Below are 227170 nucleotides of genomic sequence, written 5' to 3'. Positions count from 1 at the left end.
TGCGGCCGGGTGCCGACGGCTGGGAATGGACGGTGGCCGAGCGGGGCGCCGTAGACGCCGAAGCGCTGGTGGAAGACGTCGCGGCGGGTACGGACCGCGAGCAGACGCGGGAGCACGCGTTGCAGCGCGCCGCAGACCTGCTCGATCCGGCGGCCGGGGTGGTCGCGCGGTTCGTGCTCATCGAGGAGGCCGAGCCCGTCCTGTGGCTGGTGCTGCATCATCTGGTGACCGACGGCGTCTCCTGGCGCATCCTGCTGCCGGATCTGGCCACCGCCGCCATGGGTGGCACGCTCGCGCCGGTCGGGACGTCGTTCCGGCGGTGGGCGCACGGCCAGGCCGAGCAGGCGCGCCTGCGCACTACCGAATTGCCGCTCTGGCAAAGCATTCTGGCGACACCCGATCCGGCGCTCGGTACCGAACTCCCCGATCCGGCCGTCGATGTCGTCGCGACCATGGCGAACCACCGGACCGTCATCGATCCGGCGATCGCGGAGACCGTGCTCGGCACCGCGCCCGATCGATTCCATTGCGGCGCGGACGATGTGCTGCTCGCCGCGCTCGCGCTGGCGGTCGGGCGATGGCGCGGACGGACCGCGACGCTGCTCACCCTCGAGGGTCACGGCCGGGCGGAGGAAATCCTGCCCGGCGCCGACGTCGCGCGCACGGTGGGCTGGTTCACCAGCGTCTATCCGGTCGCGGTCGACCTGGCCGGCATCGATCTCGGCGACGCGTTCGCCGGCGGCTCCGCGGCGGGCGCCGCCATCAAGACCACGAAGGAACAACTGCGGAAAGTGCCGGACAAGGGCATCGGCTTCGGCATGCTGCGCTACCTCGACGCCGAATCCGCCGCGGCACTGGCCGACAGCCCGATCCCCCAGATCAGCTTCAACTACCTGGGCCGCGCGAACACCGGCGCGGAGACCGGACCCTGGCTGCCGCAACGCTTCGCGGCGACGCAGGACGATCGAGCACCGCTGGCGGCGGCCGTCGACATCAACGCCGTGCGCACCGACGCGGGCCTCGAAGTCACCTGGGCCTACGCGAGCAGGGTGCTCGACGCGGACGACGTCGCGCAGCTCGCCGGACTCTGGACCGAGGCGCTGCGGGCACTCGCCGCGCACGCGGAGTCCGCGGGCTCCGGCGGTCGCACGCCGTCGGACTTCGATCTCGTTCCGGTGACTCAGCCGCAGATCGACACCTGGGAGCGCGAGTATCCGAATCTCGCCGATGTGTGGCCACTTTCACCGCTGCAATACGGCCTGCTCTTCCACGCGCTGTACGACTCCGACACGGCCGACGGCTACACCGTGCAGTCGCTGCTCACCCTGGCCGGCACCGTCGACGCGGACCGGTTGCGCACCGCCGCACAGGCGTTGGTGACCCGGCACGAGAACCTGCGGGTCGCCTTCGTCGAGACCGACGACGGCCCGCGTCAGCTGGTGCTGTCCGGGGCCGAAATCCACTGGCAGGACGTGGATCTGACCGGCATCGCCGATCCCGCGGCGCGGCAACGGGAGCTAGACCGGGTGATCGCGCTGGACGCCCGCACCCGCTTCGAGCTCACCCGGCCGCCGCTGGTGCGCTTCACCCTGATCCGCACCGCCGCCGACGCGTACCGGTTCGTCCTCACCAATCACCATCTGGTGCTGGACGGTTGGTCGACGCCGCTGCTGGTGCGCGAACTGCTCGCCCTCTACGTCACCTCGGGGGACGCGTCCGCGCTGCCGCCCGCGCACTCCTATCGCGAGTTCCTGTCCTGGCTGGACGAGCGGGACGACGCCGAATCCGTTGCCGCGTGGGCGCAATCGCTGGCCGGGATCGACACGCCGACCCGCGCCGTACCGACGCTGGCGGGCATCGAGTCGACCGAGACCGGGATGCTGTCCGTCGATCTGTCCGCCGACACCGTCGCCCGGTTGGAATCGACCGCCCGCGAAGCCGGCGCCACGGTCAACACGCTGGTGCAGGCCGCCTGGGCGATGCTGCTCGCCATGCTCACCGGGCGCACCGATGTGGTGTTCGGCGGCACGGTCTCCGGTCGGCCGCCGGAGCTGGCTGGGGTCGAAGAGATGGTCGGGCTGTTCATCAACACCCTGCCGGTACGGGTGCGGCTCGATCCGGCGGAGAAGGTGGTCGACCTGCTCGCCCGCGTGCAGGCCGAGCAGGCGCGGCTGATGGATCACCAGCACGTCGGACTGGCCGCGATCCACCAGGCGGTCGGGCTCGCCGAATTGTTCGACACCCTCACCGTTTTCGAGTCCTATCCGATCGATCGCGAGGCGCTCTCGCAGGCCCTCGACATCGCGGGCATGCGGGTGCTCGACGTCGAAGGCACCGATGCGACGCCATACCCGTTGAACCTCATGGTGATTCCGCTGCGCGGCGCCGACGGGCACGACACCCTGCGGGTCAGCGTGAAATTCATGGCCGATCAACTCGATCCCGCGGCGGCGCGACCGCTGCTGGATCGCTTCGTCCGGCTACTCACCCAGCTCGCGGACAATCCGCGCGCCCTGGTCTCGCAGGTGCAGTATTGCGACGAGACCGAACGTGCCGCGCTGCTTCCGGTTCGGGGGCCGGAGTCGCTGCCGATGCGGACCCTGCCGGAGATCCTGGCCGCCGGTGCGGCGATCGACGGCGATGCCATCGCGGTCAGCGCGGGCGAGCTCACCATGAGCTACGGCGAACTCGACGCCTGGTCGAATCGCTTCGCGCGGCTGCTGTTGAGCCGGGGTGTCGGGCGTGAGGTGTTCGTGGTGCTCGCACTGACCCGTTCGCTGGAATCGGTGGTCGCGGTGTGGGCGCTGGCCAAGTCCGGCGCCGCGTTCGCGCCGCTGGACCCCAGCTATCCGGTCGAGCGGATCGAGCACATGCTCACCGACTCCAAGGCGCCCATCGGGGTGACGGTCACCGCCACCGGCGAGACGCTGCCCGGCAGCATCGACTGGCTGCTGCTCGACGACCTCAACACCATCCGCCGGGTGATGACGGTCTCCCCCGACCCGATCACCGACGAGGAACGCGGCGGTCCGATCGATATCGACCAGACGGCGTACCTGATCTACACCTCGGGCTCGACCGGCAAGCCGAAGGCCGTGCTGCTCAGTCATCGCGGCATCGCGAATCTGGTCGCCACCCAGCGGGATTCGCTGGATCTGGATCCGACGGCCAGCGCGTTGCAGGTGGCGTCGCCGAGCTTCGACGCCTCGGTCTTCGAGTTGCTGACCGCGCACGGGTCCGGCGGCCGACTGGTCGTCTCGCCGCCAGATGTCTACGGCGGCACCGAATTGGCCCGGCTGCTGCGCACCGAACGGGTGACGCACGCGGTGATCACGCCGTCCGCGCTGGCCACCATGGAGCCGGACGATCTCGAGCACCTGCGGGTGCTCTCGGTAGCCGGTGAGGCGGCCACACCCGAGCTGATCGAGCGCTGGTCGGCCGGTCGGCGGATGGTGAATCTATACGGCCCCACCGAGTTCAGCATCTGGGCGACCGGGCCGGCCGAACTCGTCGCGGGCGAACCGATCACGATCGGCGGGCCGGTCCGCGGTGCGGCGAACATGGTGCTCGACACCTGGTTGCGCCCGGTGCCGGTCGGCGTAGCCGGTGAGCTGTACCTGGCCGGACCCGCGCTCGCCCGCGGCTACTTCAACCGGTTCGAGATGACGGCGAGCCGATTCGTCGCCGACCCGTTCGGCGCGCCCGGCGAGCGGATGTACCGGACCGGCGACATGGTGCGCTGGGTGGCGGGCAGCGCCGGCTACGAGCTGGAGTACCTGGGCCGCAGCGACTTCCAGGTCAAGATTCGCGGCCTGCGCATCGAACTCGGTGAGATCGACGCGGTGCTGTCGCGCGACGAGCAGGTCGAGTACGCGGTGACGATCGGCCGGGCCGGACCGGCCGGGGCGACCGTGCTGGTGTCCTATGTGCTGCCCGTCGAGGGGGCCGAGCTGGATACCGAACGGCTGCGCGTGCAGATCGCGGGCGAGCTGCCCGGGTACATGGTGCCGGGCTATCTCGTTGTGCTCGAATCGATTCCGCTCACTCCGGTCGGCAAGCTGGACCGCAAGGCCCTTCCGGTGCCGGACTTCTCCGACACCAACCGGCCCTACCTCGCGCCGCGTACCTCGGTGGAACGGGCCGTGGCCGCGGTGTTCGGTGAGGTGCTCGGCAGCGAACGGGTCAGCGTCGATCAGTCGTTCTTCGAGCTCGGCGGCAATTCGCTCAGCGCGACCAAGGTGGTCGCCCGGGTCAACTCGGCCCTCGGCTCGACCATCGCGCTGCGTGATCTGTTCGACGCGCCCACCGTCGCGCAGCTGTCCGCGCGGGTGGTTCCGGCGAGCGGCGGGCAGCCAGGCCGCCTCGCGCTCGCACCGCGGATCCGGCCGGATCGCATTCCGTTGTCGCCCGCGCAGCAGCGCATGTGGGTGATGAACCGGCTGGATCCTGGCTCACCCGCGTACAACATCGCGGTCGCGCTGCGGTTGACCGGCGCACTCGACGTCGAGGCGATGCGCCTGGCCCTGACCGACGTGGTCGAGCGGCACGAGAGCCTGCGCACCATCTACCCGGCGGACGCCGAGGGGCCGCGGCAGGTGATCATGGGCGCCGAAACGGTCGCGCCCGCACTGCCCGTGGTGGACACCGAAGACGGTGTGCCCCTCAGGGATCGGATCACCGCGTTGGCGGGCACCGGTTTCGACATCACCCACGAGCCGCCGCTGCGGGTGGGATTGTTCCGGATCGCCGCAAGTCCCGATTCCACTGATACCGACGAGGCGGGCCTACAGGTGCCGGTTCCGTCCGCGCGCACCGCCGGTTCCGGACCGGTGTCGTCCGGACCGTTCGGCGGCGTCCCTGCGGTTTCCTCCAGCTCATCGGCCGGCGTGGCCGCCGTCTCGTCCGGGCATTCCGTGAAGTCGGGGGCCGATTACCCGCCGAGCGCCGATCAGGCGGCCACCGAAGCCGGTTCGGTGCACGTCGTCGTGCTGGTGGTGCATCACATCAGCGCGGACGGGGCGTCGATGGCACCGCTGGCAGCCGACTTGGTCGCCGCGTACTCCGAGCGGTCGTCCGGGGCGGAGACGAGCAGGGTGCCGCTGGCCGTGCAGTATGCCGATTTCGCGCTGTGGCATCGCGAGGTGCTCGGCGACGAGGACGATCCGGAATCGCTGGCGGCGCGGCAGGTCCGGTTCTGGACCGACACGCTCGCCGATGCGCCGGATGTGCTGGAGTTGCCCGCCGACCGGCCGCGGCCCGCCGTGCAGTCGATGCGCAGCGCCGACGTCGAGTTCGCCGTCGATGCCGAATTGCACAGTGGCCTGGTCGAATTCGCCGCGACGCACAACGTCAGCGTGTTCATGGTCGTGCACGCGACCCTCGCGCTGCTGCTGGCCCGGCTCGGCGGTACCGACGATGTGGTCGTCGGCACGCCGGTGGCGGGACGCGGCGAGCAGGTGCTGGATGAGCTGGTCGGCATGTTCGTCAACACCCTCGCCTTGCGCACGCGGGTCGATCCGGACGCCGGATTCCTCGACTTCCTCACCGCGGTCCGTTCGGCGGATCTCGATGCGTTCGCCAACACCGACGTCGCCTTCGAACGACTCGTGCAGGCGTTGAATCCGGCCCGGTCGACGGCGCACCATCCGCTGTTCCAGGTGTCGCTGTCGCTGCAGAACTTCGTCGAGCCGGTGCTGGAGCTGCCCGGACTGCGGTTCGAGGTGGAGGACTTCGACCGGCGCGCTTCGCAATTCGACCTGACGCTGGACCTGCGCGAACGTTTCGACCAGTCGGGCCCGGCCGGGCTGGCCGGTGTGCTGACCTACGCCACGGACCTGTTCGACGCGGCCACGGTGTCCTCGTTCGCCACGCGCTGGCGGCGGGTGCTCGCCACGGTGTTGGCGGCGCCGGACGTGCGGCTCGCCGATATCGACCTCCTCGACGACGCCGAGCGTACCGCGCTGGTGCCGGTGCGCGGGCTCGAAAGTGCAGGCACGACAACGCTTCCCGACTTGCTCGCCGCGACGGTGGCGCGGTATCCGGACCATCCGGCCGTGGTGGCCAACGGCGATACGACGACCTATCGCGAGCTCGACGCGTACGCCAATCGGCTGGCCCGGCTCCTGCTCGCGGCGGGGGCAGGCCCGGAAACCGTGGTCGCGCTCGGTCTTCCGCGCTCCGCCGATCTGCTCACGGCGGTCTGGGCGGTGGCGAAGATCGGCGCGGCGTTCCTGCCGGTCGATCCGAAGCATCCGATCGAGCGGATCGAGCACATGCTCACCGATTCCGGTGCGCGGGTCGGCCTCACCACGGTCGCCTACCGATCGACGCTGCCGGACAGCACGCAGTGGCTCGTGCTGGACGACCTGCGGTTCGTGGAACGCTGGTCGGCCGCGAGCCCACGCCCGCTGCGGGACCGGGAGTTGCCGCGACCGGTCCGGCTGGACAACCCCGCCTGGCTGATCTACACCTCCGGGTCGACCGGCACGCCCAAGGGTGTCTCCGTGTCCCATCGTGGCATCGCCGACTTCGTTGCGGCGCAGGGCGATCTGCTCGAACTGGACGAGTTCTCCCGGGTGCTGCACGTCGCCTCACCGAGTTTCGACGCGTCGATCCTGGAGGCGCTGATGGCGTTCGGGTGGGGCGGCGCTTCGGTCGTCGCGCCGGCCGAGGTCTTCGGCGGAAGCGCGCTCGCCGAATTGATCGACGCGGAGCGGGTCACGCACGTGATGATCACGCCGTCCGCGCTCGCCACCATCGACCCCGCGGAGGTTTCGGGGGTGCAGGTGCTGGCGGTGGGCGGCGAGGCGGTGGGGGCCGAGCTCATCGAGCGTTGGTGCGGCACCGGAACCACCGATCAGCACGGCGCCATCGTGCGCCGCCGCGGGGCCCGGCGCCGGCGGATGGTCAATCTGTACGGCCCGACCGAGTTCACCGTCGTGGCAACGGGTTCCGCGCTGAGCCCCGAGGCACCGGTCACCCTGGGGCCGCCGATTCGCGGCGCGGCGGCGATGGTGCTCGACGGCCGGTTGCAGCCGGTCCCGGTCGGCGTCGCCGGCGAGCTGTACCTCGCGGGGCACGCCCTGGCGCGCGGCTACCACGCCAGACCGGGACTGACCGCAGGACGCTTCATCACCAATCCCCATGGCGCACCGGGTGAACGCATGTACCGCACCGGCGACCTGGTGCGGTGGGTGCACGGTACGGCGGGCGCCTTGACGCTGGAGTACTTGGGCCGCACCGATTTCCAGGTCAAAGTACGCGGTCAGCGGATCGAGCTCGGCGAGATCGACGCGGTGCTCGGCCGGGTGGACGGTGTCGATTTCGCGCTCACCCTCGGTGTCACCGGCCCGTCCGGATCGACCGCGCTGGCGGCCTATCTGGTGCGCAGGCCGGACGTCGCACTCGACATCGCGCGGATCCGGGCGCAGGCTGCCGACAGCTTGCCCGGCTACATGGTGCCGTCCGCCTTCGTCGTGCTCGACGAGATCCCGCTCACCGCGGTCGGAAAGCTCGATCGGAAAGCCTTGCCCGCACCGGAATTCGGCGCCGAAGAGACCGAGTACCGAGCCCCTCGCACGGCGACGGAGCAAGCGCTGGCGCAGATCGTCGCCGAGCTGCTCGGTCGCGACCAGGTCGGGGTCGACGATTCGTTCTTCGAACTCGGCGGCGACAGCATTCTCGCGATCCAGCTCGTGACCCGGGCCAAGCAGCGGGGCATCTCCTGCACGCCGCTGCAGGTCTTCGAGCATCGCACGGTGGCCGCGCTGGCCGCGGCGGTGGACGCCGACGGTGTGGTGGCGGCACTGCCCGAGCTGCCCGGTGGCGGGGTCGGCGAGCTGCCGCTCACGCCGCGGATGCGGTACCTGATCGAGCACGGCGGACAGCTGCGTTCGGCCCGGACGGCGGTGCTCGAGCTGCCGGTCGGCATCGAACGGGCGCAGCTCGTTGCCACGCTCGCGGCCGTCGTCGACCGGCACGACATGCTGCGCGCGCGGCTGGTCGACGGCGCACGGCTGCTGGTGCGTGAGCCGGGGTCGGTCGATGTCGGCGCCCTGGTGCGCCGCATCGAGTTCGATGCCGCCGCCGACCCGGTCGATCTGCGCGAATACGTTGTCGCGGAACTGAATTCCGAGTCGAACCGGCTGGACCCGTCGAACGGCATTGTGCTGCGGTTCCTCTGGCTGGACCCACTGGGTGACGCGGGGACGCGGACCAAGGCGGGACGGCTCATCGTGCTGCTGCCCCGCCTGCTGATCGACGACGCTTCCTGGGGCATTCTGCTGCCGGACCTGATGGCGGCCTGGGCTCAGGTCTCGGTCGGCAACACCCCGATGCTCGCCGAGACCGGCACCTCGATGCGCCGGTGGGCGCATGCGCTGGTAGACGAATCACGCACGGCCGGGCGAGTTTTCGAACTGGGACAGTGGCAGGGTGTGCTCGCCGGCGCGGATCCGCTGATCGGTGCGCGGGCGCTGGACCCGGCCATCGATCAGGCACGCGCGTTGCGCACTGTGCGGTGCGAGGTGTCGGAGGCGGTGACCGCCGCGGTACTGACCACCCTGCCCGCCCAGTTCGCGGGGAATGCCGACGACATCCTGCTCGCCGCGCTCACGCTGGCGCTGCTGCGCTGGCGCGCACGCCGATCCGGCGAGGGCGGCACGGACGTCATGATCCGGCTCGAAAGTGATGGCAGGCAGGCGATTCCCGGCGCGTCGCTGGTCCGCACGATCGGCTCGTTCGGCGCGATCTACCCGATGCGGTTCGAGCTGGCGGGCGTCGATCTCGATGCGGCCTTCGCGGGCGGTGCGGCGATGGGCGCGGCGATCCGCGCGGTGAAGCGTCGACTGCGGTCGGTGCCGGACGGCGGGATCGGGTTCGGGCTGCTGCGTTACCTCAATCCCGAGACCGCAACGGAATTGGGCACGGATCTGCCCGGGCAGGTCAGCTTCGCCCACCGAGCCCGGAGCACCGCGGGTGACGTCCCGGCCGGGCTGCACGGCCTGGGCTGGACACCGACCGACGAGTTCGGCGACCTGACTGCTGTCGACGATCCCCGAACTCCGGCCCTTTCGGCGCTCGAGGTGAACACGATGCTGGTCGACGATCGATTGCGGGCCGATTTCACCTTCCCCAAGACCCTGCTCGATCGGGGCGACGTCGCCGCGCTGGCCGGTCTGTGGGTCGATGCGCTCCGCGCGGCAGCGGATTTCGCGGACACTCCGGCGGCGGCAACGGCCGCCGCCGAGGAAGCCGCAGCGCTCGCGGCGAGCCGGCCCGCGCTGGAAGCCACCCTCGGACTGGACGTGGTGCTGCCCATCCGCTCCCACGGCACCGAGCCGGCGCTGTTCTGCGTCCACCCGTCCTCCGGAATCTCCTGGAGCTACTTGGGATTCGCGCAGACGCTGCGTCCGGGCCGGCCGATCTACGCCCTGCAGGCACCGGATCTCAGCGGCCGCGAACCGTCGTTGCGTTCGATCGAGGAGTTCGCCGAGCGGTATGTGCGCGAGATCCGCGCCATCCAGCCGGCTGGGCCGTACCACCTGCTCGGGTGGTCGTTCGGCGGGCTGATCGCACACGCGATCGCCGCGAAGTTGCAGGCGTCCGGCGACCACGTCGGCCTTGTGGCACTGCTGGATTCCGATACCGCCGACGTCGACGGTGACGAGGTCGAGCAGCTCACCGCGGGGGCGTTCGTGAACAGTTTCGGCGCGATCTTCGGGATCCACGATGTGCCGGCCGACGCCACCGCGAGCGCGGCGGCCGAGCTCATCCGCGACCGGCTCGGCGGCCTGACGGTCGTCGACGCGGACATGATCGAGCGCCTGGCCGCGTCGTACAACGCGGCGGCGCGCGCCCGAGCGGGCTACCAGCGGCCGGTATTCGACGGTGACCTGCTGTATTTCAGCGCCACCGTGGACAGCTCCGACGTGGTCGGCCCGGATGGCTGGCGGCCGTACGCGACCGGCGCCGTCGTCAACTACGACATCGAGGTCACGCACAACGAGCTGACCGCACCGCACGTGCTGCCGATCATCGCGCGCGTACTCGATGAACATTTGAAGGGACAGGCATGAATTCCGAACAGGGCGTTGTCGTCGAAGGGGTCGAGAAGTCGTTCGGCGCCGTAAAGGCTTTGCGCGGAGTCGATTTCGTCGCGGCGCCGGGTGAGATCCTCGGCATCCTCGGGCCGAACGGCGCGGGCAAGACGACCATGGTGAACGTCTTGTCGACGCTCATCGCGCCGGACCGGGGGCGGGCGCTGGTCGCCGGGCACGACGTGGTCACCGATCCGGCGGCGGTGCGCAAATCCATCATGCTGACCGGGCAGTACGCCGCGCTCGACGACATGCTCAGCGGTTACGAGAATCTCGTGATGTTCGGCCGGTTGATGGGACTGCGCAAGCGGGCGGCGCGGGCCAGGGCGGACGAGTTGATCGCCGAGTTCGATCTCGTCGCGGCGGCGGGGCGCCGGGTCGGCACCTATTCGGGTGGTATGCGGCGGCGCATCGACATCGCCTGCGGTCTGGTCGTCCGGCCGGATGTGGTGTTCCTCGACGAGCCGACCACCGGGCTGGATCCGCGCAGCAGGCAAGGGGTTTGGGATCTGGTGCGTAGCTTCAAGAAGGCGGGCATCACCACCCTGCTCACCACCCAGTATCTGGAAGAGGCGGACGCGCTGAGCGATCGGATCATCGTGATCGATCACGGGGTGGTGATCGCGCAGGGCACCGCGGACGAACTCAAGTCGCGCACCGGCGGCAGCTATTGCGAAGTGGTGCCGCTGGATCTGAAGGATTTGGACGTCATCGCCGCCGCGCTCGGATCGCTGCTGCCGGAAGACAATCGCGCCGCGCTGACCCCGGACTCCGACCGCATCACCATCCCGGCGCCAGATGGGGCGAAGACCCTGGCCGAGGCGTTGCGGCGGCTGGACGGGGCGGCCGTCGAGCTGGTCGACATCGCGTTGCGGCGGCCGTCGCTCGACGATGTGTTCCTCCAGCTGACCGGGCATCTCGCCACCGCCGACGGCGCCGAGGCGAAAGCCGTTGACGTGGAGGTGGTTTCATGACCACGGGCGCCTGGCTGGCCGACGTCCGGGCCACACCGGACCAGGCGCGGCAGTGGTGGGTGCTCACCGCGCGGCTGATCGTTCCCTCGATCAAGACCGGTGAGGTACTGACCTCGCTGCTGGCTCCGGCGACGTTCACGGCGGGTTTCTACATTCCGCTGAAGACGGTGATGACGTTCGCGGGCACCGGGTTCAGCAGCTACGCGCAGTTCATGATGCCGCTCGTGGTATTGCAGGCGGCCGCGTTCACCGCCATCTCGGCGGCGTTCCGGGCGGCCACCGACTCGGTGGCGGGGCTCAATCGGCGGTTCGGATCGATGCCGGTCGGCCGGCTCGTGCCCGCGTCGGCGCGCATGTCCGGCAATGTCTTCCGGCTGGCGCTGTCGCTGTGTTCGGCCATTGCCTGTGGCTATGCCATCGGGTTCCGGTTCTATCTGGATACCGCCCACACCGTTGGGTTCCTGCTGTTGTCGATGTTCATCGGGACGGCGTTGACGCTCGGCGCGGACGTGATCGGCACGGTGTCGCGGAGTCCGGAGGCGGTCACCCAGGCGCTCGTGTTGCCACCCTTGATCTTCGGCATGCTGTCCGCGGGTCTGGCTCCGGCACATCAGTTCCCGGCGTGGGTGCAGCCGTTCGTGCGCAATCAGCCGGTGTCGCAGTTCGTGCTGGCGCTGCGTGCGCTGGCGGGCGACCCGCTCGGCAACGCGGGGGAGGCGACCTGGTCGCTGATGGGGCCGTCGCTGGCCTGGGCCGCCGCCATCCTCGTCGTGTGTGTGCCGTTGACCATCCGTCTGAGTTCGGGGAGGGCGTAATGGCACTGCTGGCCGATCGCACCGACGCTGTTCGTACCGTCTCCGAGGTGTCGCCCGCATCGCTGGTGCGGCACACGCTGATCCAGACGCAGCGTCTGCTGCTGCGCTGGGTGCGCAACCCGATCACCCTGCTGGAAGCCCTGATCATCCCGTGCCTGCTGCTGATCATGCTGGAAACGGTTGTCGGCGGCCAGATTCGGAAGTTCACCGGGGAGAGCGCGCTCTACGGTTCGGTCCCGATGGTCACCATCACCGGTGCGGTCTCCGGCGCCATCTCCTGCGGGGTCCTGCTCGGCCGCGAACGGGAGGCCGGTCTGCTCGCCCGCTTCTGGGTGCTGCCCGTGCACCGCGCCTCCGGCCTCGCCTCCCGCATCCTCGCCGAGGGCTGCCGCATCTTCGCCGGCACCCTGGCCATCATCCTGGTCGGCCACCTGCTCGGCTTCCGCTTCCACCAGGGTCTGCTCGCCACCCTCCTATTCCTGTGCATCCCGGTGCTTTTCGGCCTGGCCTTCGCCACCGTGGTCACCGCGGTAGCCGTCTTCACCGCCAAAGCCGCCCTGGTAGAAGGCATCACCATCCTCACCTCCCTGATGATGTTCTTCAGCACCGGCTTCGTCCCCCTGGCCGCCTACCCCCGATGGATCCAGCCCGTGGTCCGCAACCAACCCATGTCGGTAGCCGTAGACGCCATGAAAGCCCTGGCCCTGGAAGGCCCCCTCGCCCGCCCCCTGACCCTCACCCTCACCTGGTCCCTCGGCGCCATAATCCTCTTCGCCATCCCCGCCACCCTCGGCTACCGCCGCGCCAGCAGGAGATAGCCACACCGGCCCTGCCTTACTCGGTCCCCTTGGGATGACTCAAACCCGCGAGCACCACCCATACGATGCGCGCGTCAGGGTCTGGGCAGTACCAAATCCGGCCACCAGCGGTGACCTCGTATTGCCACTGCTCCAGCATCTTTCCTCCGATTGCCCGCGTAGCGAAGCGTTCGCGGAGGCGATGCTGCCGGGCGGAGTTCTCCGGTGTACAGGGACGCTCGGTCAGCACGATCCATGCCTCCCAGGTGTTGGATCGCGCTGCGCGGCATAGGTCTTCCCACCCCTTGGCTGCCTCCGAGGTCGCGAAACGCGCTTCCCACCCGCCCGGTCGTGCAGGGGGCGCGACTCGGTCACCCCGTTTAGCCGACATCGTTCATTCCCCCACTGGTTCGGTCACCGGACCGAAGTCGGCGTCCAACGGACCGGACAGTTGCTCGGCCAGAACCGGGTCGGCGTAAATCGCCGCGGTGCTTCGCCATTCAACGATGGCCTGAGCCAGCACCGACCATTGGCCGAGTTCGGCCGATGCCTGGAAAGCACGAGCAAAGTCCTTGACGAACCGTGCCTGGGCGTCCGGCGGGAGCACGTCCACCCAGGGGAACTCGTCCAGCAGGGCACGCGCGGCTATATCGGCGGGCAAATGAATCAGCACGTTGCGCAGTGCCCGCGCCGCGGTGATCGACCCCTCGGATGTCTCCTGGACACGGTCTTCCCGAATCAGCAACAGCGGCGCACCATCACGACGGCGAACCCGGACGTCACCCTGGTCGGCCAGCTTGGCGACCGCCTTGGGGTCGCGCTGTAGCTCGCTCCACTGCACCTCAGTAACCATGATTCTATTCTGAACTTTTTCAGAAGTCTTGCCAAGTCCCTGGACTAGACCTTGGTGGCCGAAGGCGTGCCAGAGCCGAGGGTTCGGGGTTAGGAGCCAGCCGGCGAGGGCTCAGATGACCAAGTGTCGCGGGCGACGCCGACGAGCGGCCGGGAGAACGCCTGCCGATCGGGCAAACATTTGGCGATCTCGGGCGGCGCGCCAGTGCCGATGTGGCCGTTCGGGCGATCGTGGCGCAGAATGGGGGGCCGCACGCGATGGCTCCCGGCGTTTTCCGCCTTGGTGACATGCATCGCTGCGACACAAGGTGTTGTGCTGCACGGACTTGTCACCCCCAAGGAGTAGTGTCCAGGGGAGAGAAGATCCGTCACGGCAGCGGGCTCGGGAAAGGTGTGGAGGCAGGATGAAACTGATCGATCGGGTATCGGCCATCAATTGGAATCGGGTGCCCGACGAGAAGGATGCCGAGGTCTGGGACCGGCTGACCGGCAACTTCTGGCTGCCCGAGAAGGTTCCGGTGTCCAACGACATCCCCTCGTGGGGCACGTTGACCGCCGATGAGAAGCAGCTGACCATGCGGGTCTTCACCGGCCTCACCCTGCTGGACACCATCCAGGGCACGGTCGGCGCGGTGAGCCTGATCCCGGACGCGCTGACCCCGCACGAGGAGGCGGTGTACACCAACATCGCGTTCATGGAGTCGGTGCACGCGAAGAGCTACAGCTCGATCTTCTCCACTCTGTGCTCGACCAGGGAGATCGACGACGCGTTCCGCTGGTCGGAGGAGAACCGCAACCTGCAGCGCAAAGCCGAGATCGTGCTGGACTACTACAACGGCGACGATCCGCTCAAGCGCAAGGTGGCCTCGACGCTGCTGGAGAGCTTCCTCTTCTACTCCGGCTTCTACCTGCCGATGTACTGGTCCTCGCGGGCCAAGCTCACCAACACCGCCGACCTGATCCGGCTGATCATCCGCGACGAGGCCGTGCACGGCTACTACATCGGCTACAAGTACCAGAAGGGCTTGGAGCTGGTCAGCGAGGCCGAGCGCGAGGAGCTGAAGAACTACACCTTCGAGCTGCTGTTCGAGCTGTACGACAACGAGGTCGAATACACCCAGGACCTCTACGACGAGGTCGGCCTCACCGAGGACGTCAAGAAGTTCCTGCGCTACAACGCGAACAAGGCGCTGATGAACCTCGGCTACGAGGGCCTGTTCCCGAAGGACGAGACCGAGGTGAATCCGGCCATCCTGTCGGCCCTTTCGCCGAACGCGGACGAGAACCACGACTTCTTCAGCGGTTCGGGTTCGAGCTACGTGATCGGCAAGGCCGTGAACACCGAAGACGAAGACTGGGAGTTCTGAGCGAACCACTCGGCTGAGACGGCGGCGGATTCTTCCGCCGCCGTCTTGCGTTGACACCGGCGACAACGTTTAGCGTGGCCGTGACGGTCGCTCGGAGGAGGTCGGATGCTGATCGGTGAGCTGGCGCAACAGGCCGGCACGAGTACCCGCACCCTACGGTACTACGAGCAGCACGGACTGGTGCGGGCCAGCCGCTCCCCCAACGGGTATCGGGTCTACGACGCGACGGAACTGCCGGTGGTGCGCAAGATTCGGACGTTGCTCGAGGACGGTTTCGCCCTGGACGACATCCGCCCCTTCATCACCTGCCTGCGGGCCGGCCACAGCTCCGGGGATGTCTGCCCGGATTCGGTCGCGGTGCTGCGGCGCAAGCTCGACGAGGTGGACGACGCACTCACCCGGCTGACCGCGTTGCGCGGGCAATTGCAGGAGCGGCTCGCCGATTCCGAGCAGCCACCGGCCTGCCAATTCTCCTGACCTCCTGTCCGGCAGCCGGTCTCGATGGGCCGGTTGTGCGATCGTCGCTGCCCACATCAGTCGAGGAACGCCGATGAAGTTTGCGATCAGTTACAGCACACCGTTTTACGGTGCCGACCCGGACCGGATCATCGCCTTCGCGCAGCACGCGGAGGCCTGCGGATTCGAGGGGCTGTATCTCCCGGATCACATCGCGCTGTATCCGGGCGCGAAGGTCGGCAACTTCGAGATGCCCGCCACACTCCCCTATCCCGATCCGCTGGACTGCCTGAGTTTCGTCGCCGCGGCAACCCGGCGGCTCCTGCTCGGCACCGGTGTACTGCTGCTGCCGTATCGGCATCCGGTGGTGCTGGCCAAACGTCTCGCGACCATCGATGCGCTGTCCCGCGGGCGCATGCGGTTGCTGACCGTCGGGCTGGGCACGTTGCCGGGCGAAGCGATCGCGACGGGCGTCGACTTCGCCACCCGCGGGCGGCGCACCGACGAAGCGATCGATGTACTGCGCCTGCTGTGGGCGGGCGGCGGCGAAGGCGTCAGCTTCGACGGTGAGTTCTTCGCCTTCGACTCGCTGGTCAGCTTCCCGAAACCCGTTGGCGTGCCGTACCTGCCGATCCACGTCGGCGGCTCCAGCCGAGCCGCCGCCCGCCGGGCCGGTCACCGCGGCGACGGTTACTTTCCCGGCGGAATGCTCGGTCCGGCCGAACGCGCCGCTCAACTCGACCTCGCCCGGTCGGAAGCTGTTGCCGCAGGCCGTGATCCGGACGCGCTCGAGTACACCCGCTGGGGATCGATCGACCTGCCCGCCGAGCGTGTGGACGGACTGGCCGCCGAAGGAGTGACCCGGATCGTCATCGGCGGCATCGATCCCGCAGACCAGTTCGACGAGATGTCCCGCTTCGCCTAACGATTCGGCCTCAGCGGCTGACGTAGCACCTCCGCGCGCGGCCCCGGCGCTCCACTCCACCGCCGGGGCCGACGTGTATCCGGCAGCTACTCCTCGGGAACGACCGCCCGAAGCAGGTGCAGCACCTCCGCACTGTCCGCCGCGAGGCCGCCGACATCGAACCGGACGGCCCCGACGGCGCGCTCCAGCGATCGCAGTCGCTCATCGATCGTTCGCACTCGATCCGCGAGCACGGACAGCCCGAACTCCATGTGCGCCTCCCGATTCTCCATGGCATCCCGTCGCCATTTCAAATCCTCGTCCATTTTCAATAACACCCTTCCGAAAAGGGAACTCCATTCTGGAATGTTCCTGTTGTGGTGCATTTTTGAGCAATTCGGCGAATCGGCGAACTTCTATTACAGTCAGCTGGTTGTATGTCCCCGGAAGCCGATCCGGTTCGGCTGTCCGGACATACAAGTGCACCATCGCAGCCACACTTACGGAACCCTTCCGGAGCGGAACTCGGTGAATATTCGGGAAGGTTCCAAAGTTGCTGCCATACAAAGGTTCCAAAATGGACCATTCGTTAGCGACCTTCGGAGATGCAGCCATGACAACTGGTTCGACCCTTCCCCGCAGGCTACTGGCCCGCGAGCTCCGCCGAGCCCGTGAAGCGGCGAGTGTGAGCGCGGAAGCCGCACGGAGCGCGATCGGTGTCAGTAAGCAGACGTTCTGGCGAATGGAGAACGGGATACCGATCAGATTGAACCCGTTGTTCATCAAGCGGCTGTGCGAGATCTACCAGGCGTCGACGGAGATGACGCAAGTGTTGCTGACGCTCACCGACGAGACGAAGTCCAAAGGGTGGTGGCATGCGTTCGACAGCACGATCCCCAAGAGTTTCGGACTGTTCGTCAGCCTGGAGGACGCAGCTCAGCACGTGGTTTCGTATCAGACGACATTCTTACCCGGAATGTTGCAGACCGACGAATACCGCCGGGCGATGCACTGGATCGAGCATCCGAATACGCCCATGTCCGATGTCGAGACATCGATCGAGATCGCCACCCGACGCCGGGCCCGACTCACCCGCACAACCAATCCCCTAACGCTGGAGGTGATCATCGACGAAACAGTGCTACGCCGTCCGGCCGGCTGCACGGACGTGATGGTGGACCAATTGAATCATCTCGCAGAAGCGGCACAACTTCCAAATGTTTCAGTTCGGATCGTTCCACTTTCGAAAGGCGCTTATCAAGGCCTGCTGGTTGGAATGTTCGTAATGCTCGAGTTTCCCCCGCACTCAACCGCATACCTCACCGAACCGCCGGTGGTCTATGTCCAAGGTTTCACCGGAGATATGTATTTGGAGCGCCCGGAGGAGATTTCGGCGTATCGTATTGTGTGTACGGATCTCAAACGGTTGGCATTGGATGAGACCGCCAGTCGCGCTCTCATCCTCGACATTGCAGAGGAGTTCTCCGCATGAACATCGACCTGACTAATGCACGTTGGTTCAAGAGCACACGCAGCTCACCCACCAAGGACTGCGTCGAAGTAGCACATCTCGACGCCGGCATGGTCGGCGTCCGCGATTCGAAGAATCCCACCGGCCCGGCCTTGGTCTTCACCCCGAGTGAATGGGATGCCTTCACCGCAGGCGTCGCAGACGGTGAGTTCAACCGCCCATAACACCCATTGAATGCGTGAGACCCCCACTACCAGTGGGGGTCTCACTTCTACCCGTCCGCCGGCGCAAGTGCTTCGTCCAACTACCGGCAGTCCACTCAGGAACCTGGCTGTCCGTTCAGGAACCTCAGCAGTTCGTCGGTGACGAACTGGGGGTTCTCCTCGACCAGCCAGTGCCCGGCGTGCGGAACGTCTACTGCGCGGACGATATTGGCCATCCGCGGCGCAGCGGTGGCCTGGATCGCGGCGACCTGACCCTGGGCGGCCATGACCAGCGTCGGGACGGAGGTGGGAGCGGCCGCGATGGTGTCGGTGACGTCCTTGTCGAGGGCGCGGTAGAGGTTGAAGCCGCCGGTGAGGGCATCGGGGCGCCCGTAGGTGCGGGCGTACTCGGTTACTTCGGCGTCGGTGAACGGGGAGCGGTCCGAGCTGCCGCCGAAAGCTGTTCCGCCGTAGGAGACTTGGGGATAGAACAGGTTCAAGTATTCGCGGACATCGTCACCGACGACCGCTTCGGGGACACGACGCTGCGCGTGGAAGGCGATGTGCCAGCTCAGAGTTCGGTAGGTGGGCGCGTCGATCGCCGGACCGGGCAGCGGCAGGTCCAGGTAGCCGAGGCGGGCGGTGTCTGCGGGGAATTGGGCGGCGTACTGGAACGCGACCGCGGCGCCGAAGTCGTGGCCGATGACGCGGGCATCACGGATACCGAGCTGGTCGGCGATCAGGGTGTGCACGTAACGCGCCAGCGTGGCCTTGTCGTAGCCGGTCGGTGCGCCGGTGCTGTCGCCGAGACCGGGGAGATCTACGGCGTAGACGGTGTGCTGCTCGGCGAGCGCGGGCATGATCGGCCACCAGCCGAACCAGGTCTGCGGCCAGCCGTGGATCAGCACGACCGGTGTGCCGGTGCCGCCCTTCACGTAATGCATACGGACACCGTCGACATCGGCGAACTCGTGCTCGAAAGTGTTCTCGAACTTCGGGTCACCCTGAGTGGCGGTGGCGTAGGCCGGGACCTCGGCGGCGGTCGTCGTGGCGCAGGCTCCGGTGCCGACCGCGAGCAGGAGGGTGAGCGCGACGGTCGCCACCGCCTGCGCGGATCGGCGAAAACGGCGCGGCTGTACGGCGGTGATCATGGACTTCTTTCGTGGAGAGGGTGATTGGGTTCAGCGCCCGGTCGCGCCGTCGATCAGCTCACGGATGATGTCGGCGTGACCGGCGTGCCGGCCGGTCTCCTCGATCATGTGGGCGAGCGCCCAGCGGACGCTGGGCGCGGGACGGCCCGGCCGCGGGATGGATGCGGTGAGATCGGTGCAGCCGTCGAGGACCTCGTTCGCGCGCTCGACCGCTTCTCGGTAGCGAGCGACGACGTCGGCCACGGTGTCCGTCGGCGCGGCCTCGAATGTCGCCTGCCAATCGGTCACGTTGTCCCCCAGGAACATCGAGCGCTCGACGAACGTCAGGTGGTTCAGCAGACCGAGCAGATTCGTGCCCGATGGCACCGCCGCTGTTCGCACCTGTGGTTCGGGCGCACCGTCGACCTTCGCGGCGATCGACTCCCGGAGGTAGTCGAGAAATCCACGGAGCGTGTCGGTTTCGCCGCTCCCGGTCCGCGGCGGCGGCGCGTCACGGCGCTTACGACGCGAGGTGGCCGGCATGGTCACCTCCGATGGTGCGGCGAATGAGCAGCACATGGTCGGTGACCTCGGCGGTGCGCCCGCCAGGTCCCGTCGCGACCCGGCGGGGCGCGTCGGCCCGTTCGACCAGCCACTCCGACGGATCCAGATCGATATCCGCAGCGATCTCTCGCGGACTCGGATACCGCGCGTCGGGGTCCTGGTTCCACGACCACGGCGCGGTCGAACCGTGGTCCACGACCAGCAACCGCCCGCCCGCCCGCAGCGCGTGTGCGGCCGCACGCAGGACAGTCGCCCGGTCCAGATCGAACGAGGTGTGCAGGTAGTGGGCGCTGACCAGGTCGAAGTTGCCCTGCGGGAAGGAATCGTGCAGGTCATGCCGCTCGGTGACGACCAGTGCTCCCAGTCCCCGGGCCTCGGCAAGTCCGGCGAGCCGCTCGACCGCAACGGCCGAGATATCGACGGCGGTGACCTTCCACCCCTGACCTGCCAACCACAGCGCATCGCCGCCGTCGCCGCACCCGAGATCCAGCACATCGCCGCTCGGCAAATCCGAAACCAGCTCAGCGAGAAGGACATTCGGCCGCGGATCGGCGGCGGCCGGGCGGCCCGCGTAGACACCGTCCCAGAACGCGACCGCATCGGTGGTGCTCATCGTGACTCCTTACTGTCGAGACACGTTCAGTCTCGCCAGCGGTACCTCGATCTGGCACGGAAAATTGCGGTTCCGGCAAGATGGTCGGATGGACCCGGAAACCGAAGACGTGCTCGACGTGGTCGGACCGCGGCTGCGCGCGCTGCGCCGCGACCGCGGCATCACCCTCGCCGACCTCGCCGCGACGACCGGAGTATCGGAAAGCACCCTCTCCCGGCTGGAAAGCGGTCAACGCCGGGCGACCCTGGAGTTGCTGCTGCCGCTCGCCCGCACCTACAACGTCCCGCTGGACGATCTCGTCGGCGCCCCGCGCACCGGCGACCCGCGGATCCACCTGAAACCGATCCGCCGCTACGGGATGGTCTTCATCCCGCTGTCCCGGCGACCGGGCGGGACCCAGGCGTTCAAGATGATCATCCCGGCGGTGCCGGAACCGCTCGAACCGACGCCGCAGACCCACGACGGCTTCGAATGGCTGTACGTGCTCAACGGCCGCCTGCGGCTGGTGCTCGGCGAGCGCGACCTGATCTTGCCGCCCGGCGAGGCCGCCGAGTTCGACACCTCCCTGCCGCACTGGCTAGGCAGCGCCGATGGCAAAGCGGTCGAACTGCTCATCCTGTTCGGATTGCAGGGCGTGCGTTCACACGTGCACCCCGCCAGGTCCTGACACACGACGATTCCGCCGCACCCGAGGGGAGATGCGGCGGAACAGGATCGAACTCAGTGGCCGACGACCACCAGCACGAACTGCTGCGTCGGATTGTTCTGCGCCGGACGGCTCACCACGCCGTAGTCCTTCGCGGCGATCTCGTGCGCGTCCACATACCGATTGCTGGACGCCTGCTGGATCGTGTACTTCCCGCCGCCCAGCGCATTGAAGTGCCACACCTGGGTCGGATTGTTCTGGGCCGGCCTGGTGACCAGGTGGTAGTCGAGGGACTCGATCTCGTGGGCGTCCAGGTAGCGTTTGCTGCTGACCTGCTGCACCGTTCCGGTCCCGGTGCCGCTGTCGTCCCAGTGGATGCGCCACTGCTGGCTGGTGTCGCCCTGCTTCGGCCGGGTGACCACGTTGTAGTCGTGCGTCCCGTCGTTCCAGGCATCGAGGTAGCGACCGCTCGACACCTGCTGGATCGTGACGATGTCGTCCGGCTGCGCGGCGTTCGCGGTGGCGGGAACTACGACCGCGACGGCGGTGAGAGCGCCGAAGAACAATCCCGCTGCGGTGCGGCTGATGAAATGAGTCAAGGTCGGATCTCTCTGGTGGAAGGTGCCTGCCGAACCAATGTTCGAGCAAGCACGACCGACCGGATAGGCACCCTGAGGAGGCGAGAAGGTCGCCGGAGGGTGCGGAAATCACCCCATAGGGTCTTCACACCGACAGTGCTCGCTCCAAGCCGGCGGCGACCCGGTCCAACGGATCGGTGGTGCCCTCGGTCCGGCACAGGACGAGGGCACCCTCGAGCCCGGCGATGAGCAGAGTGGCCAAGTCAGCGGCGGCTTCCTCGTCGATTCCGTTGCGCTGCAAGCATTCCTGGAAGGGGCGCGCCCATCGCCGGAAGATCGCGCCTGCGGCCGCGAGCAACTCGGCATCATCGGGACCCGCGCCCAGGGCGACGGCCGCGACCGGGCAACCCGGCGGGTGGCCGCCACCGGTCATCGCCAGCTTCGCGCCGCCCAGGATCGCGTGCATCGCGGGGACGGGTGCTTGGTTCGCACACACCGCCTCGATGGCCGGTCCGACCATCCCGTCGATGAACGCCAGGACCTCTTCGGCCAGTTCGGTCTTGCCGCGGGGGAAGTGGTGATAGATGACACCGCGGTGCGTTCCGGCCTTCGCCACCACCTCGCGGAAGCCGGTGGCCGCGTAGCCCTGCCCGCGAAACAGCAGCGTCGCGTGCCGGATCATCCGCGCCCGGGTGTCTTTCGCCACTAGCCGCCTCCCGACTCGGTCATTGACTAAGACAGTAGTCCTAGAACATACTCACAACCACCTTCTAGGACGACTGGCTTAGAAATGCGGGTGTGCGCGGCACTCCCGGACAACCCGACAGAGAGGAACGCCTCCGTGTCGTTCGCCGCCTTCCGCCTGCTGGTCCTGCGCTACGTCACCGCCGTGCTGGAAACCCCGTTGCAGTTCTTCGTGTTCCTCACCGGAGGGTGGTTCACCGCCAACGGTGTGATCGCCTTCGGCATCTACCCGGACATGGCGTTCGGCGGCAGCATGCATTCGTGCACGATCCAGTTCCTCGGCTTCATCCCGGTCACCGTCAACGGCTGGCACGCACTGTTCCACCTGCTCACCGGCCTGGCCGGGCTCGCGGTCGCGGCCGTGCGCACCCGCGCCCTCGCCTACACCTGGACGTGCGGTCCGTTCTACCTGCTCATCGCCGCGCTGGGCGTTACCGGCGGCGACCACGTCCTGCACATGATGGCGGTCGACACCTTCGGCAATATCGTGCACACCGTCGAGGGCACCCTCATCCTGATCGCCGGTGGTGCGGCCGCGCTCACCGCACGCGCAGCGGTCCGACGCGGCTGATTCGGCGCGTCCGGCGGTCTGGCACCGTTATGCGCCGCCGGCCCGATCGATGCCTACCTTCGGCCACGAATCAGCCGATGGCGGAGAGGTATTCGCCGTAGAACAGCATCAGGCCGACCGCCGAGGAGATCCCCGCCAGCAGCCAGAAGCGAATGATGACGGTGGTCTCGGCCCACTTGCTGAGCTCGAAATGGTGGTGGAAGGGCGCCATTCTGAACAGGCGGTTGCGGGTGGTGCGGAAGACGACGATCTGCAACAGCACCGAGAGGATCTCGGCGAAGAACAGCGCGCCGACGACCGCGGTGAGCAGTTCGGTGCGGGTGGTGACCGACAGTCCGGCAAGCAGACCGCCCAGCGCCAGTGAGCCGGTGTCGCCCATGAAGATCTTGGCCGGCGCCGCGTTCCACCAGAGGAATCCGATGCAGGCGCCCGCACCGGAGGCACACACCACCGCGAGGTCGAGCGGGTCGCGGACGTCGTAGCAGCCGGCGCCCGGGGTCACCGCGCAGGCATTGGTGTACTGCCAGAAGGTGATGATCACGTACGCGCCGAGCGCGAAACTCATCGATCCGGCGGCGAGTCCGTCGAGGCCGTCGGTGATGTTCACCGCGTTCGACCAGGCCACCACCAGGAAGCTGACCACCAGCAGGAACCCGATCAGCCCGAACGAAACGGTCTCCACGTCCCGCACGTAGGACATGTGCCGGCTGCCCGGCGTCAGCCCGGTGCTGGACGGGAACCGCAAGGCGAGGATGCCGAAGACGATCGCGGCGGTGAACTGGCCGATGTACTTACCGGTCGCGGTCAGGCCGAGGTTGCGCCGCTTGCGGATCTTGATGAAGTCGTCGAGGAAGCCGACGATGCCCAGCGCCGTGGCCAAGCCGAGAACGAGCAGCCCGGACGCGGACACCCCCTCGGCGTCGTGCCGGATGCGGAGCAGATGCGCCCCCAGATAACCGGCCCACATGCCGATCAGGATCGCGAGGCCGCCCATCGTGGGGGTGCCGCGTTTGGCCTGGTGGCTGGCCGGTCCATCGGACCGGATCTCCTGCCCGACCTTGCGCCTGGTGAAGAGTTTGATCAGCAACGGCGTCAGGGTGATGGAGACCACCAGCGCGATCATCGCCGAGAACAAGATCTGTCTCATTCGCCCCTCACGCGGCCGTCATCGAAAAGTCGGGTAATTGAAACATCAACGCACGGGCGCCTTTTCACTGCCCGGGTCGATCCGTTCCCGACGTCTGTCCGCACCGCTGCCCATCCACCAACCCACCGTCGTCCGCGCGAATGGCACCGACGTTAGCAAGCCGAACTGATTCATGCGGTGTCGTGTAGTTCCGCTTAACCGCACTGCCGCGGCCGTCCACGCAGGACGGCCGCGGCGGTGGTGCCGGTTCAGATGCCGAGGACCAGCTTCGCGGTGGTGAAGTAGATGATCAGCCCGGTGGCGTCCACCAGGGTGGTGACCATGGGCGCGGACACGACCGCGGGATCGATCCGGAGCTTCTTGGCGAGCAGCGGCATGGTGCCGCCGATGGTGGCGGCCCAGCCGCAGATCAGTACCAGGGTGATGCCGACGACGACCGCGACGCGCGGCCCGACGAACAGCCCGCCGATCACCAATCCCGCTGCGGCGAGCATGGATCCGAGCACCAGCCCGACCCGGCACTCGCGCCAGATCACCTTGAACAGGTCGGTCACCCGCACCTCGCCCACGGCGAGCGCCCGCACACAGGACGTGGCGGCCTGCGCCCCGGCGTTGCCGCCCGCGCCGATGAGCAGCGGGATGAACAGCGCGAGGTGCGCGGCCTGTTGCAGCGTTCCCTCGAACATGTCGGTGACGCTGACGGTGAGGGTCGCGGCAAACAGCAACAGCAGCAACCACATCGCGCGATACCGGGCCAGCTGGAACACCCCGGCCGCCATGTAGTGACCCGACCACGGCGCCGAGCCCGCCTGCCTGGCGACGTCTTCGCTGTCCGCGGCCTCGATCACCTCGACCGCGTCGTCGATGGTGAGCAGGCCGACGAGCCGGTTCTCGCTGTCCACGACGGGCATGTTGAGGTCGTTGGTCTCGCGCATCAGCCGGGCCGCCTTCTCGGCGGCGTCGGTGGCGCGGGCACACACCGGCTCGGTGACGACCAGTTCGGCGATCATCGTGTCCGGCTTGCTGAGCACCAGTTCGCGCAGTTCGACGATGCCGGTCAGCCGCCGGCCCGCGTCGACGACAGGCAGCGTGTAGACCGTTTCGGCGTTGGCGCCCTTGGCCCGCACCGTGGCCAGCGCCTCGGCCACGGTCAGGTTTCGCGGCAGCGCGACGACCTCGGGGGTCATGTACTGGCCCGCCGAGCCTTCCGGGTAGCCCAGCAGCGCGGCGGTCATCCGCCGTTCGCGCGGGCTCAGCCCGGCGAGCACCTTCTTGGCGACCTTCGCGGGCGCCTCCCGCAGCATGCGGGCGCGGTCGTCCGGCGCCATGCCCTCGACCAGGTCGCGGAAGCTCTGGTCGCGCAGGCCCTGCAGGATCTGCTGCTGGTCCACCGGTTCGAGTTCTTCGAAGACCGCCAGCGCCAGGTCCTTGTCCAGCAGCCGGAACGCCACGCCGGCCTGGACGGCGTCCATCCGGGCGAGTTGGTCGGCGATGACGTGCGGCGGGTGGTTGTCGAGCCAGGCGAGCGCGGCGTCGACGCGGTGGCAATCGGCGATGTCCTGGAGTGATTCGGACAGCGAAGGACGGACTTCGGTGATCTGCGACATGGGATGTCCTCAGCGAATACGCGTGCGTGAATGGGAGCGCGAAAATTCACACCGCGGGCGCCGGTCCCCACCGTCGCTGATTACTCAGGAAGACGAAGGGGCGACGCCGCGCGGCCTTCGACTGGGAGGTTCGCTGCGCATGGCAACCCCACCTCCTTCTCGTCGCTGCCGCAGACCGGTCGAGCCCGCGCCATCACTGAAACGTTGATCGGACGCGAAAGCATCCTTGTGCAGGATACAGGCATTTCGGGGAAGCGCTCACCACCGCGGAGCCCGCTTGGTCAGTCGACCACCTTCGGCCTGATGGTGGCGGTGACGGCGGTCTCCGCATCGAGCCAAGTGGGGACGTGACGCACCCAGTCGGGCACCGGACCCGGTTGCGCGCCGAAGAGGTAGCGGTGCGGCACCAGGTCGCGCAGAGCCCGGTGCACGTCGATCCGGTCGTCGATCATGTGCGTGATGCCGAGTTCGGCACAGTGCCCGGCCTTGTCCGCGCGCTTGCGGCAGAAGCGCAGATGCTCGCGCGGGATGCCGGTGCGGTCGAAGAAGTCGTGGTGGTCGAGCCACTGCCGGGTGCGCTGTTCGATCCGCTCCCCGCATTTGGAGATCACCCACGCCCGGCCGTCGAAGAGCCGGACCAGTCGGGGCAGGACGTCGAAGGCGCCGGGGCTCGGCGGGGTGCGCAGGGCCTCGTCCAGTCCGCCGGAGAGGAAGACGGTGTCCGCGTCCCCCGCTTTCAACGTTGCCCCCTGGATGACTCGGCCGAAGTCGACGCCGAGTCGGTGTTGTCGATCTGTATGCATTTGGGTCAAGGATGACGGGATCAGCGGGCGGGGGCGAGTGAATTTCCGTGCCGTGCCGCTCCGCACAGTCAGCTAACAATTTGCCGGAAGCAGGCAATTGGTCCGTGACGGTTTCGGACTCAGAGTTCGATTCGCAGCAGTCTGCCAGACTGGACATCACGGCATTCGACTTGATATCCGCATACATCAGGCACAACGAGTCGACTAACCGCAGACCGCACCGGCAATGAGCCGCCGGTAACGAATCGGCAGACATCAGACAGGATCATTAGCCACAAGTTAGCCTGTTGGTATGACCAAAATACTGGCATTCACCTCACCGGCAAAAGGACACCTGTATCCGGTCGCCCCGGTGCTGGCGGAGCTGGTATCGCGCGGCCATGACGTGACCATGCTGACGCTGCCCGGTAGCGAGCCGGAGCTGGAGCAGTTCGGCATCACCGCGCGAGCGCTACCACCGGCGCTGACCCAGGACCGGCTCAACGACTGGGCGACCACCTCGCGCATCGCCACCCTGCGCGCGGCCGTCCGCTCGTCGGTCGCCCGCATCCCGGACGAGATCCAGGCTCTGCGCAGCGCGATCATCGCCGAGCGACCGGACGCGCTACTGATCGACATCACCGCGCCGGGCGCGCAGATCCTCGCCACGGCGAGCGGGCTGCCGTGGGCAGCGTGGGCCTCGATGCTGCTGCCGATTCCCTCCCGCGACGCACCGCCGTTCGGGCCGGGACTGCGCCCGCGCGCGGACCTGATCGGCCGTGTCCGCGACAACTGCCTGCACTGGTTTCTCGATCGCCGGTGGAACGAGGTGCTGCCACAGCTCAATCACATGCGCCAGTACTACGGACTGGATCAGCTGGAGAACGCCGTGGACTACCTGCGGCAACCGCCGCTGACGCTGAACTTCACCGCGCCGCCGTTCGACGATGTGCGCACCGACTGGCCGTCGACCGTGCATCAGATCGGACCGGGCCTGTGGTCGCCGGAAATCGAGCCGCCCGCGTGGCTCGACGAGATCGACCGGCCGCTCGCGGTGGTCACCTGTTCGACCGAGTTCCAGGACGACGGCAGGCTCGCGCAGACCGCGCTGGACGCGCTGGCCGACAGCGGGTTGTTCACAGTGGTCACCACGGGCGCGATCGATCCCGCGACCCTCACCGTCGCGCCGAACGCGCGGGCCGAGCGGTTCCTGTCCCATCAGCTGCTGCTCGACCGGGCCGCCGTCGTGGTCTCGCACGGCGGTATGGGGATCACCCAAAAGGCTTTGGCCGCAGGCGTTCCGGTGTGCGTGGTGCCGTTCGGGCGCGGCCAGTCCGAGGTCGCGCGCCGGGTGGTCGGCAACGAGGCGGGCAGCTGGGTGCCGGCGAAGCGGCTCTCGGTCCGCACCCTGCGCGCCGGCATCGACAAGGCGATGGCCTGCCGGGCCGGTGCGGCCGCGGTGGCCGCCGGGTTCGCCGCGGCCGGCGGCACGTTGCGCGGCGCGGAACTGCTGGAACAGCATTTCGCCGGGCACGTGGCAGGGCATGTGGCCAAGACCGGCGTCACCCCGGTGCACAGCTCGCATCCCTATCCGGCCAACGAGGTTGCGCCGGAGATCACTCAGGGCGAGCCAGATCCGGTTGTGCTGCCGCCCAACGATTTTCCGCCGACCGAGGATCCCTACTGGACGACCTGGCAACGCCGCGACCGCTGAAAAACACGTGCGCCGTGCGGGTTCGGCGCGATAGGTTCCGGCGATGGACGATCACTTCGGCGAACGGGTAGCGGCCACCTACGACGAGTCGTACGCGGAACTGTTCGAGCCGGACGTCGTCGGGCCGATGGTCGATCTGCTCGCGGAACTCGCGAACGGCGGCCGCGCCTTGGAATTCGGCATCGGCACGGGCCGCGTCGCGCTGCCGCTGGCCCGCCGCGGCGTCCGCGTGCACGGCATCGATCTGTCGCCGGCGATGATCGCCCGGCTGCGGGCCAAGCCGGATGCCGCCGCGATCGGCACGACCATCGGCGACTTCGCCACGACCCGGGTCGACGGCACGTTCTCCGTCGCCTTCCTGGTCTTCAACACCATCATGAATCTGACCACCCAGGCCGCGCAGGTCGCCTGTTTCGCCAATGCCGCAACACATCTCGAACCCGGCGGCTGCTTCGTCGTCGAGGTCGGCGTACCCGACCTGCGCCGCCTGCCGCCCGGCCAGACCATGGTGCCCTTTCAGGACGGCCCGACCCGCTGGGCCTTCGACCGCTACCACGTCGCCACCCAGCAGATGAGCTCGAACTACCTCGACGTGGTCGACGGCCGAGGCGAATATCGCTCGATCCCCTTCCGCTACGTCTGGCCCGCCGAACTGGACCTCATGGCCCAACTCGCCGGCCTGCACCTGCGCGACCGCTGGTCCGACTGGACCCGCGACCCGTTCACCGACGAAAGCCGCAAACACGTCTCGATCTGGGCAAAGCCCAAACCCTGATCACCCGGCCGAGCGCGAAATCGTCCTGAAATTCCGATAGCTGGTGCCGGAGAGGGGTTTGACGCAGGGGGCGTCGAAGGGTTGTTCGGATCGTGGGGGCGCGGGAAGGTGGGGCGGTTGGAGTGGGACAGCCAGGAGGGCGCTATGGCTACTGCCGATCAGCCACGTTCAGGGTCGCAGGCCGTGGAGCGGGCGGTGCATCTGCTGAACTGCTTCGAGGGGGACGATCCGGAGCTGTCCATCAGCGAGCTGGCGCATCTGGCGGGGGTGCCGGTGAGTACGGCGCATCGGCTGGCGCAGGCGCTGGTGCGCGGACGGCTGCTGGAGCAGGATCCGGCCACCGATCGGTACCGGGTCGGGCAGGGGCTGGCGACGTTGGCGCGGCCCGCACTGACCAGGCTCGGCATCGACTCGGCCGCGCCGCATATGTACGCGCTCGCGGCGGGGATCCGGATCACGACGAGCCTCAGCGTCGCGGACGAGCGCGACGCGGTGACGGTGTTGCAGGCGCGGCCGCCGGTGCGGTTCTGCAACCATCAGCTGCCGCGGTTGCGGCAACCGCTCGGTTCGAGCGCGTCGGGGCGGGCGCTGCTCGCCCATCTACCGGCCGCGCCCTATCTGGCCACCGACTTGGATCTGGTGCGGCGCAAGGGTTTCGCGGTCGAGGAGTTCGAGGGCGCGGACGATCCGATCCGGTCGGTCGCGGTGCCGGTGTTCGGCGCGGACAAGCAGGTGTGGGGCGCCCTGAGCGTGCAGGCGCGGTCGGCGCGGCTGAACGAGGAGCTGGTGCGGGAGATCCTGCCCGCGATGCGCCAGATCGCCGTGCGGATCGGCGGCGTCGTGCACAACAGCTCCGCCCAGGCGATATACACGCCGTAATTAAACTCACCGCGGTTTTCACAATGTGGAATGGCCGTTGTCTGCGGCGGCGCCGGGCAACACCATAGAAGACCACGGGCATCGAATCCGGCGCCCGGCACAGTTCACGGAAGTCTCGAAGAGTTGATACCTACCGCGCTGATCCGCCGCCGCGCGATCGACCTGATGCGGGTGCCGCACGGGATCTGTCGCTACTGACGCCGTTTCCGGCAGTCATCCACTCCGGCATTCGCTTTGCCGCGATATCTCTCTTCTGTTGTCGCCGTGCCGATTTCCTGCGCACGCGCTTGTATTCGAAGGACTTCCACCATGCCCACCTCCGCTCCCCCACGGCGCGCACTCCGCGCGGTCGCCGCGGCCCTCACCCTGCTCACCAGCGTCTCCGTGCTCGCAGGCTGCGGCAAGTCCGAGCCGGGCAGCACCGCCGACGGCAAGACCGTGCTCCGCTATCAGGGCGCCACCGGTCAGGTCTCCGCCTATGAATTGGCCGAGGATCTCGGCTATTTCAACAAAATATCGCTGCGCTGGGAAGGTGATACCACCAGCGGCCCGGCCAATATCCAAGCGGCGGCGACGAATCAAGTGGAATTCGGCAGCGCGTTCAACGGCGCGGTGGTGAAACTGATCGCGGGCGGGGCGAAGGTCACCGCGGTGCTCAGTTCCTATGGCTCCGACGAACAGTCGTTCACCGGCTACTTCGTCCGCGACGATTCCGGCCTCAATTCCGCCCGCGATCTCATCGGCAAGAAAGTCGGCGTCAATACCCTCGGCGCGCACCACGAGTTCATCACCAGGGAGTGGCTGCACCAGCAGGGCCTATCCGATAAGGAGATCAAGCAGGTGGAGCTGACGGTGGTGCCGCCGGCCAACACCGAGGACGCGCTGCGCAAGGGGCAGATCGAGGTCGGCACGCTGGGCAGCATCTTCCGCGAGACCGCGGTCGAGCGCGGCGGCATCCACCCGCTGTTCACCGACAAGGGCCTGTTCGGCACCTTCGACTACGGCACCTACGTCTTCCGCAACGATTTCATCGCCAAGAACCCGGACGCGGTCAAGGATTTCGTGCAGGGCACCGCCCGGGCGACCCGGTGGTTGCAGGTCACGCCGCGGGAGGAGGTGCAGGCACGCTTCACCTCGATCATCGCGAAGCGCGGGCGCAACGAGAACACCGGGCTGATCAAGTACTGGAAGAGTTCCGGAATCCCGGTGCCGGGCGCGGTGATCGACCAGAAGGAAATACAGATCTGGATCGACTGGCTGGTCCGCAACGGTGAGCTGAAGGACGGTCAGCTGAAGGCGACAGACTTGTTCACCAACAAGGACAACCCCTACGCCAACGGCACATTCACCCCGCAGAGCGGCCCGACCGGCGAGGCGGTGGCCGCGAAATGACCGCCAAGCTGTCGCTGACCGGGGTGCACAAGCAGTTCGCCATCCGCGGTTCGCACGAGAAATTCACTGCCATCCAAGACATTTCGCTGGATCTGCGGGACGGCGAGTTCCTCGTCCTGGTCGGACCGAGCGGATCCGGCAAGTCGACGTTGCTCGATCTGCTCGGCGGCCTGAGCAAGCCGACCTCCGGTGAGATCCTCCTGGACGGAAAGCCGATCACCGGGCCGGGCCTCGACCGCGGCATCGTGTTCCAGCAGTACGCGCTGCTGCCGTGGCGCACCGCCCGCGGGAACATCGAATTCGGCCTGGAGGCCAAGGGATTACGCCGCAGGCAGCGGCGCGAGATCGCCGAGCACTACCTGGAGTTGGTGGGGCTGACCGGATTCGGCGATCGCTACCCGCACGAGCTGTCCGGCGGGATGAAGCAGCGGGTCGCCATCGCCCGCAGCCTGGCCTTCGATCCGGAGGTGCTGCTGATGGACGAGCCGTTCGCGGCGCTGGACGCGCAGACCCGGGAGTCGTTGCAGGACGAGCTGTTACGCATCTGGCGGGCCACCGGAAAGACGGTCCTGTTCATCACACACGGCATCGATGAGGCGGTGTACCTCGGGCAGCGGGTCGCGGTGCTGACCTCGCGGCCCGGCCGGATCAAGGCGGTCGTCGACGTCGAGATCGACCGGGAGGCCGGCGGCGACATCCGCTCGTCCGAGCGGTTCCGGGACTACCGGCACGAGATCTGGACGCTGCTGCAGAGCGAGGTCCAGCGCGCGGCGTCGCTGGAACGAGAGTCGTTGTCGGACAACCCGACCGAGGCACGAGTCGAGAGGCTGACCCATGTCTAGTGCAGTGGACTTCACCGAGCGGACGATCGCGGTGAGTACGGCGGCACCCACGCGGCCCGCCGCCGATCGACCTGCCGCGGACCGATCGTTCGAGGCCGGATCGCAGGCGCTGCGGGTGATCGGCCGCCTCGCCTGGCGGGTGTTCAAACCGACGATCGTGATCGGGCTGTTTCTGCTGCTGTGGCAGCTCGCCCCGGCCCTCGGCCTGGTGGACGAGGTGTTCCTGCCGCCGTTCTCGGTGGTCGCGCAGGCCTTCGTCGACCTGCTGGTGAGCGGCGAACTGTGGACCCACATCTCGGCCAGCCTGAGCCGCTCGCTGGCCGGCTACGCGATCGCGCTGGCCGTGGCCATCCCGCTCGGCATCTCGATCGCCTGGTACAAGCCGGTGGCCGACTTCCTCAACCCGATCCTGGAGCTGTTCCGCAACACCGCCGCGCTGGCCCTGCTGCCGGTCTTCATCCTGATTCTCGGCATCGGTGAGACCTCGAAGGTCGCCCTTGTGGTCTACGCGAGCGCCTTCCCGATCCTGCTGAACACCATCACCGGTGTGCGCACCGTCGACCCGCTGCTGATCAAATCCGCTGTGTCGCTGGGTCTCTCGCCGGTGCGGCTGTTCCAGAAGGTGATCCTGCCCGCCGCCTTGCCGTCCATCTTCACCGGCCTGCGGATGGCCGCGGCGAGCTCCATTCTGGTGTTGCTCGCGGCCGAGATGTTCGGCGCCCGTGCGGGACTCGGCTATCTGATCACCGCCGCCCAGCAGAACTTCCAGATCCCGAACATGTACGCGGGAATCATCGCCATCTCGCTGCTCGGTCTGGCCTTCAACGGACTGCTGGTCACCCTGGAGCGCCGGTTCTCCCGCTGGCGCACCGAACCCAACGCCTGACCGTCCACTCGTAACGCAAGGAAGAACCATGTCTGGTAAACAGTTCCACCTCAATGCCTTCCTGATGGGCGTCGGGCATCACGAGGCCGCGTGGCGGCATCCGCGCACCGAGGCGCACCGCGTGCTCGACGTCCGGCACTTCCAGGAGCTGGGGCAGATCGCCGAGCGCGGCAAGCTGGATTCGGTGTTCTTCGCCGACGGCCTGGCCGTCGGTCCGCGGATCAAGCGCAACACCCTCGCGGTGTTCGAGCCGATCACGCTGCTGGCCGCGATCGCCGCCGCCACCACGCACGTCGGGCTGATCGCGACCGCGTCCACCACCTATCACGAGCCGTTCAACCTGGCCCGCAAGTTCGCCTCGCTCGATCACATCAGCGGCGGCCGCGCGGGCTGGAACATCGTCACCTCGGCGGGCGAGGACGAGGCGTTCAACTTCGGTTACAACGGTGTGCCCGAGCACGCGCGGCGCTACGAACGGGCGCAGGAGTTCGTCGACGTGGTCAACCAGCTGTGGGACAGCTGGGAAGAGGAAGCGATCGTGCTCGACACCGAGGCGGGCATCTTCGCCGACCCGGACAAGGTGCACACCGTCGACTTCGACGGGCCGCGCTTCCGGGTCCGCGGGCCGCTGAACTCGCCGCGTACCCCGCAGGGCAGGCCGCTGCTGGTGCAGGCCGGATCCTCGGAGAGCGGAAAGGAATTCGCCGCGCGGCACGCCGAGGCGGTGTTCACCGCGCAGCGGACGCTGGCCGAGGGGCAGGCGTTCTATCGGGATCTGAAGTCGCGGCTGGCGAAGTACGGCCGCTCGGCCGACGAACTCAAGGTGCTGCCCGGACTGGTGCCGTTCATCGCCGACACGACCGAGCAGGCGCAGGCGCTCGAGCAGGAGTTCACCGATCTGATCTCGCCGGACTACGCGCTGCGTCAGCTGTCCACCATGCTCGGCGTCAACCTCACCGAACACGCCCTGGACGCGCCGCTGCCGCCGTTGCCGTCGGAGAACGACATAGAAACGCACAAGAGCCGATTCACCCTGGTCAAAGAGCTGGCGGCGAACGAGAACCTGACCATCCGGCAGCTGATCGGCAAGCTGGGCGGCGGACGCGGGCACCGGACGTTCGCGGGCACGCCGACTCAGATCGCCGACGAGTTGCAGAGCTGGTTCGACCACGGCGCCGCCGACGGGTTCAACATCATGCCGCCGTATCTGCCGGGCGGGCTGGAAGACTTCGTCGATCGTGTGGTGCCGATCCTGCAGGAGCGCGGGCTGTTTCGCGCCGACTACGAGGCGGACACGTTGCGTGGGCACTACGGGCTCGGGCCGGTGCCGAGCCGGCACACGCAGGAGCGGGCCGAGGCGAGCGCATGACGGTGGATGTCCTCGTACTCGGCGGCGGCCCGGCCGGTACCTGGGCCGCGTTGAAGGCCGCCGCGGCCGGTGCATCGGTTGTGCTGGCCGACAAGGGGTTCTGCGGGAGCAGCGGCGCTACGGCCGCGGCCGGCACCGGGATCTGGTACGTCCGGCCGGAGCCGGAACTGCGAGAGAAGGCGATGGCCAGCCGGGAGGCGCTCGGCGGATATCTCGCCGATCGCGGGTGGATGGCCCGGGTGCTGGACGAAACCTACGCAAGGGTCAACGAACTCGCGGAGGCCGGACGCTACCCCTTCCCCACCGACCGCGAGGGTCGTTCGCTGCGTAACGGGGTGCAGGGACCGGAATACATGCGGCGCCAGCGACTTCGGGTACAGCGCGCCGGGGTGTCCATCCTCGACCACGCACCGGCGATCGAATTGCTCACCGACGCCGAAGGTTCGGTCGCGGGTGCGCGCCTGCACCGGCTGGCCACCGGTGAACTCGTCGACCTCAACGCTCGCGCGGTTGTGCTCGCCACCGGCGGGTGCGCGTTTCTCTCGAAAACGCTGGGCTGCAACGTCAATACCGGCGACGGCGCCCTGATGGCGGTGGAAGCGGGCGCGGAACTGTCCGGGATGGAATTCTCGAACGCCTACGCCATCGCGCCCGAGTTCACCTCGGTGACGAAGACCGCCTACTACTCCTTCGCCACCTTCTACCTGGGCAACGGCGCGGTGCTGGCGGGCGCGTCGGGCAAGAGCCGCTCCCCGATCGCCAAGGCGCTGCTGACCGAGCCGGTGTATTGCACGCTGGATCGGGCCGACGCGGAGCAACGCCGGGCGATGCGCCTGGGGCAGCCGAACTTCTTCCTCACCTTCGACCGGCTCGGCATCGACCCGTTCACCGATCGGTTCCCGATCACGCTGCTGCTGGAAGGCACCGTTCGCGGGACCGGCGGGGTGCGCGTCGCCGGCGAGGACTGCTCGACCAGCGTGCCCGGACTGTACGTCGCGGGCGATGTCGCGACCAGGGAGCTGATCTGCGGTGGCTTCACCGGCGGCGGCAGTCACAACGCCGCGTGGGCGATGTCGTCGGGCAGTTGGGCAGGCGCCGGAGCGGCCGAATATGCCCGGCGGCACGGTGATTCGACCGATGACCGGCAGCGGTTCGGCGCGGGTGGAGTCGGTATCCGGCCCACCGGAAAGCCGGACGCCGGGCTGCTGCCCGCCGATATCGTCGCGGTGGTCCAGCGGGAGGTGCTGCCGTACGACAAGAACTATCTCCGGCACGGCGACCGGCTGCGGCCCGCGCTGGCGACGCTGGACGAGATGTGGCAGCAGGCCCGGACGAGTCTGACTCTCGCACAGTCGGATCCGTCCAAGGTGCGCTCGGCGGCGGCCATGACCGCGCACGCGCGGTGGATGTATACGGCCGCGCTCGCCCGCACCGAGTCGCGCGGCATGGCGCGGCGGCAGGAGTTCCCCGACGCCGATCCGGCGCAGCATCATCGGCTGATCACCGGCGGACTCGACCAGGTGTGGACCGCGCCGGAACCGGCGTTCCTCGAGCGGACGAGGCTGGTGCCGGCATGATCGAACTGGTCTCGGCCGACCGCTGCATCGCCTGCGACAAGTGCATCGAGGTCTGCCCCACCCACGTGTTCGATCGCGGCGCGGATGGAATCCCGTTGCTCACCAGGCAATCCGACTGCCAGACGTGCTTCATGTGCGAGGCGTACTGCCCCGCCGACGCGCTGTTCGTCGCCGCCCGCACCGAACCCCTCGCGCCGGACGACGTGCAACGCGACGAGGCCTACCTGATCGAGCACGGACTGTTGGGTAGCTACCGCACATCGCTCGGCTGGGGCGGCGGCCCGCTGGGTGCGCGCTACGCGATCGGACCCGAATTACCTTGACGCCGTTGACGAAACGGCGGGTGGTCGACTTCATGCGCACGTGCCGCAGCGCGTGTCGACGCGACGATCGAACCCGCCTGCCCCCCATCACTTTTCCCTAGCGAGGTCCCCATGACCACGGTGCACGAACCATCCACGATCACCCTCCGCGTCACCCCGGTCGCCGGCTACATCGGCGCCGACATCTCCGGTGTCGATCTGCGCGAGACGCTGACCGACGAGCAGGTCGAGCAGATCACCGCCGCGCTGCACAGGTACAAGGTGCTGTTCTTCCGCGACCAGCACATCGGGCACGCCGAGCAGATCGCCTTCTCCCGGCGCTTCGGCGCGGTCACCCCATCGCATCCGTACGACACCGACGCGCCCACCGAATTCCCGGAGATCCTCGCCGTGGACAGCCGGCTGTACGAAAAGCGGTTCGGGGTAAAGAAATTCAGCTACACGAACTTCTGGCACACCGATGTCTCGCCGCTGATCAACCCGCCCGCCGCGTCGATCCTGCGCGCCGAGATCGCGCCGGAGCAGGGCGGTGACACCGGCTGGACGAACCTGGTCGCGGCGTACGAGAACCTGCCGGAGTCGTTGCAGCGGTTCGTCGAGGGACTGCGTGCCGAGCACCGGTTCGGCGGGCGCAGGCCGGTCTGGAACGAGGACAGCGACTACGCCAAGAAGGTGGCGGCCGCGCCGCTGGTCACCGAGCATCCGGTGGTCCGGGTGCACCCGGTGACCGGCGAACGGGCGCTGTTCGTCAACCCTGGCTTCACCACCCGGATCATCGGGCTGAGCCCCAATCAGAGCGACGCGCTGCTGAAACTGCTGTTCGACGAGGTGGCCAACCCGGCCTACACCGTCCGGTTCCGCTGGGCGAGGGGCAGCATCGCGTTCTGGGACAACCGGGTGACGGCGCATCTCGCGCCGAGCGACCTCGATCATCTCGACGTCACCCGGGTGCTGTACCGCACCACGCTGGAGGGGGACATCCCGGTCGGGGTGGACGGCGCGCCGTCCACCTCCATCGCCGGGGCGCACTTCACCGGCAACTGAGAGTAGACAGGTAGGTGCCCGGCCGGCGACACCCGGCCGGGCACTGCGCTGCGCCACGCCTCGATCAGCCCATCACGGGATGATTGACTAGGTTTGGGGCAAACAACGAAGGAGAGATCTGTGCGCTTCGGCATCTTCATTCCGCAGGGCTGGCGGCTCGACCTGGTCGGCATCGACCCGGCGGACCAGTGGCGGGTGATGCGGGATCTCGCGCAACGCGCGGATGCCAACGACACCTGGGAATCCCTGTGGGTGTACGACCACTTCCACACCGTCCCGGTACCGACCGAGGAGGCGACGCACGAGGCGTGGACCCTGATGTCCGCGTTCGCGGCGTCCACCTCGCGGATCCGGCTCGGGCAGATGTGCACCGCGATGAGCTACCGCAATCCGGCGTATCTGGCGAAGGTCGCGGCGACCGTCGACCTGATCTCCGGCGGCCGGGTCGAGATGGGCATCGGCGGCGGCTGGTACGAACACGAGTGGCGCGCCTACGGTTACGGCTTCCCCGGCGCGGGTGAGCGGCTCGCGCGCCTCGACGAGGGCGTGCAGATCTTCCGGCAGGCCTGGACCGAGGGCAAGGCCACCCTGGACGGCAAGCACTACCAGGTCGACGGTGCCATCGTGCGGCCACTTCCGTTGCAGGAGGGCGGGATTCCGCTGTGGATCGCCGGTGGCGGCGAGAAGAAGACGCTGAAGATCGCGGCGAAGTACGCCCAGTACACCAACTTCAGCGGCGCCCCCGACGAATTCGCGGCCAAGTCCGAGATCCTGCGCGCGCACTGCGCCGACGTCGGCACCGATTTCGACGCCATCGTGCGCTCGTCGAACTTCAACGTGGTCATCGCGTCCACCGAAGCCGAAGTGCAGGAACGGCTTTCCGAGATCCAGGCGAAACTGGCCTCGGTCATCGGCGACGACGAGGCGAAGACCTACGTGGACAACATGTTCCGCCCGTCGCTCGCCGTCGGCACCCCCGAGCAGATCGTCGAACGGCTCACGCCCATCCGCGATCTCGGCCTCGGCTACGCCATCTTCAACTTCCCCGAATCCGCCTACGACACCTCGGGCATCGAACTGTTCGAGAAGGAAGTGGCTCCGGCCCTGGCCTGAGCTGGTCGAAGGAGTCCCCGTGACGAGTCCCGCTGCCCCGTCTCGACCCACGAATGCTCCCGGTCGGACACTTGCGGTTCTGGTCGTCCTCACGGGAGTGCTTGCGGTGGCCTTCGTCGTCGCCCCGCGGCTGCTCGCGGGGCGCGGGCCCGGCGGTGGTTTCGCCGACGAGGGCGACCTCCGCGCTGCGCTGCGCGTGGCGTTCGTCGAGTACTGGGGTGCGGGCGCGCGGGACTTCCCGCCGAGCTTGGCGCGGGTGGTGGACTACTGGTTCCGTTATCACGTGGCCAAAGCGGTGATCGCGACGATCCTGCTGGTCGTGCTGGTAGCGCTCGGTATTCGGCTCTGGCGGGCCTTCCTGCGCTCCGCTGGCCCCGGGGCCGGCCGGCGAGTCGCCCTCGGGTCGGCAGGCGGGCTTGCCACCGCGCTGGCGTTGGGCTCGTTGGTGTTGGTCATGGCTAACGTACAAGGCGCGGTAGCACCGTTCGCCTCGCTGCTACCGATGCTGACGACCGGTCCCGCCGACGGCGCACTCTCCCCCGCACTCGAACAGATCCGGCAGCAACTGGCCGACGCCGGCGGCCGCCCCTCGCCCATCCTCGACGTCATGATCGGCGACTTCGCTCGATATCACACGGCAATGGCGGTGATCGCCACGATCGTCGCGATCACCCTCCTCGCCCTGAGTGTGGTGAGCTGGCGAAAGTTCAGCAGAACCGAATCGGCAGACCAGCGCCCCCGGCGCCTGTTCGCGTCACTCGGCACACTCGCGACCGCACTGACCCTCGCCACACTCGTTGTCGCAGTGGCAAACACCGGCACCGCCGCAAACCCCACCCCCGCCCTCGCCGCCTTCTTCGCCGGCGGCTGGTAAGCCCCGCATCACCCGGCCCGCGCACCCCCACTCCCCCGTCGCGTCGAATTCCTTCTGGACAAGCGATCACGAGGAACTGATGCTGTTGCCCTCTCGCGTTTTACCGACACCAGTTCCTCGTGATCATCTGTCCAACCGTGGGCGCGGAGGGCGGCACGGACGCGGTCGAGGATTACGTGCGGGCGGTGGTGGAGGAGGGTGGCGTTGACGCGGACTACTCGCCAGCCCAGCGATTCGAGGGTTGCGAGGCGGTCGATGTCTTTGGTGCGCTGGGTGGGGTCGGTCCAATGGTGCGCGCCGTCGTATTCGACGGCGACGCGCCATTCTTTCCAGCCCATATCCACCCGGGCGACAAACCCGCCGCGGGCATCGCGGATCACCAGTTGAGTTGTGGGTCTGGGTAATCCGTCATCGATCAGGAGGAGCCGGGTGTGTGACTCCGGAGGCGACTCGGCGCCGGCATCGATCAGCTCGAGGATGGTCGACAGACGCGCGACTCCGCGCGTTCCGGGATGTGCGTGAGCCAGATTTCCGACCTCCAGCGGGTCCAGACCCGTAGCTGCGCACAACGCATCCAGGATCGGGACGGCTTGATCGCGAGGCAACTGTCGGCCGAGGTCGAACGCGGTCCGTGCGGGTGTTGTCACTCGGAACCCATCGATCTCACAGCACTCGGCGGGTTCGATGACGGTGCACACGGAGCGAATCCCGCTGGGCGGCTTGCAATGTTCGGCCCGCGCGATCTCTGCGGGCCGGCCCGAATCAAGCCAGCGAGTGCCGTGCATGGCCGCCGCCGAGTGCCCGATCAACACGCCGTCACCCTTCGCCCAGTGTGCTGCGGCGTGAGCACGTCCGGCTGCGTCGAGCGTGCACCCCTTGCGCAGATAGACATCGGGGAACACCCGCACAAAGTTGTGCTGGAGTTCCCATCGCGTCACCAGCCCTGCGGCCCTCGCCCAAGACCCAGGAAACGGCTCATCCAAGACCCCCATACCCGCACTATGCCCAAAGCCACCGACACGGACGATCGAGAGGGAACTGGTGCAGGTCGGCTCTCGGCCGTTACCTGCACCAGTTCCTTGTGATCATTTGTCCAGCTGGGTGAGCGCAGCTGCTAGAGCATGCAGGAGACGCAGCCTTCTACTTCGGTTCCTTCCAGGGCCATTTGGCGGAGGCGGATGTAGTAGAGGGTTTTGATGCCCTTGCGCCAGGCGTAGATCTGGGCGCGGTTGAGGTCGCGGGTGGAGGCGGTGTCCTTGAAGAACAGGGTCAGGGACAGGCCCTGGTCTACGTGCTGGGTGGCGGCGGCGTAGGTGTCGATGATCTTCTCGTAGCCGATTTCGTAGGCATCGTCGTAGTACTCGAGGTTGTCGTTGTCCAGGTAGGGGGCCGGGTAGTAGACGCGGCCGATCTTGCCTTCCTTGCGGATCTCGATCTTCGACGCCACCGGGTGGATGGAGCTGGTGGAGTGGTTGATGTAGGAGATCGAACCGGTCGGCGGGACGGCCTGCAGGTTCTGGTTGTAGATGCCGTGCTCCATGACCGAGGCCTTGAGCTCGCGCCAGTCGTCCTGAGTCGGGATCTTCACCTCGGCGTCGGCGAACAACCGCGCCACCCGTTCGGTCTTCGGCTCCCACGCCTGCTCGGTGTACTTGTCGAAGTACTCACCGCTGGCGTACTTGGACTCGGGGAAGCCGCCGAAGTAGCTGCCGCGCTCCTTGGCGATCAGGTTCGACGCCCGGATCGCGTGGTAGACCACGGTGTAGAAGTACATGTTGGTGAAGTCGATGCCCTCTTCGGACCCGTAGTGCACCCGCTCGCGGGCCAGGTATCCGTGCAGGTTCATCTGACCGAGGCCGATCGCGTGCGACTCGTTGTTGCCCTGCTCGATCGAGGGCACCGAGTAGATGTGCGTCTGATCGGAGACCGCGGTGAGCGCCCGGATGGCCGTCTCGATGGTCTGCGCGAAGTCGGGTGAGTCCATCGCCTTGGCGATGTTGAGCGAGCCGAGGTTGCACGAGATGTCCTTGCCCACCTTGGCGTAGGACAGGTCGTCGTTGAACACCGACGGCGTCGACACCTGCAGGATCTCCGAGCACAGGTTCGAGTGGGTGATCTTGCCGGCGATCGGGTTGGCCCGGTTCACCGTGTCCTCGAACATGATGTACGGGTAGCCGGATTCGAACTGCAGCTCGGCGATGGTCTGGAAGAACTCGCGCGCCTTGATCTTCGACTTGCGGATCCGCTTGTCGTCGACCATCTCGTAGTACTTCTCGGTGACGTCGATATCGGCGAACGGCTTGCCGTAGATGCGTTCCACGTCGTACGGCGAGAACAGGTACATGTCCTCGTTCTTCTTCGCCAGCTCGAAGGTGATGTCCGGGATCACCACGCCGAGCGAGAGGGTCTTGATCCGGATCTTCTCGTCCGCGTTCTCCCGCTTGGTGTCGAGGAACCGGTAGATGTCCGGGTGGTGCGCGTGCAGGTACACCGCGCCCGCGCCCTGACGCGCGCCGAGCTGGTTGGCGTAGGAGAACGAGTCCTCCAGCAGCTTCATGATCGGGATGACGCCCGAGCTCTGGTTCTCGATCTGCTTGATCGGCGCGCCGTGCTCGCGAATGTTGGTCAGCAGCAGGGCAACCCCGCCGCCGCGCTTGGACAGCTGCAGCGCGGAGTTGATGGAGCGCCCGATGGACTCCATGTTGTCCTCGATGCGCAGCAGGAAGCAGGACACCGGCTCGCCGCGCTGCTTCTTGCCCGAGTTGAGGAAGGTCGGGGTGGCGGGCTGGAAACGACCGTCGATGATCTCGTCGACCAGCTTGCCCGCCAGCACCTCGTCGCCGGCCGCGAGGGTGAGCGCGACCATGCAGACCCGGTCCTCGAACCGCTCCAGGTAGCGCTTGCCGTCGAAGGTCTTCAGCGTGTACGAGGTGTAGTACTTGAACGCGCCGAGGAAGGTGGGGAACCGGAACTTCTTGGCGTAGGCCTGCTGGAACAGCTGCTTGATGAACGGGCGGCTGTACTGGTCGAGCACCTCGGGCTCGTAGTACTTCTCGTCGACCAGGTAGTCCAGCTTCTCGTCCAGGTTGTGGAAGAAGACGGTGTTCTGGTTGACGTGCTGCAGGAAGTACTGATGCGCCGCCTCACGGTCCTTGTCGAACTGGATCTCGCCGTTCGGGCCGTACAGGTTCAGCATCGCGTTGAGGGCGTGGTAGTCCATGACCTCGCCGGCCTCCGCACTGCGGCCCGAAGCCTGCTCTAAGCGAGCCGTCTTTCCGGCCGGTGCTGTCGTTGTTGTTGCCAAAACAATCCCAATCCCTCTCGGACGCGCTCGACGTCCTCAGCGGTTCCCATGAGTTCGAAGCGATACAGGTACGGCACCCCGCACTTACGCGAGATCACGTCTCCCGCATAGCAGTAGGTATCGCCGAAGTTCGTGTTTCCCGCCGCGACCACCCCGCGCAGCAGGGCACGGTTGTGCGGATTGTTGAGGAACTTGGCGACCTGCCGCGGCACGAAATCCTTGTCGGATCTGTTCCCACCCAGGACGTGCCGACCGCCCCCGTAAGTGGGGACGATCAGCACGAAGGGTTCGTCGACGCGCAGCGAATCGGCGGTGTGCAGTGGAATGCGAGTCGCCGGGAGACCCAGCTTCTCGACGAAGCGATGCGTGTTCTCCGAGGCGCTGGAGAAGTAGACGAGCGCGCCGGGAGCGGAGCCCGCGCAGTGACCGTGCGGGTTGTGCTCGGACACGATCACCCTCTCCTCTCGGAGGAACGGAAAGCGGAAGCGGTCAGGCCGCCACCGTGGCGAGCGACTTGATCCGGTCGGGACGGAAGCCGGACCAGTGGTCCTCACCGGCCACCACGACCGGCGCCTGCAGGTAACCGAGCGCCATGACGTAGTCACGCGCCTCGTCGTTCTCGGAAATGTCGATCACCTCGTAGTCCACCCCGACCTTGTCGAGGGCCTTGTAGGTGGCATTGCACTGGACGCAAGCGGGCTTGGTGTACACGGTGACGGTCATTGGTATCCCTCTTCTCCTTGTGCCTGATCCACAGCCTGTGATCCGTATGCCGATCGTTCGAGCGACCTAGCGATGCACGTTCCGACCTTGCTGCGCAAACTCCTGGATCTGGACTCGAATCCCCTGCTCAGCCCGTTCGGGCTGAATTTCGCAGAGCGGGGTGCCTTGCCGTCTTCCAGTACCGAAGACACTACACCTAGTGGCCGACAGATTCATCCAACACGACATGTTGCGAGTCACAAAGATGAAATTCGCAGGCGGTAAGTACCTGGACGCTCGATTCGCAACCCGACACGACCGTGGTGCAGATCACAATTTCGTACCGTAGCTGATTTCCAGCAAACTCTCCGGTCAGACGAAGAGGGCCACCCCCACCGCGTGGGGATGACCCTCGAGAAGACCGGAGCGGAAGCTTACACGGCCGCGAATTCACCCTGGGCGGCCTGGACCAGCTCGTGCACGGTGGCCGCGAGCTGAGTGAGCGCTTCGGCATCTTCGCGCGGGTGTGTCGCGCCGAATCGCTCGCCGATCGTGGCGAAGTGCAGGTGAGCGGATTCCACCACCCGCGCGCCGGCCACGCCGAGCGCCTTGACCGCGTCGCCGTGCGCCCACTGCGCCGCGTTCGGGCTGATCGACGCGCTGACCACCGCGACAGGCCGGTCCTTGAGGGCGCCGGTGCCGTACGGACGGGAGGCCCAGTCGATGGCGTTCTTCAACACGCCCGGAAGCGTGCCGTTGTACTCCGGGGTCACCACGAGCAGGCCGTCGGCGGCGGCGACCGCGTCGCGCAGCGCCTGCGCCGCGGCGGGCACGGCACCCTCGACATCGAGGTCTTCGTTGTAGAAAGGAATGTCGGCGAGGCCATCGTAGAGGGTGATCTCGACACCCTCCGGCGCGGTCTGTACGGCGGTCTCGGCCAGCTGCCGGTTGATCGAGGCGGCGCGGAGGCTGCCGACGAGAGCGAGGATGCGGGTCTTGCCCATGACAACTCCTGGTGTACTGAGTGTGTGGTGTCCGAACTTTCATTGATGACTAACCGGACCACGGTCCGATTACTTCCCGCGGAGATGGCGTGCCTGCTGTGAGCTACCCCACATCGGATCTCCCGCTGCCAGAGCAGCGCCCGCTGCTCGGCATCGGCGCGCCTCTCCCCGGCACCTCCGAACCCACCGAACGCGCCGACGCCGCGCGCAACCGGCAGCTACTGCTGGACGCCGCGCAACAGCTGGTGCGCGAGCAGGGCGTGGACGGCCTCACCATGGACGCGCTGGCCAAGCGGGCCGGGGTCGGCAAGGGCACGGTGTTCCGCCGGTTCGGCAGCCGGTCGGGGTTGCTGATGGCGCTGCTCGATCACTCCGAGCGCAAGGCGCAGGAGGCGTTCATGTTCGGGCCGCCGCCGCTGGGGCCCGGCGCGACGCCGGTGGAACGGCTGGTCGCGTTCGGCCGGGCGCGGCTGCTCGACATCGATGTGGAGGGCGAGCTGTACCGCGCCGCGGAGGTCGGCGAGGCGGCCGATCGGTACTCGGGCGCGCCGTACATGTTGCTCAAGGCCCACGTGTCGATGCTGCTGCGGCAGGCCGGCGTGCCCGGCGAGATTCCGTTGATCGCCGACAGTCTGCTCAGCACGCTGAGCGCCGCGCTGGTCATACATCAGATGCGCGTGCAGGGATATCGCCGCGAGCAGATCGGGGACATCTGGGAAGCGGTCGTTCGACGCGTTGTCACCCCGTGAATGGACAGTAAAGTGGGCTGCCATGCGGAACCTGCGCGAACAGATCATCACCGAGTTGGGCGTTCAACCGAGCATCGAGCCGAAGAACGAGGTACGGCGCCGGATCGATTTCCTCAAGGACTATCTGAACGCCACTCCCGCAAAGGGTTTCGTGCTCGGCATCAGCGGCGGCCAGGACAGCTCGCTGACCGGCCGGTTGTGCCAGCTGGCCGTCGAGGAACTACGGGCGGACGGGGCGGACGCGACGTTCGTCGCGGTGCGCCTGCCCTACGGCGTGCAATCGGATGAGGCGGACGCGCGGGCCGCGCTGCGGTTCATCCAACCGGACCGGACGGTGTCGGTGAACGTGCGCCCGAGCGCCAACGCGACGGCGGGCGAGGTGGCTTCCGCGCTGAAGATCGACAAGCTCCGCGACTTCGTCCGCGGCAATATCAAGGCACGGGAGCGGATGGTGATCCAGTACGCGCTCGCGGGTCAGGAGAACCTGCTCGTCGTCGGCACCGATCACGCGGCCGAGGCGGTCACCGGGTTCTTCACCAAGTACGGCGACGGCGGGGTCGATCTCACCCCGTTGACCGGTCTCACCAAGCATCAGGGGGCGGCGCTGCTGCGCGAACTGGGTGCGCCGGAAAGCCTGTGGTCGAAGGTGCCGACCGCCGACCTGGAGGACGACCGGCCGTCGCTGCCGGACGAGGAAGCGCTCGGGCTGACCTACCGCGAAATCGACGACTACCTCGAGGGCAAGGAGGTTGCCCCCGAGGTCGCCGAGCGCATCGAGTCGATCTACCTGAACACCCGGCACAAGCGGGCGGTTCCGGTGACGCCACTCGACACCTGGTGGCGCGACTAGCCGGCCGCGACTCCGGGCGGGTCGTCGGCGGCGGCGTAGGTCTGCATCGCGTTGGCGATCGCGCCGGTGTTGTCGGTCAACGCCTTATCACTGATGTTGGCGGTGGTGTCGCAGGACCGGTGGTAGCAGGGGTCGTACGGGCGGCCGGCCTGGCCGCCGAACCACTGCGCCTCCTGGCTGGTCTTGGTGCCCTCGGCGCCGGTGAACAAACCGCCGACCGCGATCCCGGCGCGCATGAACGCGCCGTAGTCCGAACGGCCGTCGAGCGCGGCCCGGTTGTGCCGCAAGCCCTTCGAGTCGAAGTAGCGGTTGAAATCCTGCTCGATCTGGGCGGAACCGGCCGGGCCCTGGCTGCCGTTGTAGATCTTGTAGGCGTAGTTCGGCGAGCCGATCATGTCGAAGTTGAGGTAGAGCTCGAGCTTGTCCCGGTTGGCCGCGGACAGGTTCGCCACGTAGTACTTGGAGCCGACCAGGCCGAGTTCCTCCGCGCCCCACCAGGCGAAGCGGACCTTGTTCTTCGGCGTGGTGGTGGCCATCTGCAACGCGACCTCGAGCAGACCGGCACTGCCGGAACCGTTGTCGTTGATGCCCGCGCCGGCACGCACCGAGTCGAGATGCGCCCCGGCCATGACGACCTTGTCCGGGTTGCCCTGCGGGGACTCCGCGATCACGTTGTGGGTGGTGGCGGGCAGGGCCTCGGTATCAGTCGCGAGCCGCACGACCGTGCCCGCCTTGGCCAGGTCCTTGCCGACGGCGAAGCTGGCGGCGACCACCGGCACGGTGATGCCGGTCTCGTCCAGCGGCTCGGCGAAGGTGTCGGTGCGGCCCGGCTGGCCCTCGTTGAAGATGATCACGCCGGAAGCGCCTGCGGCCTGGGCGTTTCGGGCCTTGTCCGCGGACGTGCAGGTACCGCGTTGCAGCAGCGCGATATTGCCGCGGGTGAACGTGGCGAAGTCCGCGGCCTCGCAGCCGGAGGTCGAGCCGTTCGCCTCGGCCCGGGGCGACAGAGTGAGGTCGACGCCCTGCACCGCCGCCTTCGCCTCGCCCGAACCGGAATAGGTCAGGGTGGCGAAGTCACCGAGCCTGCTGTGGTCCGGCGCGGTCGGCTGATAGGTCGTCCGGGCGCCGGAGACCCGCTCCAGGACCGCCGCCGACCGTTCCCGGAAGGACTGGAAAGTGAACGGCTGCAACGTCACCTGGTAGCCCACGCGGCGTAGTTCGCCGGCCACGTAGTCGCGGGAGGCGTCGTAGCCCGCGGTGCCCGCGGCCCTGGTGCGGCCGTTGGCGTTGGCGATCGACTGGAACTTCTCCAGATGCTGCTTGACGGCGGGCGCCTTGATCGAATCGGCCAGTCGCCCCGGCGGCGGACTGGGGTCGGCGGACGCGGACCCCGCGACGGCGAGGGAGAGCGCGAGGGGCAGCGCGGCGGCGGTGGCGATCACGCGACCGGCGGTGGCACTGCGGAAGATTCGGGGCATAGTCAGCTCCTCCAAAGGGACGGATGAATCCCGATGGCTCGGAGGTTAAAGCGGGGTGTCGTCTCGATGAAACCCCAGTTGTAGTGGGGAAATGCGTTGCCGGGCCGGGCAATCCGCCCGCACACTCAGCCCTTCGTGACCTCCGTGAGGCGGCGGGACAGGAAGCGGCGGACCTGCTCGTTGGACGCGCGGTCGAGCGCGATGCGGTAGTGCGTAGCCGATTCCGGATAGCGCCCCGCGCGGCGGAGAAGATCGGCGCGGGTCGCGGCGACGAGATGCGAAGCGGCCAGGCGCGGATGGTCGGCGACCTCGTCGAGGGCAGCGAGTCCGCTGTCGAAACCGCGCAAAAACCCTACGGCGATAGCGCGATTCACCAGGATGACCGGTGAGTCGGAGTAGGTGCGCAGCTCGTCGTAGCCGGAAACTATTGCGGCCCAGTCGGTTTGCTCCCATGTGGGAGCGATCGCATGGGCGCCGGCGATCCGCGCCTGGGCGAGATATGGGCCCCCGCCCTGCGCGGCGGCGGAGATCAGGCAGCGCAGTCCCGATTCGATCTGCGCCCGATTCCACGCGCTGCGATCCTGCTCCTCGATCGGCACCAATTCGTCTTCCGCACTTCGCCGTTGGGCGCGCCGACTATCGTTGAGCAGCATTAGCGCCAGCAGCGACCGCGCCTCCGGCTCGTCCGGCAGCAGCGCGCACAGCAGCTTGCCGAGCCGAATTGCCTCGTCGCACAGCTCATCCCGGACCGCGGCCGGACCCGAGGTGGCGAAGTAGCCTTCGGTGAAGACCAGATAGATACACGCCAGTACCGCGGGCAGCCGCTCCGGCAGCAGCGGCGCGGGCGGCACCCGCAGCGGAATACCGGCCTGGCGGATCTTCGCCTTCGCGCGGGTAAGTCTTTGGGCGACTGTATGTTCCGGTTGCAGGAAGGCCCTGGCGATCTCCGCGGTCCGCAACCCGCACACCAACCGCAGGGTCAGCGCCACCTGAGACTCCGGCGACAGCGCCGGATGACAGCAGGTGAAGATCATCCGCAGTTGGTCGTCCGCTACCGGCGACACCTCTATCTCCTCGCTCGGCCCGGTCAACAGGACTGCGTCCAGCTCCTTGCCGCTCCTGACCGACTCGCGCCGCAACCGGTCGAGTGCGCGATTGCGCGCCGCGGTGGTGATCCAGGCCCCGGGATTGTCCGGCACACCGCGCTCCGGCCAGGTGCGCAACGCGTCGGCGAACGCGTCCTGCACCGCGTCCTCGGCCAGTCCGATATCGCCGACCAGCCGGGCCACCGTGGCCAGGGCCCGGCCGAATTCGGCGCGGTAAACGGCGTCGATGGCCGGGCCCGGCACGGTCAGAAGCCGACGTCGACGATGCGGCGAAGCTCCGAACGGCCATGCGGTCCGCGCGGGATCTGGGCCGCGATCTCGGTGGCCTCGGCCGGGCCGGTCGCGGTGAACACGTACAGTCCGTCGACCACCTCGGCGCCCTCGGTGAACGGTCCGTCGGTGAGCAGCAACTTCCCGTCCCGCACCCGGACCGTTGTCGCGGTAGCCGGCGGTTGCAATGCTCCGCCGGCCCGGATCGCCTCGCCGACCTTTTCCGCGAACTGCCCGTGTTCCGCGGCCATCTTTTCCCATTCCTGCGTGTCCGGCGCGATCAAGTCCGACTGCCGCTCCCACAGCAGCGCGGTCCACCAATCGGCGCCCGGCGCTCCGTGCGGCGACCACATCACCATCGGCCGCACCTCGATCGCGCCGCGCTCGGCCGCCGGGATCCGGCGCGCGAGCTGGATGGCCTCGTCCAGATCCTGCGCGTCGAACACGTAGAAACCAGTGATTACCTCGGTCTGCTCAATGAACGGCCCGTCGGTGATCAACGCCTGATCGCCGCTGCGCCGGACATTGATCGCCGTGGCCGACGGGAACAACGCCGCGCCACCGGCGATCGCCGCGCCCGCCGCCTCCTGGAAGGCCGCGTATTTCGCCACCCCCGCGGCGAACTCCGGCGTTCCCGGCGCGGCGGTCTGCCCGTCTCCCACAATCGTCGCCAAGTAGTGCATGGTCGCAACCTTCCTCGAGTGGAAGAGCCCGATACCCTTCCTTACCCAGACGACGAACGCCGCGGGAGTTTCTCTACGCCGTCGCGAATTCTTTCTACTCCGAGTGGGACGACCGATCGTCCCGATTCATCGCGGCCGGGACGATCGGCCGACGAACCTGCGACGCTGCCCCGATCAACACCGCCGAGGCCGCCGCCTTTCGGCCGACGGAGCGGGGCGAGGCGGAAGTCGCGCCGGTCAGCCGCCGGCGAAGGGGGGCAGCACGTCCACGCGGGGTGTCAGCGCGGTGCTCGGATCGCGGGTCAGTTCGTCGCCGACCAGGTAGGCGCAGACCGAGAGCATCTTCGCCAGGCCGGGGCCGTACGAGGCGGACAGGGACGAGCGCAGGTCGGCGACGGTGGCGCCGGCCGGGAGGTCGAGCGTCTCGCGGTCCTTGCCGACGGCGTCGGCGATGGCGGCGAAGTAGCGGATCTCAACCACCGATGGCTCCCATCGTGCGTTCCGGCGGGACGAACCCCTCCACATCGATGCCGTGACCGGCCCATTTGTTCCACATCGCGCCGCGCCACAGGGTGGCCAGCTCGGCGTCGCCTGCCCCGGAGCGCAGCACCTGGCGCAGGTCGTACTCCTGGTCACTGAACAGGCAGGAGCGCAGCATGCCGTCGGCGGTCAGGCGGGTGCGGTCGCAGGTATCGCAGAACTTGCGGGTGACCGACGCGATGATGCCGACGGTCGCGGGACCGCCGTCGACCAGCCAGGTTTCGGCCGGGGCCGCGGGATCGGCGCGACCGGCGGCGGTGAGCTCGAACCGGGCGCCGAGCACGTCGAGCAGTTCGGCAGCGGTGACCATGTTGGTGCGGGCCCATTCGTGGTCGGCGTCGAGCGGCATCTCCTCGATGAACCGCAGTTCGCAGTCCTCGTCCAGGCACCACTGGAGCAGATCCGCCGCGCCGGAGAGGGTTTCGCGCATGAGCACGGCGTTCACCTTGACCGGCGCCAGGCCGGCGTCGCGGGCGGCCCGGATGCCGGCCAGCGCCGAGTCGAGCCGGTCGCGGCGGGTCAGCTCGGCATAACCGGCTCGGTCGACGGTGTCCAGCGAGACGTTCACCCGATGCAGTCCAGCGGCGGCGAGCCCGCGGGCGCGGTGCGCGAGGCCGACGCCGTTCGTGGTCATCGCCAGCGGCGTGTCAGGCACCTGTTCGTGACAACCGGCGATGATCTGCTCGAGGTCGCGGCGCATCAACGGCTCACCGCCGGTGAACCGGACCTCCTCGATCCCGAGTTCACGTACCGCGAGGCCGACCAGGCGGACGATTTCCGCGACGGTGAGCAGTTCGTGCTGCGGAATCGCGGGCAGGCCCTCCTCGGGCATGCAATACGTGCAGCGCAGCGAACATTTCTCGGTGATGGAGACGCGCAGATCGCGGGCCACCCGCCCGAATCGGTCCAGCAGGAACGGCGTATCGGGGCGGCCGTCGAGCGAGGGACGCCCGGAACGCACGGCAGGTATCCCCATCTCGACCAGAGTCACCCGTCCATTATGACCTCCGCTCGTCGCCGGTCAGTCGCAGAAGGTACGGAATAACCCGCCGCGCGCGCCGCGAGATTGTGAGGTTCACACAAGCCGGACGGGCGATCGACCTCGATCGGCTGAGGTTAGGCTGGCTGCCATGACCTCTCGGCCCGCCAGCGTCTCGGCCCGGCCCGTCGACGACTACCGAGACAGCATCGAACAGCTGTTGCGCCCGCTCGCCGCGCGCCCGGCCGAGCAGGTCGCGGTACCGGCGGCCCTCGGCCGGCAGCTCGCCGAGGACCTGCGCTCGCCGGTCGATCTGCCGGTGTTCCGCAACTCGGCGATGGACGGTTACGCCGTGCGCGCCGCGTCGGTCGTGGTCGCGCCGGTGACGCTGCGGGTGGCCGGGGTCGTCGCGGCGGGCAATGCCGGGCAGACGCCGCTGCCGGCCGGCGCTGCGATCAAGGTGATGACCGGCGCGCCGATCCCGCCCGGCGCGGACTGCGTGGTTCCGGTGGAGGACGTGCACGCCGACAACGGCACCGTCACCATCGAACGCGGCCGCAGCGCAGGCGAATTCGTACGCGAGGCGGGGACCGACGTGCGGGCCGGCGACCTGCTCGTGCACGCGGGCACCACGCTGGAGCCGCGGCACATCGCGGCGCTGGCGGCGGTCGGGTTGCCGAGCGTGCCGGTGTTCCACCGGATCCGGGCGGCGGTCATCACCACCGGCGATGAACTCGTTCCGGCGGGCAGCACGCTGCGGCCCGGGCAGATCTACAACTCCAACGGCATCGCGCTGGCCGCCGCGCTCACCGCGAACGGGGTCGACGTCGTCTCGGTCGCGCACAGCACCGACGACCCGGCCGAGTTCCGCAAGCTGCTGGCCGAGGCGACCGGATCCGCCGATGTCGTGTTCACCTCCGGCGGGGTGTCCAAGGGCGACTTCGAGGTGGTCAAGGACGTGCTCGGGCCGCTCGGCGGGGTGTTCGGGCCGGTCGCGATGCAGCCGGGCGGACCGCAGGGACTGACCGTCGCCGACGGGGTGCCGGTGCTCAGTTTTCCGGGTAATCCGGTCAGCACGATGGTGTCGTTCGAGGTGTTCGCGCGACCGATGCTGCGCGCGCTGGCCGGGCTCGCGCCGGTCGACAGCTACGAACTGCCGTTGCGCAACGAGGTGGCCCGATCGCCGCAGGGTAAGCGGCAGTTCTTGCGCGGCAAGCTGATTCGGCCGTCGTCCGGCGATCTGCCCGCGTCGCACCGGCATCCGGAAGCGGTGGAGGTGGTGTCCGGGCCCGGATCGCACCTGGTCGCCGGGATGGCCTGGGCGGACGTGCTGATCGATGTCCCGGCCGAGGTCACGTCGCTGCCCGCCGGGGGCGTCGTGCGCGTGTGGTCGTTGTGATCCATTCCGTCCCAGGAGTATTCGATGAGTGAGTTGTCCCATGTGGACGGCGCGGGCCGCGCCCGCATGGTCGATGTCAGCGCCAAGTCCGACACCACCCGGATCGCGGTGGCCGCGGGTGAGCTGCTGACCACCGCCGAGGTGGTCGCGCTGGTGCGCGCCGACGACATGCCGAAGGCCGACGTGCTGTCCACCGCGCGGATCGCGGGCATCGCCGGGGCGAAGAAGACCTCGGAGCTGATCCCGCTGTGTCATCAGCTCGCCTTGTCTTCGGTAAAGGTCGAATTCGGGTTCACCGACAACACCATCACCATCGAGGCGACCGCGAAGACCAAGGGACCCACCGGGGTCGAAATGGAAGCGCTGACCGCGGTGGCGGTCGCCGGGTTGACGCTGCACGACATGGTGAAGGCGGTCGATCCGGCGGCGACGCTCAACGGGGTGCGGCTGATCACCAAAGAAGGTGGGAAGCACGGGCATTGGGTGCGGCCGGAGGCTGCCGCCGGCAACGAGTCCACCGCCGTTGATGCCGGCGCACACCACCAAGCGGCCCACGGACACCACCATGTCGGCGCCGCAACAGAACCCAAGGCCGGAACACACCCGGCACCAAGCGAACCCGCGGCCGGGGCGAAGCACGCACCGCAGGAACGTCTTCCCGGCGCGACCGCCGTCGTCCTCGTAGCCTCGACCGGCGCCGCCGCGGGCACGCGGGTCGACACCACCGGCCCGGTCCTCACCGAATGGCTTGCCGGCCTGGGCTTTTCGGTGCGCGGCCCACTGGTCTACGCGGACGCCGACATCGCCGTCGGCCTGGCCGACGCGTTGCGCCTGGAACCGTCGCTGGTGATCAGCACCGGCGGCACCGGCGCCTCCCCCACCGATGCCACCCCCGAGGCCACCCTCGCCGTGCTGACCCGCGAGCTGCCCGGCGTGGCCGAGGCCATCCGCCAGCGGGGCACGGCGAAGTTCCCGCTGGCCGCCCTGAGTCGCGGGGTCGCCGGGCTGGCCGGCCGGTCGGTGATCGTGAACCTGCCCGGCTCCCCCGGCGGGGTCAAGGACGGCATCGCCGTGCTCGAACCGCTGCTCGACCATCTGCTCGCCCAAGTTGCCGGAGGCGGAAACCATGACCACCACTGAACCCACCGTCCGGCTGGCCCGGGTCAGCGATCAGCCGCTCGACGCCGCCGCGGTCGAGGCCGCCGTGACCGGGCCGCACTACGGGGCCGTGGTCGTGTTCACCGGCAAGGTCCGCGACCACGACGGCGGACAGGCCGTGACCGCGCTGGAGTACTCGGCGCATCCGGAGGCCGAGCGCTTCCTGCACAAGGTCTGCGCCGAGCTGGCCGAATCGGCCGGCCTGCCGGTCGCCGCGGTGCACCGGGTCGGCGCGTTGACCATCGGCGACGACGCGATCGTCGTCGCGGTCGCCGCCGCGCACCGGGCCGAGGCGTTCACCGCCTGCGCCGAGCTGGTGGACCGGATCAAGCACGAGGTGCCGATCTGGAAGAGACAGCGGTTCGCCGACGGATTGTCCGAATGGGTCAATTCCTGCGGTTAACCGAAGCGTGACAAGAACCCCATGACGAATCAACACGTCAGCGCTAGCGTGTCCGCACACGCAGTTCGCCGGAGGCGCGACCTCGCGCATCCGCCCTTGCCAGCGCTCTAAGCGGGAGGAAGCGATGGGTACCGATCAGGTTTTGCTGCACCGGTTCGTCATCTCTCAGCTCAGCGCGGCCGGCCTCGATCGCGATCGGCTGATCCGCGAGACCGGGCTGCCCGAGTGGACGATGGCCGGCGACGACGTGCACCTGCCGAGCCACACCTTCTCCCGGCTGTGGGAACTCGGCGAGCACGGGCTCGGCGACCCGGACGTCGCGCTGAACGTGGCCCGGCGCTACCAGCTGCCCACCCTCGGGCTCTACGACTATCTGTTCTCCACCGCGCCCACCCTCGGCGCGGGCCTGGCGACCTGCGGGCCGTACGTCACCGCGGTCACCACCAATCATCGATTCGACCTGGTCGCCGAGCGCGACGGCGAGGTGACGCTCTACCTGGAGATGATCCGCGGCGAGGGCCGCGGCCGCGACCTCACCCAGCTGTGGGGTCTGGCCGCGGTGCTCAGCCGGGCCCGGCGGGTGGTGCGCGAGCCGGTGATTCCCCTGCGGATCTCGCTGCGCCAATCGGCGCCGGCCAAGGTGCAAACCTTCATCGAGGTGTTCGGCACCACGGCGATCGAATTCGACGCACCGGTGGACGCGATGGTGTTCCGCGCCAGCGACATGGAGCTGCCGTTGACCACCAGCGACCCGGTGCTGGCCGCGATCTTGCAGCCGCTCGCCGAGGCGTTGCCGCCACCGCCGTCGCTGACCACGGCCTGGCCGGAACGGGTCGCGGCGGCGCTGGCCGAGGCGATGAAGAGCGGCGACGTCTCCCTCGACCGGGTGTCGCGCATACTGGCCACCAGTCCGCGCACGCTGCAACGCCGGTTGATGGAGGCGGGTACCACGTGGCGACGGGAACTGGATCGGGCGCGCACCGCCCGGCTGACCGAGGTCAGCTCAGGTGGTCCGCTCAGCCGCTCACGGCAGGCCGAGCTGCTCGGATACTCCGACGCGGGCTCGATGCGCCGGGCGGCCCGGCGGTGGACGGTGGCGCCGCGCGGCCAGCAGGCCGCCCGCTTCGACTGAGCACTCACTGTTTCAGGAAACGCGCCACGATCCCCCAGAACGTGGCGTCCTCGATCGCGCGGAAATCCCAGCCGTTGGCGATGGCATGCGACTCCGCCACGATGCCGGGTACGTCGAAGTCGTAGCGCGTGGCGGTGCCCTTGGCCTCCAGCACTTCGATCACGTACGCGGTGGCGCTCTCCAGCGAATCGGACATGGAAAACTCCCATCGGTCGCAGAACGAATCGTCTCGATCTTGAATCGGTGCGCCGACCCGACACCACGCGCGACCTGTTCGCAACTTTGCGCACGTGCCGACGCGGCGGGCACCAGGACAGTCTCATGTCCGCCCGGCGCCGCCGCTAGCACCGAACGCGCCAGTTTCCGGCCGAACGCGCCAAATTCTTCGATCAGCGGGACGGCACTCAGTGCGGGGTGTAGCGCCACACGCCGAGCATGGATTGCGGGTCGAGCGGATCCTCGTCGAGATGCACGGTGTCCTGCAACCGTTTCGCCGCCACCTCGGCGTCCATCCCCGCGCCGATCAACACCAGCTGGGTGGTGCGGGATTCGCCGCGCGCCCAGTTCTCCGGCTCGAACACCAGGTGCCGGCCGACCAGGTGCAGCACGAACTTGCGGCGCTCGTCCGCGACGGCGAAAGCGGCGAAACCCTTGGCGCGGAACAGGCCCGGCGGCGGGTCCTCCAGGAAACCGATCAACGCGCGCGGATCCAGCGGTTGTTCGCTGGTGAAGGAGACGCTGAGGTAGTCGTCGTGCAGGTGCCGGTGCTCGGCGTGGTCGTGATCGTGGTGGTCGAGCAGCTCGTCGAAGCTCAATTGCTCGGCGACCCGCGGGGTTTCGCGCAGCGGTTCGTCGAACAGCAGGCCGGGCTCGAGCCGGCCGTGCGTGGTCGCGTACACCGGCGCCTGCCCGATCAGGTCCGCGATGTCCTGCCGCAAGGCGCTCAGCTGCGTCTCCGGCACCCGGTCGGCCTTGTTGACCACGACCAGATCGGCCAGCCGCAGATGGGTGGTCAGCTCGGGGTGGCGCGCGCTGCTCGCCGGGAACTGCTCGGCGTCGACCACCTCGACCAGGCCGCCGTAGCGGATGCGCGGGTTGTCGCTGCCGACCACCATCCGGATCAGGTTGCGCGGCTCGGCCAGGCCGCTGGCCTCCACCACGATCACGTCGATCTTGGCGCGCGGCTGCGCGAGCCGGGTGAACAGGTCGTCCAGCTCGCTGACGTCCACCGCGCAGCAGACACAGCCGTTGCCGAGTGAGACCATCGCGTCGACCTGCCCGGCGACCAGCATCGAGTCGATGTTGATCGCGCCGAAGTCGTTGACCACCACGCCGATCCGAGTGCCTCGGCTGTTGCGCAACAGGTGATTGAGCAGCGTTGTTTTCCCGGAACCGAGAAACCCCGCGACGATCACAACAGGAATCCGGTCAGCCACGCCGACCACCATACTGGGCCGCGCAAGGGCGCCGGAAACGCCGAACGTCACCCTCGGCGAGGGTGACGTTCGGGCGGGCGCCGGGTGCTATTTGGCCGGGGCGATGAACTTGGCCGCCAACGCGTACGCGAGGTTGATCAGCTCGGCGGTGACCATGTTGTTGTCCACGCCGAGAGACTTGGCCAGCGGCATCAGCAGGGTCAGCACCATGTCCATGATCTCCCGGACGGACTGCATGTCGCTCGACTCGCCCGGCACCGTCTTGCTGCCCGGCAGGCTCTGCTGTGCGCCGGGTGATTGCTGGGTGCCGGGCCATGCCGGGGCGTTCGGCGCGGTCTGGCCCTGCTGAGTGAACGGGGAGGACTGCCCTTGGGGCGCAGCCTGGACCTGGGGTGCGGCCTGCCCTTGAGGCGCTGCCTGGACCTGCGGCGCCGTCGCGCCCGCCGGCGGCTCGGTGGACGCCGGGTGCGGCTGGAACTGCGGCATATTCGACTGGACCTGCGGCGCCGACGCACCGACCGGTGGCTCGGCCGACGCGGGATTCGGCTGCAACGGTACCGAATTCAGCGGTGCCTGCGGTGCACCCTGCACCGGCGGCTCGGTCAACGCCTGCGGTGCCGAAGCCCCCGCAGGTGGCTCGGTCGAGGCCGGATGTGGCTGCAACGGTACCGGATTCAGCGTCTGCGGTGCCGGCTCGGTGAAGGCCTGCGGCACCGCCGCACCCGCGGGCGGCGCGGCCGCGGCCGGATTCGGCTGCAACGGTGCCGAATTCGGCTGCGCGGCGTGCGGCTCGGCCGCCGGTTCCACGACCGGATGCTGCTGCGGCAATGGCGCCGCGGCCGGCTGCTCGCCGCTCACATCCGGCGTCACCGAATGCGCGCCGAGCAGATACCCCACCAGCCCGGTGGTGATGGTGACCGCGTGCTTGAGCTGCCCTTCCTTGCTCTCCAGCAGCGCCGCGTCCTCGGCGTTGGCGCCGTTGCCCATCTCGATGAACACATCCGGCACCGCGGTGAGCGCGGGTCCGGCGATGTCGCGGCGCGGCATCAGCCCATCCGCGCTCGCGTACGGCGCGGGGACGAACCCGGCGCCCAGGTAGGCATCGCGCATCGCGGTGGACGCCGCCAGCCCGGCGTTGGACTGGATCGCGTTGACCGTCGGGTCGGGGATCGGCAGCTCGGGCACGATCAGATGGAAGCCGCGCTGGTCGGCGGGCGCACTGTCGGCGTGAATGCTCACCGCGACGGCAGCACCGGACTCATTGGCGGCCCTGGCGCGGTCGTCGACGCAACCGCCCCAGCCCTGATCGTCCTGGCGACTCAGTTTCACCTGCGCGCCGAACTGTTCCAGCGCGGTCTTCACCAGCTGGGCCACGTTCCAATTGATGGTGTGTTCGGGGACGCCGTTGACCGTGACCATGCCGGTGGTCTGGCAGTCCTTCGTGCCGCCGCGACCGTCGCTGACCTGTTTGGCCACGTTCTCGCTGTGGCCGGGCCCCTGATGGCCGGGGTCGAGGAACACGGTCTTGCCTGCGAGTTTGGTCGACAGATCCGGCTGAGCCGGCTCGGCGCTGGCGGTGACCGGCACGAACCCGGACAGCGTCACCGTGACCGCGGCCGTGACGGCAGAACAGATTCCGGCCCTGATGATGCTTGGCTGCTTCATGTTCGGTCGGTGCCCCGGGACAAGGGCACCCCTCCCTTCCCATTAGTAACACCAAACCCAGTGGTTCACTCTCGCAACGCGAGCATCAGCATAGCAACCCCAGTTACCCAACCGTTACCGCTGCGGTGGTGTGTTCACCGGCAATCAGGCGCCGCGCGGCAGCCGACGCAGCGAACGCAGGGCATAGTGCACCCGGGTCTTCACCGTGCCGACCGGGACGCCGATGTCGTCGGCGACCTCCTGGTAGGCGCGATCGCGCAGGATCACCTCGATCACGGCCTCTCGCTGCGGACCGGGCAGCCGGGCCAGCAGCTCCGCGACCAGCAGCCCGTCGATCAGGTCGTCGGCGAAATCGGGATGCGCGTAGCGGGCATCGCTGAGCTCGCCGACCTCGTCCCAGCCGGTGTCCCCCGGCCGGGCGGCTCGTGCCCGGACCATGTCGATGATGACATTGCGCAGGATCGCCAGCAGCCAGGTTCGGATGCTGCCCTTGGTCGCGTCGAAGAACCCGCAGGAACGCCACGCGCGCAGCAGCGACTCCTGCACGGCCTGCTCGGCGAGTCCGCTATCGCCCAGCGCACGCATTGCCCGCCAATGCAATAGGGCTCGATCGGTGGCCAGCACCGCGGCCAGCCCGGAATCGCTGCACAGTCCCGCACACCGCGCGCCGCACGACGGGGAACGTCGATCCGTCCGGACGGACTCCGATCGAACACATGTCATACCTCGGATATCGCGGCCGAGCCGGCCGATGACAACATCGTGCGCGATTTGGTCATGCATCCACACAAGAAATGTGGAATGCGGCACATCGGCCCGAGTCCTCTGGTAGATCTTGGCCCGGAGATTTCGGGGATCTCCCTGGTCAGCCGCTGCGCGGCGGTTGCAGCACGATTCGAGGAGAACATCGCATGCGGGCAAGCACCCTGCTCATCGCCGGCGCCCTGACGTCGGCGACCGCCCTGCTCGGAGCCGGGACCGCGGCCGCCGAACCGGCGAACACCATGCCCGGAGACGGCGTCTACCTGGTGGGCGTCGACATCCTCCCCGGCATCTGGGAGGCCCCCGGCACACCCGACCCGGCCTACGGCTGCGATTGGCGCAGGCTCTGGAAGGTCGAGGGCGACAACACCGAGATGGAATACATCATCGGCAACAACTTCACCCGGCACGGCCCGATCCGGGTGGAGATCAAGCCGACCGACGTGGGCTTCAAGACCACCAACTGCGGCGCGTGGCGGCTGCTGCCCCCGCCGCCGCGCACGGGCTCGGCCGGCTGACCCGGACGCCTCGCTAGGGTCGGGCCCATGACGAGGACCAAGATTCTGATCACCGGCGCGAGCGCGGGGCTGGGTGCCGCGATGGCCCGCGACTTCGCGAGCAAGGGCCGCGATCTCGCGCTGTGCGCGCGGCGGCTGACCGCGCTCGAGGAACTGCGCGACGAACTCGTCGCGGCCCATCCCGGAATCACGGTCGCGGTGCGCGCGCTCGACGTCGACGAACACGAGGCGGTGCCGCGGGTCTTCGGCGAGTTGCGCACCGAGCTCGGCGGGCTCGACCGGGTCATCGTCAATGCGGGGCTCGGCAAGGGCGCGGTCCTCGGTACCGGCCGGGCGCGGGCCAATCTCGCTACGGCGACAACGAATTTCGTCAGCGCGCTGGCGCAGGCCGAGGCGGCGCTGGAGATCTTCCGCGAGCAGAACGCCGGGCATCTGGTGCTGGTGTCCTCGATGAGCGCGGTACGTGGATTGCCGGGCAAGAAGGCGAGCTACTCGGCGAGCAAGGCGGGGCTGGCCGCGCTCGGGCAGGCGCTGAGTACCGAATTGGCGAAGTCGCCGATCCAGGTCACCACGCTGCTGCCGGGATTCATCGCCACCGACATGGCCGCCAAAGCGGGTGACGCGCGCCTGGTCGCGCCGCTGGACAAAGGCGTGGCCGCGATGGTCGGCGCGATCGAGAAGGAACAGCGGCGAGCCTGCGTGCCGGCGTGGCCGTGGCGCGTGCTGGATCGGGTGCTGCCGATATTGCCGGGCACGATCGTCGCGCGCCTCAGCTGAGACGCGCCTCCGCGCCACCACGCATAAAATAGAAAATAGCGTGTCGTGCGCCACAATATCGGATGCTAAAAGTTAGCCAAATGTCCGAATTTATGTTTCTTTAACACATTCCACTTCTATTTGACGTTTCCCTTGCGCCCGCTGTTACACGCCCGCAATAAAGTGCGACGGGCCTTTGCACAGGTTCGTAAAGATGGGCCGCGCCGGCTCGTGCTCCCCGAAGTGCCGACGGTGCTCCTGCTGAGGAAAGTGTTTGAAAAGTATGAGGGTCAAGAAGTTCGCTGCCGCGTCCACGCTGGTTATCGCGGCTGTCGGGATCACGAGCGGCACCGCCTACGCAGAGCCTGCCGCACCGGCCCCCGTCCCGGGGTCGACCGTGCAGACCGACATTCTGCCCGGCATCCACTACACCGCGAATGTGGTCGACAAATCGGTCGTACTGAAGACCGACGCCGGGTCGCTGACGACGCAAGGCACGCAATTCCAGGTTCTGGACAATCAAGGCAACCTGGTTGCTGGCATGCCGCTGACCTATCTCAAAGACGGCATGGAATGGCCGATCGCGGCCCAGATCGACGGCAACACCGCCACTTTCACCCCGAGCACCGACGCGGCGGACGCGCACCCCGCCAGGATGCTGCAGCCGGTCGCGGCCAAGGACGTCGCCGGCGTCGACTTCAACACCGCGTTGAGCACGGCCGCCACCCAGTTCGGCCTGGCCACCGCCATCGGCACGCTGGTCGGCACGATCGTCGGCGGCGCTCTCGGCTGTGTCGCCGGTGCGATCATCGGCGCGCCGCTGGTGGTGCCGACGTTCTTCGCCGGCCCGATCGGCCTGTGCATCGCGGGCGCCGGCGTCGGCATCGCGCTCGGCGCCGCGGCGGGCATGATCCTGCTCGGCGTCCCGGTCGGCATCGCCAGCGCGGTGCAGTTCTTCAGCTCGGTCTACGGGTAGACCACACCGCTACCGCCGAGGCCCGGCAGGTGACTCCTCGTCGCCTGCCGGGCCTTCTCGTCGTTGCCCGGCGTTCCAGGGAATACTTCTGCGATAACGATCGTTGAGCACACCGAGACCATTGCGCGCCGATGATCGAGCCTGTACTCTCGGCCACGTCTTCTCCTTGTGGATGTAGGTAGTTCTCCCACAAGAATCTCGCGATCCCCCTTCCGACCCGGTCGACAGAACCGTTCCGGAATACCCCGAGGATCCGTACCCCCGCGACGTGCACCATGCCGTCGTCTCGCACGGCCGTTCGCCGTACCCAAACTCACCGCAGAAGGAAATCCCATGAACGCCAACACAATCAACGACACCGACGACGGAACGGCCGAAGACCGGCCGGACCGCACCGTCACCGGCATCCTCGACCTCACCGACAACCGTGGCACCCTGCGCCTGGATGGCTATCTGCCCGGACCCGGCGATATCCCCGTCCCCCACCGACTGATCCGCGAACACCGCCTGCGCCGAGGTGACTTCCTCACCGGCACAACACAATCCGCAGAAACCAACGGCAAGCCGGCGCCCCTGCGCACAGTCGGCACCATCAACGGGCAACACCCGGACAAGATCCGCGACCGCCCCGCCTTCGCCGATCTGGTACCCATCTACCCCAATCAACGCCTGCGCCTGGAAACCGAACAGCACGCCATGACCACCCGGGTCACCGACCTGGTCATGCCCATCGGCAAGGGCCAGCGCGCCCTCATCGTCGCCCCGCCCAAAGCGGGCAAAACCTCTGTACTGCAAGCTATCTCGCACGGCATCGCGAAGAACCACCCCGAATGCGAACTCATGCTCGTGCTGGTCGGCGAGCGCCCCGAGGAGGTCACCGACCTCACCAGGGCCGTCCCCGCCGACGTCGCCGCCGCCACCTTCGACCAGCCCGCCCGCGAACACATCGCGGTCGCCGAACTGGCCATCGAACACGCCAAACGACTGGTCGAAATGGGCCGCGACGTCGTCGTCCTGCTCGACTCGCTCACCCGCCTCGCCCGCGCCTACAACCTGGCCGGCCCCGGCTCGGGCCGCGTCCTGTCCGGCGGCGTGGAGGCCTCCGCGCTGGCCCCGCCCAAGCGCTTCCTCGGCGCCGCCCGCAATATCGAGAACGGCGGCTCGCTCACCATCATCGCCACCACGCTGGTGGAGACCGGCTCGCTGGCCGACACGGTGATCTTCGAGGAGTACAAGGGCACCGGCAACGCCGAGCTGAAACTGGACCGCGGCGCCGCCAACCGCCGGGTCTTCCCCGCCGTCGACATCGGCCAGTCCAGCACCCGAAAGGACGAGCTACTGCTCGGCCCGGACGAGCTGACCGCGACCCACACCCTGCGCAAAACCCTTGCCACACTGGACAATCAGCAGGCGCTCGACCTGCTGCTCGAAGGACTGCGCAAGTCCGAGACGAACGCCGAATTCCTGGCCCCGATGCGCGCCGGGCGCGGCTGAGCGGGTTTTCGCCCTCGATACGGTGGTGGCGTGAACCCGCCGGATCGGCCGTCGCGCCGCTGCTGAACTGAGCGGCGTGTCCACACTTCTCCGCACCCCCGCACCCACACGCGGCCCGCTCACCGGCTGGCTCGCCGTCGTCTCGGTGATGCTCGCGATCTTCTCGATCGTCACCACCGAGATCCTGCCGATCGGCCTGCTCACCTCGATCGGCGCCGATTTCACCATCTCCGACGGCGCGGCCGGGCTGATGATGACCGTGCCCGGGCTGGTCGCCGCCGTCACCGCGCCGCTGGCCACCGTCGCCACCGGACGGATCGACCGGCGAATCATGTTGTGCCTGTTCATATTCCTGCTCGTGCTGGCAAACATACTGATGGCCGTCGCGCCCGAATACCGGGTCGTGCTGGCCTCCAGGGTGCTGGTCGGCGTCACCATCGGCGGATTCTGGTCCCTCGCGGCCGGGATCGCCCCGCGACTGGTGCCTCAGGCGTCGGCGGGCCGGGCCACCGCGGTGATCTTCTCGGCGGTACCGCTCGGCTCCGTGCTGGGCGTGCCTGCGGGCACGCTGCTCGGCGAGATCGCCGGGTGGCGAACGACATTCGTGGTCGTCGGAGCGTTCACGGCCGTGGTGCTCGGCCTGCTGATGGCATTCCTGCCGCCGCTGCCGGCCGGTACGGTCACCCGAGCGGCCGTGCTGCGCGAGGCACTGCGCGGCATCGACGTCCGGTTCGCCTTGCTGACCACGTTTCTCGTGGTGCTGGCGCATTTCGCGGCCTACACCTACGTGACGCCGTTCCTCGAACAGGTGCCACGACTCGGACCGGGCACGATCACGGTGCTGCTGCTGATCTACGGCACCGCAGGCATTCTCGGCAACTTCCTCGGCGGCGCCGCGATCGTGCGGCGACCACACGCGGCGTTCGGTTGCGCGGCGGCGATGTCGGCGGGCGCCATGCTGCTGCTCCCGGTGTTCGGCCGGTTCGACGCGGGAGTGATTGTCCTGCTGATTATTTGGGGCATGGGCTACGGCGCGATACCGGTGTCCACGCAGACCTGGTTCGCCAACGCGGTGCCGCACGCGCCGGAGGCGGCCTCGGTGCTGTTCACCGCCACGTTCCAGGCCACGTTCTCGCTGGGTGCGTTGACCGGCGGCCTGGTGGTGGACCGCGGCTCGCCCACCACCGTGATGTTCGTCGGCGGATTCGTCGCGGCCCTGACGATCGCCGCGGTGCTCGCCCATGCCGCACGGACCCCTATCCGGCCTGACCGGTAGCCATTACCCCGCAGGTAATCGACTCGCGGCGGCGGATCGGGCAGGATCGCGACCATGATCGATGAACCGGGCACCGCGCTGTTCCACCAGACCATGCCGTTCACCGAGCGGCTAGGCATCGAGGTGCTCGAGCACGGGCCCGATCTGGTGCGCAGCCGGATCGCCTGGGACGAATCGCTGTGCACGCTGGGCGGCGTCCTGCACGGCGGCGTGCTGATGTCGCTGGCGGACGCGACCGGCGCGGTGTGCGCGTATCTCAACCTGCCCGAGGGCAAGGCGGGCACCACCACCGTCGAATCGAAGACCAACTTCGTCCGGGCGGTCCGCTCCGGCTACGCCACCGCCTCCTCGACCGCGCTGCACGCCGGGCGCACGTTCATCGTGGTGGAGACCGAAATCCGCGATGACGCAGGCAAGCTGGTCGGAAAGGTGACGCAGACCCAGGCTGTGCTGTAGGCGAGCCGGACAGCGCCGCCGACCACACCCGGGCCAGATCGAGTAGTTGCCGGAGTTCGGTGTCGAAATCATCGGCGAGCCAGGGCAACTGCGCCGCATTACCGGCACCGGCAGGCCGCAGACCGTGTTTTCTGGCGTGTGCGGCCTGCATCAGCTGTTGGGCGTAAGTGATTGCCGTCCGGTCGGATTCGATGGAGCTGACCGGCCCGAGTCGCGGAACGCTCGGCGCGGCAGGCAGATACGGCCCGAGATGCAGCAGCGCGTCCCGGATCTCGACGGTCATCCGGAGCAGCCGCGCGGTGGCATCGGCCTGGCGCGGCGCGGACGGGGAAAGCACGATCTCGGGCACCGCCGCGGTCAGATCTCGCCATAGCGGCAACAGCCGGCGACACGAGCGCGCCGCACTGTCCAGGCCCGCCTTCGTGCCCAGGACCCGGACCAGCGGGACGGCGACGATCGTGACGTTGACGAGGACACAGAGCGTGAAGGCCGCCGCGACGCGCGGCAATTGCGGGCCGAGCGCGGGCCACCCGGTGAACGTCTGACTGATCGAAAGCCCCTCGCAGACCCAGATATACGCGGTGGCGACGAAAATGATGGAGAGCACGATCTGCTCCCAGACCGGCAGGTCGCCGGAGCGCAGCTCGCGGACACCGGCTCGGCTGAACACCACCGTGTGCCACAGCAGCGGCACGCCGAAGGCGATGCCGGTGGCGACGCCTTCCCAGTCGGGATTCATCGCGACCAGGCGGCCGTCGTGGCGGGCCGAGGTTCCCGCGACGACGATCGTCACCGTCGCCCCCAGCGCGATCACGCTGCGGAGCCGGTGGTATCGCCAGATGACGCCCGGATCGGCGTCCGGCGCCGCCTCCGCCGTTTTGGCGATGGTGGCCATATACGTCGCGGTCATCACGATGCAGCCGAGCGCGAGCTGATTCGCCAGCGCGGCGCCGGCCGGGGTCAGCGTGCACCGGTACAGCAGCAGACCAGCCAGGCTCCACAGGAACAGTCGATTGATCACTTGGTCGAGCAGGGTGTCCCGGATCAGCAGCAGCCGCCCGCCCACGATGACCGCGACGTAGCCGACCACCGACCAGGCCACCGGCCCGGATGTCAGCCACGCCGTCAACGCCGGCCCCCGGAATCCGGCACTGCCCGCACTCCAGGGGGATACCACCGGCCTCGACTCACCATGGACCCACGACAACACGGCAAAGCCCGCTCTGGCAACAGTTCTCGTTGCCGGAGCGGGCTTTCCCGGTTTCAGCCGAACAGGACCACACCCAGGGCGGCAATGAAGACGACCTGGACGACGGCGCGCAGCGGCAGCGGCATGGTCTTGATGCCCAGGTCTGCCTTCGCGGCGCGAATATTGGCCGGGAACAAGCAGATCAGCAGCAGGATCAGGGCGGCGGCGGCGAGTTTCGAGGTGGCCGGGATGAGCAGCCCGGCACCGCCCGCCACCTCGAGCACGCCGGTGAGGGCGACCAGTGCGGCCGGGTTCGGCAGCTTCGGCGGCACCATCGCGACCAGCGCCTCGCGCCGGGGGGAGAGGAAGTGCGCGCTGGCGGTCAGCACGAACATGGCCGCCAGTCCGAGCGCGACGGCGTGCGGCCAGGAATCCAGCCATCCGGGTCCGGCCAGCCGGCCGATGAGCCGAGCCAGTGCGGTGACGACGGCGAGTACAACCAGCGGGGCCATCAGGGTCTCCTACGTTCGAACGATCAATCTTGACACTGGAAAGATTAGAACCGCACGACAAACTTGTCAATGACTAGATTCTCGGGCACCATCGAGACATGGCGAAGAGCGGCTATCACCACGGCGATCTGCGGGCCACCATCCTGGCGGCGGCGGCCGACCAGATCGCGAGCGACGGCGTCGACGCGGTATCCCTGCGCGAACTGGCCCGCCGGGCGGGCGTCTCGCACGCGGCGCCCGCACACCACTTCGGCGACCGGGCCGGCGTGCTGACCGCGCTCGCCATCGAGGGATTCGACCTGCTCACCGCGGAGCTCGAGCGGGCCGGCGCCGACTTCCGCGAGGTCGCCGTCGCCTACATCCGGTTCGCGCGGGAACATCCGGGGCATTTCGACGTGATGTTCCGGCACAGCCTGTTACGCGCCGACGATCCGCGACTGGACGAGGCCCGCCTGCGGTCCGCGGCCGCGCTGCGTTCCGGTGTGTCGGTGATCCATCCCGCCGACGTCGGGCAGCAGCAAGCCACCCAGTTGGCCGCCTGGTCGCTGGTGCACGGTTTCGCCGCGCTGTGGCGCGAAGGGGCGCTGGACAATTCGAGCCTGGCCGGTGACACCGACCCCGAAATCCTCGCTCGCCGTATGCTCGCCACCGTGCGCTTCGACTGACCGGCAAACTCCGCCGTCCGGCAGCAAATCCCGGACAACGCGAGCAACCCGCGCGTGCGTACGGCACAGTGGGGCACCAGGATTGCGGAAAGGAGTTGGCGCCACCACCGGTGGCCGCCGTCGACACCATGGACATCCATGCTTACCCGACCGAGTGCACCACCCCGGTGACCCTCGCCGAAGCCGAACGCCTCGCCGAGCGCTACCTGTCCTTCGACGACGACGCCGGACGCGGGATCGCCAATCGGATCACCGAATTCGACAGCTGCTTCGTCGTCGTCGCCATCTTCACCCCGCCACCCACCGAAACCCCCACTCCGCCAAGCCCGCTGCCCATCGGCGGCACGGTGAGCACCATCGACAAGGCCAGCGGCGCCATCACCCTCTGGCCGACCTACCCACCCGACCTGGTCGCCGAGCACCACGCGGCGGCGGTGCGCACCGACCGCCTGATCATCGAGGAAACCTGGCCCGCGAGTACCTGATCACGCCACTGCCCCGATCGTCCGCCCCCGCGGGCAACTGGAGAACGCGCAGCGGATTCTCGACCAGCCGGAGCAGAAAGCCCGCGGGAGCCCATCGCCGTCCGTCAACATCCCGAACTCCGCGTTTCCGGTCAGCGGGCAAGCCGGAATCGCTGCCCTCCAGTCGATCTCGCGAACATGCGGTGATACCGATTGCCGCGCGTGAATCGCCCGGCGAGATGGGCGCCCGCGCGGCCTCGTAGCCGCAACCTCATCTGATAGTCGCCGACAGCACGCCGTCGATCCGCTGGCCGACCTGGAGCCGCGCGCCAGCGACGACTCGATCGCCGACGAGGTCCGTCCGGCAACGTCTTTCGGCGCCTGGAAGCCGGGTTCGCCCTGGCGATTTCGGCAGACTATGCGGACAGGACGCGGTTTGCGCCGATGGCGACGCCGACGATCATGCAGGGTTCGGTGCCGTGGTTGTGCCAGGCATGGCGGGTGCCGTTCTGGATGACAACGTCACCCGCGCGTAGCACCCGTTGCTCGCCGTCATCGAGTTCCAGCGTGACCTCGCCCGAGACCACCAGCACGTAGTCGATGCTGTCGGTGGTGTGCATCCCGGCACCATCGGGCTCCTGGACCGCCATCGCGCCCGGCATCTGCCGCTCCAGCGCCTCCAGGGCCGAGGCCATATCGAGGTCGGAGGGCACGGCCGGCACACCGGGGGGGATCGTGTTGACCATGAAGCGCGACCCGTCTCGCGGCGGGTACCACGCCTCGGCACCGCAGGGCGAGCCGTCGTCAGGGAAGGTGGGGTGCTCGTCCCTGCCCCAGAGCCGGTAGGCGGCGAAGCCGGGCAGGAGTTCGGTGGTGATTGCCTCGACCTCACCGTCGGCGACCACGCGGGACTTGCCGTCGCGGTCGTGCCCGGTGACGACTCGCCGAATTGTCGTGTGCTTCATCAGATCGCTCCTCAGTACGGCACCGTATGGATACGGCTGCGTATGGATACGCCACCGTATCCCGCCGATCGAACGCCGTCAATACGCTGGCGTATCCTCTTCCTCGTGGGCAACGAGTCGACCCGGCTGTCCGCCCAGGACTGGGCGCTCGCCGCACTGAAAGCGATCGCGGTCGGCGGGTTGGCCGCGGTCGCGGTCGAACCACTGGCGCGGACCCTCGGCGTGACCAAGGGCAGTTTCTACGCGCACTACCGGAACCGGGACGAACTGATCGAAGCCGCACTCGCGGAGTGGGTCCGCAGTCACGGCGACGGAGGTCTCGCGACCTTCGCCGCCATCACCGATCCGGCAGAGCGGCTACGCGAGCTGCTTACCACCGTCGTGCAAGCCGTCCAGCCGCTGGCGCCGTCGGTACACCTGAGCCTGCTCGGCGACCGCAACGATCCTCGGGTCAGGGACGCGGTTCGCCAGGTGAACAGCGCCCGGCTGGAATTGATGACGCGCACCTACCGTGAGCTCGGCCTGCCGCCCGAGCGCGCGGCACATCGGGCGCGGATCGCCTACGCGGCCATCCTCGGCTTACTGCACCTGGCGCAAACCGATGAGGACGCGCCACGCGCCGACCTACTCTCCGCCGAAGCGACCGCGGTCTTCCTGTCGCCCTGAGGCCGACCCGCGCCGGTCAGCCTGCGGGCAGGCCGACATACGCGACCACGGTTGTCACACCCGCGTCCGCTGCTTCGTCATATCGGTGAAGAGCTGCTGAGGTGGCCGGGTGGTGACTCCCGGTCCGGGACGAGAGGGAACGATCATGACTGGGACGATTCTGGTTACCGGCGGGACCGGCACGTTGGGGCGGCATGTGGTTCCGTTGCTGGTGGCCGCGGGGGCGAAGGTGCGGCTGTTGAGCCGCAACCCGCACGAGCCCGCGGAGGGCATCGAGTACGTGACCGGCGACCTGCTCAAAGGCGAAGGGGTGGCGGCTGCGGTCGACGGGGCCGAGACCGTGCTGCACCTCGCGGGCGGGCCGAAGGGCGACGACGTGGCCACCGCGAACCTGATGGACGCGGCGGCGCGCGCGGCGGTAGGGCACATCGTGTACATCTCGGTCATCGCCGCGGACGCTATTCCGCTGGGCTACTTCCGGGCCAAAGCGGACGCGGAGCAGATCGTCACCGGGTCGGGGGTGCCGTGGACGACGTTGCGCGCCGCGCAGTTCCACGATCTCGTGTTGAACGCCGTGCGCACGCTGACGAAGCTGCCGGTCGTGCCGATTCCGGGTGGGGTGCGGTTGCAGCCGGTCGACGCGCGCGACGTCGCGGCGCGGTTGGCCGAATTGGTGCTGGATCAACCGGCCGGGAGGGTACCGGATCTGGCCGGGCCGAGGGTGTACGACCTGGCCGAACTGGTGCGCACCTACTTGCACGCGACCGGGAAGCGGCGGCCGCTGCTGCCGGTGCGGATGCCGGGCAAGGCGGGCAAGGTGTACCGGGCCGGCGCGAACATGACCTTCGACGGCGCCCCGGTCGGCACGCGGACCTGGGAGGAATTCCTCACCGAGCAGATCGGCTGAGTCCGCTGGAAGTCGCGCTGCCGCAACCTCATCCGCAAGGGTGAGGGGGTATCAATCCGGAGAGTGAGGCGATCAGGCGGACGAACAGTCCAGACTGGTGTTGTGAGGCACTTCAGTGCGGCCGGCCGGGCCGCGGACGGCGCGACCCGGCGGCTGGCCGAACGGTTCGATCGCCTCCCGTCCGGCGCGGTCGATGTCGTGTTGACCGCGGTGGTCACCCTCGCCAGCGTCGGGCCCGCGGTCGTCGCGGGCCTGCCCTGGTGGGTGATCGCGCTGTCGGCGGTCGCGTCCGTGCCGGTGCTGTGGCGGCGGCGCGCACCGCTCACGGTTTTCCTGGTGGTCGGCCCGGCGATGACCGTGCTGGCCTGCCTGCACGCCATGCCCGAACTGCCCTACGGCACCGTGGTCTGCGCGTACACCATCGCCGCGTACAGCCCGCCGGTGCGGCGGCGCGGCGCGTTCGTGGCCGGCGTGATCGGCATCCTGATTTCCCTGGTCATCCCGGCCGAGAGCCCCGATTCCTACGCGTATGCGGCGATGTCCTTCCTCACCGCCTGGTCGCTCGGCACCGGCGTTCGGGCGCGGCGGGCACAGATCGAGATGCTCGAGGAACGCGCCCGGCGCCTCGACGAGGAACGCCTCGCCGCCCTGGATCGAGAGCGCCTGCGGATCGCCAGGGACATGCACGACATCGTCACCCATTCGGTGGGCGCGATGATCGTCCAGGCCGAGACCGGTCCGCTGCTCACCGACCGGGCGCGGGCGGACGCCACGTTCGCGAGCATCGCGGATACCGGTCGGGTTGCGGTGCAACAGCTTCGGCGCAGTCTGGACACCTTGCGCGGCGAATCCGCCGATCCACGACACCAACCCGGCATCGAAGCGATCGCCGACCTGGTCGAGCTGTCCCGGCGCGGCGGGCTGGCCGCGTCGCTGGACGAGGACGGAGCGCGGCGCACGGTGTCCGACGATGTCGCGATCACCGCGTACCGGGTGGTGCAGGAAGCGTTGGCGAACACCATGAAACACGCGCGGGCGACCGCCGTGCGGGTGACGCTGCGCTGGTCGGATCAGCTTCTGACGGTGCGGGTTTCCGACGACGGTGCGGGCCGGGAGCGGTCGGAGCCCGGCGGCTACGGACTGCTCGGGATGCGCGAACGAGTCACCGGAACCGGTGGAACGCTGCGACATGGGTTTTCGGGCAACGGCTTCGATGTCGCCGCCGAACTGCCGCTCGGGCAAAGGAGTTGAGCATGCGGGTACTCGTGGTCGACGACCAGGACCTGTTCCGGGCCGGATTCGGCCTGATCCTCGACGCCCAACCGGATATCACCGTGGTCGGCGAGGCCGCCGACGGACTGGAGGCGATCGAGAAAGCCCGGGTGCTGACGCCCGATGTGGTGGTCATGGACGTCAGGATGCCGCGCCTGGACGGCGTCGCCGCCACCCAACGGATCTGTGCCGAGACCGCAGCGAAAGTGTTGGTGCTCACCATGTTCGACCTCGACGAGTACGTCTTCGATGCCCTGCGGGCGGGGGCCAGCGGGTTCCTGCTCAAGGACGTGCGCCGCGACGAGCTGGTCGACGCGGTGCGCGTCGTCGCATCCGGCGAGGCCCTGTTGGCGCCGACGGTCACCCGGCGGCTGATCGCCGAGCTCACCGGGCGCGGGCAACCGCGACCCGAGCTCGCGCGCCGGCTCGGCGAGCTGACCGAACGGGAGCGAGATACGTTGCGGCAGTTGGCCCGTGGACTCTCCAATGCAGAGGTCGCCGCGGCGCTGACGGTCAGCGAGCACACGGTGAAGACGCATGTCAGCTCGGTGCTGGCCAAACTCGGGCTCCGGGACCGGGTGCAGGCGGTGGTGTTCGCGTACGAGGCGGGGTTGGTGAAACCGGGGGCCGTGGCCGGTTGATCCCTCGCACGAGTGAGGCCCTGATCGGTCGTTTCGGCGATGTGCGGGGCGGGTCGCGGGCCGAACATCTCAGTGGTGAAACGATTTCTGTTCGCCGCGCTGGCGATCGTCACTTCCGCGCTGCTCTGGCATTTCGGGACCGGCTTGCGCCCGTTGCCCGGCTTGGCCTTTCTTGCTCCGCTACCGGTGCTCATACTGGCGCCGAGGGTATCCGCGGCAACGGCGTTCCTCGTGGGAAGCCTGTCCTGGCTCGGCGGCGAGCGGCAACTGTGGCCTTACTTCACCGAAACTCTCGAACAGCCGGTCCCGGTGACTGTGCTGTTGCTCGGGGGAACCGCGTTGTTGTTCGGCGGCATCGTCACGGTGACGCGGGCGTTGCTGCTCCGCGGACGGCCGGGTTTGGCGGTCGTAGCGCTGCCCGCCGGGTGGGTGACCGTGGAATTCCTGCTCGCAGTTGCCGGTCCGTTCGGTGCGTGGTGGAGCATCGCCTATACGCAGGCCGATGTATTGCCCGTGATCCAGACGACCGCATTGACCGGGGTGTGGGGTGTCACCTTTCTGATTCTGCTGGTTCCGTCGGCGATCTCGGTCTGCCTTGCCCCGGAAGTTACTCAGACACAACGCCTTCGAGTGCTCGGCGCGACAGCGGTCGTTTTGGCCGCGGTCGGCGTGTTCGGGTTCTGGCGGTTGGCCGTCGCGCCGGACACCGATTCGGTGCGAGTGGGACTGGTAGCGGTGGCGCAGCCGCCGGACTACGTACCGGCCGATTCGGCCGACGGCCGCGACATGGCGGCGCGGGCCGTCGCCGAGATCGAACGATTGGCCGATCAGGGCGCGCAGGCGGTGGTACTGCCGGAAAAGGCCTGGCGTGCCGATGATTCCACGCTCGCGGCGCTGTCCGGGCCGCTGACGGAGGTGGCGAACCGGCGCAACGTTCAGGTGGTCGCCGGGCTGATCCTCAGCACGGGCGGCACCAGCTACAACGCCGCGATCGACTACCCCTCCGGCACGCTGTACGCCAAGCACTACCTGATTCCCGGACTCGAGGACGAGCATCGGCCGGGTACCCGGTGGCAGAACGTTCCCGGTAAGCCGTGGGCCCTGGCCGTCTGCTTCGACCTCGACCATCCGGACCTCGTCCTGGCCAACCAGCGCCGAGGCGCGACGTTGCTGCTGGTTCCCGCACTCGATTTCACCGACGACCACTGGCTGCACAGCCGAATGGCCGTGCTGCGCGGCGTCGAATCCGGAATGGGTGTCGCGCGGGCGCCGCAACTCGGCGAACTCGTGGCGAGCGATTCCCGTGGACACGTACTCGCCTCCGAGACAACGGATGTCACCGTGACGCGGACCATACTCGCCGACATCCCACTCACCTCGGGCGGCACGGTGTACGCCCGGTTCGGGAACTGGTTCGGCTGGACCTGCGTGAGCTTGTTCTGCGTCACCCTCGGCGCGGCGGCGTGGCGGCGAACGGTCTGACGAACGTCGTTCGGCTCTGCCGGACGACCGGGCTTCGGCGGCGAGCGGCGCTGCCCGGTTGCGGCACCGTTATCAATTCGTTATCATTCTGACATTCACGCACTTCACCGCAGCTAGCGACGTTCGTCCGGCGCGTACGCATCGGACAGTCACAGTTTGCGCGCATCGAAACGTGGGTACCGGTCTAATCCGTGTCCAGTCTCTGGTGTCAGAACCCGGAGGGGGGCCGAAACAAGTCCGCTCGGCGGGCTGGAGAGGACGCGCACGTGACTGACGGGGATCCCGAGAGTTTTCCACTACGGCGATCGGTCGCCGCTTCCGCGATGGGCAACGCCACCGAATGGTTCGACTACGGCGTCTACGCGGCGACGGCCACCTACCTGACCGACGCCTTTTTCCCCGGCGATCTCGGCACGCTCGGCACCATGCTCGGCTTCGCCGTCTCCTTCCTGCTGCGCCCGCTCGGCGGCATGGTGTGGGGTCCGCTCGGTGACCGGATCGGCCGAAAGGCCGTGCTGGCCACCACGATTCTGCTGATGGCCGCGGCCACCGGAGCCATCGGCCTGCTGCCGACCCACTCCCAGATCGGCGTTTTCGCGCCGATCCTGCTCATCGCGCTTCGTGTCGTCCAGGGTTTCTCCACCGGTGGTGAATATGGCGGCGCCGCAACATATCTGGCCGAGTGCGCGAGCGACAAGCGCCGCGGCTTCCTGGGCAGCTTCCTCGAATTCGGTACGCTGGCAGGCTTTGTCGGCGGTTCGGCGACGGTGCTCGCCTGCCAGCTCGCGTTCGGCTCCGACGCGATGCACAGCTGGGGCTGGCGCATCCCGTTCCTGCTCGCCGTCCCGCTCGGCCTGGTCGGCTGGTACCTGCGCTCGAGACTCGACGAAAGCCCGGTGTTCAGCGAGGTCGCCGAGGAGGACACCAAGCATCCGCCCGGCGGCCTGCGCGGCCTGCGCGAACTGGTCACCACCTACCGGCGCGAGCTGCTCACCATGGCCGGGCTGGTCATCGCGCTCAACGTCGTGAACTACACGTTGCTCACCTATCAGCCGACCTACCTGCAGAAAACCATCGGCATGAGCGAGTCCGGCGCGACCACCATGATGCTGATCGGCCAGACCGTGATGATGGTCGTGCTGCCGTTCTTCGGCATGCTGTCCGACCGGATCGGCCGCCGGCCGATGTGGCTGTTCTCGCTGGTCGGCCTCGGCGTGCTGGCCATTCCGCTGTACTGGCTGATGGGTCAGGGCACCGCGTGGGCGATCACCGGATTCGTCGTGCTCGGTCTGCTGTACGTTCCGCAGCTGTCCACGATCAGCTCCACCTTCCCGGCGATCTTCCCGACCCAGGTCCGCTACGCCGGCTTCGCGCTGGCCTACAACGTCTCCACCGCGGCGTTCGGCGGCACCGCCCCGCTGGTCAACGAGGCCGCGATCGAAAAGACCGGCTGGTCGCTGTTCCCCGCCGCCTACATGGTCGGCGCGAGCATCGTCGGCCTGGTGGCCTGGTGCTTCCTGCGGGAGACCGCGGGAACGTCGCTGCGCGGCACCGAGGTTCCCGATGCGGGCGAGGACCTCTCCTTGTCCCCGGCATTGCCCGGAAAGGCGGCTCTCGCCCCCTGAGGGCCGTTCACTGCCATCTCGTTTCGATTTCGAGGTTTGAATTCATTCGATCGGGGAAAGAGCGCCCGCCCCGATAAATGGCCGGAAAGAATTTATTCGAATTCGGCTGTCCGGGCTGATGACCGCGACCGTAGGTGACTTGCCTGCACTACCGGCGTCCTGCTCATTTCGAAGGATCGGCACTAACGTGTTGAGCGTTTGATCAGCATGTACCACTTCGAAACGAGAAGGGGCTACACATATGATTTGCAAGATCGGAGCCGCGGCCGCCGCAGGGCTGACCGCGACACTATTGCTAACCGGTGCCGCCGGGGCGAATGCCTTCCAGACCGATCAATCGGCCGGCGGATTCACCGTGGTCAGCAAGCAAGACCCGGAAAAGTGCAAAGAAGACAGCACTGGCGGGAAGAAGAAGCAGGGCGAAACCTCACCGAGCGAAACCTCACCGAGCGAACCCGGCGCGGCAGGCAATGAGCCGGCCGGCTCCGACCCAGCCCCCGCGCAGAACACACCCGAGCCCGCCGCTGGCATCCTGCCGGACACCGGCAGTGCGACCGGCCAGAAGTCCAAGACGACGGGTGACGAAGGCAAAGAGCCGGTCAGCCCGAAGACCGAGTGCAAAAAGGGCAGCTCCCCCAGCACGGGCGGCGGCACCGGCACTACCGATGGCACGGGCCAGGCCGGCACCGGTACCACCGACGGAACCGGCACTGGCACTGGCACCGGCACGACCCCAGGCGCAGGCACTGGCACCGGCACGACTCCAGGCGCAGGAGAATCAGCTCCTACGCCAGCCGATACCTCGCGCACAACCCACTGAGACTCGCCTCGGTGCAGCCCAACTGAACAGCCGATCGGCCCCGCCCGACGTATTCACTAACCATCCGCGCCACCGCGGCGACAACCGCCGCAGTACGCGGAGAGGATCAGGCGTCGAAGCGAAACCGGAACTGTTCGGCGTCGTCGCCGTGCCCCTGCTCGGCGACGACGCACACCGGTTTCCGCTCCGCCCTCCGAAGCAACTGGTCGATAACATTCTCAGATCGACCGAACGACCGTCATTCCCCCTGGTAACCATGCGAAAAATGGTTTCAGCGACCCTCGGCCGAACCGAGTGGAGCCCGCCACGCCGAATCGATTTCGTACCGACCAGTTTTGCTCATTGTGATGTGAGCCACTAACGTGTTGAACGTTTGATCACATGTACGGATGTACCACTTCGATCAGAGAAGGGGCTCCACATGAAAATCATGCTAGGAACCGCGGCCGCAGCAGCGCTGACCGCGTCTCTCGTATTCGCCGGCGTCGCCGGCGCGGAAACCCCGCAGTCCGGCGGATTCGCCACCGCCAGCCAACCCGCACCGCCCGCAGGCGGAGCGCAGGGCGGCGCACAGGTCGGCCCGAGCGGCGGTGCCGCACAGGGCGGCGCACAGGCGCCCGGGGCGGGCGCACAGGGCGGCGGGCAGGCCGGCCCCAACGGCGGCGGCGCGCAAGGTGGCGTCCAGACTCCCGGCGGTGGCGCGCAGGGCGGTGCCAATGTCGACCCGAAGGGTGGCAGCGCACAGGGCGGCGTCCAGACCCCCGGCGGCGGCGCCCAAGGCGGTGCCAATGTCGACCCGAACGGCGGCGGCGCGCAAGGCGGCGTCCAACTGCCAGGTGGCCTGCAAGTGCCGCCGCTGCCAGGCGGCCTCCAGTTGCCGGGGATGCCCGGCGCCGCACCTGGTGCCGCGCCCGGCTCTCCCGGTGCCGCACCCAGCGGGCCCGCTGGCGCCGCACCCGCTTTGCCGAACTTGAGCAACATGTTCGGTCTCGGCGGCTGAACGCTCTAACGCAACGCAGCCAGTGCGGCCGGGCGAGCACACCATCCTCTCGTCGACAGGCACCCTGGTGCGATTCGACGCCTGAACTGGCGATCGACCCGCTCGGCGCGGTCACCGACAATCCACGTTGCCGCCGTCACGGCAACCGCGGCTCACTCGAGCGGTAAGGATTGCGCGTCGATGCGAAACCGAATTGGTCAGCGTCGTCGCCGAGTTCGACACTCGGCGACGACCGGCCGATTCGTTACCGAACCAGATGACGCCCCTGCGGGATCGTGCACGAATCGTCGGCGGCATAAGCCCAGCAAGGCAGGCGTTTTTTCCGCATTGTGCTCAGCCGCTGACGGTTGAGCGTTTGAATGACATGCACTCATGTACCACTTCGAGACGAGAAGGGGCTACACATGAAGATCCTGCTAGGAACCGCGGCCGCCGCAGGCGTCACCGCGACACTCTTGTTCGGCGGCGTCGCGCAGGCCAACCAGCCGCCCGCCGCGGGCGCACCGTCCTCGCCCGGCACCAGCCAGCCAGGCGGAGCAGGCGGCGGGGCGGCGCAGCCAGGCGGCGGCGCAGCTCAACCAGGTGGCGCAGGCGGCGGTGCGACCCAGCCAGGCGGTGCAGGCGGCGCGACCCAGCCAGGCGGCGCAGGCGGCGCGACCCAGCCAGGCGGCGCGGGCGGCGGTGCGACCCAGCCAGGAACAGACGGCGGTGCCGGGGCAGGCGGCGGCGCACCGCAAGCCGCACCGGGTGGCGGCGGTGCGCCCGCCCAAAGCGAACAGCTGAAATCGGGCGGCGCGGGGAGCCCGACAGACCCGGGCCTGGCAGCCAACGTGGAAAACCTCACGCGAAGCTTGACCGAACTGAACAATCTGCTGAAGCCGCAGGGCGGCCCCACACCCCCGCCCGAGGCCGCGCCCGCCGCTCCTCCGTCGACGCAGTAGGCCCTCCGGCCTCGCGACGCCCAAAGCGTCGATCGCGGGCCGACCACAGCGAACTCCCGCAACCACCCTTGGGGAAGGGTTGCGGGAGTTCGCTTTTGGGCAGTCCTACAGCGGCGTCACGTAAGCGCCGGAGATGCCGCCGTCCACCAGGAACTGCGACGCCGTGATGAACGATGCGTCGTCGCTGGCGAGAAACGCCACGGCGGCGGCGATTTCCTCGGGCTCGGCGAACCGCCCCGTCGGAATATGCACCAGGCGGCGGGCCGCCCGCTCCGGATCCTTGGCGAACAGCTCCTGCAACAACGGCGTGTTCACCGGGCCGGGGCACAGCGCGTTGACCCGGATTCCGTTGCGCGCGAACTGGACTCCCAGCTCACGGCTCATCGCGAGCACGCCGCCCTTCGAGGCGGTGTAGGAAATCTGCGAGGTCGCCGCACCCATCACCGCGACGAACGAGGCGGTATTGATCACCGACCCCTTGCCCCGCTCCAGCATGTGCCCGATGGCGTACTTGCTGCACAGGTACACCGAGGTCAGATTGACCTCCTGCACCCGTTTCCACGCGTCCAGGCCGGTGGTGAGGATCGAATCATCTTCCGGCGGTGAGATTCCCGCGTTGTTGAAGGCGATGTCGAGCCCGCCGTAGGTGTCGACGGCGGTCTGGAACAGTGCTTCGACCTGCGCCTCGTCGGTCACGTCGACCTTCACGTACAAGCCGCCGACCTCGGCGGCCGCCGCCTCGCCGGTGGTGGCGTCGATATCGGCGACCACGACCCTGGCCCCCTCGGCGGCGAAGCGGCGGACCGTGGCGAGGCCGATGCCGCTCCCGCCGCCGGTGACGACGGCGACTCGATCCTGTAAGCGCTGCAAGGCATCTCCTGTCATATTCAGCGGTTGGTTCACTGGGTGGCGATGAAGACGTTCTTGGTCTCGGTGAACGCCAACGCGGCGTCGGGGCCGAGCTCACGCCCGAGCCCGGACTGCTTGAAGCCGCCGAACGGCGTCCAATACCGCACGGAGGAATGCGAATTCACCGACAGGTTCCCGGCCTCGACCGCACGGGAAACCCGCAGCGCCCGGCCGACGTCGTTGGTCCAGATAGAGCCGGACAACCCGTACTGGGTGTCGTTGGCGATCCGGATGGCGTCGGCCTCGTCCTCGAACGGGAGCACCGCGACCACCGGGCCGAACACCTCCTCGGTGAGCACCCGGTCGGTGGGCGAGTCCGGCAGCACAACCGTTGGCGGATACCAGAATCCGGGACCGTTGGGCTGTTCGCCGGTGAACGCGATCTTGGTCGACGCCTCGATGAACCCGGCGACCCGCTCGCGGTGCGCGCCGGAGATCAACGGCCCCATCTCGGTGGACTCCTGCGCCGGATCACCGACCCTCACCCCACGAACAGCAGGCTCCAGCAACTCCAGGAACTTGTCGAAGACGCTGCGCTGCACCAGAATTCGCGACCGCGCACAGCAGTCCTGCCCCGCATTGTCGAACACGCCGTACGGTGCGGTGGCCGCCGCCTTCGCCAGATCCGAATCGGCGAACACGATATTCGCGCTCTTGCCGCCGAGCTCGAGGGTCACCCGCTTCACCTGCTCCGCGCAACCGGCCATGATCCGCGTGCCGACCTCGGTCGACCCGGTGAACACCACCTTGCGCACCGCGGGATGGGTCACGAACCGGTGCCCGACCACGGAGCCCTTGCCCGGCAGAACCTGGAAAACGTGCTCCGGCAGGCCCGCCTCGAGCGCCAGCTCACCGAGGCGGATCGCGGTCAGCGGCGTCAGTTCGGCAGGCTTGAGCACCACCGTGTTCCCCGCCGCCAGCGCCGGCGCGAATCCCCACGCCGCGATCGGCATCGGGAAGTTCCACGGCACGATGATCCCGACCACGCCGAGCGGCTCGTGGAAGGTGATGTCGACCCCGCCCGCTACCGGAATCTGGTTGCCCAGCAACCGTTCCGGGATGCCGGCCGCATAGTGCAGCAGGTCGCGGACGTTGCCCGCCTCCCAGCGCGCGTTGCCGATGGTGTGCCCGGAGTTGGCGACCTCCAGCTGGGCCAGCTCCTCCAGATGCGCGTCGACGACGTCGCCGAACCGGCGCAGCATTCGGGCCCGATCCCCCGGCGCGACCTCGCGCCAGGTGACCCCCGCCCATTGCGCCCGCTCGATCGCGGCGTCCGTCTCGGCCTCGCCGACCAGGTCGACCCGCGCCACCACCTGCTCGGTCGCCGGGTTGACCACCTGCGCTGTCGTCACGAATTCCGCTCCCTTCGATAGTCTTCGGCCGCCGCGACCAGCGCCCTGATCAAACGTCGGTCGACCGCGTCCACCTCCGGATGCCATTGCACGCCGACCAGAAACGGGCCGTCGGTCGTCTCCGCCGCCTCGATGGTGCCGTCCGCCGCGTGCGCGGTCGCCACCAGCTCCGCGGCCAGCCCGTCGATCGCCTGATGATGGTGACAGTTGGCCTTCACCTGCGGCCCCGCGATCGCGGCGACCTTGCTCCCGGCCACCGTCACCACCTCGGTGACGGTGAAGCCGCCGACGGTGCCCGAATGCCCGGCATGCCCGACCAGGTCGGGCAGATGCTGGCTCAGCGTGCCGCCCAGCGCGACGTTCACCACCTGCAGACCGCGGCACACCGCGAGCACCGGCAATCGCGCCGCCCGCGCGAGCGCGTACAGCTCGAACTCGGACTCGTCCCGGTCGGGCCGGGTGTAGGTGAGCGCGTGCTCCGCCGCTCCGTAGCGGGCCGGCGACACGTCCGCCCCACCGGTCAGCACCAGCCCGTCGAGGCGTGCGATCAGCTCCGCGCGGGCCACCCCGACCGGCGGCAACAGCACCGGAATCCCGCCCGCCTCCACCACCATCTGCACATAACTGGCGGGCAGCACGGCACTGTCGACATTCCACGAGCCGAACCGCGCGGGCTCCAGGTAGGTCGGCAGGCCGATCACGGGCCGCGGCCCGGTGTGCACAACTCCGGTGGGCTGAGCCTCAGAGTCGTTCGAATCCACGAATACGCTCCCAGTCGGTGACGGCGGCATCGAAGGCGTCCAACTCGACCTTCGCCGCATTGCGGTAGTGCTCCACTACATCATCACCGAACGCGGCCCGCGCGACCTTGCTGTCCCCGAACAGCTGCGCGGCCTCGCGCAGCGTGCGCGGCACCCGGGGCCGCTCCGACCGATAGGCATTCCCGTTGAACTCCGGCTCCAGCGGCAGCCGATGCTCGATGCCGTGCAGTCCGGCCGCGATCGCGGCGGCCACGGCGAGGTAGGGGTTCACGTCACCGCCGGGCACCCGGTTCTCCAGTCGCAGCGACTGCCCGTGCCCGACCACGCGCAGCGCACAGGTCCGGTTGTCCCGGCCCCAGGCGACCGCGGTCGGCGCGAAGCTGCCCGGCACGAATCGCTTGTAGGAGTTGATATTCGGCGCGAGCAGATAGGTGAACTCGCGCAGGCAGTCCAGTTGGCCCGCGACGAAATGCCGCATGAGCGGGGAGAATCCGTTCTCCTCGCCACCGGCCAGCACGGCCTCACCGGACTCGCCGCGCAGGCTGATGTGGATGTGACACGAGTTGCCCTCGCGCTCATTGTATTTCGCCATGAACGACAGGCTGCGCCCCTCCTGGGCGGCGATCTCCTTCGCGCCGGTCTTGTAGATGCTGTGGTTGTCGCAGGTCTTCAGCGCCTCGTCGAAGCGGAAGGTGATCTCGTGCTGACCGGGGTTGCACTCCCCCTTCGCCGACTCGACATACATTCCCGCACCGTCCATTTCGGTGCGGATGCGACGCAGCAGCGGCTCGATGCGGCCGGTGCCGAGCAGCGAGTAGTCGACGTTGTACTGATTGGCCGGGCGCAGGTCGCGATAGCCCGCGGACCAGGCCGCCTCGTAACTGTCGTCGAACACCAGGAATTCGAGTTCGGTCCCGACGAACGCGCGCAGCCCGCGTTCGGCCAGCCGGTCCAGCTGCGCGCGCAGCACCTGCCGCGGCGACACCCCGACCGGTTCACCCTCGGGCGCCACCTTCTCGACATCGCACAGCACCAGCGCGGTGCCCGGCCACCACGGCACCAGCCGCAGCGTGTCCAGGTCCGGGCGCAGCACGAAGTCCCCGTAACCGGTGTCCCAGGACGAGACCGCGTACCCGTCGACCGTCGCCATGTCCACGTCGACGGCGAGCAGATAGTTGCACGCCTCGGTCGCGTGCCGGACCACCTCGTCCAGGAAATACTGTGCCGCGCAGCGCTTTCCCTGCAATCGCCCCTGCATATCGGTCATCGCGACCAACACTGTGTCGATCTCCCCGACCGCGACCAGCTCCCGCAACCGCGCCAGACTCAACATCCCGCTACGCATCCACAGCCCCTCTCGGCACCAACCGTGCCCACGCTAGAGCAAAAGCCGGACATTTGTGATCGGACACACAAACTAGAGCGTGCGCAGGCCACATCAAGGTAATCGTGGCCGGGCCGTGCAGAACCGCTTCGATGCTGGTCAGGACGTAGTAGGCATTGACCGTCCGGCCGTCACCGCTGTGCGAGAGACCGACGCCGGGCGCCCAGTTGGCATCTTCGACGATGGTCCAGCTCGGGTCGCCGGAGCCGGTTGCGGCGACGCGCGGATCGGACGGCCGAAGAGCATCCGCGTGACGACGCGGGCAAAGGTGAGATGACCGGCAATCGCGCTGCGGGAGATGGCGAGTGACCAGACGGTTTCGGTGGTCGCGGGGGCGGGCTCGCGGCGAGCGAAGCGGTCGGCGAGCCAGTCGATCATCACCGGGAGGGCGAGGTATTGCAGGAGCAGATGGGTGCTGAGGCGGTCGCGAAGATAGCGCACGTGGGCTCCCGCGGCGGTGTAGCGGGCGACGTGGGCATCGACATCGGCGACCGCGATGACCTCGTCGTAGACACCCTGTAGGACGAGCATCGGCATGGACGGCGTGCGGCGGCCGGGGTGGATGTCACCCAGAACCCGTTGGAGTTCCGGGGAATCCAGGAGTGCGGTCAGGCCGCCGCGGCAGTGCTTGTCGATGTCGCGGCGGGCGAAGCGGTACAGCAGTGGGAACGTCGCGGTGGTCTCGGTCTGCGCGAGCCAGCCGAGATAGCGGGCGTCCAGGTGGGTGCGCAGGAGCCGGTCGAGGTCGGGATACCCGCGGCGCAGTCCGGCGGTGAAGACGGCGGCGAAGCCGGCGAACAGCGAACCGTTGAGGCGGAGGAACGCCGCGCCCGGGTCGCCGACCGGCGAGGCGGCGACCGCGCCGACGATGTCGAGTTCCGGCGCGTATTCGGCGGCCAGCTCCGCGGCCCACGCGGTGGCCAGGCCGCCGCCCGAATAGCCCCACAGCGCAACGGATGTGGCCGAGCCGAGGCCGAGCGGCGCGAACGCCAGGCTCGCCCGGATCGCGTCGAGCGCACGGTAGCCGGGTTCGCGCGCCACCCCGAACCGGCCCGCGGTTCCCCCGTGATCGGGTACCGACACCGCCCAGCCCCTGGCCAGCGCGCTCACGACCAGGGGCAGCTCCAGTTGCGGAATCGCCCCGGCCGCTCGCGCGCCGCGCCGAAGCGCATAGGAGGGAAGACATTTCGAGGCGACCGCATCGATCGCGCACTGGAACGAGACGAGCGGGCGAGACTCCGCAGGGTCCGCGCCCCAGGGCAACAGCACCGTGGTGACCGCTGCCTCGGGGACGTCGTCGAGGTCGCAGGTCCGATAGAGTAGCTGCCAGGCCGAGATCCGCTGCGGCACAAGGCTGAACAGCGCGATCTCGACCGGCCTGGCGCGGAGGACGGTGCCGGGTGACAGCTGCCCGAGGGCGGGCGGTGGTGTGTAGAACGGATCCGCCTCGGGCAACAACGGATCGGTCGAACGCGGTTCGACGAGGGGACCGATGACACCCGGAGCGGGGTCGGCACTCATGTGTTCATCCTTTCCGTCTGCATCATCGAGGCCCCCGCATGCCCTCCGTCAAAGCTATCCAATTACCTGGTAGGAAAAGAATTGTCGCGGAAGACAATTCGCGCGACGATTCTTCTCCCCCGGATGGTGTTCAGAAACCGCCACCGCCGCCGATCAGCCACGGGTTGAACGCGCACTCCAAGTTCGGATACGCGGCCGGGTCGAGCGCATGCAGCGCTATGGAAGTCGCGCGCGGCGAATACATGATCGTCAGATGATCGGACAGATCCTGCTCGCACCCCGCTTGCAGAGTGATGTTGTCCACCGTGGCACCCGCTCCGGCCCGCAGGAACGACCACTCGTAAGGATTCATCACCTGGTCGAGCCGCGAACCGACGGACGTGTAGTCGACCCCGGAGACGGTGTCCCCCTGGGCGTTCAGCGTCGCGTAGAACGACGAGCCCGCGGCCTGCTGGATATTGGCGACCCCGACGATCGGCTGGTAGAAGCCGAGAATGTCGACGCCGAGGTTGTTGATCATGCGGCCCAGCGTCGCGATGCCCATCAGCGAGGTGCCGTGATAGGTGGCGCCGAAGGAGATCAGCTTGCGCACCTTGTCCGCGCCGCCGTCGAACTTCAGGTACTGATCGGCCACCGTCCCGCCCTGCGAATGCGCGACGATGTCCACCGCCTCGGCACCGGTCGCCGCGCGCACGCGGTCGACGAACTCGCTCAGCTGCCGGGCGGAGTCCTCGATCCGCCCGACGCCGTAACGGCCCGGCAGGATCGGGCCGAGGCCACCGCCGTCGAGCAGCCCCGAACGGCCGAAATTGAAAGCGAACACACAGAATCCGGCCCGCGCCAGGCGCGGCGAGAGGTAGGCGAAGCTGTCGTAGGCGTTCAGCCAGGTGCCGTGCAGCAGCACCACCGGGCGCGGATGTTCCGCGGCCGGGGCGCAATTCCAGCGGTTGGCACCGGGGGGTGCCGCGTCCGGATGGGTGAGACCGTAGGCGAAGGCGGCCAGGTACGCCGACATCTCCGGGCCCTCGCCGAGCGCATCGGAGGCGTGGCTCAGACCCGAACCGCTGCCGGAATCCGCCACCGCCCTGGGTTGCCTGCCATCGGCCGCCGGCGTCAGCCCGGCGCTGATGGCATCGGCGAGCGACTGCTCCGACGGGATGATGCGCGGATCACCGCTCGCCACACCGGAACCGAGGACCGCCGCCACGGTCAACCCGGCGATCATCGCGGCACAGCCGACGGCGCGTCTGGCGTGTTGCGTCAGTGCAAACATTCAATTCACTTCCCATTCGAGCGATTTGCGCGTCCGGGAGCTGAATTACCGACCGCCGCAAGTGTTTCCCGTGTCACAACACGAAGAGAATGTGATGCGCACCATATCGGGATGCTTCGAATCTATGGCCGCGCTGATTCCGATGTCACTGCACGCCGGGGAGAAGAATCCGCGCGGGAAGTTGTTGCCGGAGCCAAACTTCCGGCCGATGCGCCGGTTACCTTGCCGCAAAACCTGTCGTTGGAAACAATCGGCTCATGTCCCTCGCCCTGTCCCCGCCGACCGGTAACGCACCACTGGTCACCCGGCTGCTCACCCGCTGGCCGCAGATCTCCGAACGCATGCTGGCCGCGGGGCTCGGCGCCACCCCGCCCGCCGCGGATCTGCCGGAGGGGCACTTCACCGCCGAGGTGCTACCCGCGATCTACGCGTGCGGCCGGGCGGTCCTGCAGGCCATCGGGGAACAGCGCGAGTTCACCAGGGCACAGGTCGCGGCCTTCGTCGTCCCGGTGGCACAACGGCATGCTGAGGACCGGATTCCGTTGCCGCTGCTGATCGAGGCCATCCACGGCTCCGCGCAATCGGTGCTGCAGGAGGCGGTGGCGCTGGCCACGACGGCGGAGATGCACGACCTGACCGTCATCGGCGGGCGGCTGCTCGACCTGCTGATGCACATCAACATCACCGTGGTCGAGACCTACACCGAGGTCGAACAGTCGATCTACCATGCCGAACGCGAGGCCCGGCGCGCGCTGTGCGCCGCGCTGCTCGGCGGGTTGCCCGCCGAAGAGCTTGCCGCGCGGGCCGATACGGCACTGGCCGAGCGATACACCGTGCTGGCCATCCACATTCGCCACGATGAGCAGCCGAGCACCGTGGCCACGCTCATCAGCAGGCGGCGGATCAGGATCCTGCAACGCGCCCTGGACGGTCTCACCGGCACCACCGCGCTGGCCACCTTCGACGGATCGACCGGAATCGCGTTGCTACCCACCGTCTCCGACGCGGACGCGACCGAGCAGCGCTACGAACACCTGGCCGCGGAACTCGCCGAACAGTTCGGCGTCGCGGTATTCGTGGCCGAATATCGTTCGGTCACCAGGGAATCCGTGCCGCAGACCGCGCGCGAGGCGACCGATCTGGCCGAACTGGCTCGCCTGCTCGGCCGACCGCCGGGCGTCTATCGACTCGATGACTTACTGCTGGAACACCAGCTCACCAGGCCGGGACCCGCGCGAAAGCGGCTGGTCGAGCGGATCGCGCCGATCCTGCCGAGCCCCCATCTGATCGAAGCGCTCGACGCGCACCTGCGCCACGGATCCGACCGCAAAGCGGCCGCCGCCGAGATCCACGTCCACCCCAATACGTTCAGCTATCGCCTGCGCCGCATCGCGGAACTCACCGGTATCGATCCCACCGAGCCGCATGATTCCCGGCTGCTCGCGGCCGCGTTGACGATCCATCGTCTGTGCCCGGCGGCCGACGCGAACGCCACGCCGCCGCCGGGTCACGGGGTCGGCTAGATGACGTGCCAGGCCTGCAACAGGTAGGTGATGTTGGCGGCAATGGACGTCACGACGTTCGCGAGATTCAACGCTGACGAACCCAGATCGATAATCGGCACCGAAATTCCTCCATCAGATGGGACTGCGAAATCCCTTCCAATGTAGTGATCACGGAGCTGCTCTCAGCTGCTCGATCGGCGATCCGCGGAACGGTCCGATGCGTGCACGCGGCGCGAAATATTATGCCCGGCAGGCATTTAAGTGTTTCCTGATGGAACTTTGCCAACCGGTCGGCACGCACTCGTTGTGAGAGAGTTCACCGGAAATTCCGCCACAGCAATCACAGCAGGCACATACCGGAAGAATCGGTCGGCCATCCGACGACCGCCGCGCATCCGAGCGTCACACCTCCTCGCGCCCCCGGCCGGGTAGACCCTGGCGCGCCCACCCCGGCGATTGCCCCTTGCTTTCCGCAGATACGGCAATAAACTGCCATTCGTGTCGAATTTGCGGATCAGTGAGGTGGCGGTGCTGGCGGGTGTCAGCGACGACACCGTGCGGCGATGGATCGATCAGGGCAAGCTCACCGCCATCCAGCTCGGTAACGGGCGCAAGGGCGTGCGCGGCCGGGAACTGGCCGAATTCCTGCAGGCGACCGCGGAGACCCCGGAGCCGGGCGTCACCGTGGCCGCGTCCGCTCGCAACCGGATGCGCGGCATCGTCACGCGGGTGCTCAAGGACACCGTGATGGCGCAGGTCGAGATGCAGGCCGGGCCGTTCCGGCTGGTCTCGCTGCTGAGCCGGGAGTCGGTCGACGAACTCGGGCTCGAGGTCGGCAGCGTCGCGGTGGCGTCGGTCAAGTCGACACATGTCGTAGTGGAGATCCCGGAAAGTTGATGAGGTCGACAATGATTCGTTCGCTGAGTGCCGCCGCCATGGCCGGTGTGGCCGCGCTGACCCTGGTCGGCTGCGGCTCCGACGACAAGTCCGTGCCCGCGGGCACGGACAAGGTCGGCGGCACGGTCACGGTGTTCGCCGCGGCCTCGCTGACCGAGACCTTCACCGAGCTCGGCAAGCAGTTCGAGGCCGCGCACCCCGGCGTCAAGGTGGTCTACAGCTTCGGCGCCAGCTCGGCGCTGGCCGAGCAGATCAACCAGGGCGCCCCGGCCGACGTGTTCGCCTCCGCGGCGCCGAAGAACATGCGGCAGGTGCAGGACAAGGGCGAGGTGACCGGCGCTCCGTTCACTTTTGTCCGCAACCGGCTGGAAATCGCGGTGCCCAAGGGCAACCCCGGCCACATCACCGGCCTGGCCGACTTCGGCAAGACCGAACCGAAGATCGCGCTGTGCGCCGAGCAGGTGCCGTGCGGCGCCGCCGCCAAGACGGTGTTCGAGGCCGCGGGCGTCGACCCGCAGCCCGACACCAGGGAGGCCGACGTGAAGGCGGTGCTGACGAAGGTCAAGCTCGGCGAGGTCGATGCCGCGCTGGTGTACCGGACCGACGTGCTCGCCGCGGGCGCCCAGGTGGAAGGCATCGACTTCCCCGAGGCGGCCCGGGCGATCAACGACTACCCGGTGGCCCCGCTGGCGCACGCGCCCAACCCGGCCACGGCCGCGGCGTTCGTCGACTTCGTGAAGTCCGATCAGGCCAAGACGGTGTTCACGCGGGCGGGATTCGACGCCCCGTGACCCGGGTGCCGCGGCGGCGGACAGCACAGGGACGGCGACCGCTCGTCCTAGTGCTGCCCGCGCTGTGCGCGCTGGCGTTTCTGCTCGTCCCGCTGGCCGGACTGCTGTGGCGGGCGCCGTGGCGGGGCCTGCCGGATCGGCTGTTGAACGCCGAAGTCGGCCGGGCGCTGAGGCTTTCGCTGGAATGCGCGAGTCTCGCGACGGTGCTGTGCCTGGTGTTCGGGGTGCCGTTGGCGTGGTTGCTCGCCCGGGGCGACGTGCCGGGACGCGGGGTGTTGCGGGCGCTGGTCACCGTGCCGCTGGTGCTGCCGCCGGTGGTCGGCGGCGTCGCGCTGTTGCTGGTGCTCGGCCGGCGCGGGTTGATCGGGCGGTACCTGTACGAATGGTTCGGTGTCTCATTGCCTTTCACCACCGCCGGCGTCGTGGTCGCGGAAGCCTTTGTGGCGATGCCGTTTCTGGTGATTTCGGTCGAAGGCGCGCTGCGGGCGGCGGATCCGCGATTCGAGGAGGCGGCGGCGACGCTGGGGGCGTCGCGGTGGCTGACCTTCCGGCGGGTGACGCTGCCCTCCGTCCTGCCCGGTGTGGTGGCGGGCGGGGTGCTGTGCTGGGCGCGGGCGCTCGGCGAATTCGGGGCCACGATCACCTTCGCGGGCAACTTTCCCGGAAAGACGACGACCATGCCGCTGGCGGTCTACCTGGCGCTCGAGGCCGATCCGGAGGATGCGATCGTGCTCAGCCTGGTGTTGCTCACGGTGTCGGTCGCGGTACTGGTCGCGCTGCGGGAGCGCTGGATTCGGGGCGCGGTATGACCCTGGCAGCCGAATTGCGGGTTACCCGAGGTCAATTCGAGCTCGACGTGCACTTGTCCGTGGCGGCGGGTGAAGTCGTCGCCTTGCTCGGGCCGAACGGAGCGGGCAAGACCACGGCGCTGCGGGCGCTCGCCGGGCTCACGCCGCTGACCGGCGGCAGCCTGCGGATCGGCGAAAAGACCTGGGACGCACCGCCGAAGGTGTTCGTGCCCGCCGAGCAGCGCGAGGTGGGCGTCGTCTTCCAGGACTACCTGCTGTTCGGTCATCTGAGCGCGCTGGACAACGTCGCGTTCGGTCTGCGCGCCCGCGGCCGGCGCCGCACCGCCGCGCGCGCCCGCGCCACGGAATGGCTGGACCGGGTCGGGCTGGCCGACCACGTGCACGCCAAACCGCGCGCCCTGTCCGGCGGGCAAGCCCAGCGCGTCGCCCTGGCCCGCGCGCTCGCCACCGAACCCGCGCTGCTGCTGCTGGACGAGCCGCTGGCCGCGCTCGACGCCAGCACCCGCCTGCGCGTGCGTTCGGACCTGGCCCACCACCTCGCCGACTATCCCGGTCACACCGTGCTGGTCACCCACGACCCCCTCGATGCCATGGTGCTGGCGGACCGCCTCGTCATCCTCGAGAACGGCGTCGTCGTCCAGGCGGGTTCCCCCAGCGATGTCGCCCACCGCCCCCGCTCCGACTACGTGGCGAACCTGGTGGGCCTCAACCTCTATCGCGGCACCGCCCACGGCGTCACCGTCGAACTCGACACCGGCGGCACCCTCACCGCCGCCGAGCCCGGCGCCGGTCCCGTGCACATCGCCTTCTCCCCCACCGCCGTCAGCCTGCACCCGGACCAACCCACCGGCAGCCCGCGCAACACCTGGCCGGTCACCATCGCCGGCATCGAACAACACGCCCACACCATCCGCCTCCGGCTCGACGGCGCCCCACCCGTCCTCGCCGACGTCACCCCCGCCACCGTCGCCGACCTACGCCTGCGCCCGGGGCTGCAACTGTGGGCCGCGGTCAAGGCCACCGAAACGCACACCTATCCGGCCTGACTCGGCGGCGGGTGCGAAGACCAGCGGCGGACCTGGCATTCCCTTGCCATCCACAAGCGAATCCGTGTTAACTTAGACGAGAATCGCAACTAACTTAACTGATCGGAGAGGGCTATGAGGTCCGCCGTCATCGTCGATGTCGTTCGTACCCCGTCGGGCAAAGGGAAGGCCGGGGGTGGGTTGTCGGAGGTGCACCCGGCCACCCTGCTGGCCGGGGTGCTGTCGGAATTGGTGGCGCGCAGCGAGCTGGACCCGGCGCTGATCGACGATGTGGTCGGCGGGTGTGTGACGCAGGCCGGGGAGCAGGCGTTCAACATCAGCCGGACGGCCGCGCTGGCGGCCGGGTTCCCGGAGTCGGTGCCGGCGACGACGGTGGACCGGCAGTGCGGATCGAGCCAGCAGGCGGCGCATTTCGCCGCGCAGGGCGTGATTTCGGGCGCGTACAACATCGCGATCGCCTGCGGTGTGGAGTCGATGAGCCGGGCGCCGATGTTCTCCAACGCGCAGGGCAAGGATCCGAATCAGGGACCGCTGGCCCACCGGTATCCGGAAGGGCTTGTGCAGCAAGGGATCGCGGCCGAGGTGATCAGCGCGCGGTGGAAGTTCGACCGGGTCGCGCTCGACGAGTTCGCCGCGCGCTCGCATCGGCTCGCCGCGGAAACGGCTGCGGCAGGCGGGTTCTCGAACGAACTGGTCGCGGCGGGCAGCTTGACCGCGGACGAGACCGTCCGCCCGGCGACTACCGCCGAAGGGCTGGCGGGGCTGAAGCCCGCGTTCGTGGACGAGCGGTTCACCCAGCGGTTCCCGGAGATCGAATGGTCGATCACGCCCGGCAACTCCTCCCCGCTCACCGACGGCGCCTCGGCCGCCTTGATCATGAGCGAGGAAGCGGCGAACAAGCTGGGCCTGCGCCCCCGGGCCCGGTTCCACTCCTTCGCGGTGGTCGGCGACGACCCACTGCTCATGCTCACCGCCGTCATCCCGGCGACCCGCAAGGTCCTGGAACGCGCCGGGCTGGGCATCGACGACATCGACGCCTACGAGGTGAACGAGGCGTTCGCCCCGGTGCCGCTGGTGTGGCAGCAGGGGCTCGGCGCCGATCTCGCCAAGCTGAACCCGCGCGGGGGCGCGATCGCCCTCGGTCACCCCCTCGGCGCCTCCGGCACCCGTATCCTGGCCACCATGGTCAATCATCTCGAGCAGACCGGCGGCCGCTACGGCCTGCAAACCATGTGTGAGGCAGGCGGATTGGCCAACGCGACCATCATCGAGCGCCTCGGATGACGGCGGCCCCGGCCGGCCTCGATCTGCCTGCGCTGCAACGGTATTTCGAGGCGCACGTCCCGCAGACCGCGGGCCCGCTGACCGCCGCCCTGCTGAAGGGCGGCAAATCCAACCTCACCTATCGGCTGAACGACGGGACGAACGACTGGGTGCTGCGCCGCCCGCCGCTAGGCCCGCTCACCCCCACCGCGCACGACATGGCCCGCGAATACCGCATCGTCGCCGCGTTGCAGGACACGAATGTCCCGGTCGCGCAGGCGATCACGTTGTGTGAGGACACCGAGGTGATCGGCGTGCCGTTCGCCGTCGTCGCCTTCGTCGACGGCCACGTCCTATAGGACGGCGACCAGACCGCCGCGCTCACCACCGAGCAGGCGCGCGCCTGCTCGGAAGCGCTCATCGACACCCTGGCCGCACTGCACGCGATCGACTACGCCGCGGTCGGTCTCGCCGAATTCGGCCGCCCCGCCGGATATCTCGCCCGCCAGGTCAAACGCTGGCGCGGTCAGTGGGACCGCGTCGCCACCCGTGAACTCGCCGCCCTCGATCGGCTCACCGACGCCCTGCGCACCGCGCTGCCGGACCAGGTGGCGGAGACCATCGTGCACGGCGACTACCGCCTGGACAACACGATCGTCGACCGCCACGACTTCGGCAAGATCGCCGCCGTGGTCGACTGGGAGATGGCCACGCTGGGCGATCCGCTCGCCGATCTCGGCCTGCTCCAAGTCTATTGGGACGACCGCTGCGAGCCGGTGCTCGGCGTCCGGCACGCGCCGAGCGCCAACAAGGGCTTTCCGTCCGTCGACGAGATCGCCGAACGCTACGCCGCCGCAACCGGTTATCCCCTGGATCACCTGGCGTTCTACCGCGCGCTCGGCTACTTCAAGCTGGCGGTCATCGCGGAGGGCATCCACCAGCGCTTCCTCGCCGGCAAGACGGTGGGCGACGGCTTCGCCACGATCGGCGCGGCCGTTGCGCTGCTGCTCGACGCCGGGTTGGAAAGTCTCGCATGACGATCCGCAGCGCCCTCGTCACCGGGGGCTCCCGCGGCATCGGCGCGGAGGTGGCCCGGCGCCTGGCGAAGGAGGGTTTCCAGCTGACCATCGCCGCCCGCAACCAGGACGTGCTCGACGAGACCGCGGCCCGCCTGCGCGCCGACACCGGCGTCGAGGTGAATCCCGTTGCCGCCCAGATGAACGACCTCGACCAGGTCCGCGCGCTCGTCCAGGCTCACGCCGACCGGTTCGACGGCCTGCACGCACTGGTCCTCAGCGCGGGCACCGGCACCGCGGGCGCCGTCGCGGATATGCCGGTCAAGTCCTACGAGCGAATGCTCGACGTCAACTTCCGCGCGCCGATCACCCTCATCCAGGCCGCGCTTCCCTTGCTGCGCAAGAGCGCTCAGGACGATCCGGAACGCGGCGCGAAGATCATCGCCCTCGCCTCCATCACCGGCGTGGCCGGCGAGGCGGGTCTGGCCGCCTACGGCGCGACCAAGGCCGCCTTGATCTCGCTCTGCGAAACCGTCTCGCTGGAGGAGTCGGCCAACGGCGTCAGCGCGACCGCCATCTCCCCCGGCTACGTCGACACCGACATGACCGCGTGGAAGCGCGAGGTCCTCGACCGGTCGGCCATGCTGAGCACCGGCGACATCGCCGAACTCGTCCTGGCCGTCACCCGGCTGTCCCGCAACGCGGTGGTGCCGAACATCGTGGTCTCCCGCGCGGGCGACCAGCTCTGGCGCGCGTGATCTGAGCCTCAGCCGCCCATCGCGACCCCGCCCCGGAGTTACGCTCCCATAAGCAGTCCGATCAGGCGACGGCGGAGAAAGGGGCCCTGATGGCGAAGGTCTTCCCACACCTCGATGACGCGCTACGCAAGTTCATCGAGGAGCGGCCGATGTTCTTCGTGGCGACCGCACCCGTCGGCGGCGGACGAGTCAACTTGTCGCCCAAGGGTTATCGCGACACCTTCGCGATCCTCGACGACCACACCGTCGCCTACCTCGATCTGTACGGCAGTGGCGCGGAAACCATCGCTCACGTGCGCGAGAACGGCCGCATCACGATCATGTTCTGCTCGTTCACCCGCACCTCGAAGATCCTGCGCCTGTTCGGCACCGGCCGCGTGATCCGCCCCGACTCCGCCGAATTCGAGCCGCTGCGACCGCATTTCGGCCTGCAACACCCCGGCATCCGGGCCGCCATCGTGGTCGACATCGACCGCATCGCCGACTCCTGCGGCTACTCGGTCCCCTACCTCGAACTCGTCGACGAACGCCCCGTGCTCGACGCGCTGCACCGGCGCCGCACCGACGACGACTTCGCCCGCCGCATCGCCGGCGACAACTCGGCCAGTCTCGACGGCCTGCCCGCGCTCGAGCCGGACCACCCGCTACCCTCCGCCATTCCTCGGTAGACACCGCCATTCCCCGGTAGACACCGCGCGCCGATCCCGCCGCACCGGGTTTGCCCTGCGTATGCTCGCCGCCATGCGACTGAGCACCCGCAACCAAATGGACGGCACCGTCATCTCGGTCACCCGCGGCGAGGCCATGGCCGTGGTCCGCGTCCGCCTCGCCGGCGGCGACGAGATCACCTCGTCGATCACCCGCGACGCCGTCGATGACCTCGCGCTCGCCGACGGCGTGCGGGTGAAGGTGCTGATCAAATCGACCGAGGTCACCCTCGGAGTCGAGTAGCCGGCCGGTTACCGCTCGGCCGGCAGCGGCGTCAGTTCCGCCAGCTCCTGCTGCACCAGCCGGTCGTGTGCCGCGGCCTCGGCGGCCGCCTTCTTCGGGTTCCAGTGCCCGGCCATCAGGAAGACGAACGGCAGGAACGCGACCTGGCCGAGCAGGCAGATCCACCACCAGCGCTCCCACTGCCGCGGCGAGTCGGCCTTGGCCTGCTGCACCTGGTTCCCGTGTTCGGCGAGATAGGCCTGGTCCTCGGCCGGGATGGTGCCGACCGCCTGGAGCTGCGCGGCCGCCTGCGCGAGCTTCGGGCCGACGGTGCCGAGGACCGCGAGGTCAGCGGGCGGGATCTGCTGCACGGCGGTCAGCCGGGCGATCGCCTGATCCACCGGGACACCGAACTTCTTCGCCACCTGCCCCACGGCGGCCAGCCCGGCGTTCCCGTCGCCGGGGTTCGCGGCGAGCGCCGCCTGGGTGGCCGGTTCGATGGCCTGCAAGGTCGCGAGTTCCTCGCCGTAGCGAGTGCTGAGCCCGAACGCCGTCTGGATCTCGGCCGGTGACGCGCCGGTCAACTTGGTCAACGCGCTCACCTGCGCGACCGGATCGTTCGGGTTCTTGCCCAGTGCCGCAAGGGTTTCCGGGCCGACCCGCTGAATCGTCGCCAGCTGCGGCCCGTACTTCGCCTGGATCTCTTGCAGTCGCGGCCCGAAGTTGACCAGCGGGCCGGCCGCGTTCACCACCACCAGCAAGCCGAACAGCACGACGGTCACCACACTGCGCAGCGTGCCGCCCCACACCGCGAGTCCCACCGCGGTCGCCGCCGGATTGCGCTCCTCCACGGTCTCGGTGAAGCTCGCCATCCAGGTCGAGTACGCGATGCCCGTGCCGACCGCGATGACGACGAACACCCAGGCGAAGGTGTAGTAGTCCGTGCCCGGCTCATCGGTGTAGCCGATGAACAGGAACATGCCGGCGATGCTGATCAGCGCGCCGACGATCATGAACGGCTTGCGCACCTTCAGATAGTCCGAGGCGATCCCGGCCGCCACCAGCGCGACCGCGTTGGCGGTCCAGTACCAGTTGCCGAGCGCGTTGGCCTTGGCCGGGCTGAAGCCGAAGTTCGTCGCCATGTAGACCGGCAGGAAGGACACGATCGTGTAGAAGAACGCCAGGAACAGGCTGATCGCCAGCGCCGAGCCGACGATGTTGAGCCGCAGCATCTGCCGCCACTGACCCTTTTCCAGCTCGCTCACGTTGAGTCCGCGGGCCCGCGCCTCGATCAGCGCGCGATCACGCAGCGAGACCATGATCTGATCCCGCAGCCGCGGGCTGAGCTCGCGCAGGCCGATCACCGCGATCACCGCGATGACCAGGCAGATCACCCCGCACAGCCGGTAGTGGTACTGCCAATCCGGGTGCGCGTCCAGCGTGCGGGTGGAGATGCCGGTGGTGACCAGCGCGCCGATCACCGGGCCGAGGGTCCAGAAACCCATCGCCGAGGCCCGGCCCAGTTGCGGGGAGAAGTCACGGATCAGCGCGGGTGTCGCCACCAGCACCGCGCCCTCGACGATGCTCACCACCACATAGACGAAGAGGTACTGTTCCTTCGTCGTGGTCGCCGGCACCGCGAACAGGGTCAGCAGCGAACAGATCACCACGCCGTAGGCGACGATGTTCGCCCGGCCCCACCGGTCGAGCACCCCGGCCAGCACCGAGGCGGCCGCGCCGAACGCGGCGCCGATGATGAAGATCCAGACGAAGTAGGCGAACGACAGGTGGAAATAGGCGATCAGCTCATTGCCCACCGCACCGGTGACGAACAACTGGTAGTAGAGCGCGATCGACGCGATGACGACAACGGTCAGATACCAGGATCGGGCGGGGGTATCGGGATAGTGCGGAAGCTTGCGCTGCCACAGGCCGGTGAGAATAGTCGGCGGCGCTGCGGTCGTGGTCGAACTCATGGTCGAGATGCCTTTCTAGCCACGGCATCTCGTCCGGCTCAACTGCGAGCCGGCACGAACGAGCCGGGTGGCCACAGGCTAGTGATCGGCATCACCACGCGCAGGCATTTCGCGGCACGAGACCGAAACGTGTTCTAGTTCGGATTCGTGGGATGAAATTCCTGCGCGCTCGCCGGACGCACCCGAATTCGGCATTTCGAAAGATTGTTCAACCGGGAGTTGACCGTATCCAAATCGGGCCATTGCCTCGGCGGTTCGATCGCCCCGAAATAGCCCGGCGCCTACCGTGATTCACGGTAGGCGCCGGAGACGCGTCAGAGGTACGCGCCGCAGACCGGCCAGGCGCCGGGACCCTGCGTGGCGAGCACGTTCTCCGCGACGCGGATCTGCTCGGCGCGGCTGGCGTTGCTCGGGCTGCCGGTGCCACCGTTGGCCGCCCAGGTGCTCTGGGTGAACTGCAGACCGCCGGAGAAGCCGTTGCCGGTCTCGATGCCCCAGTTGCCACCGCTCTCGCACTGCGCGACGGCGTCCCAGTCGTGGGCCGACGCGGTGGCGGTGGACAGGCCGAACGGTACGGCCACGAGGGCGCCCAGTGCAGCGGTGAAGCCGAGGGCGCGGGTGCTGAACTTGCGGTTATGCGACATGTGTAGTTCCTGCCTGCGCCTACCGGCACGGCACGTACTCGCCGTGTCCCTGCCCCCAGGTGTGTCGGGGATCCTCCAACCGCGGGACAGGGTCACCGGCATTCAGCGGTTCGAGTTCGAGCCCGTCATCGATCGGGCTCCGGCGACGGTAGCGAAGAAGTCGCTGCAAATCACGCCGCGATCACGGAACTATTGCTTAACCGATAGTCGAGGGTTATGCCGTTTATGCATGCCGAGCAGGCAAAAGGAATCGCGTAGACGAACGGTAATTGTTACGTTATGTGCCCGAGATCACTCTCGCATTGTGTCATCGGTCGCACGAGGGCACCCCGACATCCCACTGAGCGGGACAACAATGAGCACTTCGCTGTGCACGCCTCGATTCACGCGTCGCTCTTTCGTGATCAACGCGGGCGCGATCCGCTACTTACCGAGCGCCCGCAGTTGATAAATCCCCTCGGTCTCCGCGACTACTACACCATCGGAATCGGTGACAACGGCGTGCACGGTGAAGTTCGATTTTCCCTTACTCGCGGCCTCTTCGGCGATCCGGGCGATCTCCTCCGCCGGCAGACTCGCCTCCGCGCGCACATCGGTCTTCGCGGGCTTGCGGAAGAAGACGTGCAGATCCTTCACCAGCGGATAGAACTCGGAGTTGTCGAACGTGGCGATCGCGATCGCGCCACCCAGGATCTCCGCCACGGTGAACAGCACCCCCGCGTACATCACGCCGAAGTGGTTCCCGTTGCCCTCGATCGGCACGGTCGTCGCGGCGAATCCGGGCCGCACGTCGACCGCGGTCACCCCCATCCGGTGCGCGACCGGAATGGTGAATTCCAGTGCCCCGTTGACGATTTCCGCGAACGGCGGCGTCTCCAGCTCGTCACTCATCGCACAGCATCCCTTCGCACCGGAGGCGTCGTCGCCTCCCGCGAAGCGTAACGCCCGGCCGAGCGCAAACCCGGTGCGGCGCTGCTCGTCTCACCGGCCGATGCCACGCCAGCACCACCGATGTTGCGTCGTTCTCCCCCGCTACGAGCGCATACTGCACAGGTTCAGCCCTATTCGGCGATTCGCGCCACGGACGGTGAATCGCCTCGAGCAGACAGCCGAGGTATGCAATGACCAGCATGGACAAGGCAACGGTCGCCGTGGCGGCGCTGACTTTCGCCGCGTTGTCGGCGGTGGCCGCGCCCGCGGCGAGCGCCGCGCCGGTGTGTGCGGGCGCGGGCCAGCCGACGCTGGTGGCCGCGACGCTGCCGGGCGCGCTGGAAGGGCTGACCGTCGATGCCCGCGGACGCGCCTACACAACGGACCTGGCGACCGGCCGGGTGTATCGGATCGACGCGCCCGGTGCGGCGCCGGTTCCCATCGCGACCGTGCCGAGCGGCGGTGGCGGCGCGCTCGCCTGGACGCCGGACGACAAACTGCTGGTCGGCTACGGCGCGGACGCGCGGTCGTTCGTCGGCGACTCGCTGCGCCACGCGGGCATCATCGAGCTCGACCCGGACACCGGCGCGGTCCGCCCCGTCGCCGCCGGGCTCAGCGCCGCGAACGGCATGGATGTCGCGCAGGACGGAACCGTCTACGCCACCAACGACTTCGGCAATCTGATCGGCCGCGTCTACCCGAACGGCGTGGTCCAGGCCGACTGGACCTCGTTCCCCAGCGCGAACGGCGCGGTCCTCGGCAAGGACGACGAATACCTGTACGTCAGCAGGACATTCGCCAATCCGGGGGTGAGCCGCATCCCCACCGCCAACCCGGGCGCGCCGCAGTCGCTGCTCGACCTCGGCGGCGCGGACGCGCTCGCCGCACCGGACGGTTTGACCCTCGACTCGCTGGACCGCCCGGTGGTCCCGTTCAATACCGCCGGTCAGGTCATCCGGATCGACGCTCCGAACCAGTACTGCGTTCTCGGCGGCGGCAACCCGCTGACCAGCGTGCTCACCTACGGCCGCGGCACCACCGGTTTCTCGGCGGGGCGCCTCTTCGGCGCCACCTTCACCGGCGTGGTCTACGAGATCCCCGGCGGCTTCGACCCGAACGCCCGCACCGCCACGCCGTGACGGTCTCGCGCGCCCGGACGACACCGTAGCCGCGGTTATCGCAGTCGATCTTAGGATGGCGGGTGGTGGACCGTCCCGGGTCGTGGTCGCATGGAGGTCGGGCCGGGTAGCCGAGCACGACACGATCGTCCATGCGTCACATGGAGGTACGGTTTGCGTTCTCGCACCGAGGTCCTGATCGGTATCGCGTTCGTGGTGGCTGTCGCCCTGGTGGCCGGCGGGGTCGTGTTCGTGGTCCGGCACGCCGGGCGGGACGACGCCGCGCCGGTGTGCCCGGGTGACGACGCCGCGTCCGCGCCGGGCTGGTCGGCGTCGAGCACCGCGGTGGACGCCGGGTTCGAGCGGCATCCGTTCGTCGGCAACGGCTATCTCGGGCTGCGGGTGCCGCCGCGCGGCACGGGTTACGCGCTGACCGGTGAGCCGAGCGGCTGGCCGCTGTACACGCCGCGCTACGACGGCGCGTTCGTCGCCGGTTTGTACGGGCACACGCCGGGACTGGCCGACGATCGTGAAGTCGCCGCGGCGATTCCGAACTGGTCCGGGCTCACGGTCGGTGTCGGCGACGACACGTATTCCCCGAGCACGCCGGCGGATCGGATCACCGATTTCAAGCAGACCCAGTACCTGCGCTGCGGCTTGGTGCGCACCGAGCTCACCTGGACCAGCCGCGACGGCAAGACCACCGACCTGATGTACGACGTCGTCACCGATCGCGTCGATCAGCACGTGGGCGCGGTCCATCTCACCGTCGTCCCGCACTGGTCCGGCGAGCTCACGGTGACCGACCTGCTCGACGGCGCGGGCGCGCGCCGGATGACGCAGACCGAGGGCGGCGCGCGCGACGGCGACATCCAGGTCGGGTTCCGCACCGAGGGCACCGGCGTCGTCGGGTCGGTCGCGTCGGTGCTGAGCACCGGAAATGCGCAAGAGCCCGCCCGGGCGCGGGAGCTCACCGTCAGCCAGCAGAACCACCTCAGCGTGCGGGACGGAAGATCTTACGAGGTAACCAAGTTCGTCGGTGTCGACACCGCGCTCACCGCCCGCGATCCGGTGGCCGCGGCGCACGACGCGGCGCAGCGGGCGGCGAGCAAAGGCTGGACGCAGTTGCTGGCCGGCACCGCGGCGGCCTGGCGCTCGCTGTGGCGCGGCGACATCGAGACACCCGGCTCGATCGACCTGCAGACCTGGGCGCGCGGCGCGCTCTACGCGCTGTACTCGAGCACGAATGCCCAGCAGGACAACAGCATTTCACCGGTCGGGCTCAGCAGCGACAACTACGCCGGAGCGGTGTTCTGGGACGCCGACATCTGGATGTTCCCCGGACTGCTCCAGCTCGCGCCCGATCTCGCCAAATCCGTGGTGGAGTACCGGTTCAAGACCTTGCCCGCGGCGCAGGCGAACGCACAACAGCTCGGCTTTCGGGGCGCTTTCTATCCGTGGACCAGCGAAAGCCGCGGCGCGCTCGCGGAATGCCACAGCTGGGATCCGCCGCACTGCCTCACCCAGATTCATCTGCAAGGCGATATCTCCCTCGCGGCCTGGCAGTACTACCTGGCCACCGGCGACACCGATTATCTACGCGGCCGCAGCTGGCCGATCATGCGGAATCTGGCCGAGTTCTGGGCCTCCCGGGTGACGCCGAATCCGGACGGTAGCTACTCGATCGAAAACGTCGCGGGGCCAGACGAATACAGCAACGGGGTCAAAGATGGCGTCTACACCAACGCGGTAGCCGCACTGGCACTGCGCAATGCGGCCAAGGCCGCGGAAGTTCTCGGCGAGCGCCCTTCACCCGAGTGGACCGCGATCGCCGATCACCTGCGCATGCCCTTCGATCCGGCGCGGCAGATCTTCGCCCAGTACGACGGCTACGCGGGGACACCGATCAAGCAGGCGGACACCGCGCTGCTGATTTACCCGCTGGAATGGCCTATGTCACAAGAGGTTTCGAGCAACACCCTCAGCTACTACGCCGAGCGCACCGACCCGGACGGTCCCGCGATGACCGACTCGGTGCACGCCATCGACGCCGCGGCGATCGGCGCGCCCGGCTGCGCGACGGACACCTACCTCGAACGAGCGGTCCGGCCGTTCGAGCGAGCGCCGTTCGGGCAGTTCGCGGAGGCGCGCGGCGCCAAAGCGGGGGCCGAGGACGCGCTGGCCGGCACGCCCGCCTTCACCTTCGTCACCGCGGCGGGCGGGTTCCTGCAAACGTTCACCAACGGACTACTCGGGCTACGGTTGCGGGCCGACGAGGTGCGCATCGATCCGATCCTGCCGCCGGAACTGGGCTCCGGCCTGACCATTCGCGGCATGCACTGGCAGGGAAGGACTTTCGATGCGGAAATAGGCCCAGACACCACCGCGATCACGCTGAAAGACGGCGCGGCCATGCCGGTCCGGACCCCGGCCGGCACGCAGCTGGCCGGCCGCGATCAGCCCCTGATCGTCGAGACCCGCCGACCGGACCTGGCGCCCACCGACAACCTCGCCCGCTGCAAGTCCGTCTCCGCGAGTTCGGCCGAGCCCGGCCGATACGCCGAGGCCGCCGTAGACGGCAGCACCGCGACGGGCTGGGCGCCCGACGCGGACCGCGGCACCCTCACCGTCGATCTGGGCACGGAAACCGCGGTGGGCCGGATACTTCCGCACTGGTCGGATCCCGCGCCGGCGGCCACCGTCGCCGTGTCCCGCGACAACCAGACCTGGACCGCCGTCGCCGTCGATCCGGCGACCGGCGCCACCGCGAGTCCGATTGCCGCGCGCTACATTCGACTGGACATCACGGCGGCAGACCCGGCCACGCATCCGGGCCTGCGTGAGCTGGAGATCTCGGCCCCGGCGAAGTAGGTGGCGGCGGACCGCATTCGCGTGCCCGGCCGACCGCGCGCCGCGTCGGTACAGTGAGCGACGATGAACCCCGATCGGGCCGGCGAGCTTGCCGCACAACAGGTCGGCGCCGCGCACGCGGACCCCGATCGGCGGTTGACGCTGACCGCGAGCTGCTACCCGCCGCGGCTCAGCGCCTACGCCCGCGCCGAACTGACCTTCCTGCGCTGGGAACTGACCCGCGGCGTCCTGCACCCCACCTCCGGCAGCCCGTGGTGGCGCGCGATCAACGATCGGCTCCTGCACGACCAACTCGAAGCCACGCTGCTCGGCGCGAACGGCCACGCCTCGACACCGGGAGCGCGACTGTGGCAGCGGTTTCTCGCCGCACCGTCGCCGATCACCTGGTACCGCGCGCACAACCTCAGCATCGTCTCCGGCTATCTGGAGCACCAGCCGCTGGCCGAGGCCGAGCTGGACGTCGAACGGCTCATGATCAACGTGACGCTGGCCAGGGTGCTGTTCACCCATGCCCTGATCGAATGCCCAGGTCTGGCGCTCGGTCGTTTCGCCCGGCTCGGTCCGCGGGTCGCCGATCCGCGCGGCAGTGCGGTCGGGTTGTTCCTGGACCTACGCAATGTCTTTCCACGGCGATATCCGTTGCACGGCTACTCGATTCAGCAGCTGCTGGCCGACGAAGGACGCGCGGCCCGGGCCATCGACTTCGGCCTGATCCTGCCGAAACGAGTGCCGGTCTACGCGTTCGCCGCGGCCAGCCTCGGCGAACCGCGCATCGAGGCGCTGGTCGACGGCGATCTGTTCCGCTACGGTGCGCCGCCCGTGAATCCGGCGCTACTCGAGGCCGACGCACTGAGCCGGGTGGTAGCGGCCGCTACCCGCACCCGGGGGGATCGCCGGATGCGCGCCGCCCATATCGTCGAGTCGGGGGATCAGCGACCGACCGCGTAGCCCTGCATGCCACGGGGATTCGCCGCCGCGGACAGCACGCCCGACTCCGGGTCGCGGGCCACCGCGCACAGGCGGCCTTCCGACCAGGCTCCGCCGACCGTCACGTCGTGGCCGCGAGCGCGCAGGTCTTCGATGATCGACTCGTCCATCCGCGACTCCACCACGACGTGGCCCGGTTCCATGTCCCGCGGGTAGAACGAGCCGGGGAACGACGAGTTGTGCCAGTTCGGCGCGTCGATCGCGGCTTGCAGATCCAGGCCGCCGTAGGCGACGGACAGGAAGAAGTGCAGCTGCCACTGGTCCTGCTGATCGCCGCCGGGGGTGCCGAAGGCCAGCACCGGGACGCCGTCGCGCAGCGCCAGGGCCGGAGTCAGGGTGGTGCGCGGACGATGGCCTGGCACAAGGGTATTCGGCAAGCCCTCGTCCAGCCAGGCCATCTGCAAGCGGGTGCCGAGCGGGAAGCCGAGCTCGGGTATGACCGGGTTCGATTGCAGCCAGCCGCCGCTCGGGGTCGCCGAGATCATGTTGCCCCACTGGTCGACGCTGTCGAAATGGCAAGTGTCGCCGCGTGTTTCGCCCGCGCTGGCGAGCGTCGGTTCACCGGCTCCGGCTGCTTCGGCGGCCGGGGCCGACGCGGCGATGTGGGAGCTGAGTCGTGGCGTGCGCCCGTCCGGGCTGCCGGGGCGCAGTTCATAGGACGCCTTCGCGTCGATCAGCGCTCGTCGCCGCTCGTTGTACGACGGCGAAAGCAGTACGGACAGCGGCACATCGGGCACGTCGCCGTACCATGCCTCGCGGTCGGCCATCGCCAGCTTGCAGCCCTCGATGAGCAGATGGACGTACTCGGCGGAGTCGTAAGCGGGCAGGTCCTCGGGCAGCAGGGCGAGTTGCTGGAGAAAGACCGGTCCCTGACTCCACGGGCCCATCTTGCAGATCGTCCAGCCGCGCCAGTCGTAGGTGGCCGGCTCCTCGTAGGTCGCCGACCAGCCAGCGAGATCCGCCGCCGTCAACGTGCCGGCATGATGCTTGCCGCTGGTGTCGAGCGTGGGCCGGGCCGACTGCCGCAGCATCGCCTCGGCGATGAACCCAGCGCGCCAAATGCGCCGGGCCGCTTCGATTTCGGCCACGCGGTCACCACCACCCGCGGCGACCGCCTCATCGATCAATCGCCGCCAGGTCCGGCCCAGCGCCGGATTGCGGAACAGCACACCGGGTACCGGCGCCACACCGTCGCGCAGATAGACCTCCGCGGACGAGGTCCACTCGGTGGTGAACAACTCCCGTACGTCCTCCACCTGCTGCTGAACTCGCGGCACCGGCGGGTGACCGTCCTCCGCGTAGCCGATGGCGAACCGCAGCAGCTCCCCCAAGGAACGTGTCCCGTAGTCGCGCAGCAACACCATCCAGGCATCGAACGCGCCGGGCACGGCCGCCGCCAACGGCCCGGTGCCCGGGACGAATTCGAGCCCGAGCCCGCGATAGTGCGCGGCCGTCGCCCCCGCCGGAGCCGGCCCCTGCCCGCACAACACCCGCACCGCCCCACCCGCGGGCGCGAGAATCATCGGCGCCTCCCCCGCAGGCCCATTCAAATGCGGCTCGACCACATGCAACACGAACCCAGCCGCCACCGCCGCGTCATACGCGTTCCCACCCCCCTCCAGCACCGCCATCGCCGCCTGCGACGCCAGCCAATGGGTAGACGACACCATCCCGAACGTCCCCCGCAATGTCGGCCTGGTGGTAAACATCCCAACCCCTCCGATCCCAAGTCCTCCGCACCAGAACCAGCACGGATCCCCCTTGAACCTACAGACCTCCCCTTGTCCCCCGCGCACCTTCCATTCCCGGGAGCGTGCGCGAGTACAGGATGTTGGCGTCGACCAGAACGTTTGTACCCCACCCGCTGACCATGGCGGTCATGCTACAAGCGGGTGGGGACAACTAGCGTAATAGGCTGGCGCACAGATCAATTGGTCATTCGACCAGGCCCAATTCGTCCTCGAACCGACGGAGATCGTCGAAGGCTTGTCGCCGCTCGGCGCTTTGCTGCTCCTTGAACGCGAAAACATCTTTGCCGAACAGTCTTGTGTGAGATCGAACCTTGTGGGCGGGCAACGCGCCGTCGCTGACGAGCTTCATGAGGGTCGGACGGGAGATGCCGAGAATCTTTGCGGCCGTAGTCGTGGTCAGCTCGTTGGGCACACTGGCCACGGTGACCGTGCGGCCGCTGCTGACCAGGTCGAGTATCTGACCGATCAATGCGGACAGTTCGGCGGGCATCTCCACGGTGCCGCCGCCGCGAAGCGCGACGAGGACTCCATCCGAGTCCGCGACGGCACCGTGCGCGTCGTCGACGCGAGCCTTGAAGGCGCGCACCTGCTCGACTTCATCCGAGGAGATCGACAGGACTGCCCTGTCGTCGCGAATGATCGTTTCGCTCATCCACTGCTCCTTCCCGCTCGACGTGGTCAACCCAAGGTAGCTCCTTACACTTATAAGTGCAAACACTCTTGGGTAATGCGGATCAAACCGAGCTGCTAGGGGAGGTTGTGGGCGTAGAGGGCTAGGCGGACTCGGTTGTCGGAGGCGGTTTTGTCCATCAGGTTGGCTACGTGGGTTTTGATGGTGGTTACGCCGAGGTGGAGGTGGGTGGCGATTTCTTGGTTGCTGAGGCCTTCGCCGATGAGGGTGAGGACCTCGTGTTCGCGGGGGGTGAGGTCGGGTCGGGGGGCTGAGGGTTTCGGGGTGGGGCGGGTTTCGATGGCGCGGGAGACCAAGCGGCGCATGAGGGTTGGGGAGAAGAGGAGGTCGCCGTCGGCGGTGCGGCGGATGGCGGTGAGCAGGTCGGTGGGGGCGGTGTCTTTGACCAGGTAGCCGGTGGCGCCTGCGGCCAGGGCGGGAAAGAGGTGATCATCGTCGTCGAAGGTGGTGAGCACCAGGACTTTCGCGCTCGGCCGGGCGGCGACGATCTGTTCGGTGGCGGCGACGCCGTCGAGTCCGGGCATGCGCAGATCCATCAGGATCAGGTCGGGGGTCAGTTCGGCGTTCAGGCGGATGGCCTCGATGCCGTTGGCGGCCTCGCCGACGACCGCGAAGCCGGGAGTGGACTCGATGAGCATGCGCAGGCCGGCCCGCACCAGGCGTTGGTCGTCGACCAGCAGAACGGTGATCACTGCGCGGCCTCCGCTCCGGTAAGGGTTTCGACGCCGGGCAGCCAGGCCTCGACTTCCCATCCTCGCGCGGTAGCGCCGACCGCCAACGTACCGCCCGCGAGCTCGACGCGTTCCCGCATGCCGATGATGCCGTGACCGGCCAGGTTCGTCCCCGAGTGGCCGACGCCGCTGCGGACCTCGACCGCGATCCCCTCGGCGCGCCGGACCACGCCGACCCGAACCGGCGTATCGCGGTCGGCGTGCTTCATCACGTTGGTGAGCGATTCCTGCACCAGCCGCAGCAGCGTGAGCCGGCCGATCGCGTCGAGCCCGGCCAGGTCTGGCGCGAGGTCGGCCTCGACGGTGAACCCGGCCACTTCGACGCGGCGCACCGCCGCCGAGATCTCGGTGCGCACGGCGGCCGCGTCCACCAGCGCGACCTCGCCCAGCACGGGATCGCGGAGCGCGGCGAGCAACCGGCGGATGTCGGCGAGCGCGTCGGCGGCGGTGTCGCGCACGTCGTCGAGCACCGCGTTCACCCGCGGATCCTGATCGGCCACGACATGGCGGGCGATGCCGACGCGCAGCACGATCGAGGCCATGTGGTGCGCGATCAGGTCGTGCAACTCCCGCGCCATGGCGCTGCGCTCGGCCGCCCGGGTCCGCGATTCGGCCTCGGCCCTTCGGGTTTCGGCGTCGGCCGCGCGCAGATACAGACTCGCCGCCAGATCGCGCTGACCGCGCAGGTACAGCCCGAGCAACAACGGCACCCCCACGTAGGTGCCCGCCTCGACCACGGTCGCCGCACCCCACAGCGAGGCGTCGTGAATACCCCACCGCCCGAGCACGACCGCCAGCGCCCAGCACCCCGCCGCGAACGTCACCCGCCCGTTCTGCCGAGTCCGCATCGCCACTTCGACCAGGGCGACGGCACCGAGAAACGGCACCAGCCCCGACAACCCCCACGCGGGCGTGCGGAACATCGGCACGGCGAGCGCCGACAGCGCGACCGAGACGGCCAGCGGCCACCGATCCCCCACCACGAACAGCCCGCTCGCGACCATGGCAAGCACCCAGTAACCCCACGGCACCCGGTACTGCCCGGGAAACGTGCTCGCCACCAGCAGCACCGGGACCAGCACCAGCGGCAGGCAGCGCGCGAACAACCGCGCATCGCGCCGCAACCGGATCTCCATCACACGTCAACGGTAGGGGACGGCCGACGCACCGCCGCCGGACACTCCCGATACCCGAAGACCCGATAGCACCTCGCAGCGTCGTTCACAAGGGTCCGCGGGCGGAGTCACAGCCACCGAAAGGCGACCCTGCGGACGATCTCCGCAACCCATCGGCAATCGAAGCTGGAGGGGACGTCGATCGAAGGAGTAGAACCGTGGTCTCGAGACGAGGCTTCCTCGCCGGACTGGCCGTCTTGCCGCTGGCCGCAGGATGTGTGGCGCGACCGGGCGCACCGATCCCCGGTTCCGCGACGACCAGGCCACTCCCGATACCGCCGCTCGCCGCCTCGACGGTCGGCGCCGACGGCGTGCGCCGCTTCACCCTCGACATCCAGCCGGGCGTCTCGGAGATCCTGCCCGGTAAACACACTCCCACCTGGGGCTACAACGGCGCGATCCTCGGACCGACCGTGCGCGCCGCGCGCCACGAGTCGGTGGCCTTCACCATCCGGAACTCGCTACCGGAGCCGACCACGGTGCACTGGCACGGCATGCACCTGCCCGCCCGGTTCGACGGCGGCCCGCACCAGACGATCGAGGCCGGCGGCACCTGGGAACCGGCGTGGACCGTCGATCAGCAGGCCGCCATGCTCTGGTATCACCCGCATCCGCACGGCGCCACCGAAAAGCATGTCTACCGCGGGCTCTCGGGCCTGTTCATCGTCGACGACGAGCCGGCGAACACCCTCGATCTGCCGAAAGAGTATGGGGTCGACGACATTCCGCTCGTCATCCAGGACCGGCGCTTCACCGCCGACGGCGCGCTGGACGAATCCGATCCGACCGATGTCGGCCTGCTCGGCGACACCATCGTCGTGAACGGCATCGCGGGCGCGCACCTGGACGTGCGCACCGACCGGGTCCGCCTGCGCGTTCTCAACGGATCGTCGGGCCGGATCTACAACCTGGCCTTCGACGACCAGCGCACGTTCCAGCTCATCGCCACCGACGGCGGCCTGCTCACCGGCCCGGCAACGCTGCGCAGCATCCAGGTGAGTCCGGGCGAACGCGTCGAATTGGTGGTCGAATTGCGTGCGGACGAGCGAATCACGTTGCGCTCACTGCCGGTCGAGCAGCGCAGGGATATAGATCGCGCCGCCGCCTTCGGCTTCGACGACACCTTCGACATCCTCCAGCTCCGTGCCGCGAAGACCCTGAAAAGGTCAGCGCCCGTGCCGGATTCGCTCACCACGATTCCCGCCCTCGCCGCGGCGGGCGCCACCCCCGACTACACCTTCGAGCTGAAGTGGTTCATGATCAACGGCCGGCGCATGGACATGAACCGCATCGACATGATCATCCCGGTCGACTCCACCCAGGTGTGGTCGGTCCGCAACAACGACAACTGGCCGCACAACTTCCACGTGCACGACGTCCAGTTCCAGGTGCTCGATATCGACGGCCAAGCCCCACCGCCCGCCCTGGCCGGCTGGAAGGACACCCTCTACACCGAGCCGCGCAACACCTACCGGCTCGCCATGCGGTTCGCGCAGCACAGCGACCCGACCTACCCCTACATGTTCCACTGCCACCTTTTGCTGCACGAGGACCACGGCATGATGGGCCAATTCCTGGTCCTCGCCCCCGGCGAACAGCCCGCGCCAATGCGCATGGACATGCCGGGCATGGAGTCCGAGACCCCGGCCCCCGCGGGCAAGCATCCGGGCTCGGGACACCACGGCTGAACCGCGCTATTTTCCGGTCGGCCGGTTCCGGACGTCGCGGACGTAGGTGACAGCCTGCTTGCCTTCGCCGGGACTTCGGGTATCCAAGTCGAAAAGCGTTGTGGCCGCGAAGAGTTCACCGAGCTTGCTGTAGCCGTAGGTGCGCGGATCGAAATCCGGCCGCTGCTTGTTGATGATCGAGCCGACACTGGATAGTGTCGCCCAGCCCGAGTCGTCGGACGCCGCGTCGACCGCGTTCCGCAGCAGGTTCATCAGCTTGGCGTCACCCTTGAGCTGATTGGCGGCCGGCCGCCGGGTCGGCGTCGGCGACTCCTCCGTTGTGCCGGTGAGGTTTTCGGTGTAGATGAACTTGTCGCAGGCCGCGACGAACGGCTTCGGCGTCTTGTGCTGACCGAATCCGTATACGGTCAAACCGGATTCGCGGATGCGACTGGCCAGCCGGGTGAAATCGCTGTCGCTGGACACGATGACGAACCCGTCGAGATTGCCGGTGTACAGCAGATCCATCGCGTCGATGATCATCGCCGAGTCGGTGGCGTTCTTCCCGGTGGTGTAACCGAACTGCTGAATCGGCTGGATCGACTGCGCGAGCAGCTGATCCTTCCACCCTTTCAGATTCGTACTGGTCCAGTCACCGTAGGCCCGCTTGACATGCGCCGTCCCGTACTTGGCCACCTCGGCCAGCAACCCGTCCGCGATCCCGGGCTGAGCGTTGTCGGCATCGATCAGCACCGCAAGCCGCGTAGCGTTGTCGCTGCTCAAGCCATTCCCCGTTTCAGTCGCGCAGAGCCTGTTCCCGCAGCGTACTCAATGTTTTGGCGAGGATCCGGGAGACCTGCATCTGCGACACGCCCAGCTGCGCGGCGATCTGGTCCTGGGTCTTCGACTCGAAGAATCGCATGACCAGCACCTGGCGTTCGCGTTCGGGCAGCGCTGCGATGAGCGGTTTGACCGCGAGGTAGTCCTCGACGGTCTGGTATTCCGGCTCTTCGGCGCCGAGGGTGTCCAGCGGCGAGCGCGGCGCGTTGTCGTCGTCGCTGTCCACGCCCACGTCGATCGAGGAGGTCTGGTAGGCGTTGCGGGCGATCAGGGCCTGGGTGACCTCGACGAGGTCGGCGCCGAGTTCCTCGGCGATCTCACGCGCCTTGGGCATCCGGCCGAGCCGCTGCGCGAGCGTCTCGATGGCCGGCGCGATGGTCTGCTGAATCTCCTTGAGCCGCCGTGGAACTCGCACCGACCAGGTGTAGTCGCGGAAGTGCCTGCGCACCTCACCCATGATGGTCGGCACCGCGAAGGCCAGGAACGGCGAACCGTGCGAGGCGTCGAACCGATCCACCGCGGCCACCATGCCGACGCGCGCGATCTGCAACAGATCGTCGAAGTTCTCCCCGCGCCCGGTGAACTTGCGCGCGATGTGCTCGGCCAGCGGCAGGCAGCGACTGATCAGCTCCTCCCGCACGACCGCTCGCCGCGGATCGTCGGCGTCGAGCTCGCTGAGCTCGCGGAACAGCGGCTCGATATTGTCGTAGCTGTCCCCACTACGTCGGCGCGGTTCGTGATCTACGCCGGACGTCGTTGCCTCATTGTTCATCGAGGTCGCCTCGGGCCCACACGAAGTCGACGACAGTCGGGTAGCCGGACACAGCGTCATCGAACGCCCCCTTGGTCGCCGTCACCGAGTCGGTCAGGGTCTGCACGATGTGCCAGCCGAAACTGCCCGAGCCGACCTCGGTCTCGGAGGTGACCACGGCGCGAATATTGGCGTTCAGCACGCCCTCGCGATAGGAGAACGCGCAATCGATCGTCGATCCGGGCACCGCGTCCTGCAACAGCACGGTCGCGATCTCGTCGAGCGCGAGCCGGATATCGGTCACCTCGTCGAGCCCGAAATCGGCGATCAGCAGCACGGTCTCGGCGAGCGCGCGCAGCATCGTCAACTGCTCCGGTGACGCGGGCACCGTGACGGCGACCGTGGTTGTCCCCGTCACGGATTCGGATACCCGTTCACTCATTCCGCCACCACCTCATTTACGTGCGCGTGTCGATCGACGGGTCAGCCTACCCGGACCGAGCCGGACCCGGCACCGGGCACACCCATGCCCGCCCGCGCCGCCGGTCCCGGCGGTGCGGGCGGGCGGGCGATCACTTCTCGATGTTCTCGAAATCGAACTGGCCGTTCCAGGTCAGTTCGCCCTTCTTCACCTTCTCGCCCAGACCCGCGGTGGCGATGAAATCGATCACCGGAATGTCGGCCATGTCCCGGAACAGCAGGCCCTGCGCCTGCGCGACGAGCTTGTAGGACTCCTCCAGCGACGGCGCGGCCAGCGCGGCGTCGATGAGCTTGTCGAACTCGGGGTTCGCGTAGTCGACGTTGTTGGTTCCGGCGCCGGTGTAGTACAGCGCGGTGAGGAACTGGAGCATCGTCGGGTAGTCGCCCTGCCAGCCGTAGCGGAACGCCTTCCCGATGGTCCGCGCGGTGATCGCGGTCCGGATGTCCTTGAACGTCGGGTACGGCGCGCCGATGGCCTCGATGCCGAGGGTGTTCTTGATGCTGTTGGCCACCGCCTCGATCCAGGCCTGGTGCCCGCCGTCGGAGTTGTAGGCGATCTCGTACCGACCCGACCACGGCGAGATCGCGTCGGCCTGCGCCCACACCTTCTTGGCCTCTTCCGGGTTGAACTTCAGCACCTCCGAACCCGGCAGATCGTCCCTGAAGCCGGGCAGCGTGATCGCGGTGAAGTCTTTGGACGGCACCCGGGTGCCGTGGAAGATGTTCGCGCAGATCTGCTCTCGGTTGATCGCCATCGACAGCGCCTTGCGCCGCAGCACGCCCTCCGCGCCAGCGAAGTGCGGGATGTTGGTCTGACTGCTGATGTGCTGGTTCTGCGCGGTCGGCTTGGTGATCGCCCGGTCGCCGAGGTCCTTCTTGTAGGACGACACCGCGCTGTCCGGGATCGTGTCGAGCGCGTCCAGGTTGCCGGCCAGCAGATCCGCGTAGGCCGTGTCGAACGACTGGTACATGGTGAACCGCAGGCCCTTGTTCTTGGCCGGGCGGGCGCCCTTGTAGTCCGGGTTCGGCACCAGGTCGACCTTGACGTTGTGCTCCCACGCGCCGGTCCTGGCCATCTTGTACGGCCCGTTGCCGATCGGGTTCTCGCCGAACGCCTTGATGTCCTTGAACGCCACCTCGGGCAGCGGATAGAACGGGGTGAAGCCGAGCGCGAGTTCGAAGTCGATCGACGGGCTCTTCAGCGCGATGGTGAAGGTGCGGTCGTCGACCACCTTCAGGCCCGACATCGTCTGTGCCGTCGGCTTTTCCGCCGCCACCTCGTCGTAGCCGACGATGCCGGAGAAGACGTAACCCTGCAGCTGCGCGTTGGTGCCGAGCGCGGCGTAGTTCCACGCGTCGACGTAGGACTTCGCGGTCACCGCGGTGCCGTCGGAGAACTTCCAGTCCGGCTTGAGGGTGATCTTGTAGTTCTTCCGGTCCGACGACTCGATCGACTGCGCCATATCGTCGTGGGCGACGCCGTTGGCGTCGTAGTACTTCAGCCCGGCGAAGAGCCGGTCGACGATGCGACTGCCGTTGTTGTCGTTGCTGTTGGCCGGCAGCAGCGGGTTCTGCGGCTCGGTGATATTGGTCGTGACGATGCTCGCGTCGGTGCTGTCATCGGACGAACACCCGGCCAGGCCCAGGCTCGTGGCCAGTAACACCGCCGCCGTCAACGCACCAGCTCTTGTGAATCTCACTGCGTTCTCCCCAGATAGAGAAGGGGCAGAACCCGCGACACGCGTGAGGTCACCAGCGCGGGCCGACAAGATCTGCCTTGATTTCCTCGGACAGTAGCGATTCCGCCGAGCGCTGTCAGGAGATCGGCGGCTCCGGGCCGGTGTCGGCTTTGTCCGGACCGATGACGGCCGCGTGCACGGCGGTGCGGATCTGTTCGCGCAGCCACGCGTGCGCCCGGTCCCCGTCGTAGCGCTGATGCCAGGCCGCGATCACCGGAATGGAGATCGGGTCGAGCGGGAGCGGGACCAGGCGCAGGCCGAGTTCGGTGGCCAGCGCGCCGGTCATTCGCTCCGGAATGGTCGCGACCAGATTTCCGCGCGCGACGAACCGCAGAGCCGAGGCGACGGTCGGCACGGTGGCGACCACCCGGCGGGTCAGCCCGCGCGCGTGCAGGAGGTCGTCGATCGGATCGTGCAGGCGGCCGCGCCTGGATACCGTGATGTGTTCCGCCGCAACGTAATTCTCGATAGTGAAGGTCCGCGCCGGATGGTCCGGGGGCACGGCGACCACGAGCCGGTCACTCGCCATGATCTCGTGCCGAATGTCGGCCGAGGCAGGCGGGTTCGAACCGATCTCGAGATCGACATGACCGTGCCGCAGTTCGTCGGTGTCGGCGTCCGCCTCGGCCAGCAGGCGCAACCGGACGCCGGGGGCGTGCGCGCGGACCGCCGCGAGCAGCGCGGGTCCGATCGTAGTCACCACGGCGTCATGCCATTTGAGCGTGAACGTCCGCTCGAGTGTGCGCAGGTCGAGATCCTGGTCGGAGGACAGCACCAGCTGCGCCTGCTGCACCAGCGCGTGCACCTGCTCGCGGACCGCGAGCGCGCGCGGCGTCGGCGTCATCGTCCGCCCGGTGCGGACCAGGATCTCGTCGCCCATCACCCGCCGGATCCGGCCGAGCGCCCGGCTCACCGCGGGCGCGGTCAGATGCAGCCGATCCGCCGCGCCGGCCACGCTGCCCTCTTCCAGCAGCGCGTCCAGCGCGGTCAGCAGATTCAAATCCAATTGCATGCGAGTAATTCTATTCCTTACTGGAATGCATTTGACGACAACGGTCGAGTTTTCTAGCGTTGAGGCAGCAACTCACGAAAACACTTATCCCGATACCTCTTTCGAACAGGATCACCATGTCGAACTCGCTGAACGCCACCCTCGAAGCGGACCTCGAACTCCTGCCCGCGGTGGTGTCCACCGTGCACTCCGCCGGGGCACACCTGCGCGAACGATTCGCGCCACGGACCGAGCTGGACAGCCTCGACGCCGTGGTCACCGCGATCCACGCCGCCGACGCGGAATCGCTCCGGTTCCTGCGCGAGCCGCTGCTGGCGGCCCGGCCGGGCTCCGGATGGATCGATGACGAACAGTCCGCGGGCGACCTGCCGGCCGGCGAATGGTGGGTCGCCGACGCGGTGGAGGGCAACATCAACTACATCCACGGCATGGCCGACTGGGCGGTGACCGCGACCCTCGTCCGCGACAACCAGCCGGTCCTGACCGCGGTGTATCTCCCGCTGCTGGACGAGACCTTCACCGCGGTGCGCGGCGGCGGCGCCTACCGCAACGGCGTCGCGATGCACGCCTCGGCCAAGACGAACCTCGACGCCGCGCTGGTCGGCACCGGGCAGGCGAAGCCGGGCGAGGACCGAAATACGTTCCGCCGCATCGGCGAATCGGTCGCCGCCATGCTCGACGCCGCGCTCGTCACCAAGGTCTCGGTGCCGTCGACCCTGCAGTTGATCCAGATCGCCGCCGGACGCTCGGATGTGTTCTGGCAGTTCAGCGATGTCCGGTCGGGCCTGGTGGCCGGTGCGCTGCTGATCGGTGAGGCGGGCGGCATCGTCACCGACATCCACGGCGCCCCATGGCAATTGGGCAGCCGGGACTTTCTCGCCGCCGCGCCCGGCGTGCACGCGGCGGCACAGCGGGTGCTCGCCGGAATCCGCTGATCGCCGAAACCTGCTGTCCCACAATCACTGAGGAAACACCATGAGCACCATCGCAATCCTGGGCTCCGGACGCGTAGCGACCGCGCTGGCGAACACACTGGCCGCCGCCGGACACGAGGTCACCCTCGGAACCAGAAACCCCGCCGCGTTGAATTGGACCGGCGCGCCCATCACCATCGCCGACTACGAGTCGGCGGCGCGGAGCGCGCAGATCATCATCAACGCCACCCCCGGCGACGGCGCGATCGAACGTCTCGGCGCACTCGCCGCGGCCCTGGACGACAAGATTCTCATCGACGTCTCGAACCCGCACAGCCCCAGCGGATCCGAACCCAGCCTCGGCGAACGACTCCAGGCCGCCCTGCCGGGAACCCGCGTGGTGAAGACGCTCAACACCATGTTCTTCACCGTCATGACCGACCCGCACAGCCTGCGCATCCCACCCACCGCATTCCTGTCCGGCACTGACGATTCGGCGAAAGCAGTGGTCACCGCGCTACTCGCCGATCTTGGTTGGCCCGCCGAGTGGATCGAGGACCTCGGTGACATCACCACCGCCCGCGGCCCGGAAGCCCTGATGCTGCTTGTCCCTTCGCTCATCCGAAACCGGGGATTCGTCCCATTCGCGCTCACCGTCGCGGCCTGAATACCTTGCGCCGTGGTGAATTACGACAGCCAATTTCGCCGGATTTCGTTGCGCGGAATTCGCGGAATCGATCACTCGATGCGGTTCGCGGAGTGAGAATGGTAGTGGCCTGATCCGGCTTCACGGGGACGTATCGGCTGTCGTGGCCGACCGAACATGTGGGGAAACACGATGAAAGTCAAAGGATTTGCCACCGCCCTTCTCGCAGTAGGGGCCACCGGAATCACCGCGGGCATCGTCAACGCCCAACCAGTAATCGAACCATCGGCCGGGGTCAGCGTGTCCAGCGTCGATCACGGAGTCGGGTACACCACGGCGACGGACGGCCGCGGGGTGATCACCACCATCGACGCCGGTGCCTTCGCGCTGACCAGCGACGCCGCCGCGGTCACCCTCACCGACTACGCGGGCAATGTCATCGCGACGTTACCCACGTCCTTCACCGCCAACGGCCAGACCTTCGGCCTGCGGCCACAGATCAGCGATACCGGGCGCACGCTGACCATGACCCCCGTCAGTGCCCCGGAAATCAGTTCTCACCTGGCCCAACTCGTCGATCAGCAAGACGACACCGTGGCCCGCAAGCAGTACAACGCGGGCATCGGCGCGCTGATCGGCGCCGGCATCGGCGCGGTGATCGGCTTCTTCCTCGGCGGCGTCGGCGCATTGGTCACCATTCCGATCGGCGCGGGCATCGGCGCCCTGATCGGTTACTCCACACCGTGATTCGCTGAACCTCGGCCGACGCGGGCACCCGCAGACTGCCCGCGTCGGCCGAGCAGCGCACCCGGCGGCCAGGTCGGTGTGGTCGACGCAGGCGAACTCCCCAGTTCCCGTCTCGACCGAATGTTCCCGGCCTGGGACACCGGAATGCGGGCAATCGCGCGAGGATGGTCGGATGAGCGACCACGTTCTCGCGATCGACCTCGGTAAAACCGGCTGCCGCGGTTCCCTTCGGCTCGGCGGGCGCGAGACGCGATCCGCCGACGGGCCGGGCGCACCCGGGCTGGCCAACGCGGGCGGCGTCGCGGCGGCGGACCGGGCGATCCGCGTCGTCGTCGATCGACTCGCGCTGTCCGGCACCGCGTTCACGCTGTTCGTCGGGGCCGCGGGCGCCGCCGCCGCGCCGGACGCGGCCGAGCAGCTCGCGCGGCAGCTGGCCGACCTGCCCGGCGCACGATCGGTCGCCGTCACCTCCGACGCGGTCACCGCGCACGCCGGAGCGCTCGGCGGCGCACCCGGCGTGGTTCTGGCCGCCGGGACCGGCGCCGTGGCCACCGCGGTCGACCAGGCGGGACGGTTCACCAGAACCGACGGCTGGGGTCCGCTGCTCGGCGACGAGGGCGGCGGTGCGTGGATCGGGACCGAGGGACTGCGCGCCGCGCTGCGCTCCCTCGACGGACGCGGCGCACCCACCGAACTCGCCGCGAAAGCGGTCGAACACTACCGGGTGCGGCTCGACGAACTACCCAAACACCTTGGCCAGCACGAGAATCCGGCCCTGCTCGCGGCGCGCTTCGCCCCCGTGGTCGCCGCGGCCGCCGCGACCGACGACACCGCGGCCGCCATCATGACCGCCGCCGGCCGCGCACTCGCGCGCACCGTGCTGGCCACCATCGACCGCTCCGGCATCACCCCGCCGGTCCCCTACGCGATCACCGGCGGGCTGGCCAACCTCGGCTCGGCGCTGCTCGATCCGCTCGACGCGGCGATAGCGCAGGTCATCGATCGCCGGGCCGCGCGCGGCGGCCCGATCGACGGTGCCGCATTGCTCGCTGCCGACCCCACCACGGTGCTGGAAACGTTAGTGGTGCGAATCACGTGACACTCATTGACAGAAATTGCATCGACCCTGACACTTACTTTCAATCCGCCAGTCGCGTTACCGAGGAGCTGCGATGAACGCACTCAACGTCGCCGTCATCGTCGTCTACCTCGTCGTTGTCGCATGGATCGGCCTGCGCCTTTCCGGCAAGCAGAAGTCGAGCAACGACTACTTCGTCGGCGAGGGCAAGATGCCGTGGTGGACGGTGTGCTTCTCCGTCGTGGCCACCGAGACCAGCGTGCTCACGGTCATCTCGGTGCCCGGCGGCGCGTACACCGACCAGGCGTTCGGCAATGTCGAGCTGGCCATCGGCTACATCATCGGCCGCACCGTCGTGGCTACCGCGCTGATCCCGCTGTACAAGCGCGGCGGGTTCGTCAGCGCGTACCAGTATCTCGAGTTGCGCTTCGGGCGCTACCTCCAGGGCGTCGCGTCGGTGACGTTCGTGTTCACCCGGCTGCTGGCCGAGGGCGTGCGCCTGTTCGCCTCCGCCATCCCGATCAAGCTGCTGCTCGCCGAGTTCGGCCTCGATCTGGGCTACGACATCATCATCATCGCGCTGACGCTGCTGACCGTCGTCTACACCTACCTCGGCGGGATCAAGGCGGTCATCTGGACCGACGCGCTGCAGATGGGCCTGTACCTGTCCGGCGCGATCATCGCGATCGGCGTGCTCACCGGGCACGTCGGGGCCAAGGGCTGGTCGGACGCGCTGCACAACGGCAAGTTCCACATCTTCGACACCGACTTCGGCCTGGCCCACGTGCTCACCAGCACGTTCGCCCTGCCGACCGCGATCATCGGCGGCGCGATCTTCGCGATGGCCTCGCACGGCTCGGATCAGCTGATCGTGCAGCGCATTCTGTCCACCCGGTCGTTGCGCGACAGCCAGAAGGCGATGATCGGCTCCGGTATCTTCGTCGCCATCCAGTTCGCCGCGTTCTCGCTGGTCGGCGCGCTGCTGTGGTCGTACAACGGCGGCAAGTCGCCGAAGGAACTCGGCCTGGCCACCTCGGACAACCTGTACCCGAATTTCATCCTGCACGGGTTGCCGGTGGTGATCTCCGGGCTGCTGGTCGCCGGCATCCTCGGCGCCGCCATGGGATCGCTGTCCTCGGCGCTGAACTCGATGGCCAACTCGACCGTCGCCGACATCATCCGCAGCTTCTCCCGCCGCGAGATCTCCGACGACGCCATGCTGAAGCTGGCCCGCTACATGACCCTGGTCTGGGCGGTGCTGATGGCGCTGTTCGCCATGGGCTTCAGCGCGACGACCGGCAACGTCTACCTGACCGCGCTGACCATCGCCGGGTACACCTACGGCGCGCTGCTCGGCGCCTTCCTGCTCGGGCGACTTGTCAAGCGCGCCAACCAGTTCGACGCGGTGCTCGCGTTCGTGGTCACGGTGATCGTGATGACGGTGATCGTCCGGGTGATCAAGATCGACGTCACCGTCGCCGGGAAGCTGACCCAGAAGGGCATCGCCGCGCAGTGGCTGGTGCCGATCGGCGTGCTGGTCACGCTGGTGGTCGGCGGGGTGTCCAGCCTCTTCCATCCGGCCCCCGAGCCGATTCCGGCCGAGCCGGCCGAGGCGGTGGCCTAGTGCGCGTCATCGGTTTGATGTCCGGCACGTCACACGACGCGATCGATGCGGTGGGCGCGGATATTCAGCTGCGGGACAGCACTGTTCACGTCGAGGTGGTCGGTCAGCTGAGCCGGCCCTACCCGGATCCATTGCGCGCCGAACTCATCGCCGCGCTGCCGCCGGGCACGGTCGACATGGCGACGGTGTGCCGGCTCGATACCGCGATCGGGCAGGAGTTCGCCGCGGCCGCCGACGCCGCGGCGCGCGAGTTATTCGGCGGCACAGCCGATCTCGTCGCTTCGCACGGTCAGACTGTCTATCACTGGGTGGGCGGCGGAAAGACTTACGGCACAATGCAACTCGGCCAACCGGCCTGGATCGCGGAGCTGACCGGACTTCCGGTGGTCAGCGATTTCCGCTCGCGCGACATCGCCGCGGGCGGGCAGGGTGCTCCGCTGGTAGCGCTGTTCGACCTGCTGTGGCTCGCGGGACGCCCCGGGCGTTCGGCCGCGCTGAACATCGGCGGCATCGCCAACGCGACCGTCACCGGCGACTCGCCCGTCGCCTTCGACACCGGCCCCGGCAACTCGCTGATCGACGCGGCCGTGGAACTGGCGACCGGCGGCGCGGAGCATTTCGACCGGAACGGTCTGCGCGCGGCGCGCGGTACGGTGCACGAGCCGCTGCTGAAAGCGCTTCTCGGCGATAGCTACTTCGCGGCGCCACCGCCGAAAACGACCGGTAAAGAGCTGTTCAACCGCGCTTATATCGAACGGGTGTTGCCGGACTACCGGTTGCCCGCTGACGATATCGTCGCCACCATGACCGCGCTGACCGCTCATACGATCGCCGACGCACTGGCACCCTTCGAGCCGGACGAAGTCATCGCCTCCGGCGGCGGGACCCGAAATCCGACACTGATGGGCATGCTCGGCGCGCGATTGGGTACCGCGACCCTATGCACCTCCGACGAGCTCGGGTTGCCCTCGGCCGCCAAGGAAGCCGCGGCGTTCGCCGTGCTCGGCTTTCTCACCGTGCACGGGCTCGCGGGTAGCGACGCCGCGTGCACCGGCGCGACGCGGGCGTCGATCCTCGGCTCGATCACCCCGGGCGCCGGGCCGCTCAGGCTGCCCGAATCCGCCACCGCCGCACCGCGACAGCTGAAGCTGGTGAGCCATGTCCGAGGGTGACGACGTACGCACGCGCCTGCTCGGGGCGATCGCGCGGCTCACGCCGACCGGGCTGCGGGTGGCCCAGGTCATCCGCGACGATCCCGCCGCCGCGGCGCAATTGACCGTCAGCGAGCTCGCCGAACGCGCCTCGACCAGCACCTCCGCGGTGGTGCGGCTGTCCAAAGCCCTTGGCTACGAGGGCTATCCGCAGTTGCGGCTGGCCTTGGCGGCAACCAGCAAGGACGACGGCTCGCCGGTGTTCGCCAGCGATATCGATGCCGACGATCCGCTGTCGAAGGTGTTGCACAAGCTCACCGCGTTCGAGACCGAGGGCATGGTGGCCACCGCGGACCTGGCCGACCCGGCCACCATGGCCGCGGTGGTCGACGCCCTGGTCCGGGCTCGGCGGGTGGAACTCATCGGCATCGGCGCGTCCGGCCTGGTCGCGATGGACATGGCGCAGAAGCTGACCCGGATCGGCATGTGGTGCAACGCCTGCACATCCGAGGACGACGCGCTGGTCCAGGCCAGCCTGCTGGAGGCCGAGGACGTGATCATCGCCTTCTCCCACTCCGGCGAGACGGCCGCGATCGTCGACGCCGTCGACCGGGCCGTCGGCAGGCAGACCACGACCGTCGCGGTCACCGCGGGCGCGCAGTCCAGGCTTGCCCGGGCGGCCACCCACACCGTGCTGGTCGCCGGGCGCGAGGACGGATTCCGTTCGGCCGCACTGGCCAGCCGGATGAGTCAGCTCCTCATTGTCGACGCGCTCTACATCGGCGTCCTGCAACGCACCCCCTCGGCCGCCGTCGCATTGCGCCGAACCTATGACGCGGTCGCGGATCGACGGATCTCCCGCGGCGCACGAAAGGCACCGTGACCGAGGCGTTCTCGTTCGACCGGCGTTCCGTACGGCTAGAGGAGGCGAAGTGAACGAGCGTCAGCGGATGAACCAAAGACCCAGCGCACCGTCGAGCATGACGGAGCCGAGCGTTAGCGAGGTGGAGTCATGAGCGACATCAGCACTTTGACGACCGAGGAAGCGAATCCGCGGACCGCCGCGCTCGACTCCATGTCGGTCAACGAGTTGTTGCGCACCATGAACTCCGAAGACGCGGGGGTGGCTTCGGCGGTGGCGCAGGCGCTTCCGGAGATCGCCAGGGCGGTCGAGCTGATCGTCGCCGCGCGCAGACACGGCGGCCGGTTGATCTATGTCGGGGCCGGCACCAGCGGCCGGCTCGGCGTGCTGGACGCGGTCGAGTGCCCGCCGACCTTCGGCACCGCGCCGGACGAGGTCATCGGGCTCATCGCGGGCGGCTCGGTCGCGTTCGCGCACGCGGTCGAGGGCGCCGAGGACGACCCCGCGCGCGCCGTCGACGACCTGACCGGCATCGACCTGACCGCCGACGACGTGATCGTGGCGCTGGCCGCGAGCGGGCGCACCCCCTACGCGATCGGCGCGTTGCGGCACGGCCGGTCGATCGGCGCCGCCACCGTCGGCGTCTCCTGCAATCGCGACGCCGAGTTGAGCCGCTACGCCGACGTGGGCATCGAAATCGAAACCGGCCCCGAGGTTTTGACCGGATCCACCCGGTTGAAGGCGGGCACCGCGCAGAAGATGGTCTGCAACATGCTCTCGACCGCGACCATGGTGCAGTCCGGCAAGGTCTACGGCAACCGAATGGTCGACGTGAAGGTGACCAACGCCAAGCTGGTCGACCGGGCCCGCCGGATCATCGCCGACGCCACCGGCGTGGACCTGGTCATCGCGGCCGCGCTGCTGGACGCCGCCGACGGGCATCCGAAGACCGCCATCGTCATGCAGCTGGCCGGCGTCGACGTGGCGACGGCCCGGCGGCTGCTCGCCGGGGCCGACGGTTTCGTCCGCGCCGCCGTTCGAGACGAGGGCTAGCGCCGGGGCAACGTGCGCCGCCGCCTCCGGCTCTGTACCCGTTCGCGCCGGTACGGTGCAGCCATGCCCTTCGTGATCGATGGTTCGATGACGTGCTACCTGATGCCCGACGACCACGCGGAAGCCGAGCAACGGTTTCTGGAGCTGGTCGCGGCGCCGGGTGAAACCTGGCTCATCGCCTACGGTTTCACCCTCACCGATGCCGCCGAAAACCTGATCAGCGCGCACCGGCGCGGCGTCCCGCTGCACCTCTACCTGGATCACACCCAGTCCTCGGGCAAGACGCAGCAGCCGATCGTGCGGCGACTCGTCGACGCCGGGATCGAGGTCACCATCGGCACCAGCACCAGCGGCCGAAAGTACATCTGCCACACCAAGGGCCTGGTCGTGGACACGCCGAGCGGCCCGCAGTGCTGGGAGGGCTCGGTCAATTTCAGCACCACCGGCTGGCTACAGGTCAACACCGCGATGAACTTCGGCGCCCAAGCCTGGCGCGACCACTTCGTCGCCCAGTTCAACACCCTGCGCCACTACGCCTGGACCGAAGAACGCGACCTCCAACTCATGCCCGCCCCACCCATCGACTTCAGCGACGACTCCCTCCCCATCCTTCCCCTCTCCGTCTGAGCGCGGCACACTGATCTCAGAGGGGGTTCTGGGATGGGGATCAAGCACGCCGCACGTCTGGCGCTCTGCGCACTGACGGCGGTCGCCTACTGCACGGGCTGCGGCTCCGACGCGCAGCCGGACGAAGCCGAACCGATCGGCTGGGGCGCCTGCCCACCGGGGTACAGCACCGCGGTGCAGTGCGCGACCGTCGATGTGCCGCTCGACTGGAACAACCCGGGCGGCAGTAAGATTCAACTCGGCGTCAACCGGCTGCCCGCGATCGACCCGGTCCGGAAGATCGGGGACCTGGTCTTCAACCCCGGCGGCCCGGGCATCGCGGGCACCGAATACGTAGCGGCCGAGGCTGCCCAGCCCGGCGTGTTCCCAGCCGGTCTCCGGCAGCGCTTCGACCTGATCGGCTACGACCCGCGCGGCGTCGGCACCAGCCGGCCGAGCGTCCGGTGCGATTCGACCCTCCCCCACCATACGAACCAATTCCCGAGCAGCCAAACGGAATTCGATGACCTAGTGGCAGCGAACAGAGCATTCGGCACGTCCTGCCGGCAAGGGACCGGTGACCTGCTCGACCACGTCGACACCGTGCAGGTCGCCCGCGATCTCGAGGCGCTCCGCCGACGACTCGGCGGGGCCCCACTGAACTACCTGGGCCTGTCCTACGGCACCGAGATCGGGGCGGAGTACGCCCGCCTGTTCCCCGACCAGAGCCGCACCCTGGCCCTGGACGGCGCGCTCGTGCATTCGCAACCGGCCGGCACCATGAGCTACTACGAATCCATCGCCTTCGAAGACAGCTGGAACCGGTTCGCGCGGTGGTGCCGAACCGCTGCCGACTGTGTTCTGCGCGAACAGGATCCGTCGAGCATCCTCGACGATCTGGTCGCCAGGGCGAAGCAGCAGCCGATTCCCGCGCCGCACTGCCGGCCCGCCGATGCGTGCCGCCCCGCGGCCGACGCCGTCGACCTGCTGACCAATATCCAAGCGCAACTGATGTTCCCGGACCCGCTACCGGGCGCAGGCTTCGAGGGCTGGCCCGGCCTGGCCACCCTGCTCGACCGAGCCCGCAACGGTGACGCCAGCGGTCTGTCGACGACCGTGCACAACGACGCGGACCTGGCCGTCGGCTGCACGGACTCGCGGGCGGACTTCGACACCTATCCGGCCTTACAGGCTCAGCAGATCCTGCTCGCCATCGTCGCACCGCATACCCGCGGCGTCAGCCAGTCCTACAGTTACCTCGCTCGCTGCCAAGGCTGGCCCACCGAATTCACCAATCCCCCAAGGGAAACCACCGCCGAGCCCACCATCGCACCGCTGATCGTCAACGCGACCCACGACCCGTCGACGCCCTACGGCTGGGCGCAACTGCTGTCGACCCAGCTACGCGGCGCCGTTTTGCTGACCCGGGACGGTGACGGGCACACCTCCTTCTTCCGTCCGGGCCGCACACAGGACGCCATCGTCGGCTACCTCATCGACGGGACCGCACCCGCCGCCGGTCTGGTGCTGCCGGATTAGTCCTTGGGCCAGTGGCGGTCGAGGAAGTCGGCGATCAGGGGGGCTATGTCGGGGAGGTTTTCTTCCAGGGCGAAGTGGCCGGTGTCGAAGAGGTGTAGTTCGGCGTCGGGGAGGTCGTAGAGGTAGGCGTGTGCGCCGGGTTCCGGGAAGAAGGGGTCGTTGCGGCCCCAGATGATCAGGGTGGGCGGGGTGGCGGTGCGTAGCCAGTCCTGCCACTGGGGGTATTGGGCGACGTTGGAGTGGTAGTCGAAGGCGAGGGCGACTTGGGCTTGCTTGCGGCCGGGCAGGTCGAGGAAATGCTGGTCGAGGGTCCAGCCGTCGGGTGCGAGCAGGTCGGGATCGAAGACACCGTGTTCGTACTGGCCACGGGTGCCGGAGAGGGTGAGCAGGTCGCGGATCGCGGGCTCGGCCTCGGGCTGGTCCGGGCGCAGTGCGATGAAGTCGCGGGCACCGTCGGAAAGCCCTTCCTCGTAGGCGTTTCCGTTCTGGACCACCAGACCGGCGACCCATTCCGGGTGCCGGGTCGCGACGCGGAAGCCAACCGGCGCGCCGAAATCGAAGGCGTACAGGAAAAATCGGGTGAGTTCGAGCCGCTCCAGGAAACCCTCGACGATGTCGGCCAGTCGTTCGAAGGTGTAGGTGAAGGATTCGGGCGCGTCGGTGTGCCCGAAGCCCGGGTAGTCCGGCGCGATGAGGCGGTAGCTGCCGCCGAGCGCGTCGATCAGGCGGCGGAACTGGTGGGAGGCGGACGGAAATCCGTGCAGCAGCAACAGCACCGGCGCGTCGTCGGGCCCGGCTTGCCGGTAGAAGACCCGGACACCGTCGACCTCGACGAATTTGTGCTCGACTCGAGGTAGTTCGTTAACCGGCATCGCTGTCCCTATCTCCCGATGGCTCACCTCCGGCGCCGAAGCGCCGGCGTTGGTGAAACCTCCGGAGGTGCGCGGGCATTCCCCCAGGCCCCAGCCACCTCGATGCCGCCGGCTGGGGCCGATCGCCGAAGTGCCTACCGCGCCGACGAACCCATCGCGACCCGATTGAGGGTGAACGTGCCCAGATCCGTCTTCTTGTGGTCGGTAGTCGTATTGACGACGCTGGCGGTAAAGCTGGTCGGCACCTTGTTCGCGTCGCAGGTCACCGCCGAGACGATGGCGTCCACGGTGCTGCCGTCACCGAGGTACTGCGTTCCGCTCCATTTCGTCAGCACATTATTCGCGTCCACGGTGAATTGCCCGAGCCAGACCACCGGCTCCGTTCCCGCTTTGGTGTACTTCGTCTCCCCGAAACCGATCTGACCGTTGAATCCGGTCACCAGCGTATTACCCTCGCCCCCTTTCCAACCCCCGTCGTAGGCGTTGCGATCCGACACCGCGGTGCAGGTTGCCGCATTGGCCGCGGGCGCGGCCCCGACCAGCATGCCCACGCCCAACACACCGGCGAACACCAGCACCGAGCCTGTGCCGGACCTCAGGATATTTCCAGGTAGCACTGTTTCGAATCCCTTCCATTTCCGGTAGTCGATATAGGCGACCAGCCAGTATGGCAAGCGGATTCGCGTTTATCCGCGCGGGCACGCGGAGGAAATAACCGGCGATTTACGATTCCGGACCCGGATTTTCGCGGCGGGCGCGGGCGCGGCGTTTACCCTCGTGCATTGCTTGCACGCGGGCGATCGGAATGGTGTGGCCCTCGGCAATGAGATCCGCAGGCAGGTCCTGCGGTTCGGGCATTTCTTCGGTCCACGGATCGCGATCGCCCAGTAGCTCGGCGGCGGTGTGCACGGTGAAATCCCTAGGCGTGATGTTGTGCAGATCGCTCCAGGCGACGGGAAACGACACCGTGGTACCCGGCCGGATCCGCGGGCTGTAGACGGCGGCGACGGTCGCACCGCCCGCCCGGGTGGAATCGAGGAAGACGCGCCCGCCACGGTCCTCGACGATGAAGGCGGTGGTGGCGAGGTCCGGGTCGAGCCGCTCGGCGCGGGCGGCGATCGCGCGGGTCGCCGCCGCCACGTCGTCGATCGCGAGGCCGGGCCGCAGCGGCACGAAGACGTGCACGCCCTTCGCGCCACTGGTTTTCACCGCGCCGGCCAGTCCGTCGTCGGCCAGCGCCGCGCGGACCAGCTCGGCGGCCAGCACCGCCTGCCGGAACGGCTGCTCCGGCGGCGGATCGAGGTCGAGGATCAGATGCGTGGGTCCCTGACCGCGATCGGCGAGCAGCAGCGTCGGATGGTATTCGACCGCCCGCTGATTGCCGAACCACAGCAACGTGCGCACGTCGTCGCACAGCGCGTAAGTCACCTCGCGGTGCGAACTCTCGGCCCACACCGTCACCCGGTGCATCCAGTCCGGCGCGAACTTGGGCAGGTTCTTCTGCATGAACGGCTGCTGCCCCGGCCGGACCCGGAGCACCGAGAGCGGCCGGTCGCGCAGCTGCCGCACGATCCGATCGCCGACCGCCTCGAGGTAGTCGATCAGATCGCGTTTGGTCGCCTCGGCGCCGTCGAACAACGGCTTGTCGAGATTGGTCAGCGTCACCCCGGCGCGGACCTCGTCACTGCCCATCGGCTCACCTTGCCCGCCGCGGACAGCGTGGTCAACCCGGCTGTTTCACCGGCGGCAGCGCCGCAAGCGCATCGACGACGGTGCGGTATTCGCCGTCGGCGTTGCGGCCGAGTTGTGGCCAGCCCCGGCCGTCCGGGCCGCACAGCTGGGTCCAGATCGCGCGGGTCCGGTCGAGCAGTTCGCGCTGTTCGGCGTCGTCGAGTGCGTGCAGGAAGTCGCCCGGAAAGCCGGCATCCCGCAGCCAGGCCATCGGGTCGATCTTGGCTCCCGGGTCGTAGCCGTGCGGCATGACGCTGAGATGCAGGTGCGGCCCGGTGGATCCGCCGTTGTTGCCGACGTAGGCGATCAACTGTCCCGCCTCGACGCGGTCACCGGCACACAGCCCGGTGGCACTCGCGTCCCACATGTGCCCGTATTCGCTCACCCCGCCGCCGTCCGCGGCCGGGTGGTCGATGACGATCCATTCGCCGTACCCCGTGGCGGGTCCCAGGTACAGCACGGTGCCGCCGGCGCAGGCGTAGATCGGGGTCCCGTCGGGCGCCGGGAAATCCTGCCCGGCATGGAATCCCCCCTCCCGCGGGCCGAACGGCGAACCGATCGTGAGTTCTGCTCGGGCTATGGGCCAGTATCGGGTCATGGGTGCCCTCCTCTCCGCCGGATATATCGGGAGGAGGGCGCCGGACGCGCGGTCGCGGTCCGCTCAGCGGGCCGTGACGGTCGTGGGCAGGGCGGCGAAGCCGCGATTGTTGGACGCGTGGATGCGGCGCACTCCGTCCGCGTCGAGGTCGTAATCGGAGATCTTCGCGACGATCTCCTCGAGCGCGACGCGCAGCTCCAGCTGGCCGAGGTTGGCGCCGAGGCAGTGATGGCGGCCGCTGCCGAAGACCAGCGACGCGCTGGTGTCCCGGTCCAGGTCGAACGTATCCGGGTCGGTGAAGACCTCGGGGTCGCGGTTGGCCGAGCCGATCAGCAGCAGCATCCGCGCACCGGCCGGGACGGTCACCCCGTGCAGCTCGAACTCCTCGGTGGCCGTGCGCAGCGAGGTCTGCGAGGACGGTTCGTAGCGCATCGACTCGGCGATCCAGGCGTCGATCCGCCCGTCGAACGCCTTACGCCGCTGCTCGGGGTGCAGCCACGCGGTGTGCCAGAGGTTGCCGAGGGTCAGCATGACGGTCTCGATGCCCGCGCCGATCAGCAGGATGAGCACGCTGACGATTTCCTCGGGGGTGAGCCGATCGTCGCCGTCCGCCGCGTCGAGCAGGCCGGAGAGCAGGTCGTCGCGCCGATCGTTGGCCCGCTCGATGGTCAGTTCGGTGTAGTAGCCGATGATCGCGCCGATCGCCTGGATCGCCTCGGGGCGCAGGTCGGTGGACTGCTCGTCGTTGTACATGATTTCCATGCCGAGCTTGCGCAGCATGTCGCGGTCGCGTTCGGGCACGCCGACCAGTTCGGCGATCACCTCGGTCGGGTACGGACCGGCGAAATCGGCCATGAAATCGAAGCTGCCGCGCTCGAGCAGGGGGTCCAGCAGCCGGCGAGCGATCTCCCGCAGCCGGGGTTCCAGACCCTGCACCCGGTGCTGGGTGAAGGCCCGCGCCACCAGCCCACGCAGCCGGGTGTGTCGCGGCGGGTCCATCGCGACGAAGGAGAACATCTGCTCGGCCTGCGGTCCCCAGAACGCCGGTTCCATCCGGATCGCCCCGTTGGCACTGGAGAATCGATCCGAATCACGGAGCGCGGCAAGGACATCCGCGTGCCGGGAGAGCGCCCAGAAATCGTCGGTATCGTTGCGATAGACCGGCGACTCGCTACGCAGCCTGGCGTAGTACGGGTATGGGTCGCGATGTACGTCAAAATCGTATGGGCTGTACTGCAGTGACATGGCGGAGCCTTCCGGGCGGTGCGACATCACCATCGCTACCGGTTCGCAACTCGAACTGACATGATGACAATAGTCGAGATGAATTGAGGGCGTAGTGAACTCGGAACCGCCGGTCGGGAAGATCGATGTGTCGAAGCCGCATCCGGCGCGCCGCTACGATTACTGGCTGGGCGGCAAGGACAATTTCCCGTCGGACCGGGAATCGGCCGACATGGTCGCCGAGGCCTTCCCGACCGTTCGCCTGGCCGCGCTGGAGAATCGCAGCTTCCTGCGCCGGGCCGTGGCCTACCTGGCCGACGAGGGCGTCCGGCAGTTCCTCGACATCGGCGCCGGGCTGCCCACGGCGGGCAACGTGCACGAGATCGCGCAGAACATCGCCCCCGAGTCGCGCGTCGTCTACGTGGACAACGACCCGATCGTGCTGGCACATGCCAGGGAACTGCTCAACAGCTCCCCCGAGGGCGCGACCGCCTATCTGGACGCGGACATCCGCGAACCCGACCGCATCCTCGGCCACCCCGACCTGGCCCGGGTGCTGGACATGAACCAGCCGGTGGCGCTGATGCTGGTGGCGATCATGCACTTCATGACCGACGACGACCGCCCGTACGAGCTGGTCCGCACGCTGTGCGACGCGCTGCCCTCGGGCAGCTACCTGGTGATGACCCACGCCACCAGCGACCACCTCTCCGCCGAGGAACTCGCCGAGAACAACGAGGCCAACCAGCGCAGCGGCGTGCCGTTCCGGTTGCGGACCACCGAGGAATTCACCCGCTTCTTCACCGGCCTCGAACTGGTCACGCCGGGCATCGGCTCGGTGATGACCTGGCGTCCGGGCGAATGGCGCCCGCACCCGCGCCCGGAAGCGGTGTCCATGCTCAGCGGCGTGGCCCGCATCCCCTGATCAACGGATCCGGTCGACCGGCCGTGCGCGATTTCGCAGCGCGGTGCGCAACCCGCGACCCGGCGGGCGGGCGGTGTCGGATGCGTCGAAGGCCTTGCCACCGTGGAACTTTCGTTCCGAGGCGGTTTCCGGGGCGTCGTCGCACGTGGCGGTGAGCAGGCGGTCCGGCAGCGCCAGCTTGTGGATGGTGCGCAGGGTCAGCAGATACTGATGCAGCAACGACCCACTGGTGTACGGCAGGTCGTACTTGTCGGACAGCGCGCGGACCCGCGGTGCGATCTCGGCGTACCGGTTGCTCGGCAGGTCGGGGAACAGATGATGTTCGATCTGGTAGCAGAGGTTCCCGCTCAGGAAGGCCAGCACCGGGCCGGCGTCGAAGTTGGCGGTGCCGAGCAGCTGCCGCAGATACCACTCCCCCTTGGTCTCGTTCGCGACCGCGGCCGGCTCGAATTTCTCCGCGCCGTCCGGGAAGTGGCCGCAGAAGATCACCACGTAGGCCCAGAGGTTGCGCAGCAGGTTCGCGCTGGCGTCCGCGGTGAGCGTGCGCCGCCAGCGTCGTCCGCTCATCGCGGGGAACAGCAGGTAGTCCTTGCCGGCCTGCCGGGCGATCTTGCCGAGGAACAGCCTGGTCTGCGCGGCCTTCGCCGCCGGGCCCGGCGACCGATCGCGTTCGGAATACAGTCCGTGCAGCGCGATGCCCCATTCGAAAGTGGCTGCCAGCAACAGATTTCGCAGCGGTTGCAGCAGATGTCCCGGCTTCCACCGTTCGTCGCGGGTCACCCGCATGACGCCGAACCCGATGTCGTCGTCCATACCGAGCACATTCGTGTAGACGTGGTGGCGATAGTTGTGCGAATAGCGCCACTGCGCCGACACTCCGGCCATGTCCCACTCCCAGGTGCCGGAATGGATCTCCGGATCGTTCATCCAATCCCACTGGCCGTGGCAGACGTTGTGACCGATCTCCATGTTCTCGATGCTCTTCGCCAGGGCCAGCCCGAGCGTGCCGGCCAGCCAGCCGATCCGGCCACGGCTGAGCCCGATGGTCAGCCGGGCGACGGCGTCGAGCGCACGCTGGAACGCGATCGTGCGCCGGATATAGCCCGCGTCGCGGGCGCCGCGTCGCTCCTCGATGTCCCGCCGAACCAGGTCGAGTTCGAGTCCGAGCGCCTCGACCTCCGCCGCGCTCAGATGCGCGTAGGCCGCGACTTCGGTGATTGCCATGCTCGGTGTCCTCGAGTTCAGTTGCGGCGCCTGTCTACAGCGTAGGCTCACCCGCACCGGAATCGGCCGACTGCGCCGAACCCATTGCCGCACAGGAGCTTTGGGATCAGCAGGCGGTCCCGGCTAGTCGGGACCCGGCAACGTCTCGGCCAGGCCGGTAAGCAGGATGTCCAGCCCTCGCTCGAGTTCGGCCGCGCCGTCGTACGCGGCCAGCACCGGCGCGAGCTCACGCAGCAACGGGAACTCGGCGATCGGCAGCCGGTGCAGCCCGAGCCGCAGAACCTCGTCGGGTTCGTCCGGTCGTTCGACGATCTCCTGCAACTCGTTGAACACATGCCCGTACAGGAACCCGAACAGCGCCCGATAGATGTGCAGCGCGTTCGCCCCCGCGAAGCCGGCCCGGGTGAGCAGGGCCAGCATGTCCTCCAGCGGCCGGACCACCGAGATCGGCCGCATCCCCAGCGGCGTCGCCAACGGCCGGGTTACCAACAGCGGCACCACCTTTGGATGCGCCAACGCCAGTTCACGGAAGTCCCGCGCGACCGTGCGCAACTGATGCTGCCAGTCCGGGTCCGTCGCATCGATCGACAACTGCGCGAACACGATCTCCGCGACGCCGTCCAGCACCGCGGCCTTGTTCGGCACATGCCGGTAGATCACCATCGGATCCCGCCCGACGGCATCGGCCAGTCGCCGCATGGACAACCCCTCGACCCCGTCGCTGTCGATGATCTCCAACGCCGCGTCCAGCACCGCCGCCCTGGTGACCGCGCCCCGGCCGGGGACCGCGTCGTCGTTGCGCGAGCTCCCCGATCGAGACTTACCGCGTTCGGTGGGCGGCTCGGTCATGCCAGCAGGCCTCGTTCCGTCAGCGTCTCCAGCAGGCCGGGAGTGTAGACCTACGTTGTTGACACTACGCCACACGTCGAACAGCCATGGTGGCCGCGGGCGGCCGAGCGGTCGACGGTAGCGTCGTCGGTTATGACTCCGCCACCGTCCGGACAGCAGTTCTCGATCGGTCACGGCGACCAGCGGGCCGTGATCGTCGAGGTCGGCGGCGGCATCCGGGAGTTCCGGGTGGCCGGCCGGGACGTGCTCGAACCGTACGACATGCGGATGATGGCCGACAGCGGGCGCGGCGCCGCGCTGATTCCGTGGCCGAATCGCCTGGCGGACGGCAGGTATCGCTTCGACGGCGTCGAGCATCAGCTCGCGCTGACCGAGCCGGCGAAGAACACGGCTATTCATGGACTGCTGCGCTGGCGGCCGTGGCGGGCGACCGACGCGCGGCCGGACGAGGTCACCATGCGGACCACGTTGCACCCGCGCAAGGGCTACCCGTTCTATCTCGATGTCGCCATCCGTTACGCGCTGTCCGAGGACGGGCTGACCGTCACCACCACCGCGACCAACCTCGGCGACACCACGGCACCGTACGGCTGCGGCCATCATCCCTATCTCTCCCCCGGCGCGGGCCGCATCGACGACGCGGTCCTGTCCTTCGACGCCGCGACGCGGATCGTCACCGATCCGGAGCGGCAACTTCCGATCGGCGCCGAACCCGTGCGCGGCACGCCGTTCGACTTCGCTACGCCGAAACCGCTGGGCGAGTTGACGATGGACCACCCGTTCACCGATCTCGCCCGCGACGGCGACGGCCGGGCCTGGGTCCGGTTGCGGGGCACCGACGGTGCGGTGGCCGAGCTGTGGGTCGACGACTCCTATCCGGTGCTCCAGCTGTTCACCGCGGACACCCTGGCCCCGGCGCGCCGGCGCACCGGCCTCGCCGCCGAGCCGATGACCTGCCCGCCCAACGCCTTCCAGAGCGGCGACCGGCTGATCCGGCTGGCACCCGGCGCGACCGTGCAGACCCGCTGGGGCGTCCGCCTGGCTCGGGCGTAGCGCACGATCGGCGGGGATCAACCGCCTGGACCGATCCCGCGGCGGCGCGCTGTTATCGTCGAGAGCGCCCGCGCCGGGCGGAGGGACCGTGCGCAGCACCCCCGCGCCCACGAGGATGGTCTCTTGAAATACGTGCCCCGCGTCGCCTTGTTCCTGGCGATTCCCGCCCTCCTGTTCGCGGTCCCGTGGTGGACGCTGGTCGGCGCGCCCACGACGGGCACCGGGCCGCTGTTCTGGCTCGGCACAGCGGTATTCGCGCTGGCCTTCGTCGCGCTGCCCGCGTCGATGTTCCTCGGGCACGGTCCCGCGCAGTCGGATGCCGCGTCCATCGTCGGCGACACGCTGCTCGGCATCGCGTGGGTGGTGTTCAGCTGGTCGGTGATCGGCACCATCGCGGGCCTGGGCCTGGCGGTCGGCGGCGTGCACGATCCCGGCCGCTCGCGCATCGTCGCGACCGGCGTGTTCGTGGTGTCCGCCGCCCTGGTGGTCTGGGGAATCATCGAGGCGCGGCGGGTACCTCGCGTGCGCAAGGTCGACGTGGCCATCCCCGGGCTCGGCCGGGGTCTGGACGGACTGCGCATGGTGATCGTCACCGACACCCACTTCGCCGCGCTGGACCGGCTGCGCTGGTCGGAACGTGTGGTGGCGGTCGTCAACCAGCAGAATCCCGACATCGCCTGTCACGCAGGCGATCTCGCGGACGGCTCGGTCGCGAAGCGGCACCCGCAGGTCGACCCGCTCGGCAAGGTCGAGGCCGCGCTGGGCCGGTTCTACATCACCGGCAACCACGAATACTTCGGCGACGCGCAGGGCTGGATCGACCACATGGCGTCCATCGGCTGGCAACCGCTGCACAACCAGCACCAGACGGTGACCCGCGGCGGCGATCGACTCGTCATCGCGGGCATCGACGACCCCACCGGCGTCGGCCTGCCCGGCCACGGACCCGACCTGCCCACCGCCCTGGCCGGCGCCGATCCGGAACTGCCGGTCGTCCTGCTGGCCCACCAGCCCAAGCAGATCACCGCCGCCGCGGCCGCCGGAGTCGCCCTGCAGATCTCCGGCCACACCCACGGCGGCCAGATCTGGCCGTTCCACTACCTCGTCCGCCTCGACCAGCCCGTCGTCGCCGGGCTCAGCCGCCACGGCGAGCACACCCAGCTCTACACCAGTCGCGGCACCGGCTTCTGGGGCCCTCAACTGCGCGTCTTCGCCCCCAGCGAGATCACCGTCCTGATCCTGCGTTCGGCCCCCGCGCGCGGCTAGTCCTGTCCCGATTGTCCCGATGACGCGGAAACCGAGCCAAGATCGGTTCCGCGTCCTAAACTCCCCTCCACCACTGCGCTCTCGGCGGATTCGGTGAGTTGGGTTGCGGGGTATCGCGTTTCAGGAGGCAAAAATGGGCAGGTTGTCGCAGACCCTCACCGCTGCCGGTGTGCTCGTGCTGACCGTCGCGGCGTGCGGGAGTCCGCCGTCCGAGCAGGGCAAGAACGGCGACGCGGGCGCCAAGGACTTCAAGGCCTGCATGGTGTCGGACTCCGGCCGGTTCGACGACAAGTCGTTCAACCAGACCTCCTTCAAGGGGGTCACCGACGCGGTCGCCGCACTCGGCATCTCGAAGGCCCAGCTGGAGTCGAAGTCGGACAACGACTATCCGACCAACATCAACACGATGGTCCGGCAGAAGTGCGACATCATCGTCACGATCGGCTTCAAGCAGGGCGACGCCACCTACGCCGCGGCGAAGGCCAACCCGGACATCAACTTCGCCATCGTCGACTACGCCTACACCGACACCGCGAAGAACCCGCCGCTGCCGAACCTGCAGGGGTTGACCTTCAACTCGGCTCAGCCATCGTTCCTGGCCGGTTATCTGGCCGCGGCGCAGACGAAGACCGGCAAGGTCGGCACGTTCGGCGGGATCAACATCCCCACCGTCGCCATCTTCATGGACGGCTTCGCCGAGGGCATCGCGTACTACAACAAGGCCAAGGGTAAGCAGGTCCAGCTGCTCGGCTGGGACGAGGCGACCCAGCAGGGCGTCATCACCAATGACTTCCAGGACAAGAACATCGGCAAGACCAAGGCCAACGATCTGATCAGCCAGGGCGCCGACATCATCCTCCCGGTGGCCGGCCCGGCGGGCCTCGGCGCGCTGGAGGCGGCGCACTCCTCCGGCGGCAAGGTCACCGCGATCTGGGTCGACACCGACGGCTGCGTGAGCGCCGCCGAATACTGTTCGTCCCTGCTGAGCAGCGTGGAGAAGCTGATGGACGTCGCGGTGACGAAGACCATCACCGACGCCTACCACAAGCAGTTCAGCAACCAGGCCTACGTCGGCACGCTGGCGAACAAGGGCGTCAGCCTCGCCCCGTACCACGAGTTCGACGACAAGATCCCGGCCGAGCTGAAGGCCGAGATCACCGCGCTGGCCGCGGATATCGCGAGCGGAAAGATCACCCTCACGTCGAAGGCCCAGCCCGCAGCCAAGTGAGCCGCGGCCGTCACACGGGAGCGATATGCGGCTCGAATTACGCGGTCTGACCAAACGATTCGGCACCTTACTGGCCAACGACCAGATCGACCTGGTGGTCGAGCCCGGCGAAATCCATTGCCTGCTCGGCGAGAACGGCGCGGGCAAGAGCACGCTGATGAACATGCTCTACGGGCTGCTCCAGCCCGACGACGGCGAGATCCTGCTGGACAGCAAGGCGGTCACCTGCCTGTCGCCCAGCGATGCCATCGCCGCCAGAATCGGCATGGTCCATCAGCATTTCATGCTGGTGCCGGTGTTCACCGTCGCGGAGAACATCATCCTCGGCCGGGAACCCACCAGGGGTTTCGCCGTGCTGGATCGCGCCGCGGCGCGCAAGCAGGTGCGCGAGCTGTCGCAGCGCTATGGATTTCCGGTGGATCCGGACGCGCTGGTGGCCGACCTCTCGGTGGGCGAGCAACAGCGGGTGGAGATCCTGAAGGCGCTGGCCAACAACGTCGAGGTGCTGATCCTGGACGAACCGACCGCCGTGCTCACCCCGCAGGAGATCGACGAACTGATCGAGGTGCTGCGCGCCATCGCCGCGAACGGCACCTCGATCATCTTCATCACGCACAAGCTGAAGGAAGTCACCCGGATCGCCGACCGGATCACCGTCATCCGCCGCGGCGCGGTGGTCGGCACGGCCGAACCCACCACTCCCGAAGCGGAACTCGCGGAACTGATGGTCGGCCGGTCGGTCGAACTCGTGGTCGCCAAGACACCGGCCGCGCCGACCGGCCCCACGTTGGTCGTCACCGACCTGACCGTGGTGGACGCGGCCGGATCGGTGGTGGTCGACCGGGTGTCCTTCCGCGTCGACGGCGGCGAGATCGTCGGCATCGCGGGCGTGGTCGGCAACGGGCAGTCCGAACTGGTGAGCGCGCTGCTCGGACTGCGGACGCCGGTGGCGGGCGCCATCACGGTGGGCGGCTGGGAGGTGGTCGGCCGCTCGCCGCGCCAGCACCTGGACGCCGGCATCGGCTATGTGCCCGAGGATCGTTCACACGACGGCTGCATCGGCACGTTCAGCGTCGCCGAGAACCTGGTGCTGGATCTGATCGATCGACCCGAGTTCTCCCGCCACGGCGTACTGTCCCCGGCCGCGGTGAAACGCAATGCCGCCCGGCGGATCGAGGAGTTCGACATCCGCGCCCGCTCCATCGCGGATCCGGTGAGTACCCTGTCCGGCGGCAATCAGCAGAAGGTGGTCCTGGCCCGGGAGCTGTCGCGCCCGCTGGAGGTGCTGATCGCCGGTCAACCCACCCGCGGCCTAGACGTCGGATCGATCGAGTTCGTGCACAAACGCATTGTCCGCGAACGGGATCAGGGCACCGCGGTGCTGATCGTCTCGACCGAGCTGGACGAGATCTACGCGCTCGCGGACCGCATCATCGTCATGTACCGCGGCCGGGTCGTCGGCATCGCCGGCCCGGACACCCCGCGTGACCAGCTCGGCCTGATGATGGCGGGCGCGCATCCGGGAGGGGACCGTGACTGAGGCAGCGCGCGGCGAATCGCCGCAGGGTGGCGGCCTGGCCGCGCGGCTCGACCGTCCCTGGGTGCGCGAACTGATCGTCAGCGCGCTGGCCGTGGTGCTCGCGCTCGTGGTCGGCGCGCTGCTCATCATCGTCAGCGATCCGGACGTGACCGGCGCGTTCGGCTACTTCTTCGCGCGGCCGATGGATACGGTATCGGCGGCGGCCACCGCGGTGGGCGACACGTATAAGGCGCTGTTACTCGGCGCGTTCGGCGGCAAGCATCAGATCGCCGAAACCTTGGTCGCGGCAACGCCGTTGATCTGCACCGGCCTGGCCGTCACGCTCGCGTTCCGCACCGGCCTGTTCAATATCGGCGCGCAGGGTCAGCTCATCGCCGGCGCGCTGTTCGCCGGCTGGGCCGGCTTCGCGGTGCATCTGCCGCCGGTGCTGCACGTGCTGGTCGCGCTGGTGGCCGGCGTCGCCGGCGGCGCGCTGTGGGGCGGGATCGTCGGGCTGCTCAAGGCGCGCACCGGTGCGCACGAGGTGATCTCGACGATCATGGGCAACTACGTCGCGCTGTACGCGCTCACCTGGCTGCTCACCACCTCGTGGTTGCAGCGGCCGGGCCGCAACGAGCCGATCAGCCCGGTGGTCGACGAGACCGCGCAGTTCCCCCGATTCGGCGACACCCGGCTGAATCTCGGCCTGCTGGTCGCCCTCGGCGCGGCCGGGTTCGTCTGGTGGCTGCTGTCCCGCTCGACGCTGGGTTTCCAGCTGCGCGCGGTCGGCGCCAACCACGACGCGGCGCGCACGGCGGGCATGAACGTCGGCCGGGCGTATGTCCTGGCCATGCTCATCGCGGGCGGGCTGGCCGGACTCGCCGGTGCGCAACAGGTGCTCGGCACCGACCTGCCGTTGACCAACGGCATCGCGGGTTCCTTCGGCTTCGACGGCATCACCGTCGCGCTGCTCGGCCGGGGTAGTCCGATCGGCACGGTGTACGCGGCGCTGCTGTTCGGCGCGCTGAACGCGGGCGGCAACGAGATGCAGGCGGCGACCGGCACGCCGCTCACCCTGGTGACCGTGCTGCAGGCGGTGATCGTCGTGCTGGTCGCGGCGCCGGCCCTGGTGCGCACCGTCTTCCGGATCCGGGCCGAGCGCGCGGACGCGGTTCTCGCGAAGGGGTGGAACTGATGGTGACGACCACGACCGGCGCCGCCCGCGGGCTCGAGTCGCCGGAGAAGCATCGGCAACGGCTCCGCCTGGGGATCCTGCTGGTGATCCTCGCGGTGATCGCGGTCGCCCTCGCGGTGTTCACCGAGCCGGGCACCGTCGACTTCCGTTTGGGCGCACCGGATGCCGCGGGCCCGTCGGATCTCGACGTGCCAGCAAAGCCGGCCGCGCTGCTGCTGTCGGTGGTCGCCCTCGCGATCGCGATCGCGCACCTGTGGCGCGGCCTCACCGGACGGTGGGCGGCCGTGCTGTTCACCGTGTTCGGCATCGCGTTCGTGGTGACGTTCGTGTGCTGGGCCGCCTCGGGCAAGATCTTCCCGCTCACCAATCAGATTCAAGGCACCCTCGCCCTGTCGACGCCGCTGATCCTCGGCGCGCTCGCGGGCGTGCTGTGCGAACGGGCGGGCGTCATCAATATCGCCATCGAGGGTCAGCTGCTGGCCGGCGCGTTCGCGGCCGCGATCATCGCGACGGTCAGCGGCAGCTTCTTCGTCGGCGCGGTGGCCGCGGTGGTGGCGGGCGTGTTCGTCGCCTGGTTGCTCGCGGTGTTCTCCATCCGCTATCTGGTGAACCAGATCGTGCTCGGCGTGGTGCTCGTGGTGTTCGCCACCGGCATCACCGGGTTCCTGTTCGATCAGTTCACCAACCTGACCGACGGACCCGCCCGGTTCAACAACCCGGGAACCATGCAGCCGCTGGCGATTCCGGTGTTGTCGTCCATCCCGATCATCGGGCCGACGGTGTTCGATCAGACCGCGCTGGTGTACGCGATGGTCGTCGCGGTCGTCGTGCTCGCGTTCGTGCTGTACCGGACGCGATGGGGGTTGCGGGTGCGGGCGGTCGGCGAGCATCCGCGCGCCGCCGCGACCGTGGGGATCAAGGTGCTGCGCGTCCGGTATCAGGCCGTACTGCTCGCGGGGGCGATCGCCGGGCTCGGTGGCGCCTACTTCACCATCGGCTCGACCGGCGGTTTCACCAAGGAGATGACGGCGGGCAACGGGTTCATCGCGCTGGCCGCGGTGATCATGGGCCGCTGGCATCCGCTCGGTGCGACCTGTGCGGCACTGTTTTTCGGTTTCACCAAGGCCTTGCAGGGTCAGTTGCAGGTGCTGGCGACGCCGATTCCGACCGAGGTGTTGCAGATGACGCCATACCTGCTGACGGTGATCGCCGTGGCGGGCGCGGTCGGGCAGGTGCGGCCGCCGAAGGCCGACGGTGAACCGTACGTTCCCGGGTGATCAGCCGCCGAACAGCAGGTACAGGCCGGTGAAGGTGTAGCCGACCATGGCCAGCATGAGCGCCAGTTGTCCGGTGGCGCGATGGTCGGGCGGCAGCAGCCGTAAGCACTTGTCGTGCGCGGCGGTCACGCCGAGGACGTGGCCGGTGAGCACGGCGAGCACCTTGGTGGTGGCGAGCAGCGCCGGATGATCGGACAGCACGTAACGCACCCGATAGTGCGCCAAACCGCCGATGTCCCAACCGCGCTCAAACGGATCGGCGAACAGCGGCAGCGTCGACTGGCCCTTCTCCACCAGGAAGGTCAGATAGTGCGCGACGATGTACCCGGCGATGATCGGCGTGACGCTGTGCGCCAACCGCCCCGGCAGCGCGGCCCGTTCGGCGCGACCGAGACCGCCGGTGGCCCGCGCGGCGACCGTGAAGACCGCGCCGACGATCAGGACGACCGCGAACAGTCCGGCGCTGCGCACCAGCGTCGCGCCGAAAACCGAACCGCCGCTGAGCGAATCGACCAGATTCCGCCAACCGGGTAGCGCGGAAAGACTGTCGAAGGCGGTGCAGCCGAGCAGGGTCGCCGCGAGCGCCACCGATCCGGGCAGCACCGGCGTCCCCGCGAGATTGTGCAGCGGCATGCGCAGCACCAGCTCACCCGAGGGGCGGCGGCCGAGCGGGCCGAGCCGCGCCAGCAGACTGCTGTACGCCTCGAAGGGATCGCCGCGCTCGGCCCAGGTCGTGCCGAACAGCACCAGACCAATCAGCGTCACGACCAGATACCCGAGCAGCCAATAGCCGACCGCCGCAACGGAACCGGGATCAGGTGAGGCGAGCTCGAGCCAGCCGAAGGCGAACAGGCCCAGCACCGCGGGCCGGTATCCCCAGCCGGACGGGTACTCGCGGAGGCCGGCTTCGGGATCGCGGCGCAGCAGCAAGCACCCGGCCCGATGCAGCGCCCGCAGCGGCGAGACGACCTTCCAGACCGGACCCACCACGAGCGACGCGAGCATCACCCCGACCCAGAGATAGACATAGAACACTCCGGGAACCGGATTGCGTTGCGGCGAAGCCGATCCGAACACCAGGATCAGCCCCGTCACCACCGCGGCCCCGACGCCGGCCGACGCGAGCACGATCCGGACCACCCGGGAATCGATCACCGTGCGCACCGCGACCGGCAACAGCACACGGGGCGAGTCCGGATCCAACCGCGGCCGCCGCCACGCCACCAGCAGTATGGCGAACGAGAAGGTCAACGCCCACGCCGCGCCGATCAGCGCGTAGGTCAACGGAATCGGCAGATCCGCCGACCCGTTGAGCCCGTGCGCGAGCGACCGGGTCACGGCCGGATCAGCAGCGTGGTCACCGTCTTACCGGCGTGATGGAGTTCGACATCGACCCGTCCGGGCACGGTGACGGTGAACCGGAACTGCTGCCCCGCTCCGGGTTCGATCGCGAAGGTCTGGCTCGGCTCCGAATGCACATGCAGCTCGTCGGCCGCGTCGCTGTCGACCGTGATGACGATCGGCTGGAACTGCCTGGCCTCGGTCCTGGTGTTCGTCGGCGTGACCGACCCGCCCGCGATCCGCACCGAGATGGTCACCGCGGCCGGGACATCGACCGACGCACTCGCCGACGTGCGCGCGGCCGGCGAATCCACCGACGAGCCACACGCGGTCATCGTCCCCGGCACGACGAGCAGCGCGGCAAGGGCGCAGGCCCGGACTGTACGGATCATCCGTTCTCCTCCCGATCTAGCGGATCGGCCGCCGCGGTTTCGCTGCCCGGCCGTTCGGACTCGCGCCGCTCGGCCCGCCGATCACGCATGGCTATCCCGACCACGACGGCGACCACCGCCAGCGCGGGCACGAAGGCCGGGATCGCCAGCAGCATGGAGTGACTGGCGAGCACGTCGACGTGCTGCGCATAGCTCACCGGCGAACCGCCTGCCGCATCCGCTCCGCGCGCACGTCGGCGCGATAGGCCAGGTCGATCCGGGCCGCGCCCCAGGCCAGCGCCCAGATGATCATCAGCGAGCAGACCAGCACGATCAACGACGCCACGGCGAACAGCCACGACGGATAGTCGGACGAGCGCTCCCGTTGCAGCACGGTGGTTTCCACGACGAACGGACGGGTGAACTCGTCGAGCGCGGGCACCTCTTCGGCATCGATGCCGGGGTCGCTGGGCAGATACACCGGCAAGCCGGTCAGCATGCGGCCGTCCTGCACGCGCAGCAACGTCTTCCAGTTCCCGTACGCGGGGACGGGTTTCGTGCTGACATAGTGGCCCGCCCCGACCCGCCGCAACTGATCGATCACCAGCCCACGGCCCGGCCGGCCGGATCCGACACCGCCCTGCCAGGCGAGCAGTTGCACCCACTCCGGGTCGTCGCTCACCAGATCCGCGGGGGTGAGCGTCACCTCGGCGGTCACCATCCGACCACCGTTCACCGGTTCGGCATCCTGCAACCGGACTGCCGCGGAGGCGTTCTCGGGGACGTCGATGCGCAAGCCGTTCGCGGTCGCCGCGGCGGCGATCAGCACCGCCGCGATGACGAGACCACGCCGCAGCGCCGGCCGCGGCAACGGCTCCCCGCGCAGGACCATGCCGAGCAACGCACCGAGCGCGCCGCCGGCGACACCGACCGGCACCGTCGTGACCAGCACCTCCGGCCACATACCCGTCGGCCACCGATCAACGAACATCCCCTCGACCCACAGCGATTCGAGCCAGAGCCCGGCGGTAGCGGCGGCCAAGCCGGTGAGCGCACCCCACCAGAGCGGCTTGTCGATCAAGGGCAGCAGCGCCAGCAGTTCCACCACCACGGCGATGCCGAGATACAGCGGGAACACGTTGTGCGGCTCGCCGAGGATCGGCCCGACCAGCACCGCGACCACCCCGCGGACCAGGCCCGCGAACACCACCGCGACCAGCGCACTCCCCCGCCCGAGCGTGTAACGGGCCGAGATCAGCGCGATCGTGCTCGCGGCGACGATCAGCATCGGCTGGAAGACCAGCCGGAACTGCTGCACGCCGAAGTCGAATTCGACCTGGAAGACCGACAATCCGATCAGCAGGCCACCGAAGGCCAGCGAGCGGAACACCCATAGGAACCGGCCGTCGGCCCGATCCGGATCGGGCCGGTCGAGCCGCCCCTCGAACTCCAGCAGCAGCACCGCGACCAGCGAGAGGCCGGCACCGCCGATCAGCATCAGATGCGTCGGCCCCCACAGCGTGACGTCCTGGCCGAACAACCGATGCCAGATGTCGTCGAGCGGAAAGCCGATCAGCGCATACAAACCGACCGCCGCCATGAGCACGCCGCCCACCGGCGCGTGCCAGGTGCGGGTGATCCGGATCGCCGCCGGGCCCGGCTTCTCGTCCAGCGGCAGGATCACCGCCAGCATCCCGGCGATGAAAAGGAAGAACAGCCCGATCAGGATGAAGTAGTGCGCCGGATTGGCCAGCGGCCCAGGGTCGCGGCCCTTTCCGATGTGCAGGCTGACATCCCAGATGAAGCCGAACAGCGCGGTGAGGATGGTCGTGATGAACAGCGCGAGCGGCAACGCGACCCAGCCGGGTCGATTTCCCCACTGCCCGAGCCGATCCGCCGTGTTCTGCAGCCAGGTGATTCGCCGGGTACGATGGAGATAAGCCAGCCAGAACAGGAACGCGGCGATCACGATCGCGGCGGCGGTCAGGCCGATGACCTGAGTCAACGCGGCCCCGCCGCCCTCCGAACCCTTTGCCAGCACCGGGAACTCAGCCCTCATCGCGAACTTCTCTCTGTTACCCGAAGTCTCTTCAACCTCGAATGCCCATCGAACGCGCAGGTATGCGGCCGGACACGCGGCACGCGCAGATCTGGGCGGACTCACAGCGCGGAGGCCTTCGATATGGTGCCGGTTCCCAGTTTGCCGATCTTGCCGGTGGTTTCGGCCCCACCTGGGCGCGGGTGATTCTTGTGCACTTGCCCGAGCGGACTTACGGTGATCGGCCGATCACATGGTTATCGGTAGCAAGTAATCAGCATCCTTAATTCGGACAAAACGGACAAATAACATAAGTCGGGACAAATCGAAAGTTCGCAATGACACGTCATTGTCAAGCCCTTTGCCGAAAGTCGGTATGTTGCCGCCGATTCACCGCACCTGTGGCTATACTCCTCGCACGCAGAACCCCGCCCCGCCGGCCGCATCCGAGCAGATTCCATGGGCGGCAGAGTTTTCCCACGTCAGCCCGTTCCGAAAAGGCCATGCGGCACCCGAGGAATGGTTCCGCGCGTGCGCGAAGAACGGTTCGCGAGAGTAACCAGATGATGTCTGTAAGCAATTTCAAGATCAAGTCAAGAAAGATCAAAAACCTTGCCACGCAGGGTGGTTGGCATGTGTATGCTATCGATTCATCACGTCCCCCACTATGAGGTGGGGGTATGGGCGAGGGCGGTGTCGGTGTGGACGTGAATAAGATCCAAATACGGCGCGCGGCCATTGCCGCGATCGCTCTGGGTGTGCTGGCTCTGGGGATTACCGGGCTGATCGACCGACTCTTGCTGGGTACCTTCATCTGTGGCGGACTCGCGGTCGGTTGGTTGAATGCCCAACTCACGTTGTGGGCCATCACCCGAATTGCCAGTTCCGAGGCGCCGAGCAAGCAGCGTTTGGTAGGTTCCTCCGCGCTACGACTGCTCGGTATAACCGCAGGCGCCCTCCTGGTGGCATTCCTTGCTCGCCCCAATGGCGTCGGTATCTTCTTCGGCTTGGCCCTCTTTCAAGTCGCCCTGGTCCTCAACACTGTCCTGCCTGAATTGAAAGGGCTTCGCCAGACACCATGACGATCCCAGCCATTTCATTTGCCCAGCTGGCCTCGAGCGTCACGGTGCTCGCGCAAGAGGCCCCCGCGGAAGAACCGAAGATCAAGGTCGGCCACCACGCGGTCGCACACGTCTTCGGCATGGCGTTCAACGTGGACACCATCGTGTCCACCTCGGTCGCGGCGCTCATCGTGCTCGGCCTGGCCTTCTACCTGCGGATCAAGATCACCTCCGGCGTCCCGAACGGCGTGCAGCTGTTCTTCGAGGCCGTGACGGTGCAGATGCGCAGCCAGGTGGAAAGCGCCATCGGCATGAAGGTCGCGCCGTTCGCGCTGCCGCTCGCGGTCACCCTGTTCGTCTATATCTTGTTGTCGAACTGGTTGTCGGTGCTGCCGGTGCAGATCGGCGACGGCGAACTGCTCGCGCCGCCTGCCTCGGACGTCAACTTCGTCTACGCGCTCGCGTTGTTCGTGTTCATCGCCTACCAGTCCGCGGGCATTGCGCGACGCGGCCCGTTCGGGCATGTGAAGCAGTTGCTCAAGGGCCACACCGGCTGGGGCCCGATGGTGTTCATCAACGTCATCGAGGAAATCGCCAAGCCGCTGTCGCTGTCGCTGCGATTGTTCGGAAACATGTTCGCCGGCGGCGTGATGCTCTCGGTGATCACGTTGTTCCCCTTCTGGATAAGCTGGGGCCCCAATGCCGTCTGGAAACTGTTCGACTTGTTCGTCGGCGCAATTCAGGCTTTCATCTTCTCGCTGCTGACCGTCCTGTACTTCAGTCAGTCGATGTCGTTGGAAGACGAACACCACTGATCGGCGAGGTGCCGATCGAGTCCACATCCGAGAATAGGAAGTAGAAAATGGCAGACCCAACCACCGCGTCCATCATCCAGGGCGCCCTCATCGGCGGCGGCATCATCATGGCCGGCGGCGCCATCGGCGCAGGCATCGGTGACGGCCTGGCCGGCGCGGCGCTGATCAATGGTGTAACCCGGCAGCCGGAGGCCGAGGGTCGGTTGCGCGGCATCTTCTTCCTGACCGTCGGTCTGGTCGAGGCGGCGTACTTCATCAATCTAGCCTTCATGGCGCTTTTCGTATTCGCGACTCCCGGCAAGTAACCGGGCATGTCTCCGAGAACCGATGTAGTTGCCGCGGAGAACTTCCTCATCCCCAACGGCACCTTTTTCGTCGAGTTGCTGATCTTCCTGATCGTGCTCGGCGTCATCTGGTTCTTCGTGGTTCCGCCGATCCGCAAGGTTCTGGAGGAACGCGAAGAGCGGGCCGCAGAGACCCTGGCGACGACCAAAGAGGCGAGGCAATTGTTCGCCGAGGCCGAAGCCAAGCATCAAGCGGCACTCGAGCAGACGCGGTCGGAAGCGGCCGCGATCCGGAGCAAGGCACGCGCCGAGGGCCGGGAAATTCTCGAGGAGATGCGCGGACAGGCGCAGCAGGAAGCCAACGGCATCGTCGCCGAAGCCGAGGCGCAATTGCGGGCACAGGCGGATCAGATCGCCGCGGAGTTGCGCGAGACGGTCGAGCCGCTGGCTCGATCGCTGGCCGACCGCGTGGTCGGTGCCGATGATGAGCGGCGGGCCGAGACGAGTCGAGGCCGGCAGACAGGACGGGCGTCGTCATGACTCCTAGCAGCGACATCCTTGCCGAGGGCATATACCAGATCCATTTCGAATGGCAGGTGTTCTTCAGCCAGCTGTTCGGCTTCGCCGTCATCATCTGGGTGATCGCCAAATACGTTGCGCCGCTGGTCAAGAAGATGATGGTCAAGGCGCAGGGCGACATTCGCAAACAGATCGAAGAGAACGAGCAGGCGGCCGCCCGGCTGAGCAAGGCCAAGCAGGTCTACGACGACGGCCTGGCCGAGGCGAAAGCCGAACTGGCCCAACTGCTCGAGGACGCGCACGCCGACGCCGAGGACATCGTGGTGAAGATGCGGGCTACCGCCGCCGCCGAGGTCGAACGCGTCGGCAAGCAGGGCCGCGACCAGATCGAGCTGATGCGCAGGCAGCTGATCCGCGACCTCAAGGCCGATTTCTCCAAGCAGGTCATGGCGCACACCACCGAGAGTGTGCGCGAGCAGGTCCAATCGCCGCAGATCAAATCCGACGCGGTGGAGCGGTTCCTGGACGACCTGCAGGCGATGGCGAATACCGGATCGTCCGGCCGGGCCCGCACCCAGTCCCAGTGGAACTGACCCTTCACCGTCGACGGACCTGAGCCCCACTCGCCGCACTCGAGCGGGGCCCTCCGTTGAAAAACCGTTCGGCCTGCTCCGGCGGCGGCCATTATGCTGGCGCTTGTTCGATTTAGTGCCATGCCGTTATGGATCGGAGTTCAACAATGACGGAGGCAACGCCCACTCTGTACGAATGGGCCGGGGGCACAGCGGCTTTCGAGGCGCTCACCGAAGTTTTCTATCGCGAGGTCCTGAAGGACGAGCTGGTCGGCCCGCTGTTCGCCGGCATGGATCCGGGACATCCGAAATACGTCGCGATGTGGCTGGCCGAGGTCTTCCGTGGACCGGAGGCCTACAGCACCGACCGCGGCGGCTACGCGCACATGGTCCGCCAGCACCTCGGCAAGGCGATCACCGAACCCCAACGCCGTCGCTGGATCAACCTGCTCATGGACGCCGCCGACGAGGTGGGCATGCCGAGCGACCCGGAGTTCCGCTCCGCCTTCTTCGCCTACATCGAGTGGGGCACCCGTCTCGCCCACGCGAACTCCCAGCCCGACGCCACGCCGCCGCTGAAAGCGCCTATGCCGCACTGGGGTTGGGGCGAAGCGCCGCCCTACCAGCCCTGAGCTAGCTGAAGTAGTCCTTGAACAGGATTTCGCTGACCTTGGTGACGGTCTCCCGGCCGACCTGGTAGCCGTCGTCGACCACCTGGGTGTTGTTCATGATGGCGACGGTGAATCGCTCACGCGGACCGACGAACCCGACGGAGTTCATCAGCCAGGAGCCGTCATCGTTGTCATCGGACCAGCCGTTCTTGTTCCCCGGCGCCGCCCGGTCGCCCGCACCCCAGACACCCCACCGCTGGTTGGTGTCCATGGAATCCCCGCCGTCGACCGAGCGCATCTCCTCGACGAGGTAGGCGCGGTGCCGGGCGGGCATCTTCTCCAGGATGAAGTCGACGAGTTGCTCGAGGTCGTTCGCGGTGGCCAGGATCCAGCCCCAGGAATCCGGATGCCGGTCGGCGAACGCGAGGCCCGCCATGCCGAACGACCGGAACCGCGGCGCGAACGTCTTCTCCCCGCCGTAGCGCTCCCACAGGGTGGTTGCGGCGTCGTTGTCGCTGGAGTGCAGCATCCGGTGCATCAGCTCGCGGTCCTCGGTGCCGAGCGTGATCGCACCCAGGTCGTCGCGCAGCAGCAGGTCGGTCGCCATCGCCAATTTCGGGGTGGAACAGGCCCAGATCGGGGTCGCCGCGTTCGCGTTACGCCACACCGCACCCGTGCGGCGGTCCCGCACCACGATCCCGGTGAACCCCGGACGACTCTTCGCATACGCCTCGGCCTGGGCGATCCGCGAGGTGAACGCGGCGTCGAAACCACGCGCCACGCTCGGTTCCTCCCGCGCGGGGCGCTCGGATACCGGAGCGGGATGCTCGGTGCCCCGCGGTTCGTACATCAGCGCGGCCGCGACCAAGGAGCCGGCCACCAGTAGGCCGGATAGTACGAACGGCACCCTCGACTTCCGCATGAACGCCCATCCCTCGCTGTGTCGCTAGACGGAAAACGCAGGTCACCGGTGGTGCTCGGTGTTCTGCATCTTTCCCAGCGGACCGCGCGGGAGCAACCCGACACTCGGAGCGGACGTCGATTCGAACGCGTGCGTCGCCGCCCCCGACATCGGGGGCACTATTTTGGTGAGGCGCCCCTCGCGTGAAACTTAGTAACGCGTACCGGAATTCACCCGATGACCACTGTGTCGTCGCGGGTTCGCGGATGGAGGACCGCGTTCGGGTTTCGGGAGACCGAAGCCGTCGCGAGGACATGGCAGTACGGAAAACTACAGACCGACAACACCGATTCCGGGGGTTCAATGAACGTCAAGTCATGGGCTTTTGCCGCACTAGCCGCCAGCGTCGTCCTCGGCGCCACGGGCTGCGGTTCCAGCTCGACGCCACAGGCGTCGCCCAGAACGCCGATCCCGTCGGCCGCGCCCGCGTCACCCGGCGCGTCGGCACCGGCCCAGCCGGGCGACACCGATCGGCCGGCCAATCCGCCGCAAGCCCAAACCAACGCACCGGGGAGCGACAACGCACCGCCGGCCAGCGTGCCGGTCGAGCAGAAAGACCCCGCGCCCGCCCCGCAGCCCGGGAATCAACCGCCCAACGGCAGCGGGCACGGCCTGTGCTTCGACTCGAATTCCCAGCTCGCCCGCAACGCGGTGAGCCGGCTGGCGCCGAACAAAGGGGGATACCCCTGGGTGATCCTCGAGGCGAGCACTGACCCGATCGACGCGGGCTGCTCCGGCGTCCTGTCCTGGATGCTGGTCGACTGGGACGGCAGCCACCCCGGCTACCACGTCCTGTTCTTCACCAACGGCACCTACCTGGGCACAGCGACATCCAAGTACTACGGCTACACCACAGTCCTCGGCAAGACCAAGAACACCGTCTCGGTCCAGTACCGCTGGGTCCTGCCGCAGGACGCCCTGTGCTGCCCATCCGGCGGCCCCTCCACCGTGACCTACACCCTGAACGGCACCACCGTCACCGCCCAGGGCCAGTTCCCCCCGGACCCGGACAAGTAAACCCGGCCACGAAAACGCCCCTGCCCCTTCACATCCGAAGGGGCAGGGGCTTTTTGCTCCGCATGTGGTCCGGACAGCGCCGCCCCCGACAGGGCGGGCCGCCCTGCCGGGGTGGATCGTAGACGGAGGCCTGCGGAGCAGACCGGTGGCAGATCGCGTCGATGTGCGTGGCGCCACTAGTTTTTCAGGGCTTGGCTCAGCCGCTGGCCGACGGTTCGTTTCGCCACAGTGGTCAGGGTGGTCAGGGGTGGTTGTGCTTCGGGTACGGCCTGGGAGAGATAGGTCGCGACGGGGGTGAGTTCGGCGATCGCCTTTTCGTCCAGGACGGGGTCGTGGTCGTGTGCGGGCTGGTCGGCGATATGTGCCAGGGCCTTGGCGGCTCCGGCGTGCATGTCCGGCTCTGCGGCAAGGGCTTCCAGAATGCGGGGGGCCAGGTCCATGAGTTGGTCGTAGGCTCGGCGCACTTCACCGTCCTCGGGTAAATGGCGGCCGAGCGCGGTGCGCATCGTGGACGCGCCGCGGCCGGGGCACAGGATGCTGAGGCAGAACTCCATCAGCGCCGGGCCGTTCTCTTGCATTACCTGCTGTGCTTCTTCGTACGGGGGTTGGAATTCGGTGCCGGTCTCGATGGTGATGGCCCGTATTTTGCGCAAGGTCGGGTCGACGAAGTTGCGGGAGTAGGAATAGTCGTCGACCGCCGCCGAGACGGGGTAGAGCCCGGGAGGCGAGACACTTTGCTGAACGGTGTAGACGCGGCCTCGTACCTTGGCGATGGCGTCGCGCATCAGTCCGGCGGTGCGCTGGTACCAGTCCAGGTCCTCGGCGGGTATGTATTCGCGGTACAGGTTGTCGCCGGGGGTTCCCCGATCGGGGTTGGGTACCCGGAAATTCATTCCCGGGTCGGTGGTCTGGTCGTCGTCGTCGCCCCACGGGTAGGCAATGATCTGGCTGTAGGAGTGCACGTCAACCAAGCCGGTGATGTGCGAGAAGATGTCCAGCAGCCAGCGGATGTTCCGGGTCTCCGGTTCGGAGAACGGACGTGGTCCGCGGTAGGTCTGATAGTCACACGGCGAGGGCGTGGTGCCGATTCCGCTGTCGAACAGGAAGTCGTAGTTGCGGTTCAGGTCGACGCCCCGGCAGTCGGATCCCGGGTTGTACGAGCGATTCTTGCGCCACATGTAATCGGTGGACATCACATATTCGCGCCCATCCGGGTTGACCAGCGGAACGATGAAAATGTCCAAGGACTCCAGCAGCAGCCGCACGATGCTGATGCTGTAGGTGACCGGCCCGAAGGACAGGTCGGTTCCGGTCCGGTAGGCGTAGGTCAGGTAGGCCATGAAGTTGGCGAGCAGGTCGGTATTGATGAGCTCGCGCGCGTGTGCCCCGCCGAGCAGCAGCACGCCCTGCCGGTCGGCTCGGTCTCCGGCGCGGATGCGCAGCGCGCTGATCGGCCTGCCCTCCACCGATGTCAGCGGCAACTGCACCCTCGAGCAGAAGGACGAGTTCACATTCGCGAAGTAGCCGATCCAGTTCTCCACGGTGTTATAGGACAGGTAACCGGATGGGACGGCGGGCGTCCGCATGTCCTGCGTTACCGCTGCCCAGTCCACCTCCGGGGCGATTTCCAGCGGTGGCGGCTCGGTCGCCGGGCGGACCGTGACGGTGTAGCCGTCCTCGGTAAGACCGTTGATCTCGTCGGTGGACAGGTATCCGTCGATGGTGACCGCATCATCGGTGGCGGTCACGGTCGCGCGGAACAGGTCGAGCCCGCGCCCGGAGAGCACGCGCATGGCGTCCGGACTATCCGCTGAAACCTGTACGAAGTGGCGCTGAATGCGCGGTTCTTGTGTAGCCATCATTCCCCCTGGAATCAATAAGTCGGCTACCTCACTGTGCGCGCGGAGAACTCGCCGAGCCAACGATCGGTCCAGCCAGCGAACCGAGCCGATCACGACCTGGGCGCCGATGTCTGCTTGTTGATCTTCGCCCGGGTCAGCCGCGCTCGGCGAGGGTTTGCAGGAGGGTGAGGTCTCGGCGGAAGGTGCGGGCGAACAGCGGTGCGAATAGGCGCATTCCGAGCGCGCCGGGGAGGCCGAGGGGCGGTTGCAGTCGTTCAGTCCAGTCGAGGCGGATACGTCCGTCGGATTGGTTTGTCAGGCGGATGTCGCCGCGGCCCTTGACCCAGCCCAGGTGCACTATGCCGAGGTGGGCGGGGTTCGATCCGATCGGGGGTTGCCACCCGTCGACGCGGATGCGGTCTCGGGTGGCGATTCCGCCGATTCGGACGGTGGTCGCCACGATCGTGCCGGCACCGGAACGTTGAGCGGAGACCACCTCGAAATCGGTGGCTTCGCGCATCCACTCCCCCTGGTTCTCCCAGTCGGTGAGTAGGTCCCAGATACGTTGCGGCGTAGCCGAAATAGCGGTGCTTACGGTTACCACCACGGGACGCACGGCGGGTCAGCGTCCGAGCAGGGCGGCGACGGCTTTGGGTGCGGCGAGCCATTCACGAATGTTGTTGCGGATCACGGTCATTCGTCGGCACTCACAGTAAGCGGTGACGCCGTCCGCATCGATGCCTTCGGCGCGGCAGAGCGCGACGGCCCTCGGCACATGCTGGTACTGGGTGACGATGATCGCGCGATCGATCCCGAACAACCGTTTCGCACGTTCGCAGGTGGCGCGGGTGGACAGACCTTCGCCATCGGCCCGGACGAGCGCCGGATCGATTCCGTGATCGGCGAGATACTTTGTCATCGAAGCGATCTCGTCGCCGGAGGTACCCGCCGCGTCACCGGACACCAGAACCTCGCCGACCTTCCCGGCCCGCAACAACTCGATCGCGACATCGAGCCGCCCACGCAGATACGCCATCGGCGCTCCGTCCGGACCGACCTTCGCCCCGGGCACGATCACGACCGGAACCGTGGGTGCGTCGGCCGCCTCGAACCGATGACCGGACGACACCAGCCACAGCCGGCCGTTCGCCCCGACGACGACCAGCGCCAGCCCGGTCGCGGCGACCACGGTCACCCCGAGCACCCGGCGCACCCAGCGCTTCCTCGCACCGTTCGCCGGCTTCCGATCATCCGCCACGGCAACCCCTTTCCCCGTCGATGCAGACTAGCGCTTGTCCGGCAGCGGAACCGGGAGCGGCTCGGACACGACGATGCAGGTGGTCGTCCGGCCGAACCCGAGGAAGCCGTCGAGCAGTTCCTCCAGCTCGCCGATCGAGGGGCTCGGATTCGCCTTCGCGCTGATCGGCTGCGCGCTGTTCATGCTCTACGTGATCCTCGGCCACCGGATCGCCAAAACCGGCACCGGGATCTCCGGCACCGACCAGATCGGCGTCGTGATGCTGATCGGCGCGGTGGTCTCGACTCCGTTCTGCTTCGGCGCCGCGTTGCCGGCGTTCACCAACCCGGGCGCGCTGCTGGCCGGCGTGGACGTAGGCATCTGCTCGTCGGTCCGTACCGGCCGCACGCCGTGCTCGGCCGCCACTGACCGCATGTGCCGGCTCTGGTGTGGCGCTTACTTCGGAGTCGAAACCTCTTGTGTCACCGCGTCTTCGGGCTCGATCGGCTTGTCCGTCCTGGACCTGGTGATCGCCACACCGGACAGGCACAGCAGGCCGCCGAGCACGGCCAGCGGTCCGGGTACCTCGTCGAGCGCGATCCACGCGAGCAGAATCACCAGGGCGGGAACGGCGTAGGTGGTCACGCCCATCTTTCCCGCGGTGGTGCGGGAGAGCGCGTAAGCCCAGGTGGTGAAGGCCAAGGCGGTGGGGAACACGCCCAGGTAAACCACGCTCGCCGTCGCGGACAGCGGCGCGCGGGCGGCCTCGCTGAACAGTTGGCCCGCGAACGGCAGGCAGGCGATGGTGCCGATGACGCATCCACCGGTGGTCACCTGCAACGCCGAGGCGTGCACCAGCGCGGGCTTCTGCGCGACGACCGCCACCGCCCAGGCCAGCGCCGCGGTCAGGCACAGGACGACGCCCAGCACCGCGGCGCTGCCGCCGCTCGAATTCGACAGCCCGACCACGATCGCGCCGGCGAACGCCACCACGATCCCCGCCATCAGCCGCGCCGGAAACCCTTCCCGCAGCACCAGTCCGCTCAGCACCGCGATCAGGATGGGGCCGATGTTGATCACCATCGCCGCGGTACCCGCGTCGACGTGCTGTTCGCCCCAGTTCAACGCGACCATGTACACCCCGAACCAGAGCACGCCGGACACGAGAATCCCCGGCCACGCGCCGCGGGCGGGCATCCCCTCACCCCGGATGACCAGGATGATCACCAGCGCGATGGCTCCAGTCAGCAGCCGGCCCAACGCCAGTGCGCCCGGCGAAAAGTCTTCTCCCGCAGCACGAATGAACACAAAGGCCGAGGCCCACAGCACCACGGTGACCGCGGCCGCGAGGACGGCCTTCCGATCGCCCGAGCGAACGACTTGCTCCATTGATCGAACGCTAGATGACCTGCCCCGCGAACTCACGCGCTTTTCGGCCATGGCGTCTGTTGTACTGGTCACGGGACCGCGATGGAATAAACCCCCTCGGCGACCTTGGCGCGCTCGCCGTTCTTGACGAAGTAGACGTCGTAGAAGCCGGCACTGCCCGGCTTGGTGAGCTCGACGGTCGCGCCCGCCGTGGTCTGGGCGCGGTCCGCGATCGGGGGGTCGAGTGGCGACCAGGCGCGTTGCCTGCTCTGCCAGCGGGTGGTCTGCGCGTCGGCCGGCTTGCCGAACGCGGGCCACCGATCCACCGCGATGGTCGGGCCGTCCGGCGTGTCCCAGCGTAGTTTCAATGCGCTGGAACAGTTCTCGGGTGCGGGAACGGTTGGTTGCAGTGCGCCCGAGGCCAGGTCGAGGAAGAAGACGACGGCCTGGCTGCACGCCATATCCCGGACATAGCTGCTGGGGACCGCGTACTGGGACAGCGCGGCCGACTGACCGTCGGGGCTGAACGCGCCGCTGTAGAAATACGCCTTGAGGTCGGAAAGCGGTCCGCGCGTCCGGGTTCGGCCGTCGGCCTCGAGGGTGAAGAGCTGGCTCTTGATCGAGTCGTACTGCTGCTCTACGTCATACCGGTTCAGCAGCAGCCGATCCTGGTCGACCGCCAGCAGATCTATGTGCTGCTGCGCCGACGGCGCCGGGCTGATGGTGCGCCACACGGTCGGCTTCGGCTCTGCCGCAGCGAGATCCATGCGCATCACGGTGCCGGGCGCTTGCAGCCACACCAGGGTGCTGCCGCTGAACCGGAGAACCTGACGACAGCCACAGGGCACGCGGATCGGGGCCGCGGGTGTCCCGGTGGACACCGCCGCCACGACAGATCCGGCACCGGTGCGCGAATCCTCCTTCCAGAAGGCGAATTTCGCGTCCTCGGTGAGGCCGATATCGCGCGTCGTGTCGAAGGCGCCCGGCGTGCGCGACACCGTGGTGGTGCCGTCGGCGACGATCAGCTCGGTGCCGGTCGCGTACGCGAAAATATCGGTCGCGGTGCGCGGTTCGATGACACCCGGCGGTGTGTCCGTGCAGCCGGTGGCGCCCGGCAGGATCGCCACGGCCGCGCAGGCGACGAACGGAATCAGTCGGCGTCGGATCATCTTGGGCCTCCCCTACCGGCTCTGCCGTCCTGTGCGCGAGCCGTCAGAACGAGTCTGTCCGATGATCCCGGGTCATGGCGGCCGATCGACGCACTACAACCACGGCACTCCGGCGCGGAACAGCACGTTGGCGTAGGGGCGGGCCTCGCCGGTGCGCACGACGAAGCGGCACTGCCCGATGCGCCGCTTGAACTCTTCGTGGTCGAGCAGCTCGGCCTGCCACCGATTCGTCAGCAGGTCGGCCGCCTCCGGGTTGGCCGTGACCACGTCGGCGCTGCCCCAGGCCGCCTCGACGGCGATCTCGTCGAGGATCAGCTCGACCACCGGCGCGAATCGCGGCATGCCGTAACTGATTCCGAGATCGATCACCGGAACCGCAGGCGGTACCGGCAGTCCCGAGTCGCTGACCGCGAAGGTGTCGGTGTGGCGGAGCCCGACGAGGGCCGACATGAGTTCGGCGTGAATCAATCCACCTGTACGCAAGGAAGTTCCAATCTAGTTGTGCGCGGCCGGTACCGCGGCGAGCGCCGCGTCGATCTGCGCCCGGGTGGGATAGGCGGCGTGGGTGCCCGGCGACCGAACGGACAGGGAGGCGGCGGCCGTGGCGAAGGCGACCGCCGCGGGCAGGTCGGCGCCGTCGGCCAGGGCGGCGGACAACGCGCCGACATACGCGTCGCCCGCCCCGGTCGAATCCACCGAGTCGACCTGCGGCGCGGCTTGATAGGTGATCTCGACGGAATCCGGCGTGCTCCGCGCCAGGACCGAACCGGCCGCACCCAGCGTGACGACGACCGACGGTGCGCCACGCAGGCACAGCACGCGTGCGGCCTGCGCCGCTTGCGCCCGGCTCCCGGTCGGGGCGCCGCTGATCGCGGCCAGCTCGTACTCGTTCACCACGAGCGGATCACACCGGCGCAGCAGTTCATCGTCGAGTTGCGCCGCCGGCGCCGCGTTGAGCACGAACCGGCGCGCCAGCTCCGCCGCCCGGGTGACCACCGACCGGGGTATCTCGAGCTGCGCGACAACGACATCCGCCGATCCGAGCAACTCGGACTCGGCCGATTCGACGCCGCAGGCCCAGACGAAATTGGCTCCTGGGTCCACCACGATCTGGTTCTCGCCCCCGGCGACAGTGATGTACGCCCGCCCGGTACGCACCCCCGGAACCTCCTGCAGCCCCGCCGTTTTCACGCCCGCAGCACCCAGCGAGTCGCGCAGCGCCGCGGCGGCCGAATCGCGCCCGACCCGCCCGACGAACTCCACGCAACCGCCGGCCTTGGCGGCGGCCACCGCCTGATTGGCCCCCTTGCCGCCCGGATTCGTCCGCGAGCCGGCCGCAAGCACCGTCTCCCCCGGTCCGGGTAGCTTCGCCACCTCGCACACCACATCTTGGTTCATCGATCCGATGACCACGACCACCCCGGTCACGAGATCTGTTGCTGCACAGCGGACTCCGCCTCCAGGTTGCCCGGCGAGGCTCCGGTGATCAACGCCACCAACCGATCTCCGTCGATCTCCCCCACCCGGTGCGCGGCCACCGAACGCCCGCGCCGCAACACCACCACGTTGTCGCAGATCCGCATCACCTGGGCCAGATCATGACTGATGATCAACACGGTGACCCCGCGGTCGCGCAGCCCGCGCACCAGTTTCTCCACCGCCGCCGTCTCGCGCACGCCCAGCGCCGCCGTCGGCTCGTCCATGATCACCATCGACTTCCCCCAGGCGACCGCGCGCGCGATGGCGATGCTCTGCCGCTGACCGCCGCTCATCCGCCGCACCGTGGTCCGCACCGACGGCACATCCACGTCGAGATCCCGCAGGATCTCCGCGCTCCGGCTGATCATCGCCTTCCGGTTGACGATCTCCAGCGGCCAGGACGGATACACGAGTTCGCGGTTCAGGAAAAGGTTCTGCCACACGGTCAGATCGTCGATGAGGGCGAGATCCTGATACACGGTCTCGATGCCCAGCTTCCGGGCATCCTCCGGCGATCCGAGCCGCACCGGCTCGCCCCGGAACCGGATCTCCCCGGAATCGGGTGGCTGGACGCCGGTCAGGCAGCGCACCAGGGTGGACTTGCCCGCTCCGTTGTCCCCGACGAGCGCGGTGACCTCGCCGGCCGGAATGGTCAGGGTGACGTCGTCGAGGGCGCGGACGGAGTCGAACGACTTCGTCAGGCCGTGCGCCGCAAGCATCGGTTCGGTCATGTCGTGCCTACTTCCGGAATCGCGAAATAGCCGCTGCGAGAAGCAATACCGCGCCCACCGCGATCGGCTGGTAGTACTGCGAGATGCCGAGAATGGTGAACCCGTTGATCAGCGAGGTGAACAGGATCGCACCGCACACGGTGCCGAGCACCGAGGCCTTGCCGCCGCTCAGCGACGAGCCGCCGAGCACCACCGCCGCGATCGAACTCAGCAGATAGGTGGTTTGCAGCGACGGATCGGCGCCGCCGTTGCGGGCGACCAGCATGACGCCGGCCACGCCGCACAGCAGCCCGCAGGCGCTGTAGGCGAGCAACCGGATCCGGCGCACCGGAATGCCGGTCTCCCTGGCCGAGTCGATATTGCCGCCGGTGGCGAGCAGGTGCGTGCCGACCCTGGTGCGGAACAGGATGCCCGCCACGCCGAGCGCCGCGACCAGCGCGAGCAGCCAGAACCAGCGCAGCGGTCCGGCGCCGTCCAGCGCAAGGCTTTGCAGGAAGGGCGAATTCACCGCCACGCTGTTGCCGCTGGTGAGCAGCAGGGTGCAGCCGCTGAGCACGCTCAGCGAGCCGAGGGTGACCACGAAGTCGGTCATCTGGAAGCGCCCGATCAGCAGTCCGTTGATCACCCCGACCAGCAGGCCGCCCAGGATCGCCACCACGATGCCGGCCGTGACCGGGTACCCGTGGCTGGTGAAATACCCGAGCAGCGCCGCCGACCACGGCAGGGTCGCGCCGACCGACAGGTCGATGCCGCCGACCACCACGGCGAACTGCTGACCGAGCGCGAGCACGGTCAGGATCGTCGACGCGACGAGCAGGTCGTCGATGTTGCTGGTGGTCAGAAAGTTCGGTGTGGCGATGAAGAACCCGAGCCACACGATCACCAGCGCGATCGGCGCCGCGTAGTCGGCCAGCCGCGCCGGGATGCGCCGCTCGCCGAGCCGTCCCGGTGCGGCACGCGCGACCTCGGCGATGCCGCTCACTTGTTCACCAGCCCGGCCAGCGGATTGTCGAACGCGGTGATCGGCCGCGGGAACGCGGTGATCTGCTGTTCGACGTTGTCCGAGCCGATGAACGCGATCGGCGCGACCACCCGGTCCGGAATCGGCTTGCCCTGATGCTTGGCCAGGCAGGCTTGGATCGCGAGTTCGCCTTCGGCGTAGGGGTATTGGGTGACGGTGCCGTGCAGGGTGCCCGCCTTGACCGCGGCCAGCGCGGCCTGGATGCCGTCGACCGAGATCACCTTGACCTGCCCGGTGCGGCCCGCGTTCTTGATCGCCTGCGCGGCGCCGAGCCCCATGGTGTCGTTGGCCGCGAAGATCCCGGTGATATCCGGATGCGCCTTCAGGATCGCCTCGGTGACGGTGAGGCCCTTGTCCTGTTCGTAGTCGGCGGGTGCGCGCTGCACGATCTCCAGCTTGCCCGCGACCGCGTCGGTGAAGCCCTTGTCCCGGTTGATGCCGTTCTGCTCACCGGCAATGCCTTGCAGCACAATCACTTTGCCGCTGCCACCGAGCGCGTCGAGCATCTTCTCGCCGGCGATCCGACCGGCCGCGAGGTTGTCCGAGCCGATGAAGCTGGCGTAGCCGACCCCGGCCTGCTTGGAGGCGGCCGCGTCGATCTGGGTGTCCAGGTTGAGGATCGGCACGTTCTTGCGGGCCACCGGAACCAGCGGGGTGATCACGTTGGTCGCGTTCACCGGCACCACGGCGAAGCAGTCGTAGCCCTGCGCGGCCAGCGTGGAGATCTGCGCGTTCTCGCCGTCCGCGTCGGTCTCGGACTGACCCGCCTGCACCGCGACCTCGACCCCGAGCCGCTTGCCCTCCGCCAGCGCGCCGTCGCGCAGCGCCGCCCAATACGGGTTGGTGAAGTTGCGGGTGACTACGGCGATTTTGAAGTCGGACGAGGCGTCGCCGCCGCGGCCGCATCCGGCGGTGAGGGCCGCCGCGCTGACGAGGGCCAGGGCCACAAGCCCGATCCGGTATCGAGTGCTCATCTGGTATTCGACCTATCCTGTACGAGTTCAACTCGTGTTGACAACACGAGTTGATGTGTAGTGTGTGACCCGCATCACGAGACTGTCAAGGGTTCTTCGGCAGCTCGCACGAATTGCCAGCACGACAGGAGTGACCCGATGGCAGTCACCCGAGCCGACGTGGCCCGGCTCGCCGGCACCTCACCCGCCCTGGTGAGCTACGTGCTCAACGGCGGTCCGCGCAGCGTCGCCCCCGCGACCAGAGCCCGCATCGAAGCCGCCATCGAGCAGCTCGGCTACCGGCCGAACATGTCCGCGCGCAGCCTGCGGATGAACCGCGGGCACGCGCTCGGCATGGTCATTCCGGACGGGGCGAATCCGTTCTTCGCCGAGCTGTCCGCGGTGATCGAGGCGGCCGCGTTCGCGCGCGGCTTCCCGCTGATCGTCGGGAATGCCGCGGGCGACGAGGCCAGGGAGCGCGCGTATGTGAGTGCGTTCATCGATCGCCGGGTCGAAGGGCTGCTGGCGATTTCTTCGTCCTGGGAGTCGGGCATCGCCGACGCCTGCGCCGCGGCGGACATGGCGTTGGTGGCGGTGGACCGGATCATCGATCCGGCGCGCTGCGCGCACGTCATGTGCGATTCGCTCGCCGGGGCGCGAATCGCCGTGCAGCACTTGATCTCCCACGGACACCGCGATATCGCCTGCCTCAGCGGACCGCATGTCTCGACCGCCGACGAGCGGGTGGCGGGTTATCGGCAGGCGCTGCGCGAGGCCGGATTGCCCGAAAGTGTCATCGTACGAGGCGAATTCGGCGGAGCAGCGGGCTACCACGCCCTCGGCGAGCTGATGAGCGGCCCGACCCTGCCCACCGCCGTGTTCGTGACCAGCGACCTTCAGGCGATGGGCATGCTGCGCGCGGCCTACGACGCGAACCTGCGCGTCCCCGGCGATCTCGCGATCGTCGGCTTCGACGGCATCGAATACTCCCGCTACACCAGGCCTGGTTTGACGACCATGGTCCAGCCGACCCGCAAGATGGGCGAACTGGCGGTGGAACTATTGCTGAAGCAGATCGACACCGGGTCGGCCGAGCCCGGCGTGGTCAGTTTGGGCGCGGAGCTGAAAACGCGCGGTTCCTGCGGCTGTGCGGACGAATTCTGAGTTATACCGCTGCCCGGCAAGCATTTACGCGATGCGGACGTTGCTGCCGAGGTTGCCGTCCAGCAGCGCCGCGCCGAGCGTGGTCACCTCGTGGCGCATGGCATTGCGGTGCCGCCAGCTGTGCACGAGTCCGGACTCGCGCAGGATCGACGCGTGCTCGCTCGCCGTCGCGGGCGAAATCCCCAGCCGCCGAGCGAGTTCGGTGGTGCTGCACCCCTCCGCGATCACCTGGAGCGCGGCCGCGCGGGTGCGGCCGAGCAGCGCGGTCAGGGCCTCGTTGGGCGCGCGTGGACCCCACGCGGCGGTGAAATCGTTGATGTCGCGCAGGGCCGGGACGATCACCGTCATCGGCGCGTCCTTGTCCACCAGGGACATCAGCGTGAGTGGCTGGGGCCAGGCGAACAGGGACGGGATGATGATCAGCCCGCGGCCGTCGAGGTGCTCGTCGTGGGTGCAATCGTGCTGGCGGTGCAGCTCGAGCACCGGTGCGCGCCAGCTCAGGTAGGGGTGCAGGTCGGCGAACAGCCGTTCCACGCCTTCGGTGGCGAGCGTGTGCGCCATCCGCTCGGCGGTCTGCTCGAGATAGGACTGGATGTGGGCCCAGCGTCCGGCGAACGCCACCGAATGGAACGCCTCGACCGCGTCGGCGACCGTGCGGCGCGCGGTGCCGTCGCGATCCGACAGCTCGGCCGTCCAAGCCGGAAGGGGCGCTTGGCCTTCCCGCGCCCGGCTGCGGATAACGCTGTCCACCTCCATCCGCAGTTCGTCGCGGGAGGCCAGATGCAACGCCTCGATGCCCGCGGAGATCGACCGGGCGCCCCTGGTCGGCGTGATCAGATCGAGAAACGAATCGTCGGCGGGCAAGATGTCGGCCAGCACACCGAAGTTGGCCGGCATCGCGCCGCGCACCTGGCTGCGCCAGCCCGCGAAACCGGCGACGTTCCTACGCTGCACCACCCGGGTGGCCAGCATGGTCTCGGCGATGGCGCCGAGCGGGGCGCCGACGCGGATGCGCAGCAGATCGTCCGGCGTGCAATAGATCCGCTTCATCCGCGGCTACCTCGCCTGACCGCGGACCGGCCATGCCCGTCCGCCACTGCCCTACCCCGATACCGCAAGACGGCACCTCCGATCACCAAGAACCTCGCCACCGTACCGCGATGAGCGGATCCAGTCCCAGCAAAAGGTCGTCGGCCCTCGCCGGAGACTCCTTCGCCGCCAGCTCGTCGCGCCGCGACCACATCGGTGCCAACCGCTGCCTGCCCCGTTTCCATTCCGCGACCCAGCTGTCGGCCAGCCGGATCACCATCGGTACGACGCCGCCATCGGCCTGTACCGCACTGTTTTCCATCATCTTCCAACTCCTCGTTGTCACTGTTCAGAGCCTATGAACGAGGAGGTAGCAAGGTCACCATGATTCGGCTCAGGCCGAAACACCGAGCAATCCATACCCATCGGCGAGCGGCCGGCAGGCCCGCTGACCACCGCAACGACACGCGATTGCCGCCGGTCGGTTGCCGAAGTCGGCGGGCAGCGCGGGCCATAGTGGAGTGATGGGCAACAAGAGGACGGTCGCGGCGGTGTTCGAACCGCTGGCGGAGGCCGCACTCGGAGCGCATCTGGCCGTGCGGTTCGAGTTCTGGGACGGCAGCACCATCGAACCCGAGGGACCATGCGCGGGGACCATCCGCATCCGCTCCAAGGACGCTCTGCGCCATATGGTCTGGGCGCCAGGCGAACTCGGGATCGGCCGGGCGTTCGTCTCCGGCGCGGTGGACCTGGACGGCGACATCTTCAGCATTCTCCGATCGCTGGCGACGACAGCGCCCAGCGACGCGAAACTTGGCCTCGACGCGGCACGCAAGGCCATCCTCGCGGCCAGGGAACTCGGCGCGCTCGGGCAGCGGCCCGCGCCGCCGCCGGAGGAGGCGCGGCCGCGACGCGGACCGCTGCACACCAAGCGCCGGGACGCGGCGGCGATCAGTCATCACTACGACGTGGGAAACGACTTCTATCGGCTGGTGCTCGGGCCGAGCATGACGTACTCCTGCGCGCGGTTCGTCGCCGAGCAGGACGACGGGCAGGCCGGCCCGAACGCGACCGTGTCCCTGGCGGACGCACAGCGGGCCAAGCACGATCTGATCTGCCGCAAGCTCGACCTGCGCCCCGGGATGCGCCTGCTCGACGTCGGCTGTGGCTGGGGATCCATGGCCATCCACGCGGCCGCGACCTACGGCGTGCAGGTGGTCGGCGTGACGATCAGCAACGCGCAGATCGAACTGGCGCGCGAGCGGGTCGCCGCGGCGGGGCTGTCCGATAACGTCGAGATCAGGCTGTCCGACTATCGCGACCTGCGCGGCGAGCAGTTCGACGCCATCTCCTCGATCGGCATGTTCGAGCACGTCGGCACCAAGCGGGCCGCGGCGTACTTCGAGACCCTGCGCGCGCTGCTGCGCCCCGAGGGCCGGCTACTCAACCACGCGATCTCCTCCGCGGGCGGGTCCGTGATGGGCGCTCGCTCGTTCGTCGGCCGCTACGTCTTCCCGGACGGCGAACTGGTCGACGTCGGCGAGGTCGTGCTGGCGATGCAGCGGGCCGGCTTCGAGGTGCGCGATGTCGAGGCGCTGCGCGAGCACTACGCGCTGACCTTGCGCGCGTGGGTCGCGAATCTCGAAAGTGCTTGGGCCGAAGCGGTTTCGCTAACGAGCGAAGGGCGGGCCCGGGTCTGGCGACTATATATGGCCGCCTCGGCCCTGGGCTTCGAGGACGGTGGGCTCGGACTGCATCAGGTGCTCGGCGTGGTGCCGGACGCACAGGGGCACACCGGAATGCCGGGAACCCGGCGCGCATGGCTATGAGCGCCGGGCCGGCCGAATTCAGGACCGGCTGCGCACCGGTTCGCCGCGGTACCTGGACTTCCCGCCGTCGATCCGCAGCAGCCGCCAGGTCAGCTTCGCCACCGGGTTCATCAGCCCGATGTCGGCGGCGAGCATGCGCGCCTCACCGAAGAAGTCGCGGCGACGCGCACGCGCTTCGGCGCTGCGCCAGAACAACTCCCGGCGAATCCCGAGCGGAATGTCGAACTCGCGGAACAGCGAGCGCGGCGGTTTCACGATCAGGTCACAGGCGATGAACATGATGATCGGATAGGCCAGCGACAACGTGCCGCGCTGCACGAACCCCAGCTTCGGCACCCGCTGCCGCAGGTACTCGTGCGCGAAGGCGATGTGGCGCGCCTCCTCGGCGATGTGGATCCGCATCACGTCGCGCATGATCGGGTGCACGTTCTCGCCCGCGCGCAACACCGACTTCTGCACGTGATCGATCGGCTCCTCGCCCGCGAGCACGGCGACGAAGAAGGTGGTCGGGAAGAACCGGCCGAGCAGCGGCACCAGCGGGCCGACTGCCTTCATGAACCGGCTCATGCCGGGCACGTCCAGGCCGATCCGGTTCACCATCTCCTGGAACATCAGGGTGTGGTTGACCTCTTCGGCGACCTCGTGATTGAGGTAGCGGAACTCACCGGATCCGTTCGGCACCACGGCGAACAGATAGTTCATCACGCCGCCGATCAGCACTTCTTCGAATTGCAGGCCGACCTTCGCGACGTTGGCCTGCCGCCACATGCCGATCTCGATCCGGCGCGCTTCGGACTGCGCCAGATACCAGGGATGCGCGCCGAGCGGATCGCTGTCCGCGGGCAGGATCCAGCGCGGATCGTTCGGCACCACCGCCCATTCCGGCGCGTCCCAGTCGATTTCGGTGTAGGGGTCGAAGTGTTTGTTCACCGACCCTTCGGAGAGCGTCGTCAGGATGCCCGCGTACGCGCTCTGCGCCGCGGTCCGAGACGGCGCCGTTGCCGACTTTGTAGCCATGACGTCTACCTCATATCCAGTCGAGGTTAATGTGACACATGTTTACAGTAACAGTCTGTCTCACTCAGATCTAGACCTCGGCGCGGAACAGATCCGATAGCTCGGCTGTTGCCTGAACAGGGGCCGAGACGAGACTGAGGATGAACGTGCGGGTCGAGATTTGGACCGATATCAACTGTCCGTTCTGCTACCTGGGCAAGGAGCGGTTCGGGCAGGCGCTGGCGGAGTTCGCACACGGTGACGAGGTCGAGGTGGTGCATCGGTCCTTCGAGCTGGATCCGAGCCTGGCCGCCGACGAGTCCGGGCCGGTGATCACGAAGATCGCGCAGAAGTACGGGATCAGCGAGGCGCAGGCCGCCGCCAACGAGCGCGGCATCGGGGCGCAGGCGGCCGAGCTCGGGCTGCCGTATGTGACCGAGGGGCGCGACTACGGCAGCTCCTTCGACATGCACCGGCTGCTGCACTTCGCGTTGGCGCAGGGCAAGCAGGAGGAGCTGCTGGACGCGCTCTATCGCGGGAACTTCGCGGAGCAGGAGTCGCTGTTCGGCGATCGGGAGCGGTTGGTCCGGCTCGCGGCCGGCGCGGGACTCGACGAGTCGAGCGTGCGCGCGGTGCTCGGCGATCCCGAGGCCTACGCCGACGCGGTGCGCGCCGACGAGCGGGAAGCGGCGCAGCTCGGAGCGACCGGCGTTCCGTTCTTCGTGATCGACCGCAAGTACGGTGTCTCCGGCGCGCAGCCGGTCGCGGTATTCGCCCAGGCGCTCGACCAAGCATGGGGCGAGCGACCGGTTATACCGACGGTCGGCGGCGCGGACGCGTGCGGCCCGGACGGATGCGAGCTGCCGGCTCGCGATTGACCTACCGAACAAGCGAATCGGCCCATGATCGGTAGCTACCGATCATGGGCCGATTCGTGGTCCGGCTAGGCGCAGTTACTCGGGGCGGGCTTGCCGCTGTAGCGACCGTCGAGCCAGTTCAGCATCGAGGGAAAGCCGACGACGGCGGTGGTCAGGTGATCCGGCGAGGGGAAGAGTTCGGATTCGACCCGCACGCCAGCACGGCAATACCGGTTGACCGTGTTCGTGATCGCGTCCAGCGGGATCAGATTGTCCTGCGGGGAATGCCATTCGAAGATCGGCACATCGGGCACACCGTCGTACAGCTCGACGCTGTTCTCGTCGGCCACCTCCCAGGCCTTCGGATCGTGCGCCATCACATTGTCTTTCGCGTAGTCGTCGAAGGCGTGCCCGGCGCCCCGCGCGATCAGGTCATTGGTGCAGCTGTTGGCGATGTCCCTGGCGGCAGCGAGCCCGCGCTGGCTCAGCGCATCGGTGATCGGCAGCCGGTCCGGATATTCCCGCTCCAAGCCGAGCACGGCGGCGAAGGCGAGGCCGAACGCCGGGTGCTGGTTGTGCCCGATGGCCCAGCCCATCGTCTGCAGGTTCATCGGGACACCGCCCTCGGCGGCGCCGACGAGGTTCACCTCCGGCGCGTACTTCGGCGCGAGTGCGGCGGCCCAGGCGGTCGCCATGCCGCCACCGGAATAGCCGGCCAGCGCGACCGGGCTCTTGCCGAGACCGAGCCGCGAAAGTCGCTGTGCGGCACGGACGCCGTCGAGGGTGATCTTGCCGCCCAATTTCGCCGCGCCGTACGCGCTGTTCGGGCCGAGGTGATCGGGCAGGGCGACCGACCAGCCGCGCAGCAGCGCGATGTTCAGCGCCGGCGCGAACGGGACGATGAAGTTCGTGTCGTTCGCGTAGAGCCCATGCGAGATCGCGCACTGGGTGCCGAGCCCGTTGATGATGTGCTGAAACGACAGCAGCGGCGCGTCGGCGCGGTGACCGTTCGGGGTCAGCACGGTGGTGGTCGCCGCGATCGGCTGGCCCTGGGAGTTGGTCGAGCGGAACTTGATCAGGGTGACCGAGGCGTTGGGGAAGTAGAACAGCGGCGGCATCGGACGGCTGTCCAGCACGTCACCGTTGGCCTTGCTGCCGATGTCGGCCGGCGCGGCGTAGAACGGGTCCGGGTCCGGGTTCGGCCAGATCGGCTGGGCGTTCGCGGTGGCCGCGCCCGAGGCGACCAGGACCGCGCTGACCGTCAGCGCGCCGAACGCCGCGAGGATCGGTCTCAGTTTCGTGCCACCGGTTGCCAACCGAAAAAGTCGTCTACCCACTGGGCTATACCTCCACTGCATCGCGAGAATTTCAGGTGATCCGGTGAACTGCATTTCACGTGCGCGAAACGACAATAGTCATCGATACGCCATTTGTCGTGGGCGTGCCGGTGCGAAAGTGTCGCAGATTACATGCCGGGCTGGATACGAATTAGAAGCTGGGCTTACAGTGCCGCGCCGGCAATGGCGAGCGCCGCCCATCCAAGCTGCCGTCTGGGTCAAAAATCTTGCTGGCCAGGCCGTTTCAGTGCCGTCCAGTGCCGAGGAAGGCCTGCCCACCATGGTGCCGATATGATTCCGTGGACACTTTTCAGTTCGGCCTTGAATTGCTTTTCAGTTCTACTTAAAAGCACTTCCATGGATTACCTATGATTATCCTGACGTAGCGCACTCCCGAGTCGACTATCCCGTTGCCGTCGTCCGGACAGCGTAATGGCGAGGGCCGGAACGGTCTATCCGAGAATCATCCGACGCGAAGAATTCACGCGCCACTAACGAGACGCTCCGGCGGAATTCACTGCGCGTGGGTCACGGCGCGGCGGTCCGCCGCCGGACCCGCGCTCTGCGGCGGCGCGCCACGGGACGGGAATAATGAACGCCCATCCCACGATTGCACCCGAGCATGACCAGCGCTGAGTTGTTGATCGATGCCTTCGGCCGCGTACAGGAGAACGTGCACGGCGCCGTGGCCGGCCTCACCCGCGACGAACTGGCCGTCCAGCTGGACCCGGGCGCCAACTCCATCGCCTGGCTGATCTGGCATCTGACCCGGGTGCAAGACGACCACGTCGCCGACGTCGCGGGCACCGAACAGGTGTGGACCGCGGCAGGCTGGGCCGAGCGGTTCGGCCTGCCGTTCGACGACACCGCCACCGGTTACGGCGACAACCCGGACGAGGTCGCGCGACTGGGTGAGGTGTCGGCGGATCTGCTCCTCGGTTACTACGACGCGGTGCACGAGCAGACGATCGAGTACGTTTCCGGCCTCACCGACGCCGATCTCCCCCGCGTCGTCGACACCCGATGGGATCCGCCGGTCACCCTCGCCGTCCGGCTGATCAGCGTCGTCGACGACGACATCCAGCACTCCGGCCAGGCCGCCTTCATTCGCGGAGTTCTGTTGCGCCGCAGGTAAACCCACCGCCCTGCGCCGGTTCTGGCAGCGCTGCGCCCGGCCTAGCGAGAGGCCGGCGGCCAGTTCTTCAGGACGGCGTCGAGGGCGTCCAGGGTTCTGCGCCAGGAGTCCTCGACGTTGCGCGGGTGCGTGTCGTATCTGCCGGTATTTTCCAGCGTGACATAGCCGTAGAAGGTGCCGTGCAGGAGGCGGATCGCGTCGGTCTGGTCGGGCTCGGCGAGGTCGTAGCCGCGCAGAATGGCCCGGGTCATCTCCGAGTGCCGCATCGCCGCACTGGCCGCCGCGGTGGCGGGGTCGAGGTCCAGTTGGGCGGCGGCGTAGCGGCCGGGGTGCTGCCTGGCGTAGTCGCGGTAGGCGTTGGCGAAGGCCACCAGGGCGTCCTTGCCCGCACGTCCGGCCAGCGCGTCGGCAACCTTGTCGGCCAGTTCGGCCAGGGCTAGCACCGCGATTTTCACCCGCAGGTCGCGAGCGTTTTCCAGGCGGGAGTAGAGGCTCGCGTCCTTGACGCCGATCCGGCGAGCCAGCGCCGAGACGGTCACGTTGTCGAAGCCGATGTCGTCGGCCAGTTCCGCTGCCGCCTGGATCAAGCTCTCGTCGGTCATCCTCGCGCGCGCCATGTCGCCCTCCTTCGTTCCTGCCACGTTAACTCATTTGCCTAATAGTCCTAGGTAAATTAGCGTAGATACTTGTTAAATAAGCCAGTAGCTACGACCGAGGGGAGACCTCCACCATGAATGCGTCGGTTTCCCAGGCCGCGCGCCCGACCGAGTTCGGTCGGATCTTCCCGCCGGACGAGGCCTGGCTCGCGGGACAGCCGCGCGAGCAGATCCTGCTGCCCGAGCTACCGATCATCGATCCGCACCACCACCTCTGGTACCACCCCGGATTCCGTTATCTCCTAGAGGAATTCGAGGCGGACACGGGCAGCGGGCACAACGTGATCGCGACCGTGCACGCCGAGGCGATGTCGGCCTATCGCACCGATGGGCCGACGGAGTTGCGACCGGTCGGCGAGACCGAGTTCGTGGCGAATTTGGCCGCGGTCGGCGATGCGGCGGGCGGCCGGACCCGGGTGGCGGCCGGGATCATCGGACGGGCCGACTTCGGCCTCGGCGCCGCGATCGTCGACAACGTCATCGAGCACCATATCGCCGCCGGTCAGGGACGCTTTCGCGGACTACGGTTCGGGGCGAGCTGGGACGCGAGCCCGCAGCTCGCGCTCAGCCATCCGGACAACCGTCCGCACATGCTCGCCGAACCGGCCATCCGCGACTGCGTGCGCGTCGTCGCCGACCGCGACCTGAGCCTCGACCTGTGGATCCTGGCCCCGCAACTCGCCGACGCCGCCGAGTTGGCCGACGCGCTCCCCGAGTCGCGGCTGGTGCTCAACCACTGCGGTGCGCCGCTCGGCTTCGGACCGTACGCCACCGACCGGGCCGCGCACTTCGCGACCTGGGCGCGGGGCATCCGCGAAGTGGCGCAGCGGCCGAACGTCGTCTGCAAGCTCGGCGGCATCCTGGCCACCGCCGCCGCCTTCGACTATCGGACCGCACCGGCCCCGCCGAACTCGGAAGAGCTTGCCGCCCTGTGGCTTCCCTGGTTCGAAACCTGCGTCGACGCGTTCGGACCGCAGCGATGCATGTTCGAGAGCAACTTTCCGGTGGACAAAATGGGCACCGGGTACGCGACGCTGTGGAACACCTTCAAGCGGCTCGTCGCCGGCGCCTCCGAAACCGACCTGGCCTCGATGTTTTCGGAAACTGCCCGCCGAACGTATCGGCTGTGACTTTGCGACCTCCAAGGAAAACCCCATGACGAACTGGATCACCACCCCCATCGGATTACCCATCCTGCGCGGCGCGCTCGAACTCGAGCACACCGCGAACGGCGTACTGCCGCACCGGCTTCCGGCCTGGGCCCGGGCGCAATACCCCGACGACTACCTGGCGATGGTCGAGGCCCAGCCGGCCGGGGTGCGCGTGGTATTCCGCACCAGCGCAACCGCCGTCGAGCTGGATGTGCTGCCGACGCGGACCGTGTACCGAGGCGCCCCGGCGCCGGCGGACGGTGTCTACGAGCTACGCGTCGACGGCAGACCCGTCGGTCGAGGCAGCGTGCCCGGCGGCACCCGGTACCTCATCGACATGGCCACGCAGTCGACGGTCGTCGAGCAAGGAGCGGTCGGCACCGTCCGGTTCGCCGGTCTGCCCGCCGAACCGAAGGATGTCGAGATCTGGCTGCCACACACGGAAATCACTGAACTGGTGGCCCTGCGCACGGACGCGCCGGTCGAGGTGACACCGGACCGCGGCCGCAAAACGTGGCTGCACCACGGCAGTTCGATCAGCCACGGCTCCAACGCCGAGGTACCGACCCAGACGTGGCCCGCGCTGGCCGCCACCCTGGCCGGGGTGGAGCTGATCAACCTGAGCCTGCGGGGCAACAGCATGCTCGATCCGTTCGTCGCGCGCACCATTCGCGACACCCCGGCGGATCTGATCAGCTTGAAGCTCGGCATCAACGTGGTCAACGCCGACGTGATGCGGATGCGTGCGTTCGTCCCGGCGGTGCACGGGTTCCTCGACCTCATCCGGGACGGGCACCCGACCACGCCGCTGCTGGTCGTCTCCCCGATCCTCTGCCCGGTCCACGAGGACACCCCCGGCCCGGGCGCCCTCGAATTCGACGGCACGAGAGTAAGTTTCCGCGCCACGGGCGACCCGGCCGACCGTGCCACGGGACGACTCACGCTCAACACGATCCGCGATGAACTCGCGCGGATCGTCAAGCAGCGCGCCGCCGAGGACGACAATCTGCACTACCTCGACGGCCGCTCGCTCTACGGCGAAGCGGACTTCGTGGAGCTGCCACTGCCCGACCAGCTCCACCCCGACCCCGCCGCCCAACGACGGATCGGAGAACGCTTCGCCGACTTGGCCTTCGGCGACGCCGGTCCGTTCAACGCATGACCACCTCGCCCCCGCTGCCGTCGGTAGCAGGGGCGAGGACTATCTCGGATCAGTCCAAATGTGTTGCAGCACTTAATCAAATTAAGTTGCGGTGATGTTCGTTGCGGGACGGTGACAAAGACAACAGGATGGCTACCGAGGTGTGTTGTCGCGGTCATGTCCCGGACAGACAGTGGGTCTGGACTTGGTCGGAGAAAGGGGTCCGGTTATGCGCCACAAGCCCGTTGCCTGGATGACCGCCGCGGCGATTCTCGGCGGAGTTCTGGCCTCGCCCAACGCTTCCGGTGAACCACCGGGTTCGCCCGCCCGGCATCCCGTCTCGTATCTGTTCAGCGATGCGGTGGCGGCCGAGGCGGATCATCCCGGCGCGCCACCGACCGGAGCCAACGACTGGTCGTGCAAACCTACCGCGCCGCATCCGAATCCGATCGTGCTGGTGCACGGCGGCCCCGAGACCGTGCGGCTGGACTGGGGTGCGCTCGCGCCATTGCTGGCCAACAACGGGTACTGCGTGTACGCGCTGACCTACGGTTCGCTGCCCGGCATGCCCGCACCGCTCGGCGCGCTCGGCGGCCTGTTGCCGATCGAGCAGAGCGCACAGCAGTTGCGCGACTTCATCATCAAGGTGCGGGCGGCCACCGGGGCACAGAACGTCGACATCGTCGCGCACTCGGAAGGCAGCCTGGTCACCGACTATTACGCCAAGTTCCTCGGTGGCGCGAACAAGATCGACCGCTTCATCTCGATCGGCCCGGGATGGCAGGGCACCAGCTCGCTCGGGTTCGGGGCGCTGTTCACCGCGCTGGCCGCCAGGTTGCGGCTCATGCCCGCACTGGGCGCCGTCCTGGATCCGGTCTGCGCCGCCTGCTTGCAGATTCAGGCCGGCTCGGAGTTCCTGCGCAAGCTGTCCGCCGGCGGCCCGACGGTTCCCGGCGTCACCTACACCAACATCGTCACCAGTCACGACGAGTTCGTGGTGCCGTACTCCAGCGGAATCGTGCAGGGGCAGAACATCACCAACCACGTCGTGCAGGACTACTGTCCCGGCGATCTGACCGACCATCTGCTGCTGCCCTACGACAAGGTGGTGGCTCAGCTCGTGCTCAACGCGCTGGACCCGACCGGCGCCGAGCACCCGACCTGCACGAGCACCCCGCCGAACAGCTGAACCCGCACGACAAGGTCCGCCGGCGTCGGCCGGCGGACATAAAGGTGCCGCCGAACTCCTCGTCGAGTTCGGCGGCACCGCTCGTGGGGAGTGCTACCAGCGACCCTTGCCCGCGAACTGCCCGAGGATCTCGTCGAAGCTCTTGCTCCACGCAGCCCACGCCGCATCGCCGTCGTTGTTCGACGGTGTATCGGAGCTGTCACCCCAGGGATTCCAGGAGTCGCCCGTATTCGCGGAATCGTCGGCACCCCACGAATCCCAGGGATTCCAGCCCGAATCCCAGGGATTGTCTCCATTGTCCGAATTGTCATCGGAACCGTCGCCCCACGGATCCCACGGCGAATTGTCGCCATTGTCCGAAGAGTCGTCGCCGCCTGGATTCCAGGGATTCCACGGATCCCATGGCGAACCGCCGGGCTTGCCGGGCTTGTTATCCCCGCCCGGCTTTTCTCCACCCGGCTTTTCCCCGCCGGGCTTCTCGCCACCGGGCTTACCGCCGGGCTCCGCGGGCTTCTCGTCGTTCTGCCTATTGGACGTGCCGAAGTCCTGCGTCCAGTACGGCGTGCCGTTCCGAGCCTTCGCGTAGCCGACGCCGATGTCCTTCAACTGGCAGTTCAGGATGTTCGCGCGGTGGCCGGCGCTGTTCATCCAGGCGTTGACCACCTCCTCCGCGTCGCGCTGACCGGCGGCGATATTCTCCGCCCAGGTCTGCGCCCGATATCCGGCGGCGCTGATCCGGTCGCCCGGATCGCCCTTCGACGAGTTGTGATCCATGAAGTTGCCGGCGGCCATATCTTCCGAATGGCCTTGCGCGGCTTGGGTAAGGTGGCTTTCCGCTTTCAGCGGTGCACAGCCCGCTTTGGCGCGCTCGGCGTTGGTGAGGCTGACCACCGTGTCGGCCGGAGATTGAGATTGGGGAGCGGCCAGCGCCGCCGGGGCCCCAGTGACGGCGGACAGGGCAATAGCCGAGACGCCGATAGCAGTGGAAAAAGACAGCATTGTAGCGGGAGAGAAACGCACTATTTCCTTCGAGAGTTGTCGAACTTATAGAAAAGCCACCGGCGGTATCAGCCGACCGGGGTCGGACCGAGCGCCAGTGGTTGCCAATCCGCGTCGGCGTCGGGGACGGCGGCCGCGGGGTCTTCGGTGACGGCGAGGTCGTCGTCGGTGGTGTCATCGTTGTAGATGTCGGCGGCAGCGATGTTGTCGGTGTCGTCGATGTCGGTGTCGTCGCTGTCGGTGTCATCGATATCGACCGCGGGATCGCCGGTGTCGATGTCGTCGCTGTCGTCCTCGGTGATGTCGGCAGCGGGCGCGGGCGCCGCGTGCCTGCCCTTCGGTGCCGGGCTCGGAGCCGGCGTCGGGCTCGGCTGGTTGTTGTTGGTGATCAGCTGGATCAAACCCTTCGCCAGCACCGGGCCGACCTGCTTCACCAGGTCCTCCAGCACCGCGCGCAGCGGTGGGGGCAGCGCCGCGCTGCCGGTGGCGAGCGTGTCCACGAGCGCGGCCAGCGGTGCCGTGTTCCCGCCCGGCTTACCGGTGCCACCCGGATTCGCGGTGCGCGGCTTGGCATTTCCACTCGGCGCCACGGCCGGACGATCGGCTCGGTGCACGGGCAGTTCGGCAGGCGCGGCCGCGAAACCGTCCGGCCGCGCCTGCTGATAGGACACGGGCGCCACCGAGACCACCGCGCGTTTCGGCGGCGCGACCCACACGCCGTCACCCGAGGTCGAGTTCGCGTCGTCGGCGATGGCCTGCCCCACGCCGCCGTTGGCCGAGACCGCCAGGCCGATCAGCGTCGCCGTCGAGAGCATCGCCAATCGCGCGGGGACGACGTTGTTTCGCGGCGCGCTGTGCTTCCCCATGAGTGCCTTCCTTCGAAATGATCGATCGCTGGCGAAGCCGACAGCCCTCCGCTGGGTACGACCTGATTCGAACTGCCGGTCGGGAGCCGTTTTCGACCGCCGCTCTGCGGTCAAGTACGCGGTCCTGCGGGCTGTCGGCTTCCAAAGTGGAGCGTAGAACTCGAGAGTGTGACGAACAAGCAGAACGGACATTCTTACAGCGAATCAAGATGCGATTAACTGATGTCCGATTTACCCATCACGACCAGATCACATCCACCACCTCCACAGATCACCACCCGATCACGGCACGGACACGAAGCACTCCGTTCAGTCCTTCCGGATGAAACAGGCCGAATGCCTATCGAAGGCTTCTCGAATGGCGCGGAGCGGTAGTTGTTAGCCCAACTGAACTCATGTGAGATTTGCCTTGAATCAGCACCTAGCCAAGGCCATTTGTGGTCAAAATGGGTGCGTGACGTGCATCCTGCGACGGCGAAGGAAGGTCATGCGCCCTCACTTGGCGAGCAATCGTTCTCCAATGACATCCCCAGGTAGGGGCTTCGCCGAGTTATTCAGTTGAAGGAACAAGGTGATCTGAGTAACAGGAAGGTTTAGCTTGGCGTAACGTTTGACGTAACAGTCATCGCAGTAGATACTGCTTGCACACAAGTCGGCGTAACACCCCGAAGGCGGTCATTCAGACTCTCGCCACAATTCGCGGATGAACGCACAGTTAACGAAAGAATGTGATGTGTTTGCCGGTCCATGTCGACCGGCAGGTGCCATGACTCGGTGACGGAATGCTCACTTAATTTTCAGTGTGGACCGAAGGTGCTGCGGATGAGCCGACGGCTCGATACAAAGGTTGCCGATGTCTGATTACCCCTTGCTAACTTCAAATACGATCACGCTGCGACAGTTCGATTACTTTGTCAACGCGGTACAACTCGGCTCGCTGTCCGCGGCCGCGCGGCGGTTCGGAATTACTCCGTCCGCGATGTCGCAACAGATCGACGCGCTGGAGACCTCGCTCGGCCGGAAGGTGTTCGATCCACGCTCGCGCAGGTCGAGACTCACCAAGTTCGGCCGCGAGTTCTTCGCCCAGGCCTCGGATGTGGTCGAGTCCGCCCGGCAGGCGATGGCCATGGGGCAGACCTTCGGCGACGGTGTGATGACCGTCGGCACCACGCCGACCATCGCGCAGAAGCTGCTGCCGCCGCTCATCTACCGGATGCGCCACGAACGCAATATCGACAGCATCGAGGTCCGGGCGTTCACCGACCTCCGCGAGCTCAACGCGACCCTGGAAGAGGGCGCGCTCGATCTCGCCGTCGGCCCGCTCGAGCAGTCCGGCTCGCGGGTCGTGCACTGCTTCGGCGAGGAAGAACTCGTGGTCGTCTGCCACCCCAGCCAGCGCAGCAGCTTCGACGGCTCATGGAAGCAGCTCGTCGAGGCGCCCTGGATCCGGTGTGGCTCGAATTCCGATCTCACCGATACGGTTTCGCGCGAGGCCGGCCGGGCGGGCGTGCACGTCCGGTTCGCCGTCCGCGCCCCCGACGTGACCACCGCGCTGAGCCTGGTGGAACACGGCGTCGGCGTCGCGCTGGTGCCGAAGATGGCGCTGCACGGGTCGGCCCGGCTGCTGTCCATCATTCGGCTGTCCCGTCCGATTCGCCGGGAACTGACCGTGCACGCGCGGGACAAGTCGATGCACGTGGAGAAGTTCCTCGAGGTCATCACCGACTCCGAACTCGTCCGGAAGTTCGGCGCCGCCGGGCTGCTGGAGGTCCGGCGGCCGGAACCCGAAGTCGCGCACCGCACCCCGGTACCGGTCGGCCCACTCCCCTCGTAACCCTCAGCGCGACAACAGAACTCCCCCGGCGGTCGCTGTTCATGCGCGGCGACCACGCAAACAGATCAGGCCCCGCCGTAGCGGGGCCTGATCAATGCCAAACGGTATTACTTGGGGGCGGGAGCCGGGTTGAACGGCTGGTTGATCGTGGTGAAGTACTGGATCGCCGCCGCGATCGCGACCGGCGCGGTGATGAAGATCTGGCCGGCCACCGTGCCGAGCGCGCCCATGGCGGCCGCGCCGCCCAGGCAGCCGGCGATGATGCCGCCGACGAACGGACCGAACAGGCCGACGATGGTGCCGCCGACGATCACGCCGCCGAGCGCGCCACCCAGGACACAGCCGACCGCCGCGCCGCCGAGGCCACCGACCAGGGTGGCGATCGAGGCGCCGAGGCTGATCGTGCCGGTCATCCGGGACCACGCGGCCTGCTCACGGTCGTACTCGGTCTTCCACGGCGCTTTGTCCTCGAACGGCAGGGCGACCGGCTTGTACGTGGCCTTGGCCATGTCGAGCTGCGGGGTCAGGGTCGCGGTGCGGCCCGCGACGTCGGCCGCGATCGGGAACTCGAACTCGTCGATGCGGAACTTCAGCGGGGTGCCGGCCACGACATTGCCGTTGGCCGCCTTGATCTTCAGCGCGTCGCCCTCGACGACGATCGAGCCCGCGTCGATGGAGACGATCGCCTGGGAGTCGGTGGACTCGGCGGTGAAATTGATCGGCGCGTCAGCGTCCGCGGCCGGAGCCGCGTTGACGGCGCCTGCCGAGACGCCGAGCGCTGCGATCAGCAGCGTTGCCGTCGCGGCAAAGTTCCTCATCAACATTCTGGATCCTTCTTAGGTGTGGTCGGGATGCGGTGAGCTTAGGGTAGGCACTCCTAAACCTGTCAAGGGGTACGTTTTACCCCTAACGCCCCCCGGACTGCATGCGCTATCGCCCCGGGTGCCAAAGGAAGGCAACGGGCTACGCGATTTACCGCCGCTCGGGCGGCCGGGGCACTCGCCGTGGCTACCTCTCCGCCCGGTCAGTGGGCACAAGGACGTCGAGCCAGGCGCTCAGCACCGGCTCGGCCGCCAAGGTCGCGAAGTCCGCCTCGTCCACTCCGGCGGAACGCCACTTCTCCACCAGTGACATCAGTCGCACCGAGTCCAGGCCCGCGTCCGTGAGATCCCCGTCGACCGGCACCGCGTCCGGTGCCACACCCAGCGCGGCCGCGATATCGGCGATCACGTCCTGGCGGCCGAGGGTAACCGGCTCGCTCATGATTTCCTCCGTGTAGTTCAGCAAGCCGGATCAGGCCGCATTCGATTGCCGCAGCGCGAATTCCAGCGCGTCGGTGGTCGTCACCGCGCCACAGCGGCGGGCGACGTAGTTCATCGCCATCAGGTGTTCGTCGCGACCGAAGTCGGCGGTCGCGTCCAGCACCACGAACGGCTTGATGTCGTTCATGAACGCGTCCGCGGCGCTGAGCATGCAGCCCATGTGCGCGTACACACCGGTGACGACGAGTTGGTCGCGGTTGTAGTGGTTCAGCAACTCGCGCAGGTCGGTCCGCTGGAACGCCGAGTAGCGCCACTTGGTCACCTGGATGTCAGCCGGGCCGGGCGTCAGGTCGCCGACCACCTCGGTGGCCGGGCCGGTGGTCAGTCCGCTACCCCAGAAATCCGCGAGAATGCCACGGCGCGAAGGGTGCTGATCGCCGGGCTGCATGGTGTAGATGACCGGAACGCCGGCCGCGTTGCACCGTTCGCGCAGCCGCCGGATGTTCGCGATGACCGTCGAGATCGGCTCCTGGTCCAGGTCATACGCGTCGATGAAGTACCGCTGCATGTCGTGGATCAGCAGCGCCGAACGCGACGGGTCCAGCGTCCACGGCACCTGATTCGCGACGATGTCGTCGCGATCCGGTATCGAATACGGTGCTATCGGCGGGATAGCCAACAGTCTTCTCCTGTTCAGTGATGTCGGACAGTGTCAGGCGTCGAACGTGGCGCCGCCATCGACCCGCAGGTCGTGCATGGTGATGTGGCGAGCACGCGGGGAAGTCAGGAAGTAGATGCTTTCGGCGACGTCCTCGGGCTGGGCCACCCGGCGCAGCGGGATGCCGAGGCGGAAGTTCGCGGGGTCGCCGGCCAGCACGTGATCGCGGGCGGCCGCGGACAATTCGGCCGCGTCCTCGGCCCACATGCCGCGCAACATCGGTGTATCGGTGGAGCCGGGGGACACCGTGTTCACCCGGACGCCGGCGGCGGCCACCTCCAGTCCGAGCGCCATCGCGAACGCGCGGGCCGCGGCCTTGGACGCACCGTAGGCGGCCATGCCGACCCGCGGGGTGCCCGCCGCGTTCGAGGTGACGACCACGATCGAGCCGCCACCGTTCGCGGCGAGCACGGCGGCGGCGCGCCGGGTGACGTTCATCGTCCCGGTGGCGTTCACCGCCAGGCACCGATCCCATTGCGCGCCGGTCAATTCCGCCACCGAACCGGTTTCCAGGATGCCCGCCGCGTGCACGACGGACCCGATCGGACCTATCCGCTCGGCGGCCGCGGCGAACGCCTTGTCCACCGCGTCGGCGTCGGTCACGTCGACCTGCCGCGCCTGGGTGACGCTCTCGCCCCGGTCCGAACCGATCTCGGCCGCGGTGTCGTGCACCGCGGGGTCCTGATCCCACAGCAGCACCGGCGCCGCCGATCTGGCCGCGAAGATCTGCGCCGCGGCGCGACCGATACCGCGGGCGGCACCGGTGACGATCACACCGCCCTCGACTTTACTGTCCCTAGGCATATGCTTAGCCTAACCTTAATTCTTGATAGAAGTAAATCAACGACGTTTCGGCTAGAAGGAGTTCCAGTGCCGTCTCAATCCGACCTAACCCCATGGCCCACAACGGAAGTCGAGCAATACCGCGCGTTGGGGTACTGGACCGGCGAGACCTTCGGCAGCATGCTCAGCGCCCGCGCCGCGGCGACGCCGGACGCGATCGCCGTGGTAGACGACCGTGACCGGTGGACCTACGCGCAACTGGAGACGCGCGCCACAGCACTGGCGGCCGGGTTCCTGAACCTCGGTGTGCGGCCGGGCGATCGGGTGCTGGTCCAGCTGCCCAATATCGCCGAGTTCGTCGAGGTGATCTTCGGGCTCTTCTACGCGGGCGCACTGCCGGTCTTCTGCCTGCCCGCGCACCGCCAGTCCGAGCTGATCCCGATCGCGCAGGCCAGCGGCGCGGTGGCGATGGTCACCTGCCATCACCACCAGAAGTTCAACCACGCAACGCTTTCCGCGATCCTGCGGGACAACTCCGCCGCGCTGCGGCACCTGATCATCGTCCCGGACCAGCAGGGCGCCGCGCTGCCCGGCGGCACGCACGCGCTCGACGACCTGCGCGCCGAACCCCGCGAGCTGCCGCGGGTGAACGCCGCCGACGTCGCGTTCCTGCAACTGTCCGGCGGCAGCACCGGGACGCCGAAGCTCATCCCGCGCACGCACGACGACTACCTCTACAGCGTGCGCCGCAGCGCCGAGCTGTGCGAACTCGACAGCAGCAGCGTCTACCTCGCGGCGTTGCCGGTGGCACACAACTTCCCGATGAGTTCGCCGGGCATTCTGGGCGCGCTGGTTGCGGGCGGCACCGTGGCGATGGCCATCGATCCCTCCCCCACCACCGCGTTCAGCGCGATCGAGCGGTTCGGCGTCACCATCACCGGACTGGTCCCGCCGCTGGCCCGGCTGTGGGTCGAACGCGCGGAAGCCAGCACCAAATACGACATTTCGAGCCTGCGGGTGCTGCTCGTCGGCGGCGCGCGCTGCCCGGACGAGCTGGCCCGCCGCATCCGCCCCGCGCTCGGCGCGACGCTGCAGCAGGTGTTCGGCATGGCCGAGGGGCTGGTCTGCTACACCCGGCTCGACGATCCGGAAGAGGTGGTGCTGGCCACCCAGGGGCGGCCGATGTCCCCGCACGATCAGGTCGCGGTGGTGGACGAGCAGGGCAACCACGTCCCGCCCGGCACCGACGGCCTGCTGATCACCAAGGGGCCGTACACAATTCGCGGGTATTACCGCAACCCCGAGGCCAACGCGTCCTCGTTCACCGCGGACGGCTGGTACCGCACCGGCGACGTGGTGAACCTGCGCCCGGACGGCAACCTGGTGGTCAAGGGCAGGCTCGGCGACCGGGTCAACCGCGGCGGCGAGAAGATCTCCGCCGAGGAGATCGAGGCACACCTGCTGGACCACCCGCTGATTCGCGACGCGATCGTCGTCTCGGTGCCGGACGAGCGGCTCGGCGAGCGCAGCTGCGTCTTCGTGCTGGCCGCCGACCCGGCCACCCCGCCCGCGCTCGGTCAGATCCGTCAGTTCGTCCGCGAGCGCGGCGTGGCCACCTGGAAGATCCCCGACCTACTCCAGGTCGTGGACAGCTTCCCGGAAACCAGCGTCGGCAAGATCAGCCGCCGCTCCCTCCGCGCCGCCCTCACCGCCCAAGCCTCCGCCACCTGACCTCGCCCGCCGGCGGTCGCCGCGCACGTCGTCGCCGTCATTCGCGTCGTACGCGGCGCCGCTGAGCGGATCCACCATCGACGGACCAGCCATTATTGTGTGTGGGTGCGTAGCGAGACCGAGGGTGGCGAGGACGTTTCGCCGCGGGAGCTCTTCGTCACCAGACTGGCCGAACTCTGGGAAGCCGCAGGCAATCCCACACTGCAACGAGTCGCCGCCACCACCGAAGCACGACTCAAAGCCGCACGCACACCAGCACAGAACCAGCGGTCCTCGATGCAACGCATCAGCGACTGGCGCAGCGGACGCAACGTCCCCTCCCGCTTCGAATCACTGGACCCGGTACTGGTGACACTGATCGCCCTCGCCCGCCAAACACCCGGGCCGGTCCCCTCGGTCCTGACGAACCGGACGAAATGGCGGCAATTATGGAAGCCGCCATCACCCAACCCGTGCGCCCCGCGGTACTGACCTCGCTACGCCGGGACATTCCGACGTTCGTCGGACGCGACGCCGAAGTACAACGGATCCTCGACGCCGCCAGGCCAGGTCGAGTCGTCTCCATCCACACCATCGACGGCATGCCAGGCATCGGCAAAACCGCCCTCGTCACCCGCGCGGCACATCTGCTGTCAGACAAGTTCCCCGACGGCCGATACTTCGTCGAACTGAACTCACACACCCCAGGCCAGACACCCGCCGACCCCGCCGAAGTCTTGGCCACCCTGCTCACCGGCCTCGGCATCGCACCCAGTCACATCCCCGACACCCTCGACGCACGCCGCGACCTCTGGCGCGACCGCGTCGCCACCAAACGAATCCTGCTCATCCTCGACGACGCACGAGACCACGACCAGATCGAACCGCTACTACCCGCCGGACCCGAATGCCTCACCCTGATCACCAGCCGCCGCCGACTCATCGCCCTCGACAACGCCCTCCCACTCCCCCTCGGCACCCTCGACCCCGATAACGCGGCAGACCTGTTCTGCCGCCTGGCCCAACGGAAACCACAGGGCAACGACATCGCGGCCGTCACCGCGCTCGTCCAGTTGTGCGGATATCTACCGCTGGCCATCGTGCTGCTCGCCGGCCGCCTCGCCCACCACCCCGCATGGACCCTCACCGGCCTGGCCGAAGACTTCCGCGCCGCCCAGGACCGACTCGGCGAACTCGACGCGGGCCATCGCGCGGTCCGTGCCGCCTTCACCGCCTCCTACGACAACCTGTCGCGCGGCCGGCAAGGGTTGTTCCGCACGCTGGGGCTACACCCGGGCTCCGACTTCGATGCCTATGCCGTCGCCGCGTTGAACGACATACCGCTCGCAGACGCCCGAACCGATCTCGAGGCGCTCTACACCGACAATCTCATCGAAGAGTCCACCCCCGGCCGGTACCGCTTGCACGACCTGGTGCGCGAATACGTCCGCGCCCTCGACTCGGCGGAGTCATTCAGCGAGGCCGCCACCGCAGTCCAGCGGTTGCTCGACTACTACCGGCGCACCGCCGCGGCGGCGGATCAATGGCTGACCCGAAGACCCCGCTCCGCCGAGGGTGACCGTACGCCCGGCGCCCTGGTGCGGGAATTCGACGACGCGGCACAGGCACTGGCGTGGATGCGGTCCGAGCGAGCGAACCTGCTCGCCTGCATCGAATACACCGCAGGCCACGATCCCGCACGCATGGTCGATCTGACCGAGGCGCTGGCGGAACTGCTGGAGCGCGAAGGACCGTGGTCATCGGCCCAGCGGCTGCACCGGCGCGCCGTCGCGGCCGCGGAACACATCGGCAACCGCCTCGGCCAGGCCAACGCCCTCACCAACCTCGGCGCCCTCCAGTGGCAGACCGGGAACTACGACCAAGCCACCGACCTGCTCTGGCAGGCGCGCGTCCTGTACCGAGAGAACGGCTACCCCATCGGTGAAGCCGACACCTTGGCCAACCTCGGCGGCTTCTTCCGATACGCGGGCGACAGCGGGCAGGCCGCCGATCTACTCCGGCAGGCGCGCACCCTGTACCGGGAGAATGACCATCCAGTGGGCGAAGCCGGCACGCTGGTCAGGCTCGGCGGCCTACTCCGAGACGACGGGGACTATCGGCAGGCCGCGGACCTGATCCAGCAGGCCTTGATTCTGTTCCGCGAGACCGGCTCCACGCTCGGCGAGGCCGATGCCCTCGGATTTCTCGGCAGCGTGCGCCGCGAAACCGGGGACTATCGGCAGGCCGCCGACCTGTTTCAGCGAGCGACGACGCTGTTCCAGGAATCCGGGCACCGCAGAAGCGAAGCCCGCTGGGTCGGCAACCTCGGCCTCGTCTGCCGGGATACCGGGGATTACGGTCAAGCCACCGACCTGATCCAGCAGGCTTTGGCCTTGTTCCAGGACATAGGTCACCGCCTCGGCGAAGCCATCAACCTCAACAATCTGGCCACCGTGTACCAGCGAACCGGGAACCATGAGCAAGCGGCCGATTTCTCCCGGCAAGCCTCGAGCTTCTTCCAGGACATCGGTTACCGCATCGGCGAGGCCGAAGCACTCGCCAACCTGGGGGCGGTATGCCGGGAGACGGGGAAGAACGCGGAGGCCGTAGATCTCTCCAGGCAGTCCTTGGCCTTGTTCCGGGAGATCGGTTACCGCATTGGGGAAACCGAAGCACTGAACAACACCGCGACGGTGCTGCTGGCGCTCGGCGAACTCGACGAGGCATCGACGATGTTCACCGAAGCGCTGACCCTCGCTCGGACCATCGGCAACCGGATCGAGTGGGCCCGCGCGCTGGAAGGCACCGCCCGCTGCCGGGCAGCTCTCGGCGACACCGTCGGTGCCGCCACTCACCTGCGCCACGCCATCGATATCTACCGCTGCCTCGGCGTGCCCGAGAAGGAGGCCGCGACAACCTATCTCGCAACGCTCGAAACCGCACCAGGCCCGAGGTGAAAGCTCGTCCCCCGGCACGTGTCGCGCGGGCGATTACTACCGAATGAGTTATCGCGCTAGGGTAGGCAAACCTAAATAAAATCCAGCCTGTCACAGCTCGGGATCGTGGAGAAATTACCAGATGGAAGGTACGCGTGCGCGGGTCAGGCGGTGGCCGGGGTGGCTGCTGGCGGCTGCCGTGCTGGTGGCCGCCTGTGTGCTGAGTCTGATGATCGGCACCAAGGCGATTCCGGCGGGGCAGGTGTGGGATGCGCTGTGGGGGTCCGACGGGTCGGCGGACGCGCTGGTGATCACCGAGTATCGGGTGCCGCGCACGCTGGTCGGGCTGCTCGCCGGGCTCGCGCTGGGCGTGGCCGGCTGCCTCATGCAAGGGTTGACCCGCAATCCACTAGCCGACCCGGGGCTGCTCGGGATCAATGCCGGAGCCGCCTTCGTCATCGCGATGGCGGTCTCGTTCCTGGGCGTCACCGAGATCACCTCGTACGTGTGGTTCGGGTTCGTCGGGGCCGCACTGGCTTCGGTCGTGGTGTATCGGCTGGGCACGGCGGGCCGGCAGGGGACGGACCCGGTCCGGCTGACGCTGGCCGGGGTCGCGATCACGGCGGTGCTCTCCGGGCTCACCAAGGGGTTGATGCTGCTGAACCCCAAGGCCTTCGACCACATGCGGAACTGGGACGCCGGATCGTTGACCGGGCGCGGTCACGATGTCATCGCCGGGGCGGCGCCGTTCATCCTCGTGGGCCTGGTGGCGGCGGTGATCGCCGCGCGCTCGCTCAACGCCGTCGCCCTCGGTGACGACCTCGCCCACGCGCTCGGCGTGCACGTCGGGCGGACCCGGCTGCTCACCGTCACCGCGCTCACCCTGCTGTGCGGCACCGCGACCGCCGCGGTGGGCCCGATCACCTTCGTCGGCCTGGCCGTGCCGCATATCGCGCGCTGGATCGTCGGACCCGACCAGCGCTGGATCGTCGCCTACTCCATGCTGCTGGCGCCGATCCTGGTGCTGGGCGCGGATACGCTGGGGCGCATCATCATTCGACCCGACGAAGTGGCGGCCGGGTTGGTGACCGCCTTCCTGGGGGCGCCCGTCCTGATCTGGCTGGCGCGGCGACCCCGGGTGAGTGCGCAATGACCGCCATCGATTTCGGCCACTCGGTGCTGGTGCTCCGAAACCGCCGCCTCGCCGCCAGGGTGAGCGTTCGCACCGTGGTGGTGTGCGCGATTCTCGTCATCGCGGCGCTGGCCGTGGCCGTATTGTCCCTCGGCACCGGCGATTACCCGATCCCTCCCGACCGGGTGTTGCGGGCGCTGTTCGTCGGGGATCAGCGTTTCGACCGGCTCGTGGTGTGGGACTGGCGATTTCCGCGCGTGGTGCTGGCGCTCGCGCTGGGCGCGGCGCTCGGCGTGAGCGGCGCGATCCTGCAATCGGTAACCCGTAATCCGCTCGGCAGCCCGGACCTGATCGGCTTCAACACCGGCGCGTACACCGGCGCGCTCATCGTCATGCTGGTGCTGGGCGGTGGCGGGTTCGAGACCTCGGCGGGTGCGTTCCTCGGCGGATTGGCCGCGGCCCTTGCCATTCAGCTGCTGGCCTTCCGGCACAACGTCACCGGCTTCCGGCTCATCATCGTGGGCATCGGCGTCAGCGCCATGCTGGCCTCGGTCAATACCTGGCTCATCCTGCGCGCGGATCTCACCGCCGCCATGTCGGCTGCCGCCTGGGGCGCGGGGTCGCTCGGCGGAGTCAGCTCGGCGCAGGTCGCGCCGGCACTCATCCTGCTGGCGGTGCTGAGCGTGATCGCTGTCGCCGCCGCGCCGCGCTTGCGGATTCTGGAGTTGGGTGACGATCTGGCCCAGTCGTTCGGCGTCCGGGTCGGACGCGACCGGCTGCTGCTGATCGTGCTGAGCGTCGCGTTCTGCTCGGTCGCCACGGCCATCGCCGGGCCACTCGCCTTCCTGGCCCTGGCCGCACCGCAATTGGGCCGCCGCCTGGCCCGCACGGCCTCCACCGCTCTGGCTCCGGCCGCGGCCATGGGCGCGCTGCTGCTGGTGACCTGCGACTGGATCGCACAACGGCTGTTCGCGCCCACGGCACTTCCGGTCGGCGTCGTCACCGTCTCGGTGGGCGGGCTGTATCTGGCGTATCTGCTGGTCGCCGAGGCGAGACGGAACTAAGGGAAGCGACGATGAACGAGAAACGCAGCGCCGGAACAGAATTGGCCGACGACGCGCTGGCCCAGACGAATGGCCACGGTACGTCGAAGGATCAGGTGCGGTTGCGCGCCGACCAGGTGCGCCTCGGCTATCGCGGCCGGACCATCAGCGATCAACTCTCGGTGGACATCCCGGACGGCGCGTTCACGGTGATCATCGGCCCCAATGCCTGCGGGAAATCCACCCTGCTGCGCGCGCTGGCCCGGCTGCTCACCCCGGAAGCCGGCGCCGTGCTGCTCGACGGCAAGGCGATCAGCGCCTATCCCGCGAAAGAGGTGGCCCGCCGCATCGGCCTGCTCCCCCAGTCCTCCACCTCCCCGGACGGCATCCGGGTCGCGGATCTGGTTGCGCGCGGCCGCTATCCGCATCAGACCCTGCTCCGCCAGTGGTCGCAGGCGGACGAGGCCGCGGTCACCGCGGCCATGGCGGCCACCCGCGTCACCGACCTGTCCGCCCGCTCGGTGGACGAATTGTCCGGCGGCCAGCGCCAACGCGTCTGGATCGCCATGGTGCTGGCGCAGCAGACGCCGATCATCCTGCTCGACGAGCCGACCACCTACCTGGATATCGCGCATCAGATCCAGCTGCTGGACCTGTGCCGCTCACTGAACCGGGAGTCCGGCCGGACCGTGGTCGCCGTCCTGCACGATCTGAACCACGCCTTCCGCTACGCCGATCACCTCATCGCCATGCGGGACGGCCGGGTGGTTGCCGCCGGTGCGCCGCGCGAGATCGCCACCGCCGAGCTGGTGCGGGAGGTCTTCGCCCTCGGCTGCCGCGTCATCGAGGACCCGGAAACCGGTACGCCACTGGTGATTCCACTCGCCGAGAACGCGGTGGACGAGAGCTGACAGCACCTGGGCGAACGGCGGGCCCGGTGACCCGGATCATGATTTCCTCTTGGAATTAATGTTAGGCTAACCTACCTTCGTCCTCCTTGCTGGATCTCATCGCGTCCGCGCGGACCGAGGGAGGGGTCGATACGTCGGTGGTGAAGGAGTTGCTGTGGGCCTGGTGGAACGGGACGACGCGGGCGCAGGTCATCCCGGATTGCCGCTCACCGGAGCGCAATTGGGTATCTGGAACGCCCAGCGCCTCGATCCCGAATCGCTCAGCTACATGGTCGGCGAGGTGCTCGAGATCTCCGCGCCCGAGACCATCGATGTGACGTTGCTGGACACCGCCATCCGCCGGACCATCGCCGAGACCGACACCATGCGACTGCGGTTCAGCGACACCGCCGACGGCCCGCGCCAGCAGATCACCGACCTGGAACCGGAACTGCGCCCGCTCGTCGACCTGCGCGGCGAGACCGATCCGATCGCCGCCGCACACCGGCTGGTCGCCGCCGAACGCGAACGTTCCGCCACCGATTGCCGCGCCATGGTCGATCGGCAGCTGTACACCTACACGCTGTTGCGACTCACCGACCGCGACGTGTGGTGCATCCAGCTCTACCACCATCTGATCATCGACGGATACAGCGCGGCCATGGTGTCGCGGCGAGTGGCCGCCCACTACACCGCGTTGCGCCGGGGCAGCGACGCACCACCGCCGCGATGGGGCTCGTTCCGGGCGCTCGTCGAGGAAGACCTCGAATACCGTGCGAGCCAAGCGCATCGGCACGACCGCGACTACTGGCGGGATCGGCTCACCCCGCTACCGTCGCTGGACGGACGGGGCGCGGCGCCCGAGGGAATTGTCGAGCAGACCCACGAGGCGCGCGCCGTGCTCGACGCCGACCTGGTGGCGCGCATCAAGGCAGCCGCGGCCGCGACCGGCATCACCTGGGCCGACATACTCGTCGCCGGCTACGCGGGATTCGTGCACCGGCTGCTCGGTGAGACCGACGTGGTCATCGCGCTGCCGGTGATGGCGCGAGTCGGCAAGGTCGCGCTCACCACCCCGTCCATGGCGGTCAATGTGCTGCCGCTGCGGATTCCGGTCTCCGGCCAGGACCGCCTCGGTGAGCTCGGCAAGCGGGTGGCGGACGCGCTGCGGGAGGTGCGGGCCCACCAGCGTTTCCGCGGTGAGGATCTGGCGCGGGAATTCGGCGGCACGCAGACCGGTGCGCTGCTGCACGGCATCGGCATCAATCTGAAGGCTTTCGACTTCGCCCTCGATTTCGACGGCGCCACCGGCATTTTGCGCAATGTCGCCGGTGGTCCGCCGGAGGATCTCGGCCTGACCGTCACGCCGCTGGCACAGGACCGGATCCAGCTCGGGTTCGAGGTGGACGCGCGGTCGCTCGACGCGGAGACGGTGCGCCGCCGGATGGACGCGCTGGTCCGGATGATCACCGAACTGGTCGATGACGCGGACCGGCGGATCGGTGCGATCACCCTGTATCCGGCAGAGGTCGGCGCGCGGATCGCTGTCGAACGGGCCGGCGCGGCGCTGCCCGGGCAACCCGCAGATGCGGTCGAGGTCTTCGACCGCATGGTGGCCGGACGGCCGGACGACATCGTGCTGGTCGGCGGCGACACCCAGGTCACCGCGGCCGAATTGGGTGCGCGGGTACACGGGCTGGCGCGATATCTGCGCGGCCGGGGTGTCGGCCCCGAGGACATCGTCGGCATTGCGCTGCCTCGCACCGTGGACATCGTGGTCGCCCTGCTCGCGGTGCGGCACGCCGGCGCGGCCTACCTCATGCTGGACCTCGGGCATCCGGCGCAGCGGCTCGCCGACATCGTCGACGACGCCGCGCCGGTGCTGATCCTGACCGGCGACGCGACCGTGGACACGGTGTTCGCCGATCGATCCGGCCAGCTGATCCGGTTGTCGGACAGCATGGTTCGAGAAGCCGTCGCAGAACTCGCGAGCGGTCCCCTGGCCGCGGCCGAACTCGCCGCGCCGCGCTCGGACGCGCATCTCGCCTACGTGGTCTACACCTCCGGCTCTACCGGAAAACCAAAGGGCGTCCAAATCTCCTGTGGCGCAATGGCTCAGCTGCTCCATCACCACCTATCGATCGACTACGCCGACGCAGCCGCGCGAGCGGGCGGACGGCAGCTGCACATCGCCCACACCTACTCCTTCGCCTTCGACGCGGCCCTGGACCAGCTGCTGTGGCTGTGGGGCGGACACCGGATCCATCTGTACGACACAGACATTCAGAAGGACGCCGCCGCTCAGATTGCCGCCTTCGACGCCGACCGGATCGACGTCGTCGACACCACCCCGTCCATGGCGAGCGCCTTGATCGACAACGGGTTGCTCGATGGCGCGCACCGCCCCGGACTACTGCTCCTCGGCGGCGAGGCGACCCCGCCCGCGCTGTGGTCGGCGATCGTCGCGTCAGAGGTGCCCGCCCGCAACATGTACGGTCCGACGGAGGCGACGGTCGATGCGCTCAGTGCACCCCTGACCGGTGCGGTGCCGCACGTCGGCGCTCCCCTGGCCGGCACCCGCGCCTATCTGCTCGACGGCGGGCTGCAACCGGTGCCGGACGGCGAGATCGGCGAGTTGTACTTGGCCGGAGAACAATTGGCGCGCGGTTACCTCGGCCGCGCCGCGCTGACGGCCGACCGCTTCGTCGCCGACCCGTTCGCGCCGGGTGAGCGCATGTACCGCACCGGCGACCGGGCCCGCTGGCTGCCCGGCCGAGGCTACGACTATCTCGGCCGTGCCGACCAGCAGATCAAAGTGCGGGGGTATCGCGTGGAATTGGGCGAGGTCGAGGCCGCCCTCGGTGCGCTGCCCGGCGTGGCCGCCGCGGCGGCCACCGTCCGCAAGACCGGCGACAGCACCCGATTGGTGGGTTATCTGGTCCCGGAGGCGGGCCGAACGCTCGACGCCGACCAGTCGCGGCACCAGTTGACCACCATGGTGCCGGACCACATGGTCCCCTCGGCACTCGTGCTGCTCGCGGCCCTGCCGACCACCGTCAACGGCAAGCTCGATCGGGCGGCACTACCTGCGCCCCAACTGGTTTCGGCCGGGCGGCCGGCCCGCACTGAACCCGAGCGGGCGGTCTGCGGCGTGGTCGCCGAGGTGCTGGGGGTGGCGCGGGTCAACGCCACCGACGACTTCTTCGGGCTCGGCGGCGACAGCATCACCGCCATCGGCGTGAGTAGTCGATTACGTGCCCTCGGCTTGGCCGTGCAGCCGAAAACCCTGCTTGCCCAGCGTGATCTGGCCACCGTCGCCGCCGCGGCCCAACCCGTGGAGCACGGTGCAGACACCGCGTCGCCGGACGAGGCCACCGGCCCGGTCCCGATTCCGCCCCTGGTGGGCGCACTGCTGGAAGCGAACCCGGGCGGCAGCGGCATCGCCGGATACGCCCAGTGGACGGCGCTGACCCTGCACGAGGACGTCTCGCTCGACCAGCTCACCACGGGCCTGCAAACCCTGCTCGACCGCCACGACGCGTTGCGGCTGGTTTTCGACGCAACCGGCACCGATCCCGCACTGGCGGTCGCAGAGGTCGGCGCGATACGCGCGGCCGATCTGGTCCGCGAGATAACCCTCCACCACCGGCGAACGGCGAACGCGCCCGCTACTGTCTCTGATCCTGTTGACCCGCATGGGACATCGGCGGAGTCCAACGCGACGCTCGTTGAACAGGTCGCGGCGGAGCTGACGACGGAATTGGATCCCGCCGCGGGCATCGAGATCCGCGCCGCGCTGATCCGGCTGGCGCCAGAGATGCCCGACCGACTCGTCCTGGTTGCCAATCACCTTGTGGTCGATGGTGTTTCGTGGCGAATTCTGGTGCCCGAACTGTACGAGGCGTGCGTATCGGCGAGGGAAGGACGCCCGGCGCGGCTACCGGCCAAGGGCAGTTCGTGGCGACGGCACGCGATGCTGCTCGCCGGGTCCGGCGCGACGGGCGGGTATCGCCGAGAACTGGCGCACTGGCAGCACGCCCTCGGCGAAGGACCGGTCGCGGCGTTGGGCGATCGGCCGCTCGACCACGGCCGCGATCTCGTCGAAAGCGCGGACCGCACCAGGACTTTCGCCGCACCGGAGATTTCCGACGCGCTGCTGCGCACGCTGCCCGCCGCGTATCGGGCGAAGACCGACGACGTGCTGCTCGCCGCCCTCATGCTCGCGATCAATGCCTGGCGGCACGAACGCGGCGAGGCGCTCGAGCCGGGCCGGCCGGTCACGGTCGAAGGGCACGGACGTGAACCTCTCAGCGCGGATACCGATTTCGCCGGCACTATCGGCTGGTTCACCAGCGAGTATCCGGTGTGGACGCCCGCGACCGGTATCGGTGACCCGGACGGGCTCGCCGATGCCCTGGCCGGTGGCGCGGCGGCCGGACGGCTGCTGCGCGCGGTCAAGGAGGCCAAGCGGGCGGTCCCCGGCAACGGGGTCGGCTATGGCGTGCTGCGCAGGCAAGACCCCGAAACCTCGCCACTGCTCGGTGCTCGGCGGGCGCCCGAGGTGCTGCTCAACTATCTCGGCCGCTTCGGTGGGGGCACCGCCACCGGCTGGAGCTTGCCCGAACACGATGCCTTCGCGGTGGTGGAACCGCCGGAAAAGGCACTGACGGAGGTACTTTCGCTCAACATCTTCGTACACGAAGACACCACCGCACAGTCGGGCGCACCCCGGATCGCGGTGGAGTGGACAGCCGCGAGCCGAATTCTCGGTGCCGAGGCCGTCACGCAGTTACAGCGCCATTGGGAGATCGCACTGGAGGCATTCGCCGTGCACGCGGTGTTATTCCAGGGTGGCTTGACGCCGTCGGACTGCCCCGGCACGGGGGTCTCGCAGGACGTCATCGACACGCTGGAGGCCGCGCACGGTCCGCTCGCCGAGCTGCTGCCGCTCTCACCGTTGCAGGAAGGGCTGCTGTTCCACGCGATTCGTGATGGGGCGGCGGATGTGTACACGTTGACCGCACGGGTCGATCTGCACGGCCCGGTCGACGGGCAGCGGCTGTCGGCGGCCTTCGACACGGTGGTCGGCCGCCATCCGAATATGGCGGCGGCCTTCCATTACGCGGGTCTGGACCAGCCGGTCCAGGCCATACCGCGCACGGCGCACATGCCGTGGCGAGAGGTCGACCTCTCCGGGTTGCCGCCGCGGGCAGCAGTGTCCACCGCGGACCGGCTGGAGGCCGAGGCGACTCGGCATCGATTCGTGGTGGATCAGTCGCCGATGTTGCGCGCCACGCTGATTCGCCTGCCGGACCACGAGCACCGGCTGGTGCTCAATGCCCATCATCTGATAATCGACGGCTGGTCCACGCCGATCGTGCTGCGCGAATTGCTCGCCGCCTATCACGGCGACGGGCTGCCCGTACCGGCACGATACAGCGACTATCTCGCCTGGATCGGCGCGCGGGATCGCCGCGCGGTGCGGGCGGCGTGGGCGCAGCGGCTGGCCGGGCTCGCCGCACCGACATTGGTGCGGGAGAACACCTTCCGCGAAAGCGAGTTCGCGCAGCGGCCGATACCGCTGGGCCGGGAGCTCGCGGCGGCGCTCGCCGATCTCGGCCGTCGCCGCGGCCTCACCATGAATACTCTCGTGCAGGGAGCGTGGGCGGTGGCGTTGGCCGGACTCACCGGTCGCACCGATGTGGTGTTCGGCGCGACCGTCTCCGGCCGGCCCGCCGAGCTGACCGGGGTGGAGACCATGGTCGGGCTGTTCACCAACACCGTTCCGGTGCGCTGCGCGCTGGACCCGGAGCGAGGTCTGCTCGATCAGCTGACCGATTTGCAGGAAAAGCAGTTCGCCATGCAGGAATTCGATCACGCCGGGCTGGCGAAGATCGAGCGCATCGCCGGGATCGGGCAGTTGTTCGACACCCTCGTGGTATTCGAGAACTTCCCCAATTCCGGTGCGCGGCAACCGGAAGCGCATGCGGTGCGACTGGGTGCGTTCCACAACCACGGTGCCACGCACTACCCGATGACGTTGGTCGCACCGCCCGCGGCCCGGCTGGAGCTGCTGATCGGCTATGACCGCGGCGGCATCACCGACACGACCCTGGAGTGGGTCGCCGACCGGGTCGCCGCAATTCTGCGCGAAGTCACCGTCCGGGCGGATGTCCGTGCCGCGGAATTCCTCGATCCCCCTGTCCAGACGCAGGTTTCGCCGCAGGGCACGACCTTGGCCGACTGGGGTACGGCGGTCGATCCGGACGCACCCGCGGTCACCGCCGACGGCGTGACCATCGACTACCGGGAGTTCGACGCCCGGGCCAACAGCCTCGCGCGACGCTTGATCACCCGGGGCGTCGGCCCGGAATCGGTAGTGGCGGTGACCATTCCGCGCACCATCGACGCAGTGATCGCCGCGCACGCGATCTGCCGGGCGGGTGGGGTGTACCTGCCGATCGACGCCGAACAGCCCGCGCAACGGATCGAGCGGATCTTCGAAACCGCGGCACCCGCAGTCGTTCTGGACTCGCTGGACGGGTTCGAGGTCGGCGAGTTCTCGACGACCGCGCTCACCGACGCCGACCGCATCGCGCCGTTGCGGCCCGCCAACTCCGCGTACCTGCTGTTCACCTCCGGATCCACCGGCGTGCCCAAGGGCGTGACCGTGTCGCACGCGGCGATCATCAACACCTTCGAGTGGTTGCAGCGACTGGACCGGTTCGGGCCCGGCGACACCGTGCTGTACCGGACGCCGCCGGTGTTCGACGCGTCGCTGCTCGAGATCTTCCTGCCGTTGCACGTCGGCGCGCGGATCGTGCTGACCCGGCCGAACGGGCATCGCGACCCCTACTACCAGGCGCGACTCATGCGCGACGAGCGAGTGACCGCCATTCAAATGACGAGTTCCATGCTGACGGTGCTCGCCGAGGAAGCCGACCTGAACGGCTACACCGACCTGCGCTGTGTCTACACCGGTGGCGAGGCGCTGCCGCCCGCGACCGCACAGCGGATGCGAGCGCTGACCGGAACCGTGGTGCACAACCTCTACGGCCCGACCGAGGCCGCGGTGTGCATCACCCATCACGAGACCGTCGACGCCGACCTGCTGTCGGTGCCCATCGGCGTCCCGCCCACCGGATGTGGGGTGCGCGTGCTGGACGAGCGGCTGCGGCCGGTGGCGGCGGGCGCTATCGGCGACCTGTACCTGACCGGCACCCAGCTGGCGCGCGGGTACCTGTCCAGGCCGGACCTGACCGCCGCGGCGTTCGTCGCGGACCCGTCCGGGAGCGGCGAACGGATGTACCGCACCGGCGATCTGGTGAAGTGGAACGCGGCGGGCGAACTGGACTACGTCGGGCGCGCGGACAGCCAGGTCAAGCTGCGCGGACAGCGCATCGAACTCGGCGACATCGAATCGGCCCTGCTCACCTGCGCCGGTGTGGCGGCCGCCGTGGTGCTGCTGCGCGAGGACACCCCGGGCGACCAGCGTCTGGCCGCGTATCTCATACCCAGTTCCGGCGTCGAGCTCGACCCGGCGAGCGTACGCGAACAGTTGCGAACATCGCTGCCCGCGTACATGATTCCCGCCGCGTTCCTGGTGCTGGACCATATTCCGCGCACCTCCAGCGACAAGATCGACCGCAGGGCGCTGCCGATCCCGACCTACGAGGCGGACGCGGGCGCGGCGGGAGTGCGGCCGGGCGCGGAGATCGCGGCACCCGTGATTGCGGGTGCGCCGACGGCCGCAGCCACCGGCGGTACGACAGGCCAGGTCGACGGGATTCGGGCGGCCATGGCCGCGGTGCTGTCGCTACCCGAGTTCGCCGCCGACGACGACTTCTTCGCGGCGGGCGGGCATTCGCTCAGCGCGATTCGATTGGTCGGACGGCTCGGGCGCGCGAGCATCGCGGCGACCCTCGACGACGTGTTCGCGGCTCCGACACCGCGGGCACTGGCGGCGCGAGTCGGGGTGGCCGAACCCGGCGCGACCGGGGTGATCGAGGGGCTCGCCATGCTCGGCAGTCGCCTCGAGCACGTGCTGCCCTTGCGGACCCGCGGCGCGGCCGCGCCGCTGTTCTGCGTGCATCCGGTGGGTGGCACCGCTTGGCAGTTCGCCCCGCTGGCCACGCTGTTGCGGGCCGACCGGCCGATCATCGGCTTGCAATTGCCGACCCTGAGCGACCATGACTTCGAGGTGAACACCATCGACGAGTTGGCACGGCACTATCTGACCACCATTCGCCGCATCCAGCCGCAGGGGCCCTACCACCTGCTGGGCTACTCGCTCGGCGGCAATATCGTCCATGCGCTGGCGGCCGCGCTCGAGGCCGACGGTGACGCCGTCGCCTATGCCGGTCTCGTGGATTCGCATCCACTGTCCAATCTCACCGAGCGGGCCGAACAGAGTATCGCGGATCCGGCACAGCTGGATCGGCTGCTCCCCGAAATCCCAGAGGACACACCGGAACTCGCGGCCGCCATTCGTGGCGCCGCCACTGTACTGCTGCGCCTGGTCCTGCGTTCCGAGTCGCCGCTCTATACCGGCCCGATGGCGCTGTACTCCGGCGACACCGGTACCGAACCCGCACGCGCCGAAGCCCAGATGACGGGCTGGCAGGCGGCGGGCGCCCGGCTCACCGTCCGCCGATTGCCCTACTCGCACTTCGACATCGTGTCTCCGACGGGCTGGACCGAAGTCGCGGCGCTACTCGACGTGGATCCCCGGATCCGCACCTGACCTCCCCCCAACAAGAAAGAAACTCTCCATGTCGCTGTACCGAAAGACGGCCCGCCTGCGTGCCGCCGTCGCGCTGCTGATCCTCGCGCTCGTCGCGGTGGTCGCGGGCTGCACCAGCTCCGCCACGGACGAATCGACCAAGTCCGGCACCCGAGAGGTGCAGACCGCCAAGGGCGCGGTCACCGTGCCCGCCGACCCGCAACGCATCGTGGTGGTCAACGGCGTGCTGGCCGGATACCTCTTCGATCTGGGCGTCAAGGTGAAGGCCGCGGATCCGCGGATCCTGGGCGTCACGATGAAGCCCGGTGAGTTCCCCGCGGCGTGGGGCGCGGAGGCCAAGCAGCAGGGCACCGTGGCGGTGCCCTCCGGTGACGACATGAACCTGGAGTTCATCGCGGCACAGCAGCCGGACCTGATCGTCGGCGGCGGGCCGGGCTACCCGGGGCAGCAGTCGATCAACAACTACGACAAGCTCACCGCCATCGCACCCACCGCGCTCGTGTCGTCCAACGCCACCGACTGGCAGGACCAGTTGAAGTCGGTGGCCGACATCGTGAACCGCTCCGCGAAGGTAGACAGCCTGATCAGCGCGTACAACGACAAGGTCGCGAAGGTGAAGGCCGGGATCAAGCTGCCGCAGGGCGCGACCGCGGTGATGCAGTCACGCAAGGACGGCAAGCCCACTCTGATCGCCCCCAACACCTCGCTGGCCACGCTGCTGTCCTCGGTCGGCTTCACCATGGACGACAAGGTCGAGGCCAAGGCGGGCAACCCGGCCCGGCCCGCGGCCGGCGACTGGGTGACCTTCAGCCCCGAGCTGCTGAGCACGGTGGTCGACGCCCCGGTGCTGTTCGTGATCACACTCGACGGCGGCCGCACCATTGCCCAGCTGAAGGAAGACCCGCTGCTGGCCAAGCTGCCCGCCTTCCAGAACGGTCAGCTCTACGAGCTGCCCGCGACCAGCCAGCGTCCGGACTACCGCACCGCCATGGCCACCCTCGACCTGTTGGCGGAGCGCTTCAAGTGACATCGTTCGGTGGCTTGCTGATCGACACCTCGCCACTGCGGGCCAGCCGGGAGTTCCGCAATGCCTTTGCGGCCCGGCTGATCTCGGTGCTCGGCATCGGCCTGCTCATGGTGGCGCTGCCGGTGCAGGTCTACCAGGCCACCGGATCGTCACTGCACGTCGCGGGCGTCACCGCCGTCACCGCGGTCGCCCTGTTCGCCGGATCCCTGGCGGGCGGGGTGATCGCGGATCGGTACGACCGGCGAGACGTCATCCAATGGTCACGTAGCGCAGCGGGTTTCGGCTTCCTCGCGCTCGGCTTGAACGCCCTGCTGCCTGATCCGTTCCTGGCCGTCATCTACGCCGCGGGCGTGGTGGACGGCCTGGCCGGTGGCGTCAGCGGATCGGCGCTCATGGCGCTGATCCCCAAGCTCGTCGGCCGCGAGAAGGTGGCCGCCGCGGGCGCGCTCACCTCGCTCACCACCGACCTCGGCACCATGGTCACCCCGGCGCTGGCGGGACTGCTGATCGCGAAATCCGGTGTGGGGCTGGCCTTCTTCCTCTGCGCGGGCGCGACCGTCGCCACGGTGGGGCTGATCCGATCCATCGGACCGCAACCGCCGCCGCAGCGGGAGATCGCGCATCCATTGCGCGAACTCGCCATCGGCATCAGATTTGCCGCCAGGCACCGGGTCATCCGCGCCGCGCTGTTGACCGGCACGATCGCCATGCTGGTCAGCGGTCCGCTGGTGCTGCTACCCGCCCTCGCGCACGACGAACTCGGCGTCGGGACAACAACTCTCGGCCTGCTCTACGCCGCACCCGGCGCGGGCGCGGTGCTCGGTTCGCTGACCAGCGGCTGGATCGGCCGCAGCACGCGGCCCGGCCGGGCGCTGCTGATCTCGATGGCGGTCATGCCGATAGGCGTCATCGTCGCCGGTCTCTGGCCGCATGCCGCGCCGGCCTTCCTCGGCCTGGCCGGATTCGGCCTGGCGCGGGCGTTGAACATCGTGCTGCGCTACACGATCCTGCAACAAGAATCCCCGGAGGAACTGCGTGGCCGGCTCTCCGGCCTGCTGATGGTGCAGGCGGTGACCGGGACCGCGGTCGGCTCGATGACGGCCGGCCTGGTCGGCCAATTCTTCGCGCCCGGAACCGCTCTCGTGGTCTACGGGCTGTCCGTACTGGTTTTGGGCGGGTTGACGGCGGTCGCCGCCGCCCCGCTGATGGGAAGGGAGAAGCCCTGATGGATCGTGCCGGTTATGCCGACCGCATCGCCGAGGTGCTGTCGGGTACGCACGGAGCCAAAGTCGGATACCCGATCGGTCTGTGCGCGGTGCGGGTGCTGCGCACCGAGCAGGTGGGCGCGGGCTTGATCCGCATCACCTTCGGCGGTGCGGATCTCGCCGGATTCCACAGCTATGTGCCGGATGAGCATGTGCGACTGGTCTTCCCGGACGAGCAGGGCGTGCTGCGCCTGCCCCGGAAGGACGGGCTCTCCCTGGAGTGGGGCAAGCCGCGTCCGGTGTCGCGGGAGTACACCGTGCGGCGGTTCAGCGCCGCGGACCGGGAGCTGGACATCGACTTCGCCGTGCATCCCGGCGGGCTCGCCTCGGATTGGGCGCTGGCCGCCGTCCCGGGCACCCCGATGCACATCGCCGGCCCGCCCGGTGGCGTGGTCGTGCCCACCAGCTACAACAGGTATCTGCTCGCCGGTGACATCACCGCGCTGCCCGCCATCGCGCGCTGGCTGGAATGGCTGCCGCGCGCGTCCGCCGGGTGGGCGGTGATCGAGGTGGGCGGTCCCGAGGAGGAGATCCCGCTGGACGCACCCGCCGGCTTCGAGGTGCACTGGGTGCATCGCGGCCACACCGCGCCCGGTACCGGCGATGCCTTCGAGAAGGCGCTGCGCGCCATCGAAGTGCCCGCCGGAGAACGGACCTACGTCTGGCTGGCCGGCGAGTCGGGTGTGCTGAAGCCGCTGCGCCGCTGGGTGCGCGGCGACCTCGGCATCGATCCGAAGGACTGCCTGATCGCCGGATACTGGAAACGCGGCATCGCCGACTACGACCGAGACGAATAGGAACCGGCCGGCGCGCTCAGCGAGCCGGCTGGTACCGGTTCTTCAAGAAGTAGTCGACGACTGTGCGGCCGACGGTGTACCCGTTGTCGAGGGAGAGGCGGAAGCCCGCGGACTGCTGTTCGAGGTGGTCGAGCACACTCTGGCCGGGGTAGGGCTGATCGAAATTGCTCACCGTGCGCAGGGCCAGGTAGCGGTCGAGATAGCCGTGGCGGTCGAGGACGGCGGCGGTGGCGTTGTCCTCCATCTGCGTGGTGCAGTACGTGCCCTGACCATTGGTGCGCACGCCCATGATGTGGCGCGCGGTGTCGGAGAGTTCCTTGCCGGAGAACCAGTCGTCGCCGGTCATGGTGTCGCACTTGGTCACCGACGGCTTGCGGTCGCCCTGACCGAACTGGACGCGTTCGGCGGCGGCCGCGGGGCTGTCGGCGAGGGTTGCGTGTTCGGTGAGGCCGAAGGCGGTGTCGATCAGCTGATCGTTCAGGCGATAGGCAGCGGTGTTGTAGTTCTCGACCGGCCGGTAGCCGTACGGCAGGCTCGGCGCTTCGGCCGGGATCAGGTGGTTGCCGAGGTCGAAGTCGACGACCCAGCGGGCCCAGGTCGCCGAGCCGAGGGTGGCCTGGTCCGGCGGCGCGCCCGCGGTGCCGACGGTGAGGAAGTGGGCGTTGGTGAAGTCGAGTTTCGGGCTGTCCAGCACGGCCATCATGGTGGCCGCGGCGTTGGCCTTGCCCTGCCCGGTCTCGGCGACGCACAGTCCGTCGGCGTTGCAGTGCACCGGCTTGTACGAGGTGGGGACCTCGACGGTGATCGGCAGCGACTCGCGCTGCAACCACGGCTCGACTTCCGGATCGAACATCGTGATGACCAGCACGCCGACCTTCACCGGCGCCGGCGACGATTCCCCCGCACCACCGCAGCCGGTCGCCATGGCGACCGTCGTGAACACCGTCAACGCGACTATCCAGCGACGTAATGGCATCGGATGATCCTATGACAAGTCCGCTTGCCGCCGGCTACCGCGCCAACCCGAACGGCCGACAATCGCACAGCGCCACCCATGTAGGTTGGACGACAGGTTTTCTTGCGGCACAAGCGTGGCGAAGTCCGCGCCGAGTGAAAGGCCTTTCAGCATGACGTCATCGGCGGGATCGAACGCACGCGCCCACATCGGGGTCACCGGCCTCGCAGTGATGGGAAGCAATATCGCGCGCAACTTCGCCCGGCACGGACACACCGTCGCGCTGCACAACCGCAGCGTCGCCAAGACCGACGCGCTGCTCGCGGCGCACGGCGACGAGGGCGACTTCGTCCGCACCGAGACGATCGAGGAGTTCGTCGGCGCGCTGCAGAAGCCGCGCCGGGTGCTGATCATGGTCAAGGCCGGCGACCCGACCGACGCGGTGATCGAGGAACTCGCCGCCGCGATGGACGAGGGCGACATCATCATCGACGGCGGCAACGCGCTGTTCACCGACACCATCCGCCGGGAGAAGTCGCTGAGCGAGCGCGGCCTGCACTTCGTCGGCGCGGGCATCTCCGGCGGCGAAGAGGGCGCGCTGAACGGTCCGGCCATCATGCCGGGCGGTCCCAAGGAGTCCTACGAGGTGCTCGGCCCGCTGCTGGAGTCGATCGCGGCGCAGGTCGACGGGACCCCGTGCTGCACGCACATCGGGCCGGACGGCTCGGGCCACTTCGTGAAGATGGTGCACAACGGCATCGAGTACGCCGACATGCAGCTCATCGGCGAGGCCTACCACCTGCTCCGCGATGCCGTCGGCTACGACGCCAAGCAGATCGCCGACGTGTTCACCGGCTGGAACCAGGGCGAGCTGGAGAGCTACCTGGTGGAGATCACCGCCGAGGTGCTCAACCAGGTCGACGCCAAGACCGGCAAGCCGCTGGTCGACGTCATCCTCGACGCGGCCGAGCAGAAGGGCACCGGCCGCTGGACGGTCAAGGCGGCGCTCGATCTCGGCGTCCCGGTCACCGGCATCGCCGAGGCGGTGTTCGCCCGCGCGCTGTCCGGCGCCACCGATCAGCGCCGCGCCGCCGTCGGGCTCGCCTCGGGGCAGCTCGCCGACAAGCCCACCGATGTCGAGCAGTTCACCAAGGACATCGAGCGCGCGCTGTACGCGTCCAAGGTGGTCGCCTACGCCCAGGGCTTCGACCAGATCGCCGCCGCCAGCACCGAATACGACTGGAACCTGCGCCCAGGCGACCTCGCCACCATCTGGCGCGGCGGCTGCATCATCCGGGCCCGCTTCCTCAACCGGATCAAGGACGCGTACGACACCAACGCGCAGCTGCCGAGCCTCATCCTCGATCCGTTCTTCCGGGAAGCCATCGAGAACGCCATCGACAGCTGGCGGCGGGTGGTCGCGGCGGCCGTACAGCTCGGCATTCCGGTCCCGGCCTTCGCCTCGTCGCTGGCCTACTACGACGGGCTGCGCGCCGAGCGCCTGCCCGCCGCGCTCACCCAGGCCCAGCGCGACTTCTTCGGCGCGCACACCTACGAGCGCATCGACATGCCAGGCAAATACCACACGTTGTGGAGCGGCGACCGCAGCGAGATCCAGGCCGACTGATCGAATGTCGCGTCGAGCGCCCGGCCGAGCCATCGGCCGGGCGCTCGATCGTTTATCCGGGGCAGATCAGCTGGCCTGGTACTCCACGGTGCATTCGCCGTTGGTGTAGTTCTGGCCCTCGCCGTGGTTGAACACGCCGAGGTTGAACAGGATTCGGCCGGGCTTGGTCGGGATGCCGGTGACGGTCAGCGTGTTGTCGGGGCCCTTCACCTGCGCGGAGGTGTCGGCTACCCCGCTGCGGCCGGTGTCGATATTGGACCAGTTGACCGAGAACTTCTGGTCGTAGGCCACATCCGTCCCCGCGTTCGTGTGGACTTTCAGATCGACCGAGCCCCCGGCGGAGGTTGCGAACACGTCGCTGGACGCCGGCGTCTGGAACGGCTCCACCGGGACCGGGTAACTCATCGTGCAGAGCGGCCCGGACGGATCGTTCGGGGCGGCGAAGGCCGCGGGCGCGCCGACGGCGGTTACTGCGAGGCAGGTGATCGCGGCGAACCGCAATAGGCCAGAGCGGATTCCTGATTTCATCGAACCGTCCCATCAATCATCGAGATGAACTGGTTGAACGCGGTTGCCGTGCCGGAAAATAACGGTCGGCAGCGTCGGCAACCGACACAAGCCTAACCACGGAATCCGCGGTACGGCAATGTCCGGGAAATCGAAACATGCTCTAGCAAAAGAGATCTCGGCACACCAGACGTCAATACCTGTGTGGCCCAACGTTACTGTCCACTACCTGGTGAGACCTTTGCTGAAACCCACACAGCGCGCGGCAACCGCGGCATGCGGGCAGCCGCTGTCCGGTGTGTCCGATCCGCATTCGGCAAACGCGATCACCTCCCGTACTGTGATCCGCACCACGCAGTTCGGTAAAATTGCTGGCAGCTTGCAGCTATTCCGGTCGCCGTTACGCATCGACCCAGCGGCACTTTGCACGCCAGGCGCGAATTTTGCCGTGCGGGGCGGCATCATGGCAGATATGCGCGTACTAATTCAGCTTCGTCCGTCCGTCGATCTGATTACCGCAGTGGCCGATCGCGCGGTTCCGGTCGCCTCCGCCGATGTTGCCGGGCAGCTGCCCGGACTGGTCTTGGATCACACCTATGCGCCGATCGCGGTGCCGAAACCCGTTCCGGCAGTGCCGAATGCCGATCAGTTGCGGTATTCGCTCGCACCGGAGCACGCGGCGGTGCTGGTGCGCGGCGAGATCGACGACGACGGCATCGCCGACGCGGTGTCGCACTTGTCGGCGGCCCGCGGAGTCACCGGAGTTTTCGCGGATCCGGTTGTCCAGACCAACCTCACCTGTGGTGACACTCCCGCGGTCGGTAACTGGCACGACGTCGAAACACTGTTGCACCACGGCGATCTGGCCGCCGCCGGCCTGGACGGCACGGCGGTGGCACTGGCCATCGTGGACACCGGGATCAACGCCGCGAAGGTCCAGCAGGTACGCGGCGGGTCGGTGACCATCGACAAGGCGCGCAGCTGGAATCCGGCGGGCGTCACCGGCACCGCGGGCGAGTTCCCGGTGGACCACGGCTCGATGTGCGCGTTCGACGCGCTCATCGCCGCGCCGAAGGCCGCGCTGCTCGACCTGCCGGTCCTGCAGAGCCGGCGGCAGGGCGGCACCGTCATGGAGGGCCTGCTGTCGGACGCGCTGGCCGGCTACGCCCACCTGCGCACCGTGCTCACCGATCAGCCCGCCGCGTCCCGGGCCCTGGTGATCAGCAACAGCTGGGGTTCGTTCTCGCCGAGCTGGGATTTCCCGGTGGGCGCGCCGGGCAACTACTCCGACAATCCGTCCCACCCGTTCAACGTGATCGTCGGCTCGCTCGAAGCCGCGGGCGCCGACATCCTGTTCGCCGCGGGCAATTGCGGGCGGGACTGCCCGGACGGCCGTTGCGCCTACCCGAACAAGCCGATCGGCGGGGCCAACTCGCACCCGAGTGTGCTGTCCATCGGCGGCGTCGACACCGCGGGCAAGCGGGTGGGCTATTCGTCCCAGGGCCCCGGTCGATTGACCGACCGCAAGCCGGACATCTGCTCCTACACCCATTTCCTCGGGTCGACGGCATTCGGCGCCACCGAACCGGACACCGGCACCTCCGCGGCCACGCCGGTGGCCGCGGGTCTGGTCACGGCCATCCGCACCCGTTGGCCGGCGACCGCGCTGCCGCCCGCTCGGCTACGAGAGTTGTTGCAGCGCACCGCGACCGCCCAGCCGGGCGGCTACAACTATGACTACGGGTACGGCGTCGCCGACACCACGGCGCTGCTCGCGGAGCTGAACCGGGCGGCCACCCGCGCGTAACGTGGGAGGCATGCCGCTGCTGACCGTCCGGCTCCCGCAGGAGGCGACCCTGGACGCCGCCCTGCGGGAGTTGAAGCTCACCGCCGACGATGTCGATACCGCCTACGGCCTGGTGGCCGTGGAGCCGGCGAACGGCCTGTATGCCCTGCGGGTGACCGATGCGGCCGCGGCCCGGATGAGCGCGACCGGGACCGAGATCTTCGCCGACCCTCGCATCGAGCCCGGCAACGGATCGCATTTCGACCCGAAACCCCGTGCGTAAGAGCCGGTTCCGAAACGACCGAGCCCGGCGCCGCTGATCGTCGGCGCCGGGCTCGGGGTTCTGGTCGTTATCGGACTATCGAGTCCGCCCAGTCGATGACGGCGGCGCGATACTCGGCGGTGTTGGGCGCGAGGTTCACCGAATGTCCGGAGCCGGGCAACACGAAGGTGCGCAGCTTCGCGTCGGGACCGAAATACGGCGCCTCCGCCGCGTGCAGCGTCACGCTGTCCGCGCAGATCGAGAAATTCGGCCCGCAGGACAATATGTCCTTACCGCCGTTGACCACCATTGTCGGGGCGGTGATCAGACTGGACATCCCGGGCAGCGTGGACATCAAACCGTCGGGATATTCGGTGAGGGAGAAGGTTTCCTTGGTCGCCTCGTCGGCGGCGACCACCTTCGGATCGAAGTTGTCCGGTCCATAGAAATCCGCGGCGCGAGAGCCGGGCCGCGACACCAGATAGCCGGGGTCATAGCCACGACCGGCGAATGCCGGATCCTGGGCGGCCGGATAGTACGTGCCGATCACACCGAGCACGCCGGGCACGTACAGCGTGTGCGAGTATCCGGTGAGCAGCACGCCGTCGACGTCGTGATACTTGGTGGCCTCCATGACGGAGGTGCCCGAGCTCAGCGAATGCCCGCCGGTGATGATCTTGCCGAACGGTTTCGAACCCGGCAGGCCCTGCCGCAACTGCTGCACGATGAGGTGCAGCGCTTCCGCGGTGGCCGTCGCCGTCAGGGTCGCGCTCGGCGGCCTGGTGCTCGCGCCGTTGCCGAGCCGGTCGACGATCAGCGTGGCGTAGCCCGCGCCGTTCATCGCGCGCCGGAAGTTATAGGTCCCCGGCTCGTACTGGAAATCCCAGTAGGAGCCGTTGTAATTGGAACCCGCCATCAACACCATGACGGCATCGGTCGGCCTGTCCGTCGGCTGGCACAGCTTCCCCGCCAGCGTTCCCTGCGGCACCGGGAAGGTGATCTCCTGGCAGCGATCCGGCAGCGAAACTTCATCCGCCTGGGCGATACCCGGCGTCAGACAGAGCATTGTTGATATGACAAAAGCCCGTATCGAGGCCCGCACGCGACCCGCTCCCCTCGGAGTTATACGCGGATAACCACTCTGGCATCCTTGTTGAGTCATCAACCGGGAGGCTAACCCGCACGCCGGTTGATGCGCAATACCTATCGCGAAGATGTGGCTACCCCGCCCGCGCGCCACGCCGGACGGAGATGTGTTGGCCCACTTGACAAACCGGCGCCACCAGCGAGGAAACCACCGGGACTTCACCTTTCGGGCACATCGGGCGGCAACTGCGCTGCGGGCGGGAGCTTCGGCCGCTCCCGCCCGCAGGGCTACGCGCCGGACAGCGCGCCGTGGTCAGAACATCGAGGCCAGCCAATCGCGTACTGCGGCTTGATAAGCGGCGGTGTTCAGGGCGAGATTCACCGAATGCCCGCTACCGGGCAGGACAAAGGTGCGCAACCGGGCAGCGGCACTGTAATACGGCGCCTCCTCCGCGGCCAGGGCGGCCGTGCTCGCGCAGGCGCTCAGGCACAACCGGTCCGCACTTCCGTTGACCACCATCACCGGCACGTCGATCAGGTTGGTCGCCGGCGGAAGCGTGGAGGTCAGGCCATCGGGATACTCGGTCAGCGAGAAGACCTCCTTGGTCGCCTCGTCGGTGGCGAGCACCGCGGGGTCGTAATCTCCGGCACCGTAGAAATCGTCCGCCCGCGTTCCGGGGCGGGTGGTCAGATAACCGGGGTCGTAGCCCTTTCCGGCGAATTGCGGGTCACTCGCCGCCGGATAGTAGGTCGCCACGACGCCGAGCGTGCCCACCGGATTCAAACTGTGCGAAAACCCGGTCAGCAGAACACCATCGACGTCGTGATGGGTGCTCGCCTCGATCACCGCGACACCGGAGCTGAGCGAGTGCCCGCCGGTGATCACCTTGCTGAACGGTTGCGCGCCGGGCAGTCCCTGCCGCACCGCGCCGACGAGTTGATGCAGGGCGATGACCGAACCGGTCGCCGTCAGCGTCGCGCTCGGCGGCCGGGTGCTCGCGCCGTTGCCGAAGCGGTCGACGACCAGCGTCGCGTAACCCGCGGCGTTCATCGCGCGCCGGAAGTTGTATGTCTCCGGCGCATAGGGAAAGTCCCAATAGGTGTGGTTGTAATTGGATCCCGCCATCAACACCAGCACCGTGCTGGTCGGCGTCGCCGGCATACACAGGGTCGCGGCCAAAGTGCCTGTCGGGGGAACGGCAAAGGAAATTGCGGTACAGCCGCCCGGTGGAGAAGTGTCGTCGGCGTGCGCTACCACCGGAATCAGACACAGAATTGATGACACGACAAATGCTTTTAAGAAGGCCCGCACGAGACGCGCTCCCCTCGGAGTTACACGAGGATAACCACTTTGGCATCCTGATTCAGTTGTAGGTCCGGAGGTTAGACCGCGCACCGGTGGACTCGCAACGGTTATCGAAAAAGATTTGAATACTCGTTACCGTCGCAACCACCGACGGACATAGATTGCCGCACTTGATAAATCGCAGCATTTCAGTTGGACGAACGCTCAACTATTGTTCGTGGAATGGGGTTTCGCGCGGCCAGGCGTCGGGCACATCCGGATTGACCTCCCCGGCAACGACTTCGACCCACCGCCCAGCCCGGCTCGGCGAAGCACCGACGATGCCGCGTTGCCGGGCCTCGAGCCATCGTTCGGCGAATCATGCCTATCTCCAGTATGATTCGCGCCACTCGCGGGACAGGGCAGCCCGAGCACGCAGTCCGTCCATCCGGGGAGGTAACAGTACGACAACGAGTCGTACCTGACCGCTCACAGGATCGCGCGCAGCAAACCGCCGGTCTAGTATCCGACCCATGGGTACGCGAGCGGTGCATTTCGTCGGGAGTTTTCCAGCGGAGAGCACCGATGCCGCGATGAGAGCGATGGTGGACAGCGCCGGTCCGCACTTGCGCACCCTGCCCACCGGCGAGACGTGGCGCTATGAGTTCTACATCCGCCCGATCATCGAGGATCTGGTCGCGCAGGGCGCACTGGAATCGAAACGGCCCGGCCAGTGGCGCACCAGCCGGGAACGGACCATCTATCGACCCGCGGGCGGCCGGAAACTCACCGGCGACATGATGGATCTCGGATATTTCCGCGAGGCGCGGGAAGCGGTCCCGGTATTCAACGCACTGCGCGCGGAACGGGATTTATCCGGCGTCACACTCCAATTGGGGATGGCAACCGATTTCACCATGGCGTTCGTCGCGCTCGGCCCGAAGGGAGTGCGGGAAAGCAAGCAGGCCTTCACCGATGCCACCGTGCGCGACATCAAGGCGATCCGGGAATTGGCAGGTGACGACGTCGTCATCCAGCTCGAGGCCACCGCGGAATTGCTGCTGATGGCCAAGACTCAGCCGCTGCACCGGCTCGCCGATCGCGCGTTGGGCATCGGGCGCGGCATCGCCGACATTGCCGCGGCATCCCCGCCGGGCACCCGATTCGGCGTGCACCTGTGCCTCGGCAGCATGAACAACAAGGCCCGCGCCACGTTGCGCACTATTCGGCCGGCCGTGGACCTGGCGAATTCGATCGGACGGCAATGGCCCGCCGACCGCACCCTGACGTTCGTGCACGCGCCCTTCGCCGCGGGCGACATCCCGCCGTCGGCGAAGCCGAAATTTTATGCGCCCCTTGCGAAGCTGGCGCTGCCCGAGAACACCGCCTTCTACGCGGGCCTGGTGCACGAGAGCCCGAGCGAGGCCGAACAACTGCACACGCTGCAGCTCGTCGAGCAGGCGCTCGGCCGACCGGTCGACGGCGTCGCCACCGCGTGCGGCCTCGGCCGCCGCCCGCGCACGGTCGCCGACGCGTTGATGGCGCGAGCGAATACACTTGCCGCGAAAGGGTGATTCGGTGCGCGGGCGGCGGCCCGGACCACACCCCACTGTGGCATAGCACCACCATCCAGCCGGGAAGATCGCTACGATTGTGGTCGAGGATCGGGAGGACACCTTGTCGGACGTAGATCGCGCACCAGGACTCAATCCGCACGTGCCGAGCTCGGCCCGGATCTATGACTACATGCTCGGCGGCAAAGACAACTACGACGTCGACCGCGAGGTTGCGCACCGGATGCTAGCCATCGCGCCCGACACCAAGACCCTGGCGTGGTTCATCCGCAAGTTCCTGGTGAAGGCAATCGAGCTCGCCGCCGACGCGGGCGTCCGGCAGTTCATCGACCTGGGTTCGGGCATTCCGACCTCGCCGAACGTGCACGAGGTGGCGCGCAAGATCCATCCGGAAGCACGCGTGGTCTACATCGACAACGACCCGATCGTGCACGCGCATTGCGATGCGCTGCTGGCGCATTCGCCCGGGGTCACGGCATTGAAGGCCGACGTCCGCCAGCCCGAGGACATCATCGACCGGCTGAAGACCGGCGCGCTCATCGACTTCTCCGAACCGGTCGCGGTGCTGATCATCGGTGTGCTGCACTACGTGATGGACGACGAGGATCCCTACGGCATCGTCGCCAAGTTCCGCGATCTGATGGCGCCGGGCAGCTACCTCGCTATCACGCACGGCTCCAACGACACGCACCCGGATTTCATCACCCAGTCGCAGGACGACACCGACAAGAGCCCGTCCCAGGTCATCTACCGATCGCACGATCAGGTCGAGGCGTTCTTCGACGGCTTCGACCTGATCGACCCCGGCGTGGTGCCCGCGCAGGAATGGCTCGACGACGACCTGCCCGCCACCCGTCTGGTGATCTACGGCGGCGTCGGCAGCAAGGCGAGTTAGCGACGGCGACGCCCCGGCGCCGGCTCCCGTGGCGGGAGCCGGAAGCCGATGCGCGCGCCGGGTCCGTGCTCGGCGAACACCGTGCCGTCGTGCGCGGTGATGATGTCCGCGACGATGGCGAGCCCGAGGCCGGAACCCGGTGTGCCCTGGGTGTTGGCGGCGCGATAGAACCGGTCGAAGATGACGGTGGTGTCGTCGGCGGCGATGCCGGGGCCCTGGTCGCGCACGGTCAACTCGGTGCGATGAATGTGCACGTCGACCGGGGCGTCCGCCGGGCTGAACTTGATCGCGTTGCTGATCAGGTTGTCCACGCACCGGGCCAGGGCCCGTGGCCGGGCGAGCACGGGTTCGGGCTCGTCCGCGGTGACGGTGATGGTGCGGCCGCTGCGGTGCCGGAAGCGCTGCGCGCAGTCTTCGGCCACTGCCGGTAGGTCCAGTTCGGCGGGTTCCTCAGCCGTGTGCTGATCGGTAGCGAGTTCGACGAGTTCGGCGACCAGGTCGTCGAGCGCGGCGGACTCCTGCACGAGGGTGTCGAGCACCTTGGTCTCGTCCTCGGCGCCGAGCCGGCCGCGGGCGCGCTGCAGCAGTTCGGCGCTGCCGCGAATGGAGGTCAGCGGGGTGCGCAACTCGTGGCTGGCATCCTGCACGAGCCGGTGCTGCTGCGCGCGGGAGCGGCGCAGCGCGCTCAGCATGGTGTCGAAACTGCCGGTGAGCCTGCCGATTTCGTCGCGACCGGTGGGTGGCAACGGCACCGACAGGTCCTGGGTCGTGCTGATCTGCTCGGTCGCGGCGAGCAGGCGCCGGACCGGGCGCAGGATGCGCCCGATCGCCAGCCAGCTCAGCAGCGCCGACAGCGCCACCGCGATCACGGTGATACCGCCGGTGCGCCAAAGGAATTCGTTGTCGATCCGTTCGGACTCGTGGTAGCGCTGCGCCACCATCACCGCGCCGCCGCCGGGGCGCGGCTTGGTCAGGATCCCGTACGGCTCACCGTCCAGGTCGATGTTGTATTCGGCTGTGCCGCTACCGGTTCGGGCCACCCGATGGTCCGCCTCGGAGACCGGGAGCGACAGGTGGCCCGGCAGCAGCGGGCGGGCGCTCCCGTCGGCCGACAACAACTGCTCGATGGTGTCGGACCGCTCGGGCAGCACCGCGGGCAGCACGGCGATGACGGCGTCGGCCCGGTCGTTGAGGCTGAGATCGATCTGGTTGCCGACCAGCTCGCTGACCGCGCGATACGAGGTCGCGAGGGTGACCACGATCGCGGCCACCACGGCCACGATGACGACGAGGGTGATCCGGGCGCGCAACATCACGCGGGCCGCACGGCGTAACCGACGTTGCGGACGGTGTGGATCAGCCGGGATTCGCCCTCCTGCTCGGTCTTCCGGCGCAGGTAGCCGATGTACACATCGAGCGAACGGGAGTCGGTGTCGAAGTCGTAGCCCCAGATGTGTTCATAGATCCGGGCTGCGGGACAACACGATTCGCGCGTTGCGCAGCAGCAGCTCCAGCACGTCGAACTCGGTCTTGGTGAGTTCGATGGCCCGGTCGCCGCGATACACCTCGCGGGTCGCCGGGTTCAGCGTCAGATCCGCGACGGACAGCACCTCGGTGTCCTCGTCCAGGGCGCTGCGCCGCAGCAGCGCGCGCAGCCGGGCGAGCAGTTCGTCGGTCGCGAACGGTTTGGGCAGGTAGTCGTCGGCGCCCGCGTCCAGCCCGGCGACCCGATCGCCGATCTGCTGGCGCGCGGTGAGCACCAGGATCGGCAGCCGGTCCCCGCGGCGGCGCAGCAGGCGGCACAGCGACAGTCCGTCCAGGCGCGGCATGACCACGTCGACCACGGCCAGATCAGGCTGGATTTCCGCCAGCATCTCCAGGGCCTGCTGCCCGTCCGCGGCCAGGTGAACGGTGTAACCCTCGAAGCGCAGCAGCAGATCGAGGGTGCTGCGCACGTGCGGATCGTCCTCGACGACGAGCACCGAGGCGGCGGATGCGGACGAGTTGGGTGTACTCACGCTGCCATTGTTGCTGGTGAGTAGCGCGATCGCGGGCCTTGGCGGTTCCGTTCGTGACCGCTATCACGTGCCGCTGATTCTTACCTGATTCTGTCGTTGTCCTCGCCGGCCCTTGACCCGCACCGCCCAGGATTCTCCTCAACACCCCCGCCGAACGCGGGAGTTGCATCGAGGGAAGGGATTTCGAGGATGCGCAACGGAATACGGGCAGTCGCGGGCTTGGTCGCCGCACTCGCCGCCACGACACTGATCACCGCGTGCGGAGACACCAAGCCGGCCGGGCCGGACTGGTGCCCGACGGTACCCGGGCATCAGGTCGAGTGCGGCGTGCAGTCCCGGCCGCTGATCACGGACAAGCCCGAATTGGGCACCGTCGCAGTGAGTTACGCGCTCGTCCGGCGCAGCAACACGGACGCGCCCGCAGCGGGTACGATCGCCCCGAACCCCGGCGGACCGGGCGTCCCGCTCATCGACCACGCGGCACAGGCGACCCAGCTGTCCGCCCAGTTGCTGGCCGATCACGACCTGCTCCTCGTGGACCCGCGTGGCACCGGCCTGTCCAGCCCGTTGGATTGCGGCGCGGACGAGGCCGGATACGAGATCGGCACCCGCGAGTACCAGCAGCAGACGGTGGCCCGCTGCGCCGAACAGCTCGGCCCGCGCGCCGCCGGCTACACCTCGGCCGCCACCGCCGACGACTTCGACGCGATCCGCGCCCGGCTCGGCATCCCCAAGCTGGTGCTCTACGGCATCTCCTACGGCACCTACCTGATGCCGATCTACGCCGAGCGCCACCCCGATACCGTGCAGTCCATCGTGCTCTCCGGCGCCTACCCGCCCGAGTTCGACCTACTCTCGCGCCCTAATGCCGAAGCGGTATCGCTTGCCCTGCAACGGATCTGCGATCGCAGCCGGGCCTGTGACGGCGCGACCGCCGTCGCCGACCTGCGCACGGTGACGCAGCGCCTGGCCGCCCAGCCGCTCGCCATCGCCGGCAAGCATCCCCTGGTGCTCAGCGAAAGCAAGTTCGCCACCCTCGCGTTCGAGGTGGCCAGCACCAACGTCGGCGCCGATCCGACCCAGCCGACCCTGATGGGCGCGCTGCCCGCCGCGCTGCACGGCGCCGCCAACGGCGACGACACCGGGCTGCGGCAGTGGGCCGAGCAGGCGGGCAGCGAGCCGACCGCCGAGAACCTCGACCTGTTCATCACCGTCGCCTGCAACGACTACCCCAACCTCTGGAAGCGGCAGTCGCCACTGAACGAGCGAGTGCAGCAGTACCGCGACGGACTCGCCACCGCCGGATCCGACGGTGTCGGCGCCTTCAGCGCCGAGGGCTTCAGCGCGGGCATGCGCGACGGCGGTGACGCGTGCATCCAGTGGCCCGCCGTCACCAGCGCCTACCCCGGCCGTCCCGCCTCCGCGCTGCCGAACGTCCCGGTGCTGGTCATCTCCGGCGACCTCGACGCCATCACCCCGGACGCGAACGGCAAGCGGGTGGCCGCCGGCTTCCCGAACGCGACCTTCCTCTCCGTGCCCAACACCGGCCACGTCCCCGACCTGGAGCCCAGCGGCTGCGTCACCGACCTGGTGGCCCGCTTCATCCGGACCGGCAACCCCGGACCGACCGCCTGCGTGGACTCGATCCCGCCGATCGCGGTCACCCCGGTCGCCCACTGACCCCTCCGCTACGCCCAGCCCCGGCACAGCGCGCGCTGATCGAAAGTCGAACAGCCGCAATGTCATCCCCGCATAAGCGGACGGTGAACGCTGTCGCCAGGGCTGGGCGTGCACGCGTCTCCGGGCTCACGAAAGCTCATGTGTCCCCAGTCACCCTCCGCCTATTGCGTGGCGCTTATCACTTCGTTATCTTGTGCAATGTCACACGTCACATGACATCCGGACGACCGTTGTTCCGGACAATCGCGCAGATGGAGGCTCCACATGTCCGAACCGATCACCTCAGCCGTGACCAAGCCCTGGCACGGGATCCTGGTCGCGACGACCCTGCCGTTCGCTGAGGACTACTCGGTCGACTACGACGCCTACGCGCAGCACGTGCGGTGGCTGGCCGCCAACGGCTGCCACGGGGTGAGCCCGAACGGGTCGCTCGGCGAATACCAAACCCTCGACGACGAGGAACGGGCCAGGGTGGTGCGCACGGCCATCGAGGCCGCGCCGGACGGGTTCACCGTAATGCCGGGCGTCGCCGCGTACGGCGCGTTGCAGGCGCGCAAGTGGGCCGCGCAAGCCGCCGAGGCCGGCGCGCAGGCCGTGATGCTGCTGCCGCCGAACACCTATCGCGGCGGCCGGGACTCGATCCTGGACCACTACCGCACGGTGGCCGAGGTCGGCCTGCCGATCGTGGCCTACAACAACCCGTTCGACACCCGCATCGACCTGACCCCCGATATCCTGGCCGAACTGCACGGCGAGGGCCTGATCGTCGCGGTCAAGGAGTTCACCGGCGACGTGCGCCGCTTCTACGAGATCAAGGAGCTGGCCCCCGAACTCGACGTGCTCGTCGGCTCGGACGACGTGCTCCTGGAACTCGGCATCGCCGGCGCGGTCGGCTGGGTGGCCGGGTACCCGAACGCGATCCCCCGGGCCACCGTCGAGCTGTACAACGCCGCGGTCAACCGGGACCTGGACAAGGCACTCCCGCTCTACCGCGAGCTGCACAAGCTGCTGCGCTGGGACTCCAAGCCGCAGTTCGTGCACGCGATCAAGCTGTCCATGGACCTGGCCGGCCGCAAGGGCGGCAAGTGCCGTCCGCCGCGGGTTCCGCTGGCGCCGGAGCTGATCGCGAAACTCACCGAGGACACCCGAGACCTGCTCGCCAAGGGTTACCGGTAGGCAGTCTGTAGCTCGGTGCACACGAAAGACGAGGAGTTGGGGATGAGCACGATCGAATCCGTTCGCGACACCACAGCCGAGGAGGTCGACACCGTTGCCGCGGCCGCCGCGACCGCCGCGGCGCCCTGGGCGGCGATGGACCTGACCGATCGCGCCCGGGTGCTGAGCGGCCTCGCCGACCGGCTGGACGCGCAGGCCGCGGAGCTGATCCCGCTGGCGATGCGGGAGACGCACCTGTCCGAACCGCGGCTGACCGGCGAGCTGAAACGCACCAGCTTTCAGCTGCGGCTGTTCGCGCAGACCGTGCTCGACGGCGACTTCCTCGATGTGCGCATCGATACCGCGGACGCGGACTGGCCGATGGGCGCCCCACGGCCGGATCTGCGACGGATGAACGTCGCGCTCGGTCCGGTGGTGAACTTCGCGGCGAGCAACTTCCCGTTCGCGTTCTCGGTGGCCGGGGGCGACACCGCCTCGGCGCTGGCGGCGGGTTGCCCGGTGATCGTCAAGGCGAGTCCGGGGCACCCGGCGCTGTCCCGCGCGGTCGGGCGGCTGATCGACCAGGTGCTGGCCGAATCCGGTGCTCCGAGTGGGACTTTCGGCCTCGTGTTCGGGCGCGAGGCCGGGGTGCGGGCGCTCACGCATCCCGCCGTGGCCGCCGCGGCGTTCACCGGCTCGACCGCGGGTGGGCGGGCGCTGTACGACCTGGCCGCTCGGCGTCCGGTGCCGATCCCCTTCTACGGCGAACTCGGTTCGGTCAACCCGGTATTCGTCACCGGTGCGGCCGCGCGGAGCCGGGCGGCGGAGATCGCTTCGGGACTGCTGACGGCGGTCAGCGCGAGCGCGGGTCAGCTGTGCACCAAACCGGGCCTGGTCGCGATACCCGAGGAGGCAACGGTTTTCAGCGAGCTGGCCGAGCTGATCCGGAACCGTCCGGTGCCCACCGGGGACATGCTCAACGCGGAGATCGCCGCCGGGTTCGCCCGCGCCGTCGAGCAGGTCCGCGCGCACGCGAACGTGGAGCTGCTGGCCGGCGGCGGACCGGGTGAGGCACTGCTACTCGCCACCACGGCGCGCACTGTACTGTCCGATCCCGGCGCCCTGCTGCACGAGATGTTCGGCCCGGCAACCCTTCTGGTCAGTTACCGGGACACCGGCGAGCTGCTCGAACTGGCCCGCTCGGTGGGCGGCCAGTTGACCGTCTCCATCTTCGGCGACCGAGTCGACGACACCGCACGCGCGCTGACCGCCGCCGCGGTGGGTGCGGCCGGGCGGGTGCTGTGGAACAGCTGGCCGACCGGGCTCTCGGTGACCTACGCGCAACAGCACGGCGGGCCCTACCCGGCGACGACGGCTCCGACGGCGACCTCCGTCGGCACCGCGGCGATCTCCCGGTTCCTGCGCCCGGTGACCTATCAGTCGGTGCCGGAGGATCTGCTGCCGCTCGAATTACGCACGGACAACCCGCTTTCCGTGCCGCGCTCGATGAACGGGGCACGTCCGCGATGACCGGGGCCGCGCCGCTGCGGGGAACCGACGTCCTGATCATCGGCGGCGGGATGATCGGATGCGCGCTCGCGGACCGGCTCAGCCTGGACGGCGCCGCGGTCCGGGTCTGCGAGCGGGGCGGGGTCGCCTCCGGCACCACGGCGCACGGCGAGGGCAATGTGCTCGTCTCGGACAAGGGGCCGGGGCCGGAACTGGCGCTGGCACAGTTGTCCCGGCGGTTGTGGCCGGCCGTGCTCGAGCGGGTCGCCGAGCGGTTACCCGAGGACGCGGCCGGCGTCGAATGGGAACCCAAGGGCGGCATAGTCGTTGCCACCACCGAGGCGGGCGCTGCCGCCCTGGGCGCGTTCGCCGACGGACAGCGCGGCGCCGGAGTGCGGTGCGAGCGGCTCGACGCGGGCCAGCTCGCCGCGGCCGAGCCCGCGCTCACCCGCGATGTGTGCGCGGCGATGTACTACCCCGAGGACGCCCAGGTCCAACCGGCCGGCGCCGCAACGGCTTTGCTCGGATCGGCGATCGCGGGGGGCGCCATCGTCGAGACGCGCTGCGAGGTGACCGCGCCGCTGATCCGGGACGGGCGGCTGATCGGGGTGGAAACCACGCGCGGGCCACGGCATGCCGACATCGTGATCAATGCGGCGGGCCCGTGGTCGGGCACGGTGTCCGAACGGCTCGGCGCGCCGATCGCGATCAAGCCCCGCCGTGGCGACGTGCTCATCACCGCTCCCATGCCGCCGACGGTGTTCCACAAGGTCTACGACGCGGATTACGTCGGTGCCGTGGGCAGTTCCGACGCGGCCTTGCAGTCTTCGGCGGTGGTCGAGTCGACCAGGGGCGGCCCGCTGCTCCTGGGTTCCTCACGTCGTCAATGCGGCTTCGACGACCGCATACGCCTGGACAGCATGGCTGCCATCGCCCGAAAGGCGTTGCGGCTGTACCCGATTCTCGCCGACGTAGCGATCATGCGGGCCTACGGCGGCTTCCGCCCCTACGTCGCCGACCACCTGCCGGTGCTCGGTCCCGACCCACGACTACCCGGTCTATGGCACGCGACCGGTCACGAGGGCGCAGGCATCGGCCTGTCCATCGGTACCGCCCAACTGATCTCATCGGCCCTGGCCGGCCACCCCGATGAGGTCGACATCGCCGCCTACACCGTCGATCGCCCCGCCGTGCTCCGCGATCCCGCCGACTCGACCCAGAAGGTATCCCCATGACCGAATTCGCCATCCCGCATCCGATCGGAGGGCGCCTTCAACCGTCCATACCGACCGCAAGCACCCGCCGATCGAGGACGGATGTCCGACCGGAGGCGACCTTTGGTCGAGTGCAGGTTGCCTTCGGCCGAGATGGAGGGATGCGGTGAGCGCGCATTTGATCAGGGCGGACGGCGATTCGGTTGGACGAGCGGACCGGCCGCTGCTGGTGACTGTGGATGGGACGCCGGTTGCCGGTGTGCAGGGTCAGACGCTGGCGACGGTGTTGCTGGCCGACGGGCAGTCACATTGGCGCACCGGCGCTAATGGTGGCCGGCGCGGTGTGTTCTGCGGCATCGGTGTGTGTTTCGACTGTGTCGCCACCGTCAATGGGGTTCCGGATGTTCGGCTGTGCCGTCGACCGGCGCGGGACGGCGACCGGGTCACCACGCAAAACCGTTCGGCGGCACAGTGAGCCGGCATGTCGTGGTGGTCGGCGGGGGCCCGGCGGGCACCGCGACCGCCGAAGCCGCGCTGGGCCAGGGCGCGGCGGTGACGTTGATCGATTCGAACGAGGCGCTAGGCGGGCAGTACAACCGGCGCATACCGGCCGCGTACGGGGTCCGTAGACCGCACGCCATCGGGCACGGATATGCCGCGGCCGCCCGCCGCGCACGCCTGCTGATCGAACACCCCCGCTGCACATACCTTTCCTGGGCGTCCGTCTACCAGATCGACCGTCATCTCGACGGCGGTTGTCCCACGGTACGGGTGCTGATCGGCGCGGAAGGCGACCGGCGCGAGCACCGCGTCGTGCAAGGCGACGCGCTGGTTCTCGCCACCGGCGCCTACGACCGGGTGTGCCCGTTCCCGGGCTGGGACCTGCCCGGCGTCTACACCGCCGGCGCCGCACAGACTCTCGCGAAGACCCAGCGGCTGCTGGTCGGTGCGACCGTATTGCTTTCCGGCACCGGCCCATTCCTCCTACCGGTCGCACAGTCGCTGGCGGACAACGGCGCCGAGGTGCGGGCCGTGCTCGAGGCCAACCCCGGTCGCCGGATCGCCAGGCATTGGGCGGCGCGTCCATGGGAACTCCGGCACAGTGCGAGCAAAGCCGCCGAGCTGATCGAATACGTGGCATGCGTTGTGCGGCACCGAATTCCGTTACGCACCTCGCGCGCGGTCGTCGCGGTCGCGGGTGACGGCAGGGTGGAGGAAGCCACCGTCGCTCACCTGGACGAGAACTGGACACCGATCCCCGGCAGCCACACCACGGTCACGGTGGACGCGGTCGCGGTCTCGCACGGCTTCACCCCGCAGCACGAACTCGCGGTCGCCGCCGGTGCGAAGCTGACGCCGGACGGCTTCGTCCAGGTCGATCACAACCAGCGGACCAGCGCCGAATACGTCTGGGCCGCAGGGGAAATCACCGGCATCGGCGGCGCTCAGGTCTCGGCCGTCGAGGGCACCGTGGCCGGCCTGGCCGCCGCGGGCGCGACCGCGGACCGCGCACTGCAGGCCCGCCACCGCACGGCCGAGCAGTTCGTGACCCGTCTCGCGACCGCGCATCCCCTGCGCTCCGGTGTACTGAGCTGGTCCCGCCCCGGTACGGTCATCTGCCGCTGCGAAGGCACCACCCGCGCCGAACTGACCGCCGCCTGGTCCCGCGCCGCGGGCGAGAGCTACCGCTGCGCCAAACTCGCCACCCGCGCCGGACTCGGGCCCTGCCAGGGCCGGATGTGCGCGGCGAACATCGAAGCGTTGCGCAGTGCGCCCTACGCCGACGAAGAACCCACCAGCACAACGGGTCTCGCCGCAGCAGGCCCCGCGTGGCGGCCGCTCGCCGCCCCGATACGCCTGCGCGAACTCGCCGAACTCGACCCGGTGCACGAGTCCGCCCCGGAAGCCGCCGGGGTCACCACGACCGCTCCGCGATCCCCGCAACCAGACGAAGGACAGTCCTGATGCGCAGCAGCAGAATCATTTCCGCGATCGACACCCACACCGAAGGCATGCCGACCCGGGTGATCACCGGCGGGATCGGCACGGTCCCCGGTGACACCATGGCCGCCAAGCGCATGCATTTCATCGAGCACCTGGACGGCTTGCGCACCCTGCTGGTCGACGAACCGCGCGGCCACGCGTCGATGAGCGGCGCGATCCTGCAACCGGCCACCACCGCCGACGGCCACTACGGTGTGCTGTTCATCGAGGTCAGCGGCCTGCTGCCGATGTGCGGCCACGGCACCATCGGTGTCGCGACCGCCTTGGTCGAGGCGGGCATGGTGCCGGTCACCGAACCGGTCACCGACATCCGCCTGGACACCCCGGCCGGCCGCGTCGTCGCCTCGGTCGCGGTGCGCGGCGGCCACGCGGATTCGGTCACCCTGCGCAACGTGCCCGCCTACTGCGACAGCCTGGACAACGAGGTCGAGGTGCCCGGCCTCGGCACCGTGCGTTACGACATGTCCTACGGCGGCAACTTCTACGCCATCGTCGACCTCGGCAAGCTCGGCCTGCCCTACGAACGCGCGCACAAGGACCGCATCCTGGACGCCGGACTGCGAATCATGGCGGCCATCAACGAGTTCCGCCGTCCGGTCCATCCGGAGGACGAGCGGATCGCCGGCTGCAAGCACGTCCTGTTCCTCGATCCCGCGTCCGAGCCGACCCACACCCGCAACGCCCTGGTCGCCCATCCCGGCTGGTTCGACCGCTCCCCCTGCGGCACCGGCACCTCCGCCCTGCTCGCCCGCCAGCACGCCCGCGGCCTGCTCACCGATGATCAAGTCCTGCAAAGCGATTCGTTCATCGGCACCACCTTCTACGCCCGCGCCGCCGACACCGCCACCGTCGGCGACCGCCCGGCGATCGTCCCCGCCATCACCGGCCGCGCCTGGGTCACCGGCACCGCCAACTACCTGCTCGACCCCACCGACCCCTTCCCCGAGGGCTTCCGGTTCTGACCAGCACCACCCGCTCCACCGCTCCACCTCGAAAGGCCAGTCAATGAAGACAGTCGTCACCAGGCCCGCGCGCGCACCGCTCAGCAGGAGCGGGGTCATGCGGCGAATGCCGGTAACCGTCGCCGACACCGGCGATTTCACGAAGAGCATGGGGCTGTGGCAGTTGGTCGCGCTGAGCCTGGGCGGGCTGGTCGGCGCGGGGGTGTTCTCGCTGGCCGGTGTGGTGGCCAACGAGGTCGCCGGTCCGGCGGTTCTGGTCTCGTTCGCCATCGCGATCATCGCCTCCGGCGCGGCCGGGCTCTGCTACGCCGAATTCGCGGGCATGGTCCCGCGTGCCGGGTCCGCCTACACCTACTCCTATGTCGCGCTCGGCGAGATCATCGGCTTCATGATCGGCTGGGATCTGCTGCTGGAGTACACCGCCATCGTGTCGGTCGTCGCGATCGCGGTGTCCGGGTACCTCAACTACATCACCCACTACATCGGCTTCGACCTGCCTACCTGGGCGCTCGGCGCGCCGGGCACCGGATCCGGGCACCGGGTCGACCTCTTCGCGGTGCTGCTGTGCCTGCTGCTGGCCTTCCTGCTCTCCCGCGGCACCCGCGAATCCGCCCGTGTGCAAACCGGTCTCGTCGCGTTGAAGATGCTGATCGTCGCGATCGTGGTGGTGGCGGGCGCGTTCCACATCAAGGCCGGCAACTATCAGCCGTTCTTCCCGCTCGGCGTCGGCGGCGCGGTCTCCGGCGCGGCCCTGGCCTTTTTCGCGGTCTACGGCTACGACGCGATGAGCGCGGCAGCGGAGGAGTCCAAGGACGGCAAGAAGTTGATGCCCAAGGCGATCATGATCAGCCTCGGCATCGCCTCGGTGGTCTATCTGCTGGTCTGCCTGGTCATCGTCGGGATGGTCAACTACACCGACATCAACGTCTCCGCGCCGTTCTCCAGCGCGTTCGACTCGGTGGGCATGGGCATCCTCGGCCTGGTCATCGCGGTCGGCGCCGTCGTCGGCGTCACCACCTCGGCGTTCGCCAACATGCTCGCGGTGACCAGGGTCGGCTTCGCGATGAGCCGCGACGGCCTGCTGCCGGCCTACTTCGCCAAGTCCAGCCCGGTGCGCAAGGTGCCGTCCCGGGTGATCTGGCCGGTCGGCATCGTGTCCGCGCTGATCGCCGGCTTCCTGCCGATCCGCGAGGCCGCCGAGCTCACCAATGTCGGCATCCTGATGGCGTTCATCGTGGTGGCACTGGGCGTCATGCGGCTGCGCCGGACCCGCCCGGAGGTCGAGCGCGCGTTCCGCACCCCGTGGGTGCCGGTGGTGCCGTTGATCGGGATCGTCTTCTCCGTCTGGCTGATCAGCCACCTCACCTGGGTCACCTGGCTGCGGTTCGTGGTCTGGCTGCTGCTCGGCCTCGCGGTGTACGTCGCGTTCGGCTACCGGCACTCGAAGCTGAACGAGGCGGGCCGTTCACTAACCTGATACCAGCGGTGCTCGCACACAGGAGAAACCCGGAGCGCATAGATGATCGAACGGCTGGATATACCCAAGCGGCCCACGCTGCGCGATCACGTGTCCGACGCGCTGCGCGCCGCCATCATCTCCGGTGAGCTCGAACCCGGAGTGCTCTACTCGGCCCCGTGGCTGTCGGAGCGCTTCGGGGTCTCCCCCACCCCGGTGCGCGAGGCGATGCTGGATCTGGTCAAGCAGGGCCTGGTGGTGTCGGTGCCGAACAAGGGTTTCCGGGTCACCGAGATCTCCGACGCCGACCTCGATTCGATCGCCAAGATCCGGATGCTGCTGGAGCCGCCGAGCGTCCGGGCGATCGTCGGCGACATCCCGGTGGCGGATATCCCGGGCCTGCGCGCCCAGGCCGACAAGATCGTGGAGGCGGCCAAGCTCGGCGATCTCGTCGAATACGTCGACGCCGACCGGCGCTTCCACCTGATGCTGCTGGACTACTGCCACAACCCGCGGCTGTCGCAGATCGTCGGCGACCTGCGCGCGCAAACCCGCCTGTTCGGTCTCGCCGCGCTCGTCGAGCGCGGCGAGCTGGACAAGTCGGCGCAGGAGCATCACACGATCATCGATCTGATCGAGTCGCGGCGCGATGAGGAGCTGGAACGATTCCTGCGCAGGCACATCGGGCATGTGCGCGGCATCTGGGCGGCCGGTAACGCACCCGACGAAGACCTCCCGTAGGAACTATCGACTCCGCATCTTCTTGATCTCCAGCTCGCTGGGCACACCCGACTCCGCGAGGAATTCGGCGGTCCGCTTCGCCACCGCGTCCGCCCACCAGAACGCGCTGGCGATCTGGAGAAAGCCGTTCGCGTCGTGATTGATGGCGAGGAACGTCGCCAGGGTGCCGTTGCCCGCGGCATAGAACAGCGTCTGGATGTGCAGGCCGCCGCCGGCGTCGATCAGCATCGCCATCGCGGGTTCGTGCTCGGTGACGAGCCTGCGCGCCTCGCCGGGGTGCAGCGCGCGCACCGACCAGAATTCGCCGATACCGGGTGTCTTGTAGTACTTGAGCCTGCGCTCGGTGAACGACGGATTCTTGGTGGCGGCCATGTGCACCGCCGCGGCCACCGTGGTGATCGGCGCCGCCGCGGTGAGCACGACGCCGACCTTGGCGGGGGTGATCAGTCCAGACATGCGGTTCCTCGCGTGAGCCATCGGGGTATGGCCAACGGTAGGTGCCGAAATGCCTGGTCAGTATCCGTCGTTCGACCGACTCGGGCGTCCGGGCTTGCGCCCGTACACCATCGACGTCGGCCCGATCAGGTGCCGCTTCCTGATGTTCACGAAACCCGCCGCGCGCAGCCAGTCCGCGCACTGGGTGGTCGTGGCCTCGAAGCCTTCGCGCATCTCCAGCATGATGTTCAGGCCGGACAACGAACTGATGAGGTTCTGCTTGCGCCCGGGGTCGGTCATGGCGTCGTAGACGAGCAGCGCGCCGCCGGGCGGCACCGCCGCGTAGGCCTTGGCGATCAGTTCGCGCCGCACGGTCTCGCTGTATCCGTGCAGCACATGACCGAAGCTGATCACGTCCGCGCTGGGCAGTGGGCCGGCGAACATATCGCCGGAGGTGAACCGGACGCGGTGCGGTCTGGTCGCCGTAGAGGGTGGAGAAGAATTCGCTCTCGCCCTGTTCCTCTTCGGCTCCGGGCTCGCCGGTCCGCAGCAGGTCGCCCAGACCGGACCACAGGTCGTAGAGGCGAGTGCTGGACAGCTCCATCAGCCCGCCGATGTAGCTGGGTTCGGCGCGGTCCAGGAACAGCGCGGCCTGCCGCGAATTCGTATAGCGCCCAGCACGATCGCGCCGCAGCAAACCCAGATCGACGAGCGCGGCGAGGAACGGGCCCGTGGCCCGCGGATGCCAGTTCAGCCGGTCCATCAATTCCTGCTGCGACAGCGGGCGCACCGACAGTTCGGTGAACACGCCCAGCTCGACCGCCGTGAGCACGACCCGGGACGGCCAGAACGCCATCCCGGTCTCCAGGATCTGCTGCGGGTCGGCGAAGCGCCGCAGCACCGGTCCGGCGATCCGGCTCTGAAAAGCCTTCATCAACAGCAGGTCCCGGCGCAGGGCCCGGTTGCCCGGCGCCGGGTCGAGCACGTCGGGCGTCGTCGGACCCGGTGCGGGCGCGCGGTCGTCGGTCGGGCTCTCGGGCTGTGCCATCGTGCCACTCCTCGGTGCCGGCGTCGGGTCACCACCCAGCGGTCCGCGTCGTCGTAGTGGGTTCGAACGCCGTGCGGCCGTGCACGGGTGATCCGATTGTGCACGATGAGTACGTCGCCGGGGGGCGAGTCCGGTGATGTCGGCGACGGCGTCGACCTACTGGGTCCGGCGTGTCCGGTCGCCGGACTCAGCCGCTGAACGCCACGTCGGCAGCCTTCTCGACGCCCGCGGTGCGGCCGGGGGCGGTCTGGTACTGCCAGTACAGGTTGGTGTGCGCGATGACCTGCTCCGGCGGCGGGGCACCCCATTCGCTCTTGTCGAAGGTGGTGTGCGCGTCGCTCACCAGGGTCACGTCGTAGCCGCGGGCGAACGCGCCGTGGATGGTGGACCGGACGCAGGCATCGGTCTCGGCGCCGGTGACCACCAAGCGTCCGATGCCTTCCTTCGCCAGCACCTCTTCCAGGTCGGTGTCCTCGAAGGAGTCGCCGAACATCTTGTGCACCAGCGGTTCCGACTCCAGGCGGACCAGCTCCGGAACGTAGGCCCAGCCCTCGCTCCCCCGCACCAGCTCTTCGGAGTTGTGCTGGATCCAGACGACCGGAACACCCTGGTCGCGCGCCTTGTCGACCAGGGTGCCGATGGTGGCGACGACCGCGTCACGCTGGTATGCCTCGCCCACGACGCCGTTCTGCACGTCGATCACCAGCAAAGCGGTATTCGGTCGGTCCGACAGCACTGTCATGATGGGTCTCCTCTACTGGCCGAACAGGCGCTGACAACACCGATCACGGTAGACCGGACCACCGACAGACCGCGTCGGCCGAGAGGTCACGCAGCCGAATTCACTGACGTTCGACGAGTTCGGCCAGCCGGTCGAGCGATGCCCGCAACTTCTCCGACGTGGTGGCGCGGGCCCGGACGAGGCGCTTCTCGTCGGTGAGCCGCGTCCAGTCATAGGTGTGGGTGACCCGGGTGTGCGTCTCGTCGATGGGCTCGACCTCCCAGCGCCACAGGTGTCCGGGCGGCTGCTGGCCCGGCTCGGACGGCCGCCAGGCGATGCGCCTGCCCTCCTCGAACTCGACCACGTGGTTTTCCCGGTCGGCGCCGTTGGTCAGCGTCATGACGAACACGTCGCCGACCGCGCGAACCCGTTGCTCCGCCGCGGCTTTCGCCAAATTCTCATTGCCGTCCCAGCGCGGCTGTTCGGCCGGGTCGGCGATCAGTTCGAAGACCTGTGCCGCCCCGGCCGCGATGTCGCGGCTCGCGGTCACGATGCGCGAAGAGTCGATGTTGTCCGTCATACCTTGATCGAAGCATCCCGCCATCGGGTTGCGCCAGGTGCGCCGTCTGTGGCCGGGCGGATCACCCGCATTACCGGCTTCCGCCCACGCCCGTCAACGCCGGCATTTCCCCAGTTCGACGGCGAGAAATTCAGTCAAACTTGTTGTGCCGCTTAGTGCATCGCGACGTCATGAGCGCGTCACCGACGCCTGGTGTCATCACTTCTGTCCGATCCGGAATCCAGGAGATTCGAGGAAGTGCCATGCCGCTACCCAAGCCCACCCGGCTCAGCATCGTCGCCGCACTCGCCACCACCCTCATGGTGGGTGCCCCGCAGGCCTCCGCAGCACCGGCCTCGACCCCCGAGCTGAAAGTGCTGACCTACAACACTTTCCTGATGAGCAAGAACCTCTACCCCAACTGGGGACAGGATCACCGGGCCGCGGAGATCGTGAAGACCGACTTCTTCAAGGGCAACGACGTCGTCGTGCTGCAAGAGATGTTCGACAACGAGGCCTCCGACGCGCTGAAGGCCAAGGCCAAGGCGGAGTATCCGAATCAAACGCCGGTCGTCGGTCGCTCGAAGGACGGCTGGGACGCCACCGGCGGCAAATACAGCGCCGTCACGCCGGAGGACGGCGGGGTCACCATCCTCAGCAAGTGGCCGATCATCCGCAAGGAGCAGTTCATCTTCGCCGACGCGTGCGGCGCCGACTGGTGGGCCAACAAGGGGATCGCCTACGCGGTGCTCGCGGTCAACGGGAGCAAGGTGCACGTGGTCGGCACCCACAGCCAGTCGACCGACTCCGGCTGCGGCGCCGGTGAGGCGGCGCGCGATCGGTCCTCGCAGTTCAAGGAGATCGACGCCTTCCTGACCGCGAAGCACATCCCGGCGAATGAGCAGGTGCTACTGGCCGGCGACCTGAACGTCGACTCGCACAGTGCCGAATACGGTTCGATGCTGGCCGACGCCCGGCTCGAGCCCGCGACCGCCCGCACCGGGCACCCGTTCTCCTTCGACACCAAGGAGAACTCGATCGCCAACTTCCGCTACCCGAACGACCCGCGCGAGGATCTCGACTACGTCCTGCACCGCAAGGGCCACGCCAAGCCCGCGAGCTGGCAGAACCGGGTCATCAGGGAGACCTGTCCCGCCTGGACGGTCACCAGCCAGGGCAAGGACTACACCTACACCAACCTGTCCGACCACTACCCGGTGACGGCCGGGATCTGATCCGCTGAGCGGACCGCGCTCGCCCCGCCCCGACTGCGGGACGGGCGCGGTTTCCACTGGTAGCGGACCGATTGTCGAGCAACGATTTCGGTGTCGCAGTAGCGAGTGAAAGTTGTTGCCACAGAACCGGGTCGTGCACCCTATGATCGCCACACAGCGAGAGTGGAGATAGCCGCATGACCGCAGTGACCAACGCCGGTACTACCGGATATGCCCGCGTGATCGCGCCGCCCGGCTGGAGCCGATGGCTGGTTCCGCCCGCCGCGCTGTCCATTCATCTCGCCATCGGGCAGGCCTACGCGTGGAGCGTGTTCAAGCCGCCGCTGGAAAAGGCGATGGATATCTCGGGGACCGGCAGCGCGCTGCCCTTCCAGATCGCCATCGTCATGCTCGGACTGTCGGCGGCCTTCGGCGGCACGCTGGTCGAGCGCCGCGGGCCGCGCTGGGCGATGACCGTCTCGCTGGTGTGTTTCTCGTCGGGGCTGCTGATCTCGGCGGTCGGCGCGTACGCGAATGCCTACTGGCTCATCGTGTTCGGGTACGGGTTCGTCGGCGGGATCGGGCTGGGCATCGGCTACATCTCTCCCGTGTCCACGCTGATCCGCTGGTTCCCCGACCGGCCCGGCATGGCAACGGGTTTCGCGATCATGGGCTTCGGCGGCGGCGCGTTGATCGCGTCGCCCTGGACCACCCAGCTGCTCACCAGCTTCGGCAAGGACAATGTCGGCATCGCCGAGACGTTCCTGGTCATGGGCTTGGTCTACGCGGTGTTCATGTCGGTCGGCGTGCTGCTCGTGCGGGTGCCGCCGCCGGGTTGGCGACCCGCGGGCTGGGTGCCGAAGCCCAATACCGCGAAGCTGATCAGCGCCCACGATGTCGCGGCCGACGACGCGATCCGGACGCCGCAGTTCTGGCTGCTGTGGATCGTGTTGTGCTTCAACGTGACCGCGGGCATCGGCATCCTGGAGAAGGCAGCGCCGATGGTGATCGATTTCTTCAAGCAGACCTCGACACCGGTGACGGCGGCCGCGGCGGCGGGCTTCGTCGCGGTGCTGTCCGCGGCGAACATGGCCGGGCGGATCGGCTGGTCGTCGCTGTCGGATGTGATCGGCCGCAAGAACATGTACCGGATCTACCTCGGCGTCGGCGCGCTCGCCTACGCCATGGTGTGGTCGGTCGGACAGACCAGCAAGCCGCTGTTCATCCTCGGCGCGATGGTGATCCTGTCGTTCTACGGCGGCGGATTCGCCACGGTTCCGGCGTATCTCAAGGATTTGTTCGGGACCTACCAGGTCGGGGCGATCCACGGCCGGCTGCTCACCGCGTGGTCGGCGGCGGGCGTCGCGGGTCCGTTGATCGTCAACGCCATCGCGGATTCCGGTGCGCGGCACGGGAAAACCGGGCCCGAGCTGTACGGGACCTCATTCGCCATCATGATCACGTTGCTGTGCGTCGGCTTCGTCGCCAACGAGCTGATCCGGCCGGTCGCGTCGAAGTACCACCGGCAGGTTCCGGCGGAAGCCGTCGTCACGGAAGGAAATCCGGCATGACCGAACCCGACAGCGCCGAAACGGCTGCGCCGCGGCGCATTCCGCTGTTGATCTTCGCCTGGCTGTGGGTGGCCGCACCGTTCGCCTACGGGCTCGATCGGCTGATCGTGAACCTGCTCAAGCTGTTCCAGTAGGGGCGATCTCGGTTTCGAACCCGCCTCGCCGGGTATCTGCCGGACGTTCGGTTCGACGGAGATGAGGGCGTCATGAGTGGGTTGTCGGCTGGGACGAGTCGGTCGCGTGGTCAACGGGGCGGGGGCGCGAACTCCCCCGCCGAACGGATTGCGCAGCACGAGGTCTTCGAGCGGTTCGCCCGCGGCGGCTTCGTGATGACCGGGATCGTGCACCTGTTCGTCGGGTATATCGCTATCCGGATCGCGCTGGGCGGTTCGGGCGGCAATGCCGATCAATCAGGAGCGCTGGGGGAATTGGCGAGTAAGCCGGGCGGGATCGTGCTCATGTGGGTGGGGGTGGTGGCGTTCGCGCTGATGGGGCTGTGGCGGCTGGCGGAGGCGGCGTTCGGGAGCGCGTCCAAGCCGGAGAAGGACAGCAAGAAGTCGGAGGCGTTTCACCGGGTCAAGGCGTTCGCGCTGGCGGTGATCTATTTCTCGTTCGCGTTGTCGGCCTTCGGATTCGCCCGCGGGGCGGGGAAATCCAGCAGCGAGCAGAGCGCCGGGATCACCGCGCGGTTGATGCAGAACTCTGCGGGCAAGCTCGCTCTGGTCGTGGCCGGGCTGATCATCATCGGCGTCGGCGGATACCACCTCTACAAGGGCGTCAGCCAGAAGTTCGTCAAGGATCTCGAGGGCAATACCAGTGCTCTCGTGCGCCGGTTGGGCACGACCGGATACGTGGCGAAGGGGCTCGCGGTCGCCGCCATCGGGGTGCTGGTGATCCTCGCGGTGGGCAAGGCCGAGCCGGGCAAGGCCACCGGGCTCGACGGGGCGTTGAAAACCCTTGGCGCGCAGCCCTATGGCGTGATCCTGCTCGTCGTGGCGGGTCTGGGCATCATCACCTACGGTCTCTACAGCTTCGTCATGGCCCGCTACGCCAAGATGTAGCGGCCGGCGCGTGGGGCAAGATCGAGGCATGAGCTCCACCACCGGACCGCTGGTACCCGAGACCGTGGACGAATTCCGCGCCCTCGCGCGCGCCAGGTTGCGCGAATTCCCGCATACCGAAGTCGCGGACGCACCGGATATTCGCCGGGCCGCGGTGCTGTTGTGCGTCGTGGCGGGGGACGACGGGACGCCGTCGGTGATCGTCATCCGGCGGGCCTATCGTGGCCGCAATGCCGGCCAGTGGGGATTACCCGGCGGCAGGCTGGACCCGGGTGAGACCGCGGAGCAGGCCGTGGTACGCGAACTGCACGAGGAACTCGGCCTGACCGCCGCACCCGCCGACCTCCTCGGCCGGCTCGACGACTTCCCGGCCGCATCGGGTTTCGTGATCACCCCGTTCGTGGCGGCGCTCCCCGACACCGCCGAGCTGAAGCCGAGCCCCGACGAGGTGCACTCCGTGCACCTGGTGCCGCTCGCCCGGCTGGCCGCCGACGAGGTGCCACACTGGGTCGCGCCGCACGAGGCCGTCAAGCAACCCGAGCTACGTGGCCGGGCGGCGTCCGTGCCGGAAAGCGTTGGCCTGCTTCAAATGCGCCTCGGCGAGGGGATGACCATCCACGCCCCCACCGGTGCGCTGCTGTGGCAGTTCCGCGCGGTCGTGCTGCTCGGGCGAGATCACACCGACGCCAGAGTCGCCCACTTCACCCAACCCGACTGGACCCAGCACTAGGACACGGGCGCCGGATCATTCCTCCACGAATTTCGCGGCGGTCCGGCGACGACGGTCCACGGTTACCGTGAATACGTCCGGGCGCGAGTAATGCCCGGTCGGGTCGAAATTCTGCCGTTCCCTTGCCACTTCGGCCGGATCGATATCGGCGATGACGAGTCGCTCCTCGCCCGCTACGGGTTCGATCAGCCAGTCCCCGTTGGGGGCGGCGAGTGCGGAACCACCGTCATAGCCCGCCGGCTTACCGACGGCGAGGAGTTCGTCGCGCAGCGGAAAGTCGGCGGGCACGTCCTCGTAGTCGAGCACAGCGCCGACCGCCAGGGAGTACACCCGGCCCTCCATCGCGACGAAACGGGTTATGTCCCTGGTGTTCCGGACCGATCCGGGCCAGGTGGACACGTGCAGCGTCGTCCCGTCCGCGTACAGCGCGTGCCGGGCCTGCGGCATCCAGTTCTCCCAGCAGGACAGACCGCCCACGCGGAACTCGCCGACATCGTGTGCGCGCAGCCCATTCCCGTCCCCGATCCCCCAGACCATCCGTTCCTCGTGCGTCGGCATCAACTTGCGATGCGCGCTCACCACGCCGCGCACCGGATCGATCGCGACCAACGTGCAGTACACGGTGCCGCGCACCCGCTCGGTGATGCCGAGATAACAGAACACCCCGAGATCGGCGACCGCCTCCCGCACCGTGGCGATCTGCGGACCGTCGAGCGTGACCGCCGCGTCCAGATAATAAGCGTAAGCGGCCTTTTGCACCGGATTGTCGAACCGCGCCCCACCGGTGCGCGCCAACCAGATCGGATAGCCGGACAGAAACGTCTCCGGAAAGGCGACGAGCTCCACCCCCGCCGCCGCGGCCTGGGTCAGGTAATCGACCACAATCTTCGTCCCGGCCGTGGGGTCGAGCCAGGCAGGCCGTGCCTGCGCCGCAGCAATCCGCATGCCCGACCCTAACGCCGGATTCAAGGGGCCTGCCCGATTTGGCCGTTCATCCAATCGCCGAGCCACTGGATCGCGTTGCGGCCGGAATCGTCCACGACCAGGGCGCCGTAGTTGATGTGCGCGTTGGAGGAGAAAAACGTTGCGGCGCTGAGACCGTCCCGGATCAGGGCGAGCAGATTGAT

General features: G+C 68.2%; 209 protein-coding genes and 5 pseudogenes (2 of these 214 cut by a window edge). 121 read left to right on the top strand and 93 right to left on the bottom strand.

The window, feature by feature from the left end:
- The 4 genes in view from ACFYO1_RS04770 to ACFYO1_RS04755 are tightly spaced (each overlapping or abutting the next) and all read left to right on the top strand, a layout consistent with a single transcriptional unit that may run on beyond the window.
- A protein-coding gene (locus ACFYO1_RS04770) for an amino acid adenylation domain-containing protein (protein WP_387227215.1) crosses the window boundary here: on the top strand, positions 1–10076 show its 3' portion. 3331 nt of this gene lie to the left of the window's left edge; only the last 10076 of its 13407 coding nucleotides appear in the window; the start codon falls outside the window, past its left edge; the stop codon is at positions 10074–10076.
- On the top strand, positions 10073–11071 hold the full coding sequence (locus ACFYO1_RS04765) for an ATP-binding cassette domain-containing protein (protein WP_387227213.1): 999 nt from the start codon (positions 10073–10075) through the stop codon (positions 11069–11071). The genes ACFYO1_RS04770 and ACFYO1_RS04765 overlap by 4 nt, the downstream gene beginning before the upstream one ends.
- Complete coding sequence (locus ACFYO1_RS04760) at positions 11068–11886, top strand: antibiotic transporter (protein ID WP_387227212.1); 819 nt, start codon at positions 11068–11070, stop codon at positions 11884–11886. Before ACFYO1_RS04765 ends, ACFYO1_RS04760 begins: the two co-directional genes overlap by 4 nt.
- The gene (locus tag ACFYO1_RS04755; RefSeq protein ID WP_387227210.1) at positions 11886–12704 is read left to right on the top strand and encodes an ABC transporter permease; all 819 of its coding nucleotides are present in this window, start codon (positions 11886–11888) and stop codon (positions 12702–12704) included. Before ACFYO1_RS04760 ends, ACFYO1_RS04755 begins: the two co-directional genes overlap by 1 nt.
- Before the next feature lie 373 nt (positions 12705–13077).
- Here ACFYO1_RS04755 and ACFYO1_RS04750 read toward each other — a convergent pair whose 3' ends face one another.
- Positions 13078–13536, bottom strand: coding sequence for a hypothetical protein (locus tag ACFYO1_RS04750; protein WP_387227208.1), 459 nt, complete (start codon positions 13534–13536; stop codon positions 13078–13080).
- A gap of 403 nt (positions 13537–13939) precedes the next feature.
- On the opposite strand from ACFYO1_RS04750, the gene nrdF reads away from it, so the two are divergent.
- From nrdF to ACFYO1_RS04735, 3 genes are all read left to right on the top strand, one after another.
- Positions 13940–14902, top strand: coding sequence for a class 1b ribonucleoside-diphosphate reductase subunit beta (gene nrdF / locus ACFYO1_RS04745; RefSeq protein WP_150405375.1), 963 nt, complete (start codon positions 13940–13942; stop codon positions 14900–14902).
- A gap of 105 nt (positions 14903–15007) precedes the next feature.
- Positions 15008–15379 (top strand): MerR family transcriptional regulator, encoded by a 372-nt coding sequence (locus ACFYO1_RS04740; RefSeq protein ID WP_387227206.1) that lies wholly within the window; start codon positions 15008–15010, stop codon positions 15377–15379.
- Between the two features lie 73 nt (positions 15380–15452).
- Positions 15453–16283: a TIGR03619 family F420-dependent LLM class oxidoreductase gene (locus tag ACFYO1_RS04735; protein WP_387227204.1), complete on the top strand. Its 831-nt coding sequence runs from the start codon at positions 15453–15455 to the stop codon at positions 16281–16283.
- 86 nt (positions 16284–16369) lie between these two features.
- Here the strand turns inward: ACFYO1_RS04735 and ACFYO1_RS04730 are convergent, their stop codons facing one another.
- On the bottom strand, positions 16370–16588 hold the full coding sequence (locus ACFYO1_RS04730) for a hypothetical protein (protein WP_387227202.1): 219 nt from the start codon (positions 16586–16588) through the stop codon (positions 16370–16372).
- 251 nt (positions 16589–16839) lie between these two features.
- Here ACFYO1_RS04730 and ACFYO1_RS04725 point away from each other — a divergent pair, with 251 nt between their 5' ends.
- Both ACFYO1_RS04725 and ACFYO1_RS04720 read left to right on the top strand, forming a co-directional pair.
- On the top strand, positions 16840–17754 hold the full coding sequence (locus tag ACFYO1_RS04725; RefSeq protein WP_387227200.1) for a DUF5753 domain-containing protein: 915 nt from the start codon (positions 16840–16842) through the stop codon (positions 17752–17754).
- Complete coding sequence (locus ACFYO1_RS04720) at positions 17751–17957, top strand: DUF397 domain-containing protein (protein ID WP_387227198.1); 207 nt, start codon at positions 17751–17753, stop codon at positions 17955–17957. Before ACFYO1_RS04725 ends, ACFYO1_RS04720 begins: the two co-directional genes overlap by 4 nt.
- Before the next feature lie 95 nt (positions 17958–18052).
- Here the strand turns inward: ACFYO1_RS04720 and ACFYO1_RS04715 are convergent, their stop codons facing one another.
- Genes ACFYO1_RS04715 through ACFYO1_RS04705 form a run of 3 tightly spaced genes read right to left on the bottom strand, consistent with a single transcriptional unit; the run spans position 18053 to position 20243 of the window.
- On the bottom strand, positions 18053–19087 hold the full coding sequence (locus ACFYO1_RS04715) for an alpha/beta fold hydrolase (RefSeq protein ID WP_387227196.1): 1035 nt from the start codon (positions 19085–19087) through the stop codon (positions 18053–18055).
- 30 nt (positions 19088–19117) lie between these two features.
- Complete coding sequence (locus ACFYO1_RS04710; RefSeq protein WP_387227194.1) at positions 19118–19609, bottom strand: DinB family protein; 492 nt, start codon at positions 19607–19609, stop codon at positions 19118–19120.
- Complete coding sequence (locus ACFYO1_RS04705) at positions 19587–20243, bottom strand: SAM-dependent methyltransferase (protein ID WP_387227192.1); 657 nt, start codon at positions 20241–20243, stop codon at positions 19587–19589. The genes ACFYO1_RS04710 and ACFYO1_RS04705 overlap by 23 nt, the downstream gene beginning before the upstream one ends.
- Before the next feature lie 88 nt (positions 20244–20331).
- Here ACFYO1_RS04705 and ACFYO1_RS04700 point away from each other — a divergent pair, with 88 nt between their 5' ends.
- Positions 20332–20910, top strand: coding sequence for a helix-turn-helix domain-containing protein (locus ACFYO1_RS04700; RefSeq protein ID WP_387227190.1), 579 nt, complete (start codon positions 20332–20334; stop codon positions 20908–20910).
- Between the two features lie 53 nt (positions 20911–20963).
- On the opposite strand, the gene ACFYO1_RS04695 is transcribed toward ACFYO1_RS04700, so the two are convergent.
- Together ACFYO1_RS04695 and ACFYO1_RS04690 are read right to left on the bottom strand one after the other, a co-directional pair.
- Complete coding sequence (locus tag ACFYO1_RS04695) at positions 20964–21488, bottom strand: RICIN domain-containing protein (RefSeq protein ID WP_387227188.1); 525 nt, start codon at positions 21486–21488, stop codon at positions 20964–20966.
- Positions 21489–21612: 124 nt separating this feature from the next.
- Positions 21613–22173, bottom strand: coding sequence for a TetR/AcrR family transcriptional regulator (locus tag ACFYO1_RS04690; RefSeq protein WP_387227186.1), 561 nt, complete (start codon positions 22171–22173; stop codon positions 21613–21615).
- A 135-nt stretch (positions 22174–22308) separates the two neighbouring features.
- Between ACFYO1_RS04690 and ACFYO1_RS04685 the strand changes: the two genes are divergently transcribed.
- Positions 22309–22782: a DUF4383 domain-containing protein gene (locus tag ACFYO1_RS04685; RefSeq protein WP_387227184.1), complete on the top strand. Its 474-nt coding sequence runs from the start codon at positions 22309–22311 to the stop codon at positions 22780–22782.
- Positions 22783–22852: 70 nt separating this feature from the next.
- Here the strand turns inward: ACFYO1_RS04685 and mraY are convergent, their stop codons facing one another.
- The 3 genes from mraY to ACFYO1_RS04670 form a co-directional block, all read right to left on the bottom strand.
- A complete protein-coding gene (gene mraY, locus ACFYO1_RS04680) occupies positions 22853–23929 on the bottom strand; it encodes a phospho-N-acetylmuramoyl-pentapeptide-transferase (protein ID WP_387227182.1) in 1077 nt (358 codons plus the stop codon).
- A gap of 248 nt (positions 23930–24177) precedes the next feature.
- Complete coding sequence (mgtE, locus tag ACFYO1_RS04675; protein ID WP_387227181.1) at positions 24178–25536, bottom strand: magnesium transporter; 1359 nt, start codon at positions 25534–25536, stop codon at positions 24178–24180.
- A 281-nt stretch (positions 25537–25817) separates the two neighbouring features.
- Positions 25818–26339 (bottom strand): hypothetical protein, encoded by a 522-nt coding sequence (locus tag ACFYO1_RS04670; protein WP_387227178.1) that lies wholly within the window; start codon positions 26337–26339, stop codon positions 25818–25820.
- Between the two features lie 292 nt (positions 26340–26631).
- Between ACFYO1_RS04670 and ACFYO1_RS04665 the strand changes: the two genes are divergently transcribed.
- From ACFYO1_RS04665 to ACFYO1_RS04610, 12 genes are all read left to right on the top strand, one after another.
- Positions 26632–28032, top strand: a complete 1401-nt coding sequence (locus ACFYO1_RS04665) for a glycosyltransferase (RefSeq protein WP_387227177.1) — start codon at positions 26632–26634, stop codon at positions 28030–28032.
- A gap of 43 nt (positions 28033–28075) precedes the next feature.
- Complete coding sequence (locus ACFYO1_RS04660) at positions 28076–28807, top strand: class I SAM-dependent DNA methyltransferase (protein ID WP_387227175.1); 732 nt, start codon at positions 28076–28078, stop codon at positions 28805–28807.
- Positions 28808–28951: 144 nt separating this feature from the next.
- Complete coding sequence (locus tag ACFYO1_RS04655) at positions 28952–29686, top strand: IclR family transcriptional regulator (RefSeq protein WP_387227173.1); 735 nt, start codon at positions 28952–28954, stop codon at positions 29684–29686.
- A 309-nt stretch (positions 29687–29995) separates the two neighbouring features.
- Positions 29996–31078 (top strand): ABC transporter substrate-binding protein, encoded by a 1083-nt coding sequence (locus ACFYO1_RS04650; protein WP_387227171.1) that lies wholly within the window; start codon positions 29996–29998, stop codon positions 31076–31078.
- On the top strand, positions 31075–31920 hold the full coding sequence (locus ACFYO1_RS04645; protein ID WP_387227169.1) for an ABC transporter ATP-binding protein: 846 nt from the start codon (positions 31075–31077) through the stop codon (positions 31918–31920). Before ACFYO1_RS04650 ends, ACFYO1_RS04645 begins: the two co-directional genes overlap by 4 nt.
- Positions 31913–32806 (top strand): ABC transporter permease, encoded by an 894-nt coding sequence (locus ACFYO1_RS04640; RefSeq protein ID WP_387227166.1) that lies wholly within the window; start codon positions 31913–31915, stop codon positions 32804–32806. Before ACFYO1_RS04645 ends, ACFYO1_RS04640 begins: the two co-directional genes overlap by 8 nt.
- Positions 32807–32834: 28 nt before the next feature.
- The gene (locus tag ACFYO1_RS04635) at positions 32835–34175 is read left to right on the top strand and encodes an LLM class flavin-dependent oxidoreductase (RefSeq protein ID WP_387227164.1); all 1341 of its coding nucleotides are present in this window, start codon (positions 32835–32837) and stop codon (positions 34173–34175) included.
- On the top strand, positions 34172–35752 hold the full coding sequence (locus tag ACFYO1_RS04630; RefSeq protein WP_387227162.1) for an FAD-dependent oxidoreductase: 1581 nt from the start codon (positions 34172–34174) through the stop codon (positions 35750–35752). Before ACFYO1_RS04635 ends, ACFYO1_RS04630 begins: the two co-directional genes overlap by 4 nt.
- Complete coding sequence (locus tag ACFYO1_RS04625; protein ID WP_387227160.1) at positions 35749–36075, top strand: 4Fe-4S binding protein; 327 nt, start codon at positions 35749–35751, stop codon at positions 36073–36075. The genes ACFYO1_RS04630 and ACFYO1_RS04625 overlap by 4 nt, the downstream gene beginning before the upstream one ends.
- Before the next feature lie 111 nt (positions 36076–36186).
- The gene (locus ACFYO1_RS04620; RefSeq protein WP_387227158.1) at positions 36187–37119 is read left to right on the top strand and encodes a TauD/TfdA dioxygenase family protein; all 933 of its coding nucleotides are present in this window, start codon (positions 36187–36189) and stop codon (positions 37117–37119) included.
- A 120-nt stretch (positions 37120–37239) separates the two neighbouring features.
- Entirely contained in the window at positions 37240–38232 is a 993-nt protein-coding gene (locus ACFYO1_RS04615; protein WP_387227156.1) for an LLM class F420-dependent oxidoreductase, read from the top strand.
- 106 nt (positions 38233–38338) lie between these two features.
- Complete coding sequence (locus tag ACFYO1_RS04610) at positions 38339–39106, top strand: hypothetical protein (protein ID WP_387227154.1); 768 nt, start codon at positions 38339–38341, stop codon at positions 39104–39106.
- Positions 39107–39114: 8 nt separating this feature from the next.
- On the opposite strand, the gene ACFYO1_RS04605 is transcribed toward ACFYO1_RS04610, so the two are convergent.
- The 5 genes from ACFYO1_RS04605 to ACFYO1_RS04585 form a co-directional block, all read right to left on the bottom strand.
- Positions 39115–39444, bottom strand: a complete 330-nt coding sequence (locus ACFYO1_RS04605) for a DUF559 domain-containing protein (RefSeq protein ID WP_387231677.1) — start codon at positions 39442–39444, stop codon at positions 39115–39117.
- A 776-nt stretch (positions 39445–40220) separates the two neighbouring features.
- Positions 40221–42326: a class 1b ribonucleoside-diphosphate reductase subunit alpha gene (gene nrdE, locus ACFYO1_RS04600; protein WP_387227153.1), complete on the bottom strand. Its 2106-nt coding sequence runs from the start codon at positions 42324–42326 to the stop codon at positions 40221–40223.
- Between the two features lie 38 nt (positions 42327–42364).
- Positions 42365–42859 (bottom strand): class Ib ribonucleoside-diphosphate reductase assembly flavoprotein NrdI, encoded by a 495-nt coding sequence (gene nrdI / locus ACFYO1_RS04595; protein ID WP_387227151.1) that lies wholly within the window; start codon positions 42857–42859, stop codon positions 42365–42367.
- 40 nt (positions 42860–42899) lie between these two features.
- Positions 42900–43133 (bottom strand): glutaredoxin-like protein NrdH, encoded by a 234-nt coding sequence (gene nrdH / locus ACFYO1_RS04590; RefSeq protein WP_150407919.1) that lies wholly within the window; start codon positions 43131–43133, stop codon positions 42900–42902.
- 413 nt (positions 43134–43546) lie between these two features.
- Positions 43547–44116 carry an NAD(P)H-dependent oxidoreductase gene (locus ACFYO1_RS04585; protein WP_387227149.1) on the bottom strand — a complete coding sequence of 190 codons (570 nt, stop codon included), beginning with the start codon at positions 44114–44116 and terminating at the stop codon, positions 43547–43549.
- A gap of 125 nt (positions 44117–44241) precedes the next feature.
- Here ACFYO1_RS04585 and ACFYO1_RS04580 point away from each other — a divergent pair, with 125 nt between their 5' ends.
- Positions 44242–44865: a TetR/AcrR family transcriptional regulator gene (locus tag ACFYO1_RS04580; RefSeq protein ID WP_387231675.1), complete on the top strand. Its 624-nt coding sequence runs from the start codon at positions 44242–44244 to the stop codon at positions 44863–44865.
- Between the two features lie 22 nt (positions 44866–44887).
- A complete protein-coding gene (nadE, locus tag ACFYO1_RS04575) occupies positions 44888–45715 on the top strand; it encodes an ammonia-dependent NAD(+) synthetase (RefSeq protein ID WP_387227147.1) in 828 nt (275 codons plus the stop codon).
- Here the strand turns inward: nadE and ACFYO1_RS04570 are convergent.
- The 5 genes from ACFYO1_RS04570 to moaA all read right to left on the bottom strand — a co-directional run bounded on the left by ACFYO1_RS04570 (position 45712) and on the right by moaA (position 50783).
- A complete protein-coding gene (locus ACFYO1_RS04570) occupies positions 45712–47193 on the bottom strand; it encodes a M28 family metallopeptidase (RefSeq protein WP_387227145.1) in 1482 nt (493 codons plus the stop codon). The two genes, nadE and ACFYO1_RS04570, sit on opposite strands and share 4 nt — an antisense overlap.
- A 125-nt stretch (positions 47194–47318) precedes the next feature.
- Positions 47319–48542, bottom strand: a complete 1224-nt coding sequence (locus ACFYO1_RS04565) for an RNA polymerase sigma factor (protein ID WP_387227143.1) — start codon at positions 48540–48542, stop codon at positions 47319–47321.
- A 2-nt stretch (positions 48543–48544) separates the two neighbouring features.
- A complete protein-coding gene (locus ACFYO1_RS04560) occupies positions 48545–49252 on the bottom strand; it encodes a YciI family protein (RefSeq protein WP_387227140.1) in 708 nt (235 codons plus the stop codon).
- A 237-nt stretch (positions 49253–49489) separates the two neighbouring features.
- On the bottom strand, positions 49490–49732 hold the full coding sequence (locus ACFYO1_RS04555) for a MoaD/ThiS family protein (protein ID WP_387227138.1): 243 nt from the start codon (positions 49730–49732) through the stop codon (positions 49490–49492).
- Positions 49725–50783: a GTP 3',8-cyclase MoaA gene (gene moaA / locus ACFYO1_RS04550; RefSeq protein WP_387227136.1), complete on the bottom strand. Its 1059-nt coding sequence runs from the start codon at positions 50781–50783 to the stop codon at positions 49725–49727. Before moaA ends, ACFYO1_RS04555 begins: the two co-directional genes overlap by 8 nt.
- A 139-nt stretch (positions 50784–50922) precedes the next feature.
- Between moaA and glp the strand changes: the two genes are divergently transcribed.
- From glp to ACFYO1_RS04530, 4 genes are all read left to right on the top strand, one after another.
- Positions 50923–52170 carry a gephyrin-like molybdotransferase Glp gene (gene glp / locus ACFYO1_RS04545; protein ID WP_387227134.1) on the top strand — a complete coding sequence of 416 codons (1248 nt, stop codon included), beginning with the start codon at positions 50923–50925 and terminating at the stop codon, positions 52168–52170.
- A gap of 24 nt (positions 52171–52194) precedes the next feature.
- Positions 52195–53310, top strand: a complete 1116-nt coding sequence (gene moaCB, locus ACFYO1_RS04540) for a bifunctional molybdenum cofactor biosynthesis protein MoaC/MoaB (protein WP_387227132.1) — start codon at positions 52195–52197, stop codon at positions 53308–53310.
- Entirely contained in the window at positions 53297–53731 is a 435-nt protein-coding gene (locus ACFYO1_RS04535) for a molybdenum cofactor biosynthesis protein MoaE (RefSeq protein WP_387227130.1), read from the top strand. The genes moaCB and ACFYO1_RS04535 overlap by 14 nt, the downstream gene beginning before the upstream one ends.
- A gap of 124 nt (positions 53732–53855) precedes the next feature.
- On the top strand, positions 53856–54863 hold the full coding sequence (locus ACFYO1_RS04530; RefSeq protein ID WP_387227128.1) for an AraC family transcriptional regulator ligand-binding domain-containing protein: 1008 nt from the start codon (positions 53856–53858) through the stop codon (positions 54861–54863).
- Between the two features lie 4 nt (positions 54864–54867).
- Here the strand turns inward: ACFYO1_RS04530 and ACFYO1_RS04525 are convergent, their stop codons facing one another.
- From ACFYO1_RS04525 to ACFYO1_RS04510, 4 genes are all read right to left on the bottom strand, one after another.
- Positions 54868–55059: a hypothetical protein gene (locus tag ACFYO1_RS04525; RefSeq protein WP_387227125.1), complete on the bottom strand. Its 192-nt coding sequence runs from the start codon at positions 55057–55059 to the stop codon at positions 54868–54870.
- Between the two features lie 208 nt (positions 55060–55267).
- Positions 55268–56311 (bottom strand): CobW family GTP-binding protein, encoded by a 1044-nt coding sequence (locus ACFYO1_RS04520; RefSeq protein ID WP_387231673.1) that lies wholly within the window; start codon positions 56309–56311, stop codon positions 55268–55270.
- A 75-nt stretch (positions 56312–56386) separates the two neighbouring features.
- On the bottom strand, positions 56387–57964 hold the full coding sequence (locus ACFYO1_RS04515) for an N-acetylmuramoyl-L-alanine amidase (protein WP_387227123.1): 1578 nt from the start codon (positions 57962–57964) through the stop codon (positions 56387–56389).
- Positions 57965–58108: 144 nt separating this feature from the next.
- Positions 58109–58687 (bottom strand): sigma-70 family RNA polymerase sigma factor, encoded by a 579-nt coding sequence (locus ACFYO1_RS04510; RefSeq protein WP_387227120.1) that lies wholly within the window; start codon positions 58685–58687, stop codon positions 58109–58111.
- Between the two features lie 188 nt (positions 58688–58875).
- Here ACFYO1_RS04510 and ACFYO1_RS04505 point away from each other — a divergent pair, with 188 nt between their 5' ends.
- From ACFYO1_RS04505 to ACFYO1_RS04480, 6 genes and pseudogenes are all read left to right on the top strand, one after another.
- On the top strand, positions 58876–59244 hold the full coding sequence (locus ACFYO1_RS04505) for a hypothetical protein (protein WP_387227118.1): 369 nt from the start codon (positions 58876–58878) through the stop codon (positions 59242–59244).
- Between the two features lie 27 nt (positions 59245–59271).
- Positions 59272–60021, top strand: coding sequence for an SDR family oxidoreductase (locus ACFYO1_RS04500; protein WP_387227116.1), 750 nt, complete (start codon positions 59272–59274; stop codon positions 60019–60021).
- A 262-nt stretch (positions 60022–60283) separates the two neighbouring features.
- Complete coding sequence (locus tag ACFYO1_RS04495; protein ID WP_387227114.1) at positions 60284–60976, top strand: hypothetical protein; 693 nt, start codon at positions 60284–60286, stop codon at positions 60974–60976.
- A 375-nt stretch (positions 60977–61351) separates the two neighbouring features.
- Positions 61352–62470, top strand: a pseudogene (locus ACFYO1_RS04490) (transcription termination factor Rho, short form); the annotation flags it as partial.
- A 76-nt stretch (positions 62471–62546) separates the two neighbouring features.
- A complete protein-coding gene (locus ACFYO1_RS04485; protein ID WP_387227112.1) occupies positions 62547–63746 on the top strand; it encodes an MFS transporter in 1200 nt (399 codons plus the stop codon).
- A 54-nt stretch (positions 63747–63800) separates the two neighbouring features.
- The gene (locus ACFYO1_RS04480; RefSeq protein ID WP_387227109.1) at positions 63801–64202 is read left to right on the top strand and encodes a PaaI family thioesterase; all 402 of its coding nucleotides are present in this window, start codon (positions 63801–63803) and stop codon (positions 64200–64202) included.
- Here the strand turns inward: ACFYO1_RS04480 and ACFYO1_RS04475 are convergent.
- A complete protein-coding gene (locus ACFYO1_RS04475; protein WP_387227107.1) occupies positions 64123–65379 on the bottom strand; it encodes an MAB_1171c family putative transporter in 1257 nt (418 codons plus the stop codon). The two genes, ACFYO1_RS04480 and ACFYO1_RS04475, sit on opposite strands and share 80 nt — an antisense overlap.
- A gap of 86 nt (positions 65380–65465) precedes the next feature.
- Complete coding sequence (locus ACFYO1_RS04470) at positions 65466–65903, bottom strand: hypothetical protein (RefSeq protein ID WP_387227105.1); 438 nt, start codon at positions 65901–65903, stop codon at positions 65466–65468.
- Positions 65904–66001: 98 nt separating this feature from the next.
- Between ACFYO1_RS04470 and ACFYO1_RS04465 the strand changes: the two genes are divergently transcribed.
- Together ACFYO1_RS04465 and ACFYO1_RS04460 are read left to right on the top strand one after the other, a co-directional pair.
- Complete coding sequence (locus tag ACFYO1_RS04465) at positions 66002–66568, top strand: TetR/AcrR family transcriptional regulator (RefSeq protein WP_387227103.1); 567 nt, start codon at positions 66002–66004, stop codon at positions 66566–66568.
- 95 nt (positions 66569–66663) lie between these two features.
- A complete protein-coding gene (locus ACFYO1_RS04460) occupies positions 66664–67053 on the top strand; it encodes a hypothetical protein (RefSeq protein WP_387227100.1) in 390 nt (129 codons plus the stop codon).
- Between the two features lie 395 nt (positions 67054–67448).
- On the opposite strand, the gene ACFYO1_RS04455 is transcribed toward ACFYO1_RS04460, so the two are convergent.
- Positions 67449–67997 carry a cupin domain-containing protein gene (locus ACFYO1_RS04455; RefSeq protein ID WP_387227098.1) on the bottom strand — a complete coding sequence of 183 codons (549 nt, stop codon included), beginning with the start codon at positions 67995–67997 and terminating at the stop codon, positions 67449–67451.
- A gap of 105 nt (positions 67998–68102) precedes the next feature.
- On the opposite strand from ACFYO1_RS04455, the gene ACFYO1_RS04450 reads away from it, so the two are divergent.
- The 9 genes from ACFYO1_RS04450 to ACFYO1_RS04410 all read left to right on the top strand — a co-directional run bounded on the left by ACFYO1_RS04450 (position 68103) and on the right by ACFYO1_RS04410 (position 77351).
- A complete protein-coding gene (locus ACFYO1_RS04450) occupies positions 68103–68663 on the top strand; it encodes a TetR/AcrR family transcriptional regulator (RefSeq protein ID WP_387227095.1) in 561 nt (186 codons plus the stop codon).
- Positions 68664–68808: 145 nt separating this feature from the next.
- Entirely contained in the window at positions 68809–69570 is a 762-nt protein-coding gene (locus ACFYO1_RS04445; protein WP_387227093.1) for an SDR family oxidoreductase, read from the top strand.
- Between the two features lie 102 nt (positions 69571–69672).
- Entirely contained in the window at positions 69673–70821 is a 1149-nt protein-coding gene (locus ACFYO1_RS04440) for a sensor histidine kinase (RefSeq protein WP_387227091.1), read from the top strand.
- Positions 70818–71483 (top strand): response regulator, encoded by a 666-nt coding sequence (locus ACFYO1_RS04435; RefSeq protein ID WP_387227089.1) that lies wholly within the window; start codon positions 70818–70820, stop codon positions 71481–71483. The genes ACFYO1_RS04440 and ACFYO1_RS04435 overlap by 4 nt, the downstream gene beginning before the upstream one ends.
- A 75-nt stretch (positions 71484–71558) precedes the next feature.
- Positions 71559–72965 carry a nitrilase-related carbon-nitrogen hydrolase gene (locus tag ACFYO1_RS04430; protein WP_387227087.1) on the top strand — a complete coding sequence of 469 codons (1407 nt, stop codon included), beginning with the start codon at positions 71559–71561 and terminating at the stop codon, positions 72963–72965.
- A gap of 323 nt (positions 72966–73288) precedes the next feature.
- Positions 73289–74590, top strand: coding sequence for an MFS transporter (locus tag ACFYO1_RS04425; RefSeq protein ID WP_387231671.1), 1302 nt, complete (start codon positions 73289–73291; stop codon positions 74588–74590).
- Positions 74591–74831: 241 nt separating this feature from the next.
- On the top strand, positions 74832–75410 hold the full coding sequence (locus ACFYO1_RS04420) for a hypothetical protein (protein ID WP_387227085.1): 579 nt from the start codon (positions 74832–74834) through the stop codon (positions 75408–75410).
- Positions 75411–75831: 421 nt separating this feature from the next.
- The gene (locus tag ACFYO1_RS04415) at positions 75832–76410 is read left to right on the top strand and encodes a hypothetical protein (RefSeq protein WP_387227083.1); all 579 of its coding nucleotides are present in this window, start codon (positions 75832–75834) and stop codon (positions 76408–76410) included.
- Between the two features lie 404 nt (positions 76411–76814).
- Positions 76815–77351, top strand: a complete 537-nt coding sequence (locus ACFYO1_RS04410) for a hypothetical protein (RefSeq protein WP_387227081.1) — start codon at positions 76815–76817, stop codon at positions 77349–77351.
- A gap of 105 nt (positions 77352–77456) precedes the next feature.
- Here ACFYO1_RS04410 and ACFYO1_RS04405 read toward each other — a convergent pair whose 3' ends face one another.
- The 6 genes from ACFYO1_RS04405 to ACFYO1_RS04380 all read right to left on the bottom strand — a co-directional run bounded on the left by ACFYO1_RS04405 (position 77457) and on the right by ACFYO1_RS04380 (position 84551).
- Entirely contained in the window at positions 77457–78236 is a 780-nt protein-coding gene (locus tag ACFYO1_RS04405; RefSeq protein ID WP_387227079.1) for a 3-oxoacyl-ACP reductase, read from the bottom strand.
- Between the two features lie 14 nt (positions 78237–78250).
- Positions 78251–79612 (bottom strand): aldehyde dehydrogenase family protein, encoded by a 1362-nt coding sequence (locus ACFYO1_RS04400; protein ID WP_387227077.1) that lies wholly within the window; start codon positions 79610–79612, stop codon positions 78251–78253.
- Entirely contained in the window at positions 79609–80373 is a 765-nt protein-coding gene (locus tag ACFYO1_RS04395; RefSeq protein WP_387227075.1) for a gamma-glutamyl-gamma-aminobutyrate hydrolase family protein, read from the bottom strand. The genes ACFYO1_RS04400 and ACFYO1_RS04395 overlap by 4 nt, the downstream gene beginning before the upstream one ends.
- Complete coding sequence (locus tag ACFYO1_RS04390; RefSeq protein ID WP_387227073.1) at positions 80354–81718, bottom strand: glutamine synthetase family protein; 1365 nt, start codon at positions 81716–81718, stop codon at positions 80354–80356. Before ACFYO1_RS04390 ends, ACFYO1_RS04395 begins: the two co-directional genes overlap by 20 nt.
- Positions 81719–81856: 138 nt before the next feature.
- Positions 81857–83278, bottom strand: a complete 1422-nt coding sequence (locus tag ACFYO1_RS04385) for a lipase family protein (protein WP_387227071.1) — start codon at positions 83276–83278, stop codon at positions 81857–81859.
- 130 nt (positions 83279–83408) lie between these two features.
- Complete coding sequence (locus ACFYO1_RS04380; RefSeq protein ID WP_387227069.1) at positions 83409–84551, bottom strand: esterase/lipase family protein; 1143 nt, start codon at positions 84549–84551, stop codon at positions 83409–83411.
- A 257-nt stretch (positions 84552–84808) separates the two neighbouring features.
- Between ACFYO1_RS04380 and ACFYO1_RS04375 the strand changes: the two genes are divergently transcribed.
- The 10 genes and pseudogenes from ACFYO1_RS04375 (at position 84809) to ACFYO1_RS04330 (ending at position 93587) form a co-directional block, all read left to right on the top strand.
- Positions 84809–86074, top strand: coding sequence for a PucR family transcriptional regulator (locus ACFYO1_RS04375; protein ID WP_387227067.1), 1266 nt, complete (start codon positions 84809–84811; stop codon positions 86072–86074).
- A 480-nt stretch (positions 86075–86554) separates the two neighbouring features.
- The gene (locus tag ACFYO1_RS04370) at positions 86555–86953 is read left to right on the top strand and encodes a molybdopterin-binding protein (protein WP_150407874.1); all 399 of its coding nucleotides are present in this window, start codon (positions 86555–86557) and stop codon (positions 86951–86953) included.
- An 11-nt stretch (positions 86954–86964) separates the two neighbouring features.
- On the top strand, positions 86965–87744 hold the full coding sequence (gene modA, locus ACFYO1_RS04365; RefSeq protein ID WP_387227065.1) for a molybdate ABC transporter substrate-binding protein: 780 nt from the start codon (positions 86965–86967) through the stop codon (positions 87742–87744).
- On the top strand, positions 87741–88553 hold the full coding sequence (modB, locus tag ACFYO1_RS04360) for a molybdate ABC transporter permease subunit (protein ID WP_387227063.1): 813 nt from the start codon (positions 87741–87743) through the stop codon (positions 88551–88553). Before modA ends, modB begins: the two co-directional genes overlap by 4 nt.
- The gene (locus ACFYO1_RS04355; protein ID WP_387227060.1) at positions 88550–89599 is read left to right on the top strand and encodes an ABC transporter ATP-binding protein; all 1050 of its coding nucleotides are present in this window, start codon (positions 88550–88552) and stop codon (positions 89597–89599) included. Before modB ends, ACFYO1_RS04355 begins: the two co-directional genes overlap by 4 nt.
- A 114-nt stretch (positions 89600–89713) precedes the next feature.
- On the top strand, positions 89714–90883 hold the full coding sequence (locus tag ACFYO1_RS04350; protein WP_387227057.1) for a thiolase family protein: 1170 nt from the start codon (positions 89714–89716) through the stop codon (positions 90881–90883).
- Positions 90880–91899, top strand: a pseudogene (locus tag ACFYO1_RS04345) (phosphotransferase family protein). The gene ACFYO1_RS04350 and the pseudogene ACFYO1_RS04345 overlap by 4 nt, the downstream one beginning before the upstream one ends.
- Complete coding sequence (locus tag ACFYO1_RS04340; protein ID WP_387227055.1) at positions 91896–92636, top strand: SDR family NAD(P)-dependent oxidoreductase; 741 nt, start codon at positions 91896–91898, stop codon at positions 92634–92636. The pseudogene ACFYO1_RS04345 and the gene ACFYO1_RS04340 overlap by 4 nt, the downstream one beginning before the upstream one ends.
- Positions 92637–92725: 89 nt before the next feature.
- Positions 92726–93304, top strand: a complete 579-nt coding sequence (locus ACFYO1_RS04335) for a pyridoxamine 5'-phosphate oxidase family protein (RefSeq protein ID WP_387227053.1) — start codon at positions 92726–92728, stop codon at positions 93302–93304.
- Positions 93305–93377: 73 nt separating this feature from the next.
- Positions 93378–93587, top strand: a complete 210-nt coding sequence (locus ACFYO1_RS04330) for a molybdopterin-binding protein (RefSeq protein ID WP_387227050.1) — start codon at positions 93378–93380, stop codon at positions 93585–93587.
- An 8-nt stretch (positions 93588–93595) separates the two neighbouring features.
- On the opposite strand, the gene ACFYO1_RS04325 is transcribed toward ACFYO1_RS04330, so the two are convergent.
- From ACFYO1_RS04325 to ACFYO1_RS04315, 3 genes and pseudogenes are all read right to left on the bottom strand, one after another.
- Positions 93596–95542, bottom strand: coding sequence for an MFS transporter (locus ACFYO1_RS04325; protein ID WP_387227048.1), 1947 nt, complete (start codon positions 95540–95542; stop codon positions 93596–93598).
- 317 nt (positions 95543–95859) lie between these two features.
- A pseudogene (locus tag ACFYO1_RS04320) lies at positions 95860–96186 on the bottom strand (transglycosylase family protein); the annotation flags it as partial.
- A gap of 423 nt (positions 96187–96609) precedes the next feature.
- Positions 96610–97077, bottom strand: coding sequence for a PaaI family thioesterase (locus ACFYO1_RS04315; RefSeq protein ID WP_387227045.1), 468 nt, complete (start codon positions 97075–97077; stop codon positions 96610–96612).
- Between the two features lie 230 nt (positions 97078–97307).
- Between ACFYO1_RS04315 and ACFYO1_RS04310 the strand changes: the two genes are divergently transcribed.
- From ACFYO1_RS04310 to ACFYO1_RS04300, 3 genes are all read left to right on the top strand, one after another.
- Positions 97308–98255, top strand: coding sequence for an SMP-30/gluconolactonase/LRE family protein (locus ACFYO1_RS04310; protein ID WP_387227043.1), 948 nt, complete (start codon positions 97308–97310; stop codon positions 98253–98255).
- Positions 98256–98408: 153 nt separating this feature from the next.
- Positions 98409–101105, top strand: coding sequence for a discoidin domain-containing protein (locus ACFYO1_RS04305; protein WP_387227042.1), 2697 nt, complete (start codon positions 98409–98411; stop codon positions 101103–101105).
- Positions 101106–101168: 63 nt separating this feature from the next.
- Complete coding sequence (locus ACFYO1_RS04300; protein WP_387227040.1) at positions 101169–102053, top strand: hypothetical protein; 885 nt, start codon at positions 101169–101171, stop codon at positions 102051–102053.
- On the opposite strand, the gene ACFYO1_RS04295 is transcribed toward ACFYO1_RS04300, so the two are convergent.
- From ACFYO1_RS04295 to ACFYO1_RS04280, 4 genes are all read right to left on the bottom strand, one after another.
- Positions 102035–103801 (bottom strand): gamma-glutamyltransferase family protein, encoded by a 1767-nt coding sequence (locus ACFYO1_RS04295; protein ID WP_387227038.1) that lies wholly within the window; start codon positions 103799–103801, stop codon positions 102035–102037. The two genes, ACFYO1_RS04300 and ACFYO1_RS04295, sit on opposite strands and share 19 nt — an antisense overlap.
- A gap of 226 nt (positions 103802–104027) precedes the next feature.
- Positions 104028–104495: a helix-turn-helix domain-containing protein gene (locus ACFYO1_RS04290; RefSeq protein WP_387227036.1), complete on the bottom strand. Its 468-nt coding sequence runs from the start codon at positions 104493–104495 to the stop codon at positions 104028–104030.
- Between the two features lie 95 nt (positions 104496–104590).
- Complete coding sequence (locus ACFYO1_RS04285) at positions 104591–105226, bottom strand: response regulator (protein WP_387227034.1); 636 nt, start codon at positions 105224–105226, stop codon at positions 104591–104593.
- Positions 105223–106401 (bottom strand): sensor histidine kinase, encoded by a 1179-nt coding sequence (locus ACFYO1_RS04280; RefSeq protein ID WP_387231670.1) that lies wholly within the window; start codon positions 106399–106401, stop codon positions 105223–105225. The genes ACFYO1_RS04285 and ACFYO1_RS04280 overlap by 4 nt, the downstream gene beginning before the upstream one ends.
- Before the next feature lie 197 nt (positions 106402–106598).
- Between ACFYO1_RS04280 and ACFYO1_RS04275 the strand changes: the two genes are divergently transcribed.
- Positions 106599–108128 (top strand): multicopper oxidase family protein, encoded by a 1530-nt coding sequence (locus ACFYO1_RS04275; RefSeq protein ID WP_387227032.1) that lies wholly within the window; start codon positions 106599–106601, stop codon positions 108126–108128.
- 6 nt (positions 108129–108134) lie between these two features.
- Here the strand turns inward: ACFYO1_RS04275 and ACFYO1_RS04270 are convergent, their stop codons facing one another.
- The 5 genes from ACFYO1_RS04270 to ACFYO1_RS04250 all read right to left on the bottom strand — a co-directional run bounded on the left by ACFYO1_RS04270 (position 108135) and on the right by ACFYO1_RS04250 (position 112929).
- A complete protein-coding gene (locus tag ACFYO1_RS04270) occupies positions 108135–108890 on the bottom strand; it encodes an NYN domain-containing protein (RefSeq protein ID WP_387227030.1) in 756 nt (251 codons plus the stop codon).
- Between the two features lie 13 nt (positions 108891–108903).
- A complete protein-coding gene (locus ACFYO1_RS04265) occupies positions 108904–109719 on the bottom strand; it encodes an RNA polymerase sigma factor SigF (protein WP_387227028.1) in 816 nt (271 codons plus the stop codon).
- Positions 109709–110140, bottom strand: a complete 432-nt coding sequence (locus ACFYO1_RS04260; RefSeq protein WP_387227026.1) for an anti-sigma factor — start codon at positions 110138–110140, stop codon at positions 109709–109711. Before ACFYO1_RS04260 ends, ACFYO1_RS04265 begins: the two co-directional genes overlap by 11 nt.
- Positions 110141–110270: 130 nt before the next feature.
- A complete protein-coding gene (locus ACFYO1_RS04255) occupies positions 110271–111878 on the bottom strand; it encodes an ABC transporter substrate-binding protein (protein ID WP_387227024.1) in 1608 nt (535 codons plus the stop codon).
- 115 nt (positions 111879–111993) lie between these two features.
- Entirely contained in the window at positions 111994–112929 is a 936-nt protein-coding gene (locus tag ACFYO1_RS04250) for a LysR family transcriptional regulator (protein WP_387227022.1), read from the bottom strand.
- Between the two features lie 116 nt (positions 112930–113045).
- Here ACFYO1_RS04250 and ACFYO1_RS04245 point away from each other — a divergent pair, with 116 nt between their 5' ends.
- The 10 genes from ACFYO1_RS04245 to ACFYO1_RS04200 all read left to right on the top strand — a co-directional run bounded on the left by ACFYO1_RS04245 (position 113046) and on the right by ACFYO1_RS04200 (position 123149).
- On the top strand, positions 113046–113864 hold the full coding sequence (locus tag ACFYO1_RS04245; protein ID WP_387227021.1) for an inositol monophosphatase family protein: 819 nt from the start codon (positions 113046–113048) through the stop codon (positions 113862–113864).
- 40 nt (positions 113865–113904) lie between these two features.
- Positions 113905–114510 (top strand): NADPH-dependent F420 reductase, encoded by a 606-nt coding sequence (locus ACFYO1_RS04240; RefSeq protein ID WP_387227019.1) that lies wholly within the window; start codon positions 113905–113907, stop codon positions 114508–114510.
- A 171-nt stretch (positions 114511–114681) separates the two neighbouring features.
- Positions 114682–115236 (top strand): hypothetical protein, encoded by a 555-nt coding sequence (locus tag ACFYO1_RS04235; protein ID WP_387227018.1) that lies wholly within the window; start codon positions 114682–114684, stop codon positions 115234–115236.
- Positions 115237–115408: 172 nt separating this feature from the next.
- Complete coding sequence (locus tag ACFYO1_RS04230) at positions 115409–116335, top strand: BadF/BadG/BcrA/BcrD ATPase family protein (protein WP_387227016.1); 927 nt, start codon at positions 115409–115411, stop codon at positions 116333–116335.
- A gap of 73 nt (positions 116336–116408) precedes the next feature.
- Positions 116409–117938 carry a sodium:solute symporter gene (locus ACFYO1_RS04225; protein WP_387227014.1) on the top strand — a complete coding sequence of 510 codons (1530 nt, stop codon included), beginning with the start codon at positions 116409–116411 and terminating at the stop codon, positions 117936–117938.
- Positions 117938–119110 (top strand): anhydro-N-acetylmuramic acid kinase, encoded by a 1173-nt coding sequence (locus tag ACFYO1_RS04220; protein WP_387227012.1) that lies wholly within the window; start codon positions 117938–117940, stop codon positions 119108–119110. The genes ACFYO1_RS04225 and ACFYO1_RS04220 overlap by 1 nt, the downstream gene beginning before the upstream one ends.
- A complete protein-coding gene (locus ACFYO1_RS04215; protein ID WP_387227011.1) occupies positions 119097–119972 on the top strand; it encodes a MurR/RpiR family transcriptional regulator in 876 nt (291 codons plus the stop codon). The genes ACFYO1_RS04220 and ACFYO1_RS04215 overlap by 14 nt, the downstream gene beginning before the upstream one ends.
- A 129-nt stretch (positions 119973–120101) precedes the next feature.
- Positions 120102–121004 (top strand): N-acetylmuramic acid 6-phosphate etherase, encoded by a 903-nt coding sequence (gene murQ, locus ACFYO1_RS04210; protein ID WP_387227009.1) that lies wholly within the window; start codon positions 120102–120104, stop codon positions 121002–121004.
- 63 nt (positions 121005–121067) lie between these two features.
- Positions 121068–121631 carry a phospholipase D-like domain-containing protein gene (locus ACFYO1_RS04205; protein WP_387227007.1) on the top strand — a complete coding sequence of 188 codons (564 nt, stop codon included), beginning with the start codon at positions 121068–121070 and terminating at the stop codon, positions 121629–121631.
- Between the two features lie 33 nt (positions 121632–121664).
- Positions 121665–123149, top strand: a complete 1485-nt coding sequence (locus ACFYO1_RS04200; RefSeq protein WP_387227005.1) for an alpha/beta hydrolase — start codon at positions 121665–121667, stop codon at positions 123147–123149.
- Here ACFYO1_RS04200 and ACFYO1_RS04195 read toward each other — a convergent pair.
- The 5 genes from ACFYO1_RS04195 to ACFYO1_RS04175 all read right to left on the bottom strand — a co-directional run bounded on the left by ACFYO1_RS04195 (position 123146) and on the right by ACFYO1_RS04175 (position 127595).
- Complete coding sequence (locus ACFYO1_RS04195) at positions 123146–124021, bottom strand: alpha/beta fold hydrolase (RefSeq protein ID WP_387227003.1); 876 nt, start codon at positions 124019–124021, stop codon at positions 123146–123148. The two genes, ACFYO1_RS04200 and ACFYO1_RS04195, sit on opposite strands and share 4 nt — an antisense overlap.
- A 134-nt stretch (positions 124022–124155) precedes the next feature.
- Positions 124156–124593: a hypothetical protein gene (locus tag ACFYO1_RS04190; protein WP_387227001.1), complete on the bottom strand. Its 438-nt coding sequence runs from the start codon at positions 124591–124593 to the stop codon at positions 124156–124158.
- Positions 124594–124744: 151 nt separating this feature from the next.
- Positions 124745–125713 (bottom strand): DNA polymerase domain-containing protein, encoded by a 969-nt coding sequence (locus tag ACFYO1_RS04185; protein ID WP_387227000.1) that lies wholly within the window; start codon positions 125711–125713, stop codon positions 124745–124747.
- A gap of 31 nt (positions 125714–125744) precedes the next feature.
- Positions 125745–126350 (bottom strand): M23 family metallopeptidase, encoded by a 606-nt coding sequence (locus ACFYO1_RS04180; RefSeq protein WP_387226998.1) that lies wholly within the window; start codon positions 126348–126350, stop codon positions 125745–125747.
- Between the two features lie 63 nt (positions 126351–126413).
- Positions 126414–127595: a cytochrome P450 gene (locus ACFYO1_RS04175; RefSeq protein ID WP_387226996.1), complete on the bottom strand. Its 1182-nt coding sequence runs from the start codon at positions 127593–127595 to the stop codon at positions 126414–126416.
- A 94-nt stretch (positions 127596–127689) separates the two neighbouring features.
- Here ACFYO1_RS04175 and ACFYO1_RS04170 point away from each other — a divergent pair, with 94 nt between their 5' ends.
- The gene (locus tag ACFYO1_RS04170) at positions 127690–128499 is read left to right on the top strand and encodes an SAM-dependent methyltransferase (protein ID WP_387226994.1); all 810 of its coding nucleotides are present in this window, start codon (positions 127690–127692) and stop codon (positions 128497–128499) included.
- Here ACFYO1_RS04170 and ACFYO1_RS04165 read toward each other — a convergent pair whose 3' ends face one another.
- Together ACFYO1_RS04165 and ACFYO1_RS04160 are read right to left on the bottom strand one after the other, a co-directional pair.
- Complete coding sequence (locus ACFYO1_RS04165; protein WP_387226992.1) at positions 128500–129723, bottom strand: fatty acid desaturase family protein; 1224 nt, start codon at positions 129721–129723, stop codon at positions 128500–128502.
- Positions 129724–129846: 123 nt separating this feature from the next.
- The gene (locus ACFYO1_RS04160) at positions 129847–130572 is read right to left on the bottom strand and encodes a TetR/AcrR family transcriptional regulator C-terminal domain-containing protein (RefSeq protein ID WP_387226990.1); all 726 of its coding nucleotides are present in this window, start codon (positions 130570–130572) and stop codon (positions 129847–129849) included.
- Between the two features lie 132 nt (positions 130573–130704).
- Here ACFYO1_RS04160 and ACFYO1_RS04155 point away from each other — a divergent pair, with 132 nt between their 5' ends.
- The 6 genes from ACFYO1_RS04155 to ACFYO1_RS04130 all read left to right on the top strand — a co-directional run bounded on the left by ACFYO1_RS04155 (position 130705) and on the right by ACFYO1_RS04130 (position 138110).
- A complete protein-coding gene (locus ACFYO1_RS04155) occupies positions 130705–131625 on the top strand; it encodes an aldose 1-epimerase family protein (protein WP_387226989.1) in 921 nt (306 codons plus the stop codon).
- Between the two features lie 123 nt (positions 131626–131748).
- Positions 131749–132891 (top strand): metallophosphoesterase, encoded by a 1143-nt coding sequence (locus ACFYO1_RS04150; protein ID WP_387226986.1) that lies wholly within the window; start codon positions 131749–131751, stop codon positions 132889–132891.
- Between the two features lie 133 nt (positions 132892–133024).
- The gene (locus ACFYO1_RS04145; protein ID WP_387226985.1) at positions 133025–134119 is read left to right on the top strand and encodes a BMP family protein; all 1095 of its coding nucleotides are present in this window, start codon (positions 133025–133027) and stop codon (positions 134117–134119) included.
- Between the two features lie 25 nt (positions 134120–134144).
- Positions 134145–135659 carry an ABC transporter ATP-binding protein gene (locus ACFYO1_RS04140; RefSeq protein ID WP_387226983.1) on the top strand — a complete coding sequence of 505 codons (1515 nt, stop codon included), beginning with the start codon at positions 134145–134147 and terminating at the stop codon, positions 135657–135659.
- Positions 135652–136833 (top strand): ABC transporter permease, encoded by a 1182-nt coding sequence (locus ACFYO1_RS04135; RefSeq protein WP_387226982.1) that lies wholly within the window; start codon positions 135652–135654, stop codon positions 136831–136833. The genes ACFYO1_RS04140 and ACFYO1_RS04135 overlap by 8 nt, the downstream gene beginning before the upstream one ends.
- Positions 136833–138110: an ABC transporter permease gene (locus tag ACFYO1_RS04130; protein ID WP_387226980.1), complete on the top strand. Its 1278-nt coding sequence runs from the start codon at positions 136833–136835 to the stop codon at positions 138108–138110. Before ACFYO1_RS04135 ends, ACFYO1_RS04130 begins: the two co-directional genes overlap by 1 nt.
- On the opposite strand, the gene ACFYO1_RS04125 is transcribed toward ACFYO1_RS04130, so the two are convergent.
- From ACFYO1_RS04125 to ACFYO1_RS04110, 4 genes are read right to left on the bottom strand one after another with little or no spacing between them, the layout of a single operon-like run.
- Positions 138111–139448: a hypothetical protein gene (locus ACFYO1_RS04125; RefSeq protein ID WP_387226978.1), complete on the bottom strand. Its 1338-nt coding sequence runs from the start codon at positions 139446–139448 to the stop codon at positions 138111–138113.
- On the bottom strand, positions 139445–139843 hold the full coding sequence (locus tag ACFYO1_RS04120; RefSeq protein ID WP_387226976.1) for a hypothetical protein: 399 nt from the start codon (positions 139841–139843) through the stop codon (positions 139445–139447). Before ACFYO1_RS04120 ends, ACFYO1_RS04125 begins: the two co-directional genes overlap by 4 nt.
- The gene (locus tag ACFYO1_RS04115; protein ID WP_387231927.1) at positions 139840–140040 is read right to left on the bottom strand and encodes a hypothetical protein; all 201 of its coding nucleotides are present in this window, start codon (positions 140038–140040) and stop codon (positions 139840–139842) included. The genes ACFYO1_RS04120 and ACFYO1_RS04115 overlap by 4 nt, the downstream gene beginning before the upstream one ends.
- Positions 140037–141881, bottom strand: a complete 1845-nt coding sequence (locus ACFYO1_RS04110; RefSeq protein WP_387226975.1) for a hypothetical protein — start codon at positions 141879–141881, stop codon at positions 140037–140039. The genes ACFYO1_RS04115 and ACFYO1_RS04110 overlap by 4 nt, the downstream gene beginning before the upstream one ends.
- 659 nt (positions 141882–142540) lie before the next feature.
- Between ACFYO1_RS04110 and ACFYO1_RS04105 the strand changes: the two genes are divergently transcribed.
- The 6 genes from ACFYO1_RS04105 (at position 142541) to ACFYO1_RS04080 (ending at position 145743) form a co-directional block, all read left to right on the top strand.
- Positions 142541–142942, top strand: coding sequence for a hypothetical protein (locus tag ACFYO1_RS04105; RefSeq protein WP_387226973.1), 402 nt, complete (start codon positions 142541–142543; stop codon positions 142940–142942).
- Positions 142939–143736, top strand: a complete 798-nt coding sequence (gene atpB, locus ACFYO1_RS04100; RefSeq protein ID WP_387226971.1) for a F0F1 ATP synthase subunit A — start codon at positions 142939–142941, stop codon at positions 143734–143736. The genes ACFYO1_RS04105 and atpB overlap by 4 nt, the downstream gene beginning before the upstream one ends.
- 47 nt (positions 143737–143783) lie before the next feature.
- Positions 143784–144041, top strand: coding sequence for a F0F1 ATP synthase subunit C (locus ACFYO1_RS04095; protein WP_040742384.1), 258 nt, complete (start codon positions 143784–143786; stop codon positions 144039–144041).
- Positions 144042–144047: 6 nt separating this feature from the next.
- Positions 144048–144560 (top strand): F0F1 ATP synthase subunit B, encoded by a 513-nt coding sequence (locus ACFYO1_RS04090; RefSeq protein WP_387226968.1) that lies wholly within the window; start codon positions 144048–144050, stop codon positions 144558–144560.
- Positions 144557–145132 (top strand): hypothetical protein, encoded by a 576-nt coding sequence (locus ACFYO1_RS04085; protein ID WP_387226967.1) that lies wholly within the window; start codon positions 144557–144559, stop codon positions 145130–145132. Before ACFYO1_RS04090 ends, ACFYO1_RS04085 begins: the two co-directional genes overlap by 4 nt.
- A 146-nt stretch (positions 145133–145278) precedes the next feature.
- Positions 145279–145743 carry a group II truncated hemoglobin gene (locus tag ACFYO1_RS04080; RefSeq protein WP_387226965.1) on the top strand — a complete coding sequence of 155 codons (465 nt, stop codon included), beginning with the start codon at positions 145279–145281 and terminating at the stop codon, positions 145741–145743.
- Between the two features lies 1 nt (position 145744).
- Here ACFYO1_RS04080 and ACFYO1_RS04075 read toward each other — a convergent pair whose 3' ends face one another.
- Positions 145745–146644, bottom strand: coding sequence for a serine hydrolase (locus ACFYO1_RS04075; protein ID WP_387226964.1), 900 nt, complete (start codon positions 146642–146644; stop codon positions 145745–145747).
- A 342-nt stretch (positions 146645–146986) separates the two neighbouring features.
- On the opposite strand from ACFYO1_RS04075, the gene ACFYO1_RS04070 reads away from it, so the two are divergent.
- The gene (locus tag ACFYO1_RS04070) at positions 146987–147700 is read left to right on the top strand and encodes an LppP/LprE family lipoprotein (protein ID WP_387226962.1); all 714 of its coding nucleotides are present in this window, start codon (positions 146987–146989) and stop codon (positions 147698–147700) included.
- Between the two features lie 176 nt (positions 147701–147876).
- Here the strand turns inward: ACFYO1_RS04070 and ACFYO1_RS04065 are convergent, their stop codons facing one another.
- The 12 genes from ACFYO1_RS04065 to ACFYO1_RS04010 form a co-directional block, all read right to left on the bottom strand.
- Positions 147877–149559, bottom strand: coding sequence for a M14 family zinc carboxypeptidase (locus tag ACFYO1_RS04065; protein WP_387226960.1), 1683 nt, complete (start codon positions 149557–149559; stop codon positions 147877–147879).
- 136 nt (positions 149560–149695) lie between these two features.
- Positions 149696–150148, bottom strand: coding sequence for an SRPBCC family protein (locus tag ACFYO1_RS04060; protein ID WP_387226958.1), 453 nt, complete (start codon positions 150146–150148; stop codon positions 149696–149698).
- 15 nt (positions 150149–150163) lie between these two features.
- Complete coding sequence (locus tag ACFYO1_RS04055) at positions 150164–150799, bottom strand: vancomycin high temperature exclusion protein (RefSeq protein WP_387226956.1); 636 nt, start codon at positions 150797–150799, stop codon at positions 150164–150166.
- Positions 150800–150826: 27 nt separating this feature from the next.
- Positions 150827–150982, bottom strand: a complete 156-nt coding sequence (locus ACFYO1_RS04050; protein ID WP_387226954.1) for a hypothetical protein — start codon at positions 150980–150982, stop codon at positions 150827–150829.
- Between the two features lie 3 nt (positions 150983–150985).
- Positions 150986–151213 carry a hypothetical protein gene (locus ACFYO1_RS04045; protein ID WP_387226953.1) on the bottom strand — a complete coding sequence of 76 codons (228 nt, stop codon included), beginning with the start codon at positions 151211–151213 and terminating at the stop codon, positions 150986–150988.
- A 21-nt stretch (positions 151214–151234) separates the two neighbouring features.
- The gene (locus ACFYO1_RS04040; protein ID WP_387226951.1) at positions 151235–152167 is read right to left on the bottom strand and encodes a DMT family transporter; all 933 of its coding nucleotides are present in this window, start codon (positions 152165–152167) and stop codon (positions 151235–151237) included.
- Positions 152168–152235: 68 nt separating this feature from the next.
- Positions 152236–153315: a hypothetical protein gene (locus ACFYO1_RS04035; RefSeq protein WP_387226949.1), complete on the bottom strand. Its 1080-nt coding sequence runs from the start codon at positions 153313–153315 to the stop codon at positions 152236–152238.
- Positions 153316–153408: 93 nt separating this feature from the next.
- Complete coding sequence (gene rbsD, locus ACFYO1_RS04030) at positions 153409–153798, bottom strand: D-ribose pyranase (protein ID WP_387226947.1); 390 nt, start codon at positions 153796–153798, stop codon at positions 153409–153411.
- Positions 153799–153810: 12 nt separating this feature from the next.
- Positions 153811–154743 carry a ribokinase gene (locus ACFYO1_RS04025; RefSeq protein ID WP_387226946.1) on the bottom strand — a complete coding sequence of 311 codons (933 nt, stop codon included), beginning with the start codon at positions 154741–154743 and terminating at the stop codon, positions 153811–153813.
- Positions 154740–155525 (bottom strand): ATP-binding cassette domain-containing protein, encoded by a 786-nt coding sequence (locus tag ACFYO1_RS04020; RefSeq protein ID WP_387226944.1) that lies wholly within the window; start codon positions 155523–155525, stop codon positions 154740–154742. Before ACFYO1_RS04020 ends, ACFYO1_RS04025 begins: the two co-directional genes overlap by 4 nt.
- Before the next feature lie 7 nt (positions 155526–155532).
- Positions 155533–156507, bottom strand: coding sequence for an ABC transporter permease (locus ACFYO1_RS04015; protein WP_387226942.1), 975 nt, complete (start codon positions 156505–156507; stop codon positions 155533–155535).
- Complete coding sequence (locus ACFYO1_RS04010; protein ID WP_387226941.1) at positions 156504–157520, bottom strand: substrate-binding domain-containing protein; 1017 nt, start codon at positions 157518–157520, stop codon at positions 156504–156506. The genes ACFYO1_RS04015 and ACFYO1_RS04010 overlap by 4 nt, the downstream gene beginning before the upstream one ends.
- 138 nt (positions 157521–157658) lie before the next feature.
- Here ACFYO1_RS04010 and ACFYO1_RS04005 point away from each other — a divergent pair, with 138 nt between their 5' ends.
- Complete coding sequence (locus tag ACFYO1_RS04005) at positions 157659–158663, top strand: LacI family DNA-binding transcriptional regulator (protein ID WP_387226939.1); 1005 nt, start codon at positions 157659–157661, stop codon at positions 158661–158663.
- 24 nt (positions 158664–158687) lie between these two features.
- Here the strand turns inward: ACFYO1_RS04005 and ACFYO1_RS04000 are convergent, their stop codons facing one another.
- Positions 158688–159713 carry an ArsR/SmtB family transcription factor gene (locus tag ACFYO1_RS04000; protein ID WP_387226938.1) on the bottom strand — a complete coding sequence of 342 codons (1026 nt, stop codon included), beginning with the start codon at positions 159711–159713 and terminating at the stop codon, positions 158688–158690.
- Positions 159714–159795: 82 nt separating this feature from the next.
- On the bottom strand, positions 159796–160017 hold the full coding sequence (locus ACFYO1_RS03995; protein ID WP_387226936.1) for a hypothetical protein: 222 nt from the start codon (positions 160015–160017) through the stop codon (positions 159796–159798).
- 199 nt (positions 160018–160216) lie between these two features.
- On the opposite strand from ACFYO1_RS03995, the gene ACFYO1_RS03990 reads away from it, so the two are divergent.
- On the top strand, positions 160217–161521 hold the full coding sequence (locus ACFYO1_RS03990) for a class I SAM-dependent methyltransferase (RefSeq protein WP_387226934.1): 1305 nt from the start codon (positions 160217–160219) through the stop codon (positions 161519–161521).
- 18 nt (positions 161522–161539) lie between these two features.
- On the opposite strand, the gene ACFYO1_RS03985 is transcribed toward ACFYO1_RS03990, so the two are convergent.
- Entirely contained in the window at positions 161540–162538 is a 999-nt protein-coding gene (locus tag ACFYO1_RS03985; RefSeq protein ID WP_387226932.1) for a diiron oxygenase, read from the bottom strand.
- A 140-nt stretch (positions 162539–162678) separates the two neighbouring features.
- On the opposite strand from ACFYO1_RS03985, the gene ACFYO1_RS03980 reads away from it, so the two are divergent.
- Complete coding sequence (locus ACFYO1_RS03980; RefSeq protein ID WP_387226931.1) at positions 162679–163395, top strand: DsbA family oxidoreductase; 717 nt, start codon at positions 162679–162681, stop codon at positions 163393–163395.
- 65 nt (positions 163396–163460) lie between these two features.
- Here ACFYO1_RS03980 and ACFYO1_RS03975 read toward each other — a convergent pair whose 3' ends face one another.
- Complete coding sequence (locus ACFYO1_RS03975) at positions 163461–164732, bottom strand: lipase family protein (RefSeq protein WP_387226930.1); 1272 nt, start codon at positions 164730–164732, stop codon at positions 163461–163463.
- A gap of 601 nt (positions 164733–165333) precedes the next feature.
- On the opposite strand from ACFYO1_RS03975, the gene ACFYO1_RS03970 reads away from it, so the two are divergent.
- A complete protein-coding gene (locus tag ACFYO1_RS03970) occupies positions 165334–165846 on the top strand; it encodes a DUF664 domain-containing protein (protein WP_387226928.1) in 513 nt (170 codons plus the stop codon).
- A 41-nt stretch (positions 165847–165887) separates the two neighbouring features.
- On the opposite strand, the gene ACFYO1_RS03965 is transcribed toward ACFYO1_RS03970, so the two are convergent.
- Positions 165888–166463 (bottom strand): TetR/AcrR family transcriptional regulator, encoded by a 576-nt coding sequence (locus ACFYO1_RS03965; RefSeq protein ID WP_387226926.1) that lies wholly within the window; start codon positions 166461–166463, stop codon positions 165888–165890.
- Positions 166464–166576: 113 nt separating this feature from the next.
- Here ACFYO1_RS03965 and ACFYO1_RS03960 point away from each other — a divergent pair, with 113 nt between their 5' ends.
- The 3 genes from ACFYO1_RS03960 to ACFYO1_RS03950 all read left to right on the top strand — a co-directional run bounded on the left by ACFYO1_RS03960 (position 166577) and on the right by ACFYO1_RS03950 (position 169983).
- Positions 166577–167632 carry an amidohydrolase family protein gene (locus tag ACFYO1_RS03960; protein WP_387226924.1) on the top strand — a complete coding sequence of 352 codons (1056 nt, stop codon included), beginning with the start codon at positions 166577–166579 and terminating at the stop codon, positions 167630–167632.
- 25 nt (positions 167633–167657) lie between these two features.
- Positions 167658–168815: a GDSL-type esterase/lipase family protein gene (locus tag ACFYO1_RS03955; RefSeq protein ID WP_387226922.1), complete on the top strand. Its 1158-nt coding sequence runs from the start codon at positions 167658–167660 to the stop codon at positions 168813–168815.
- A 208-nt stretch (positions 168816–169023) separates the two neighbouring features.
- The gene (locus ACFYO1_RS03950; protein WP_387226921.1) at positions 169024–169983 is read left to right on the top strand and encodes a lipase family alpha/beta hydrolase; all 960 of its coding nucleotides are present in this window, start codon (positions 169024–169026) and stop codon (positions 169981–169983) included.
- 93 nt (positions 169984–170076) lie between these two features.
- Here the strand turns inward: ACFYO1_RS03950 and ACFYO1_RS03945 are convergent, their stop codons facing one another.
- On the bottom strand, positions 170077–170982 hold the full coding sequence (locus ACFYO1_RS03945; RefSeq protein ID WP_387226919.1) for a CAP domain-containing protein: 906 nt from the start codon (positions 170980–170982) through the stop codon (positions 170077–170079).
- A 68-nt stretch (positions 170983–171050) separates the two neighbouring features.
- Entirely contained in the window at positions 171051–171848 is a 798-nt protein-coding gene (locus ACFYO1_RS03940; RefSeq protein WP_387226917.1) for a hypothetical protein, read from the bottom strand.
- A gap of 853 nt (positions 171849–172701) precedes the next feature.
- Here ACFYO1_RS03940 and ACFYO1_RS03935 point away from each other — a divergent pair.
- A complete protein-coding gene (locus ACFYO1_RS03935) occupies positions 172702–173682 on the top strand; it encodes a LysR family transcriptional regulator (protein WP_387226915.1) in 981 nt (326 codons plus the stop codon).
- Between the two features lie 107 nt (positions 173683–173789).
- Here the strand turns inward: ACFYO1_RS03935 and ACFYO1_RS03930 are convergent, their stop codons facing one another.
- The 4 genes from ACFYO1_RS03930 to ACFYO1_RS03915 all read right to left on the bottom strand — a co-directional run bounded on the left by ACFYO1_RS03930 (position 173790) and on the right by ACFYO1_RS03915 (position 176466).
- Entirely contained in the window at positions 173790–174506 is a 717-nt protein-coding gene (locus tag ACFYO1_RS03930; RefSeq protein WP_387226913.1) for a hypothetical protein, read from the bottom strand.
- A gap of 184 nt (positions 174507–174690) precedes the next feature.
- Positions 174691–174945, bottom strand: a complete 255-nt coding sequence (locus tag ACFYO1_RS03925; protein ID WP_387226911.1) for a phosphopantetheine-binding protein — start codon at positions 174943–174945, stop codon at positions 174691–174693.
- 30 nt (positions 174946–174975) lie between these two features.
- A complete protein-coding gene (locus ACFYO1_RS03920; RefSeq protein ID WP_387226909.1) occupies positions 174976–175623 on the bottom strand; it encodes an isochorismatase family protein in 648 nt (215 codons plus the stop codon).
- Positions 175624–175656: 33 nt separating this feature from the next.
- Positions 175657–176466 carry an SDR family oxidoreductase gene (locus tag ACFYO1_RS03915; protein ID WP_387226907.1) on the bottom strand — a complete coding sequence of 270 codons (810 nt, stop codon included), beginning with the start codon at positions 176464–176466 and terminating at the stop codon, positions 175657–175659.
- 159 nt (positions 176467–176625) lie between these two features.
- On the opposite strand from ACFYO1_RS03915, the gene ACFYO1_RS03910 reads away from it, so the two are divergent.
- From ACFYO1_RS03910 to ACFYO1_RS03865, 10 genes are all read left to right on the top strand, one after another.
- Positions 176626–178176: a (2,3-dihydroxybenzoyl)adenylate synthase gene (locus ACFYO1_RS03910; protein ID WP_387231668.1), complete on the top strand. Its 1551-nt coding sequence runs from the start codon at positions 176626–176628 to the stop codon at positions 178174–178176.
- A gap of 105 nt (positions 178177–178281) precedes the next feature.
- Positions 178282–178647: a hypothetical protein gene (locus ACFYO1_RS03905; RefSeq protein ID WP_387226905.1), complete on the top strand. Its 366-nt coding sequence runs from the start codon at positions 178282–178284 to the stop codon at positions 178645–178647.
- On the top strand, positions 178605–181112 hold the full coding sequence (locus ACFYO1_RS03900) for an ATP-binding protein (protein WP_387226903.1): 2508 nt from the start codon (positions 178605–178607) through the stop codon (positions 181110–181112). Before ACFYO1_RS03905 ends, ACFYO1_RS03900 begins: the two co-directional genes overlap by 43 nt.
- A 121-nt stretch (positions 181113–181233) precedes the next feature.
- Positions 181234–182244, top strand: coding sequence for an iron chelate uptake ABC transporter family permease subunit (locus ACFYO1_RS03895; protein WP_387226901.1), 1011 nt, complete (start codon positions 181234–181236; stop codon positions 182242–182244).
- Positions 182241–183287 carry a FecCD family ABC transporter permease gene (locus ACFYO1_RS03890; protein ID WP_387226899.1) on the top strand — a complete coding sequence of 349 codons (1047 nt, stop codon included), beginning with the start codon at positions 182241–182243 and terminating at the stop codon, positions 183285–183287. Before ACFYO1_RS03895 ends, ACFYO1_RS03890 begins: the two co-directional genes overlap by 4 nt.
- Before the next feature lie 11 nt (positions 183288–183298).
- Entirely contained in the window at positions 183299–184177 is an 879-nt protein-coding gene (locus tag ACFYO1_RS03885; RefSeq protein WP_387226897.1) for an ABC transporter ATP-binding protein, read from the top strand.
- A gap of 154 nt (positions 184178–184331) precedes the next feature.
- Positions 184332–192899, top strand: a complete 8568-nt coding sequence (locus tag ACFYO1_RS03880; RefSeq protein WP_387226895.1) for an amino acid adenylation domain-containing protein — start codon at positions 184332–184334, stop codon at positions 192897–192899.
- Between the two features lie 28 nt (positions 192900–192927).
- A complete protein-coding gene (locus ACFYO1_RS03875; RefSeq protein WP_387226893.1) occupies positions 192928–193926 on the top strand; it encodes an ABC transporter substrate-binding protein in 999 nt (332 codons plus the stop codon).
- Positions 193923–195152, top strand: coding sequence for an enterobactin transporter EntS (entS, locus tag ACFYO1_RS03870; RefSeq protein WP_387226891.1), 1230 nt, complete (start codon positions 193923–193925; stop codon positions 195150–195152). Before ACFYO1_RS03875 ends, entS begins: the two co-directional genes overlap by 4 nt.
- Entirely contained in the window at positions 195152–195988 is an 837-nt protein-coding gene (locus ACFYO1_RS03865; RefSeq protein ID WP_387226889.1) for a siderophore-interacting protein, read from the top strand. The genes entS and ACFYO1_RS03865 overlap by 1 nt, the downstream gene beginning before the upstream one ends.
- Before the next feature lie 16 nt (positions 195989–196004).
- On the opposite strand, the gene ACFYO1_RS03860 is transcribed toward ACFYO1_RS03865, so the two are convergent.
- The gene (locus tag ACFYO1_RS03860) at positions 196005–196964 is read right to left on the bottom strand and encodes a purine-nucleoside phosphorylase (RefSeq protein WP_387226887.1); all 960 of its coding nucleotides are present in this window, start codon (positions 196962–196964) and stop codon (positions 196005–196007) included.
- 151 nt (positions 196965–197115) lie between these two features.
- Between ACFYO1_RS03860 and gndA the strand changes: the two genes are divergently transcribed.
- Entirely contained in the window at positions 197116–198570 is a 1455-nt protein-coding gene (gene gndA / locus ACFYO1_RS03855; RefSeq protein WP_387226884.1) for an NADP-dependent phosphogluconate dehydrogenase, read from the top strand.
- A 66-nt stretch (positions 198571–198636) separates the two neighbouring features.
- Here the strand turns inward: gndA and ACFYO1_RS03850 are convergent, their stop codons facing one another.
- Entirely contained in the window at positions 198637–199098 is a 462-nt protein-coding gene (locus ACFYO1_RS03850) for a hypothetical protein (protein WP_387226883.1), read from the bottom strand.
- A gap of 451 nt (positions 199099–199549) precedes the next feature.
- On the opposite strand from ACFYO1_RS03850, the gene ACFYO1_RS03845 reads away from it, so the two are divergent.
- A complete protein-coding gene (locus ACFYO1_RS03845) occupies positions 199550–200884 on the top strand; it encodes a S8 family serine peptidase (protein WP_387226881.1) in 1335 nt (444 codons plus the stop codon).
- A 10-nt stretch (positions 200885–200894) separates the two neighbouring features.
- Positions 200895–201146: a hypothetical protein gene (locus ACFYO1_RS03840; RefSeq protein WP_387226879.1), complete on the top strand. Its 252-nt coding sequence runs from the start codon at positions 200895–200897 to the stop codon at positions 201144–201146.
- Between the two features lie 67 nt (positions 201147–201213).
- On the opposite strand, the gene ACFYO1_RS03835 is transcribed toward ACFYO1_RS03840, so the two are convergent.
- Positions 201214–202191, bottom strand: a complete 978-nt coding sequence (locus ACFYO1_RS03835; protein ID WP_387226877.1) for an alpha/beta hydrolase — start codon at positions 202189–202191, stop codon at positions 201214–201216.
- Positions 202192–202524: 333 nt separating this feature from the next.
- A complete protein-coding gene (locus tag ACFYO1_RS03830; protein ID WP_387226874.1) occupies positions 202525–203373 on the bottom strand; it encodes an alpha/beta hydrolase in 849 nt (282 codons plus the stop codon).
- 656 nt (positions 203374–204029) lie between these two features.
- Here ACFYO1_RS03830 and ACFYO1_RS03825 point away from each other — a divergent pair.
- Positions 204030–205070 (top strand): hypothetical protein, encoded by a 1041-nt coding sequence (locus ACFYO1_RS03825; protein ID WP_387226872.1) that lies wholly within the window; start codon positions 204030–204032, stop codon positions 205068–205070.
- A gap of 103 nt (positions 205071–205173) precedes the next feature.
- On the top strand, positions 205174–205965 hold the full coding sequence (locus ACFYO1_RS03820) for an SAM-dependent methyltransferase (protein ID WP_387226871.1): 792 nt from the start codon (positions 205174–205176) through the stop codon (positions 205963–205965).
- Here ACFYO1_RS03820 and ACFYO1_RS03815 read toward each other — a convergent pair.
- Positions 205962–207278: an ATP-binding protein gene (locus tag ACFYO1_RS03815; RefSeq protein ID WP_387231666.1), complete on the bottom strand. Its 1317-nt coding sequence runs from the start codon at positions 207276–207278 to the stop codon at positions 205962–205964. The two genes, ACFYO1_RS03820 and ACFYO1_RS03815, sit on opposite strands and share 4 nt — an antisense overlap.
- A pseudogene (locus tag ACFYO1_RS03810) lies at positions 207278–207947 on the bottom strand (response regulator transcription factor). The gene ACFYO1_RS03815 and the pseudogene ACFYO1_RS03810 overlap by 1 nt, the downstream one beginning before the upstream one ends.
- 225 nt (positions 207948–208172) lie before the next feature.
- On the opposite strand from ACFYO1_RS03810, the gene ACFYO1_RS03805 reads away from it, so the two are divergent.
- From ACFYO1_RS03805 to ACFYO1_RS03765, 9 genes are all read left to right on the top strand, one after another.
- Positions 208173–209663: an alpha/beta fold hydrolase gene (locus ACFYO1_RS03805; protein WP_387226869.1), complete on the top strand. Its 1491-nt coding sequence runs from the start codon at positions 208173–208175 to the stop codon at positions 209661–209663.
- Positions 209664–209927: 264 nt separating this feature from the next.
- Complete coding sequence (locus ACFYO1_RS03800) at positions 209928–210839, top strand: dihydrodipicolinate synthase family protein (protein WP_387226868.1); 912 nt, start codon at positions 209928–209930, stop codon at positions 210837–210839.
- A gap of 42 nt (positions 210840–210881) precedes the next feature.
- Entirely contained in the window at positions 210882–212348 is a 1467-nt protein-coding gene (locus ACFYO1_RS03795; protein ID WP_387226866.1) for an aldehyde dehydrogenase (NADP(+)), read from the top strand.
- Positions 212345–213562 carry an NAD(P)/FAD-dependent oxidoreductase gene (locus tag ACFYO1_RS03790; protein ID WP_387226864.1) on the top strand — a complete coding sequence of 406 codons (1218 nt, stop codon included), beginning with the start codon at positions 212345–212347 and terminating at the stop codon, positions 213560–213562. The genes ACFYO1_RS03795 and ACFYO1_RS03790 overlap by 4 nt, the downstream gene beginning before the upstream one ends.
- A 145-nt stretch (positions 213563–213707) precedes the next feature.
- Positions 213708–214016 carry a (2Fe-2S)-binding protein gene (locus ACFYO1_RS03785; protein WP_387226862.1) on the top strand — a complete coding sequence of 103 codons (309 nt, stop codon included), beginning with the start codon at positions 213708–213710 and terminating at the stop codon, positions 214014–214016.
- Positions 214013–215506: an NAD(P)/FAD-dependent oxidoreductase gene (locus tag ACFYO1_RS03780; protein WP_387226860.1), complete on the top strand. Its 1494-nt coding sequence runs from the start codon at positions 214013–214015 to the stop codon at positions 215504–215506. Before ACFYO1_RS03785 ends, ACFYO1_RS03780 begins: the two co-directional genes overlap by 4 nt.
- A complete protein-coding gene (locus ACFYO1_RS03775) occupies positions 215506–216507 on the top strand; it encodes a proline racemase family protein (protein ID WP_387226858.1) in 1002 nt (333 codons plus the stop codon). The genes ACFYO1_RS03780 and ACFYO1_RS03775 overlap by 1 nt, the downstream gene beginning before the upstream one ends.
- A 97-nt stretch (positions 216508–216604) precedes the next feature.
- Positions 216605–217984: an amino acid permease gene (locus tag ACFYO1_RS03770; RefSeq protein WP_387226857.1), complete on the top strand. Its 1380-nt coding sequence runs from the start codon at positions 216605–216607 to the stop codon at positions 217982–217984.
- Positions 217985–218026: 42 nt separating this feature from the next.
- Entirely contained in the window at positions 218027–218704 is a 678-nt protein-coding gene (locus ACFYO1_RS03765; RefSeq protein ID WP_387226855.1) for a GntR family transcriptional regulator, read from the top strand.
- Positions 218705–218707: 3 nt separating this feature from the next.
- Here ACFYO1_RS03765 and ACFYO1_RS03760 read toward each other — a convergent pair whose 3' ends face one another.
- From ACFYO1_RS03760 to ACFYO1_RS03740, 5 genes and pseudogenes are all read right to left on the bottom strand, one after another.
- Positions 218708–219160, bottom strand: a complete 453-nt coding sequence (locus tag ACFYO1_RS03760) for a hypothetical protein (RefSeq protein ID WP_387226853.1) — start codon at positions 219158–219160, stop codon at positions 218708–218710.
- Between the two features lie 57 nt (positions 219161–219217).
- Complete coding sequence (locus ACFYO1_RS03755) at positions 219218–219583, bottom strand: methyltransferase (RefSeq protein WP_387226851.1); 366 nt, start codon at positions 219581–219583, stop codon at positions 219218–219220.
- Positions 219584–219824: 241 nt separating this feature from the next.
- Positions 219825–219995 (bottom strand): annotated as a pseudogene (locus tag ACFYO1_RS03750) (methyltransferase dimerization domain-containing protein); the annotation flags it as partial.
- 379 nt (positions 219996–220374) lie between these two features.
- Positions 220375–220929: a cysteine hydrolase family protein gene (locus ACFYO1_RS03745; RefSeq protein ID WP_387226849.1), complete on the bottom strand. Its 555-nt coding sequence runs from the start codon at positions 220927–220929 to the stop codon at positions 220375–220377.
- 100 nt (positions 220930–221029) lie between these two features.
- Complete coding sequence (locus ACFYO1_RS03740) at positions 221030–221488, bottom strand: SRPBCC family protein (protein WP_387226848.1); 459 nt, start codon at positions 221486–221488, stop codon at positions 221030–221032.
- A gap of 242 nt (positions 221489–221730) precedes the next feature.
- Here ACFYO1_RS03740 and sph point away from each other — a divergent pair, with 242 nt between their 5' ends.
- From sph to ACFYO1_RS03715, 5 genes are all read left to right on the top strand, one after another.
- The gene (gene sph, locus ACFYO1_RS03735; protein ID WP_387226845.1) at positions 221731–222702 is read left to right on the top strand and encodes a sphingomyelin phosphodiesterase; all 972 of its coding nucleotides are present in this window, start codon (positions 221731–221733) and stop codon (positions 222700–222702) included.
- A gap of 176 nt (positions 222703–222878) precedes the next feature.
- A complete protein-coding gene (locus ACFYO1_RS03730; RefSeq protein ID WP_387226843.1) occupies positions 222879–224252 on the top strand; it encodes an OFA family MFS transporter in 1374 nt (457 codons plus the stop codon).
- Positions 224249–224386, top strand: coding sequence for a hypothetical protein (locus ACFYO1_RS03725; RefSeq protein WP_387226841.1), 138 nt, complete (start codon positions 224249–224251; stop codon positions 224384–224386). Before ACFYO1_RS03730 ends, ACFYO1_RS03725 begins: the two co-directional genes overlap by 4 nt.
- 72 nt (positions 224387–224458) lie before the next feature.
- Positions 224459–225313, top strand: a complete 855-nt coding sequence (locus ACFYO1_RS03720; RefSeq protein ID WP_387226839.1) for a DUF1206 domain-containing protein — start codon at positions 224459–224461, stop codon at positions 225311–225313.
- 28 nt (positions 225314–225341) lie between these two features.
- Positions 225342–226043 (top strand): NUDIX hydrolase, encoded by a 702-nt coding sequence (locus ACFYO1_RS03715; RefSeq protein ID WP_387226837.1) that lies wholly within the window; start codon positions 225342–225344, stop codon positions 226041–226043.
- A gap of 15 nt (positions 226044–226058) precedes the next feature.
- Here ACFYO1_RS03715 and ACFYO1_RS03710 read toward each other — a convergent pair whose 3' ends face one another.
- Both ACFYO1_RS03710 and ACFYO1_RS03705 read right to left on the bottom strand, forming a co-directional pair.
- Positions 226059–226988: a carbon-nitrogen hydrolase family protein gene (locus ACFYO1_RS03710; protein WP_387226836.1), complete on the bottom strand. Its 930-nt coding sequence runs from the start codon at positions 226986–226988 to the stop codon at positions 226059–226061.
- Between the two features lie 20 nt (positions 226989–227008).
- Positions 227009–227170 carry the 3' end of a cutinase family protein gene (locus tag ACFYO1_RS03705; protein WP_387226833.1) on the bottom strand. 1719 nt of this gene lie beyond the right edge of the window, so 162 of the gene's 1881 nt are visible here — the last part of the coding sequence; the start codon falls outside the window, past its right edge; its stop codon occupies positions 227009–227011.

This window comes from Nocardia sp. NPDC006044 (assembly GCF_042871115.1).
Classification (GTDB): domain Bacteria; phylum Actinomycetota; class Actinomycetes; order Mycobacteriales; family Mycobacteriaceae; genus Nocardia.
Note: the sequence above shows the minus strand (reverse complement) of the source record. Positions and strands in the feature narration are given on the sequence as shown.

Excerpts from the sequence above, each read along its gene's own strand:
- ACFYO1_RS04765 (WP_387227213.1), top strand. The coding sequence starts at position 10,073 with ATGAATTCCGAACAGGGCGTTGTCGTCGAAGGGGTCGAGAAGTCGTTC.
- ACFYO1_RS04760 (WP_387227212.1), top strand. The coding sequence starts at position 11,068 with ATGACCACGGGCGCCTGGCTGGCCGACGTCCGGGCCACACCGGACCAG.
- ACFYO1_RS04755 (WP_387227210.1), top strand. The coding sequence starts at position 11,886 with ATGGCACTGCTGGCCGATCGCACCGACGCTGTTCGTACCGTCTCCGAG.
- ACFYO1_RS04750 (WP_387227208.1), bottom strand. The coding sequence starts at position 13,536 with ATGGTTACTGAGGTGCAGTGGAGCGAGCTACAGCGCGACCCCAAGGCG.
- nrdF (WP_150405375.1), top strand. The coding sequence starts at position 13,940 with ATGAAACTGATCGATCGGGTATCGGCCATCAATTGGAATCGGGTGCCC.
- ACFYO1_RS04740 (WP_387227206.1), top strand. The coding sequence starts at position 15,008 with ATGCTGATCGGTGAGCTGGCGCAACAGGCCGGCACGAGTACCCGCACC.
- ACFYO1_RS04735 (WP_387227204.1), top strand. The coding sequence starts at position 15,453 with ATGAAGTTTGCGATCAGTTACAGCACACCGTTTTACGGTGCCGACCCG.
- ACFYO1_RS04730 (WP_387227202.1), bottom strand. The coding sequence starts at position 16,588 with ATGGACGAGGATTTGAAATGGCGACGGGATGCCATGGAGAATCGGGAG.
- ACFYO1_RS04725 (WP_387227200.1), top strand. The coding sequence starts at position 16,840 with ATGGACCATTCGTTAGCGACCTTCGGAGATGCAGCCATGACAACTGGT.
- ACFYO1_RS04720 (WP_387227198.1), top strand. The coding sequence starts at position 17,751 with ATGAACATCGACCTGACTAATGCACGTTGGTTCAAGAGCACACGCAGC.
- ACFYO1_RS04715 (WP_387227196.1), bottom strand. The coding sequence starts at position 19,087 with ATGATCACCGCCGTACAGCCGCGCCGTTTTCGCCGATCCGCGCAGGCG.
- ACFYO1_RS04710 (WP_387227194.1), bottom strand. The coding sequence starts at position 19,609 with ATGCCGGCCACCTCGCGTCGTAAGCGCCGTGACGCGCCGCCGCCGCGG.
- ACFYO1_RS04705 (WP_387227192.1), bottom strand. The coding sequence starts at position 20,243 with ATGAGCACCACCGATGCGGTCGCGTTCTGGGACGGTGTCTACGCGGGC.
- ACFYO1_RS04700 (WP_387227190.1), top strand. The coding sequence starts at position 20,332 with ATGGACCCGGAAACCGAAGACGTGCTCGACGTGGTCGGACCGCGGCTG.
- mraY (WP_387227182.1), bottom strand. The coding sequence starts at position 23,929 with ATGAGACAGATCTTGTTCTCGGCGATGATCGCGCTGGTGGTCTCCATC.
- mgtE (WP_387227181.1), bottom strand. The coding sequence starts at position 25,536 with ATGTCGCAGATCACCGAAGTCCGTCCTTCGCTGTCCGAATCACTCCAG.
- ACFYO1_RS04670 (WP_387227178.1), bottom strand. The coding sequence starts at position 26,339 with ATGCATACAGATCGACAACACCGACTCGGCGTCGACTTCGGCCGAGTC.
- ACFYO1_RS04665 (WP_387227177.1), top strand. The coding sequence starts at position 26,632 with ATGACCAAAATACTGGCATTCACCTCACCGGCAAAAGGACACCTGTAT.
- ACFYO1_RS04660 (WP_387227175.1), top strand. The coding sequence starts at position 28,076 with ATGGACGATCACTTCGGCGAACGGGTAGCGGCCACCTACGACGAGTCG.
- ACFYO1_RS04655 (WP_387227173.1), top strand. The coding sequence starts at position 28,952 with ATGGCTACTGCCGATCAGCCACGTTCAGGGTCGCAGGCCGTGGAGCGG.
- ACFYO1_RS04650 (WP_387227171.1), top strand. The coding sequence starts at position 29,996 with ATGCCCACCTCCGCTCCCCCACGGCGCGCACTCCGCGCGGTCGCCGCG.
- ACFYO1_RS04645 (WP_387227169.1), top strand. The coding sequence starts at position 31,075 with ATGACCGCCAAGCTGTCGCTGACCGGGGTGCACAAGCAGTTCGCCATC.
- ACFYO1_RS04640 (WP_387227166.1), top strand. The coding sequence starts at position 31,913 with ATGTCTAGTGCAGTGGACTTCACCGAGCGGACGATCGCGGTGAGTACG.
- ACFYO1_RS04635 (WP_387227164.1), top strand. The coding sequence starts at position 32,835 with ATGTCTGGTAAACAGTTCCACCTCAATGCCTTCCTGATGGGCGTCGGG.
- ACFYO1_RS04630 (WP_387227162.1), top strand. The coding sequence starts at position 34,172 with ATGACGGTGGATGTCCTCGTACTCGGCGGCGGCCCGGCCGGTACCTGG.
- ACFYO1_RS04625 (WP_387227160.1), top strand. The coding sequence starts at position 35,749 with ATGATCGAACTGGTCTCGGCCGACCGCTGCATCGCCTGCGACAAGTGC.
- ACFYO1_RS04620 (WP_387227158.1), top strand. The coding sequence starts at position 36,187 with ATGACCACGGTGCACGAACCATCCACGATCACCCTCCGCGTCACCCCG.
- ACFYO1_RS04605 (WP_387231677.1), bottom strand. The coding sequence starts at position 39,444 with ATGGGCTGGAAAGAATGGCGCGTCGCCGTCGAATACGACGGCGCGCAC.
- nrdE (WP_387227153.1), bottom strand. The coding sequence starts at position 42,326 with ATGGACTACCACGCCCTCAACGCGATGCTGAACCTGTACGGCCCGAAC.
- nrdH (WP_150407919.1), bottom strand. The coding sequence starts at position 43,133 with ATGACCGTCACCGTGTACACCAAGCCCGCTTGCGTCCAGTGCAATGCC.
- ACFYO1_RS04585 (WP_387227149.1), bottom strand. The coding sequence starts at position 44,116 with ATGGGCAAGACCCGCATCCTCGCTCTCGTCGGCAGCCTCCGCGCCGCC.
- nadE (WP_387227147.1), top strand. The coding sequence starts at position 44,888 with ATGCGGAACCTGCGCGAACAGATCATCACCGAGTTGGGCGTTCAACCG.
- ACFYO1_RS04570 (WP_387227145.1), bottom strand. The coding sequence starts at position 47,193 with ATGCCCCGAATCTTCCGCAGTGCCACCGCCGGTCGCGTGATCGCCACC.
- ACFYO1_RS04560 (WP_387227140.1), bottom strand. The coding sequence starts at position 49,252 with ATGCACTACTTGGCGACGATTGTGGGAGACGGGCAGACCGCCGCGCCG.
- glp (WP_387227134.1), top strand. The coding sequence starts at position 50,923 with ATGACCTCTCGGCCCGCCAGCGTCTCGGCCCGGCCCGTCGACGACTAC.
- moaCB (WP_387227132.1), top strand. The coding sequence starts at position 52,195 with ATGAGTGAGTTGTCCCATGTGGACGGCGCGGGCCGCGCCCGCATGGTC.
- ACFYO1_RS04535 (WP_387227130.1), top strand. The coding sequence starts at position 53,297 with ATGACCACCACTGAACCCACCGTCCGGCTGGCCCGGGTCAGCGATCAG.
- ACFYO1_RS04530 (WP_387227128.1), top strand. The coding sequence starts at position 53,856 with ATGGGTACCGATCAGGTTTTGCTGCACCGGTTCGTCATCTCTCAGCTC.
- ACFYO1_RS04525 (WP_387227125.1), bottom strand. The coding sequence starts at position 55,059 with ATGTCCGATTCGCTGGAGAGCGCCACCGCGTACGTGATCGAAGTGCTG.
- ACFYO1_RS04520 (WP_387231673.1), bottom strand. The coding sequence starts at position 56,311 with ATGGTGGTCGGCGTGGCTGACCGGATTCCTGTTGTGATCGTCGCGGGG.
- ACFYO1_RS04515 (WP_387227123.1), bottom strand. The coding sequence starts at position 57,964 with ATGAAGCAGCCAAGCATCATCAGGGCCGGAATCTGTTCTGCCGTCACG.
- ACFYO1_RS04510 (WP_387227120.1), bottom strand. The coding sequence starts at position 58,687 with ATGACATGTGTTCGATCGGAGTCCGTCCGGACGGATCGACGTTCCCCG.
- ACFYO1_RS04505 (WP_387227118.1), top strand. The coding sequence starts at position 58,876 with ATGCGGGCAAGCACCCTGCTCATCGCCGGCGCCCTGACGTCGGCGACC.
- ACFYO1_RS04500 (WP_387227116.1), top strand. The coding sequence starts at position 59,272 with ATGACGAGGACCAAGATTCTGATCACCGGCGCGAGCGCGGGGCTGGGT.
- ACFYO1_RS04495 (WP_387227114.1), top strand. The coding sequence starts at position 60,284 with ATGAGGGTCAAGAAGTTCGCTGCCGCGTCCACGCTGGTTATCGCGGCT.
- ACFYO1_RS04480 (WP_387227109.1), top strand. The coding sequence starts at position 63,801 with ATGATCGATGAACCGGGCACCGCGCTGTTCCACCAGACCATGCCGTTC.
- ACFYO1_RS04470 (WP_387227105.1), bottom strand. The coding sequence starts at position 65,903 with ATGGCCCCGCTGGTTGTACTCGCCGTCGTCACCGCACTGGCTCGGCTC.
- ACFYO1_RS04465 (WP_387227103.1), top strand. The coding sequence starts at position 66,002 with ATGGCGAAGAGCGGCTATCACCACGGCGATCTGCGGGCCACCATCCTG.
- ACFYO1_RS04455 (WP_387227098.1), bottom strand. The coding sequence starts at position 67,997 with ATGAAGCACACGACAATTCGGCGAGTCGTCACCGGGCACGACCGCGAC.
- ACFYO1_RS04445 (WP_387227093.1), top strand. The coding sequence starts at position 68,809 with ATGACTGGGACGATTCTGGTTACCGGCGGGACCGGCACGTTGGGGCGG.
- ACFYO1_RS04425 (WP_387231671.1), top strand. The coding sequence starts at position 73,289 with ATGGGCAACGCCACCGAATGGTTCGACTACGGCGTCTACGCGGCGACG.
- ACFYO1_RS04420 (WP_387227085.1), top strand. The coding sequence starts at position 74,832 with ATGATTTGCAAGATCGGAGCCGCGGCCGCCGCAGGGCTGACCGCGACA.
- ACFYO1_RS04415 (WP_387227083.1), top strand. The coding sequence starts at position 75,832 with ATGAAAATCATGCTAGGAACCGCGGCCGCAGCAGCGCTGACCGCGTCT.
- ACFYO1_RS04410 (WP_387227081.1), top strand. The coding sequence starts at position 76,815 with ATGAAGATCCTGCTAGGAACCGCGGCCGCCGCAGGCGTCACCGCGACA.
- ACFYO1_RS04405 (WP_387227079.1), bottom strand. The coding sequence starts at position 78,236 with ATGACAGGAGATGCCTTGCAGCGCTTACAGGATCGAGTCGCCGTCGTC.
- ACFYO1_RS04390 (WP_387227073.1), bottom strand. The coding sequence starts at position 81,718 with ATGCGTAGCGGGATGTTGAGTCTGGCGCGGTTGCGGGAGCTGGTCGCG.
- ACFYO1_RS04385 (WP_387227071.1), bottom strand. The coding sequence starts at position 83,278 with ATGAGTGCCGACCCCGCTCCGGGTGTCATCGGTCCCCTCGTCGAACCG.
- ACFYO1_RS04380 (WP_387227069.1), bottom strand. The coding sequence starts at position 84,551 with ATGTTTGCACTGACGCAACACGCCAGACGCGCCGTCGGCTGTGCCGCG.
- ACFYO1_RS04375 (WP_387227067.1), top strand. The coding sequence starts at position 84,809 with ATGTCCCTCGCCCTGTCCCCGCCGACCGGTAACGCACCACTGGTCACC.
- modA (WP_387227065.1), top strand. The coding sequence starts at position 86,965 with ATGATTCGTTCGCTGAGTGCCGCCGCCATGGCCGGTGTGGCCGCGCTG.
- ACFYO1_RS04355 (WP_387227060.1), top strand. The coding sequence starts at position 88,550 with ATGACCCTGGCAGCCGAATTGCGGGTTACCCGAGGTCAATTCGAGCTC.
- ACFYO1_RS04350 (WP_387227057.1), top strand. The coding sequence starts at position 89,714 with ATGAGGTCCGCCGTCATCGTCGATGTCGTTCGTACCCCGTCGGGCAAA.
- ACFYO1_RS04340 (WP_387227055.1), top strand. The coding sequence starts at position 91,896 with ATGACGATCCGCAGCGCCCTCGTCACCGGGGGCTCCCGCGGCATCGGC.
- ACFYO1_RS04335 (WP_387227053.1), top strand. The coding sequence starts at position 92,726 with ATGGCGAAGGTCTTCCCACACCTCGATGACGCGCTACGCAAGTTCATC.
- ACFYO1_RS04330 (WP_387227050.1), top strand. The coding sequence starts at position 93,378 with ATGCGACTGAGCACCCGCAACCAAATGGACGGCACCGTCATCTCGGTC.
- ACFYO1_RS04325 (WP_387227048.1), bottom strand. The coding sequence starts at position 95,542 with ATGAGTTCGACCACGACCGCAGCGCCGCCGACTATTCTCACCGGCCTG.
- ACFYO1_RS04315 (WP_387227045.1), bottom strand. The coding sequence starts at position 97,077 with ATGAGTGACGAGCTGGAGACGCCGCCGTTCGCGGAAATCGTCAACGGG.
- ACFYO1_RS04310 (WP_387227043.1), top strand. The coding sequence starts at position 97,308 with ATGACCAGCATGGACAAGGCAACGGTCGCCGTGGCGGCGCTGACTTTC.
- ACFYO1_RS04300 (WP_387227040.1), top strand. The coding sequence starts at position 101,169 with ATGAACCCCGATCGGGCCGGCGAGCTTGCCGCACAACAGGTCGGCGCC.
- ACFYO1_RS04295 (WP_387227038.1), bottom strand. The coding sequence starts at position 103,801 with ATGTTTACCACCAGGCCGACATTGCGGGGGACGTTCGGGATGGTGTCG.
- ACFYO1_RS04290 (WP_387227036.1), bottom strand. The coding sequence starts at position 104,495 with ATGAGCGAAACGATCATTCGCGACGACAGGGCAGTCCTGTCGATCTCC.
- ACFYO1_RS04280 (WP_387231670.1), bottom strand. The coding sequence starts at position 106,401 with ATGGAGATCCGGTTGCGGCGCGATGCGCGGTTGTTCGCGCGCTGCCTG.
- ACFYO1_RS04265 (WP_387227028.1), bottom strand. The coding sequence starts at position 109,719 with ATGAACAATGAGGCAACGACGTCCGGCGTAGATCACGAACCGCGCCGA.
- ACFYO1_RS04260 (WP_387227026.1), bottom strand. The coding sequence starts at position 110,140 with ATGAGTGAACGGGTATCCGAATCCGTGACGGGGACAACCACGGTCGCC.
- ACFYO1_RS04250 (WP_387227022.1), bottom strand. The coding sequence starts at position 112,929 with ATGCAATTGGATTTGAATCTGCTGACCGCGCTGGACGCGCTGCTGGAA.
- ACFYO1_RS04245 (WP_387227021.1), top strand. The coding sequence starts at position 113,046 with ATGTCGAACTCGCTGAACGCCACCCTCGAAGCGGACCTCGAACTCCTG.
- ACFYO1_RS04240 (WP_387227019.1), top strand. The coding sequence starts at position 113,905 with ATGAGCACCATCGCAATCCTGGGCTCCGGACGCGTAGCGACCGCGCTG.
- ACFYO1_RS04235 (WP_387227018.1), top strand. The coding sequence starts at position 114,682 with ATGAAAGTCAAAGGATTTGCCACCGCCCTTCTCGCAGTAGGGGCCACC.
- ACFYO1_RS04230 (WP_387227016.1), top strand. The coding sequence starts at position 115,409 with ATGAGCGACCACGTTCTCGCGATCGACCTCGGTAAAACCGGCTGCCGC.
- ACFYO1_RS04225 (WP_387227014.1), top strand. The coding sequence starts at position 116,409 with ATGAACGCACTCAACGTCGCCGTCATCGTCGTCTACCTCGTCGTTGTC.
- ACFYO1_RS04215 (WP_387227011.1), top strand. The coding sequence starts at position 119,097 with ATGTCCGAGGGTGACGACGTACGCACGCGCCTGCTCGGGGCGATCGCG.
- murQ (WP_387227009.1), top strand. The coding sequence starts at position 120,102 with ATGAGCGACATCAGCACTTTGACGACCGAGGAAGCGAATCCGCGGACC.
- ACFYO1_RS04205 (WP_387227007.1), top strand. The coding sequence starts at position 121,068 with ATGCCCTTCGTGATCGATGGTTCGATGACGTGCTACCTGATGCCCGAC.
- ACFYO1_RS04200 (WP_387227005.1), top strand. The coding sequence starts at position 121,665 with ATGGGGATCAAGCACGCCGCACGTCTGGCGCTCTGCGCACTGACGGCG.
- ACFYO1_RS04195 (WP_387227003.1), bottom strand. The coding sequence starts at position 124,021 with ATGCCGGTTAACGAACTACCTCGAGTCGAGCACAAATTCGTCGAGGTC.
- ACFYO1_RS04185 (WP_387227000.1), bottom strand. The coding sequence starts at position 125,713 with ATGGGCAGTGACGAGGTCCGCGCCGGGGTGACGCTGACCAATCTCGAC.
- ACFYO1_RS04180 (WP_387226998.1), bottom strand. The coding sequence starts at position 126,350 with ATGACCCGATACTGGCCCATAGCCCGAGCAGAACTCACGATCGGTTCG.
- ACFYO1_RS04175 (WP_387226996.1), bottom strand. The coding sequence starts at position 127,595 with ATGTCACTGCAGTACAGCCCATACGATTTTGACGTACATCGCGACCCA.
- ACFYO1_RS04165 (WP_387226992.1), bottom strand. The coding sequence starts at position 129,723 with ATGGCAATCACCGAAGTCGCGGCCTACGCGCATCTGAGCGCGGCGGAG.
- ACFYO1_RS04160 (WP_387226990.1), bottom strand. The coding sequence starts at position 130,572 with ATGACCGAGCCGCCCACCGAACGCGGTAAGTCTCGATCGGGGAGCTCG.
- ACFYO1_RS04155 (WP_387226989.1), top strand. The coding sequence starts at position 130,705 with ATGACTCCGCCACCGTCCGGACAGCAGTTCTCGATCGGTCACGGCGAC.
- ACFYO1_RS04145 (WP_387226985.1), top strand. The coding sequence starts at position 133,025 with ATGGGCAGGTTGTCGCAGACCCTCACCGCTGCCGGTGTGCTCGTGCTG.
- ACFYO1_RS04140 (WP_387226983.1), top strand. The coding sequence starts at position 134,145 with ATGCGGCTCGAATTACGCGGTCTGACCAAACGATTCGGCACCTTACTG.
- ACFYO1_RS04130 (WP_387226980.1), top strand. The coding sequence starts at position 136,833 with ATGGTGACGACCACGACCGGCGCCGCCCGCGGGCTCGAGTCGCCGGAG.
- ACFYO1_RS04120 (WP_387226976.1), bottom strand. The coding sequence starts at position 139,843 with ATGATCCGTACAGTCCGGGCCTGCGCCCTTGCCGCGCTGCTCGTCGTG.
- ACFYO1_RS04110 (WP_387226975.1), bottom strand. The coding sequence starts at position 141,881 with ATGAGGGCTGAGTTCCCGGTGCTGGCAAAGGGTTCGGAGGGCGGCGGG.
- ACFYO1_RS04105 (WP_387226973.1), top strand. The coding sequence starts at position 142,541 with ATGGGCGAGGGCGGTGTCGGTGTGGACGTGAATAAGATCCAAATACGG.
- atpB (WP_387226971.1), top strand. The coding sequence starts at position 142,939 with ATGACGATCCCAGCCATTTCATTTGCCCAGCTGGCCTCGAGCGTCACG.
- ACFYO1_RS04095 (WP_040742384.1), top strand. The coding sequence starts at position 143,784 with ATGGCAGACCCAACCACCGCGTCCATCATCCAGGGCGCCCTCATCGGC.
- ACFYO1_RS04090 (WP_387226968.1), top strand. The coding sequence starts at position 144,048 with ATGTCTCCGAGAACCGATGTAGTTGCCGCGGAGAACTTCCTCATCCCC.
- ACFYO1_RS04085 (WP_387226967.1), top strand. The coding sequence starts at position 144,557 with ATGACTCCTAGCAGCGACATCCTTGCCGAGGGCATATACCAGATCCAT.
- ACFYO1_RS04080 (WP_387226965.1), top strand. The coding sequence starts at position 145,279 with ATGACGGAGGCAACGCCCACTCTGTACGAATGGGCCGGGGGCACAGCG.
- ACFYO1_RS04075 (WP_387226964.1), bottom strand. The coding sequence starts at position 146,644 with ATGCGGAAGTCGAGGGTGCCGTTCGTACTATCCGGCCTACTGGTGGCC.
- ACFYO1_RS04070 (WP_387226962.1), top strand. The coding sequence starts at position 146,987 with ATGAACGTCAAGTCATGGGCTTTTGCCGCACTAGCCGCCAGCGTCGTC.
- ACFYO1_RS04065 (WP_387226960.1), bottom strand. The coding sequence starts at position 149,559 with ATGGCTACACAAGAACCGCGCATTCAGCGCCACTTCGTACAGGTTTCA.
- ACFYO1_RS04050 (WP_387226954.1), bottom strand. The coding sequence starts at position 150,982 with ATGAACAGCGCGCAGCCGATCAGCGCGAAGGCGAATCCGAGCCCCTCG.
- ACFYO1_RS04045 (WP_387226953.1), bottom strand. The coding sequence starts at position 151,213 with ATGCGGTCAGTGGCGGCCGAGCACGGCGTGCGGCCGGTACGGACCGAC.
- ACFYO1_RS04040 (WP_387226951.1), bottom strand. The coding sequence starts at position 152,167 with ATGGAGCAAGTCGTTCGCTCGGGCGATCGGAAGGCCGTCCTCGCGGCC.
- ACFYO1_RS04035 (WP_387226949.1), bottom strand. The coding sequence starts at position 153,315 with ATGATCCGACGCCGACTGATTCCGTTCGTCGCCTGCGCGGCCGTGGCG.
- ACFYO1_RS04020 (WP_387226944.1), bottom strand. The coding sequence starts at position 155,525 with ATGACCGAACCGATGCTTGCGGCGCACGGCCTGACGAAGTCGTTCGAC.
- ACFYO1_RS04010 (WP_387226941.1), bottom strand. The coding sequence starts at position 157,520 with ATGAGCACTCGATACCGGATCGGGCTTGTGGCCCTGGCCCTCGTCAGC.
- ACFYO1_RS04005 (WP_387226939.1), top strand. The coding sequence starts at position 157,659 with ATGGCAGTCACCCGAGCCGACGTGGCCCGGCTCGCCGGCACCTCACCC.
- ACFYO1_RS04000 (WP_387226938.1), bottom strand. The coding sequence starts at position 159,713 with ATGAAGCGGATCTATTGCACGCCGGACGATCTGCTGCGCATCCGCGTC.
- ACFYO1_RS03995 (WP_387226936.1), bottom strand. The coding sequence starts at position 160,017 with ATGATGGAAAACAGTGCGGTACAGGCCGATGGCGGCGTCGTACCGATG.
- ACFYO1_RS03990 (WP_387226934.1), top strand. The coding sequence starts at position 160,217 with ATGGGCAACAAGAGGACGGTCGCGGCGGTGTTCGAACCGCTGGCGGAG.
- ACFYO1_RS03985 (WP_387226932.1), bottom strand. The coding sequence starts at position 162,538 with ATGGCTACAAAGTCGGCAACGGCGCCGTCTCGGACCGCGGCGCAGAGC.
- ACFYO1_RS03980 (WP_387226931.1), top strand. The coding sequence starts at position 162,679 with ATGAACGTGCGGGTCGAGATTTGGACCGATATCAACTGTCCGTTCTGC.
- ACFYO1_RS03975 (WP_387226930.1), bottom strand. The coding sequence starts at position 164,732 with ATGCAGTGGAGGTATAGCCCAGTGGGTAGACGACTTTTTCGGTTGGCA.
- ACFYO1_RS03970 (WP_387226928.1), top strand. The coding sequence starts at position 165,334 with ATGACCAGCGCTGAGTTGTTGATCGATGCCTTCGGCCGCGTACAGGAG.
- ACFYO1_RS03965 (WP_387226926.1), bottom strand. The coding sequence starts at position 166,463 with ATGGCGCGCGCGAGGATGACCGACGAGAGCTTGATCCAGGCGGCAGCG.
- ACFYO1_RS03960 (WP_387226924.1), top strand. The coding sequence starts at position 166,577 with ATGAATGCGTCGGTTTCCCAGGCCGCGCGCCCGACCGAGTTCGGTCGG.
- ACFYO1_RS03955 (WP_387226922.1), top strand. The coding sequence starts at position 167,658 with ATGACGAACTGGATCACCACCCCCATCGGATTACCCATCCTGCGCGGC.
- ACFYO1_RS03950 (WP_387226921.1), top strand. The coding sequence starts at position 169,024 with ATGCGCCACAAGCCCGTTGCCTGGATGACCGCCGCGGCGATTCTCGGC.
- ACFYO1_RS03945 (WP_387226919.1), bottom strand. The coding sequence starts at position 170,982 with ATGCTGTCTTTTTCCACTGCTATCGGCGTCTCGGCTATTGCCCTGTCC.
- ACFYO1_RS03940 (WP_387226917.1), bottom strand. The coding sequence starts at position 171,848 with ATGGGGAAGCACAGCGCGCCGCGAAACAACGTCGTCCCCGCGCGATTG.
- ACFYO1_RS03935 (WP_387226915.1), top strand. The coding sequence starts at position 172,702 with ATGTCTGATTACCCCTTGCTAACTTCAAATACGATCACGCTGCGACAG.
- ACFYO1_RS03930 (WP_387226913.1), bottom strand. The coding sequence starts at position 174,506 with ATGTTGATGAGGAACTTTGCCGCGACGGCAACGCTGCTGATCGCAGCG.
- ACFYO1_RS03925 (WP_387226911.1), bottom strand. The coding sequence starts at position 174,945 with ATGAGCGAGCCGGTTACCCTCGGCCGCCAGGACGTGATCGCCGATATC.
- ACFYO1_RS03915 (WP_387226907.1), bottom strand. The coding sequence starts at position 176,466 with ATGCCTAGGGACAGTAAAGTCGAGGGCGGTGTGATCGTCACCGGTGCC.
- ACFYO1_RS03910 (WP_387231668.1), top strand. The coding sequence starts at position 176,626 with ATGCTCAGCGCCCGCGCCGCGGCGACGCCGGACGCGATCGCCGTGGTA.
- ACFYO1_RS03900 (WP_387226903.1), top strand. The coding sequence starts at position 178,605 with ATGGAAGCCGCCATCACCCAACCCGTGCGCCCCGCGGTACTGACCTCG.
- ACFYO1_RS03895 (WP_387226901.1), top strand. The coding sequence starts at position 181,234 with ATGGAAGGTACGCGTGCGCGGGTCAGGCGGTGGCCGGGGTGGCTGCTG.
- ACFYO1_RS03890 (WP_387226899.1), top strand. The coding sequence starts at position 182,241 with ATGACCGCCATCGATTTCGGCCACTCGGTGCTGGTGCTCCGAAACCGC.
- ACFYO1_RS03885 (WP_387226897.1), top strand. The coding sequence starts at position 183,299 with ATGAACGAGAAACGCAGCGCCGGAACAGAATTGGCCGACGACGCGCTG.
- ACFYO1_RS03875 (WP_387226893.1), top strand. The coding sequence starts at position 192,928 with ATGTCGCTGTACCGAAAGACGGCCCGCCTGCGTGCCGCCGTCGCGCTG.
- ACFYO1_RS03865 (WP_387226889.1), top strand. The coding sequence starts at position 195,152 with ATGGATCGTGCCGGTTATGCCGACCGCATCGCCGAGGTGCTGTCGGGT.
- ACFYO1_RS03860 (WP_387226887.1), bottom strand. The coding sequence starts at position 196,964 with ATGCCATTACGTCGCTGGATAGTCGCGTTGACGGTGTTCACGACGGTC.
- gndA (WP_387226884.1), top strand. The coding sequence starts at position 197,116 with ATGACGTCATCGGCGGGATCGAACGCACGCGCCCACATCGGGGTCACC.
- ACFYO1_RS03850 (WP_387226883.1), bottom strand. The coding sequence starts at position 199,098 with ATGAAATCAGGAATCCGCTCTGGCCTATTGCGGTTCGCCGCGATCACC.
- ACFYO1_RS03845 (WP_387226881.1), top strand. The coding sequence starts at position 199,550 with ATGCGCGTACTAATTCAGCTTCGTCCGTCCGTCGATCTGATTACCGCA.
- ACFYO1_RS03840 (WP_387226879.1), top strand. The coding sequence starts at position 200,895 with ATGCCGCTGCTGACCGTCCGGCTCCCGCAGGAGGCGACCCTGGACGCC.
- ACFYO1_RS03835 (WP_387226877.1), bottom strand. The coding sequence starts at position 202,191 with ATGCTCTGTCTGACGCCGGGTATCGCCCAGGCGGATGAAGTTTCGCTG.
- ACFYO1_RS03830 (WP_387226874.1), bottom strand. The coding sequence starts at position 203,373 with ATGCCGGCGACGCCGACCAGCACGGTGCTGGTGTTGATGGCGGGATCC.
- ACFYO1_RS03825 (WP_387226872.1), top strand. The coding sequence starts at position 204,030 with ATGGGTACGCGAGCGGTGCATTTCGTCGGGAGTTTTCCAGCGGAGAGC.
- ACFYO1_RS03815 (WP_387231666.1), bottom strand. The coding sequence starts at position 207,278 with ATGTTGCGCGCCCGGATCACCCTCGTCGTCATCGTGGCCGTGGTGGCC.
- ACFYO1_RS03805 (WP_387226869.1), top strand. The coding sequence starts at position 208,173 with ATGCGCAACGGAATACGGGCAGTCGCGGGCTTGGTCGCCGCACTCGCC.
- ACFYO1_RS03800 (WP_387226868.1), top strand. The coding sequence starts at position 209,928 with ATGTCCGAACCGATCACCTCAGCCGTGACCAAGCCCTGGCACGGGATC.
- ACFYO1_RS03795 (WP_387226866.1), top strand. The coding sequence starts at position 210,882 with ATGAGCACGATCGAATCCGTTCGCGACACCACAGCCGAGGAGGTCGAC.
- ACFYO1_RS03790 (WP_387226864.1), top strand. The coding sequence starts at position 212,345 with ATGACCGGGGCCGCGCCGCTGCGGGGAACCGACGTCCTGATCATCGGC.
- ACFYO1_RS03775 (WP_387226858.1), top strand. The coding sequence starts at position 215,506 with ATGCGCAGCAGCAGAATCATTTCCGCGATCGACACCCACACCGAAGGC.
- ACFYO1_RS03770 (WP_387226857.1), top strand. The coding sequence starts at position 216,605 with ATGCGGCGAATGCCGGTAACCGTCGCCGACACCGGCGATTTCACGAAG.
- ACFYO1_RS03765 (WP_387226855.1), top strand. The coding sequence starts at position 218,027 with ATGATCGAACGGCTGGATATACCCAAGCGGCCCACGCTGCGCGATCAC.
- ACFYO1_RS03760 (WP_387226853.1), bottom strand. The coding sequence starts at position 219,160 with ATGTCTGGACTGATCACCCCCGCCAAGGTCGGCGTCGTGCTCACCGCG.
- ACFYO1_RS03755 (WP_387226851.1), bottom strand. The coding sequence starts at position 219,583 with ATGTTCGCCGGCCCACTGCCCAGCGCGGACGTGATCAGCTTCGGTCAT.
- ACFYO1_RS03745 (WP_387226849.1), bottom strand. The coding sequence starts at position 220,929 with ATGACAGTGCTGTCGGACCGACCGAATACCGCTTTGCTGGTGATCGAC.
- ACFYO1_RS03740 (WP_387226848.1), bottom strand. The coding sequence starts at position 221,488 with ATGACGGACAACATCGACTCTTCGCGCATCGTGACCGCGAGCCGCGAC.
- sph (WP_387226845.1), top strand. The coding sequence starts at position 221,731 with ATGCCGCTACCCAAGCCCACCCGGCTCAGCATCGTCGCCGCACTCGCC.
- ACFYO1_RS03730 (WP_387226843.1), top strand. The coding sequence starts at position 222,879 with ATGACCGCAGTGACCAACGCCGGTACTACCGGATATGCCCGCGTGATC.
- ACFYO1_RS03725 (WP_387226841.1), top strand. The coding sequence starts at position 224,249 with ATGACCGAACCCGACAGCGCCGAAACGGCTGCGCCGCGGCGCATTCCG.
- ACFYO1_RS03720 (WP_387226839.1), top strand. The coding sequence starts at position 224,459 with ATGAGTGGGTTGTCGGCTGGGACGAGTCGGTCGCGTGGTCAACGGGGC.
- ACFYO1_RS03715 (WP_387226837.1), top strand. The coding sequence starts at position 225,342 with ATGAGCTCCACCACCGGACCGCTGGTACCCGAGACCGTGGACGAATTC.
- ACFYO1_RS03710 (WP_387226836.1), bottom strand. The coding sequence starts at position 226,988 with ATGCGGATTGCTGCGGCGCAGGCACGGCCTGCCTGGCTCGACCCCACG.